Source organism: Streptomyces sp. NPDC042346 (genome assembly GCF_055581845.1).
Map to the genome: position 1 here is coordinate 778669 of NZ_JBVJEH010000001.1, position 230686 is coordinate 1009354.

Consider the following 230686-nt stretch of genomic DNA (forward strand, 5'->3'; position numbering starts at 1 on the left):
ACACGACCCAGGACGTCGTGAACGGCCTCGGTGACGTCGTCAAGAACGCCCTGGGCCAGAAGATCATCGCCTCCTGGAACGCCACCGGCACCACCACCGTCAAGACCAAGGCGACCGGTTGTGTCATCAACCGGCCCAACGGCTCCTCGGCCGGCATCGACGCCCTGCGCAACGCCGTGGACACCAACTCCGGCTGCCTCGACTTCGCCCGCTCCTCGCGCGGCCCGGCCGACATCACCTCCACGGACCTGACCTGGATCCCGTTCGCCAAGGACGCGGTGACCTGGGTGAAGCGCTCCGACAGCGCCCTGCCGGCCGACCTGACGGTGGCCCAGCTGAAGGACATCTACGACTGCAACCTCACCTCCCTCAACGGTGTGGCGATCACCCCGATCCTGCCGCAGGCCAGCTCCGGCACGCGCCAGTTCTTCCTCTCCTCCATCGGTGTGGCCACCCCGGGCGCCTGCGTCCAGCAGGGCGTCCAGGAGAACGACGGCACCGTCCTCGACACCGCCGGTGACATCGCGCCCTACTCCGTCGCGCAGTACACCGCGCAGGAGAAGGCCGTCGTCACGGACCGCCGCGGCGCCGCCGTGCTCGGTTCCGTCGGCACCGTCGCGCCGCGCAACGCCGACAAGACGCTCAACCTGACCTTCCCCTTCACCCGTGACGTCTACAACGTCGTCCCGACGGCGAAGCTGACCAACGCCACGATCGCCTCCACCTTCGTCGGCTCGACCTCCAAGGTCTGCGCCGCCGGCACCACGATCACCAACTACGGCTTCGGCACCCTCGGTGCCGCCTGCGGCGCCACGACCCTCACGGGCGAGCGCTGATCACCACGCTCCCGTAACCGCGCGACGGCCGGGCACCCCAGGGTGCCCGGCCCCACGGCGTACCCGAACCCGTCCTGAACTCGACCCGCACCGCCGACCGCCGACCGCCGACCGCCGACCGATAACCACCGACCACCGACCACCGACCACCGATCATCCGCCTCGGAGGAACCCCACCCCATGAACCGCGTCGCACCCCTCAGATCGCCCGTGGCCCTGCTCACGGCACTCGCCCTCCTCTGCGGCACACTGGCGATCGTCCTGGCCCTGTCCACGTCCGCCGCCGCCGTCACCCGGCACGGCACCCTTGCTCTCACCCCGAGCTCGGGCGCCCTCGCCGCCGGCCCTGCCTCCGTCACCGCGGCGGCGGCCTGCCCCGCGCCGACCGCTCCGGCCACGCCGTACGTCAAGGGCGTCCTCGCCCTCGTCGACCCCGGTGACCCGACCGTCAGCGCGCCGATCGCCGAGGTCGTCCCCGGCGGCCCGCTCGGCACCACCCCGATATCCGGTCCGCTCACCGGCTCCGGCGCCGGCTACGCCACGCTCCAGGACCGGCTGCGCGAGCTCGTCCCCTCCGGGCCCCTCGACGGCCGCTACGAGCTGCGGCTCTCCTGCGAGACGGCCGACTCCGAGGCGCGCGCCGAGTACTTCTCCCAGCTGATCGAGGTCACGGGCGACAACTGGGCGACGGTCAGCCAGCAGGCGACCAACCTGTCCGTCACCACGGACAGCGCGCTCCCGCCCGCCGGCCGCCCCTTCCCGATCCGGGCCGAGGTCCAGCCGGCCACGGCCGCGGGCACGGTCACCTTCTCCACCCTCGTCAACGAGGAGCTCGTCGAGCTCGGCACGAAGGACCTGGCCGACGGCAAGGCGGAGATCACCGCCACCATGGCCGCCGAGATCAACGCCAACTTCCCCGTCCTGGCCCAGTACACGCCCGCCGACCCCACCGCGTACACCGCCTCGACCTCCGTCGTCACGTTCATCGCGGGCCCGGCCACCACCCCCACCCCCACCGGTACGCCGACCGGCACCCCCACCGGCACCGGGACGCCCACCCCGACCGGCACCCCCACGGGCACGCCCTCGGAGACCCCCACGGACGAGCCGACCGGGACGCCGTCCGAGACGCCCGGCGAGACCCCGAGCGACACCCCGTCCGGCACCGAGAGCCCGACCGGCACCGGCACGCCGTCCCCGTCGGGCACCGCCGACGGCGACAGCGCGGGCGGCTCTTCCGGCGGTGACGCCGGCGGTTCCGGTGACGGGACGACCGGGGGCTCCGGCACGAGCGGAGGCTCCGGCGATTCCGGCTCCTCCGGCTCCGGTTCCTCCGGGTCCGGCTCCTCCGGCAACAACACCACCACCAACGGCGGCAACGGCTCCCTCGCCGCCACCGGCGCCTCCTCCGCCGCATCCGCCGCGCTCGGCTCGCTCGCGCTCTGCCTGCTCGGCGCCGCGGCCGTTCTCCAGAACCGCCGCCGCAAGGCGAAGGCCCCGCGCCCGTGACCACCGCGACGCCCCCCGTCGCCGCCCCCCGAGCCGGGTTCGCCCTGGCCGGGGCGGCGCTGTGCGTCCTCGCCGCGCTCCTCATCGGCTTCGCCGCCAACCTGACCGTCGTCGGCCACCTCCAGCACGCCCGCGACCAGTCCACCGCCTACGACGACCTGCGCGAGCAACTCGCCCTCGGCACCGCGCCCGTGGGCCAGTCGACGTACGACGGCAAGCCCCTCGCCCTCGGCGCGCCCGTCGCCCTCCTCCGCATCCCCGCGCTCGGGATCCGCGAGGTCGTCGCCGAGGGCACCACCTCCGGCGTCCTCATGTCCGGGCCCGGCCACCGCCGCGACACGGCGCTCCCCGGCCAGGCCGGGGCCAGCGTGATCATGGGCCGCCAGTGGGGGTACGGCAGCCCCTTCAACGACGTGCACCGCCTGCCGGGCGGCGCCCGCATCGAGGTGACGACCGGTCAGGGCACGGCGCGGTACGAGGTGACGGCCGTCCGCCGCCCCGGCGACCCGAACCCCGCCCCCCTCGGCGCGGGCGAAGGGCGGCTCACGCTGATGACGGCGAGCGGCGGCGCGTACACCCCCGAGGACGTGCTCCGGGTCGACGCCGAACTGATCGGCGACGCGCAGCCCAGCCCCGCCAGGCCGCTGCGCCCCGGCTGGATCACCGCCGCGGAGAGGCCGCTCGCCGGCGAGTCCGACGTCTGGCCCGGGATCTTCCTCGGCGTCCAGGGCCTGCTCGCCGCCGCCCTCCTCACCGTCCTCGCCCGGCGCCGCTGGGGCGCCCGACAGACCTGGGTCGCCGCCGTCCCGGTCCTCGTCGCCCTCGGCGTCCTCGTGTCCGGGCAGCTGACCCGGCTCCTCCCCAACCTCCTCTGACCGCAAGGGAGTCACCGCCCGTGACCGATCTCGCCGACACCGTCACCCTGCCCCCCGTGCCGCCCGTGTCGCCCGTGCCGGGGGACGCGCCGGTCCCGTCCCGCGCCGCCGCGCTCGAAGCCGACGCCGTCTCCGCGTGGTTCGGCGACCGGAAGGTCCTCGACCGGGTCTCGCTCGCCATGCCCGCCCGCGAGGTCACCGCCCTCATCGGCCCCTCGGGCTGCGGCAAGTCGACCTTCCTGCGCATCCTCAACCGGATGCACGAACTCACCGGCACCGCCTCGCTCGCCGGCCGGGTCCTCCTCGACGGCTCCGACATCTACGACCGGGGCCGCCGCATCACCCACGCCCGCCGCGAGATCGGCATGGTCTTCCAGAAGCCCAACCCGTTCCCCGCGATGTCCCTGTACGAGAACGTCCTCGCCGGCCTGAAGCTGGGCGGCATCCGGGCGGGCAAGGAGGCGAAGGACGACCTGGTGGAGGAGTGCCTGACCCGGGCCGGGCTCTGGAACGAGGTCAGGGACCGGCTGCGGCAGCCCGGCGGCGCGCTCTCCGGCGGCCAGCAGCAGCGCCTCTGCATCGCGCGCTCGCTCGCCGTCCGCCCGCGCGTCCTGCTCATGGACGAGCCCTGCTCGGCGCTCGACCCGACCTCCACCCGGCGCGTCGAGGAGACCATCGCCGAGCTGAAGGCGGAGGTCACCGTCGTGATCGTCACCCACAACATGCAGCAGGCGGCCCGGGTCTCCGACTCCTGCGCGTTCTTCCTCGCCGAGCAGGGCACCCCCGGCGTGATCGTCGAGCACGGCCCGACCGCCACGATGTTCGGCTCGCCGCGGGACCCGCGCACCGCCGACTACGTCAACGGCCGCTTCGGCTGACCCCGGCGAGCGACCCGGGCGAGCCGACCCCGGCGAGCCGTCACCGACGGGCGGCGCGGATTTCACCCGTACAGCGGATTTCACCCGTACAGAGGAAAGGGCCGGTACGGAATCACTCCCGCACCGGCCCTCCGCCCTTCGCTCGTCGAGACGTCCCCCGGGTCAGAGCCCCGCGGCCGTGCTCAGGTCGCGCTTGATCGCGGCCAGCAGCTCCGCGCCCTTCGCCCGCGCCGGCGCCAGCTCGCTCGCGTCGGCGACCGGGACGACGACCTCCAGGTAGCACTTGAGCTTGGGCTCGGTGCCGCTCGGGCGGACGATCACCCGGGCCTTGTAGTCGCCCTCCAGGTGGTAGCGCAGCCCGTCCGTCGGCGGCAGCGACTCCGTGCCCTTCGACAGGTCCTCGGCCGAGACGACCGTCAGACCGGCCAGCGAGACCGGCGGGCGCTCGCGCAGCGCGGCCATCGCGTTCGCGATGATCCCCAGGTCCTCGACCCGCACCGACAGCTGGTCCGTGGCGTGCAGCCCGTGGGCCACCGCCAGGTCGTCGAGCAGACCGAGCAGGGTGCGGTCCTGGTCCTTGAGCACCGAGGCCAGCTCGACGACGAGCAGCGCGGCCGTGATGCCGTCCTTGTCGCGGACGCCCTCCGGGTCGACGCAGTAGCCGAGCGCCTCCTCGTAGCCGTACCGCAGCCCCTCGACGCGGGCGATCCACTTGAAGCCGGTCAGCGTCTCCTCGTACCCGACACCGGCCGCCTCGGCGATCCGGCCGAGCAGCGACGACGACACGATCGACTCGGCGAACACGCCCGTCGCGCCCTTGTGCACCAGGTGCGCGGCGAGCAGCGCGCCCACCTCGTCGCCGCGGAGCATCCGCCAGCCGCCCTCGACGGCGGCGTCCGGGACGGCCACCGCGCAGCGGTCGGCGTCCGGGTCGTTGGCGATGATCAGGTCGGGGTCCACGGCCCTGGCCGCCTCGAAGGCGAGGTCCATGGCACCCGGCTCCTCCGGGTTCGGGAAGGCGACCGTCGGGAACGCCGGGTCGGGCTCGGCCTGCGCGGCGACGAGCGCGGGCGGCGGGAAGCCGGCGCGGGCGAAGGCCGCCGTCAGGACGTCCTTGCCGACGCCGTGCATGGCCGTGTAGACGGTCCGCGCGGTCCGGGGGGACCCGGGGGTCAGGACGGCGTCCGTACGCGCCAGGTAGGCCTCCAGGACCTCGTCGCCGAGGGTCTCCCAGCCGGCCTCCGGGCGGGGCACGTCCGCGAGGGAGCGCACCGCGTCGATCTCGGCGGCGATCTCCGCGTCCGCGGGCGGCACGATCTGCGAGCCGTCGCCCAGGTAGACCTTGTAGCCGTTGTCGCGCGGCGGGTTGTGGCTCGCGGTCACCTCGACACCGGCGACGGCGCCCAGATGCCTTATGGCGAACGCGAGGACGGGCGTCGGCAGCGGGCGGGGGAGCACGGCCGCGCGGAGTCCGGCGCCGATCATCACGGCGGCGGTGTCGCGGGCGAAGTCGGCCGACTTGTAGCGGGCGTCGTAGCCGATCACGACGAGACCACCGGTCTCGCCCTTGGCCTTGAGGTACGCGGCGAGGCCGGCGGCCGCGCGGATGACGACGGAACGGTTCATCCGCATGGGGCCGGCGCCGAGCTCGCCGCGGAGGCCGGCGGTGCCGAACTGGAGGGTGCCGGCGAAGCGGGCGGCGAGCTCGGCGGTGTCACCCGTCTCGATGAGCTTCGCGAGCTCCTCGCGGGTCTCGGCGTCGGGGTCCTCGGCGAGCCAGGCCTGGGCCCGGGCGAGGAGGTCGTCCTGCGTCACGGTGTGCCTTTCGGGGAGTGCGGGGCGGGAGGGCGCGGATGCCTGCGGGGTGGGTGCCGCTGCGCGGAGCCTTTCCCCACCCCGCCCCTTCCCGAACTGGGGGCAGGCCCCCAGACCCCGTACGGCCTGCGGCCGTGCCCTCAAACGCCGGGCGGGCTGAAATTCAGCCCCGCCGGCGTTTGAGGCGCGGGGGTCCGGGGGCGGAGCCCCCGGTTACGGGAAGGGGCGGGGTGGGGGAGTCCTCAGATCCGGTCCAGGACCCGGGTCAGGAGCTCGCCCATCCGGGCCGCCGAGTCGCGCCCCGCCTGGAGCACCTCCTCGTGGTTCAGCGGCTCGCCGGAGAGGCCCGCCGCCAGGTTCGTGACGAGGGAGATGCCCAGGACCTCGGCGCCGGCCTCGCGGGCCGCGATCGCCTCCAGGGTGGTGGACATGCCGACGAGGTCGCCGCCCATGGTGCGGACCATGTTGATCTCGGCCGGGGTCTCGTAGTGCGGCCCGGGGAACTGGACGTAGACGCCCTCCTCCAGGGTCTCGTCGACCTCCTTGCACAGCGCGCGCAGCCGCGGCGAGTACAGGTCGGTGAGGTCCACGAAGTTCGCGCCGACGATCGGGGAGGCCGCCGTCAGGTTGATGTGGTCGCTGATCAGGACCGGCTGGCCGGGGCGCATGCCCTCGCGGAGGCCGCCGCAGCCGTTGGTCAGGACGACGGTCTTGCAGCCGGCGGCGACGGCGGTGCGGACGCCGTGGGCGACGGAGGCGACGCCGCGGCCCTCGTAGAAGTGGGTGCGGCCGAGGAAGACCAGCGCGCGCTTCTCACCGATCTTGTACGAGCGGACCGTGCCGCCGTGGCCCTCGACGGCCGGCGGCGGGAAGCCGGGGAGCTCGGTCACCGGGAACTCGGCCTCGGGGGCACCGAGCGCGTCGACGGCGGGCGCCCAGCCCGAGCCCATGACCAGGGCGACGTCGTGGTTCTCGACTCCGGTCAGCTCGCGAAGACGTGCGGCAGCGGCCTCGGCGGCCTCGTACGGGGTGGCAGTTGCGTTCACTGACTCTCTCGCCTCGGGGAGGGGGGTCCGAGGGGAGCCCCGGACGGATTTGGTACGCGCAGAAGCGTAGCCGGAGAATCCCTACGCGCGTAGATGACGATGCTGACGGACATGCGATCGTTGTCTTGTCGTTTCCGACGAACGGGGGAATCCTCCGCCCCGGACCGATCGAACGGCTTTCCCGGCTCGCCCGGCCCGCACCCGGATCAACAGGGCCGCTTGCGCAACTCCATCACGTAGTCGTGCGGCGCGCCCGCCGACTCGGCCGCGTCGGCGACCTCGCCCAGGTACCGCGCGGACGGCAGCCCGCCCTCGTAGCCGTTGAGGACGTACACCCAGGCCGGCTCCTCGCCGTCGAGCGTGTCGACCCGCACCCGCATCCGCCGGTAGATGTCGAGCCCGACGCCCTCCCACCGGTCCATGGACTCCTCGTCCATGGGCGCGATGTCGTACAGCGCCACGAAGACCTGCGAGCGAGGGGCCTCCACGATGGTGGCCAGCGCCCCCTCCCAGCCCATCTGCTCGCCGCCGAAGGTCAGCCGCCAGCCGTTCAGCCAGCCGGTGCCGCGCAGCGGGGAGTGGGGTGCGCGGCGGCTCATCAGCCGCGCGTCGAGGTTGCCGGCGAAAGCGGCGTAGAGCGACATGGGACCGAGAGTACGGGAGCGGGCGGGGTGTCCGGCGAACTCCGAGGTGGCGGCCGTGGGCGGGCTCCGCCGAACTCCGGCGCGGCGCGTACGGAGCCCCGGCGCGAGGCCGCGCCGGGCGTGCGGGAGAATGGGGTACGCACTTGAAGCGTGCGGGACAATGGCGTACGCACTGCACCCCAGGGGGGGACCCCCCGGCAGAACGAGACGCGAGGCGTAGATCCCAGTGACCCGGATCGTGATCATCGGTGGCGGACCCGGCGGATACGAGGCGGCCCTGGTGGGCGCCCAACTCGGCGCGGAGGTGACCGTCGTCGACTGCGACGGCCTCGGCGGCGCTTCCGTCCTGACCGACTGTGTTCCCTCGAAGACGCTCATCGCCACGGCGGAGGTGATGACCACCTTCGACTCCTCCTACGAGGAACTCGGCATCATCGTCGCCGACGACACCCCGCACGTGGAGCAGGCCGCCCGCGTCGTCGGCGTGGACCTCGGCAAGGTCAACCGACGGGTGAAGCGCCTCGCGCTCGCCCAGTCGCACGACATCACCGCCTCCGTCACCCGGGCGGGCGCCCGGGTGCTGCGCGGCCGCGGCCGGCTCTCCGGCCGGCAGACCGCGGACGGCTCCCGCCAGGTGATCGTCACCGCCGCCGACGGCACGGAGGAGACGCTCACCGCGGACGCCGTGCTGATCGCGACCGGCGGTCACCCGCGCGAGGTCCCGGACGCCAAGCCGGACGGCGAGCGCATCCTGAACTGGACGCAGGTCTACGACCTCAAGGAGCTCCCCGAGGAGCTCATCGTGGTCGGCTCCGGCGTCACCGGCGCCGAGTTCGCCGGCGCCTACCAGGCGCTCGGCTCCCGCGTCACCCTGGTCTCCTCCCGCGACCGGGTGCTGCCGGGTGAGGACCCGGACGCCGCCGCCGTCCTGGAGGACGTGTTCCGCCGCCGCGGCATGAACGTCATGGCCCGCTCCCGCGCCGAGTCCGCCAAGCGGGTCGGCGACCGCGTCGAGGTCACCCTCGCGGACGGCCGCGTCATCTCCGGCACCCACTGCCTCATGGCGGTCGGCGCGATCCCGAACTCGGCCGGAATGGGACTGGAGGAGGCCGGCGTCAGGCTGAAGGACTCCGGTCACATCTGGACCGACAAGGTCTCCCGTACGAGCGCCCCCGGCGTCTACGCGGCCGGAGACGTCACCGGCGTCTTCGCGCTCGCCTCGGTCGCCGCCATGCAGGGCCGCATCGCGATGTACCACTTCCTCGGCGACGCGGTGGCCCCGCTCAATCTGAAGACGGTCTCCTCGAACGTCTTCACGGACCCCGAGATCGCCACCGTCGGCTACACGCAGGCCGACGTGGACGCGGGCAAGATCGACGCCAAGGTCGTGAAGCTGCCGCTGCTCCGCAACCCCCGCGCGAAGATGCAGGGCATCCGGGACGGCTTCGTCAAGATCTTCTGCCGTCCGGGCACCGGCATCGTGGTCGGCGGCTGCATCGTCGCCCCGAAGGCGAGCGAACTGATTCACCCGATCTCGATCGCGGTCGACAACAATCTGACCGTCGAACAGATCGCAAATGCTTTCACCGTGTACCCCTCCCTGTCGGGCTCGATCGCAGAAGTGGCACGGCAGTTGCACACCCGAAAGCTGGCGGGCGAGGCGTAACACCCGGCCCGGGGGGTGCTCCAGGGGCGCTCCCGCCTGCGGGAACGGTTCGCCGACTCGGACAACCCCCGGCAAGGCGGGGCATAGCCCTGACATACGGCGGATCAAAGGCGGGGTCTCCCATACCACTTGGGGGCCCCGCCTGTGCGCATCTTCTGCAATTCGGCGCATAGTGCTGAAAACTATCGGCCGGTCACGTTACTGTCAGTTTCGTGTTCGCTGCAGAACGTCGCCAGTTGATCCTCGAAATGGTGCGCGCCAATGGGGCCGTCTCGCTCCGCGAGCTCGCACGTGTCGTCCAGACCTCGGAGGTGACCGTACGGAGGGACGTACGGGCACTTGAGGCAGAAGGACTCCTCGACCGCCGCCACGGCGGTGCGGTGTTGCCGGGTGGATTCACGCGAGAATCCGGCTTCCCGCAGAAATCCCATCTCGCCACGGCGGAGAAGACGGCCATCGCCGACGTCGCCGCGAGCCTCGTCGAAGAAGGCGAGGCCATCGTCGTCGGCGCCGGGACGACCACGCAGGAGCTGGCCCGCCGGCTCGCCCGCGTGCCCGGTCTGACCGTCGTCACCAACTCCCTGCTCGTCGCCCAGGCCCTCGCCCACGCCAACCGGGTCGAGGTCGTCATGACCGGCGGCACCCTGCGCGGCTCCAACTACGCCCTCGTGGGCAGTGGGGCCGAGCAGTCGCTCCAGGGGCTGCGGGTCTCCCGGGCCTTCCTCTCCGGGAGCGGGCTCACGGCCGAGCGCGGGCTCTCCACGTCCAACATGCTCTCCGCGAGCGTGGACCGGGCCCTGGTGCAGGCGGCGGCGGAGGTCGTGGTCCTCGCGGACCACACCAAGCTCGGCGCCGACACCATGTTCCAGACGGTGCCGACGGACGTCATCACCCGGCTGGTCACCGACGAGCCCCCGGCCCATGACGAGCGGGCCGCCTCCGAGCTCCAGGCCCTCGCCGACCAGGGCGTGCAGATCGCCGTCGCGGGTACGGGCGCGGGGCCCGGCGCGGTCGGCGGTGAGCAGCACCCCCCGGGCGTCCGGCCCCGCCGTGACATGCCGCTCCCCGTCCAGCGCGGACGGATGGCGGCCGGTCAGTTCCGGGGTCCCGGCGGGGGGATGGCGGCGGAGACGCTGGAGCGCACGGCCCGGGTCGCGGACATGCGCCGCCGCTGAGCCGAGTCGCGAGGGGCCCTCCCCCAGGGGTCCTGCGACCGCGCCCGGTCTCTCAGTCCTTGAGTACCGCCAGTCCTTGAGTACCGATAGTCCTTGAGTGTCGCTAGTCCTTGAGTACCGCCAGCCCTTGGGTACCGCTAGTCCTTGAGTCCCCGCAGCGTCAGCGCGAGCAGGCGGTCCGCCAACTCCGCGTCCTCCGGGCACTGTTCCGCCGCCAGCGCGATCGCGTTGGTGAGCTGCATCAGGTCGCCGATCGACACGTCGGCGCGCACCTGCCCCGCCTCCTGGGCGCGCCCGAGCAGCGTCTCGCCCGCGTCGCGCAGCGGCACGCTGCACGGGGCGAGTGCCGAACTCCGGTCGTACGAGGCGGACATCAGCGCGTGCGCGAGCCCCCGGTACGCGCCCGCGTGGGCGATCAGGGTCCGCAGCCACTCCACCAGCGCCCGGCACGGCTCCGCCGCCCCCGCCAGCTCGTGCGAGCGGTGCAGGAGCGCCGTCAGGGCCTCCTGGAAGACGGCGTTCAGCAGATCGGCCCGGGTGGGGAAGTGGCGGTAGAGGGTGCCGATCCCGACGCCCGCACGGCGGGCGACCTCCTCAAGGGGCGCGTCCGTGCCCTGTTCGGCGAAGGCGGCCCTGGCCTCCGTGAGCAGCCGCTCGTGGTTGCGGCGCGCGTCGGCCCGCATGGAGCCCTCCCCTCGGCGGAAGGGCCCGCAGGCTGCTGCCTGCGGGCCCTTCGTACCGTACGTGGTGAAGCGGTCAGTCCTTGATGTCGCAGATGGTGGCGCCGGACGTGACCGAGGCGCCGACCTCGGCGCTCAGGCCCTTGACGGTGCCGGAGCGGTGGGCGTTGAGGGGCTGCTCCATCTTCATGGCCTCAAGGACGACGATCAGGTCGCCCTCCTTGACCTCCTGGCCCTCCTCGACCGCGACCTTCACGATCGTGCCCTGCATCGGGGAGGCGAGGGTGTCGCCCGAGGCCGTCGGGCCGGACTTCTTCGCCGCCCGGCGCTTCGGCTTCGCACCCGCCGCGAGCCCGGTGCGGGCCAGCGTCATGCCGAGGGAGGACGGCAGGGAGACCTCGAGGCGCTTGCCGCCGACCTCGACGACGATCGTCTCGCGGCCCGACTCGTCCTCGTCCGCGTCGGCACCGGCCGGCGCGAAGGGCTTGATCTCGTTGACGAACTCCGTCTCGATCCACCGGGTGTGGATGCGGAACGGGTCCGAGGTGAACGCCGGGTCGACGACGACGGCCTGGTGGAACGGGATGGCCGTGGCCATGCCCTCCACCTTGAACTCGGCCAGGGCGCGGGCGGCGCGCTGGAGCGCCTGCTCGCGGGTCGCGCCGGTGACGATCAGCTTGGCCAGGAGCGAGTCCCAGGCCGGGCCGATGACGGAGCCGGACTCGACGCCCGCGTCCAGGCGGACACCCGGGCCCGAGGGGGCGTCGAAGACGGTGACCGTGCCGGGGGCGGGCAGGAAGCCGCGGCCCGGGTCCTCGCCGTTGATGCGGAACTCGAACGAGTGACCGCGGACCGCCGGGTCGCCGTAACCGAGCTCCTCGCCGTCGGCGATGCGGAACATCTCGCGGACCAGGTCGAGGCCGGTGACCTCTTCGGTGACCGGGTGTTCGACCTGGAGGCGGGTGTTGACCTCCAGGAAGGAGATCGTGCCGTCCGTGCCGACGAGGAACTCGACCGTGCCGGCGCCGACGTAGCCGGCCTCCTTCAGGATCGCCTTCGACGCCGCGTACAGCTCGGCGTTCTGCGCCTCCGTCAGGAACGGCGCGGGCGCCTCCTCGACCAGCTTCTGGTGGCGGCGCTGGAGCGAGCAGTCACGGGTCGAGACGACGACCACGTTGCCGTGGGAGTCGGCGAGGCACTGGGTCTCGACGTGGCGGGGCTTGTCGAGGTAGCGCTCGACGAAGCACTCGCCGCGACCGAAGGCCGCGACGGCCTCGCGGACGGCGGAGTCGTACAGCTCGGGGACCTCTTCGAGGGTCCGCGCGACCTTCAGACCGCGACCGCCGCCACCGAAGGCGGCCTTGATCGCGATCGGCAGGCCGTGCTCCTCCGCGAACGCCACGACCTCGTCCGCACCCGAGACCGGGTCGGGGGTGCCGGCGACCAGCGGGGCGCCCGCGCGCTGCGCGATGTGACGGGCCGCCACCTTGTCGCCCAGGTCGCGGATCGCCTGCGGCGGCGGGCCGATCCAGATCAGACCCGCGTCCAGGACGGCCTGAGCGAACTCGGCGTTCTCGGAGAGGAATCCGTAGCCGGGGTGGACGGCGTCCGCGTCCGAGTCCTTGGCGGCCTGCAAGACCTTGGCCATGTCCAGATAACTGGTCGCGGGAGTGTCACCGCCCAGGGCGAACGCCTCGTCAGCCGCCCGGACGTGCAGAGCGTCCCGGTCCGGATCGGCGTACACGGCCACGCTGCCGATGCCGGCGTCCCGGCACGCCCGGGCCACACGGACAGCGATTTCGCCACGGTTGGCGATGAGCACCTTGCGCACGATGGCTCCCTCCTTGAAACAAGCTGAGTTTAGGGACTGCCGACACGGCCTTTCGACCCGTCCCCAGTGGTGAGCTTGCCCACACGGAGCGTGACCCCGGGCCTGCTCGGGTCGTGAATTCCCTTGTCGCACCACGGTACGCAGGGTTCCTTTACGGCACAGTAGCTCCGAGGTGTGGCGCAGGTCTCTGTTCGTCCGGCCAGTCGCCATTCGGGTTTCTTTGTCGGGTCTCTACGAATGGCCCGGTGATTCTTTGCCGAGCGGCGGGCCGCCGCCGTTCGTGTGCGAACTCTTGTCCGGGGGTTTACCGGCCAGTAGCCTTCGCGCTGTCGACCGTACTGTCGGTAACAGGCGAATCCAGGGGGTGGCCGAGGTGGCCCGCAGACCGATAGCTCTCGTGACGGCGGCGGTGCTCTTCCTCGAAGCGCCCGGCATCGTCGTGATCAACGGCGTCATGGCGAGCTTCGTGGAGGTCCAGTCGATGTCCCTCGACGGCATGGACCCCGACGCCATGGTCGCCGGGACCTGGGGCCTCGGCATCGGCTCCGGGGTCGCCCTCGTCCTCTGCGGCCTCGTCGCCCTCGTCGCGGGCATCCGCGACCGCCGCCCGGGCCGCGTGGGCCGGGGCCTGCTCATCGGCTGCGCGGTCGTGCACGGCCTCCTCGGCGCGGTCGCCGTCGGCCTGCTCGGCTGGGGCGTGTTCGCCTTCCTGATGGCCGTGGTCGGACTCGTCGTCCTCACCCTGGTGGCGTACGGGAAGGGCGTCGACGCCCCCGAGCAGGCGGCGGCAGCCGTCTGACCGTCAGGCCCAGAGGTCGGTGATCTCGACGTCCAGCTTCCTGAGCAGCGTGCGCAGCAGCGGCAGCGACAGGCCGATCACATTGCCCGGGTCCCCGTCGATGCCGTCGATGAACGGCGCCGAGCGCCCGTCCAGGGTGAACGCGCCCGCCACGTGCAGCGGTTCGCCGCTCGCCACGTACGCGGCGATCTCCGCGTCCGTCGGCTCGCCGAAGCGGACCACGGTGGAGGCCGTCGCCGACTCGTACCGCTTCGCGGCCGTGTCGTACACGCAGTGACCGGTCTGGAGGATGCCGACGCGGCCGCGCATCGCCTTCCAGCGGGCCGTGGCCTCCTCGGCGTCGGCCGGCTTGCCGAGGGCCTGCTTGTCGAGCTCCAGGACCGAGTCGCAGCCGATGACGAGCGCCCCGAACACCTCGGGCCGGGCGGCGACATGGGCGGCCTTGGCCTCCGCGAGGGCGAGCGCGAGCTCCGCCGGGGTCGGGGCGTGGACCTTGTCCTCGTCGACGCCGCTCACGATCACCTCGGGGGCGAGCCCGGCCTGGCGGAGCAGCCCGAGCCGGGCGGGGGATGCGGAGGCGAGGACGACACGGCGCGGATCAGCAGTCATGGGGCCAGCGTAGTCAGTGCGGTGGCCCGGGACGCCGCTGAGCCGCGTCCGGGCACCTCCTGGGTCGTGTCCGGACACGGCTAGCGCGCGCTGACCACGATCATCTCCACCACCATCGCCAGCGCGAGGATGATGCCCGCGCGGCGGAGCATCGCCTGCATCTCGCGCATGAACCTCGGCGGCTCGTTCTTCGGGTCGGACCACAGCATGCTCCGATCCTGCGGCCGGGGCGCGCGGGGCGCCTGAGTACGGATACTCAAGCGCCCCCGTACCGAAGGACTATTCGTGGCGCCGGCATCCCCCTAGGGGGTGGGGAACACTCCGGCGCGCGCGGCCGCGAGCGCCGCCGCCGCGGCCCGTTCGGCCACCTCCCCGGTGAGCTCCTCGTGGGTGACGGCGAAGCGGTAGTAGAGCGGCGCGGAGACGGCGCGGAGCAGCTCCACCGGGTCCGTGCCCGCGGGGATCTCGCCGCGGGCCACGCCCCGGGTGACGACCGGGGCCCATTCGGCGAGCCGGGTCCGGTAGAAGCCGGCGAGTGCGCGGGCGCACTCCTCGTCGCAGGCCGCCGCGGCGATGACCGCGTGGAAGACGGCGCCCATCCGGGGGTCGGTCAGGGTGTCCCGGACGAGTTCGGCGTTGGCCCGCAGGTCGCCCGCGAGGCCACCCGTGTCGGCGGCGGGCAGGGACTGCTCCGCCATGTCGTGCAGGAGGTCGGTGACGAGGCCGACGGGGGAGCCCCAGCGGCGGTAGACGGTGGTCTTGCCGACGCCCGCGCTCGCGGCGATCCGGTCCATGTTCAGGGCGTGGAAGCCGCTCTCCGCGAGGGCGTCCCGGGTGGCGTCGAGGACGGCCCCGCGGACCTTCGCGGTGCGGCCGCCGGGGCGAAGGGTGCCGGGCGAGGCCGGTCGGCTCTCAGTCAAACGGGTCTCCTGTTCCATTAAGGCCTTCAACTCTGCTACGGTACGGGACATCTTAACGGAACTTGCTTCCCATTAAGGAGTCGTCAGCATGGTCGCCCTGGATCTCCCCACGCCCACCCCCACGCCCACGGAACACGCCGAAGCCCGCATGACCGGACGGATGCGGCTCGTCCTCGTCGTCCTCCTCGTCGCCCAGTTCATGCTCGCCGTCGACTTCTCGATCCTGAACGTCGCACTGCCCGTCATCGGCCAGGGACTCGGCTTCACCCTCGGCGGCCTCCAGTGGATCGCCACCGCCTTCGCCCTCGCCGCCGCCGGATTCACCCTCCTCTTCGGGCGCGTCGCCGACCTCGTCGGCCGCCGCCGCCTCTTCCTCGGCGGCATGGCGCTCCTCGGCGTCTCCTCCCTCGTCGGCGGCCTCGCCACCGGCCCCGAGATGCTCATGGCCGCCCGGGTCGCCCAGGGCCTCGCCACCGCCGCCGTCACCCCCGCCGGGCTCTCCCTGCTCACCGCCTCCTTCCCGGAGGGCCCGCTGCGCGCCAAGGCGCTCGGACTCAACGGCGCCCTCATGTCCGCCGGCTTCACCACCGGCGCGATCCTCGGCGGCATCCTCACCGACCTGCTCTCCTGGCGCTGGGCGTTCTTCATCAACGTGCCGGTGGCCCTCGCCGTCCTCCTCGTCGCCCCCGCCGTCCTGAGCGAGAGCCGCCCCGCCGTCCGCCCCCGCCTCGACATCCCCGGCGCGATCACCGTCACCGGCGGGCTCCTCGCCCTCGTCTACGGCCTCACCGTCGCCGGCGAACACGGCTGGACCGACCCGACCGCGCTCACCGCCCTCGCCGCCGGCGCGGCCCTCCTCGTCGCCTTCGTCCTCGTCGAGCGGCGGGCCGCCTCACCGCTGGTCCCCGTCCACGTCCTGAAGCGCCGCACCGTCGTCTGGGGCAACCTCGCCGGGCTCGTCGCCTTCGTCACCGAGACCTCGCTGGTCTTCCTCATGACCCTGTACCTCCAGGACGTCCTCGGCTTCTCGCCGCTCGCCGCCGGACTCTCCTTCGGCGTCCTCGGCGCCGGCACGATCCTCGGCGGCGTCCTCGCCTCCCGCTTCATCGGCCGCTTCGGCGCCCGCGCCGCCCTCGTCACCGGCGGACTCCTCCAGGCCGCCGCCACCCTCTCCCTGTACGGGCTCGGCGACGACCGGGGCAGCCTCGGGCTGCTGCTCGCCGCGACCTTCGCCGGCGGCGTCGGCAACATGCTCGCCATCGTCGGCTTCATGGTCACCGCCACCTCGGGCATCCCCGACGGCGAGCAGGGCATGGCGACCGGGCTCGCGACCATGACCCAGCAGGTCGGCATCACCATGGGCACGCCGATCATGAGCGCCGTCGTCGTCACCGCGCCCGTGCTCCTCGACGGCATCGGCCTCGCGGTCCTCGTCAACGCCGCGATCGTCGCCGTCGGAGCCGTACTCGCCGGCGTCTTCCTCCGCCGTACGTGACGCGTGACGGCGGCATGCGGAAGGCCGGACCCCCCGCACACGGGGTCCGGCCTTCTCGCGTTCCGACGACGACTACACGGGCCAGTACGACCTGGCCCAGGCCCGCGGGCCCGGACGCTGGCGCACCGTCCGCGCGATGCGGGACGGGTCGGACCACCCCTCCGGTACCGCCGGGCCGCCGCCCTCGGCGGACGCCGCCGCCGTGGCCGCGGCCCGGGCCTGAACCACCGCCAGTGCGGCGGCCAGCTCCTCGGGCGTCGGATTTCCTCGTACGACCTTGATCACAACGGCTCCTTCAACGCTCGTACGCGGCTACAGCGGGATGTTGCCGTGCTTCTTCGGGGGAAGGGATTCCCGCTTCGTGCGCAGCTGACGCAAACCCTTCACGATCTGCGGGCGCGTGTCCGACGGCATGACCACCCCGTCGATGTAGCCGCGCTCGGCCGCCGTGTACGGGTTGAGCAGGGCGTCCTCGTACTCCTGCATGAGCCGCGCCCGCTCGGCGTCCTGGTCCTCCGCCTCGGCGATGGTCCTGCGGTGCAGGATGTTCACCGCGCCCTGCGCGCCCATCACCGCGATCTGCGAGGTCGGCCACGCCAGGTTCAGGTCGGCGCCCAGGTGCTTGGAGCCCATGACGTCGTACGCGCCGCCGAAGGCCTTCCGGGTGATGACCGTGATCAGCGGGACCGTCGCCTCCGCGTACGCGTAGATCAGCTTCGCGCCGCGCCGGATGATGCCGCCGTACTCCTGGTCCACGCCCGGCAGGAAGCCGGGCACGTCCACGAACGTCAGCACCGGGATGTTGAAGGCGTCGCACGTCCGGACGAACCGCGCCGCCTTCTCCGACGCGTTGATGTCGAGGCAGCCGGCGAACTGCATCGGCTGGTTCGCGACGACACCGACGGGGAAGCCCTCGACCCGGCCGAAGCCGGTCAGGATGTTCGGCGCGAACAGCGCCTGCGTCTCCAGGAACTCGCCGTCGTCGAGGACGTGCTCGATGACCTTGTGCATGTCGTACGGCTGGTTCGCCGAGTCCGGGATCAGCGTGTCGAGCTCGCGGTCCTCGTCCGTCACCTCGGTCTCGGCGACCTCGGGGAAGGCCGGCGGCTCGGAGAGGTTGTTCGACGGCAGGTAGGACAGCAGGGACTTCACGTACTCGACGGCGTCCTTCTCGTCGCCCGCCATGTGGTGGGCCACACCCGAGGTCGAGTTGTGCGTCCGGGCGCCGCCCAGCTCCTCGAAGCCCACGTCCTCGCCGGTCACCGTCTTGATGACGTCCGGTCCTGTGATGAACATGTGCGAGGTCTGGTCCACCATCACCGTGAAGTCGGTGATCGCGGGGGAGTACACCGCGCCGCCCGCGCACGGGCCGACGATCAGGGAGATCTGCGGGATCACCCCGGAGGCGTGGGTGTTGCGGCGGAAGATCTCGCCGTACATGCCGAGCGCGCTCACACCCTCCTGGATGCGGGCGCCGCCGGAGTCGTTGATGCCGATGACGGGGCAGCCCGTCTTCAGCGCGAAGTCCATCACCTTGATGATCTTCTGGCCGTACGTCTCGCCGAGCGCACCGCCGAAGACCGTGAAGTCCTGCGAGAACACGGCCACGGGACGCCCGTCGACCGTGCCGTACCCGGTGACGACACCGTCTCCGTACGGCCGGTTCTTCTCCAGGCCGAAGCTGGTCGACCGGTGGCGGGCCAGCTCGTCCAGCTCCACGAACGAGCCTTCGTCCAGGAGGAGGGCGATCCGCTCGCGCGCGGTCAGCTTGCCCTTCGCGTGCTGCTTCTCCACCGCGCGCTCCGAGCCGGCGTGCGTGGCCTCGTCGATACGGCGCTTGAGGTCCGCGATCTTGCCCGCGGTCGTGTGAATGTCGATCTCGTACTGCTCTGCCGGCTCGGACATCGGGATGCGGCTCCCTGCCTGGTCACGGGGGGTTCGTTGACTACGAATGGGCTACTGCTGGCCTACTGACCCGTAGCGTATCGACGCGGATACGGTTCGGCACTGCGGTCTTTGCCACACCTACTCTGGCTTGCATGACGACCTCTCAAGGCTCCGGCCGGCCCTGGTCCGACCTCGACCGGCCCCCGCTGAACGCCCCCGCCCTGCGCCGCGCGCTCGTCCAGCCCGGCGGGCTGTGGACCTCGCTCGACGTGGTCAGCAGCACCGGCTCCACCAACAGCGACCTCGCCGCCCGCGCCGACGAGCTGCCCGAGGGGGCGGTGCTCGTCGCCGAGGAGCAGACCTCGGGGCGCGGCCGGCTCGACCGCAGCTGGACGGCGCCCGCCCGCTCCGGGCTCTTCCTCTCCGTGCTCCTCAAGCCGGAGGTGCCCGTGCACCGCTGGGGCTGGCTCCCGCTGCTCACCGGCGTGGCCGCCGCGACGGGCCTCGCGAAGGCCGCCGGGGCCGACCTTTCCCTCAAGTGGCCGAACGACCTGCTGGTTTCCGTCGGCGGCGAGGAGCGCAAGACCGGCGGCATCCTCGCCGAGCGCGCCGGCGAGGACGCCATCGTCGTCGGTCTCGGCATCAACGTCACGCTCCGTGAGAACGAGCTGCCCGTCCCGGCGGCCGGCTCCCTCCTCCTCGCGGACGCCGTCTCCACCGACCGCGACACCCTCCTGCGGGCCGTCCTGCGCTCCCTCGCCCAGTGGTACGGCGACTGGGTGCGGGCCGCCGGCGATCCCGAGTCCTCGGGCCTCCAGGCGGCCTACACGGCCGGCTGCGCGACCCTCGGCCGCCGCGTGCGGGCCGACCTGCCCGGCGAGCGGATGCTGGAGGGCGAGGCGGTCGCCCTGGACGGCGACGGGCGCCTCGTGGTGGCCACGGAGGGCGGCGGCACGGAGGCGGTCGGCGCGGGCGACATCGTCCACCTGCGGACCCCGGCCTGACCGCCCACGAGGGCGATCCGAGGGCGATCGGATGGTGAGGGGTACGGGGCAGGGACGGCCACGGGCGGCTCGGACCCCGTCCACGGGACGGAATGGCTCGCCGTTCAGGCGTGAGCCATTCCACACCTGTCGTATCGTGGAGCGCGATCCAGGCGACAGATCGGCAGGACAAGTGGGCAGGGAACGGGCAGGAGGCGGCCGGTGACCGTCGACGACGCGAACGCGGGCGGCGAATCCGAGCCACCCCCGTTTTCCGTACCCGAGCCTTCCGCGTACCCCACGCCCCACCACGAGGTCGACCACACGGCCGAGCCGAGCGACGACCCGCTCGCCATCCGGCTGGAACAGCTGATCCTCGGCGCCGACCGCCGCTACACCCCGTTCCAGGCCGCCCGCACCGCCGGCGTCTCCATGGAGCTCGCCTCCCGCTTCTGGCGCGCGATGGGCTTCGCCGACATCGGCCAGGCCAAGGCGCTCACCGAGGCCGACGTCCTCGCACTGCGCCGGCTCGCCGGCCTCGTCGAGGCCGGACTGCTCAGCGAGCCCATGGCCGTGCAGGTCGCCCGTTCCACCGGACAGACCACCGCCCGGCTCGCCGAATGGCAGATCGACTCCTTCCTGGAGGGCCTCACCGAGCCGCCCGAGCCCGGCATGACCCGCACCGAGGTGACGTATCCCCTCGTCGAGCTGCTCCTGCCCGAGCTGGAGGAGTTCCTGATCTACGTGTGGCGGCGGCAGCTCGCGGCCGCCACCGGCCGGGTCGTGCAGGCCGCCGACGACGAGGAGATGGTCGACCGGCGGCTCGCCGTCGGCTTCGCGGACCTCGTCGGCTTCACCCGGCTCACCCGCCGCCTGGAGGAGGAGGAGCTCGGCGAACTCGTCGAGGCCTTCGAGACGACCTGCGCCGACCTCGTCGCCGCGCACGGCGGCCGGCTCATCAAGACCCTCGGCGACGAGGTCCTCTACTGCGCCGACGACCCCGGCAAGGCCGCCGAGATCGCCCTCCGGCTCATCGAGACCCTCGGCCACGACGAGACGATGCCCGCCCTGCGCGTCGGCATCGCCTTCGGCACCGTGACGACCCGGATGGGCGACGTCTTCGGCACCACCGTGAACCTCGCCAGCCGCCTCACCTCGATAGCTCCGAAGGACGCCGTGCTCGTCGACGGCGCGCTCGCGGAGGAGCTGTCCCGGACCGGGGAGGCGCCCGTCTCGGAGGCCGAGGCGGCCGAGGAGGCGGCCCGCGCGGAGAAGGAGGGCCGCAAGCCCGCCACGTACCGCTTCGCGCTCCAGCCGATGTGGCAGCGGCCCGTACGAGGCCTCGGCGTCGTCGAGCCCTGGCTCCTGACCCGCCGCCCCACCTAGGATCTGACGGTGAACGCCTGTTAACCGTCGTTAACGGGCTCCGTCCGGTCGGGAGGGTCTGCGGCATGTCCGAGCAGCGTTTTGGTGAGTTCGTGGTGGTCCGGAAGGACGGGAGCGGGCACGTCGCCGAGCTCGTCCTCGACCGGCCCAAGGCGATGAACGCCGTCTCCTCCGAGATGGCCCGCTCCCTCGGCGCGGCCTGCGAGGCGCTCGCCGCCGACGCCGCCGTCCGCGTCACCGTGCTGACCTCCTCGAACGACCGCGCCTTCTGCGTCGGCGCCGACCTCAAGGAGCGCAACTCCTTCACCGACGCCGAGCTCGTCCGTCAGCGCCCGACCGCCCGCGCCGCCTACACCGGCGTCCTCGAACTGCCCATGCCGACCGTCGCCGCCGTGCACGGCTTCGCCCTCGGCGGCGGCTTCGAGCTGGCGCTCGCCTGCGACGTCATCGTGGCCGACGCGACCGCCGTCGTCGGTCTCCCCGAGGTCTCGGTCGGCGTCATCCCCGGCGGCGGCGGTACGCAGCTGCTCCCGCGCCGGGTGGGCGCGGCGCGCGCCGCCGAGCTGGTCTTCACGGCCCGCCGGGTCGAGGCGGTGGAGGCCCGCGAGCTCGGCCTCGTCGACCTGCTGGAGGAGGACGCGCGCACCGGCGCCCTGGAGCTCGCCGGGCGCATCGCGGCCAACTCGCCGGTCGGACTGCGCGCCGCCAAGAAGGCGATGCGGCTCGGCCAGGGCCTGGACCTGCGGGCCGGCCTGGAGGTCGAGGACGCGGCGTGGCGTTCGGTGGCCTTCTCGGGGGACCGGGCGGAGGGCGTGGCGGCCTTCAACGAGAAGCGGAAGCCGGAGTGGCCGGGGGAGTGAGCCGTCGAGTGAGCGGGCGGGTGACGGGTCTTGGGCGGCGCCGGGGCGGGGGGTCGGCCGTCCGGATTTTCACTCCATGTCACTTTCCGTGACGTCTCGCGGGGGAAAACGGACTAATACTCCCTAAGCTGGAGGAATGGGTGAGGATGTGCGGCTGCGGGCCGTAGTGGCGCTGGCGCAGGGGATGGCGGCGGCGCACACTCCACGCGAGTTCTGGCGGGCGGCGGCGCTCGGGTCCTGCGAGGGGCTCGACGGGACCTTCGCCGCCCTCTCCGTCTGGGAGCGGGACCACGGCCGGCTGAAGGTCCTGGTCAACGCCGGGGAGCGGGCCGTGGGCGAGGAGGAGTTCCCGGACTCGGAGACGTATCCGGTGCACCAGTTCCCCGAGATCACCGAGTTCCTGCACGAGGCGTGGGCCGGCGGCGGCGAGCCGGACGCCTGGGTGGAGACCGTCACCGACCGGGTCCCGACCGGCCGCGTGGCCGGTCTCCGCAAGCGGGGGCGCGGCTGCTGCGTCGTCGCCCCGATCGTGCTGCACGGGCGGGCGTGGGGCGAGCTGTACGTGGCCCGCCCGCCCGAGGCGAAACCTTTCACCCGGGCGGACGCCGACTTCGCGACCGTCCTCGCGGCGGTCGTCGCCGCCGGCATCGCCCAGGCGGAACGCCTGGAGGAGGTCCGCAAACTGGCCTTCACCGATCCGCTCACCGGGCTCGCCAACCGGCGGGCCGTGGACACCCGGCTCGACGAGGCCATCGAGCGCTACCGGGCCGACGGCTCCGTCGTCAGCCTGCTGGTCTGCGACCTCAACGGCCTCAAGCGCGTCAACGACACCCACGGGCACGCCGTCGGCGACCGGCTCCTCGAACGCTTCGGCTCCGTGCTCTCCCGGTGCGGGGCCCGGCTCCCCGGCGCGCTCGCGGCCCGCCTCGGCGGCGACGAGTTCTGCCTCCTCACGGTCGGCCCGACGGCGGACGAGGTCGTCGCGGTCGCCGAGGAGCTGTGCGTACGGGCGGCGGAGCTGGAGCTCGGCGAGGGCGTGGCCTGCGGGGTGGCGTCCACGGGCGACCCCATCGGCCCGCTCAGGTCGGCGCGCCGCCTCTTCCGGCTCGCGGACGCGGCCCAGTACCAGGCCAAGGCCGCGCGCTCGGCGAAGCCGGTCGTGGCGGGCCGGGACGGCACGGTCATCCGCCTCGCCGACGCCCCGCCGGGCGCCCGCGACCGCCGCCGCTTCCGGGACGCCCCACCGGCGGAGCCACGACCGGAGGGGCCGCTGGAGGGCCCGTCGTCGGTGGAGCCGATGCCGGGGAGTACGCCGCCGACGCAGCCGCTGCCGGAGAGCGCGCTGCCGGTGGAGCCGATGGGGGAGGGTCCGTCGTCGGTGGAGCCGACGCGGGGGAGTGGGCTGCCGGTGGAGCCGACGGGGGAGAGTGGGCTGCCGGTGGAGCCGACGGGGGAGGGCTTGCTGCCGGTGGAGCACCGGCCGGAAGGGCCGGCGCAGGAGTCGTAGATCGGGCTGTCCGTAGGCGGGGGCGACAGCCTCGGGCCGGTGATCGGCGACGGCGCGCCCCCCGGCGCGGGGTTCGCCGCGCTCCTGCCGCCCGGGTCCCGGGAGGCCCTCGCCGGGCCGCGCGCGTCCCACGGAGGCCGGTGGGACGTGGCTCCGGCGTACGGATCCACCCCCGCGCTGCCCGTTCGTACGGCCCGCGCTGCCCGGCCGTACCTGGCACCGGCTCCTCCCGGCTGTGTATCCAGGAGGGGGGCAGGGTGACCCCGCGCCGGGAGGGGAGCTTCTTTTGCACGCTCACAGCCACGACCACGAGAACGCCAAGGCCACGGAGGCGGGAGGTGGGCGCGCCTCCTCCCGGAGGGGGACCGGGCCGGTTCCGCCCGCGCGGCTGCTCGGCCTCATGGGCCTCCAGGCCACGGCCGGGAACGAGGCCGTCGTCCAACTGCTCCGCGAGGCCGGCCATGCCCCGGCCCAGCCCGAGCAGCACCAGCACGGCGCCGGGTGCGGGCACCCGAACGACCCTCCTGCCGTGCAGCGTTCCACCGTGCCCGACGTCCTGCGCGCGAGCGGCCGCCCCCTGGACGAGGCGACCCGCAGCGACATGGAAGCCCGGCTCGGCGCCGACTTCGGCGACGTACGCGTCCACGACGACAGCGCGGCCAGGGCCTCCGCCGAGGAGGTCGGCGCCCGCGCCTACACCAGTGGCAGCCACGTCGTCCTCGGCGCCGGCGGGAGCGACCGGCACACCCTGGCGCACGAGTTGACGCACGTCATCCAGCAGCGGCAGGGTCCGGTGGCCGGGACCGACAACGGCTCCGGCCTCAAGGTCTCCGACCCCTCGGACCGCTTCGAACGCGAGGCGGAGGCGAACGCCGCCCGGGCGCTGGCCGCCCCGGCCCCCGGGCGGGCACCGACGGCACCGGACGCCCACGACGAGTCCCGGGAGTCCCAGGCGCCCCGGGATGGGGCTGTGCAGCGAGCCATCGACACCGGTCTCACGGTCTACGACGGCACCGAGGGGAAGACGGTCGACGACCTTCCCTGGCAGGCCAATGAGAAGGAGTTCTTCACCTTCAGCAAGAAGGTCGGCAAGGACAAGTGGAGCATCCGGCCCGGCAATGCCGACGACCTGGCGAAGGTGCAGAACAGGCTGTTCACCAAGCTTCAGGAGCTCGTTCTCGACGAAGAGACGTACAGCGCCAAGAGCGCCGATCTGCTGGCCCAGCTCGTGAAGGACCAGTTGGGGAAGCCCGTGGTCGCTTCCTCCGCCGGCCGGCAGTCCGGCGCCGGCGCGGGCGGCCAGGAATCCGGTCCCCCCACGCACGTGCTGGAGGTCGCCGCCGAGCTCGCCGCGATGGGTGCCCGCGCCTTCCCACAGGACGAGATCGCCGCCCTCGCGGCGAAGGCCAGGCCTGGCAACGGCTGGCTGTACGAGCTGGAGATGGGCCTGAAGGAACTCAAGGCGGATCCCCAATGCGTGGTCCAGTTCGGCTCGTGCACGCAGGCCGACATCAACCACGCGCTCGGGCGGGCGTCCGGAGCGACCGGCCAGGGCGTCCACATCGCGTCGTTCGTCGCCGACCCGCGGACCAAGAGCAGCAAGACGGGCGCCGACTGGGTGGTCTGGCGTCCCGTCCCCCAGGACACGAGCGAGAGCGCCAGTGCCCCGACACCGACGAAGTACACGGGGGAGTTCGTCCAGGCGAAGCAGACCGTTGCCCGCAACTTCAAGACCAACCTGAAGGCGGCCGCGTTCCAGCTCGAAGGGAAGAACGCCAGCGGTGCCGGCAGTGCCCAGACCGAGCGGGAACTCACCCTGCGGTCACGGTCGCAGGGCGACCACCAGCACATGGGCACCATCGCCATGCAGGTCACCGACGAGATCGGCCGGGAGCAACAGGCGATCGTGCGGCACATCAGTGACGAACTGAAGACGACCATGGACAAGAAGACCAAGAAGCGGCCCTACGTCGACCGCGTCATCGTGGAGGAGAGCATGGCCGCCGGCGAGCGGACCCTGTACGAGCTCGTGGACGGCAGCCTCACGACGACGTCGCTCGGCCCCGTCGCCGGTTCAGTCGGCGAGTAGCCGCCACGCGGTGAGGGCGAGCCGGGCGCGGGTCAGGCCGGTGGGATCGGTGACGTCGATGCCCAGGGTCTTCGAGATCTGTTCCAGCCGGCGGGCGATGCTGCTGTGGTGCAGGTGGAGGAGGCCGGCGGCCCGGCGCAGCGAGCCGGTGGCGCAGTAGGTGTCCAGGGTCTCCAGGTCCTCCGGGTCGGCGGCGAGCCGGGCGACGGCGGCCACGTCGGTGTTGTCCCGCGCGGTGTCCTGGGGGACCTCGGCCAGGAGGGCCAGCGCGCCCAGGTCCCGGTGGCGGACGACGGGTTCGCGCGAGGTGGTGAAGCGGAGGGCGGTGCGCGCCTGCCGCCAGGACCGGTCGGGGCTTCCGGCGGTGCCGATGCCCGCGCGTACGCCCGCCGGGAAGCGGGCCGGGTCCAGGACGGTGGCCAGGAGGACGCCCACGTCGGCGAGCGGGGCCGCCTTCACCGGGCGGCCCGGGCAGATCAGGCCGCCGAGCCGGTCGAGCGGGAGCCGGGTCCGTACGGCGACGGCGTGGACCGGCACGCCGGCGGCGAACCCCAGCAGACGCAGCGCCCGGGCCCTGGCCGCCTCGTCGCCTTCCGAGCCGATCGCCAGCTCGACGAGGGCCGGGTCGGCCATGGTGGTGCGCGTCGGGCCGTGCCGTTCGACGACCCCGGCGGCGGCGATGGCCAGCCGGTCCAGGAGCACGTCGTCGAGCGGGTTCGGGGGGCCGGGGCGTTCCAGCCACACCGTGCCGATCTCCTCGTCGTCGAGCGTGATCGGGGTGGTGGAGGACGCGGAGGGCGGGGGAGAGGACGGCGTCGGTCCGGACTGCGGTGGTCCGGACTGCGATGGTCCTGAGGGTGGTGGTCCTGAGGGTGGTGGTCCGGAGGGTGGTGGACCCGACGCCGGTCTGCCGTCGGGCGCGACGCGGATCACCCGGCCCGTGCCGTGCAGCCTGATCCCCGCCGTGCACTCGGCCAGGCCCGCCGACGCCCGGGCGAGCGCCGCCAGATCCACGCGCCGCCGCATCAGCGTGTCGTAGAACGCGATGATGCGGATCGCACCGTCGACGTACGGATCCAGCCCCGACAGCCGTACGGCCAATGCCTCCATGCCGGAAGGATAGAAGGAGACGGGTGCGCCGAACGGCGCGATTCCGGGGCGGGATACGCGACGGACGGCGGATGACCCCCCGCGGCGGCGGCCGTGAGGATGGCCGTCATGGATCCCGAACTCGAACCGTTCCTCCCGTTCCTCCCGCTCATGGACATGACCGACCCGGTCGCCGGGCGCAAGGAATTCGCCGCCCGTGCCACCGCCGCGCCCGCCCCGGACACCTCCCGCATGGAGGTCGAGGACCACGCCGTGTCCGTGCCCGCCGCACCCGACGTGCCGGTACGGGTCTACCGCCCGCACCGGGCGCAGGGCGCCGTCGTCTGGCTGCACGGCGGCGGCGGTGTCTTCGGCGACCTCGACACCGAGCATCCGTGGGCCGCCCGGATCGCCGACCTCTCCGGGGCGGTGGTGATCTCGGTGGGGTACCGGCTCGCGCCCGAGAACCCGTTCCCGGCGGCCCTGGACGACGCCTACGCCGTACTGGCCTGGGCGGCCGGGCACACGGACGCGCTCGGCACCGATCCGGCGCGGATCGCGGTCGGCGGGCACAGCGCCGGTGCGGGCATCGCGGCCGCCACGGCCCTTCGGGCGCGGGACGAGCGGGGGCCGGCGATCCGGTTCCAGCTGCTCAACCAGCCGGGCCTCGACGACCGTCAGGAGACGTGGTCGGCACGGAACTTCACCGACACGCCCTGGCTCACCAGCGACACGCGCACCGCGGCGTGGGGGCACTACCTGGGAGGCCGGCCCGCCACCCCGTACGCCGCGCCCGCCCGGGCCGCCGATCTGTCCGGCCTGCCGCCGGCCTACATCGCCACCGCGGAGTACTGCCCGAACCGCGACGAGGGCATCGCCTACGCCCTGCGCCTGATGCAGGCGGGTGTGTCGGTCGAACTCCACCAGTGGCCCGGCACGTTCCACGGATCGCAGGCGATCCTCTCCGCCGAGGTGTCGCAGCGGCAGAACGCCGAACTCGGGGCGGCCCTGCGCCGCGCGCTGGCCGACTGACCCCGTCCCGCGACCCACTCACCTCCCTTGATCCACTGATCCACAGCGAAAGGACGCATGTCATGAAGCTCCGAACGGTGTTGTGCGGGACCGTCGCCGCGCTGGTCGCCTGCGCGGGCACGGTGGCGGCGGTGCCCCCGCCCCCCGGAACGGCGAGCCCGTCGGCCGGCCTCGATCGCGCGGCGCTGCGGTCCGCCCTGGACGGTGTCCACCGCGCCGGGGTCCCGGGGGTGTTCGCCGAGGTGCGCGACTCCGGCCGGACCTGGCGGGGTGCTTCCGGCGTCGCCGACGTCGGGACCGGCCGTCCCGTCACCGCGGACATGCGGCAGCGCGTCGGCAGCATCACGAAGACCTTCACCGCCGCCGCCGTCATGCAGCAGGTCGAGCAGGGCCGGATCCGGCTCGACGCGCCGATCGGCGGCTATCTGCCGCGGTTGGTGCCGGGGGAGCGCGGTACGAGGATCACGGTCCGGATGCTGCTGAACAACACCAGCGGCATCCCCGACTACATCCCCTACGCGTTCCCGTCGCTCGGGGCGTTCCCGTCCCTGCCGGACGTCTCGACGGAGAGCCTCGACGACAACCGGTTCAGGGAGTTCCGCCCGGAGGAGCTGATCGCGATGGGGCTCGCGGCGCCTCCCGCCGGCGAGCCCGGAGCCACTCCGGGGGTGTACTCGAACAGCAACTACCTGCTCCTCGGCGAACTCCTGAAGCAGGTGACCGGCGTCCCGGCCGAGGAGTACATCACCCGGAACGTCATCGAGCGCGCCGGCCTCCGGCACACCGGGTTCCCGATCGGGACGCGCATCGAGGGACCGCACGCGCGGATGTACGAGGCCTTCTACGGCCTGATCGACCCGCCGCGCGACTACAGCGTCTACAACATGTCCTGGACGGGCACGGGCGCCGCGCTCGTCTCGACCATGGCGGACCTCGACCGCTTCTACGCCGAGCTGCTGGCCGGCCGGATCGTCAGCCGGTCGTCGCTGGCCCAGATGCAGCGCACGGTCCCGGTCCGCGCCCTGGACGGCTCGATGATCGAGTACGGGCTCGGGCTGCACAAGGTCGCCACGGACTGCGGCACGTTCTGGGGGCACGACGGCACGGTCTGGGGGGCCGGGACGATCTCCCTGACGCGGGCCGACGGCAGGCGCCAGATGTCGGTCGCGGTCAACCTCCAGCGGTGGAACACACCGGACGCCTCCGGGCAGCCCCAGCCCCACCCCATCGACGGCGCGCTGGCGACGCTGTACGGGCAGGCGCTGTGCGGCGGCGAGGCGGCGGGGCTCGCCCCGTAGCCGGGGTTCCGGAGTACGGGGCCGGGGCGGGCTCAGGCGACGGTCAGCCCCAGCGCGGTGGCGATGACGGCGGCCTGCTCCAGGCTGACGGTGGCGCCGCGCATCTCGACGGTGAGCGGGTCCAGCGAGCTCAGGTCGCTGCCGCGCAGGTCCGCGCCGCTCAGCTTGGCGCCGTGGAACTGCGCCCCCGCCAGGTCGACGCCCGTGAGGGTGGCATCCTCCAGGCGGGCGCCGGTCAGGTCGCACTCGCGCATGCGGACCCGGTCGAACGACGCGCCCTTCAGCTCGGCCCCCGGCAGTCCCACGAAGGACCAGTCGCCGCCGCTGACCTCGAAGAGCGCGTACGTGCACTGCTGGAAGTGGCTGCCGACGAACTTGCAGTCGGTGAACTTCACGTCGAAGAACGTGCAGGTGCGGAACGTGCAGTTGGTGAAGGCCGTCGCCGTGTGCCGGGACGCGTTGAACTTGACGTTCGCGAAGGTGCAGCTGTCGAAGGTCGCGCCGTCGACGACCGCCTCGGTCAGGTCCATGTCGAGGAACGAGGTCCGTGTGAAGGACTCGGCCGACAGCTCGACGCCGTACCAGTCCTCGCCCCGGACGATCCGGTCCTCGTCGGGGACCGGCGGCCGGCCGGACACGGGGTCGACGTTCGCGCGGTCGCGGTGGATGGCCATGCCTCCATTCCACACCCGGGGTCTGACATCGGCCTGCCGGATGGCCGCCGCATCTCCCCGTCTCGTGTGCCCGACGCGTGTGCCCGCCTCAGGAGCCCTGAGGTGCGCCTTGCTGGGCCCTCGCGCATTCCGGGCACAGTGTCTGGCCCTCGATGACGGGCCGGAACAGCATGGGCTGTGTATGCCGTCCGCCCTGGCACTCCTGCGCGCCTTCGAGCCGTGGGGAGAGCCGGGGCGGCCCGGCGGCCGGCGGGGTCGCGCGCAGGGGCGGCACGTGGAGGAGGAGGTATCTCACCAGGCCCCCGGGCCGGAGTACGGGCGTCCCGGCTCCGGGCAGGCCGCGCAGGACGTGCTCGTGGACGTCGGCGGAGGTGTGCCCGGCGGCGAGCCAGCGGGCGGTGAGCCGTGTGAGCTCGTCGCGCATGCCGGGAGGGATGTGCCGGAGGGCGGGGGAGAGGAGGGGGAGGGCACCGACGAGGGCGCGAGCTTCGTCGAGCCGGGCGTCGGCTTCACCACCGGGCACGGGCACGGGCACGGACTCGGACTCGGGCACGGACTCGGGCTCGGGTTCCGACTCCGAGTCCGGGTCCGACTCCGAGTCCGGGTCCGGGTCCGGGTCCGGATCCGGATCCGGAGTCGGACCCGGCTTGGGCGGAAGGACGGAAGTGTCTTCCCTCAGTGGTTGCTCTGGATGACCGTCGGTCGACGGGCTCACCGGATGACCGACGGCCGGAACCATGGCACTCGGTGCCATCTGCGGAAACACCCGCTCGATCCCGGCGCGGAAGGGGAGGCTGCCGAAGATCTTGGCGGCCTCTTCGGGGCGCATCGGGACGCTGGAGACGAGCTGTTGGGTGGCCCAGAGTCCTCCCTCTCCCTGCACGCGCCGCTCGTGCACGTACCCCTCGGCCTTGAGCTGCCGCTTGGCCTGGATGAAGGAACAGGCCCCGATACGGGCGTGCTTGGCGGTTTCGGAGAGGGTCTGCCGGGAGTGCGGCGGGAGGGAAAGCTGCCAGTTGAGGATGCGCGCGGCGTCGGAGTCGAGGCGCGGATGCCGAATGATGTCGTTGGCGAGCTGGGTGAAGTCGCGCGAGGGCGCGATAAGGTTGCGATAGATCACGATGGAGTCGCATTCCATTAGTGGTTCAGGCCCTCGACGGTGGTTGCTGCCATCGACGGGGGCCGTTTTGTTGCGAACGTACCGCACGGCATATGCCCGCAACGACACGCGGAGTGAAGACCGCCCGTACGAGTGAAGTGCGCCGCGAATTCGCACAGTTGCTCGCCGCGACGGCCGCGTCTCCGAGACGACGTTCGGCGCGGTGACGAGCGAGACCGATCAATCCGCCCGCCGACGCTTACGGTTGGGCCGACTCGGGTGTACGAGGCTGGCGAGGCCTCCCACGGATGCACGGACGTGCGCCGGTTCGCGCGGGGTCCTCCCGCCCGCGCACCACCAGGAGAGCTGTCCGTCGGCTTCGCGCGGATGCATGCCGATGCCGTGCTCGCCGCACACGGGCCAGGCCTGCCAGAGAAGCTCCATGACGGTGTCCTGTGCGGCTTCGGCGACGACCGCCAGGGCTCCGGCGGGGTCGTCCACCGAGGTCGGGTCCAGCGGATTACCGTGCCATTCGCCGTTGGGGAGGGCTACGTAGACGTTCTCGACCTCGTCCCCGTCCCACGGGGGAAGTCCCATCAGCGCCAGCGGGCCTTGCTCGGGCAGCGTCACCGCGAGGTCCCGGTTGACGAGGGCGAGAGCCTCGTCCCACAGCGGGTACGTGCCCAGCAGGATCCGGCCGGGCTCGGGGGGACCGAAGAACGCTCTCATGAAGCCATCCTGCACGGCGGCCGGGCCTGGGCTGAACAGGACGATGGCCGCGACGGCCAGGACGAAGGCGACGATGGGCAGCCACGCGGTGGGTTTTGCCCATCAGAACCAAGAATAACTGACGCAGCGCCGGCGGGCGCCGACGCCGCGATGCGCTTGCGTAGGCGTGGCCCGCCCCCGCGCCCGGCCCGCCGGGATGCGGATGCGCCGCCCCAGCCCTTAACTGGGAATTGCGGTCTCGCACGGAAGTAGCGTGACCGGCTAAGGAACATGCCCTGGGTCACGCGATCGGGAGGCTCGAGCACCGGCGGTTGACGGCAGCCAGCCGCACCGCAGCACCGCGTGCCTTCGCAGTCGCTCCCGGACATCTGGAACCGGCCCAGGCCACCGAACCTGATCCCCGTCCCCGCAAGGAGTGCACGTGAGCGACGCGACGACCGTGACGTTGGACGACTTCGCCCAGGCGGAGACTGCGCACTACTTTCTCAAGCAGTTGGCGAAGGCACCGGTCAACCGGTACTTCCACGAACGGGAGCCGGTGAACGTCGACAACCAGGTAATCATCCGGTCGAACGTCGACCTGATCTACTCCTACGCCGTCGTCGACGTCACCAAGGAAGCCACCTTCCACGTCGCCGAGTCGGCGGAATTCCAGGTCGACCAGATCATCGACGAGAACCACTACACCGTCGGCGTGGTCTACCCGGGAGAGACATTGACCGTGCGCCACTCCGACCTGTCGAGCGGCACGCACGTCTACATCGCGGGCCGCACCGCGATCACCGGTGGCCTCGAGCACGCGCAGCAGCTGCAGGACGCTCGGCGGATCAGCGCCGCCACCGACCACCCCTATGAGCCGGCCGACTACGACACCGCCAGCCTGGACGCGGTGCGCGCGACGCTGGAGGCCCGCGCCGCGGAAGCCGATTTCAGCAAGGCGTTCGGGACACCCGAGAGCACGACACCCGACCAGCACACCCTCGGCGCGGCGCTGGGATGGGGCGGGCTGCCACCGGAGCACGCCCAGTACTTCCAAGCCCGCACCACCGCCTCCGGGCACGACGCCTGGACGTTCCCCGTGCCGCCGCTGGACTTCGACCACAACGGCTACTTCTCCGTCGTCAAGTACGACAGCAAAGGATGGCTCGACGTCGCCCGGCCCGGACTGTCCGACAAGGAACTGGTCCGCAACGACGACGGCACGATCACCGTGTGGTTCGGCGACGAACGCACCGCAGGGAAAGCGAACGTCATCGCCACCACCGAAGGCCAGGAGTACTACTTCGGCATGCGCCTGTACCGGCCCAAAGACGTGGACGAGACACGGAAGTTCATCGCCGACCTCAAGGCCACGCCCGTGAAGCCCGTGGCCCCGTAGAGTCCGGTCGGCCTCTGGCGCGCACCGCCAGAGGGTGACCGAGCTCGGGATGCGCGGTGGAAGCCAGCTCCTGCGCCGCCGGCTCGGCCACGGCGTCCAGGACCAGCCGGGCCAGGATCGCTGTGGGCCGCTCCACACGGATCAGCGCATCGGCGAACAGCGTGTCGAACTCGGCGATGCGCAGCGGCTGCGCCTCGGTGGGCAGCGTGCACGATTGCGGTACCCAGGTCACGGCCGACCTCGTTCCCCTCGACGGACGCCCCAAGGAGCGCTGTCCTTCGACGGGAAACCTGTTCCCGGGTACCGGATGCCAGCCTGTCGAGGTGGGGAATCAACGCGAGCAGGTCCGGCCAGACCATGAGTATCGGGTGGGGAAAATCAAAGAGCCTCATCACCGGGCTCGGGAGGACCGAAGAACGGTCTCATGAAGCCATCCTGCGCGGCGGCCGGCCCTGGGACTCCGCTGTTCCGCCACCAGTTGTACGCGGCGCGGGCGGGCGCGGGGTGGGGCTCAGGGGGGCGTTTCCATTGGGCTTCTGGTGGGACCGCCCTCTTTCCGAGAGTCGCAGCTTCCGCCACCGCGTCAAGGGCGCTTCGCGTCGGCTGCGCCGATGGGCTGCGCCCACCCTTGACCCGGCGGCGGAAGCTGCGCAAAAACTCTCGGAGGGCGGTCCGGGGGCCGGGGTCACGCCAGGGGCCCGGGCATCGCTCAGGCCGCGTAAGCGGGTGGCGGGCCGGTGGGGTGGGGCTCGGCCAGTGGCCGGGGCGGGTGGGTTCCTTGGGGTGGGTTCGGGGTGCGCGGCCGTTGAACGGGGCGGCCCGGCTCGGCTCAGCGAGTCGGGGCCGGTGGGGAGTTGGGATTCAGGCCCGGCTGGTCACTCCCGGTGGGTGGAGGGATGACTAACCTGCAGTTACTCTGAGTAGCAGTCCCCGAGATAGCCCCCAAAGGGGTACATCACCCCTATCGGGCGGAGAAAGTGCACCAATGTCTCGCCGCCAGCCCCCCCAACCTCAACTCCAGCCCCGACCCCGATCATCCAGGGCCCCGACCATTCAGGGCCCCGACCATTCAGGACCCACCGCCCATCAGTCACCACCCACGGCCCGCCTCCCACCGCCACGACCCACCCCCCCCGAACCCCTGCCATCCACCGGGAGTGACCAGCGGGGCCTGAATCCCCGCTCCCCACCGGCCGCGACCCGCTAAGCCCTGCCGGGCCGCCCCATTCAACGGCCGCGCACCCCGAACCCACCCCAGCGGACCCACCTGGCCAAGCCACTGGCCGAGCCCCACCCCACCGGCCTGCCAGGCGCCGTCCGACCCCGACCGATGCCCGGGCCCCCGCGTGGCCACGCCCCCGGCCGCCCTCCGAGAGGTCTTTCGCTCCTGGAGCCGCCGGGTCAAGGGTGGGCGAAGCCCATCGCGAAGCGACGCCGAAGGCGCCCTTGACGCGGCGGTGGAAGGTGCGACTCTCGGAAAGAGGGCGGCCGCACCAGAAGCCCACGAAGCAGGCCCACCCCCGGAGCCTCCCCGCTGCTCCCGTCGCCGTGCTCTGTCCGTCCGGCTACGGAGTGCGGAGCCAGAGGGCGGCGCAGAGCGCGCCCACGGCGACCGTGATCAGGAAGAGGGCCGCGCGGGCGAGGTGCTGATGATGCGCACGGCCCCTCGCGGGGTCAGGCTCGCGCGTTCCTCGGGGCTTGCCGACCAGCAATGTTCGACCGCCGCTTCCCAGAGGTATCCGCTGGGACGTACCAGCGTGAGCAGATTCCCGTGTACGTCCCGCACTTGCCCGGTGAGCGCCCGCTGCGCGTCGGTCACGACGTCGCCGACGCGGTACCTCATCACGGGGTGGGCCGGGCGGTGCGGAGGAGGGCGGTGAGCCGCTTGGCCCCGCCGAGGCTGACGACCCCGAGCCCGTACCGGTGGATGTCGCCACCGGGCGCGCGCGTCACGTCCCGGTAGAGGCCGTTCGTGGGGAGGCCGGCGGTGTCCATGGCGGCTTTGAGGTCGCGGTACACGCGGGCGGCCTCGGTCTCGGTGACGGGGCGGGTCGGGGGACTGGTTGCAGGCGTACGCATGGAGGGCTCACTTTCTGATGGATCTCCTCCGGAACACCTCAACGATGACGCGGACAGTCCTACGCTCACCAGCAGTTGGGTTTCCGAAGGGGATGGGGAAACGACGCATATGCCGGCGGAGAAGGAGATCGACCCGAGCGAGAGCTTGGAGAGCTTCATCGCGGACATGGTCCGGGACGCGCGCAAGCAGCGCGGATGGCGGCAACAGGACCTCGCGGGGAAGGTGTTCAGCAGCACCACCCGGATCTCCGAGATCGAGAACGGGGACCCGCCGGACCTGAAGCTCGGACGCCAGCTGGACCAAGTGCTGGAACTCGGTGATGCCTTGGTGAACCTGCTGATGATTCGCGACCGGGTGGCGTTCCGCGACTACGCGCAGGGGTTCCTCAGGGACCAAGCGCGGGCGCGGGCCATTTACGAGTTCTCGCTTGTCGTGCCCGGCCTGCTCCAGACGCCGCAGTACGCGAGAGCGATCATGAGGCTGGAGGATCCCGACGGGGTGACCGACATCGAGGGCTCGGTTCACCGCCGAAGCGAGCGACAGGCCGTGTTGGCAGGCCCTGAGCCTCCGTGGGTGTGGGCTGTTCTCGATGAGTCCGCGCTCACGAAGGTCATGGGTGACAGGCACGTCATGCGTGACCAGGTTGCCTGGTTGCTCGAACTCACCGAGCGGCCGTTCATCAACGTGCAGGTCCTGCGGACCGACCGTGCTGTCATCCGTGGATCGGTGAGCTTGCTGACCTTGCCGTCGGGCGAACGCACGGCTTACACCGAGGGGTTCGGTACGGGCCGGTACATGGTCGAACCGGCAGAGGTCGATCTCTTCCAGAAGATCTATGATCGGCTGCACGCCGACGCCCTCGGGGTCGATGAATCACAAGAGTTCATGCGTGACGCACTGGGGATGCACGATGACTGAGCCGATATGGCGCAAGAGCACGTACAGCGGCAACAACGACAACTGCGTCGAGGTAGCCGACAACGCCCCCAGCGTCGTGCGCGTCCGCGACACCAAGGACCACGCCAAGGGCGAGCTCACCGCCGCCCCCGGCGCCTGGGTCGCCTTCACCGCGTTCGCGCGGTCGTACGCGGTCTGACCCCTACTGCACGCTCCAGCGCGGTGGGTGGTCCGGGTCGGACGGGCAGTGGAAGACGTTGAGCCGGCCGTGGTTGCCCACGACGACCCCGGTGGGTACGGCGTGCGGGTGCGGGCGCAGGCCCTGGTCCTCGATCGGGGTCCAGCTCTCGTATCCGCCGTTCCACTCCGACGTGCCCACGGTCAGCAGGAGGCGCATCGGCGTCGCGCACGTCGCGCAGTCCATCGCGTACGGGTCCGTCACGTGCCAGGACGCGTATCCGCCGGCCCGCCAGCCGGGCGGGATCGACAGGTCGAACTGGTACGAGACCGGGTCGTCCTCGTCATCGTCCGCCGCCTCCTCCTCCGCCGCCTCCTCCAGCGCCTCCTCCCACGTGTAGATCCGCTCGCTCAGCTCCTCGGGCAGCAGCCCCGCGAAGGGGTACGTGGCCACCTGTTCCGGGTGCAGCTCACAGGGCTCGGGGACGTATCCCTCGTAGCCGACGACCGCAGGTCGAGGGGGCGAGGTCAGCACCTTTCCCACCTCCGCCGCCCTGCGCCAGCGCAGGTGGAGGAACATGCTGTACCCGGTGGGTCGGTGTGCGTCGAAGGGGCACCAGAACACCTGGAGCAGATCGGCGCCGTCCGGCCCCGCGGGGAGATCCGGGACGTCCCGCGTGTAGAGCTGCGCGAGGCCGATGAGGGGCAGCGGGTCGGTCTCGCTCGCCCCCGGCACCCGGTGGTCGCCGCGCAGTGCCGTCACGAGCCGCTGTTCCTCCTCCGTCAGGCCTTCGTACGGTTCCCGCGCGTACGCCGAGGCCAGGAGTTCCCGCTCCTGGCGGATGTCGGCGGGGCGCCGCCCACGCCCGCGGCCGTGGACCTCGTCGCACACCGGCCACGGCTCGTCCGCCGGCCACAGCATCGGCCCGCCGACGGAGCTCACCGACATCCCCGGGTGCCCAGGTCGCGGATGCAGCCGGGTGGTCGTACCCCGATGCGCGGACAGTTCCGGGAAGAGCGCCTCGACGTCAAGTGGCCGTGGCGGCGTGGTCCTTGTCATGGAAGGACTTTAGAAGCCATCTCCCGGGAGGCCTTCCATTTGCGGCTTGTCGCGACGGCGGTCAGGTCACGGAGTAGAAGCGGATGGCGACTTCGGAGTCGTCGCCGCGGGCGAGGCCGATGAAGAGGGTGCGGGCGAGCCAGAGATGGGCGGGGGCGGCGGTGCGGAAGACGGGGGAGGTTCGGTAGTACACGCCTGCCTCGGACACCTGCAGGGCGCCGTCGTACTGGGCGGGGGCGGTGGGGTCGTCCTCGTGGTAGTAACCGCGGTTGGTGATGTCGATGACCGCGCCGTCATCGGCTTGAAGGAGGTATCGGGCATCGAGCTGGTAGACCCCGCCGCGTCTGTCGCACCAGTCGCCGCCGCCGGCCAGGACAGTGCCGCGCAGACGGGGGCCGTCGACAGTGCCGCCGGTGATGGGGACGTACTCGGTGATTTCGCCGGCACCGTGCCCGATGTGCAGTGAGGGGGCGAGGAAGGCGCGGACCTCGAAGGCGAAGTCGAGGGCGGGGGTGAAACCCGGCTCGACGGCGGTCTGCGGCTCTGGGGCGATCACGGCACTCCGTAAGGTTGCGGGGCTGGCGTGGCGGTATGCCGGATCCTAGGCAAGCCATGCGCAGCCCGGTCAACAGTGTTGACATAGCGCGGCCATCTCAAGGGGTCAGCGGTCGGCAGGCGGGAGGGAGGCAGCGGTGTCGACGGAGGCGTACGTGACGCCGTGGTCGGCCAGGGCCTCCGCGACGATCCCGCCGGTCATGGTGAGGGCCGGCAGCATGTGCTCCTTGGTGGCGACGGTCGCACCGCCCCGCCCCGCGTGCTCGACCGCTCCCTCCGGCGCTCCCCGGCGCCCCCTCCGGCACTCCCTCCGGCGCCCCCTCCCGCGCCGCATCCTGCGCCGTCGAGGTCGTCGAGCGGCAGACTGGAACCCCCACCGGTGATCGCCGGTCCGACGGTCGTCACCCGGTAAGGGGTCGTCCCCGGTCGAGCCGGTGACAAATCACCTAGTGACAGGTCGGTCTTCAATCCGTAGGGTGCTGAATATGGATATGCAGACAGTCGTCCTCGGCACGTCCGGCACGACCCCGCAGGACGTCATCGACGTCGCCCGCCACGGCGCCCGCGTCGAGCTGTCGACCGAGGCCGTGCGCGCCCTCGCCGCCGCCCGGGACGTGATCGACGCGCTCGCCGCCAAGCCCGAACCCGTCTACGGCGTCTCCACCGGCTTCGGCGCGCTCGCCACCCGGCACATCAGCCACGAGCTCCGTGCCCAGCTCCAGCGCAACATCGTCCGCTCGCACGCCGCCGGCATGGGCCCGCACGTCGAGCGCGAGGTCGTCCGCGCGCTGATGTTCCTGCGCCTGAAGACCGTCGCCTCCGGTCACACCGGCGTCCGCCCCGAGGTCGCGCAGACCATGGCCGACGTCCTCAACGCCGGCATCACCCCCGTCGTGCACGAGTACGGCTCCCTCGGCTGCTCCGGCGACCTCGCCCCGCTCTCCCACTGCGCCCTCGCGCTCATGGGCGAGGGCGACGCCGAGGGCCCCGACGGTGAGCTCAAGCCCGCCGGCGAGCTGCTCGCCGCGCACGGCATCGCGCCCGTCGAGCTCAAGGAGAAGGAGGGCCTCGCCCTCCTCAACGGCACCGACGGCATGCTCGGCATGCTGATCATGGCCCTCGCCGACCTCGACACCCTCTACAAGTCGGCCGACATCACCGCCGCGCTCTCCCTCGAAGCCCTCCTCGGCACCGAGAAGGTCCTCGAACCCGAGCTGCACGCCATCCGACCGCACCCCGGCCAGGCCGCCTCCGCCGCCAACATGCTGGCCGTGCTCAAGGGCTCCGGCCTCACCGGCCACGCCCTCGCCGGCGAGGCCCCCCGCGTCCAGGACGCCTACTCGGTGCGCTGCGCCCCGCAGGTCGCCGGCGCCGGCCGCGACACGATGGCCCACGCCCTGCTCGTCGCCGAGCGCGAGCTCGCCGCCGCCGTCGACAACCCGGTCGTCCTCTCCGACGGCCGCGTCGCCTCCAACGGCAACTTCCACGGCGCCCCCGTCGCGTACGTCCTCGACTTCCTCGCGATCGCCGCCGCCGACCTCGGCTCGATCGCCGAGCGCCGTACCGACCGGCTCCTCGACAAGAACCGCTCGCACGGCCTGCCGCCCTTCCTCGCCGAGGACGCCGGCGTCGACTCGGGCCTCATGATCGCCCAGTACACGCAGGCCGCCCTGGTCAGCGAGATGAAGCGGCTCGCCGTCCCGGCCTCCGCCGACTCCATCCCGTCCTCCGCGATGCAGGAGGACCACGTCTCCATGGGCTGGTCCGCCGCCCGCAAGCTGCGCACGGCGATCGGCAACCTCAACCGGATCATCGCGGTCGAGCTGTACGCCGCGACCCGGGGCATCGAGCTCCGTGCGGGCCTCACCCCGGCGCCCGCCTCCCAGGCCGCCATCGACGCGCTGCGCGCGGCCGGTGTCGCCGGGCCCGGTCCCGACCGCTTCCTCGCGCCCGACCTGGCCGCCGCCGACGCCTTCGTGGGCGCGGGCCGGCTGGTCGCCGCCGTGGAGCCCGTCACCGGGCCGCTGGCGTAGTACGCGGCAGGTGTGATGCGAAGGGCCCGACCCCGGAATCCGGGGTCGGGCCCTTCGCCATGTCCGATGGACGAGTGGAGTTCAGGACTCCCGGCCCCGTCGTCTCATCGCCAGGGCCACGAAGCCCGCGCCGACCCCGAGGAACCCCGTCCCGCCCAGCAGGTACGGCGTCGTGTCGAGGTTGCCGGTCTCCGCGAGGCGGCTGTCGCCCGCGGTCGAGTCGTCCTCGACGATCCCGACCCCGACCCGCACACCGCCCCGCTCGTCGGTGGCGTTGGCGGACGGAACGAACCACAGGGCGCACAGCAGCGTTCCCGCCGCGGTGGCGGTCAGGAGTGGGCGTCGGGCGGCGGACACGGAAATATCGATCCCCCTTGCGGAAACCGCGCATCGGTCGGTGCGTCGATGCTAATGAACACAGCGGGTCGCGGGAAAGCCGGGAGCCCGCTGACCCTACGCTCCGACACATGAGTACTTCCGAGACAGCGCGCTATGTACGGCTTCGGGTCGATGTCGTCCTGGAGATCGACGGCCCCGCCGAGCTGACCGAGGCCGCCGAGGGCCGGATCGACGGCGACGACTTCATGCCGGAGGAGGAGCGCGTCCAGGCCCGCGCCGCCGCCCGAGAGGACAGCGCCGAGGCGCTCGCCTACCTCGTCGAACCCTTCGACCTGATCCGCGGCGTCCCCGGGATCGAGATGGTCCAGGCCTCCTGGAGCACCGAGGAGGTCGTGTACGACCCCGATGCCCTGGAGTGGGACCTGGGCGAGGAAGATGAGGACGAGGACGAGGGAGACGCGGGCTACACAGAAGAAGAAGACGACGACGTGCGGGCGTAGGGGCGGGGACCGGCCGGAAGGCCGGAAAAGGCCCTGATCAAAGGTCCCGGGACGCCGTCCCGGGACCTTTCTCGTGCTCAGGGGAACCGGACGCACCACTCGTGCGTGTCGATCAGTGGCGTTCCCCACAAACTGTCCGGTTCCGGAACCGGACGGGGTGTCATGGGTATTTAGGTAAGCAGCGAAGCAAGCGTTGGCAGGACTCGGCGACGATGGAGATGCGTGTGATGACGGACGGCAAGCGCCGCAAGAGCCTGGCGGTCGCGGCCGCGGTGCTCGGCGGCGTATTGGTGCTCTCGGCGTGCAATGACGGCGACCAGGGCGGCAGCGCCTCGGGCTCCCCGACGCCACCGTCACAGTCCCAGGTCGACGAGGCGGCGGAGGCGGCGAAGACCTCCAAGGCGCAGATCGTCATCGCGCCCAAGACGGGCACCCAGAACGCGTCGATCAACAACGACGCGAAGGTCACCGTCACCGAGGGCAAGCTCACGGCCGTCACCATGACGTCCGCCGAGGGCACCGCGGTCAAGGGCGAGATAGCGGCCGACGGCCTCAGCTGGAAGCCGAGCGTGCAGCTGGAGCGGGCCACGGTCTACAAGATCGCGGCCACCGCCACGGACGCCGACGGCCTGGAGGCCCACGAGAACTCGTCGTTCACGACGGTCTCGAAGGCCAACAGCTTCATCGGCAACTTCACCCCCGAGGACGGCTCGACCGTCGGCGTCGGCATGCCCGTCTCGATCAACTTCAACAAGGCGATCACCGACAAGGCGGCCGTCCAGGGCGGCATCACCGTCACCTCCAGCTCCGGCCAGGAGGTCGTCGGGCACTGGTTCAACCCCCAGCGCCTCGACTTCCGCCCGGACAAGTACTGGACCGAGGGCTCGACCGTCACGCTGAAGCTGGACCTCGACGGCGTCGAGGGCGCCGACGGCGTCTTCGGCGTCCAGCAGAAGACCGTCACCTTCAAGATCGGCCGCAACCAGGTCTCCACCGTCGACGTCGCCACCAAGACCATGACGGTCACCCAGGACGGCAAGACGATCAAGACCATCCCGATCTCCGCCGGCTCCCCGGAGAACCCGACCTACAACGGTCAGATGGTGATCTCCGAGAAGTTCAAGGAGACCCGGATGAACGGCGCCACGGTCGGCTTCACCGACGACGACGGCAAGGGCGAGTACGACATCAAGGACGTGCCGCACGCCATGCGCCTGTCCACGTCGGGCACGTTCATCCACGGCAACTACTGGGGCCCGGACTCGATCTTCGGCTCGGCCAACACCAGCCACGGCTGCGTCGGCCTCAACGACGCCAAGGGCGCCGGCGACCCGAACCAGCAGGCCGCCTGGCTCTTCGACCACTCGATCGTCGGTGACGTCGTGATCGTCAAGAACTCCAAGGACAAGACGATCGCCCCCGACAACGGCCTCAACGGCTGGAACCTGAGCTGGGCCGACTGGAAGGCCGGCTCGGAGGCCTGATCATCGGCCTGCACGCGCACACGGAAGGGCCCCCTCCACCCGGAGGGGGCCCTTCCGTCACTTCCGTACGTCGGCCTCGGCCGGCTCGTCCACGCCCCACTGCGCGAGCAGCCGCAGCGCGTCCGCCGAGGGAGTCCCCGGCTCCGCCTGGTACGTCACGAGGACGAGGTCCGGGTCCGCGCCCGCCACCTTCATGCTCTCGTACGACAGCGTCATCTCGCCCACCAGCGGGTGCCGCAGCCGCTTCGTCCCGTGCCCCTTGTCGGCCACCGTGTGCGCCGCCCACAGCGAGCGGAACTCGTCGCTCTTCACCGACAGCTCGCCCACCAGGGCGAGCAGCTTCGGATCGTCCGGGTAGCACCCCGCGTACAGCCGCAGCACGCTCACGACCTCGGTCGCCTTGCACTCCCAGTCGAGGTAGAGGTCCCGCGCGTTCTCCCCGAGGAAGACCAGTCGCGCCATGTTGCGCTCGTCCGGGTCCAGAGCCGTGAAGTCGCCGAGCAGCGCCCGCGCCATCCGGTTCCAGGCGAGGAGGTCGAGGCGCCGGCCGACGACGAGCGCCGGGACGCCGTCCATCGAGTCCAGCAGATGCCGCAGCCCGGGCCGCACCAGCTGGGGGCGGGCGATCGCCGCCCGGTGCTGCCGCTTCTTCGCCGTCGGCTTCGCCAGGTGCGTCAGATGCGCCCGCTCGGAATCGTTCAGCCGCAGCGCCCGCGCGATCGCGTCCAGGACCTCCATGGACACGTTGCGGCCGTTGCCCTGCTCAAGACGCGTGTAGTACGCGACGGAGACGCCGGCCAGCTGCGCGAGCTCCTCCCGGCGCAGCCCCGGCACCCGGCGATGGCGCCCGAACTCCGGCAGGCCCACGTCCTCCGGCTTCAGCCGGGCCCGGCGTGAGCGCAGGAATTCGCTGAGTTCGGCACTGAGATCCATGCGTCCCCATTATCCCCGGTCGTACGACAGGACGGACGGGTGTTCCTGTCCCTGCCAGTGGTAGGCACGCCGGTCGTAGGCAGAACAGGTGTCTGGGTGATGTCCGGGGCCTCCGGCACGCTGAGGACATGACCACGAACGTGACCACCGTCCCCGCCTACGCCGCACCCGCCGCCAACGCCCCGCTGGAGCGCACCACCGTGCCGCGCCGGCCCGTCGGCGAGCACGACGTCCTCATCGAGATCAAGTACGCCGGCATCTGCCACTCCGACATCCACCAGGCGCGCGACGGCTGGGGCGAGGGCATCTTCCCGATGGTCCCCGGCCACGAGATCGCCGGCATCGTCGCCGAGGTCGGCTCCGGGGTCAGCAAGCACAAGGTCGGCGACCGGGTCGGCGTCGGCTGCTTCGTCGACTCCTGCCGCGAGTGCGACCACTGCAAGCAGGGCCTGGAGCAGTACTGCTCCGGCACCGGCATGACCGGCACGTACAACGCCCTCGACAAGAACGGCGAGCCCACCTACGGCGGCTACTCCACCCACATCGTCGTCGACGAGAACTACACCCTGCGCATCCCCGAGGGCATCGCCCTCGACGAGGCCGCGCCGCTGCTCTGCGCGGGCATCACCCTCTACTCGCCGCTCGCCCACTGGCAGGCCGGCCCCGGCAAGAAGGTCGCCGTCGTCGGCCTCGGCGGCCTCGGCCACATGGGAGTCAAGATCGCCCACGCGCTCGGCGCCGAGGTGACCGTCCTCAGCCAGTCGCTGAAGAAGCAGGAGGACGGCCTCACGCTGGGCGCCGACCACTACTACGCGACGAGCGACCCGGAGACCTTCACGAAGCTCGCCGGCACCTTCGACCTGATCATCTCCACCGTCTCCGCGCCGCTGGACTTCGGCGCCTACCTGAGCCTGGTGAAGACGGACGGCGCCCTGGTCAACGTCGGCGCGCCCGAGGAGCCCGTCGCGCTCGACCTCTTCTCCCTCATCGGCGGCCGCAAGACCCTCGCCGGGTCGATGATCGGCGGCATCGCCGAGACGCAGGAGATGCTCGACTTCTGCGCCGAGCACGGTCTGGGCGCCGAGATCGAGGTCATCGGCGCGGAGCAGATCAACGAGGCGTACGAGCGGGTCATCGCGAGCGACGTCCGCTACCGCTTCGTCATCGACACGTCGACGATCTGATCGGCCTGCTGATCGATGTCGTCGGTCCGATCGGTCCGATCGGACCGATCTACGGAAGCGCCCGCTGACGTACGAGGGGGCCGGGGCGTGCCGCCGCCCCGGCCCCTTCGCGCCGTCGTGCCCTCGTGTCGTCAGCCGACGCGGATCTCCCGCACGGTCAGCCACGTCTCCAGGCCGGTCTGCGCCTCGGTCGTCCGCAGCCGGACGTACCGCGCCCGCGTCCCCGCCGGGGCCGTCAGTACGGTGTCCGGGCCCCCCGACAGCTCGCCGAGCGGCCGCCACGTCGTCCCGTCGAGGGAGTGCTCCACCATGCCGCGCCGGGGGTAGCCCTGCGGCCGGTCGGGCGCGCCGAGCGCCAGCTCGACCGTGCCGATCTCCCGCTCGGCCCGCAGGTCGAGGCCGACCCACGCACCGGGCTTGGGATCCCAGAGGCCGCGGAAGTGCGTCGCGTCGTCGCCGTCGGCGGCGCGCGGGATCAGGTTCTCCTGGTCCGCTTCGAGGTTGGTGATGCCCTTGGGGCGGGGGGTGACGCCGAGGAGGACGTCGTGCTCGGCGATCGCGTCGAGGACGAAGGCGTCCAGGACCCCGTCCGCGACGATGACCGGGATCTTCAGCCCGTACAGGTGGGTGTACGTGAAGGACTGCGCGTGCGCGACCCGGCCGGGGAGGAGCGCCCGGAGCCGGGCCGCCTCGGCGGTGTCGCCGGCGCGGACGGCGACGGTGAGGGCGAGCGCGGTGCGGGCCGCGGTGCCCCAGGCCTCGGCGGAGTTCAGCCAGGGGCCGGTCTGCTCGACGAAGCGGCGGTCGGGCAGGTCGGCGCGGAGGACGGCCGGGGCGTTCTCGAAGGCGGCGAGCTTCCCGTCGAGGGCGGCGGCGGCCGCCGGGCGGTCGGCGGGGGCCGCGTTCCGGAAGCGGGCGACGGCGGCGGCCAGTTCGGGGGACTGGCGGCCGGTCATCCGGGAGAAGAAGCTGCCGTCGGCGAAGGTCCGCAGGGCCTGCCGGACGCGCCGGTCGCCGCCCGCCCGCTCGGCGAGCGCGGCGGTCCAGGCCGTGCCCGGGTCGTAGGCGCGGTCGTTCCAGAGGTACTCGGCGACCGTGAACAGGCCGATCTTGGAGGCGTCGGCCTGCGGCATCGGGTTCGCGGTGTAGCCGGCGAGGTCCTGGGGGAGGCCCTTCTCGCGGCTCTCCAGCGGACCGAGCATCAGCCGGCCGGGGACGTAGTCGTTGACGGGGAAGTTGTCCCAGAGCAGGACGTCGTGGCCGAAGAGCCGCCGGGCCTCGCGGGCCTGGTCGCGGGTGATGGACGGGGCGATGCCGGCGGTGCCGGTCCACTGGACGAGGACGCCGGGCGCCAGCTTCGTCTCCAGCGCCTTCTTGTACGGCGTCGCTTCGAGGTCGTAGTACTCCGTCGGCACCGTCTGGAGCGGCGCGGCGTCCGGATGGGCGGCGCGCAGGCCCTCGTTCACCCGGTTCAGGAACAGCGCCTGGGCCTCGCCGGCGGCGGCGCCGCCCGTGCCGAACCGCTCCTCGTCGGCCGTGCAGTTCCAGGTGGTGTAGCTGATGTCGTCCAGCGGTACGGAGAACGACCGGACGCCGATCTCCCGGACGCTCTCCAGCTTGGCGACCAGCGCCTGGGCCTCCTCGGGCGCGCTGTAGCAGACGGAGAGCCCGGGGGAGACGGCGTACGTGAAGTCGACGTGCCGCGCGCGGGCCTGGTCGGACAGCTCCCGGATCCGGGCCACCTCCGCGGCCGGGTAGGGCTCGCGCCACTTCGCGCGGAGGTAGGGGTCGTCCTTCGGCGAGTAGATGTACGTGTCGAGCTTGTGCTCGCCGTAGTAGTCGAGCTGGTCGAGGCGGGTGGCGTGGGTCCACGGGGTGTCGTAGAAGCCCTCGACGACACCGCGCGCCGCGGCGGCCGGCCAGTCCCGGACGGTCACGCCCTGGAGCCGGGCTCCGGACAGGGCGGTGCGGGGCAGGAGTTGGCGCAGGGTCTGGGCGGCGTAGTAGGTGCCCCGGGCGTCGGCGCCGGAGAGCGCGATCCGCTCCGTGCCGTCGGCGGCGCGGCCCGCCGCGAGGACGTAGCCGTCGGCGGGCAGGCCGGCGGGGCCGGGGACGCCGAGGGCGGTCAGGGCCCCGGCGGTGGCCGGGTTCTCCCGTACTCCGCCGATGTGGACGGTCAGTTGGCCGCGGACGGGGGCGGCGGCGCTCCGGAGGGTGCGGGCGCCCGCGTCGCGCAGGGCCTTCTCGACGACCTGGAGGGCGGCCGGGTCGGTCCGCGGGTCGGTCACCAGCGTCACGGTGGGTGTGACGGTGACGGCGTCGGCCCGGTGGGCGAGCTGCTGCGGGGTGGGGGTGACGGCGGCGCCGGTGGTGTACGCGGCCGGTGCCGGTGCCGGTGCCGGTGCCGGTGCCTGTGCCTGTGCCGGTGGCGGTGCCGGATCCGTGGGTTCCGCGCCCGCCGGGTGGGCCAGGGGCAGTCCGAGGGCCAGGGCCAGCGCGGCGGCGGTGGCGATCCGCGGCGCGGTGCGCCCGGGGTCGCCGGTGGTGCGGGTGTCGGGCATGTGGGGCGCTCTCCACGGGTCGCGCGCGGCCGGGCCGCGGGGGTCGGTCAGGAGCACAGGGACCTCATCAGCCACATCGTGGGGCGTCAACGCCCCTAGGTAGGGGGGTGGCCGCGTCGACGCGCGGATTCCGTTCGTGACGATCCAATAGGGGGTGGGGCAGGGGGATTTACCCGCCGGTTCAGGGGGCAGGTTGACTGGCGGTGCCCGGAGCGGGCCGGATTCAATGTGATCCGGTTCGGCCGTCTGCCGGCCGGTCCGCTTCCGGTCCGTCATATGTAGTCAGCAGCCGCTGCAACCCCAGGGAGCGTTGTGTCCCGTCGTCTGTTCACCTCGGAGTCCGTCACCGAGGGTCACCCGGACAAGATCGCTGACCAGATCAGCGACACCATCCTCGACGCACTGCTGCGAGAGGACCCCACCTCGCGCGTCGCGGTCGAGACGCTGATCACCACCGGCCTGGTGCACGTCGCCGGCGAGGTGACCACGAAGGCCTGGGCGGACATCCCGGCCCTCGTCCGCGGCAAGATCCTGGAGATCGGGTACGACTCCTCGAAGAAGGGCTTCGACGGCGCCTCCTGCGGCGTGTCGGTGTCCATCGGGTCGCAGTCCCCGGACATCGCGCAGGGTGTCGACACCGCGTACGAGCAGCGGGTCGAGGGTGCCTCCCGACGGGACGAGGAGGACGAGCTCGACAAGCAGGGCGCGGGCGACCAGGGCCTGATGTTCGGCTACGCGTCGAACGAGACGCCCGAGCTGATGCCGCTGCCGATCCACCTCGCGCACCGGCTCTCCCGCCGTCTGACCGAGGTCCGCAAGAACGGGACCATCCCGTACCTGCGCCCCGACGGCAAGACGCAGGTCACCATCGAGTACGACGGCGACAAGGCCGTCCGCCTCGACACGGTCGTGGTGTCCTCGCAGCACGCCTCGGACATCGACCTGGAGTCGCTGCTCGCCCCCGACGTACGGAAGTTCGTCGTCGAGCACGTGCTCGCGCAGCTCGTCGAGGACGGCATCAAGCTCGACACCGACGGCTACCGCCTGCTGGTCAACCCGACCGGGCGTTTCGAGATCGGCGGCCCGATGGGCGACGCCGGCCTCACCGGCCGCAAGATCATCATCGACACGTACGGCGGCATGGCCCGCCACGGCGGCGGCGCCTTCTCCGGCAAGGACCCGTCGAAGGTCGACCGCTCGGCCGCGTACGCCATGCGCTGGGTCGCGAAGAACGTCGTCGCCGCCGGTCTCGCCTCGCGCTGCGAGGTCCAGGTCGCTTACGCGATCGGCAAGGCCGAGCCCGTCGGCCTCTTCGTCGAGACCTTCGGCACGAACACCGTCGACACCGAGAAGATCGAGAACGCCATCGGCGAGGTCTTCGACCTCCGCCCGGCCGCGATCATCCGCGACCTCGACCTGCTCCGCCCGATCTACTCGCAGACCGCCGCCTACGGCCACTTCGGCCGCGAGCTGCCGGACTTCACCTGGGAGCGCACCGACCGCGTGGACGCCCTGAAGAAGGCCGCGGGGCTCTGACATGCGCATAGCCGTCACCGGGTCGATCGCCACCGACCACCTGATGACCTTCCCGGGCCGCTTCGCCGAGCAGATCCTGCCGGACCAGCTCGCCCACGTGTCCCTGTCCTTCCTCGTCGACACCCTCGACATCCGGCACGGCGGCGTCGCGGCCAACATCGCGTACGGCCTCGGCCTGCTCGGCCGCCGCCCCGTCCTCGTCGGCGCCGTCGGCAAGGACTTCGACGGGTACGGCGAGCTGCTCCGCACCGCGGGCGTCGACACCGACGCCGTACGGGTGTCGGAGCGGCAGCACACCGCCCGCTTCATGTGCACCACCGACGAGGACGGCAACCAGCTCGCCTCGTTCTACGCGGGCGCGATGGCCGAGGCACGCGACATCGACCTGGGCGAGACGCTCCGGCGGCCCGGCGGGCCCGACCTCGTCCTCGTCGGCGCCGACGACCCGGAGGCGATGGTGCGCCACACGCGGGTCTGCCGCGAGCTGGGCGTCCGCCGTGCCGCGGACCCCTCGCAGCAGCTGGCCCGGCTGGAGGGCGACAGCGTCCGGGAGCTCGTCGACGGAGCCGAGCTGCTGTTCACGAACGCGTACGAGCGGGCCCTGCTCCTGAGCAAGACCGGCTGGACCGAGGCGGAGGTCCTCGACCGGGTCGGCACCTGGATCACCACGCTCGGCCCCAAGGGCTGCCGCATCGACACGGCCGGCCGGCCGGGCATCGAGAGCGCGGCCGTGCCCGCGACGGACGCCGCGGACCCCACCGGCGGCGGCGACGCGTTCCGCGCGGGCTTCCTCGCCGCGCTGGCCTCCGGCCTGGAGGTCGTCGACGCGGCCCGGGCGGGCGCCGCCATGGCCACCTTCGCCCTGGAGTCCGTCGGCCCGCAGACGTACGAGGTCACGCGGGAGGGACTCCACGAGCGGCTCGTCGCCACGTACGGCCCCGAGGCCGCGGTGATCGCCCCCGCCCTCTTCAGCGGGGCCCTGTGACGGAGGAGTCGACGGAGGCGGGCCGGACGACGGAGTCCGGCCCGCCCGTCGCGTACGCCGGGTCCGGGTCCGGGACCGCCAGGGAGACCAACGCCCGCTACAAGCGGCTGATCGCCGACGGCACGACGGGTCTCTCGGTCGCCTTCGACCTCCCGACCCGGATGGGCCGCGACTCGGACACGGCGCTCGCCGCGGGCGAGGTCGGCCGGGCGGGCGTCGCGATCGACTCGATCGACGACATGCGGGTGCTGTTCGCGGGGATCCCGCTGGACACCGTGACGACGTCCATGACGATCAACGCCCCGGCCGCACTGCTGCTCCTGCTCTACCAGCTCGTCGCGGAGGAACAGGGGATCCCGGCCGCCGCGCTCACCGGCACGATCCGGAACGACGTGCCGGAGGAGTACCCGGCGCGGGGGAGGTACGTCTTCCCGCCGAAGCCCTCGCTGCGGCTCATGGCGGACATGTTCCGCTACTGCCGGGCCGAGCTGCCGCAGTGGAACACCGTCTCGATCGAGGGGGCGGAGCCGTACGAGACGCTGCGGGCCGCTCCGGGCATCGAGGAACGGCAGGCCGAACGGCTGGCGAAGCTGCGGGCCTGGCGCTGCGGGGACCGCGTCCACCGGACGCTCGCGGCCGTGACGGCCGCGGCCGGGGGCGACGACAACCTCCTTCCCCCGATGAAGGAGGCCCTGGCGGCCGGGGCCACCGTCGGGGAGGTCTGCGACGCGCTCCGCGCGGCGTGGGGCTCGTACGCGCCCACGGAAGCACCGCGCGAGAAGCAGCTCGACACCGTGTGATCCCGGCGTCCCCGGGGGCAGGACGGCTCACGGCCGCCCGCCTCCCGGGGCGCCTCACGCGGTGACGGACTTGTCCTGCGCGAGGCTGACCGGGAGGTCCGCCCTCCGGGTCACGTTCAGCTTCCGGTACACGCGCGTCAGATGCTGCTCGACCGTGCTCGCGGTGACACAGAGCCGGCGCGCTATCTGCCGGTTCGTCAACCCCCGGGCGGCCAGGGCCGCGACCCGCCGCTCCGCCTCCGACAGCAGACCGACGTCCGGACCGCCCGGCAGCTCCAGGTCGGGACTCACGGCCTTCGCCCGGCGCCCGCCGCGACCCGGCACGATCTCCTCGGCCAGCGGATACGCGCCGCACGCCCACGCCATGTCACCCGCGAGCCGCGCCGTCATCCGCGCCCGGTAGTTGTCGCCCTGGGCCTGCTGGTGACGGCTCATCCCGGCCAGCGCGCGGGCGTGCTCAAGACGGTCACCGCTGTCGTGCAGCATGTCGACCGCCTCCGCGTGCAGCCGCTCCGCCTGCTGGCCGTCCGCCGCCGCCGCCAGGACCCGCAGGGTCAGGCCCCGCGTACGGGACCGCCCGGGCCGCACCAGGGCGAGCTGCGCCTCGGCCAGCGCCCTGGCCTTCTGGCGGTTGCCGAGCCGCAGGTACACCTCGGCGGCCGAGGTCCGCCACGGCACGATCGACGGCTGGTCGAGGTTCCAGCTGCCCAGGATCTCCCCGCAGAGCATGAACTCGCCGAGCGCCGCGTGCAGCCGGCCCGTCGCCAGCCAGTAACGGCCCCGGGCGTGCATGTACTCCATGCCGTGCCGCGAGTCGAACATCGCGTCCGGCACCGGCTGCCGCAGGACCCGCTCCGCCTGCTCGTACTCGCCGGCCTCCGTGCAGGCGAGCAGCAGCGCGGACAGGGGTACGCCCACGGCGAGACCCCAGCTCTCCGGCGCCGCGTGCGAGAGCGCCAGCTCGGCCCGTTCCCGCGCCGTCGGCAGGTCCCCGCAGCGGACCGCGATCATCGCCCGGGTCGCGGCGAAGACCGCCTCCCAGCCGAGCGACCGCCGCTCCGACGCCTCCGCGAGCAGCGCGTCCGACCAGAACAGCGCCCGGTCGAGCCGGTCGGCGTGGACGAGGACCAGCAGGGCCGTCTCCAGTGCCTCGTACGTGTCCTCCGACAGCCGGCAGCCCTGCAGTATCTGCTCGGCCTGCGCGACCGACGCGTTGTCCGGGCCCCGCTGGAACACGCCGGCCTGTGCCTGGAGCGCGGTCGTCCGGGGCGCGAGCCGCACCGGGACGGGACCCCGCTCCGGCTCGGGCGCGGCCGGCAGGGACTCCAGCAGCGGCGGGCACAGCGCCGCCAGCCACATACGGGTCAGCGACAGTTCCAGGTTCTCGCTGTCGGAGCCGGGCCGCAGCCGGGACAGCGCGTCGGCGGCCTCGGGCAGCCGCCCGTACCAGACGAGGCAGCGGATCAGCGCCATGACCGGGTGACTGGGCGGCAGTTCGCCGCCCAGGAGCCGGTCGAAGAGCGCGAGCGCCCGCGTCGTCATGTGCGGGTTCATCCGCCACGACGCCGCGACCAGGTGCGGGGCGAGCCGGGCCAGCTGCGTGTTGTCGGTGCTGGAGCGCACCGCGAACTCCAGGATCCGGAACGCGTCGTCGAGACGGTCGTCGAACAGGGCCTGCTGCGCGCCCCGTTCGAGGAGGGGCAGCGCCCACGGAGCGTCCGGGGCGCCACCGACGAGCAGATGGCGGGCCACGGTGTCCTCGTCGGCGCCGTCGCGGTGCAGCTGCTCCGCGGCGCGCCGGTGCAGCTCGGTGCGGTCCGCGGCCGGCAGGTCCTGGAGCGCGGCCTCGCGTATCGCCGGGTGCCCCAGGGTGCCGTCCTCGCCGAGGAGGCCGATGGCGGCGAGCTCCTGGAGGTGGCGCTCGACGGCGGTGGCCGTCGCGCCGGTGAGCCGCTCCACGAGGAGCGGGTCGGCCTGTTCGAGGACCGCGAGCCAGCGGGCCGTCTCCAGCGTGCCCTCGGTGCTGCGGTGCAGACAGTCGAGGACGGCCTGGGCGAACGCGTCGCCGTGCACCGGCTCGTCGCCGCCGGCCCCGCCCAGGGTGGTGCGGGCGGCCTGCCGGTCCTGGGTCAGCGCCCGCAGGAGCAGCGGGTTCCCGCCGGTCGCCGCGAGGTACGCGGAAGCTCGTCGCTCGGCCGCCTCGGGGCCGTAGTGGTGGGCGAGGAACTCGCGGACGCCGCTCGGGGGAAGGCCCGCGAGCCACATACTTCGGCAGTGCGGCTGGCGGAGCAGCTCGGCGCGGAACACGCGGTACCCGGCACGCTGCGAGGCGCGCTCGGTGAGGACGAAGCCGATGCCGCCCTGGTCGTGGTGGGCGGCGCAGTGCAGGAGGAACCGCAGGGACGCGGTGTCGGCGTGGGTCAGGTCGTCGACGGCGACGAGGAACGGGGTGCCGCGGGCGACGGACAGCAGCCAGTCGTGCAGCTGGTGCGTCTCGTCGACACGGAGCGGCGCGTCGGCGGGGGCGGTGCGGTTACCGGCCCGCCGCGAGGCGGCGTCCAGCAGGTCGCGGACGGTGGACGTGTCGGCACCGTGCTGCTCGGCGCTGCGCAGTAACTGGCAGAGCACGCCCAGCGGGACGTCGCGGTCGCCCGGGAGCGCGCGGACCGTCCACACGGGCGTCCCCCGCTCGGCCGCCAGGCGCCGGAGCGACCGCAGCAGCTCCGTCTTCCCGCTGCCGGCCGGCCCGGAGACGAGTAAGAGCGTCCCGTCACCTGCGGCGGATGCGTCAAGAACCGCCCTCAGATGGGCTATCTCCCCGTCGCGTTCCACCAGATTCATCGCGGAAGCCCCCCTCGTCCGGGCACCGAACTTTTCGGCCGCCCGACGATCACTCTAACCAGCTCCTGTTACGGCGAAAGGGCGCCGATCCGGGCGGCCGGGCGCGACCGCCCGGCCTCGGGGGACGTACGCGATCAGCCGGTGCGGCCGCCCGCTTCCCGACCTCGCCGCCAGCGGATCGGCAGGGCCTTCAGACCGCGGATCATCGGGTTCGGATACCAGACGAGCTCGCCGGGGGAGACGTCCAGGGCGAGGTCCGGGCAGCGTTCGAGGAGCGCGCGGACGGCGATCCGGGCCTCCATACGGGCCAACGGGGCCCCCAGGCAGAAGTGGATGCCGTGGCCGAAAGCGAGGTGGCCGCCCGTGTCCCGGCGGATGTCGAAGCGGTGCGGGTCGGGGAAGCGCTCCGGAGTCCGGTGGGCGTCGGCCAGGACGACGAGGACCGTGTCACCGGCCGGAATGACCGTTCCGTCCAGGTCGACGGGTTCGACCGGGAAACGGTAGGTCGCGGACTCCACCGGTCCCTCATAGCGCAGCATCTCCTCCACCGCGCCGTCCAAGAGCGTCATGTCGGCGCGCAGGGCGGACAGCTGCTCCGGATGCGAGAGGAGCGCGTACATGCCGTTGGTGATCAGATTGACCGTGGTCTCGTGGCCCGCGACCAGCAGGATGTGCGCCATCCCGAGGAGCTCCTCGGAGGTCAGCCGCGAGCCGTCCTCGTCGCTCGTCCGCACCAGCGCGCTGAGCAGGTCCTCGCCCTGCCCGCCGCGCTTGGACTCGATGAGCCGGGACAGATAGCCGCTCATCTCGGCCATGGCGCTCTGGGCGGCGGCCGGGTCGTCCGGGAAGACGAAGGCGTCGGTCCAGTCGCGGAAGGCGGCGCGCTCCGGCTCGGGCACGCCCAGGAGTTCGGAGATCACCGTGATCGGCAGCGGCCAGGCCAGGGCCTCCATCAGGTCGGCGCGCCCCTCGGGCGCCGCCAGCATGGTGTCCAGGAGGCCGTCGACGAGCTCCTGGACCCGGGGGCGCAGCAACTCGACGCGACGCATGGTGAACTCACGGGCCACCAGCTTGCGCAGCCGGGTGTGCCGCGGCGGGTCGGACTCCAGCATGTTGTGGTTGAGCCGGGCCTCGACCTCGGTCGGGCGCGTCGTGGAGTTCCGCCAGTCCTTGCTGAACCGCGGGTCGGTGAGGACCGCGCGCGCCGTGTCGTACCCGACGACCAGCCACACCTCGTCCCCGTCGGCGGTGCGCACCCGGTGGGCCGGACCCTCGGCGCGCAGCCGGGCGTACGTCGGATGGGGGTCGGCCGCGAAGTCCTGCCCCAGGGCGGCCAGATCGAGTACCGGGGGCGACGCCGTCGTGCCCTCGTGGGTGCGCACGGAGAACTCCTGACTGGGAACCGGAAGCGGAACGGAAACGGGAAGAGGAAACGGGACTTCTCGCGCGTACTCTTCCGCGGAGCGCGCCCCGGCCCTACCGGCGGCTCCGCTGATTCCCGGATCCTGTCAAGCATCATCACATTCGCGCCGCCGATGGAATACCTAGGAAGCGGATGTGATCCGAAGCACATCCCCCGGCGAACGGTGTGCTCTTGTCGGTCCGTTGCGCGCGGATTAGAGTCCCCCCGAAATCGACCACCACAATCGACCATCTCGTCGTACGTCACGGTGGAGCGCGGCGACCTCGTTCGGGATTCCCGGATCGGCGAATCATTTCGTGACGGTGGCCCGGAGGGAACATCCGTGAAAAGCGCCTTATCCGACCTCGCATTCTTCGGCGGCCCCGCCGCTTTCGACCAGCCGCTCCTCGTGGGGCGGCCCAACCGCATCGACCGCGCCAAGCTCTTCGAGCGGCTCGACCGCGCCCTCGACGGCCAGTGGCTGTCCAACGGCGGCCCGCTCGTCCGCGAGTTCGAGGAGCGCGTCGCCGGCCTCGCCGGGGTCCGGCACGCCGTGGCCACCTGCAACGCCACCGCCGGGCTCCAGCTCCTGGCGCACGCCGCGGGACTCACCGGCGAAGTGATCATGCCGTCGATGACGTTCGCCGCCACCCCGCACGCGATGCGCTGGATCGGCCTCACCCCGGTCTTCGTCGACATCGACCCGGACACCGGCAACCTCGACCCCGAGCAGGTGGCCGCCGCCGTCACACCCCGCACCTCCGCCGTGATCGGCGTCCACCTCTGGGGCCGCCCCTGCGCCGCCGACCAGCTGCGGAAGGTCGCCGACGAGCACGGCCTGCGGCTGTTCTTCGACGCCGCCCACGCCCTCGGCTGCGCGGTCGACGGCCGGCCCGCCGGCAGCCTCGGCGACGCCGAGGTCTTCAGCTTCCACGCCACCAAGGCCGTCAACGCCTTCGAGGGCGGGGCCGTCGTCACCGACGACGCCGACCTCGCCGCCCGGATCCGCGCCCTCCACAACTTCGGCTTCGGCCTGCCCGGCGGCAGCCCGGCCGGCGGGACCAACGCCAAGATGAGCGAGGCCGCCGCCGCCATGGGCCTCACGTCCCTCGACGCGTTCCCCGAGGTCGTCGACCGGAACCGGGCCAACCACGCCGCCTACCGCGCGCGGCTCGCGGACCTCCCCGGCCTCCTCGTCGCCGACCACGACCGGCACGGGGTCAACAACCACCAGTACGTGATCGTCGAGATCGACGAGGAGATCACCGGCATCCACCGCGACCTGGTGATGGAGGTCCTGAAGGCCGAAGGGATCCACACCCGCGCCTACTTCTCCCCGGGCTGCCACCAGCTGGAGCCGTACCGCGGACAGCCCCACGCCCCGCTGCCGCACACCGAGCGCCTCGCCGAGCGCGTGCTCTCCCTGCCGACCGGCACCGCCGTCGACGACGACGACATCCGCCGCGTCGGCGACGTGCTGCGGCTCTGCGCCGCCAAGGGCCACGAACTCACCGCGCGCCACCGCGACGCCGCAGGTGCCGCCGCCACCCCGACCACCTCGCCCACGCCCACGATTGGACGCTCCTGATGACCGCCCCTGCCCCCGCCGCCACCGCCCCGGCCGAACGCTGCGCGCACCCCGGAGCCGACCTGGGGGCGGCGGTCCACGCCGTCGGCCAGAGCCTCGTCGCCGGCGGCCTCGTACCGCCCGACGAGGCCGGAACCACCGCCCGCCTGCTCGTCCGGCTCGCCGTGCGCTACGGCAACAGCCCCTTCACCCCGCTCGAAGAGGCCCGCCAGGACCTGGGCGTCGACCGCGACGCCTTCCGCCGCCTCCTCGCCCTGTTCGGGCAGGTCCCCGAGCTCCGTATCGCCGTGGAGACCGGCCCCGCGGGGGCGTACTGGAAGAACACCCTGCTGCCCCTGGAGCAGCGCGGCGTCTTCGACGCGGCCCTCGCCGGAAAGCCCGTCTTCCCGTACAGCGTCGGCCTCTACCCGGGCCCGACCTGCATGTTCCGCTGCCACTTCTGCGTCCGCGTGACCGGCGCCCGCTACGACCCGTCCGCCCTCGACGCCGGCAACGCGATGTTCCGCTCGGTCATCGACGAGATCCCCGCGGGCAACCCGTTCGCCCTGTACTTCTCCGGCGGCCTGGAGCCCCTCACCAACCCCGGCCTCGGCACCCTGGCCACGCGCGCCACCGAGCACGGCCTGCGGCCCACCGTCTACACGAACTCCTTCGCGCTCACCGAGCGGACCCTGGAGCGCCAGCCCGGCCTGTGGGGCCTGCACGCCATCCGGACCTCGCTCTACGGCCTCAACGACGAGGAGTACGAGCAGACCACCGGCAAGAAGGCCGCCTTCCGCCGCGTCCGCGAGAACCTCCGCCGCTTCCAGCAGCTGCGGGCCGAACGCGAGTCGCCGATCAACCTCGGCTTCGCCTACATCGTGCTCCCGGGCCGCGCCTCGCGCCTGCTCGACCTGGTCGACTTCATCGCCGACCTCAACGAGGCCGGGCAGGGCAGGACGATCGACTTCGTCAACATCCGCGAGGACTACAGCGGCCGGGACGACGGCCGGCTGCCCCAGGAGGAGCGGGCCGAGCTCCAGCAGGCCCTCAACGCCTTCGAGGAGCGGGTCAACGAGCGCACCCCCGGCCTCCACATCGACTACGGCTACGCCCTGAACAGCCTGCGGGCCGGGGCCGACGCCGAACTGCTGCGGATCAAGCCCGAAACCATGCGGCCCACCGCCCACCCGCAGGTCGCCGTGCAGGTCGACCTCCTCGGCGACGTGTACCTGTACCGCGAGGCCGGCTTCCCCGACCTGGACGGCGCCACCCGGTACATCGCGGGCCGCGTGACCCCCGACACCTCCCTCACCGAGGTCGTCAGGGACTTCGTCGAGCGCGGCGGCCAGGTGGCGCCCCACGACGGCGACGAGTACTTCATGGACGGCTTCGACCAGGTCGTCACCGCCCGCCTGAACCAGCTGGAGCGGGACACCGCGGACGGCTGGGAGGACGTTCGCGGCTTCCTGCGCTGACCCCCACCCGCACGCCCTTCCCTTCCGAGGGCTTCCGAGGGCATCCGAGGGCCCGGCCGTCCGGCCGGGCCCTCGGCGTTTTCCCACCCCCCCCAAAGAGGCGACGGCACTCCCCCTGCACATCCCCTAGCGCCCCCCTATCTCCGCGCCGCCAACCGTGAATACCGGCCTTCTCCTGCTAGCTTCCGGGAATGAAGGGAATAGTCCTGGCCGGCGGGAGCGGAACTCGACTGCATCCGGCGACCTCGGTGATTTCGAAACAGATTCTTCCGGTCTACAACAAACCGATGATCTACTATCCGCTGTCGGTTCTCATGCTCGGCGGTATTCGCGAGATACAAATCATCTCCACCCCCCAGCACGTCGAACTCTTCCAGTCGCTGCTCGGAGACGGCAGCCACCTGGGAATCGAACTCGACTATGCGGTCCAGAAAGAGCCCGCGGGAATAGCGGACGCACTTCTCGTCGGAGCCGGCCACATCGGCGACGACACCTGCGCCCTGATCCTCGGCGACAACATCTTCCACGGGCCCGGCCTCTACACGCTCCTGCGGGACAGCATCGCGCGGCTCGACGGCTGCGTGCTCTTCGGCTACCCGGTCAAGGACCCCGAGCGGTACGGCGTCGCCGAGGTGGACGCCGCGGGCCGGCTGACCGGCCTCGTCGAGAAGCCGGTCAAGCCGCGCTCCCACCTCGCCGTCACCGGCCTCTACCTCTACGACAACGACGTCGTCGACATCGCCAAGAACATCCGGCCCTCGCCGCGCGGCGAGCTGGAGATCACCGACGTCAACCGCGTCTACCTGGAGCGCGGCCGGGCCGAACTCGTCGACCTGGGCCGCGGCTTCGCCTGGCTCGACACCGGCACCCACGACTCGCTCCTCCGGGCCGCCCAGTACGTCCAGGTCCTGGAGGAGCGGCAGGGCGTGTGGATCGCGGGCCTTGAGGAGATCGCCTTCCGGATGGGCTTCATCGACGCCGATGCCTGTCACAGCCTGGGAGAACGCCTCTCCCGCACCGAGTACGGCACGTACCTGATGGAGATCGCCGGCCGCGAGGGAGCCCCGTGAGGGAGACGACGCCTCGCGACCGCCGCGTACGCGCCACCGGCAGAGCCACCGACAGCGCGCCCGACCGTGTGACCCACTGTGTGACCGACCGTGCGACCGACAGCGCCACCGAAAGGAAGACAGCAGTGCGGCTTCTGGTGACCGGAGGTGCGGGCTTCATCGGCTCGCACTTCGTGCGGCAGCTCCTCGCCGGGGCGTACCCCGACGTACCCGCCGACGAGGTGATCGTCCTGGACAGCCTCACCTACGCGGGCAACCGCGCCAACCTGGCCCCCGTGGACGGCGACCCGCGGCTGCGCTTCGTCCACGGCGACATCCGCGACGCCGGGCTCCTCGCCCGCGAGCTGCGCGGCGTGGACGCCATCGTCCACTTCGCGGCCGAGAGCCACGTGGACCGCTCCATCGCGGGCGCGTCCGTCTTCACCGAGACCAACGTGCAGGGCACGCAGACCCTCCTCCAGTGCGCCGTGGACGCCGGCGTGGGCCGGGTCGTGCACGTCTCCACCGACGAGGTGTACGGGTCGATCGACTCCGGCTCCTGGACCGAGAGCAGCCCGCTGGAGCCCAACTCGCCCTACGCCGCCTCGAAGGCCGGCTCCGACCTCGTCGCCCGCGCCTACCACCGTACGTACGGCCTCGACGTGCGGATCACCCGCTGCTGCAACAACTACGGGCCCTACCAGCACCCCGAGAAGCTGATCCCGCTGTTCGTGACGAACCTCCTCGACGGAGGGACGCTGCCGCTGTACGGCGACGGCGCGAACGTCCGCGAGTGGGTGCACACCGACGACCACTGCCGCGGCATCGCGCTCGTCCTCGCGGGCGGCCGGGCCGGCGAGATCTACCACATCGGCGGCGGCCTGGAGCTGACCAACCGCGAACTCACTGGCATGCTCCTGGAGTCCCTCGGCGCGGACTGGTCGTCCGTCCGGAAGGTCGCCGACCGCAAGGGCCACGACCTGCGCTACTCCCTCGACGGCGGGAAGATCGAGCGCGAGCTCGGCTACCGGCCGCAGGTCGCCTTCGCGGACGGCCTCGCGCGCACCGTGCGCTGGTACCGGGAGAACCGCGACTGGTGGGAGCCGCTCAAGACGCCCGCCGCAGAGACGCTCGCCGCAGAGGCACCCGCCTCCGAGCTTCCCGCCGCGACCGTAGGGGTGTCCGCATGACCACCCGCGTACCGGCCCCCCGCGTCCCCTTCCTCGACCTCAAGGCCGCCTACGACGAGCTGCGCCCGGAGACCGACGCCGCGATCGCCCGCGTCCTCGACTCGGGCCGCTACCTCCTCGGACCCGAACTGGAGGGCTTCGAGGCCGAGTTCGCCGCCTACTGCGAGACGGACCACGCCGTCGGCGTCAACAGCGGCATGGACGCCCTCCAACTGGCGCTCCGCGGCCTCGGCATCGGGCCGGGGGACGAGGTGATCGTCCCCTCGCACACGTACATCGCCAGCTGGCTCGCGGTGTCCGCCACCGGCGCGACCCCCGTGCCCGTGGAGCCGCGCGAGGACCACCCCACCCTGGACCCGCTGCTCGTCGAGAAGGCGATCACGCCCCGCACCCGGGCGCTCCTCCCCGTCCACCTCTACGGGCACCCGGCCGACATGGACGCCCTCCGCGACCTGGCGGCCCGGCACGACCTGCACATCGTCGAGGACGCCGCACAGGCGCACGGCGCCCGCTACCGGGGCCGGCGGATCGGCGCCGGCTCCTCCGTGGCCGCGTTCAGCTTCTACCCGGGCAAGAACCTCGGCTGCTTCGGCGACGGCGGCGCGGTCGTGACCGGCGACCCCGAGCTCGCCGAACGGCTGCGGATGCTCCGCAACTACGGCTCCCGGCAGAAGTACAGCCACGAGATGAAGGGCACCAACTCCCGCCTGGACGAGATGCAGGCGGCCGTCCTGCGGACCCGGCTCGCCCACCTCGACAGCTGGAACGGCCGCAGGTCGGCGCTGGCAGCGGAGTACCTGTCCGGGCTCGCCGGGCTCCCCGGCATCACCCTGCCGGTGACCGCGCCCGACACCGACCCGGTCTGGCACCTCTTCACGGTGCGCACGGACCGCCGCGACGAGCTGCGGGACCACCTGGACGCCCGCGGCATCGACACGCTCACGCACTACCCGGTGCCGGTGCACCTGTCGCGCGCCTACGCGGGCGACGCCCCGGCGGAGGGCGCGCTGCCGCGCGCCGAGAGCTTCGCGCGGCAGGTCCTCAGCCTGCCGATCGGCCCGCACCTGGAGCGCGAGCAGGCGCTGCGGGTGATCGACGCCGTGCGCGAATGGGCCGAGCGGGCCGACCGGACCTAGTCAGGTGGACCGGTAGACCGAGCAGGCCGAAAAAGGCGGTGCCCGCCACCCTTCCGGGTGGCGGGCACCGCCGTCTTCGTGGTGTCACGTCAGACGACGTTCACCGTGGCACTCCCGCGCAGGTCCGCGGAGGACGAACCGGTCTGCAGGAGACGGTTGCCCGTGCCGGTCTTCCAGCAGTCGGCGGCGGCGTCCCAGAACTGCAGCTGACGACGGTCGACGTTCACCGTCACCGTCTTCGACTCGCCCGCGGCGAGCGACACCTTCGTGTAGCCCACCAGCTTCTTCTTCGCCTGCGGGGCGGTCACGTTCGGGCTGGCACCGAGGTACGCCTGGACGACCTCCTGGCCCGCGCGCTGCCCGCTGTTGCGGACCGTGACCGTCACCTTCAGGCCGCCCGTGTTCGTGCGCACGACGGTCGGGGCGCTCTGCGTGAACGAGGTGTACGACAGGCCGTGCCCGAACGGGAACAGCGGCTTGACGTTCTCCTTGTCGAACCAGCGGTACCCGACGTGGATGCCCTCGGTGTACTGCTGCTGGTTGTCGACGCCCGGGTAGCGGTTCGGGTCGCCGGCGACGGCGTGCTGGTTCTCGGCGGCCGGGAAGCTCTGGGTGAGCTTGCCGCTCGGGTTGACGTCACCGTAGAGCAGCGAAGCGGTGGCCTCGGCACCCGCCTGGCCCGGATACCACATGTCCAGGACCGCGCGGGTCTTGGACAGCCACGGCATCAGCACCGACGAACCGGTGTTGAGGACCACGATCGTGTTCGGGTTGGCGTCGGCGACCGCCGAGATCAGCTTGTCCTGCGTACCCGGCAGCGACAGGTTCGGACGGTCGACGCCCTCGGTGCCGTCGTCGTAGGCGAAGACGATGGCCGTACGGGCCTTCTTCGCCGCCTCCACGGCCTTCGCGATCGTCGCGTCGGCCGCCTCCGGCGTCACCCAGCCCAGCTCCAGGGAGAGCGGGGTGGCGCTCATCGCGAAGCCCGAGATGGTGAGCTTGTGCGTGCCCTTGGTCAGCTTGAGGAGCGGGCTGCTCACCTTGCCGTAGACCTGGCCGGCCTCGATGGTGTGGCTGCCGAGCTGCACCGTGGCGTAACCGCCGGTGGCACGGACCGCGATGCGGTACTCGCCGTCGGCGGGCACGGTCAGCGTGCCGTCGTACAGCGCCCCGGCCTGACCCGGCTGGAGCTGCACGCCCTGGTTGAACGCCGGGCTGAGGTTCGCCGCCGGGATCTGCGTCCCGAAGGTCTCCTCACCGGTCTCGTACGTCACCGTCGCACCCGCGCCCGCGCGGGCCTTGATGGTGTCGAGCGGCGCGGCCGCCGAGTCCGGGACGACGTGGGCGCTGCCCAGGCCGGTGACCTTGGGGTCGACGGCGGTCGGACCGATGACCGCGATGCTCTTGCCGGCGTCACCGGCGAGCGGCAGGGCCTGGCCCTCGTTGCGCAGGAGCACCGCGCCGTTCTCGGCGACCTTGCGGGACACCGCCTGGGCACCCGCCTTGTCGCGCTCCGGCCGCGGCGCCGGGGTGGCGAGGAGCAGACCGAACTTGTCCATCTGGTTGACGATGCGCTCCGCCGACCGCGTCACGGCCGACTCGGGGATCGTGCCGTTCAGGACGGCCTGCTTCAGCGCGTCACCGAAGAACTTGGCCGGCGGCGAGGGCTCGCCCGGCGGGATGTCGCCGGGGAGCTCGACGCCCATCTCCTGGTCGAGGCCCTTGGTGATGGCGTCGGTGCCCGGGGTGGCGAGCCAGTCCGACATCACCCAGCCCTGGAAGCCCCACTGCGTGCGCAGCACGTTGTTGAGGAGCTCGTCGTTGCCACAGGACGGCTTCCCGTTGAGGCCGTTGTAGGCACACATGAAGGAGGCCGCGCCGGCCTTGGAGGACGCCTCGAACGCCGGGAACTCGATCTCGCGGAGCGTCTGCTCGTCGACCGTGGCGTTGACGCTGAAGCGGTTGTTCTCCTGGTTGTTGGCCGCGAAGTGCTTGGCCGTGGTCATCAGACCCGCACCCTGGATGCCCTTGATCTGGGCGACCGCGGTGCGCGAGGAGACCAGGGGGTCCTCGCTGAAGGTCTCGTAGTTCCGGCCGCCGTGCGGCACCCGGATGTTGTTCATCATCGGGCCGAGGACCATGTCCTGGTTGAGCGCGCGTCCGTCGCGGCCCATGACCTTGCCGTAGCTGTCGGCCATGGTGTCGTCGAAGGTGCTGGCCAGGGCGACCGGCGCGGGCAGCGCGGTGGCCGTCCTGCCCACCAGACGGATGCCGTTCGGGCCGTCGGCGGCCCGCAGCTCCGGGATGCCGAGGCGCGGCACGCCGGGGAGGTAGCCGACGTTCTGCCGGTCGGGGTCCAGCGCCCAGTGGACGAAGCTGATCTTCTCGTCGAGCGTCATCTGCGCGACGAGCTCCGCCGCCCGGCTCGTGTACTGCACGTTGGCGGCGTCGGCGGCGCCGGGGGCGGCCGCCGCCACGGTGGTGCCCGCGAGGAGGGTACCGACGACGGCCAGGGTGAAGGCCCTGGGGCTCGTGCGGCCGCGCCTGACACGCGGTATTCGGGTCTTACCTGTCACGGTTCGTTTCTCTCTCTTTGCTTGGTGCACCCGGGGGTTCGTCCCGGGGGGCTGTGGGGGGTCCGCAGGCCGGTACGTCCGCAGGCCCGTACGTCCGTAGGCCGTGCGGTCGTAGGCCCGTGCGGTCGTACGCGGTACTAGGCGGGCACGCCGACGAAGAGGCCACGGCCCGACGGGCCGCCCTCCAGGTACTCGACGCGCAGCCCGGCGGCCGTGAACGCGGCCTCGTACTGCGCCTGGTGGAAGAGCGTGATGAGGTGGACGTCGGAGAAGTGCCGGACGCCGCGGCCCGGGTCGGCCACCGTGAAGTGCACCTCCATGCGCGTCGCGTCGCCCTCCCGCACCGAGTGCGAGACACGGGCCACGGTGCGCCCGTCCCGGCGGACGACGTCCGCGCTGACCCAGCCGTCGGCGAAGGTCTCCGGGAACCACCACGGCTCGACGACGACGACGCCGCCCGGCTCCAGGTGCTCCGCGAACGAGGCGACGGCCGCGTCGAGTTCGTCGGTCGTACGGAGGTAGCCGACCGAGCTGAACATGCTGACGACGGCCGAGAACCTGCGGCCGAGCCGGAAGTCCCGCATGTCGCCCTGGTGGAGCGTGGCGTCGGGCAGCCGGGTGCGGGCGTGGGTGAGCATGTCCTCGGACAGCTCCAGGCCGGCGGTGTCGGCGAACTCCTTGGTGAAGTGCTCCAGGTGCGTGCCGGTGCCGCAGGCCACGTCCAGGAGCGAGGACGCCTCGGGCGTACGGGAGCGCACCAGGTCGGCGATGTCGGAGGCCTCGGCGGCGTAGTCCTTGCCGCGACCGAGGTAGAACAGGTCGTAGACGTCGGCGTGGTCGACTTCGTACACGGAACTCCTGCTTTCGGTGGGCCGGGGGTGTGCCCCGGACGGGTCAGAGGTACGGCTCAGGGGCGGGCGTCGGCCGGCGGGCGGCGGTGCTCTGCGGCGAGCCGCTCCAGCTCGGGGACGATCCCGGCCGGGGTCGGGTCGGCGAAGGTCTCGTCGCGCAGCCGCTGCGCGGCGGCGGTGACCGAGGGGTCGTCGAGGATGCGGACGACGGCGTCCCGCACGGCCTGCGGGGTGAGGTCGGCCGGCGGCAGGAACACCCCGGCGCCCTGCTCCGCGACGGCCCGCGCCTTGACCGGCGCGTCCCACAGCTCGGCGAGCATGACCTGCGGCACCGCGTTGATCACGGCCGTCGCGTAGGTGCCCGCACCGCCGTGGTGGATGATCGCCGAGCAGCTCGGCAGCAGCGCGTGCATCGGCACGAAGTCCGTGAACCGGGTGTGCTTCGGGTAGTTGCGCACCTCGGCGCGCTGGCTCGCGTCGAGCGTCGCGATCAGCTCGATGTCGAGGTCGGCGAGCGCCTCCAGGATGTCGCCCTGCGAGACGCCGTCGCCGCCGAGGACCTCGCGCGCCGAGACGCCGAGGGTCAGACAGACCCGGGGCCGCGCCGGCGGCTCGCTCAGCCAGTCGGGCACGACCGACGTGCCGTTGTACGGGACGTACCGCATGCCGACGGTCGGCAGGCCGGTGTCGAGGCGCAGGCTCGGCGGCGTCGGGTCGACGGTGAACTGACCGGTGATCAGCTCCTCCTCGAACGACGCGCCGTACCGGTTGAGGGTCCACGTCAGCCACTCGGCGGTCGGGTCCTCGCGGTGCTCGGGCGGCTGCTGGTCCCGCAGCGCCACGAACTTGCGACGGGCGCTGCCCATCACGTCGGGCCCCCACAGGACCCGGGCGTGCGCCGCGCCGGTGACCTGCGCGGCGACGGCGCCCGCGTAGGTCGTCGGCTCCCACAGCACCAGGTCCGGCTGCCAGGACCGGGCGAAGTCGACCAGGTCGTCGACCATCGAGTCGTTGTTGGCGAGCAGATAGAAGTACGGCGCGAGGATCGCCTCGATGCCGAGGGCGTGGTCCCAGTCCAGCGGCTCCGGACGGGCCTCGTCGAAGGCGATCGCCGGGTGGTTGGGACGCGGCTCGCCCGCCATCCGCACCCGGTACTCGTGGATGAGGTGGTCGGTGCCGACGGGCACCGCGGCGAGCCCGGACCCGGTGATGGTGTCCGTGAGCGCGGGCTGGCTGGCGACCCGCACCTCGTGCCCGGCGGCGAGCAGCGCCCAGGCCAGGGGCACGAGGCCGTAGTAGTGCGTGTGATGTGCGAACGAGGTCAGCAGGACGCGCATGGCGTCGTTGTCCTTCCTGCCGGTGGAGGGGCGGGGCGGGGTGGGGCGACGGCGGCGGACCGCGCCCCGGTGTCTCAGGCGCTCACCGGGACGCTCAGCGGCCCGCGGCCCACGGGGGCACGGCGGGGACGGAGCACGGGCCCGGCCTGCCGCAGCCCCGGGAAACGGCCCGCCAGGGTCCGCAGTGCCACCTCCGCCTGGAGCCGCACCAGGGACGCCACCGGGCCGTACGGACCGGCGGGGTGCAGCGCGAGGTGCGCGGCGGCGTCGCGGCGCGCGAGGTCGAAGCGCTCCGGGTCCGCGAAGACCTCCGGGTCACGCCCGGCGGCGGCCGTGAGGACGACGACATGGGCGCCGACCGGCAGGCGCCGGCCCGCCAGCTCCGTCTCCGTACGGACCACCCGGGCGTCCAGCTGCACCGGCGGGTCGTAGCGGAGGGTCTCCTCCACGGCGGCCGAGGCGAGCCCGGGCCGTTCGCACAGCTCCCGCCACTGCCCGGGGTGGGCGAGGAGCGCGAGCACGGCGTTGCCGGTGAGCTGGACGGCGGCGGTGACACCCAGCGCCGACAGCAGCGCACCGTGCGGGCCGACGGCGGTGCCCGGAGAGCCGTCGCGGGAGTCACCGGAGGAGCCGGGGCCACCGGAGTCACGGAAGTCACCGGAGGAACCGCTGGGAGAGCCGTCGCGGGAGTCGGTCGCGGCTTCGGCGAGCAGGGTCGCGAGCGCGGCCAGCGCGTCGTCGGCCGCCCGTACCGTCCGCAGGGACTGCGGGGCCAGCAGACTGTCGGACAGCGGCCGGAGCTGCTCCACGAGCGCGCCGAACTCCGCGCGCCGGTCCGCGGCGACACCGAGCACGGCGGCCGTAGCGGCCGTCACCGCCGGGCGGACGAAACCGCCCACCAGCTCGAACGCGTACGCGGCCGACGGGTCCGGCGCGAGGCCCTCCAGCGTCTCCCGGTGGACCCGCTCGACCACGGCACGGTCACCGGACTCCGCCGCCCGGCGCGCCGCCGGCAGCCCCCGCTCGTGCTCCAGCGGGCTGCCCTCCCCGTACGAGAGGACCTGCTGCGGCACGGGCACGCCGTCGGCACCGGACACCCCGAAGTCCGCGGAGGAGAGGATGCCGGCCGCCAGGGCGTGGTCGGCGGTGACCCAGCTGCCGGTCGGACTGAAGGACAGCGGACCCCGGGCGCGCAGCCGCTCGTACTCGGGATACGGGTCGTCCGCCTGGCCGCGCAGCACGGTGGCGTACGGGTCGCCGTTCGCGGCATGGATCCAGTGGATCCCGCGGGTCTCCAGGAGGTGGGTGCCGAGTTCGCGATCGGCCACCGCGCGGACGGTACGGCCCAGCGGGGGCTGCGTGAGCGCCCCCGTCAGGTCGTCGCTCACCGTGGGTTCTGCCATCTCTTCGCCGCTCCTTCGATAAGACTGGTCGGGGGCTGCACGACACGCGGTTCGGGTGCGCAGCGGGTGACGAGCAGGTGGTCGGAGATGTCGTTGCAGATCTCGTGCCACTGGTCGTTGAGGTAGAAGTGGCCGCCGGAGTAGGCGCGCAGGCAGAACGGCCCGCTGGTGTGCCGCCGCCACTCGGCGACCTCGTTCAGCGGCGCCTTCGGGTCGCGGTCGCCGGCCAGGGCCATCACCGGGCAGCCGAGCTTGGGGGTCGGCCGGTGCTCGTACGTCTCCGCGGCCTTGTAGTCGCTGCGCAGCGCCGGCAGCACCATCCGCATCAGCTCGTCGTCCTGGAGGAACCGGTCGTCGGTGCCGCTGAGGCGCCGGATCTCGGCCAGGAAGGCCCGGTCGTCCAGCTGGTGCACGAGCTCGGCAGGCGCCAGGGACGGGGCGCGCCGCCCCGACACGTACAGGCCCTCGGGCCGCACCCCGTGCCGGTGTTCGAGGATCCGGGCCGCCTCGTAGGCGACGGAGGCCCCGAGGCTGTGCCCGAAGAGCGCCAGCCGGCCTTCCTGCCACCAGCGTTCGGTGGCCGCGACCACGTGCTCGGCGAGCTCCTCGACGCTCTCCAGGCACGGCTCGGCGCGCCGGTCCTGGCGGCCCGGATACTGCACCGACAGGGCCTCGACGGAAGGGTGGAGCTCCTCGGAGAAGCGGAAGAAATAGCTGGCGGAGCCGCCGGCGTGAGGCAGGCAGACCAGCCGCACCGTGCTGTTCGGCGACGGGTGGAACCGCCGGACCCACAGGCCGCTGTCCACGTTCAGGGATCTGTCGCTCACTGGTTCGCTCCCTGCGCGGTCCGGAGGGAGGCGTTCTGCTCGATGCCGTCGAGCCACGCCATGACGGCTCCGGCGACGGCGGGCGCGTGGTCCCGCATCATCGTGAAGTGGTCGCCGGGCACGTCCGCGACGGTGTGCGGAAGGTCCCAGTGGGCGCGCCAGTCGCCGCGCTCGTCCGACCAGTCGCCCAGCGGCTCGGAGGCGCGCACCAGGAGGACGGGCGCGCTGCTGCGGCCCGGCCGGGGGCCGGCGAGGAAGTGGGCGTACCGGCCCATGGCGAGCAGCCGCGCGTCGGCCATCGGCTCCAGCTCGCCGGCGAACAGGCCCTCGCCGAGCTGCCTGCTCCATGCCTCGACGGGCTCCTGATGGCCCGGCGGATAGGGGTCGACCAGGACGATCCCGGCGGGCGGGGCGCCGTGGGCCCGCTCAAGGCGGAAGGCGAGCTCGTGGGCGAGCAGGGCGCCGCCGGAGTGCCCGAGCAGGACGACCGGGGCGTCCCCGGCGGCCCGGAGGAGCGCCAGGGCCTGGGCGTCGAGCGCGGTGTCGAGGTCGGCCGGGAGGAGAGCGGTGCCGGTGCCCGTACCGGTGCCGTAGCCGGGCAGGGGCAGCGCGAGGAAGTCCCGCTGCTCCTGGAAGGAGGCGCTGAGCCGCAGGAACTCCTGCGGGCCGCCGTTCGCCGCGGTGCCGGTGCAGCCGACGAGCAGCGTACGGACTCCCGCCCGGTCGTCGGCCGGGGCGCCGGCGAGCAGCACCGGGTCGAGCCGATCCGAGCAGGCCTCGGGCGTGGCGAACTGCGGACGGAACGCCGAGGCTTCGGCGAGCACACCGAGGAACTCGGAGTACCGGCCGTCGTCCACGGCCTGCCGGAACAGGGCGCGGAACATGCCGCCGTCGGCGCCGGACGCGGTGCCGGGGGTGATGCCGGCCGCAGTGCCGGACGTGCGGCGCGGCGCGGGCACGCCCGAGGCGGTGGTCCGCTCCTCCGAGCGGGGCTCGGCGACGGCCCAGCCCCGCTCGGCCAGCTCGCCGCTGACGCGGTCGGCCAGCGCGGCGGGCGTGGGGTGCTCGAACACCGCTGTGGCGGGCAGCCGGAGTCCGGACAGCCGGTTGATGCGGTTACGGAGCTCGACGGCGGTCAGCGAGTCGAAGCCGAGCTCCCGCAGGGGCCGGTCGGCCGCGAGCTCGTCGGGCGTGTCGTGCCCGAGGACGGCGGCCGCCTGCCGCAGCACCATGGCGAGCACGACGCCGCGCCGCCCCTCCTCGTCGAGCTCGGCGGCACCGGGACCCCACACCAGACCCGTCTCGGCCTCGGCCTCGCTGTCGGGAGCGGTGTGGGTGGGAGCTTCGCCGGGGGCCGAGGGGTTGATCCAGTAGGGGCGGTGCTGGAAGGCGTAGGTGGGGAGGTCGGGGTGGGTGGCCGTCGTGGGGAGGTGGGAAGTCCAGTTGATGGGGAGGCCGTTGGCCCAGGCTTCGGCGAGGGAGGTGGTGAGGCGGTGCTGTCCGCCGTTGTCGCGGCGGAGGGTGCCGAGTCCGGTGACGGTTTCGGGGAGGGCCATGGTGAGGACGGGGTGGGCGCTGACTTCGATGAAGTGGGTGAAGCCTTCGTCGGTGGCGAGTGTCTCGACGGCGGGGGCGAAGCCGACGCGGTGGCGGAGGTTGCGGTACCAGTAGGCGCCGTCGAGGGCGGGTTCGGTGATCCAGGCGCCTTCGAGGGTGGAGAAGAACGGCACCTGCGGCGAGCGCGGGGTGAGTCCGGCGAGGACCTTGGCGAGGTCGTCCTCGATGGTCTCGACGTGGGCGCTGTGGGAGGCGTAGTCGACGGGGATGATCCGGGCGCGGATGCCGTCGGCTTCGCAGGAGGTGGCGAGTTCCTGGATCTGGGTCGGGTCGCCGGAGACGACGGTGGCGGTGGGGCCGTTGACGGCCGCGACCGAGAGCCCGTCGAGGTTCTGGATGCGTGCCTGGGTGGCTTCCTCGCTGAGGGCGAGGGAGATCATGCCGCCCCTGCCGGCGAGGTGGGCGGCGATGGACTTGGAGCGGAGGGCGACGACGCGGGCGGCGTCGTCGAGGGTGAGTGCTCCCGAGACGTATGCGGCGGCGATCTCGCCTTGGGAGTGGCCGATGACGGCCTGGGGTGTGATGCCGTGGTGCTGCCAGACCTTGGCGAGGGAGACCATGACGGCGAAGGTGACGGGTTGGACGACGTCGACCCGGTCCAGGGAGGGGGCGCCCGGTGTCTGTCGGACGACGGCTTCCAGGGACCAGTCCACGTACGCGGAGAGTGCGGTCTCGCACTCGGCCATGGCGTCTGCGAACTCCTTTGATACGTCGAGGAGTTCGGCTCCCATGCCGGCCCATTGGGTGCCCTGGCCGGGGAAGACGAAGGCCACGCGTCCGAGGTCGGACGCCGTGCCGCGTACGAGCCCTTCCGGCATCCGCAGCGCGTCCCGCAGGGTCTCTCGGCTGTCGCCGATGGCGACGGCGCGGTGTTCCATCGCCGTGCGTCCGTCGAGGAGTGCGCGGCCCGCCGCGGCCGGGTCCAGGTCCGTACGGCTGTCGGCGTACGCCGCGAGTCGGCTGATCTGGGCGTCGAGCGCGGCCGGGGTCTTCGCCGACACCAGCCACGGGACCACACCGGCGGGGGACTCGACGGACCGCGCCGCCGTCTCGGTGGCCGGGGCCTCTTCCAGGACCACGTGCGCGTTCGTACCGCCGACGCCGAACGCCGACACACCCGCCCGCCGGGGCCGGCCCGGCTGCTCCGGCCAGTCCATGGCCTCGGTGAGCAGGTCGACCGAACCGGCCGTCCAGTCGACCTGGTCCGTCGGCTCGTCCACGTGCAGGGTCTTCGGCAGCAGCCCGTGGCGCATCGCCTGCACCATCTTGATCACACCCGCGAGACCGGAAGCGGCCTGCGTGTGCCCGATGTTCGACTTCACCGTGCCCAGGCGCAGCGGCTGCCCCGGCGCACGTCCCTGCCCGTACGTGGCGAGCAGCGCCTGCGCCTCGATCGGGTCGCCGAGCCGCGTCCCCGTGCCGTGGCCCTCCACGACGTCCACGTCGCTCGACACGAGCCGCGCGTCGGCCAGCGCCTGGCGGATCAGCCGCTGCTGGGACGGGCCGTGCGGCGCCGTGAGCCCGTTGCTCGCACCGTCCTGGTTGATGGCGCTGCCGCGCACGACGGCCAACACCTGGTGTCCCTTGCGCCGCGCGTCGGAGAGGCGTTCGACGAGGAGGACGGCGACGCCCTCGCCCCAGGCGAGGCCGTCCGCCGCCGAGGCGAACCCCTTGGTCCGGCCGTCGGCGGCCATGGCCTGCTGGCGGCTGAACTCGATGAACGCTCCCGGCGTCGCGAGGACGGCCACACCGCCCACGAGGGCCGTCGAGCAGTCGCCGCTCCGCAGGCCCTTCAGGGCGAGGTGCAGGGCGACGAGCGACGAGGAGCACGCCGTGTCCACGGTCACGGCGGGTCCCTCCAGACCGAGGGAGTACGCGATGCGCCCGGAGGCCACGGCGGAGGAGTTGCCGGTGACGACGTACCCGCCGGTGCCTTCGGGAGCGACCCGGATGTCCGGCGCGTAGTCCTGGTAGCCGCATCCCACGTACACGCCGACGTCCGTGCCGCGCACCGACGCGGGGTCGATGCCGGCCCGCTCGAAGACCTCCCAGGAGGCTTCGAGGAGCTGCCGCTGCTGCGGGTCCATGGCGAGGGCCTCGCGGGGCGAGATCCCGAAGAAGCCCGCGTCGAAGCCGGCGGCGTCGTCGAGGAACGCGGCGTTGCGGACGTACGTCGTGCCCTTCCGCCCGGGCTCCGGGTCGTAGAGGGAGTCGATGTCCCAGCCGCGCTCCTCCGGCACGTCGGAGACGAGGTCCTTGCCCGCGGCGACGGCGTCCCAGAGGTCCTCGGGGGACCCGATACCGCCGGCGAACCGACAGCTCATGCCGACGATCGCCATGGGCTCCTGCCGACGGTCGTCCTGGCGGCGGCTCTCTTTGCGGAGTTCTTCGTTCTCCTTGAGAGAGGCGCGCAGAGCGTCCACCAACTGCTCGTTGGAACTCGTCATCTGGGTGTGGTCTTCCGCTCGTGGATGGGGTTGTGGGCGTGTGGGGGGCGTGTGACCTGATGTGTGGGTCAGCTGGTGCGCGGGCCGAGAGCCATCCGGATCAGGGCCTCGGCGTCGAGGTCGTCGATCGACGCCTCCGGCTCCGCGTCCGCCTCCGACTCTGTGCCGGGGCCGGCGGTTCCGCCGTCCGTCCGGCCGGGTGTCGGCTCGGGCTCGATGCCGGTGAGGCGCAGGACGGCGTCGAGGACACCCGCGTCGCGCAGCCGGTCGAGGGGCAGTTCGGCCAGGGCCCGGCGTACCCGCCCCTCCCAGTCGGTGGGGGCGGGGTCGGCCGGCGCGACGTACTCCTGATGGAGGTACGCGGCGAGCGCGGTGGGCGTCGGGTGGTCGAAGACCGTGGTGGCGGGGAGCCGCTTGCCGACCGCAGCCGAGAGCTGGTTGCGGAGCTGCACGGCCGTCAGCGAGTCGAAGCCGAGCTCGGTGAAGGCGCGGCCCGGAGCCACCCGGTCGGGGGAGGGGTGACCGAGTACGGCCGCCGCGTGGGTGCGGACGAGCGCGAGGAGCGCGGGCCGGCGCTCGGCCTCGGGGAGCGCGGTGATCGCGGCCAGCGCCGTCGACTGCCCGGACGCCGCCGAAGCCGTGTCGCCGGGGGCCGCGGTGCCGCCGGCGGGTGCGGCGAGTGCCTGCCGCGCCTCCGGGACGCCGTCGATCAGGAGGCTGGGGCGCGAGACCGTGAACGCGGGCGCGAACCTCTCCCAGTCCACGTCGGCCACGGCGACGAAGGTCTCGTCGTGGCACAGCGCCTTGGCCAGTTCGTCCAGGGCGCGGTCCGGGCTCATCGGGCGGATGCCGCGCCGCTGCCAGTACGCGTCGTCGGCGCCCCGGCCCATGCCGTCGCCCGCCCAGAGACCCCAGGCGACCGAGGTCGCGGTCTCGCCACGGGCCCGGCGCCGGGCGGCGAGGGCGTCGAGGTGGGCGTTGGCCGCCGCGTAGACGCCCTGGCCGCCGCTGCCCCAGACCCCGGCGTTGGAGGAGTACAGGACGAAGGCGTCCAGCGGAGTGCCGCGCAGCAGGTCGTCGAGGACCTGGGCGCCGCTGGTCTTCGCGCCCAGGATGCGGGCGACGTCCTCGGGGCCGGTGGCGTCCAGGGGGTCGCCGCCCGGTGCGCCGGCGGTGTGGATGACCGTGGTGAGGGGTGCGTCGGCGGGGAGGGTGTCGAGGAGGGTGCGCAGGGCGTGGGGGTCGGCGACGTCGCAGGCGGCGATGGTGACGCGTGCGCCGAGGGAGGTGAGTTCGTCGGCGAGTTGGGTGGCTCCGGGGGCTTGGTCGCCGCTGCGGCTGATGAGGAGGAGGTGGTCGGCGCCGTGTTGGGCCGTCCAGCGGGCGGCGTGGCTGCCGAGGGCTCCGGTGCCGCCGGTGATGAGGACGGTTCCGTGGGGCTGCCAGTCGCGGGTGGGGCGGCGTCCGTGGAGGGGGGCGCGGGCGAGGCGGCGGGCGTGAAGTCCTGTTGCCCGTATGGCGATTTGGTCTTCTCCGGTGCTGCCGGAGAGGACGGTCGTGAGGTGGCCGAGCGCGGCTGCGTCGAGCTCCGTGGTGGGGAGGTCGACGAGACCGGCCCAGCGGTCGGGGTGTTCGAGGGCGACGACCCGGCCGAGGCCCCAGAGCATGGCCTGCTCGGGGTCGGCGGGAGTGTCGTGTCGGCCGACGGCTACGGCGCCCCGGGTGACGCACCACAGAGGTGCGTCGATTCCGGCGTCGCCCAGCGCCTGCACCCAGGCGAGAAGGGGCGTGAGTCCGTCGAGGAACGAGACCACACCCGTGAATCCCGCACCGGTCGTCAGCCCGGCGAGCCGGGCGGCGAGCGCCTCGCGGTCGTCGTCCCCGCCCGTCTCCAGCACCTCCACCTCGGCCCCGGCGGCCTTCAGCGCGCCCAGCAGCTCGGCGTCGGGCTCACCACCGGCGGCAACGAGCCACCGGCCGGCCAGGTCCGCCTGCTCGGCGGTCGCCAGCGGCTTCCAGTCGACGCGGTAGCGCCAGTCGTCGGCGGCGCTGGTGGGGGCGGCGCTCTGGAGCCAGTAGCGCTCGGTCTGGAAGGCGTAGGTGGGGAGGTCGGGGTGGGTGGCCGTCGTGGGGAGGTGGGAAGTCCAGTTGATGGGGAGGCCGTTGGCCCAGGCTTCGGCGAGGGAGGTGACGAGGCGGTGCTGGCCTCCCTGTTCGCGGCGGAGGGTGCCGAGTCCGGTGACGGTTTCGGGGAGGGCCATGGTGAGGACGGGGTGGGCGCTGACCTCGATGAAGTGGGTGAAGCCTTCGTCGGTGGCGAGGGTTTCGACGGCGGGTGCGAAGCCGACGCGGTGGCGGAGGTTGCGGTACCAGTAGGCGCCGTCGAGGGCGGGTTCGGTGATCCAGGTGCCTTCGAGCGTGGAGAAGAACGGCACCTGCGGCGAGCGGGGGGTGAGCCCGGCCAGGACCTCGGCGAGCTCCTTCTCGATGATCTCGACCTGCCGGCTGTGGGAGGCGTAGTCGACGGGGATGATCCGCGCGCGGATCCCGTCGGCCTCGCAGGCGGCGGCGAGTTCCTCGATCTGGGTCGGGTCGCCCGACACCACAGTGGCAGTGGGCCCGTTGACTGCCGCCACCGACAACCCGTCGAAGGCCGTGAGTCGTTCGAGGGCGGCGCTCTCGCTGAGGGCGAGGGAGATCATGCCGCCCTTGCCGGCGAGGTGGGCGGCGATGGACTTGGAGCGGAGGGCGACGACGCGGGCGGCGTCGTCGAGGGTGAGGGCTCCGGCGACGTACGCGGCGGCGATCTCGCCTTGGGAGTGGCCGATGACGGCCTGGGGTGTGATGCCGTGGTGCTGCCAGACCTTGGCGAGGGAGACCATGACGGCGAAGGTGACGGGTTGGACGACGTCGACCCGGTCCAGGGAGGGCGCGCCCGGCGTCTGTCGGACGACGGCTTCCAGGGACCAGTCCACGTACGCGGAGAGTGCGGTCTCGCACTCGGCCATGGCGTCTGCGAACTCCTTTGATACGTCGAGGAGTTCGGCTCCCATGCCGGCCCATTGGGTGCCCTGGCCGGGGAAGACGAAGGCCACGCGTCCGAGGTCGGACGCCGTGCCGCGTACGAGCCCTTCCGGCATCCGCAGCGCGTCCCGCAGGGTCTCTCGGCTGTCGCCGATGGCGACGGCGCGGTGTTCCATCGCCGTGCGTCCGTCGAGGAGTGCGCGGCCCGCCGCGGCCGGGTCCAGGTCCGTACGGCTGTCCGCGTACGCCGCGAGCCGCCCGATCTGCGCGTCGAGCGCGGCCGGGGTCTTCGCCGACACCAGCCACGGGACCACACCGGCGGGGGACTCGACGGACCGCGCCGCCGTCTCGGCGGCCGGGGCCTCCTCCAGGACCACGTGGGCGTTCGTCCCGCTGATGCCGAAGGAGGAGACCGCCGCGCGGCGCAGTCCGCCGTCGTTCTTCTCCGGCCAGTCCCTGGCCTCGGTGAGGAGCTCGACCGTGCCCGCCGACCAGTCGATCTGGTCCGAGGGCTCGTCCACGTGGAGGGTCTTCGGCAGCAGCCCGTGGCGCATCGCCTGGACCATCTTGATCACACCGGCGACACCGGCCGCCGCCTGGGTGTGCCCGATGTTCGACTTCAACGCGCCCAGCCTCAGCGGCTGTTCGCTGCTGCGCTCCTGCCCGTACGTGGCGATGAGCGCCTGCGCCTCGATGGGGTCGCCGAGCCGCGTCCCCGTGCCGTGCGCCTCGACGACGTCCACGTCACCCGCCGCGAGCCGGGCGTCCGCCAGGGCCCGCCGGATCACGCGCTGCTGCGACGGGCCGTTCGGTGCCGTCAGGCCGTTGCTCGCGCCGTCCTGGTTGACCGCGCTGCCGCGTACGACCGCGAGCACCCGGTGCCCGTTGCGCCGCGCGTCCGACAGGCGCTCCACCAGGAGGACTCCGGCGCCCTCCGCCGGGCCGAACCCGTCCGCCGAGGTGGCGAACGCCTTCGACCGGCCGTCCGAGGCCAGCCCGCGCTGCCGGCTGAACTGGACGAAGAGGTCCGCGTTCGGCATGACCGTGACGCCGCCGGCGAGGGCCATGTCGCACTCGCCCTTGCGCAGGGCCTGCACCGCGAGGTGCAGGGCGACGAGCGACGACGAACACGCCGTGTCCACCGTCAGGGCCGGCCCGTCCGTACCGAGGACGTACGCGATACGGCCGGACAGGAAGCCCAGCGCCGCGCCGCTGACCAGGTGGCCCTCCAGCTCCGGCGACTGCACGGCCGTGCTCTGCCCCGAGGTGTAGCCGGTGTGCCAGCCGCCGACGAAGACGCCGAGGCCGCTGCCCTTCAGGGACGTCGGGTCGATGCCCGCGTGCTCGATCGCCTCCCACGCGGTGGTGAGGGACAGCCGCTGCTGCGGGTCCATGGCGAGGGCCTCGCGCGGCGAGATCCCGAAGAAGTCGGCGTCGAACTCGCCCGCGTCGTGCAGGAATCCGCCGGACCGGCAGTACGTCCTGCCGGACGCGTCCGGGTCGGGGTCGTACAGGCCCTCCACGTCCCAGCCCCGGTCCTCCGGGAACTCCGAGATCGCGTCCCCGTCCCCGGCCACCAGCCGCCACAGGTCCTCAGGCGAGGCGACACCGCCCGGCAGGCGGCACGCCATGCCCACGATCGCCACCGGCTCGTGCGTGCGTCCCTCGATCTCGCGCAGACGCTTGGTGTTCTGCTGCAGCTCGGCGGTGACGCGCTTGAGATAGTCGCGGAGCTTGTCTTCGTTGTTCGCCATGGCTCCCGTTCTCGCCTGTCCGTTCCGTGTGTGTGGGGGCTGGTGGTGCCGGTGGTGCCGGGGGTGTTGGTGGTGCCGGTCGTGGAGGTCAGACGTCGGAGTCGCCCAGCTCCCTGTCGATGAAGGAGAAGAGGTCGTCGTCGGACGCGTCGTCCAGGTCGGGGGCGTCGTCGGCGCCGTCGTCCCCGAGGGCCGCGGCCAGCGCCCTGAGCCGGGCGGCGAGCTCCGGACGGCCGCCGGCGGCGGGTGCGAGGGAGGCGAGTACCCCCTCCAGCCGGTCGAGTTCGGCGAGGGCGGCCGTGGTCTGCCGGTCCGTCGCCGAGCCGGTCCCTCCGGAACCGGAGCCCGATCCGGGACCGTCCGTCCAGGACCCGCCCGCGCCCGCGGCGAGTTCGTCGAGCAGGTGCCCGGCGAGCTCCCCGGGGGTCGGGTGGTCGAAGACGAGCGTGGCCGGGAGCCGCAGGCCGGTGGCGGCGTTGAGGCGGTTGCGGAGTTCGACGGCGGTGAGGGAGTCGAAGCCGGTGTCGCGGAACGCGCGCTCGGTGTCGACCCGGCTCGGGGTGCCGTGTCCGAGGACGGTGGCCACGTGCGTACGGACGAGGTCCCGCAGGTGCGCGGCCCGTTCGTCCGGCGTCATCGCGGCGAGCCGCCCGGCGAGGTCCGTGTCCGCCTCGCCGGGGCCGCCGGTGGCGGTCCTGCGCTGGTTGACCGGCGTGCCGCCGGGCCGCGACCCGCGGGTGAGCCCGCTGAGCAGCGGCGCCAGCATGCCGTCGCGCTGCTGGGCGCGGAGTGCGGCAACGTCCAGGGCGATCGGGACGAGCGCCGGGTCGTCGCGGCGCATCGCCGCGTCCAGGAGGGACAGGGTCAGCGCGCTGTTCATGGGCGTCGCACCGGAACGGGCGAGCCGCGAGCGGTCCGTGTCGCTCAGTCCGCCGGTCATGCCGCTGTTCTCGGCCCACAGGCCCCAGCCGAGGGAGAGGGCGGGGAGCCCGGCCGCCTGTCGGCGGAACGCGAGGGCGTCGAGGGTGGCGTTGGCCGCCGCGTACGCGCCCTGGCCCGCGCCGCCGAAGGTGGCGGCGGCGGAGGAGAACATGACGAACGCGGCCAGGTCGGCGTGGGACGCCGTGGTCAGCTCGTCGAGGAGGAACGCCGCGTCGACCTTGGGGCGCAGGACGTGCTCGACGTCCGCCGTCGTCATCGACGGGACGGTGCCGTCGGACAGGACGCCTGCCGTGTGGACGACGGCGGTCAGCGGGTGCTCGGCCGGGATTCCGGCCAGTAGGTCGGTGAGGGACTCGCGGTCCGCCACGTCGCACGCGGCCACCGACACCACCGCTCCCAAGCCCTCCAGCTCGGCCACGAGCTCTCCGGCACCCGGAGCGTCGGGGCCGCGACGGCTCACGAGCAGCAGACGCCGCACACCCCACTCGCTCACCACATGGCGCGCCACGATGCCGCCCAGCGCGCCCGTGCCGCCGGTCACCAGGACGGTTCCCTCCGGGTCGAGCCCCGACGGCAGGGTGAGGACGACCTTGCCCGTGTGGCGGGCCTGGCTGACGTGCCGGAAGGCGTCGCGGGCGCGGCGGACGTCCCAGGTGGTGACGGGGAGGTGCTGGAGCACCCCGCTCTCGAAGAGGGCGAGGACCTCGTCGAGCATCTCGCCGATCCGCCCCGGCCCGGCCTCGCCGAGGTCGAAGGCGCGGTAGCCGACGCCGGGGTGGTCGGCGGCGACCTTCTCCGCGTCGCGGACGTCGGTCTTGCCCATCTCCACGAAACGGCCGCCCGGGCCGAGCAGGCGCAGCGAGGCGTCGACGAACTCGCGGGCGAGCGAGTTCAGGACGACGTCCATGCCGCCCCCGGATCCGGTCCCGATCCCGGACCCGGTCCCGGACCCGGTCCCGCTGGGTGCGGAGGTGCGGAACGCGGTCTCGAAGTCGAGCGTGCGGGAGGAGGCGATGTGCGCGTCGTCCAGGCCGAGGCGGCGCAGGGCCTCCCACTTCCCGGGGCTCGCCGTGCCGTGGACCTCCACGCCCCAGTGCCGGGCGAGCTGCACGGCGGCCATGCCCACGCCGCCGGCGGCGGAGTGGACGAGCAGGCGCTCGCCGGGCTTGACGTCCGCCAGGTCGCGCAGGGCGTAGACGGCCGTCAGGAACACCACCGGTACGGAGGCGGCCTGGGCGAACGTCCACCCTTCGGGCATCCGCGCGACGGTCCGGGCGTCGGCGACGACGGCCGGGGCGTACGCGCCGGACAGCAGGCCCATGACGCGGTCGCCGGGGGCGAGGTGCGTCACGCCGGGGCCGGTCGCGGTGACCACACCGGCACCCTCGGTGCCCATCAGCGCCGGATCGGGGTACATGCCGAGGGCGATCAGGACGTCGCGGAAGTTGAGACCGGTGGCCCGTACGGCGATGCGGACCTGTCCCGGACCCAGCGGTTCAGGGGCGAGGGAGTCGGCGTCGCCGGGTACCGCGGCCAGGCTCTCCAGGCTGCCGTCCGTACCGGGCTCCAGGCGCCAGAGGGCCGGAGCGGCGGGAAGCGGCAGGGCGGCGAGGCCGTCGGACGCGGCGGGCGCGGTGGCCCGGGCCAGACGGGGGACGAAGAGCGCGCCGTCCCGGACGGCGAGCTGCGGCTCGTCGGAGCCGAGGGCCGTCGCCAGGGTCTCGCCGAGAGCGGCGTCCCCGGAGGCGCCGAGGGCGGAGTTCCCAGCGGCGCCGAGAGCGACGTCCCCTGAGGTGCCGAGGGCGGCGTTCCCTGAGGTGCCGGGGGTGGTGTTCCCCGCGGTGCCGAGGTCGAGCAGGGCGAACCGGCCCGGGCTCTCCGTCTGCGCGGACCGGCCGAGACCCCACACGGCGGCCTGTCCCGTCGACCGCAGCGCGTCGCCGGAACGGGCGGCGACCGCGTCACGGGTCACGAGCACCAGCCGCGCGTCGCCGAACCGGTCGTCCGCGAGCCAGGCCTGCATCAGCGCGAGCGCCCCGTGCAGGGCCTCGCGGACGTGCTCCGGCCCACCGGGGCCGGCAGCGGGGCAGGCCGCCAGGACGGTCGTCGGGGCCGGGGTCTCGCCCCGGTCGACGGCCTGCGCCAGGGCGGCGAGGTCCGGGAAGGGCAGGACCTCGGTGCCGCCGGCGCGCAGCGCCTCGGCGAGGCCGTCGGCGTTGGCGTCGGCGCCCAGCACGACCGCGCCGGGCAGCGCCTGCGCGGCACCGTCCCAGGCGGTCCACTCCAGGACGTGCAGCGCGTCCGGCGTCGGGTCGCTGAGAGCCGCCAGCTGCGCGGGGTCGACGGGAAGCACCGTGAGGGAGTCCGCGGCGAGCACCGGCTGCCCGGTGGCGTCGGAGGCGGTCAGGGACACGGTGTCCGGGCCGACGGGGGCCAGCCGCACCCGGAGGGCGGTGGCGCCGACCGCGTACAGCGAGAGCCCGCTCCAGGCGAACGGCAGTCGCGTGCCCTCGCCGAACGCCCCGCCCGCACCGGCCGCCTGCACGGCGGCGTCCAGCAGTGCCGGGTGGAGACCGAACCGCGCGCCCTCGGCGCCGGCGGCCTCGGTCGGCAGGGCCACGTCGGCGAACACCTCGTCGCCACGCCGCCAGACGCCACGGACGCCCTGGAAGACGGGGCCGTAGCCGTAGCCGCGCGCCGCGAAACGCTCGTACAGACCGTCCACGTCCACCGGCTCGGCGCCCGGCGGCGGCCAGGCCTCCGTGTCGGCGACGGGGGCGGGGGTGGTGCCGTGCGCGCGGGCGGCCAGGACACCGGTGGCGTGGCGCGTCCACACCGCCTCGCCCGGCGCGTCCTCGGGGTGCGCATACAGGCCGAACGTCCGGCGACCGGACGCGTCGCTCGCGCCGACGGACACCTGCACGCGGACCGCGCCGCGGCGGGGCAGGACGAGCGGCGCGTCGAGGGTGAGCTCCTCGACCAGATCGCAGCCGACCTGGTCCCCGGCCCGGAACGCCAGCTCCACGAAGGCCGTCCCCGGCAGCAGCACGGTGCCGGACACCGCGTGATCGGCCAGCCAGGGGTGCGTACGGAGGGAAAGGCTCCCCGTCAGCAGGCAGCCGTCGGAGTCCGCGAGCGGAACGGCCGCACCGAGCAGCGGGTGCTCGGCCGCCCCGAGACCGGCGGAGGTGATGTCACCGGCGGCGGAGGGGTTGGGCTGCGGCCAGTAGCGCTCGGTCTGGAAGGCGTAGGTGGGGAGGTCGGGGTGGGTGGTGGTCGTCGCGGGGAGGAGAGCATTCCAGTCGACCGTGAGGCCGTTGGCCCAGGCTTCGGCGAGGGAGGTGGTGAGGCGGTGCTGTCCGCCGTTGTCGCGGCGGAGGGTGCCGAGTCCGGTGACGGTTTCGGGGAGGGTCATGGTGAGGACGGGGTGGGCGCTGACTTCGATGAAGTGGGTGAAGCCTTCGTCGGTGGCGAGGGTTTCGACGGCGGGTGCGAAGCCGACGCGGTGGCGGAGGTTGCGGTACCAGTAGGTGCCGTCGAGGGCGGGCTCGGTGATCCAGGCGCCTTCGAGCGTGGAGAAGAACGGCACGCGAGGGGCCTGAGGGGTGAGTCCGGCGAGGACCTTGGCGAGGTCGTCCTCGATGGTCTCGACGTGGGCGCTGTGGGAGGCGTAGTCGACGGGGATGATCCGGGCGCGGATGCCGTCGGTCTCGCAGGTGGTGGCGAGTTCCTGGATCTGGGTCGGGTCGCCGGAGACGACGGTGGCGGTGGGGCCGTTGACGGCCGCGACCGAGAGCCCGTCGAGGTTCTGGATGCGTTCCTGGGTGGCGGTCTCGCTGAGGGCGAGGGAGATCATGCCGCCCTTGCCGGCGAGGTGGGCGGCGATGGACTTGGAGCGCAGGGCCACGACACGCGCGGCATCGTCGAGGCTCAGCGCACCGGCGACGCACGCGGCGGCGATCTCGCCCTGGGAGTGCCCGATGACGGCCTGCGGCGTCACACCGAACGCCTGCCAGACCCGCGCCAGCGACACCATGACGGCGAAGGTGACGGGCTGGACGACATCCACGCGCTCCAGGGAGGGCGCCCCCGGCGTCTGTCGGACGACGGCCTCAAGCGACCAGTCCACGTACGCGGAGAGCGCGGTCTCGCACTCGGCCATCGATTCCGCGAACTCCTTTGATACGTCAAGGAGTTCGGCGCCCATCCCGGCCCACTGCGTGCCCTGGCCGGGGAACACGAAGGCGACCCGGCCGACACCGGAGGTGACGCCCCGGACCAGACCCTCGGGTGCGGCCAGTGCCGCCGCCAGGTCGTCCCGCCCTGTGCCGATCGCGACGGCCCGGTGCTCGAACTGGGCACGTCCACCGGCGAGTACGCGTGCGACGGCGCCCGGATCGACGTCCGTACGGCTGTCGGCGAACGCGGCGAGCCGCCCGATCTGCGCCTCCAGCGCGCCCGGAGTCTTCGCGGACACCACCCACGGCACGACACCGCCGACCGACGGCTCGGCGGCCGGGGTCTGCTCGTCCGCCGGGGCTTCCTCCAGTACGACGTGCGCGTTCGTGCCGCTGATGCCGAAGGAGGAGACCGCGGCGCGGCGCAGTCCGCCGTCGTTCTTCTCGGGCCAGTCCCTGGCCTCGGTGAGGAGCTCCACCGCACCCGCCGACCAGTCGATCTGGTCCGAGGGCCTGTCCACGTGGAGGGTCTTCGGCAGCACGCCGTGGCGCATCGCCTGGACCATCTTGATGATGCCGGAGACGCCGGCGGCGGCCTGCGTGTGCCCGATGTTGGACTTCAACGACCCGAGGTGAAGGGGCTGTTCGGCGTCCCGTCCCTGCCCGTAGGTGGCGAGGAGTGCCTGTGCCTCGATGGGATCGCCGAGCCGGGTGCCCGTGCCGTGCGCCTCGACGACGTCCACGTCGTTCGGCGTGAGGCGGGCATCGGCCAGGGCGCGCCGGATGACGCGCTGCTGCGACGGGCCGTTCGGGGCCGTCAGGCCGTTGCTCGCTCCGTCCTGGTTCACGGCGCTGCCGCGCACGACCGCGAGCACCCGGTGCCCGTTGCGTCGCGCGTCCGAAAGGCGCTCGACGAGGAGCATGCCGACGCCCTCCGATGGGCCGAACCCGTCGGCCGACGCGGCGAACGCCTTCGACCGGCCGTCCTCCGCGAGCCCACGCTGCCGGCTGAACTCCACGAAGGTCGTGGGCGTCGACATGACGGTCACGCCGCCCGCGAGCGCCAGCCCGCACTCGCCCTTGCGCAGGGCCTGCACGGCGAGGTGGAGGGCGACCAGCGACGACGAGCACGCCGTGTCGATGGTGACCGCCGGGCCCTCAAGGCCCAGCGTGTACGAGACCCGGCCCGACATGATGCTGGCGGCGTTGCCCGTACCGACGTAGCCCTCCAGGTCCTCGGCGGTGTTGCGGAGCAGCGGCTCGTAGTGGGGGCCGTTGGTGCCCGCGAAGACGCCGACCTGCTGTCCCCGCAGGGAGGTCGGGTCGATCCCGGCGTCCTCGACGGCTTCCCAGGAGGTTTCGAGGAGGAGGCGCTGCTGCGGGTCCATGGCGAGGGCCTCGCGGGGCGAGATCCCGAAGAAGTCGGCGTCGAACTCGCCCGCGTCGTCCAGGAATCCGCCGGCGCGGCAGTACGTCCGCCCGGACGCGTCCGGGTCCGGGTCGTACAGCCCCTCGACGTCCCAGCCGCGGTCCTGCGGGAACTCGGAGATCGCGTCCCCGCCGCCCGCGACGAGCCGCCACAGGTCCTCAGGCGAGGCGACGCCACCGGGCAGGCGGCACGCCATGCCCACGATGGCGACCGGCTCGTCGGTGACGCCGCTGTCCGCTGGCACCGGCTCGGCGCCGCCGGCCTGCTCGCCCAGGATCTCCGCGAGGAGGAAGTCCGCGAGCGTCCGGGGGGTCGGGTAGTCGAAGACCAGGGTGGCCGGGAGGGCCAGGCCGGTGGCGTTCTTGAGGCGGTTGCGGAGTTCGACCGCCGTCAGCGAGTCGAAGCCGAGGTCACGGAAGGCCCGCCCGGTGTCGACGGCGTCCGGGGAGGGGTGGTTGAGGACCACGGCCAGGTGGTCGCGGACCAACTCCTGGATGCGACGCTGCTGTTCGGCGCCGGTGAGGCCGGCCAGCTCGCGGCTCAGGAGGGTGTCGTCGGTGGCGGTCGGCGTCTGCTGCTCGTCGAGCGCACGGCGCGCCTCGGGCAGGTCGGCGAGGAGCGTGCTCGGCCGGGCCGTGGTGAAGCCGGGGGCGAAGCTCGCCCAGTCGACGTCGGCGATCGTGACGGCGGTGTCGCCGTGGCCGAGCGCGGTGTCGAGGGCGGTGAGCGCCGTCGCGGGGGCGAGGGGGCGCAGGCCGAGACGGCGCAGCCGCTCGCCGGTCGCGCCCTCGGTGACCGCGCTGCCCTCCCAGGGGCTCCAGGCCACGGAGGTCACGGTGGGGCCGTCGGCCCGGTGCTGACCGGCGAGGGCGTCGAGGAAGGCGGTACCGGCGGCGTACGCGCCCTGCCCGGCGCCGCCCCAGATCGCGGCGACGGAGGAGAAGAGGACGAGGACGGGCGTACGGTGTCCGGCCGCGGCGGCCTCTCCGGCCTTCCCTGCTCCCCCGGCCTTCCGCAGGAGGTTGTCCAGGTGCAGCGCGCCGGCGGCCTTCGCGGTCACGACGCGGGCGAGCGCGTCCGGGTCGGTCGCGGCGAGCGGGTCGGAGCCGACCGTCGGCGGCAGGTGCAGGACGGCGCTGAGCGGGTGCTCGGCGGGGACTTCGGTGAGCAGGCGTGCGACCGCGTCCGCGTTCGTGAGGTCGCAGGCCACGACGGTGGCCTCGGCGCCCAGGTCCGCGAGCTCGGCGACGAGGTCGGCGAGGTCCGTGTCCACGCCGGAGTCCGTGGTGCCGGAGGGGACGGTGAGGAGGAGGTGTCCGGCGCCGTCACGGGCCAGCCGGCGCGCGGCCTCGGCGGCCGCCGGCTCGTCGGCGCCGGTGACGAGCACCGTGCCGTCGGCCTGCCACCACGGCGCGGCCGTGCCGTGGGCGGCGAGGGGGGCGCGGACCAGACGGCGGGCGAGCAGCCCGGAGGCGCGTACGGCGACCTGGTCCTCGCCCGTACCGCCGGCGAGGACCGTGGTCAGACGGTCCAGGGCCGACCGGCCGGCGTCCGTGAGCAGGTCGACGTCCGTGAGCAGGTCGGTGTCGGCGGGCAGGCGGGTGTCGGCGAGTCGGCCGGTGTCGGCGGGCAGGTCGATCAGGCCGCCCCACCGCTCGGGGTGCTCGAGCGCGGCGACCCGGCCGAGGCCCCACACCATGGCCTGGGCGGGGGAGGTGACGTGGTCGGCCCGGCCGACGGACACCGCGCCCCGGGTGACGCACCACAGCGGGGCGCCGACGCCGGCGTCCTCCAGTGCCTGCACCAGGGTGAGGGTGGCGCCGGTGCCCCGGGTGAAGGGCGCGGGGTGAGCGGGGTGCGCCCGCTCGTCCCACGCCAGCAGCGAGACGACGCCGTCGACGGCCCCGCCGGCCGCCAGGGCCTCCTCCAGCGCCTCCGCGAGTCGCTGTCGGTCGCCCAGCGCGGACACGTCCAGCTGTACGGGGTCGGCGCCGGCGCCGGCCAGCGCGGCGAGCACCGGGGCCGCCTCGGAGGAGTAGCCCTCGGGGGTGACGACGAGCCACCGGCCGGACAGCCCGGTCCCGGCGGCCTGCTCGGCGACGGCGAGGCGCTTCCAGTCGAGGCGGTAGCGCCAGGAGTCCTGCACGGAGCCCTGGACGGCGGGGGAGTTGTGGAGCCAGTAGTGGCGGCGCTGGAAGGCGTACGTGGGGAGGTCGGGCTGGGACGTGGCGGCGGGGAGGAAGGGCGCCCAGTCGACGGGGAGGCCGTTGGCCCATGCTTCGGCGAGGGAGGTGACGAGTCGTTCCAGGCCGCCGTTGTCGCGACGCAGGGTGGCCAGACCGGTGACGGTTTCGGGGAGGGCCATGGTGAGGACGGGGTGGGCGCTGACCTCGATGAAGTGGGTGAAGCCCTCGTCTGCGGCGAGTGTCTCGACGGCGGGTGCGAAGCCGACGCGGTGACGCAGGTTCCGGTACCAGTAGGCACCGTCCAGAACGGCGTCGGTGATCCAGCCGCCTTCGAGCGTCGAGAAGAACGGCACCTGCGGCGAGCGCGGGGCGAGCCCGGCCAGAACCTCGGCGAGCTCGCTCTCGATGGTCTCGACGTGGGCGCTGTGGGAGGCGTAGTCGACGGGGATGATCCGGGCGCGGACTCCGTCGGCTTCGCAGGAGGTGGCGAGTTCCTGGATCTGGGTCGGGTCGCCGGAGACGACGGTGGCGGTGGGGCCGTTGACGGCCGCGACCGAGAGCCCGTCGAGGTTCTGGATGCGTGCCTGGGTGGCGGTCTCGCTGAGGGCGAGGGAGAGCATGCCGCCCTTGCCGGCGAGGTGCGCGGCGATCGACTTGGAGCGCAGGGCCACGACACGCGCGGCGTCGTCCAGGCTCAGCGCACCGGCGACGCACGCGGCGGCGATCTCGCCCTGCGAGTGCCCGATGACGGCCTGCGGCGTCACACCGTGGTGCTGCCAGACTCGCGCGAGCGACACCATGACGGCGAAGGTGACCGGCTGGACGACATCGACCCGCTCCAGCGAAGGAGCACCGGGCGCCTGCCGGACGACGGCCTCCAACGACCAGTCCACGTACGGCGCGAGCGCGGCCTCGCACTCGGCCATCGCGTCCGCGAACTCCTTCGACACGTCGAGGAGTTCGGCGCCCATCCCGGCCCACTGCGTCCCCTGGCCGGGGAACACGAACGCCACGCGTCCGAGGTCGGACGCCGTGCCGCGTATCAGCCCCTCCGGAGCGGCTAGCGCCTGAATGAGGTCGTCTCGCCCGGCGCCGGTCGCCACCGCGCGGTGCTCGAACTCCGCACGCCCAGAGGCCAGTACGCGCGCCACCGCACCCGGGTCCACGTCCGTACGGCTGTCGGCGTACGCCGCGAGTCGGCTGATCTGGGCGTCGAGCGCGGCCGGGGTCTTCGCGGAAACGAGCCACGGGACCACACCGGCGGGGGACTCGACGGCCCGCGCCGCCTCGCCGGCCGGGGCCTCCTCCAGTACGACGTGCGCGTTCGTCCCGCTGACGCCGAACGACGAGACCGCCGCCCGGCGCAGTCCGCCGTCACCCTTGTCCGGCCAGTCCATGGCCTCGGTGAGGAGCTCCACCGCACCAGCCGACCAGTCCACCTGGTCCGTCGGCTTCTCCACGTGGAGGGTCTTCGGCAGCACGCCGTTGCGCATCGCCTGGACCATCTTGATGACACCGGAGACGCCGGCCGCGGCCTGCGTGTGCCCGATGTTGGACTTCAACGAGCCGAGCCGCAGCGGCTGTTCGCCGTTGCGTTCCTGCCCGTACGTGGCGAGCAGGGCCTGCGCCTCGATGGGGTCTCCGAGCCGCGTGCCCGTGCCGTGCGCCTCGACGACGTCCACGTCGCCCGGCGTCAGACGGGCGTCGGCAAGCGCCCGCCGGATGACCCGCTGCTGCGACGGGCCGTTCGGGGCCGTCAGGCCGCTGCTCGCACCGTCCTGGTTGACGGCGGTGCCCCTGACCACGGCGAGCACCCGGTGACCCTTGCGCCGCGCGTCCGACAGGCGCTCGACGAGGAGCACGCCGACGCCCTCGGACCAGCTGGTGCCGTCCGCCGTCGACGAGAAGGACTTGGACCGGCCGTCCGGTGCCAGGCCGCGCTGGCGGCTGAACTCCACGAAGGTGCTGGGCGTCGACATGACCGTGACGCCGCCGGCGAGGGCCATGTCGCACTCGCCCTTGCGCAGGGCCTGCACCGCGAGGTGCAGGGCGACGAGCGACGACGAACACGCCGTGTCGACCGTGACCGCTGGGCCCTCAAGGCCGAGCGTGTACGCGACCCGGCCCGAGGCGACGCTGCCGGAGTTGCCGGTGCCCAGGTACCCCTCGATGCCCTCGGGGACGTCCGTGAGCCGGGTGGCGTAGTCGTGGTACATCACGCCGGTGAACACGCCGACCGACGTGCCGCGCGCGGTGGCCGCCGGGATGCCGGCGTGCTCGAACGCCTCCCAGGACGCCTCCAGGAGGAGGCGCTGCTGCGGGTCCATGGCGAGGGCCTCGCGCGGCGAGATCCCGAAGAAGTCGGCATCGAACTCGCCCGCCTCGTACAGGAATCCGGCCTCCCGGGCGTAGCTCTTGCCCGTGGCCTCCGGGTCCGGGTCGTACAGGCCCTCCACGTCCCAGCCGCGGTCCTGCGGGAACTCCGAGATCGCGTCCCGGCCGCCCTCGACCAGGCGCCACAGGTCCTCAGGCGAGGCGACACCGCCCGGCAGGCGGCACGCCATGCCCACGATCGCCACCGGCTCGCCCGCCTTGGCCTCCAGCTCGCGGAGGCGGCCGCGGGCCTCGTGGAGGTCTGCCGTGGCACGACGCAGGTAGTCGAGGTACTTCTCTTCGTTCACCGTGGACACGCTGTCCCCTTGAGTTCCTGGAGGCGCCCGAGGCGCGCATGACGTGATTCGAGTCGAGGTGCCCGGGACGCGGGTCCGGGCGGGAGGCGACCGTGCGGCAGGGATCAGTCCGTGCTGGGGTCCTGGTCGAGGTCGAGGAGGCCGAACAGCTCTTCGGCCGAGGCGTTCATGAAGTCCGGCACGTCCGCGCCGTCCCCGTCCCCGGTCCCGGCTCCGACCCCGGCTCCGGTCCCGGCGCCGATCTGGTCCTCGGCCTTGGCGCCTGATCCGGACCTGGACCCGGACCCGGACCCGCCAGGAGTCCCGTTCCCGGCTTCGCCCGTGACCATCGAGCGCAGGGACTGCAAGTGCTCCAGGACCTCTTCGCTCCCGGGGGCGCCCGAGAGGCCCGTCAGCACCAAGGCGCCTTCCAGGCGGGTGAGTTGTGCCAGGAGCGCGTCCGTGTCGGCGGTGCTCCTGGAGGCCGTGGTCCCGGCGTCGGTGTCCTCGGCTCGGCGCGGCAGCTCGGCGTCCAGGTGGGCGGCGAGTGCGGCCGGGCTCGGGTGGTCGAAGACCAGGGTCGCCGGGAGGGCGAGGGCACCGGCGGAGTTGAGCCGGTTGCGGAGCTCGACGGCGGTGAGGGAGTCGAAGCCCAGGTCGAGGAAGCCCCGCTCGGCGTCGATCCGGTGGCCGCGGCCGTGGCCGAGGACCTCGGCCACCTCACAGACGACGAACTCCAGGAGCAGGCGCTGCCGTGCGGACCCGTCCGCGGCGGCGGCCCGTTCGGCGAGTGTGACCGCCCCCGGTTCTTGCGCACCGGTCGAGGCTCCCGGAGTCCCAAGAGCCCCCTGAGTCCCCAGAGCCCCCTGAGTGCCTGAACTCCCCGCCGTCGCCGTCGCCGTGGCGGAGGCCGCGGTCGGCCGGGGCCGGACGGTCCTGGCGCCGACGACGTCCCGGAAGAGCGCCGGGATCCCGGCCGGGTCGTTCCCGGCCGCGTCACGCAGTCCGGCGGTGTCGAGCCGCAGGGGCAGCAGGACCGGGTACCGGCCGTCGCGGAGGGCGGCGTCGAGGAGCGCGGTGCCCTCCGCGTCGCTGATCCCGCCGATGCCCGCGCGGCTCATGCGGCGCAGGTCCGCCTGGCCGAGGCCGCCGGTCATGCCGCTGTTCTCGGCCCACAGGCCCCAGCCGAGGGAGAGGGCGGGGAGCCCGGCCGCCTGTCGGCGGAAGGCGAGGGCGTCGAGGGTGGCGTTGGCCGCCGCGTACGCGCCCTGGCCCGCGCCGCCGAAAGCAGCGGCGGCGGACGAGAACATCACGAACGCGGCCAGGTCGACGCCTGATCCCGAGGTCAGCTCGTCGAGGAGGAACGCCGCGTCCACCTTGGGGCGCAGGACGTGCTCGACGTCCGCCGCCGTCGTCGACGGGACGGTGCCGTCCGACAAGACGCCTGCCGTGTGGACGACGGCGGTCAGCGGGTGCTCGGCCGGAATTCCGGCCAGTACGTCGGTGAGGGATTCCCGGTCCGCCACGTCGCACGCGGCCACCGACACCACCGCTCCCAGGCGCTCCAGCTCGGCCACGAGCTCTCCGGCACCCGGAGCGTCGGGGCCGCGACGGCTCACGAGCAGCAGACGCCGCACACCCCACTCGCTCACCACGTGCCGGGCGACCACTCCGCCCAGACTACCGGTTCCGCCGGTCACCAGGACCGTCCCCTCCGGGTCGAGCCCCGACGCCTCGGCGCCGGTCTCGGGGCGGACGGAGGCCAGGCGAGCCAGCCGGACGGTGCCGTCGTGCAGGGCGAGCTGCGGCTCGTCGCGCAGGCCGGCGTCGGAGAGCACCGACGGAAGAGCCCGGTACGACGGGGCGTCGTCGGCCAGGTCGAGCAGGCCGAACCGGCCGGGGTTCTCGGTCTGCGCGGACCGGACGAGGCCCCAGGCCGCCGCGTGCGACAGGTCCTCGCCGCCGTCGTCGGCGCCGGACCCCTCCGGGTCCAGGACCGCTCCGCGGGTGACCAGGACCAGCCGGGTGCCCGCGAGGTGCTCGTCGGCGAGCCACGCCTGGAGCAGCTCCAGGGTGCGGACCACCGTGCTCCGTACGGTCTCCGCACCGCCGTCGGCGGGACCCGCGGGCAGCGGGGCGAGGACGGTACGGGGCGCCGGGGCGCCCGCCGCCACGTCCCGGGCCAGCGCGGCCAGGTCGGGGTAGACCCCGACCGCGACACCCGCGGCCTCCAGGGCGGCGGCGACCTTCAGCTCGTCCTTGCCGAGGACGGCCGTCGGCCCGTAGGCCGCGGCGGCGTGCTCGCCCCGGCCGGCGTGCTCGTCCCGGCCGGCGTGCTCGTCCTGACCGGTGGCGGTGGCGGTGGGGGCCAGGGCGTACGGACGCCAGGCCACCCGGTGCATCAGCCCGCCGACACGGCCGGCCGCCGCCTGGTCGGAGGTGACCGGGCGCAGCGTGAGGCGTTCCACGGAGACCAGCGGCCGGCCCTCGCCGTCCGTCAGGGACAGCGAGACGGCGTCCTTCCCGGCGGGGGCGAGGCGGACCCGGGCCGCCGCGGCACCGGCCGCGTGCACGGTGACACCGCTCCAGTGGAACGGGACACGGACGCGCTCGGGCTCGTCGACGAGCCCGCCGACCGCGATGGCGTGCAGGGACGCGTCGAGCAGGGCGGGGTGGATGCCGTAGCGGGCCGCCGCCGCGTGCGCGTTCGCGTCCGTGGGCAGGGCGATGTCGGCGAAGACCTCACCCTCGTACCGCCACACCGCGCTCAGGCCCTGGAACAGCGGGCCGAAGGCGAGGCCGTTCCCGTCGAGCCGCTCGTAGAGGCCGTCGAGCGGCACCTCTTCGGCGCCCTGCGGGGGCCAGGCCACTCCAGCGGTCCCGGCGGGCAGCTCCGGCCGGTCGGGCCGGTCGTCGGCCAGGAGGCCGGTCGCGTGGCAGGACCACGGGGTGCCGGCGGGCGCGTCGGCGAGTCGCGAGTGGAGGGAGACGGGCCGTGCTCCGTCCCCGGCCGGCTCGCCGACCGTCACCCGCAGCTCGACGCCGTCGCGCTCGGGCAGCACCAGCGGTTCGCGCAGGGTCAGTTCCCGCACGTCGCGCAGACCGGCGGACTCCGCCGCGTGGGCGGCGAGTTCGACCATCGCGGTGCCGGGCAGCAGGACGCTTCCCAGGACCGCGTGGTCCGCGAGCCACGGGTGGGTGCGCAGCGAGAGCCGGCCGGTGAGCAGCAGGCCGTCCCGGTCCGGGAGGCTGACCACGGCGCCGAGCAGCGGGTGGTCGGCGGTGCCCAGGCCGAGACCCGCGGTGTCCGCCGCGGTGTCGCCGCCCACCGGGGCGTCCAGCCAGTAGCGGTCGCGCCGGAAGGAGTACGTGGGCAGGTCCACGCGGCGCGCCCCGGATCCGGCGAACCAGGCATGCCAGTCCGGTCCGGTGCCGTGCGCGTGCGCCCTGCCGAGGGCGTCCGCGACGGTCTCGGCCTCCGACCGCTTGCGGCGCAGCAGCGCCACGAGCAGCGGCCTGCGACCGTCACCGGGCGCATCGGTGGAGACATCGGCGGCGGTATCGGCGAGTCCGTCGGCCGCCATCGCGGTGAGGACCCCGTCGGGGCCCAGCTCCAGGCAGGTCCGCACGCCGAGGTCGCGCAGGACGCGGACGCCGTCGAGGAAGCGGACCGTGCCGCGGACGTGCCGCACCCAGTACTCGGGGTCGCACAGGTCGTCCGGGCCGGCGGCCCGGCCGGTGACGTTCGAGACCACGGTCAGGGACGGGCGCCGGAACTCCACCGTCTCCAGGACGGCACGGAAGCCGTCGAGCATCCCGTCCATGTGCGCGGAGTGGAAGGCGTGGCTGACCCGCAGCACGCGGGTCCTGCGGCCGAGCCCGGACCAGTACGCCTCCGCCTCCCGCGCCGCGTCGGCGTCACCGGAGAGCACGGCGGCCTCGGGGCCGTTGACGGCGGCGACGTCCAGACGTCCCGCGTACCGCCCGTCGGCCCGGCCCTCCGCCTCCAGCCACGCGCGGATCTCGTCCTCCGCGGCCTGGACGGCGAGCATCGCGCCGCCGGCGGGCAGCTCCTGCATGAGCCGGCCGCGGGCGGCGACCAGGACGGCGGCGTCGGCGAGCGAGAACACCCCGGCGACGTGCGCGGCGGCGATCTCGCCGACCGAGTGGCCGAGCAGCGCGGCCGGCCGCATCCCCCAGCTCTCGACGAGCCGGAAGAGCGCGACCTCCAGGGCGAACAGCGCGCACTGCGTGTACCGGGTCTCGTCGAGCAGCGCGGCCTCCGCGCTGCCCTCGGCCGCGAACATCACGTCGAGCAGGGGCAGTTCGAGGTGGCCGTCGAGCTGGGCGCAGATCTCGTCGAGCGCCCGGGCGAAGACGGGGTACCGGTCGTAGAGCTCACGCCCGGCGCCCGGACGCTGACTGCCCTGGCCGGTGAAGAGGAACGCGGTGGAGCCGTCCCGGGCGGTGTCCCGGTGGACGTGCGCCGAGGTGCCGCCCCGGGCCAGGGTGGCCAGTCCGTCCAGGAACCCGTCCCGGTCGGCGGCGGTCACGGCGGCCCGCTGGGGGAAGGCGGTACGGCTCGTGGCGAGCGCGTACGCGATGTCCCGCAGGTCCGCCGACCCGTCGGAGTCAGTGCCGGCGTCAGTGCCGGCACCGATGCCGATGCCGGCGTCGGCGTCGCTCAGCCAGGCGTGCAGGGCGGCGGCCTGGCCGCGCAGCGACTGCTCGTCCTTGGCGGACAGGATCCAGGGCAGGGGCCCGGGGCGGTACGCCTCCGGGCTGCCCGAGGACACGGAAGCCACAGCGGCCTCAGATGCCTCGAACACCTCAGCCGACCTACCAGACTCGGCCAGCTCAGCCGACCCAACCGACCCACCAGACTCAACCGACCCACCGAACTCAGCCGACTCACTCGCCTCGGGGGCCTCAGGCGCCTCCTCCAGCACCACGTGCGCGTTCGTCCCGCTGATGCCGAACGACGAGACGGCGGCACGGCGCGGACCGGTCCCCGCCGGCCAGTCGATCGGCTCGGTGACGAGGGCCAGGCCGCTGTTCGCCCAGTCCACGTGCGGGCTCGGCTCGTCGGCGTGCAGGGTCTTCGGCAGGGTGCCGTGGCGCATCGCGAGGACCATCTTCATGATGCCCGCCGCCCCGGCCGCGGCCTGGGTGTGCCCGATGTTGGACTTCACGGAGCCGATGGCGAGCGGCCGCTCCGAGGGCCGCTCCTTCCCGTACGTGGCCTGCAGTCCCTGGGCCTCGATGGGGTCGCCGAGCGCGGTTCCCGTGCCGTGCGTCTCGACGGCGTCGATGTCGCCGGGCGTCAGCCGGGCGTCGGCCAGGGCCTGCCGGATGACGCGCTGCTGCGACGGCCCGTTGGGCGCGGTCAGGCCGTTGCTCGCGCCGTCCTGGTTGACGGCGGTGCCGCGGACCACGGCGAGCACCGGGTGCCCGTTGCGCCGCGCGTCCGAGAGCCGCTCCACAAGCAGCAGCCCGACGCCCTCCGCCGCGCCGAACCCGTCGGCGTCCGCGGAGAAGGCCTTGCTCCGGCCGTCCGGGGCCAGCGCCCGCTGCCGGCTGAACTCCACGAACATGTGAGGGGTCGCCATCATCGCCACGCCGCCGGCGAGCGCCATCGTGCACTCGCCGCCGCGCAGCGCCCGCACCGCCAGGTGCAGGGCGGTCAGCGAGGACGAGCAGGCCGTGTCGACGGTCGTCGCGGGACCTTCGAGACCGAAGGTGTACGCGATGCGGCCGGACGCGACGCTGGCCGTGTTGCCGGTCAGCAGGTAACCCTCCACGCCACGCGGGGCGTTCGGGACGCGCGCCGCGTAGTCCTGGTAGGAGAGACCGATGAAGACACCGGTGCTGCTGCCGCGCAGCGAGCCCGGCTCGATGCCGGCCCGCTCGAACGCCTCCCAGGACGTCGCCAGGAGCATCCGCTGCTGCGGGTCCATGGCGAGCGCCTCGCGCGGCGAGACGCCGAAGAACTCCGCGTCGAACTCGGCCGCGTCGTGCAGGAACCCGCCCTCGCGGACGTACGCCCTGCCGAGTGCGTCCGGGTCCTCGTCGTACAGACCCTCCAGGTCCCAGCCGCGGTCGGTCGGGAACGGGGTGATGCCCTCGCCGCCCTCGGACAGCATCCGCCACAGGTCTTCCGGGCTGCGGACGTCACCGGGGAAGCGGCAGCTCATCGCGACGATCGCGATCGGATCGGTGTCGTCGGAACCCTCGACCGAAGCGGAGGCCGGGCCCGAGACCGAGCCCGAGGCCGGCTCCGTGGAGGACTCCTCCTCGCCGAGGAGCTCGGTACGGAGCAGCGACACGAGGGCCAGCGGCGTCGGGTGGTCGAAGACGAGCGTCGCGGGCAGCTGGAGCCCGGTCGCCCGGGTCAGCCGGTTGCGGAGCTCGACACCGGCGAGCGAGTCGAAGCCGATGTCCTTGAAGGCCCGGTCGCTGTCGACGTCCTCCGGCGAACGCATCCGCAGCACGGCGGCGGCCTGCGTCCGTACGAGACCGAGGAGGATCTCCGTACGCTCGCCGGGAGCCGCGGCGGCCAGCCGCTCGGCCAGCGGGTTCCCGCCCGTGGAGGGCGTCCCGTCCGGCCCGGCGGTGGCGGCGCTTTCCCGCGCGTCGATGATGCGCCGCACCTCGGGCAGCTCCTCGACGAGGGGCTGGGGGCGGCCGGAGGAGTACGCGAGGTAGAAACGGTCCCAGTCGATGTCCGCGACGGTGATCGCGGTCTCGTCCCGGCCGAGGACGGACTCCAGGGCGGCCAGGGCGAGTTCGGGATCCATGCCGGGCACGCCGTGGCGGTGCAGCCGCTCGGCCACCCCGTCACCGGCGGCCATGCCGCCGCCGTCCCACGGCCCCCAGGCCACCGACACGGCGGCCTGGCCCCTGGCCCGGCGGCGGGCGGCGAGGGCGTCGAGGTAGGCGTTGTGCGGGGCGTAGTTGCCCTGGCCGGGGATGCCGAGCGTGCTCGACACCGAGGAGAAGAGCACGAACGCGTCGAGGTCGAGATCCCGGGTGAGCTCGTCGAGCACGGCGGCACCGACGGCCTTCGCGCGGTGGGCCCGCCGGACCTGCTCGGCGGTCAGCGTGTCCACGATGCCGTCGTCGAGCGCGCCGGCGGTGTGGATGACCGCGGTGAGGGGTGCGTCGGCGGGGAGGGTGTCGAGGAGGGTGCGCAGGGCGTGGGGGTCGGCGACGTCGCAGGCGGCGATGGTGACGCGTGTGCCGAGGGAGGTGAGTTCGTCGGTGAGTTGGGTGGCTCCGGGGGCTTGGTCGCCGCTGCGGCTGATGAGGAGGAGGTGGTCGGCGCCGTGTTGGGCCGTCCAGCGGGCGGCGTGGCTGCCGAGGGCTCCGGTGCCGCCGGTGATGAGGACGGTGCCGTGGGGCTGCCAGTCGCGGGCGGGACGGCGTCCGTGGAGCGGGGCGCGGGCGAGACGGCGGGCGTGAAGCCCGGTGGCACGTACGGCGACCTGGTCCTCGCCCGTACCACCGGCGAGCACCGCGAGCATGCGGTCAAGGACCGACTCGTCGGCATCCGATGCGCCGTCGTGCGACCCATCGACGTCCGATGCGCCGTCGTGCGGCGGGGCGGCGTTCGCGGGCAGGTCGATGAGGCCGGCCCAGCGCTCGGGGTGTTCGAGGGCGACGACCCGGCCGAGACCCCAGAGCATGGCCTGCTCGGGGTCGGCGGGCGTGTCGTCGCGCCCGACGGAGACGGCGCCCCGGGTGATGCACCACTGCGGCGCGCTGATTCCGGCGTCGCCGAGCGCCTGCACCCAGGCCACCTGCTGCACGAGTCCGTCGAGGAGCGAGACCACACCGGTGAACGGATCGCCGGCCGTCAGCCCGGCGAGCCGGGCGGCGAGCGCCTCGCGGTCGTCGTCCGCGCCTGCTTCCAGCACCACCACCGTGGCGCCGGCGTCGACCAGCGCGGTGAGCACGGCGGCGGCCTGCGAGGAGTGGCCCTCGGGAGTGACGGTGAGCCAGCGACCGGACAGTCCGGTCCGGGCGGTCTCCTCGGCGACGGCGAGGCGCTTCCAGTCGATGCGGTAGCGCCAGTCGTCGCCGGTGGTGAGAGTGGCGGGAGTGTTCTGGAGCCAGTAGCGCTCGGCCTGGAAGGCGTACGTGGGAAGGCCCGGTCGGGTGGCCGTGGCGGGGAGGAGAGCACTCCAGTCGACCGCGAGGCCGTTGGCCCATGCTTCGGCGAGGGAGGTGACGAGACGCTCCCGGCCACCCTCTCCACGGCGGAGGGTGCCGAGTCCGGTGACGGACTCGGGCAGGGCCATGGTGAGGACGGGGTGGGCGCTGACCTCGATGAAGTGGGTGAAGCCTTCGTCGGTGGCGAGCGTTTCGACGGCGGGTGCGAAACCGACGCGGTGGCGGAGGTTGCGGTACCAGTAGGCCCCGTCCAGAACGGCGTCGGTGATCCAGGCGCCCTCCAGCGTCGAGAAGAACGGCACCCGAGGGGCCTGCGGGGTGAGCCCGGCGAGGACCTCGGAGAGCTCGCCCTCGATGATCTCGACCTGCCGGCTGTGGGAGGCGTAGTCGACGGGAATGATCCGCGCGCGGGCCCCGTCCGCCTTGCAGGCGCGGGCGAGTTCCTCGATCTGTACGGGGTCACCGGAGACGACGGTGGCGTTCGGCCCGTTCACGGCGGCGACGGAGAGCCCGTCGAATCCGGCCAGTCGATCGAGTACGGCGGTCTCGCTGAGGGCGAGGGAGAGCATGCCGCCCTTGCCGGCGAGGTGCGCGGCGATCGACTGGCTGCGCAGCGCGACGACACGCGCGGCGTCGTCCAGGCTCAGCGCACCGGCGACGCACGCGGCGGCGATCTCGCCCTGGGAGTGCCCGATGACGGCCTGCGGCGTCACACCGAACCGCTGCCACACCCGCGCCAGCGACACCATGACGGCGAAGGTGACGGGCTGGACGACGTCGACCCGGTCCAGGGAGGGCGCCCCCGGCGTCTGCCGGACGACGGCCTCAAGCGACCAGTCCACGTGCGCGGAGAGCGCGGTCTCGCACTCGGCCATCGCGGCGGCGAACTCCTGGGAGGAATCGAGAAGTTCGGCACCCATCCCGGCCCACTGCGTCCCCTGACCGGGGAACACGAACGCCACCCGGCCCACACCCGAGCCCGTGCCGCGTATCAGCCCCTCCGGGTCGGCGAGCGCCTGCATGAGGTCGCCTCGCCCGGCACCGATCGCCACCGCACGGTGCTCGAACTCCGCACGCCCGTCAGCCAGTACGCGCGCGACCGCGCCCGGGTCCAGGTCCGTCTGACGGTCCGCGTACGAGGCGAGCCGCGAGATCTGCGCGTCGAGCGCGGCAGCGGACTTCGCCGACACCACCCACGGCACCACATCACCCGAAGGTTCAGGGGCCGGAGTCTCCTCGACGGCCGGAGCCTCCTCCAGCACCACGTGCGCGTTCGTCCCGCTGATCCCGAACGACGAGACCGCCGCCCTGCGCAGCCCGCCGTCACCCTTGTCCGGCCAGTCCATGGCCTCGGTGAGGAGCTCCACCGCACCAGCCGACCAGTCGATCTGCTCCGACGGCTCGTCCACGTGCAGTGTCTTCGGCAGCACGCCGTGGCGCATCGCCTGCACCATCTTGATGACACCGGATACGCCGGCCGCCGCCTGCGTGTGCCCGATGTTGGACTTCAACGACCCGAGCCGCAGCGGCTGTTCGCCGTCCCGCCCCTGCCCGTAGGTGGCGAGGAGCGCCTGTGCCTCGATGGGGTCGCCGAGCCGGGTGCCCGTGCCGTGCGCCTCGACGACGTCCACGTCGCCCGGCGCGAGCCGCGCGTCGGCCAGCGCCCGCCGGATGACCCGCTGCTGCGACGGGCCGTTCGGGGCCGTCAGACCGTTGCTCGCGCCGTCCTGGTTCACGGCGCTGCCGCGCACGACGGCAAGGACCTGGTGACCCTTGCGCCGTGCGTCCGACAGGCGCTCGACGAGGAGCACGCCGACGCCCTCGGACCAGCTGGTGCCGTCCGCCGACGCGGCGAACGCCTTCGACCGGCCGTCGCCGGCCAGCCCGCGCTGCCGGCTGAACTCCACGAACATCCCCGGCGTGGGCATCACGGCCACACCGCCCGCGAGCGCCATGTCGCACTCTCCCCGGCGCAGGGCCTGCACGGCGAGGTGCAGGGCGACCAGCGACGACGAGCACGCCGTGTCGACCGTGAGGGCGGGGCCCTCAAGGCCGAGCGTGTACGAGACGCGGCCCGACATCACACTGGCCGTGTTGCCGGTCAGCAGGTAGCCGTCGAGGCCCTCCCCGCCGTCCCGCAGGCTCGGCCCGTACTCGTGCGTCATCGCCCCGGTGAAGACGCCGACCTGCTGTCCCCGCAGGGAGGTCGGGTCGATCCCGGCGTCCTCGACGGCCTCCCAGGAGGTTTCGAGGAGGAGACGCTGCTGCGGGTCCATGGCGAGGGCCTCGCGCGGCGAGATCCCGAAGAACGCCGCGTCGAAACCGGCGACGTTCTCGATGAACCCGCCCTGCCGGACGTACGACGTACCGGGGTGCTCGGGGTCCGGGTGGTACAGCCCCTCCACGTCCCAGCCGCGGTCCTGCGGGAACTCGGAGATCGCGTCCCCGCCGCCCGCGACGAGCCGCCACAGGTCCTCCGGCGAGGCGACGCCACCGGGCAGGCGGCACGCCATGCCCACGATCGCGACCGGCTCGTCGACGGCACCGGCCGCCGCCGTGACAGGAGCCTGCCCGGCTTCGGCCTGCCGCCCCAGGGCCTCGCCGTGCAGCACGACGAGCAGCTGCTCGGCCAGCGCCTCGGGGGTGGGGAAGTCGAAGATCATGGACGGCGCCATGCGTACGCCGAAGGCCGCGTTGATCCGGTTGCGCAGGTCCACGCCGGTCAGCGAGGTGCAGCCGGCCTCACGGAAGGTGCGGTCGACCTCGATCCGGCCGCCCGTCGCGTACCCCAGCACCTGGGCCGTCTGCGCCCGGATCTTGTCCAGGATCACGCGGAGCTGCTCGTCCCGGTCGAGCTCCGCGAGCTCGGCCGCCTCCGCGCGCAGCACGGCGGCCTGCACCGGCAGTTCGGCGGCCGGGGCGAGCTCCGCGATCTCGCCGAGCCAGTAGCGCTCGGTCTGGAAGGCGTACGTGGGGAGGTCGATGTGGCCGGCGCGGTCGGCGGGGCCGGCCGTGGCGGGGAGGAGAAGACTCAAGTCGACCGCGAGGCCGTTGGCCCACGCTTCGGCGAGGGAGGTGACGAGCCGTTCCAGGCCGCCGTTGTCGCGACGCAGGGTGGCCAGACCCGTGACGGTTTCGGGCAGGGCCATGGTGAGGACGGGGTGGGCGCTGACTTCGATGAAGTGGGTGAAGCCTTCGTCGGTGGCGAGCGTCTCGACGGCGGGTGCGAAGCCGACGCGGTGGCGCAGGTTGCGGTACCAGTAGGCCCCGTCCAGAACGGCGTCGGTGATCCAGCCGCCTTCGAGCGTCGAGAAGAACGGCACCTGCGGCGAGCGCGGAGTGAGCCCGGCCAGGACCTCGGCGAGCTCCTTCTCGATGATCTCGACCTGCCGGCTGTGGGAGGCGTAGTCGACGGGAATGACCCGCGCGCGGACGCCGTCCGCCGCACACGCCTGCGCGAGCTCTTCGATCTGTACGGGGTCGCCGGAGACGACGGTGGCGTTCGGCCCGTTCACGGCGGCGACGGAGAGCCCGTCGAATCCGGCCAGTCGCTCGAGTACGGCTGTCTCGCTGAGGGCGAGGGAGAGCATGCCGCCCTTGCCGGCGAGGTGCGCGGCGATGGACTGGCTGCGCAGGGCCACGACACGTGCGGCGTCATCCAAACTGAGCGCACCGGCGACGCACGCGGCGGCGATCTCGCCCTGCGAGTGCCCGATGACGGCCTGCGGCGTCACACCGAACGCCTGCCAGACCCGCGCCAGCGACACCATGACGGCGAAGGTGACCGGCTGAACGACGTCGACCCGCTCCAGCGAGGGAGCACCGGGCGCCTGCCGGACCACAGCCTCCAACGACCAGTCCACATACGCGGAGAGCGCGGCCTCGCACTCGGCCATCGAGGCAGCGAAATCCTCGGAGGAATCGAGCAGTTCGGCACCCATCCCGGCCCACTGCGTCCCCTGGCCGGGGAACACGAACGCCACCCGGCCCACACCGGAAGCCACACCGCGGACCAGACCCTCGGGCGCGGCCAGTGCCGCCGCCAGGTCGTCCCGCCCGGTGCCGATCGCGACGGCCCGGTGCTCGAACTGGGCACGCCCACCGGCGAGTACGCGCGCGACCGCGCCCGGATCCACGTCCGCCTGACGGTCCGCGTACGAGGCGAGCCGGCCGATCTGCGCGTCGAGCGCGGCAGCGGACTTCGCCGACACCACCCACGGCACCACGCCGCCGACAGACGCCTCGCCGAGAGACGCGTCGCCGACAGACGCCTCGCCGACCGAAGTCCCACTGACCGAAGTCCCGCCGGCCGGCGTCTCCTCGGCGACCGGAGCCTCCTCCAGCACCACGTGCGCGTTCGTCCCGCCCATGCCGAACGACGACACGCCGACGACCATCCGCTGCCCGTCACGCTCCGGCTCCCACGGCAGGTACTCCGTGTTGACCTTGAGGTTCAGTTCCTCGAACGGGATCGCCGGGTTCGGGGTCTCGTAGTTCAGGCTGGCGGGCAGCGCGTGGCCGCGGAGCGCCAGGACGGCCTTGATGAAGCCCGCGATGCCGGCCGCGCCCTCCAGGTGGCCGATGTTCGTCTTGACCGAGCCGACCAGGAGCGGCTGTCCGGCCGGGCGGCCGGTGCCGAGGGCGGCGCCGAGCGCGGCGGCCTCGATCGGGTCGCCGACGGGGGTGCCCGTGCCGTGCAGCTCGACGTACCGCACGTCGGACGGCGCGGTCCCGGCCTGCGCGTGGGCCTCCCGGAGCACCGCCTCCTGCGCCGCCGCGTCGGGCGTCGTCATGCCCTTGGCGGCGCCGCCGTTGTTGACGGCGCTGCCCCGGATCACGGCGAGCACCGGGTCGCCGTCGGCGATGGCCCGGGAGAGCCGCTTCAGGACGACGAAGCCGCCGCCCTCGCCGCGCACGTAGCCGTTCGCGCGCGCGTCGAAGGTGTAGGCGCGGCCGTCGGGGGAGAGGCCGCCGAACTTGCTGGCGCCGATGGTGCTGTCCGGCACCAGGTTGAGCGAGATGCCGCCGGCGAGCGCGAGCTCGGACTCGCCCCGGCGCAGGCTCTCGCACGCCAGGTGGACGGCGACGAGCGACGAGGACTGGCCGGAGTCGACCACCAGGCTCGGGCCGCGGAGCCCGAGCGTGTAGGAGAGCCGGTTGGCGATGACGCCCCGGTGGAGTCCGGTGACGGTGTGCGCGGTGATGGCGGCGGCGCCCTGGCGGTGCTTCAGGGTGGCGTAGTCGTCCCAGATGGCGCCCGCGAAGACGCCGGTACGGGTTCCGGTGAGCGAGGACGGGTCGATCCCGGCGCGCTCCAGGGCCTCCCAGCCCAGCTCCAGGGCGAGGCGCTGCTGCGGGTCCATCTCCGCGGCCTCGCGGGGCGAGATGCCGAAGAACGCGGCGTCGAACCGGTCGACGTCCTCGATGAACCCGCCCCACCGGGTGTTCATCCGGCCGGGGACGGAGCGGTCGGGGTCGTAGAGGTCGCCGGCGTTCCAGCGGTCCGCGGGGACGTCGGTGACGGCCTGCCCGCCGGCCGTCAGGAGCTCCCAGAACTCTCTCGGGTCCCGGGCGCCGGGCACCCGGAGGGAGATGCCGACGACGGCGACGGGTTCCGCTGTGCCGTGCGCGGAACCGGCGTCGTTCGACACGGACACGAATTCCTCGGACTCACTCTTGGACACTGTCGACATCTCTCCACGAATCAATTCGGCGCGCACACCACCGGTGGGAAGCACGAGAGAAGGAGTGCTCCGCACGATCGGGTCCGGCAGGGGAAACCCCCGTCGGACCCGCGCTTCCCCCATGTCCCACGCTGCCGCCCCACGCCCTGTCACCGGTGTTCTCGCACCGGTCCTGGTAATTCCGGCTGAAGACATCCGGCTCCGTTTCCGGAAGCCGCCCTTTCACCCAACCCCAGGGCACCCCCCCTATGCTCCCCCTAGGTTCCCCCTATACCTGGCGTCGACCCCAGGCCACGGGTGTCCGGCGGTGCGCGGGACCCCCCTTGTCGGGACGTCCGGGGGTACTGCCCGGAACATGCGGAGCCCCTGCGGTGTTGCGCGTGACTCCCGCTCTATACCAAGGGTCGGTAAATCCGCGCCAGGTAAAGGGCGGGGCAACGGCTCATCCTGATGGATTGGCTTGATTTCATCCCCGACCTGACATATTCCGGCCTTGCGTACGGAGGGGGCGGGTCGGGCGCGGGGTCAACCAGGCTCGTGAGGAGGCCCCTTGAGGGCTCGTCACCCCATCTCCTTCCGAGAGCGCCCAATGCCACTCCCTAGCACCTCACTTGAGGGTCGACGGCTTCTCGACGGCTCTCCCGCCCCTCCTTGCTCGCCCCTCACGGGCTTCCCTCGGTCCCCTTCCAACTCCCTTGTGGCAGGCCGCCCCTGTGTCAACTCACTCCCCGGCCGGGCGGTGACCCGTGAGGTATGGTCCGTGCCAAGTCCATTGACCACGGAGCCAGGGAGGGGAGCGTTCATGGCCGTGCGCGACTCCGCACCGAGACGAGCGGATCGGGACACCCTCCGCCGTGAATTGGGGCAGAATTTCCTCCAGGACGACAGAGCCGTGCGCAATCTCGTCCGGCAGGTCGAGGGGGACGGAAGGCACGTTCTCGAAATCGGCCCCGGAAAGGGCGCGATCACCGAGGAGCTGCTGCACTCCTTCGACACCGTCACGGCCGTGGAGATGGACCCGCACTGGGCCGCGCATGTACGGAAGAAGTTCGCCGGGGAAAGGGTCACCGTATTCCAGGGGGATTTCCTCGACTTTCGCTTTCCGAGCGAGATCGACACCGTCGTCGGAAACGTTCCCTTCGGCATCACGACCCAGATCCTCCGGTGTCTCCTGGAATCCACCGACTGGCAGTCGGCTTCCTTGATCGTGCAGTGGGAGGTCGCCCGTAAACGGGCCGGTCGCAGCGGTGGATCGCTGCTCACGACCTCCTGGGCGCCGTGGTACGAGTTCGAGGTCCACGACCGCGTCCGCGCCGCGTCCTTCCGTCCGATGCCCAGCGTCGACGGCGGCATCCTGACGATCAGGCGACGGCCCCGGCCTCTCCTGCCGGAGAGCGCGTGCCGCGCCTTCCAGAACTTCGCCGAAGCCGTCTTCACCGGCCGCGGCCGGGGCCTCGCCGAGATCCTCCGGCGCCACATCCCCCGGGAGACCTACCGCCCCCTCGCCGACCGCCACGGAATTCCCGACGGCGGACTGCCGAAGGACCTGACCCTCACCCAGTGGGTGGCCCTCTTCCAGGCCTCCCAGCCCGGGTCCGGGCCAGGGGTGGCCGGCCCGCGCACGCCCGCCCAGGGCGGCGGCGGCCGGGACCACGAACCGGCGACGCCCGGGGCCCGCAGGACCGGCCCCGCGCGCGGCGGCGACCCCTACACTCCCCGCGGACAGGTCCGGCAGACGAAGGGACGCCAGGGCGCACGCGGCTCCTCGTACGGACGCCGCACGGGCAGATAGCCCCGAGGCCCGGCCCCGGGGCCTCGCGACCCTGCGACCGCCGGCCGGCCCCGCGGCCTTCGGCCTCGCAGCCCACAGCCCCGGCCTCGCACCCCCGCAGCCCGCGGCCCCGGGCCTCGCAGCCCCGGCCTCGCACCCTCGCAACCCCGCGACCCCGCCAACCCCGCGACCCCGCGACGCCACCCCCCGGGGGGGGGCCTGTCCGGCCGCCCCAGGTCAGGAGACCTCCGGCCGGCCCCCGCGCCGCCCCGGCTCGGTCCCGGTGGCGCTGCGTACGGTGCGCCCCCGGCCGCGCCGCGCCTGCGGCGGCACGCCCCGGCGGTTCGCGGACACGCGGGCTCCCGGATGACCGGCCCCCGCCCGGGCCGCCCCCGGCGCTCCGGCCGCGCCGACGACCGTACCGTCGACACCGTCGAACCCACCTCCGGCCGAACCGCCCGCCAGCTCCCACAGCGAAGCCCACTGGCCGGGCTTGAGATCCTTGGGCAGCGCGTGCGGCGAGATGTCGTTCCGCCACAGCCACGCCGCCAGCTCCCGCTGCGAGATCCGCCCGGTACGCCGCAGGATTTCCTTCAGCCCGTTCCCGCGGCCGGTGAACACCTGGCGGACGAAGTCCTGGTACGTCTTCACCTGGCCCACGAGCGGCGCGGACCGCCGCCGGATGACCAGGACACCCCCGTCCACCCCCGGCATCGGGCGGAAGGCGCGCGCGGGGACCCGGGAGTGCAGGTCGAACTCGTACCAGGGAGCCCAGGCGGCCGTCAGCAGGGTCGACCCGCCGACGCCGGCCCTGCGACGGGCGACCTCCCACTGGACGAGGAGGACGGCGGTGTGCCAGTGCTGGGCGTCGAGCAGCCGCCGCATGATCGACGTCGTCAGATGGAAGGGGACGTTGCCGACGACCACGTGCGGGTTGCGCGGCAGCGGGAAGCGCAGGAAGTCGTGGTGCACCACGGTCACGTGACCGGGCGTACGGGCCCCGAGGCGCTGCGCCCGCCGGCCGTCGAGCTCGACGGCGGTGATCGGCCTGCCGTGGCTGCTCAGGGGGAGGGTCAGGGCGCCGTCACCCGGACCGATCTCGAGTATCGGACCCTTGGTCCGGGCCACCAGGCCGTCGATCTCGTCGATCACGGACCGGTCGACGAGGAAGTTCTGGCCGAGCTCGTGTCGCCCGCCCTGCGGGGAAAGCGGGGAATGCGAAGAATGCGAGGAATGAGGAGGGAAAGGCATGAGTCTGCTCCGCGAAGCCGTTCGGAGCCGGGGCAGCACGAGGGGCCGCACCGGCGGGACACGGAAGCGGAGGGCCTGAACGAACGCGAGAGCGCGCGTACCGACGCAGGGCTGCGAGCGAAGAACGCAGGAGTGCGAACGAAGAACGCAGGAGTGCGAGGAAGGGCGCGCGGAGAGTCGAGACGCGTGAAGAGGGGCCCGCCGCTAGGCGCGGCGCAGCCTCATGTAACGGGCCTGAGCGTGGCAGAACTGCATGGCGCCAGCCTAACACCGCCGGATTCCGGCCCGATTGAGGATTCCTGGAGCCCCGACGCCCCCGCCGCTGCCGGCGAGGGCAGGGCGGGGGCGTCGGCCGGACTCACACCCCCGGCGCCTCGGCGACGCCGATCGGGCAGGAGACACCGGTGCCGCCGATGCCGCAGTAGCCCGCGGGATTCTTGTCCAGGTACTGCTGGTGGTACGCCTCCGCCGGATAGAACGGACGCTCCTCGTCCGCCGGCAGGACGTGCGTGGTGATCTCGCCGTAGCCGGAGCCCGCCAGCACCTTCTGGTAGGCCGCACGGGAGGCCTCGGCCTGCGCGGCCTGGGCGGGGGAGTGGGTGTAGATCGCCGAGCGGTACTGCGTGCCCACGTCGTTGCCCTGGCGGAAGCCCTGGGTCGGGTCGTGGGACTCCCAGAAGAGCTTCAGGAGGGACTCGTACGAGACCTTCGACGGGTCGAAGACGACCCGGACGACCTCGGTGTGGCCGGTCAGGCCCGAGCACACCTCCTCGTACGCCGGGTTCGGCGTGAGGCCGCCCTGGTAACCGGCGAGGGTCGTCCAGACGCCCTCGGTCTGCCAGAACTTGCGCTCGGCGCCCCAGAAACAGCCCAGGGCGAAATCGGCGACCTCCAGCCCCTCCGGGTAGGGGCCGAGGAGCGGGTTGCCGAGGACCGTGTGGCGCTCCGGGACGGAGAACTCGGGCTCCGGGCGGCCGCGCAGAGCCTGCTCGGGGGTGGGGAGGACGGGGGTGCGGGACAGGAACATGCTGCATCTCTCCTCGACGGTCGGCGCTACGCACAACAAGGGAGGGCCGGAAGGGATTCCCCTCCCGGCCCTCGCCGCCACACTTCCGGCGGTCCGCCTCAGCGCGGCAGCGTCACCGGACTGCCGCCGTTCGCCTCGTACCCCGCCACCGCCAGGTTCCGGAAGACCGTGTACTCCGCCGCCGGGTCCCCGCTCAGCGTCCACGGCACCGCACCCACGTGCCCGTCGACGTGCACCAGCTGGTGCATGGCCTCCGCCCAGCGCTCGCCGCGCACCAGGAACCAGACGAGCAGATGGCGGACGTGCGCGAGCATCGGGTCGTCGGGCCGGGCCGAGTGGACCGCGTACAGCGCGCCCTCCGTCGCCTTGCTCACCACGGCCGTACGGAAGAAGTCCTGCACCAGCACCACGTCCGGCACGTGCTCGTACACCGCGAACAGCGGCAGCGCCGCGAGCAGCGACCCCCGCGGGGCGCGCGCCGCGGCCGTCGTCGCGAAGTGATCGGCCTCCTCGCGCGAACCGTGCCACTTCTCGCACCAGTAGTGCAGGGCCGCCAGGTGCGCCCCCATGTGCTGCGGAGCCCGGTCGATGACCTTCGCCCACACCTGGTCGAACTGCTCGTGGCCGTAGCCGAGGCCGCGCGCCACGGCCAGCTGCGTGATGTACGGGACGGGGTCGCCGGGGGCGAGCAGCGCCGCCTCGTCGGCGACCTTCAGCGCCTCCTCCAGGATGATCCGGAAGTCGTCGGACCCGGCCGCCGAGGAACGCCACGCCTGCTGCACCAGGAACTCGGCGTGCACGGCCGCGCCGCCCGCGTCCTTCGGGGCGTCCGCCCGCCAGGCCCGCAGCCACGCCCCGCCGACGCCCGGCCGCTCCTGGAGCTCCAGGGAGGCGGCGCCCGCGAAGGCCTGGACGCGCTGCCAGCGCACCTCGCCCTCCTTGTCGGTGTCCGCGAGGAGCCGCGAGGCCGCCCGCCAGTCCTGGGTGGCCTGGACGACGTCGAGGACGTGGAGCAGGTCGTCGTCGGCGCCGGGCAACCGCACGTCCTGCTCCTCCTGCCGGGCGAAGCCGTACGCCTCCGGGTCCGCCGCGTCCGGTGCGCCCGGCGCGACCTGACGGATCCCGACACCGCCCCGGCGGCGCAGCACAAAGCGGCTGAGCACACCGAACAGCAGCACCATCGCGAACAGGAACAACAGAATCTCCATGCGTCCATTGTCCAGGACACCGCGTGAGACGAACGAAGCGGCAGGGGGCGCTCGGCACTACGCTCCTGACCATGAGCGACCAGCACTCTCATCAGAGCTTCGAGACCCGCGCGATCCACGCGGGCAACACCGCCGACCCGCTGACCGGCGCGGTCGTCCCGCCCATCTACCAGGTGTCCACCTACAAGCAGGACGGCGTCGGTGGGCTGCGCGGCGGATACGAGTACAGCCGCAGCGCGAACCCGACCCGTACCGCCCTGGAGGAGAACCTGGCGGCCCTGGAGGGCGGCCGGCGCGGTCTCGCCTTCGCCTCCGGGCTCGCCGCCGAGGACTGCCTGCTGCGCACCCTCCTCGCGCCCGGCGACCACGTGGTCATCCCGAACGACGCCTACGGCGGCACCTTCCGGCTCTTCGCGAAGGTCGTGCAGCGCTGGGGCGTGGACTTCTCGGTGGCGAACACCTCCGACATCGCCTCGGTGCGGGACGCCGTCAACGACCGTACGAAGCTGATCTGGGTCGAGACCCCCTCGAACCCGCTCCTCGGCATCACCGACATCGAGGCCGTCGCCGGCGTCGCCCGCCAGGCCGGCGTGAAGCTCGTCGTCGACAACACCTTCGCCTCGCCCTACCTCCAGCAGCCGCTGGCGCTCGGCGCGGACGTCGTCGTCCACTCGCTCACCAAGTACATGGGCGGGCACTCGGACGTCGTCGGCGGCGCGCTCGTGACGGCCGACGAGGCGCTCGGCGAGGAGCTCGCCTACCACCAGAACGCGATGGGCGCGGTCGCCGGGCCCTTCGACTCGTGGATCGTGCTGCGCGGCATCAAGACGCTCGCGGTGCGCATGGACCGCCACAGCGAGAACGCGACGAAGATCGTCGAGATGCTGACCCAGCACCCGAAGGTCACCCAGGTCCTCTACCCGGGCCTGCCGGAGCACCCGGGGCACGAGGTCGCGGCCAAGCAGATGCGTTCCTTCGGCGGGATGATCTCCTTCCGCGTCCAGGGCGGCGAGGAGGCGGCGGTCGAGGTCTGCAACCGTGCGCAGCTCTTCACGCTCGGTGAGTCGCTGGGCGGCGTCGAGTCCCTCATCGAGCACCCGGGCCGCATGACGCACGCGAGCGTCGCGGGCTCGGCCCTTGAGGTCCCGGCCGACCTCGTCCGCGTCTCGGTGGGCATCGAGAACGTCGAGGACCTGCTCGCGGACCTTCGCCAGGCCCTGGGCTAGCCGGTACGGAGGGCCCGGGCACCCCCCAGGGGCCCGGGCCCTCTGCCGTACTCAGGTCCCCGGCAGCCTCAGGTCCCCGGCAGCGACTCTTTCAGCTCGGCCCTGACCTGCTCGCGGAGCTCGGGGGAGTCCGTGTGTTCGTGGACGGAGACCATGTGCTCGGCCGCCGCCCGTACGACCTCTTCCTCCTCGCCCGAGATGTAGAGCGAGCAGCCGGAGACGCTCGGGGTGTCCCGGCAATCGGTGGCTTTCCTGGCCATGACGACCTCCCGTAGCCCCCTCCTCCAGGCTAGGCCCGGCCTCTCCTCACCACCCTTCGAGCGGGGGAGTCGTCCGTGCCGGCGGGGTCTCCCAGGGCCGTTCCACCGACGCCCACACCACGAACACGAGCACCGCGACGGCGAACAGGCCCCACAGCACCCGGCGCGCTGCACGGTCGCGGCGGGCCCGCCGGGAGCCGCGCTCCAGCGCCCGGAGGGCGAGGTCCGCGGGGACCGGCGGGTGCGGGGTGTCCAGCATCCGCCGGACCGCCGCCTCCTTGTCCTCGTGCCGGGTCACGCGGCGATCTCCCGAGCGGCACCCGGGGCGGCCGCCGCGCCGCGCGCCGCGGCCCGGAGCGCGGCGACCGAGCGCGCGCACACGGCGCGGACGCGCGCCTCGGAGAGCCCGAGCAGGGCCGCGACCTGCTCCTCGGCCACGCCTTCGTACAGCCGCAGGACGACGACGAGACGTTCCTGCGGGCCGAGCGCGGCCAGCGGACCCTGCCCGCCGTGGTGCCGCCACGCGGTGCGGGCGAAGCGGGCGGCGAGATCGCGGCGCGCGAGGTCGTACGGGTCCTCGTCGCGGAGCCGCGTCCACACCGCGTACGTATGGGCGAGGGCGGCGCTCAGCAGCGCCCTCGCCTGGGGGTTGGCGGTGCGGGACTCGGCGGTGAGCAGGGTCGCGGCATGCAGCAGCCGCCCTGCCGCCCCGGCCACGAACGCCTCGAACTCCCGGGTGCGGTGGGCCTGTTGACTCCCGGGCCCGTTGCCAGGCCCGCCGCCAGGTCCGATCCGATGCTCGCGCACCCCCTCATAGGAGGGCAGCGGGCGGCCGGGGTCAAGAGGTCGGAGCGGACTCCGTCGACGAACCCCCGGACGCGGTGCCCGGGTGGCCCGTGTGCGCCGACTGCCGTGCGGACAGGGCGGTGTTGAAGCGCGTCAGCAGGGTGCAGAAGGACTCGCGCTCGGCCTGCGTCCAGCCGTCCGTGACCTCCACCATCAGCTGACGGCGCGAGGAGCGGACCTCCTCCAGGCGGGCGAGGCCGCGCGGCGACAGCTGGAGCACGACCGCGCGCCCGTCCTCCGGGTGCGAGGTCCGCTTGACCAGGCCGGTGTCGACGAGCGGGGCGACCTGCCGGGTGACCGTGGACGAGTCGATCCCCATGCCCGCCGCGAGCGCCTTGACGCCCATCGGCCCTTCCTGGTCCAGCCGGTTGAGGAGCAGGTAGGCGGCCCGGTCCATGGAGTTGCGGAGCTGCCCCGTACCGCCGAGGCGCGTCTGCTCGGCCCGGCGGGCGAAGACGGCCACCTGGTGCTGGAGGGCGTCGAGGAGACCGGGGTCGAGCTCAGTCGTCATGTCCTGAGATGTGGGCATGGCTGTGGGTCTCTCTCGTGCGAGGTGGTCGGTTGGTGGGGGACAGAGTACGCGGACCCGAGGGGGTCCGTACCGGGGCTGCGCAAACCGGATTCGGCACCCGCCCGCCGAGCGGCCACGAGGGCGGTGAGCTGCGAGACTTGCTGTCATGAGCTTCCGTACGCGAGACCCCTTGCACCACCTCATGCTGGACGACGTGCGCGGGGCGCAGAAGATGCTGTCCGGGGTGGCCCGGGTGACCGCGATGGAGGGCAGCCGCCACCTGTCGTCGCTGGTGGGGGCGCCGGTCCAGCTCAAGTGCGAGAACCTCCAGCGGACCGGTTCCTTCAAGTTGCGCGGGGCGTACGTACGGATCGCCGGGCTGCGCCCCGAGGAGCGGGCGGCCGGGGTCGTCGCCGCCTCGGCGGGCAACCACGCGCAGGGCGTCGCGCTCGCCTCGAAGCTGCTCGGCGTGCACGCGACGGTCTTCATGCCGGTCGGCGCCCCGCTGCCGAAGGTCGCGGCCACCCGGGACTACGGCGCCGAGGTCCGGATGCACGGCCACGTCGTCGACGAGACGCTGGCGGCGGCGGAGGAGTACGCCCGGGAGACGGGCGCGGTCTTCATCCACCCCTTCGACCACCCCGACATCATCGCGGGGCAGGGCACGGTCGGCCTGGAGATCCTGGAGCAGTGCCCGGAGGTCCGGACGATCGTCGTGGGCATCGGCGGCGGCGGTCTGGCGGCCGGCGTGGGGCTCGCGGTGAAGTCGCTGCGCCCGGACGTGAAGGTGATCGGCGTGCAGGCGGAGGGCGCGGCCGCGTACCCGCCCTCGCTGGCGGCCGGGCATCCGGTGGTGATCGAGTCGCCGGTGACGATGGCCGACGGGATCAAGGTGGGGCGGCCGGGCGACGTGCCGTTCGCCCTGATCCAGGAGTACGTGGACGAGGTCCGTACCGTCTCCGAGGACGAGCTGTCGTCGGCGCTGCTGCTCTGCCTGGAGCGGGCCAAGCTGCTCGTCGAACCGGCCGGCGCGAGCCCGGTGGCGGCCCTCCTCGCCGACCCGAGGGCCTTCCAGGGGCCCGTGGTGGCGATCCTGTCGGGCGGGAACGTCGACCCGCTGCTCCTCCAGCGGATCCTGCGGCACGGCATGGCCGCCGGGGGCCGCTATCTGAGCCTGCGGCTGCGGGTGACGGACCGGCCGGGGGCGCTCGCGACCCTGCTCGCGGTCCTCACGGTGGTCGACGCGAACGTCCTCGACGTGAGCCACGTACGGACGGATCCGCGGCTGGGCCTCACGGAGGCGGAGGTCGAGCTGCACCTGGAGACGAAGGGACCGGAGCACTGCCGGGAGGTGGAGGAGGCGCTGCGGGACGCGGGCTACACGATCCTCGGCTGATTCGGCTCCGCAGCGCCCGGTACCCCCGTACCCCAGCGTTGCGCCCGCCGCCCGGCCGACCCCGTACCCCCGTACCCCCGCGCCCCGCGTACCTCCGTATGCCTGCGCCACCGCCCCGCGCGCTGCGGCGCTCGTACGCGTCCACCGCCCCGCCCCGCCCCGCGCCCGGCCGCGCCCGTACCCCGCGCGCGTACGCGTCCACCGCCCCGCGCCCGTACTCCCGTACCCCGCCCCACCCGCCCCGTCAGCGCGGCCGGTGGAGCCGGGCCGCGCGGGTGAGCTCGGCCGCCAGGCCGCCGAGCACGGCGCCCGCCACGACCAGGCCGAGGGGCCGGACGCCACCCGCCACGACAGGGCCGCGCGGCCGCACGGGCCCCCGGCGGATCCGCGCCGCGGCGTGCGGCGCGGGCGCCGGGATCCCGGCGGTCGTCCGCGCGGCCGACTCGTGCGCGAGCGAGTGCTCCAGGCGGATCAGGAGCGGCCGGGGGTCCTCCCCGGAGGCCGCCGCGAACTGCTCGACCGCGATCCGCGTCGGTAACTGCTTCTGGTTCAGGAACCGTTCCCACGAGGAACGGCTGTAGTGCGTGCGCTGCGCGAGCTTGCCGTAGCTGAGCTCCGCGGCGCACTTGATCCGCCGCATCTCGGCCGTCAGCTCCTCCCAGGGCGCCGCCTCGCATCCCGAGCAGCCCCGGCCACCGTTCGCCGCCATCCTGGATCCCCCGATCACTCGTCCTCCTCACCGGCGGTCACAGCCTCGCGCGCGGGCCCAACGGCCCACCAACGAACCACCAACGGGGGAGCGGACGCGGTGGCCGGATGCCACTGTCCCGGCGCCCTCCCGCGTCCCTGGGACGCGACCCGCCCACCATGCGAAACCCCGTCCCGAATCGGCCGTTCCGGACCTACGATGCGACCGTCGGATCATCTCCCCAGTGGCTGGTGAACGACTCTGGGGGGATGGTCGCCGTGCGCTTCGGGCTGCTGGGTTCGTTCGTCGTGGAGGATGTCGGGGGTACGCCCCGGCAGGTCGGGACACCGAAGGCGCGGGCCCTGCTGGCCGTGCTGCTGCTACGGGCCAACGCCCCGGTGTCCTGGGACACCGTGAAGACCGCGATCTGGGGGGAGTCCGTTCCGGCCACCGCCCGCGCCTCGCTCCACAACCACGTCGCCCGCCTCCGGCGCGACCTCGACCCGGGCTGCGACGGGGCGGCGGAGGACCAGGGGATCGACGCGCCGGAGTCCCGGATCCAGGTCACCCCGGCCGGCTTCCGGCTGCGGGTCCTGGACGACGAGCTGGACGTCACCCGCTTCGACCGGTACATCTCCCGGGCGCGGACCGCGCGGCTCGCCGAGGACTGGACGGCGGTCGAGGAGCTGACGGGCGCGGCGCTCGCCCTGTGGCGGGGTGCGCCGCTCTCCGACGTACCCCTGCCCGACAGCGAACGGGAACCGTTCGTCAGGCGCCTGGAGGAGGCCAGGCTCCAGGTCCTGGAGTGGCGCTACGAGGCCGATCTGCACCTGGGCCGCCACCAGGGCATCGCCGCCGAACTCGCCGCCCTGGTCGCGGCCCACCCGCTGCGCGAGACGTTCGTCGGCCAGCTGATGCTGGCCCTCCACCGCAGCGGCCGGCCGGCCGACGCGCTCCTCGCCTACGACACCGCCCGCCGGACGATCCGCGGGGAGCTGGGCGTCGACCCGGAGCCGGGTCTCGTCGAACTGCACCGCCGCATCCTGACGCTCGACCCGGCGCTCACCGCACCGCAGGCCCCCGCGGAACCCCTTCCACTGCCGAGCCCGTCCCACCCCGTACGCACCGACGCGGACCCGCCCGCCGACACCCACCCCGTCCCGCACCAACTCCCCTCCTCGCCCGCCGACTTCACCGGCAGGGAGCAGGAGCTGGACCGTATCGTCGGAGAGCTGACCGCGACCGACCGCCCCGGCGGGGCGACGGTCCTCGTCCACCGGGTCTCCGGCAGCGGCGGCATGGGCAAGACGACGCTGATGGTGCGGGCGGCGCACCAGATCCGCGAGCGCTTCCCCGACGGCCAGATCTTCCTCGACCTGGGCGGCATGACGACGATGCCCATGTCCCCGGAGAACGCCCTCGGGCTGCTGCTCCGCACGCTCGGCGCGGCACCGGAGGAGGTGCCCGGCGGGCTCCAGGCCCGCAGCGCGCTGTTCCGCAGCCTGATCGCCGGCCGGCGGATGCTGATCCTCCTGGACGACGCGGGCGACGCGGCCCAGATACGGCCGCTGCTGCCGGGCGCGGCGGGCAGCGCCGTCCTGGTGACCAGCCGCCGCAGGCTGGTCAGCTTCCCGGGCGTACGGATCGACCTCGGCGCGCTGCCCGACGACGCGGCCCACCGGCTCCTCGCGTCGATCGTCGGCGAGGACCGGGTCGCGGCCCGGCCGGCCGCCACCGAGGAGGTGCTGCGCGCCTGCGGCGGAATGCCGCTGGCGCTGCGCCTCGCCGGGTCCCGCCTCGCCGCGCGCCCCGCCTGGTCGGTCCAGGACCTGGCCCAGCGGCTCACCAGCCACGGGCGGGTCCTGCGGGAGCTGTACGCCGACGACCTGCACGTCCGCACGGCGCTCCAGATGAGTTACGAACTCCTCCTCCAGGAGTCCACGGCGCGCACCGGCCCCGCGCGGGCGTTCCGGCTGCTCGGCCTGATGCCGAGCGTGGCGTTCGGCACCGAGGCCGCGGCGGCCCTGCTCGACTGCGACGAGATGTCGGTCGAGGACTGGCTGGAGGCGCTCGTCGACGCCCACCTCCTGGAGTCCCCCGCGCCGGGCCGCTACCAGTTCCACTGCCTGCTCCAGGAGCTCGCCAGGGAGCTGGCCGAGGAGACGGACACCGCGGAGGAGCGCACGCGGGCCGTCGAGCGCCTCGTCCAGTGGTGCCTGCGCGGCGCCGACGCGGCCACCGCGCGCCTGGCGCCCTCCGCCCGTCGCGTGCCCCTGGGCCCCGGTCCGCGGCGGCCCGTCACCTTCGCCGGCTACGACGAGGCGTACGGCTGGTCCGAGCGGGAACACGACGTGCTGGTCGCCGCCGTGAGCCTGGCCCACGAGACCGGCCTGTACGAGCAGTCCTGGAGTCTCGCGGCCTCCCTCTGGGCGTACGTCAGGCTCGGCCGCAACGACGACTGGCTGTCCACGCACACCGTCGGCCTCGCGGCGGCCCGGGCCCTCGGGGACAAGCGGGCCGAGGCGTGGATGCTGAACGGCATCGGGAACCAGATCCAGCAGGCCGGCCGCCCCGCCGAGGCGATCACGTACTTCCGCCGGGCGCTGCGCCTCCACGAGGGGGTGCGGGGCCGGGACGCCGAGCTGTCCTCCGTCTTCAACAACATCGGCACGTGCTTCACCGACCTCGGCGACCACGAGCCCGCGCTCCACCACTACCGGGAATCCCTCGCCTGGGATCCGAAGAGCTGCGCCACGCTGAACAACACGGCGCACGCGCTGTCCCACCTGGGCCGCCACGACGAGGCCCTCGACGTGCTCGACCGGGCGGAGGAGATCCAGCGCGCGACGCACGACCGCGTCAGCCTCGCCATCGGTCTGCGGGTCAGGGGCGGCGTCCTGCGCGCGGCGGGCCGCCCGGCGGAGGCGGTCGAGGCGTACCGGCGCGCGCTCGCCCTCCAGCGGCTCGGCGGGGACCAGCACAGCGAGGCCGTCTCGCTCATGGGGCTCGGGGACGCCCTCGCCGACCTCGGGGACAAGACCGGGGCGGAGAGCTGCTGGGGGAAGGCGCTCCGCTGGATGGAACGCCTCGGCGACCAGGGCAGGACCGTCGAGCTGCGGAAGCGCCTGGAGGGGGCCGCGACCCCGTGATCGTGTGGCGTGGATCACTTATTCACTGGGCGGGGCCCGTCCGGTAAATCTAGGATCGGTAGGAAACGCCCGAATCTCCCTGGGAGAATCCACATGCCAGGCGCGATCTACGCCGAGGGTCTGGTGAAGACCTTCGGTGACGTACGAGCTCTGGACGGCGTCGACCTCGACGTACCGGAGGGCACTGTCCTGGGCCTCCTCGGTCCGAACGGCGCGGGGAAGACCACCACCGTGCGCATCCTCACGACGCTCCTCCAGCCCGACAGCGGCAGGGCCGTCGTCGCCGGAATCGACGTCCTCAAACATCCCGAACAGGTCCGCCGCTCGATCGGCCTCTCCGGCCAGTTCGCCGCGGTCGACGAGTACCTCACCGGCCGCGAGAACCTCCAGATGGTCGGCCAGCTGTACCAGATGAAGGCGAAGGCGGCGAAGGTACGGGCCGACGAGCTCCTCGAACGGTTCCGGCTCGCGGACGCCGCCGACCGCACCGCCAAGACGTACTCCGGCGGCATGCGGCGGCGCCTCGACCTCGCGGCGGCCCTCGTCGTCTCCCCGCCGGTCATGTTCATGGACGAACCGACGACCGGCCTCGACCCCCGGAACCGGCAGGCGCTGTGGGAGGTCATCAAGGAGCTCGTCGCGGGCGGGACGACGCTGCTCCTCACCACCCAGTACCTGGAGGAGGCCGACCACCTCGCCCACGACATCTGCGTCGTCGACCAGGGCAAGGTCATCGCGCGCGGCACCTCCGACCAGCTCAAGGCCCAGACGGGCGGCGAGCGCGTCGAGGTCGTCGTCCACGAACCCGGCATGATCGCGGGCGCCCGCGACGTCCTCGGCCGCTACGGCATCGCGGGCCGGGGCCAGGGCGAGGTCTCCGTGGAGGAACACACCCGCAAGCTCACCGTCCCCGTCTCCGGCGGTGCCAAGCTGCTCGCCGAGGTCATCCGCGACCTGGACGCCGTCGGCGTCGAGATCGACGACATCGGCCTGCGCCGCCCCACTCTCGACGACGTCTTCATCTCCCTGACCGGCCACGCGGCCGCGCTGACGGAGGAGGAGAACGGCGGATCGCCCCCACAGAACGGCAAGGACGGCCAGGACGGCCAGGACGGCCAGGACGGCAAGGACGGCCAGGGCGGACGCGACGGACGCGACGGACGCGGCCGGGACCGGACGAAGGAGACGGCCACGTGAGCACCGTGAACGACTCCCTGGTCATCGCCCGCCGCAACCTGATCCGCATGACCCGGATCCCCGAGATGATCCTGTTCGGGCTGATCCAGCCGGTGATGTTCGTGATCCTCTTCACGTACGTCTTCGGCGGCTCCATGAGCATCGGCGGCAGCACCGACCCGGACGTCTACAAGAACTTCCTGATGGCGGGCATCTTCGCGCAGACCGTCACCTTCGCCACGGCCGGCGCGGGCGCGGGCATCGCGGACGACATGCACAAGGGCCTCATCGACCGCTTCCGCTCCCTGCCGATGGCCCGGGGCGCGGTCCTCACCGGCCGCACCCTCGCCGACCTCTGCCAGACGGCGCTGACCCTGTTCGTCCTCGCGATCGTCGCGCTGCTCATCGGCTGGCGCCCGGGGTACGCGGCACCGACCAACTTCGGCAAGGTCATGGCCGGCTTCGCCCTGCTGCTCCTCCTCGGCTACGCCTTCACCTGGATCGGCGCCCTCATCGGCCTCTCGGTCCGCACCCCGGAGGCGGCGACGTCCGGCGGCCTCATCTGGCTCTTCCCGGTCACGTTCATCTCGAACGCGTTCGTGGACTCCAGCCAGATGCCGTCCTGGCTCCAGCCCATCGCCGAATGGAACCCCTTCAGCGCCACCGTGCAGGCCTGCCGCAAACTCTTCGGCGACCCGGGCGTCTCCCCGTCCGACGCCTGGCCGATGCAGTACCCGGTGTGGGCGTCGCTGATCTACTCGATCCTGATCGTCGCGATCTTCCGTACGCTCTCGGTCCGCAAGTACCGCCGCGCGGACGGCTAGAGGAGCGGATCAGGGCAGATATCCGGAGACGACGAGGCCGTCGGGGAGGGCGAGGAACACCGCCCCTCCGGCGGCCAGCGCGTCTCCGGCGGCCTGCACTCTCGGGAAGTCGTCAGGCGGGTTGAGGCGGTAGTCCTCCCTGCCGTTGTCGTCGTCAGGACCGGAGGCCGGATAGGAGACGACGCTCTCCGTGCCCGCGACCACGACCCGATCGCCCGCGAGATAGACGCGCTGCCCGGAGTCCGCCCACGCCCGCCACTTCTGGCGGCCGCTCTCCAGGTCGTACGTGACGACCTGGTCGCCCGCGTCGATGACGGCGACGAGCCCGTCCGCGCTCACCGCGGGCCCGGCCGAGACCTGGCTGCCGATCGTGCGGCGCAGCGCGAGCGTCGCGGGGTCGAGGACGCCGACGGTGCCGTCCTGCCGGCCCGAGCACAGCACGCTGCCGCTCTTCTCGTGGACGGTGAAGCCGCCGCAGGCCTCCGTGCCCCGCGCCGTCTCCTTGCCGGTACGGGCGTCCAGGGCCACCGGCACGTTGCCGAGCGGGACGAACACCCGTCCGGCCGCCGCGACCGGCTCCTCCGGCAGGGCGTCGAGCGGCGTCCGCCACAGCTTCTTGCCGTCGCCGAGTCGGACGGCGGTCACGAGCCCCGTCCGCTCGTCGCGCATGTTGACGTACGTGGAGTAGAGGACCCCGTCCAGCAGGTCGGTGCCCTTCACGGCCCACTCCGCCCCGGGCCCCGGGATCCGGCGCCGCTCCTTGCCGTTCAGGAGCCCGTACGCGACGACCCCGTCCGGCCCCGTCACGTACGCGGTGTCGCCGACGACCGCCGGGTACTGGGCCCCGCTGCGCAGCCCCTCGCCCCGGCCCAGCACCTTCCACCGCTGCTTGCCGTCCGCCGCGTTCAGCCCGGTGACCGCGCCGCCGGACCCGGGGCAGACCAGGACCTTCGGGGAGAGCGCGCAGGTGCCCGCGCCCGGCTCCACCTCGGTGGTCCACGGCGACCATCCGGCCGGGCGGTACGCGCGGTCCGTGCCGGCCGTGCCGAAGTCGTTGGTGTGGCCCTTGCCGCCGTACGGCAGGACGACCTGGCTCAGCGTCCGCGGAGCCGGGGCCTCCGACGTACCGGGGGCCGTACTCGGCGGCCCCGCGACCCCACCGTCCGCACTCCCCGTCCCGTCGGTCCGGTTGAGCAGCACCACGCCCACCGTCGCGAGCACGGCCACCGCCACCGCGCCCGCCACGACCGCACCCCACGGCCGCCGCCGAGGCGCTGCAGGGGTGGTGACCGGCGCCGGCGGCCGGTCCGTCATCGCCGTGGGGGAGTACGGAACGACCGGACCGAGCGTCGGCAGGTCCGCCACGCCCGCACCCGAGGACGCCGCCTCCCCGACGCTCCGCGCCGCCTCTCCGTATGAGGCGAGCAGTGACAACACCCCACCGGGCCAAGGGAAGACGGCCGGAGCGCCTCCGCCGCCGAGCAGCTCCGCCAGCTCCCCCGCCGAGGGCCGCTCCGCCGGATCGAGTCGCAGACAGCGCTCCACCACCGGCCGCAACTCCTCCGGGACCCCGGACAGTTCGGCGTCGGCGCGCGTGATCCGGTAGATCACCGCGGCCATCTCGTCGTCGTGGAACGGCCCTCGGCCGCTCGCCGCGAACGCGAGCACCGCCCCCAGGCAGAACACGTCCGACGCGGTCACCACCGCCCGGCTCCCCACCAGGTGCTCCGGCGACATGAACCCGGGGGAGCCGACCACGAGCCCGGTCGAGGTCAGCGCCGTCGCCTCGAAGGCCTGGGCGATGCCGAAGTCGATCAGCTTCGGCCCGGCCGCGCCGAGCAGCACGTTCGCCGGCTTGAGGTCCCGGTGCAGCACCTTCACCCGGTGCACCTCCGCCAGGGCCGTGGCGAGCGCGACCCCGAGGGCCCGTACGGCCGCGACGGGCAGCGCCCCCGACCGTACGACGGCCTCGGCGAGCGAGGGCCCCGGCACGTACTCCGTCGCCAGCCACGGCGAGGGCGCGTCGGCGTCGGCGTCCACGAGCCGCGCCACCCCCGGCCCGTCGACGGTCCGCGCCGCCGCGATCTCCCGCCGGAACCGGGTCCGGAAGTCCCCGTCGACCTCCAGGTCCTCCCGCACGGTCTTCACGGCGACCATCCGGTACGGATCGGCCGTCGGCGCGTCGGCCCGGCAGGCGAGATGCACCTCGCCCATGCCGCCCGCACCGATCCGGGCCAGCAGCCGGTAGGGCCCGACGAGCCGCGGGGGCTGCCCCGAGGGCAGAGCTTCCAGCACCGAACAGGTCCTTTCAGGACGTCACTTGAACGGAGTCACTTGAACGGGTCACTTGAGTGAGGTCACGTGAGCGGGTCACTTGAGCGGCGTCACTTGGGGAGTTCGACCGACGCGACGGCGCCCTTGTCGAAGACGACGTACGCGATCCCGCCCACCGGCAGGACCTCCGGCTGCCGGATCTGCGCGGCCGAGAACGTGCCCCAGTTCGGGTCGTAGTCCTCCTCCTCGGCGCGCGCCCCCGGCGCCCCCGGCAGCGCCGTGACCTTGAGACCGCCGGGCGTGCCGTCGGCGCCGAGCCGCACGGTGTAGAGCGAGGAGTAGTCGGCGTACACGGCCTGGTCGCCGGCGAGCAGCGGCGCGGACCAGTTCTGGGCCAGGCCGGCCGGAGCCGCCTCGGCCGGGAAGGAGGCGAGCGTCTCGCCGGTGCGCGGATCGAGGATCCGCAGGCCCTTGTCCCAGGCCGCGACGGACCGCGGACCGATCGCCGTGGGGACGGTCCTGCCGAGTGCGCCGGGAAGCGACGCCTTCGTGGCGAGGGTGCGGGCGTCGAGCAGATGCAGGTCGGCCTTCTGGCCGGTGTTGGCGCCGTGCGTGATGTCGGCGCAGTACGCCGACGCGCCGAGCACCCGGACTTCCTCGCAGTCCTTGGCGTCCGGGTCGACCTGCCCGAGCTGGGTGCCCTTCCTGCCGTCGTACGCGACGAGCCCGCCCTGGCTGAGGCCGTAGACGATCCCCCGGGAGTAGGCGAGGGGCTCGTACGCCTTGCGCTCGGCCATGGAGATCTGCCCGTTGGTGAGCTCCTTCGACCAGAGCTGCTTCCCGTCGGCCAGGGAGAACGCGGTCAGGGCGGCCCGGACCCAGTTGACGTCCTGCGCCACCTCCGTCGCCGCGTAGACGATCCCGTCGGCGACGACGGGCCGCGTCGCGAAGAAGCCCTGCGGCCCCTGCGCGGGCTTCTCCCAGCGCACGGCGCCGGTGCGCGCGTCGCGCACCTGGAGGGACTGCGCGGCGACGAGGACCACGCTCCCGTCGTGGACGGTGGGGCGCGTGGCGCCACCGGCCGCGTGGGGGAACCCCTTGCCGGTCACGTAGGTCTCCGGCGGCGAGTTCTCGTCGCGCGGGACGTCCCACAGCTTCTTCCCGCTCGCCGGATCCAGCGCCTCGTACCGCCCGTCCGTCGTCCGGCAGACCAGCACCTTCTCGTTGGCCGAGCAGCCGAACGCCGGCGCGGTCAGCTTCGCCTTCCACGGCTTCCAGCCGGCCGGCCGCTGCGCCGCGTTCTGCGGGACGACCCCGGAGGCGTCGGCGAGTCCCCGGTCGTCCACGCCCGGGATGCGGGGCGCGGCGGGCGGGGCGGCCTTCGCGGGAGTCTTCGGCTTCTTCGCCTCGCCGTCCGGCCACAGCAGATACGTGCCGAGGCCCCCGGCCACGACCGCGAGCGCCAGGACGGCGGCGAGCACCCGCCCCCGCCGCCCCCGACGAGAAGGCGCGGGCGCGGTGGGAGCGGACACCGGTGCCTGCGTCGGTACGGAGTGCAGCCCGGGCACCCCGGACGTCACCACGGGCCCTCGCGGATCGACCGCCGGCGCGGGCGCGACCTCCAGGAGCGGCCCGCCCGAGGCGACGAGCTGGGCGAGCTCCGTCCCGTACTCGCCGATGTGGTCCCGTACGCCCTCCGGCCACGGGAAGCGGCTCCCCGCGTCCGCGCCGAGCAGCTCGGCGAGCTCGCCCGGCGTGGGCCGGTCCGCCGGGTCCAGGGCCAGGCAGGCGGCGACGGTCCCGCGCAGCTCCTCCGGCACCCGGCTCAGGTCGGCCTCGGCCTGCGAGACCCGGTAGAGGACGGCGGCGAGGGGCCCGTCGCCGAAGGGGTCCTCGCCGGTCGCCGCGTAGCAGAGGAGCGAGCCGAGGCAGAAGACGTCGGAGGCGGCGGACACGCGACGGGCCCCGGCCACGTGCTCGGGGGACATGAAGGCAGGGGTGCCGACCATCACTCCCGTCGCGGTCATGGTGGTGGCGGTGCTGCTGCGGGCGATGCCGAAGTCGATGAGGCGGGGGCCGTCGACGGAGAGCATGACGTTCCCGGGCTTGAGGTCCCGGTGCAGGACCCCGGTCCCGTGCAGGTCGGCGAGGGCGCGGGCGACCCCGGCGCCGACGGCGCGCACGGTGGCGACGGGCAGCGCGCCGCCGCGCCGCACGGCCTGGGAGAGGCTGGGGCCGGGGACGTACGCGGTGGCCAGCCAGGGCACCTCGGCGTCGGCGTCGCCGCCGACGGGTGCGGCGGCGTACGGGCTGGAGACGAGGGCGGCGACCCGGATCTCGCGCCGGAACCGGTCCCGGAAGGCGGGATCACCGGCGACGTCGCGCCGCACCGTCTTCAGGGCGACGAAGACCCCGTCCTGCGACGCGTCCCGTCCGTCCCGCGCGAGGAAGACCTCGCCCATGCCGCCGGCGCCGAGCCGCGCCAGCACCTCGTACGGTCCGATCTGTCGTGGTGTGCCCTCACGCAGCGGTCCCAGCACTGTGCCCATCCCCCCTGATGACGCAACGTCAGGCCGCATCATTGCATGTGCATGCAAGACAAAGGGCCGGACCCCGAGGGGTCCGGCCCGTCACCCGAAGCCGGGAAATGCGGTGGCTCAGACGCCGTACGGCCTGGCGCTGAGGATCTTCACCGTGGCCTTCTTGCCGTTCGGCAGCTCGTACTCGGCTTCGTCCCCGGCCTTCTTGCCGTTGACGCCGACGCCGAGCGGCGACTGCGGCGAGTAGGTCTCGATGTCGTCGCTCGCGTACTCGCGGGAGGCGAGCAGGAAGGTCGTCGTGTCGTCCTCGTCGCCGTCGAAGGCGATCGTCACGACCATGCCGGGCTCGACGACGCCGTCGTCCGCCGGGGCCTCGCCGACCTTGGCGTGCTCGAGCAGCTGGGTGAGCTGGCGGACCCGGAGCTCCTGCTTGCCCTGCTCCTCCTTGGCCGCGTGGTACCCGCCGTTCTCGCGCAGGTCTCCCTCTTCGCGCGCCGCCGCGATCTTGGTCGCGATTTCGGTACGCGCGGGACCAGACAGGTACTCAAGCTCTCCCTTGAGCTTGTCGTACGCCTCCTGGGTGAGCCAGGTGACGTTGTCGCTGGTCTGGGTCACAGGTGCTCCTCGTAGGTACTGGGAATACAAAGCATCGCCCTACACGGACAGCAGGTGCTTCCCGTGCGGGCGAAATCACGAGCCTAACAATGAGTGGCGAAAAGCGGGAGGACATACATCATCAAGATGGCGTCAGCCCAGGTCACGCTCGTGACCCGCCGGGACTCGTCACCCGGTCCCTACCCACCGCTACTGCGCCGTACACCCCACGAGCTCGGCACTCGTCGCGTGCGCGGTCGTACGGAGCGTGAAGACGCTGTCGACGCGGCCGGCGGGGTCGTCGATCCGCACGTCCTTGCGGGCCACCTCGGTGCCGTCCTCGGCCCGCGACCGCAGCGTGCAGACGCCCTTGACGCCCTCGTCCTTGCGGATCTCCAGGTGCACCTGCACCTCGGTGGGGCTCACCACGTCGAACTTGATCATCTCGGCGCTGATCTTGCTGTCGATGACGTAGTACCAGCCGAACCAGCCCAGCATGCCGAGGAAGAGGACACCCAGCACCGCTCCGGTGATCCTGAGCTTGCGGTCGGCCCGCTCGTCCGCGGAGCGCCCGTAGCGCCCTTCGGGCAGCTGCTCTCGCACCGCGCTCATGGTGGATCCTCTCGAAGCCGGGGGTGGCGGAATTTTCACTCCCCCGATTCCGTCACTATAGAAGCCTCCCTCCGCGTCGAATCACTGAGGATCGAGTCTTGACCGAGCAACTGCGACTGATGGCCGTGCACGCCCACCCCGACGACGAGTCGAGCAAGGGTGCGGCCACGATGGCCAAGTACGTGTCCGAGGGGGTGGACGTCATCGTGGTGACGTGCACGGGCGGCGAGCGCGGCTCGGTCCTCAACCCCCAGCTTCAGGGTGACGCCTACGTCGAGGCGAACATCCACGAGGTGCGCCGCAAGGAGATGGACGAGGCCCGCGAGATCCTCGGCGTCTCCCAGGAGTGGCTGGGATTCGTCGACTCGGGCCTGCCCGAGGGTGACCCGCTGCCCCCGCTCCCCGAGGGCTGCTTCGCCCTGGAGGACGTCGACACGGCGTCCGGCGAGCTGGTCCGCAAGATCCGCTCCTTCCGCCCGCAGGTCGTCACGACCTACGACGAGAACGGCGGCTACCCGCACCCCGACCACATCATGACCCACAAGATCACGATGGTGGCCTTCGACGGCGCGGCCGACGCCGAGAAGTTCCCGGAGGCCGAGTTCGGCCCCGTCTGGCAGCCCCTGAAGCTCTACTACAACCAGGGCTTCAACCGCCCCCGCACCACCGCCCTGCACGAGGCGCTGCTGGCCCGCGGCCTGGAGTCCCCCTACGGGGAGTGGCTGGAGCGCTGGAGCGAGTTCGAGCGGAAGGAGCGGACGCTGACCACCTTCGTGCCCTGCGCCGACTTCTTCGAGATCCGCGACAAGGCCCTGATCGCCCACCGCACCCAGATCGACCCCGACGGCGGCTGGTTCCGGGTCCCGATGGACATCCAGAAGGAGGTCTGGCCGACGGAGGAGTACGAGCTCAGCAAGGCGCTGGTCCCGACCTCCCTCCCCGAGGAAGATCTCTTCGCGGGCATCCGCGACAATGCCTAGCATGAGCGCACACCTGGCACTGACCCAGCTTGTCCCCTTCGCCGCCGAAGAGCTGGACAAGAACAAGGTGACCCCCGGCGTCCTCGGCTTCGTCGTCTTCGCGGTCCTGGCCGTCGCGGTCTGGCTGCTGATGAAGTCGATGAACCGCCACATGGGCAAGGTCGACTTCGAGGAAGCCCCGGAGACCGCCGCGGACACCCCGGCGGCCGCGTCCGGCGCCCCCGGCAAGTAGCGGACGACGCCCCCTGTCCCGTACCCCTGGCGGTACGGCACAGGGGGCGTCCGCACGCCCGCCCCGTCCGGTGCCGCGTCGACGATCGGCCGGCTCCCGGCAGACGGAGGCTCACGGACGGTGCCGTTCTCGTGGCGGCGCCCCGCCGGGAGCGGCCCCGGCTCGACGGGGGAGGGATCCCGCGCGGGGCCGCGGCGGCAGGGCAGGATGGGGGCCATGCCGAACCGACTGGCCCATGAGACCTCCCCGTACCTGCTTCAGCACGCCGACAACCCGGTCGACTGGTGGCCCTGGTCGGCCGAGGCCTTCGAGGAGGCCCGCCGCCGCGACGTCCCGGTGCTGCTCAGCGTCGGCTACAGCTCCTGCCACTGGTGCCACGTGATGGCGCACGAGTCCTTCGAGGACGAAGCCACCGCCGCCCTGGTCAACGAGCACTTCGTCGCGGTCAAGGTCGACCGCGAGGAGCGCCCCGACGTCGACGCGGTCTACATGGAGGCCGTCCAGGCCGCCACCGGCCAGGGCGGCTGGCCGATGACCGTCTTCCTCACCCCGGACGCCGCCCCCTTCTACTTCGGCACGTACTTCCCGCCGGAGCCCCGCCACGGCATGCCCTCCTTCCCCGACGTCCTGGAAGGCGTCCGCGGCGCCTGGGCCGACCGCCGCGACGAGGTCGGCGAGGTCGCCGACCGGATCGTCAAGGACCTCGCGGGCCGATCCCTCGCCTACGGCGGCGACGGCGTCCCCTGCCAGGAGGAGCTCGCGCAGGCCCTCCTCGGCCTCGTCCGCGAGTACGACGCCACCCGCGGCGGCTTCGGCGGCGCCCCCAAGTTCCCGCCGTCGATGGCCCTGGAGTTCCTGCTCCGCCACCACGCCCGTACGGGCTCCGAGGGCGCCCTCCAGATGGCCGCGGACACCTGCGAGGCCATGGCCCGCGGCGGCATCTACGACCAGCTCGGCGGCGGCTTCGCCCGCTACGCCGTCGACCGCGCCTGGGTCGTGCCCCACTTCGAGAAGATGCTGTACGACAACGCCCTGCTCTGCCGGGTCTACGCCCACCTGTGGAGGGCCACCGGCAGCGACCTGGCCCGCCGGGTCGCCCTGGAGACCGCCGACTTCATGGTCCGCGAGCTGCGCACCCCCGAGGGCGGCTTCGCCTCCGCCCTCGACGCGGACTCGGACGACGGCACGGGCAAGCACGTCGAGGGCGCCTACTACGCCTGGACCCCCGAGCAGCTGACCGCCGTCCTCGGCCCGGAGGACGCCGCCCTCGCCGCCACCCACTACGGCGTCACCGAGGAAGGCACCTTCGAGCACGGCAGCTCGGTCCTCCAGCTCCCGCAGGAGGCCGGAGTCGCCGACGCCGGCCGGATCGCCTCGATCGCGGCCCGGCTCCTCGCCGCCCGCGAGGAGCGCGAGCGCCCCGGCCGCGACGACAAGGTCGTCGCCGCCTGGAACGGCCTCGCGATCGCCGCCCTCGCGGAGACCGGCGCTCTCCTCGACCGCCCCGACCTCGTCGAGCGCGCCACCGAGGCCGCCGACCTGCTCGTCCGCGTCCACATGGACGAGACCGCCCGCCTCACCCGGACGTCCAAGGACGGCCGGGCCGGCACCAACGACGGGGTCCTGGAGGACTACGCCGACGTCGCCGAGGGCTTCCTCGCCCTCGCCGCCGTCACCGGCGAGGGCGCCTGGCTCGACTTCGCCGGCTTCCTCCTGGACCTCGTCATCGACCGCTTCACCGGCGAGGGCGGGGCGCTGTACGACACCGCCCACGACGCCGAGGCCCTCATCCGCCGCCCGCAGGACCCCACGGACAACGCCGCTCCCTCGGGCTGGACCGCCGCCGCCGGAGCGCTCCTCTCCTACGCCGCCCACACCGGCTCGGAGGCCCACCGCGCCGCCGCCGAGGGAGCCCTCGGCGTCGTCAAGGCCCTCGGCCCGCGCGCGCCCCGCTTCATCGGCTGGGGCCTGGCGGTCGCGGAGGCCCTCCTTGACGGGCCCCGCGAGATCGCCGTCGTGGGCGCCCCCGCCGACGCGGCCTTCCAGGAGCTGCGCCGTACGGCGCTCCTGGCCACCGCCCCCGGCGCGGTGGTCGCGACGGGCGCCCCCGACAGCGAGGAGTTCCCGCTGCTGCAGGACCGGCCGCTGGTGGCCGGCGGGGCCGCCGCGTACGTCTGCCGCCACTTCGTGTGCGAGGCCCCGGTCACCGACCCGGCGGAGCTCGCCGAGTCCGTGAAGGCCTCGCACTAAAGGGGACGGCCCCGCCGTCCCTCCGAGGAGGGACGGCGGGGCCGCCTGCCGAGCGGCGTCGCTCAGCTGTTGCCGGCGCCGTTGCCGGACAGCACGGGGATGTCGCTGAGGATGTGCGACAGCGGCTCGTCACCCTTGGCCTGGGTGGAGTTCTCGGTGCACTGCTGGTTCTGCGGGGAGGACAGGACGTTGACGTCCTGGACCGCGATCGGGATGAGACCGATGAGCGAACCGGCGTTGACCTTGGCCGGGAGGCCGATGCACGGCTTGTTCAGGGAGCCCTGGACGAGCGCGAACTGCGGGCTCATGTTGCCGTACGTGGCGGAGTTGCCGAACTCCTGGTGGGCACCGTTGCCGCTCAGCGAGGTGGTGCCACCGTCGTCGGCGATGGCGAGCGCCTGCCCGGCACCCGCCGCCGTCGCGCCGAGAACCGACGCGGCCACAGCAGCCGTAGCCAACAGCTTCTTCATGAGGTAAGGCCTTTCGGATACTGGCTCGTGCTGAGTGCCGAGCCGTGCTGATCAACTGGTCAGAGGCCCGGAGGTTCCGCGAAGTCCTCCGGACGGCCTACGGGCAGATGAGCGAGGAACCCGCGGCGGGCCGGTACGTGGCGGCCGAGACCGTGCTGGGCGCGACGTCCCCGGCGGCGGGCAGCGGCCGGTCCTCGCGCAGCCGCCGGAAGACCTCCGCGGCCCCTTCCTCGTCCCAGGCGAGCGTCGACCCGACGCCCTCGACGGTCGGGTTGAAGCCCCGTACGGGCACGGTCGCGAACTCCGTACGGTCCGGGGGCAGGTCCCGCAGCCGGCCGGCGAGCGTCAGCAGCTCCGCCGTCGAGATCCCGCGTTCGGCCGCCGCCGTCCCGCGCAGCGTCGCGGCGAAGGCCTCCAGCCGCTCCGGGTCGTCGAGGACTCCCTCGCGGAGCTGCTCCAGGGTGTTGACGACGAAGTTCTGCTGCTTGTGGATCCGGCCGAAGTCCATCTGCCCGTCCGCCTTGCGCGAGCGGACGTACTGGAGCGCCTCGCCGCCCCCGACGCGCTTGGTCCCGGGCTGGAGGTCGATGCCGGTGGAGGGGTCCTTCAGCGGCTCGGCCGTGCAGATCGGCACCCCGCCGTCGACGCGGTCCACGGTGTCCATGAAGCGCCGGAAGTCGATCTCCAGGTAGCGGTGGACGGGGAGTCCGGTCATCGACTCGACGGTCTCCACGGCGAACGGGGAACCGCCCTCCGCCCAGGCACTGTTGATCTTCGCGGGGTGGGCGGCGTGCACCTTGCCGGTCCGCCGGTCGCGGTGGTCGGCGGGGAACGAGGTGAGCGAGTCGCGGGGCAGACTCACGACGTCGACCCGGTCGTTCGCCGCCGAGACGTGCACGAGCATCATCACGTCCGTGCAGTCGCATCCCGGACCGCCCAGCCGGAAACGTTCCTTCTCCTCCGCGGTGACGCCCTTGCGGGTGTCGAGGCCGACGACCAGGAGGTTCAGTCCCCGCTCCGGGGACGGGAGTTCGCTCGGCGCGGCGGCGAGCGCTCCGGGAACGAGGGCGATGACGGCGGTGAGGGCAGCGGGAGCGAGCAGCAGCCGCCGTGTCCGCTTCGGGCGCGGGGAATTCATGCCCGCACGCTAATTCGACCCCGCTCGTACAGAGGTGCCCGACGCGACATGGGCCGAGCGAATCACTCTCCTGCGGCGCCTGTGTAATCCTGTGTAATGATGCGTGAATCGCAGCGGAAGGAGCGAAGATGGCGCCGGGTCCCGGGAAATGGGAACGGATGGCCTTCATTCCGAAGAGCCGATATGTGAGTGACCAGCCGACCGTCGACCGCACCCCGTTCCCGGTCTATTCGGCACTGGTGACACAGTGGGTGCAGGCGGGGCGCACGGTACCGGGAATGCCGGACCGGGAATGGGAACGACTGATGGCCACCCCCGTCTGGCCGCGCCCGTAGCGCGTACGCACACGAAAGGGGCCGCCCTGGCAGGGCGGCCCCTCGTGCGTGCGCGGAACGTCAGTTGTTGCCGACGCCGTTGCCCGACAGGACCGGGATGTCGTCCAGGATGTGCGACAGAGCCTCGTCACCCTTGGCCTGGGTGGAGTTCTCGGTGCACTGCTGGTTCTGCGGGGAGGACAGGACGTTGATGTCCTGGACGGCGATCGGGATGGCGCCGATGAGCGAACCGGCGTTGACCTTCGCCGGGAGGCCGATGCACGGCTTGTTCAGGGAGCCCTGAACGAGCGCGAACTGCGGGCTCATGTTGCCGTACGTGGTGGAGTTTCCGTACTCCTGGTGGGCACCGTTGCCGCTGAGCGAGGTGGTGCCGCCGTCGTTGGCGATGGCGAGCGCCGGGGTCGCCATCGCGGCGGAGACGCCGACGATGGAGGCGGCTGCGGCCGCAGTGGCCATAACCTTCTTGATCACGGGAGTTCCCTTCTAGAACCGGCTCCGTGCAGGGAGCCCCCTGATCAACTGGCCCCGGACGCCGGGGTTCCGCTGTGTCACCCCCTTGGCGGAGCGCACGCGGCAGCGCGAAGCGGGGGTGCCAGTCGAACGAGTGAAGGGCCGGAACCAAAGGCCCCGGCCGCAGTTGATCCCGTCGCATCAATCAGGTCGATTGGTGGGAACAGGAACGGAATCACCGTGATCAAGAAGATTATGGCGGCTGCGGCTGTGACGGCCTCTGTTGTCGGCGCTTCCGCTGCGGCGGCCTCTCCGGCGCTCGCCATCGCCAACGACGGCGGCACCACCTCGCTGAGCGGCAACGGCGCCCACCAGTCCTTCGGCAACTCCAAGACCGCCGGTGACATGAGCCCGCAGTTCTCGGCGATCCAGGGCTCGCTGAACAAGCTCTGCGTCGGTGCTCCGGTCAAGGGCAACGTGGGCTCCGTCGTCGGCGTCCTCGTCCCGGTCGCCGTCCAGGACATCAACGTCCTGTCCTCCCCGCAGAACCAGCAGTGCGCGGAGAACTCCACCCAGGCCAAGGGTGACGAGCCGCTGTCGCACATCGTCGAGGACATTCCGATCCTCTCCGGGAACGGCGCCTACAACGGCTGAGCCACACCGCGCTCGACAGGGCCGGAGGGAACGTCCGCGTTCCCTCCGGCCCTGTTTCGTGCGCGCAATGGAGTGAAAGAGACGACGTCGCCGTTGTTTCGGTTTCCTTTGTGACGCGTGTTCGTTGTGTGGTGTGCAGCGGAAATGCATTCCGCCAAGGAAAGGATCCAGACGCAATGAACTGTAAGAAGGCCGCGGCCGTCATCGCCGGTATCGTCATGGCCATGGGTGTGGCGTCGCCCGCCTTCGCGGACGCGGACGCGCACGGCGCGGCCATCGGTTCGCCGGGCGTCCTGTCCGGCAACGTCGTCCAGGTCCCGATCCACATCCCGATCAACGCCTGCGGCAACAGCATCAACGTCATCGGCGTGCTGAACCCCGCGTTCGGCAACTACTGCATCAACGCCTGAGTCCCAGCGGCACGCAGGCACAGGGGCCGGCCCCGGAGAGCACCCGCTCCCCGGGGCCGGCCCTCGCCTATGCCCCGACGGCGGCCCTCTCGCCCGTACGGGGCCGGCCCGCCGCGCCGCGCCGGGCGCCCGACCGCAGCCGCTGCCGGACCCCCCTCACCAGCCGGCCCGCCGTGTACTCGGCGCCGAAGACGAACCGCATCGACGGCCCGTACGACGGGGCCGTCAGCAGCCCGGCGAGGAAGAGCCCCGGCCACGAGGACTCGAAGAGGCCGCCGACCTCAGGCGCGCCGACCGCGCCGACCGTCCGCAGCGCCCCGCGCAGCGCCGGATCGAGCATCCCCGCCCGCTCCAGGCTCGGGGTGAAACCGGTCGCCGCGACGACGTGGTCGGTCTCCAGGACCGTCGAACCCCCGGGCCCGTCGACCTCCAGCCGGAGCCGCTCGTCCCCGGTCACCGTCGCCGACGTGATCCGCTGCCCGAGCCGTACGTCCCCGACCGCCGCGAACCGCTCGCGCAGCCACCACGCGCCCGCCGGACCGAGCGCCGAGTCGAAGATCCGCTCACGGGTGGCGGCCGGCAGCCGCCGGAAGATCCCCGGGGTGTCCGCGTAGAGCTTGTTGTGCCAGCCGCAGCCGAGGCCCGTGTGCGGGGCGCGCACCGAGGGCCACAGGCCGCGGTCGAGGGCCGGCGGCAGGGTGTTCCAGTTCAGCCGGTTCGCGCGGGCGACGATCCGGACCGCGGCGGCGCCCTGCTCGGTGAGGAGCGCGGCCGTCTCCAGGGCGGCCTGACCGGCGCCGACGACGGTCACGTCCTGCCCGGCGAAGCGGTCGAGAGCGCCGTGGTGGCTGGAGTGCGTGACGTACCGCCCGGGGAGGCCGCGCAGCGGTCCGGGGATCTCCGTGAAGGGCAGGACCCCGACGGCGAGCGCCACCGTCCGCGTACGGACCGACTCGCCGTCCTCCGTCCGCAGCGCGAAGCCCCCGGCCGCGGGCCCGACCGAGGCGATCAGGCGCTCGTCGAGCGCGGGCACGGCCTGGCGGGCGAACCAGTCGCCGTAGGAGGCGAAGAAGCCGACCGGGAGCGGCACGCCGTGCTCGGCGCGGACGCCCCGCGTCACGGCGTACGCGTCGAGCCCGTACGCCCCTTCCGGGTCGGAGAGGTGGGAGGCCCAGGGCTCCGACTTGAGGAACATGCCCGCGGGCATGGCGTGCCAGGACTCCATCGAGCGGCCGAAGGTCCGCAGCTCCAGACCGCGGGCCGCCGCGTGCGCGGCCACGGACAGACCGTAGGGTCCGGCCCCGACGACCACCAGGTCGTACATCGACTTCGACATCGTGCCTTCCGCCTTCATCGTTCTCATCGTGGGGTGAGCTGGTCGGGGGTGGTGCGGGCCGGCGTCGGTACGGCGGCCGGGCGCCGGGCCCGGCCGGCCCCGAGCCGCCGGGCCACCGCGCCGACCGCCTTGCGCAGGAGGTGCGCGAGCCAGGCGAGCCCCATCGCGAGCGCCGGCGCCGGGTCGTCGGCCGCGAACCAGGCGTACTCGGTCCGCCCCTGCCGGGCACCACCGGGCTCGGCCGCGTACCGGGGGCGCGGGGAGGTGGCGAGGGAGAGCGCCGCGTAGTTCTCGACGACGAACCGGCGGCCGTACGCCGGGGAGTGCGGCGGCACCGGACGGCCGGTCAGGTCCAGGTGCGCCGCTCGGACGACGTCCAGCCCCTCGGCGTCGGCGAAGAGCCGGAACTGCGCGCCGGGCCGGGGGTTGAAGTCGAGCAGGTGGTACGCGCCCGTCGCCGGGTCGAGCCGGAAGTCCAGGTCGCACACGCCCCGGTAGTCCAGCGCGTCGAGCAGCTCGCGGGCCGTCCGGTCCACGGCCGGGTTCGCCGTCCAGCGGCCCACGGCGGTGAGCCCGGCCCCGTCGGGCCAGGAGCGCTCCTTGCGCCCGGTGGCCCCCGTCGCGCAGCGGCCCGCGGAGTCCACGTACCCGTGGAAGAACCAGTCCAGGTCCCGGCCCGCCGGCAGGAGTTCCTGGAGCAGCAGCCGGCTGCCTGCCTCCGGAGTGCGGCCGTACAACTCCCGCACCTCCGCGAGCGACCGCACGATCGAGGTGCTCCGCAGCCCGCTGCCGGCCGGCAGCAGCCAGGGCCTGCTCCACTTGACGACCACCGGGAGCCCGATCGACCAGGCCATGGCGGCGGCCTCGTCGGCGTCGGCGGGGAGTTCGGTCCGCGGATGGGGCAGGCCGAGCACCGCGCAGGTCCTGGCGAGCGCGGCCTTGTCCGCGACCCGCAGGAGCTGCTCCCCGGTCTGCTCGGGCAGCAGGAAGCGCGGGGCGAGCTCGGCGCGCCGGCGGGCCAGGGCGAGGGCGCTGACGTCGTCCAGGGGGAGGGCGAGCACGGGATGTGATGCCCCGTCGGGTGCCCGGCCGTCGCTGTCGTGGCTGATCTCGTCGGCGAGTCGGACCAGCAGTTCCGTGAGCGCGGCGGAGGACGGCGTGGGCGGGCCCGTACGGGCCGAGCGGAGATAGCGGGACCGGGTGACCGGACTGGTGCTCGATTCGATGACGGCATGGACCGGAATTCCCGCCCGTCCCAGCGATCGGACGGCGCCGAGAGTGCCGTGATGGAAGGGGTTCCGGTCGAGCCGCACAAGGACGGTGGGGACGCGGGTGTCGAAACTCTGTCGGCGCGGCACGGCATGCCCTTCCTCTCGGGTGCCCCAACTGGGCGATGAAATCCTCTAATGGACTACTGATCAGAGGGAAGTCGAGTTCACGGTCGGCTCATTAGGAATACTTTCGGAGCATCGGATTGACGGATCATCAAAAAGCGAGCGACGTTAAGGAGCGGCCATGGCAGCTGCACGCCGGAGAACATCGAGAGCGTGGCTGGGGGTGTTCACCGCCGGGCTCCTCGCCTCGGGTTCGGTCGTCCTGTCGTCCCCCGCCCACGCCACCGACTCCGTAACGACGAAGGACCCCGGACCGACTCTGTCCAGTGCCATGGGAGCCTTCCTCCAATCGGGCGCGCTCGGGGTCGCCCGCATCGGACAGCTCGAACGCTGGCTCGGCGGTCGCGAGCTGCGCGTCGGTCACACCTACCTGCCGGGCGACCTCTGGAAGAACATCGAGGGCCCGCCCGGCTTCCTCGACGCCTGGGCGGACTGGCGCAACGAGAAGGACGACCGGCTCTTCGTCCTCAACGTCCCCATGCTGGAGCGGAACGAGGCCGGCGTCTCCGACTACGAGGTCCGCCGCCAGCTCCAGCTCGGCGCCGCCGGGTACTACGACCACCACTTCACGACGCTCGCCGAGCGGCTCGTCGCGCTCCGGGCGACCGACACCGTCATCGTCCTCGGCTGGGAGATGAACGGCACGACGTACACCCACCGGTGCGCGCCGGACCCCACGGCGTGGAAGAAGTACTGGACCCGCATCGTCACCGCGATGCGTTCCGTGCCGGGGCAGAAGTTCCGCTTCGACTTCAACCCGAGCCGGGGCCGGGACGCCGTTCCGTGGACCGAGTGCTACCCGGGCGACGACGTCGTCGACATCATCGGCATGGATTCGTACGACCAGCCGCCGGGAATGAGCTTCGACGAACACGTGAGCGAGCCGTACGGGCTGCAGAAGCAGGTCGACTTCGCCGCGGAGCACGGAAAGCAGATCTCCTATCCCGAATGGGGGCTCTTCCGTAACGGCGACAATCCCGTGTACATGCGGCGCATGCTGGACTGGATGAAGCAGCACAAGCCGCTGTACCACACCATCACGGATTACTGTCCGCACGGCGTATGGCAGTGCGACGACAATCCGCAGTCGTCGCTGGTGTTCCGGCAGATGCTGTTCGGGACGGAACCGGAGATCCCCGAGATCCCGGAGATTCCCGAAATCCCGGTGGATCCGGTCGATCCGGTGGACCCGGTGGACCCGGTCGATCCGGTCGATCCGGTGGACCCGGTGGACCCGGTGGACCCGGTGGACCCGGTGGACCCGGTGGACCCGGTGGACCCGGTCGACCCGACGGACCCTGTCGAGCCGACAGACCCGACGGTTCCGGTGCCGAAGCCGGAGCCCAAGCCCGAGCCCAAGCCCGAGCCGAAGCCGGAGCCCAAGCCGGAACCGAAGCCGGAACCGAAGCCGGAACCGAAGCCGGAACCGAAGCCCGAGCCCAAGCCTGAGCCCAAGCCTGAGCCGAAGCCGGAACCGAAGCCCGAGCCGAAGCCGGAACCCAAGCCGGAACCCAAGCCGGAACCCAAGCCCGAACCCAAGCCCGAACCCAAGCCCGAGCCGAAGCCGGAACCCAAGCCCGAACCCAAGCCCGAGCCGAAGCCGGAGCCCAAGCCCGAGCCGAAGCCGGAACCCAAGCCGGAACCGAAGCCGGAACCCAAGCCCGAGCCCAAGCCGGAGCCGAAGCCCGAGCCCAAGCCCGACTGTTGGACCGTGAACCTCGGTTCGTGGGTCGAGAGTTGGATCGGTGGGCCCGTCTGCGTCCCGAAGGACTCCTGGAAGGACGAGGTCGACCTCGACTGGAAGGACGCGCTGGAGGGCGTCTGGCCCTTCTGACCGATCCGGACAGGATCCGGGCGGCGGCGGTGGAGATCAACCGCCGCCGTTCGGCGTCCGGCCGGGGAGCCGGGCGATCGCCCGTCCCACCCAGGCCCGTTCCCGGGCCTGGCGGGCCGCCCAGCGGCGGCCGTCGGCGGCGCCCGCGCGCAGCCACAGGAGCGGGGCCGTACGCCGGCCGGCGAGCATCAGCCGCTGGTTGCGGACGGCCTCGGGGCGCCAGTGCTGCTTGTACGCCTCGGTGCCGCGCAGCATGCTCAGCGTGGCCCGCCCGCCGGTGCTGGTCTCGCGGGCCCCGTGGCGGAGGAGCATCGTCGCCACGTCGACCTTGCGGGCCCGCAGCGCCGGGTCGGCGCCGTACAGATAGCCGCCGGCGAGCCGGGGGGACATCAGGGTCAGGTCGGCGGCCACCACGTCCCCGGCGAGCCGGAACTCGGTGACCATCGCGTCCCCGCGCTCCACCATGGGCCGCACGGCCCGGGTGAGGTGCTGGGCGAAGCGCCGGCTGGTGTGCTCGGCGGTCACCCCCCGTCCCTGCCACTGGAGCTGATGGAGCTTCAGGAGCCGGTCGAGGGCGGCCGGGACCTCCTCGCCGGTGACGACGTGCGAGTCGATCCCGAGGGCGTCGAGCTTGCGGAGTTTGGCGCGGACCCGCTGGGCCTTCCCGGAGGGGATCCGTTCGAGCAGCCCCTCCATGGGGACGGCCGGCAGCTCCAGGCAGAGCGAGTCGGGCAGCCGTCGGCGCGGCCCGCGCCAGCGGGCGAAGACCCGCTCGCTGGCCGCCCCGGGCCGCACCTCCCGCAGGTCGATCACCGCGCCCCGGGCCGCCCGGGCGAGCGCCCGGGCCAGGGCGGGCGCCGCCTCGGGGCAGTCGTCGTCGAGGAGCACGTCCGTGAAGTCGGTGATCGTGCCGCCGAGCTGGGTGAGGACGGGCAGCGGCCCGCCGGTCCGCATCAGGGGCGCGGCGGCGACGAGTTCGCCGCCCTCCCGTCGTACGAGCACCACCCGCAGCGCACCGGGGCGGCCGTACGAGAGCCACCAGGAGTGCAGCCAGGAGTGGGACTGGAAGGGGGTGGCGGAGGAGCAGCGCCCGTACAGCGCCGTCCACTCGGCCGCCAGCCGCCCGAACCGCTCCTCGTCACGGCAGATCTCGGTCCGCAGGGTTCTCGGGGTCACACCGCCTCCGGTTCCGGCTGGTGCGAGGCGACCGCGGGGGCGGGCACGGCGGGCGCGACGGCGGGCGTCGGGGACGAGGCCGTGGCGGGTGCGGCGGGCTGCCGGGAGTGCCGGGCCTCGCCGCGCGCGGCCGGGCGCTTCGGGCGGACGAGGAGGACCAGGCCGCCGAGGAGCCCGCCCGCACAGCCGCCGACGAGCGCGGAGAGCGGCGCGGACGGGGAGACCGGGGCGACCGGCTTGGTGGCGCGCGAGAACTGGACGACCTTGACGCCCGTGCTGCCCGCGACGTGCGTGCTGTTGAGGACGAGCGCGCGGGCCACCCCGTCGGCCATGGAGACGGCCTTCGCGGGCTTCTCGGCCCGGGCGGTGATCGAGATCATCGGCGCGTCCGGGGAGGTCGCGGCCTGCACGCTCTTGCGCAGGGTGTCGGCGGTGACGCCCGCCCACACCTGGGCGTCGCCGGTCACCGCGATGTCGGTGGCGACCCGCCCGTAGGCCTGGGCGAAGCCGAGCGCCGCCGCCGGGTCGGACTTCTCGGCCGGTACGACGATGACGTAGCTGACCGCCGCGTACTGCGGGGTCTTGAGCGCTCCGTATCCGCCGCCGAGGACCGCCCCGGCGAGGACGGCGGCGGGGAGGACGGTCCAGCGGCCCGGGCGGCGGAGGCCGGCGGGCGGGAAGGTACGGGGTGGGGTGGTGGTGTTCATCGTGCGGGCTCTCTCACTTCGCGGGGGACGGGGTGCCGTGGACGGCCTGGTCGTAGAGGGACATCAACTGCCCTGCGCTCTGCGTGATGTCGTAGCGGCGGGCGGCCGCCGGCTGCGGGAGCCGGGCGAGCCGGGCGCTCCGGATGCCGCGCAGCGCGGAGATCAGCTCGGGCACGGACTCGCCGATCCGGCGCGCGCCCGGGGCCGCGTCCGGGGGCAGGTCGTCGATCGCGGGGCAGGCCACGTACAGCACGGGAAGGCCCGCGGCCAGCGCCTCGACGACCGCGAGCCCGAAGGTCTCGTCGGGGGAGGTGGACACGAAGACGTCCATGGCGGAGAGGAGTTCGGGCAGCGAGGGCCCGAGCGAGGCGACGGACGGCGGGTCCTCGCAGGCCCCGGCGAGCAGCACCCGGTCGGCGGCCCCGCACTCCCGGGCGATCCGCAGCAGCTCCTCGCGGTGCTCGCCCTCGCCGACGAGGAGCAGCCGGGCCTCCGGCACGGAGGCCACGGCGCGGACGAGCCGGTCGAACCGTTTCCCCGGCGCGAGCCGCCCCACCCCGCCGACGACGTACGCGTCCTCGGGGATGCCGAGGACGCCCCGGGTGAGGCGGCGCGCGCGGGCGTCGAAGGAGAAGCGGCCGGTCTCGATGCCGTTGGGCACCACCTGGATACGGTCCGGGGGCACCCCCCAGTCGGCGAGCCGGCGGGCCACGCTGGGCGAGACGGCGACCGTGGACGTGCCGAGCCGCTCGGACGCCAGGTACAGGGCGCGGGTGCCCGAGGAGAGCGGGCGGCCCTCGATCTGGGCCTCGCCGAGCGAGTGCTCGGTGGCGATGACCCGGCGGACCCCGGCGAGGCGGGCGGCGAGCCTGCCGTACACGCACGCCCGGTAGAGGTGGGTGTGGACGAGGTCGTAGCGGCCCTGGCGGACGATCCGCGCGAGGCGGGGGAGCGCGCCGAGGTCGCGGTTGCCGGCCATGCCCAGGTGGGTGACGGGGGTGCCGTCGGCCTCGATGCCCGCGGCGACCGCGCCGGGGTTGGTGAGGGTGACGACCCCGTGCTGGACGGGGAGGTGGCGCAGCAGGAGCCGCAGCTGCTGCTCGGCGCCGCCGATGCCGAGCCCGGTGATGACGTGCAGGACCCTCATGGCGCACCGACCGCGGCGGGTCCGGCCTGGGCCTGCGAGGGGAACACGTCGACGGGGTGGCGGCGGCGCAGCGGGTGCAGGACGCGCTTGGCGGTGAGCCGCCAGGAGGTGTCGTCCTCGCCGATGTGGACGCGGGGCAGGGCGTACGCGCCGGTGTGCGGGCCCGGGTCGATCGCGCAGGCGTGGCGGTAGCCGGCCTTCCGCACGGCGTGGATCACGCGCGGGTCGACCTTCCCGTACGGGTAGCAGAAGCCGTCCACGGTGTCGCCGGTGATCTCCTCCAGGAGCTCCCGGCTGCGCCGGGTCTCGTCGGCGAGCGTCGTGTCGTCTGCCTCGGTGAGCGGGATGTGGGTGAGGCCGTGGGAGCCGATCTCCATGCCGGCCTCCGCGATCCGCAGGATGCCGTCCTCGTCGAGGAGCCGTTTGCGCGGGCCTTCGGTGTCCCAGGCGTTCTCGCCGCCGAGCCGGCCGGGCAGGACGTACACGGTGGCCGTGAAGCCGTGGCGGCGCAGCAGCGGCAGCGCCGATTCGTGGAAGTCGGCGTAGCCGTCGTCGAAGGTGAGCCCGACGAGCCCCTTGGCGCGCCCGGCGGCGGTGGCGGCGAGCAGCTCCCGCACCGAGACCCCGCGCAGTCCCCGGTCGCCGAGCCAGTGCAGCTGCCGGGCGAAGCGGACCGGGGAGACGGTCACGTGGTACGGGTCGTCACCGGGGTCCGTGATCGAGTGGTACATCGCCACCCACAGGGGCGGTTTCACCCACAGGGGCGGCTTCGGCAACAGTCGGCGCAGCGCGGTGGGGGCGGGCATGGTCGGTCCTCCGGGAGGCGGAGCGGGGCAGGGGCGGAATCTCCGGCGCCTTGGCGGCGCAGGCGATGAAGAGCAGGAAGACGCCGATGACGACCAGGCTCGCGACGGCGACGGAGAGGACGGCGGAGTCGATCGCGACCGAGCAGATCCAGCCGGTGCCGGTGGCCCACGCGGCGGCGGTGGCGAGCCGGAGGAGGCCCTCGCCGAGCCGGTCGACGTGGACGGGCACGGTCTGGCGGTGCGCGCCGCGCAGCAGCAGGACGGCGGAGCACGTGATGCCGAGCGCGTTGGCGGCGGCGATGCCGACGGCGCCCCAGTAGTGGGCGCCGGGGATCCCGGCGGCGGTGGTCGTGGCGAGCCCGGCGGCCATGGCGGCGGCCGGGTACCAGAGGGGGCGGGCGGCGGAGAAGTAGCAGCGGACGAGGGCGCCGACCATGGTCTGGCCCAGCAGGCCGAGGGCGTAGACGCGCATGACGGCGGCGGTGGACACGGTGTCCGTACGGTCGAACTCGCCCCTCTCGAAGAGGAGTTCGACGATCTTGGGGGCGGCGGCGATCACCGTCGAGGCGCCGACGAGCACGACGACGGCGGCGAGCAGCAGATCCCGCTCGACCCGGCGGCGGGCCGCCTCGGTGTCGCCCGCCGCGAGCGCGCGGGCGACCACCGGGAAGCTGACCGTGCACAGCATCAGGGAGAGGATCATCGGCATCTGCGCGACCTTCTGCGCGTAGTTCAGATGCGAGATGGCCCCGGCGGGCAGCGGCGAGGCGAGGAACCGCTCGATCAGGGTCTGGGACTGGCGGCACAGGGAGAAGGCGACGACGGGCGCGATGAGACCGAGGACGAGGATGCGCCCCTCCGCCCCGCTCGCCCCGCCGTCGGGAGCGAGCGTGGTCGGCTCCTCCTTCGGCACCGGGCGCGCCCGCAGCTCGCGGAGGAGCGACGGAGCCTGGACGAGGACCATCAGGACCCCGCCGACCGCGACCCCGGCGGCGGCGGACCGCACCCCCCACGGCTCGCGCAGCACCAGGATCGTGCCGATGATGCCGACGTTGTACGCCACGTAGATCGCGGCCGGCGGGAGGAAGCAGCCGTGCGCGCGGAGCGCCGCCGAGCAGTACCCCACGAGCGCGAAGGACAGCACGCAGGTCGCGGTCAGCCGCGTGCAGTCGACGGCGAGCTGCGGGTCGGGCAGGCCGGGGGCGAGGGCGGAGACGATCAGCGGCGCCGCCAGGACGAGCAGGGCGGCGGCGACGGCGACGGTGACGGTGAGCCGCGGGAGCGTGCCGCGTACGAGCGCGCGCACCGGATCCCCGAACAGGCTGCCGGAGCGGCGGGCCAGGGCCCGGGAGAAGGCCGGCACCAGGATCAGCGCGAGCGCGTCCTCGATGAGCAGCGTCGAGGCGAACTCGGGCACCGTCCACGCCACCAGGAAGGCGTCGGTCTCGGCGCCCGCGCCGAAGTACCCGGCGAGGATCTGGTCCCGGACGAGCCCGAGCAGGGCCCCGACGGCGGTGAGCGCGGCGGTCACGGCGGCGGCCTTCGCGAGGAAGCCCCGCCCCTGCGCCCGGTCGGCCCCCGCCCGCACCCGCGCCTTGGCGTGCGCCCGGCGCCCGCGCGGCGCCCCCACCCGTACCGGCGCCGCCCGTACGACCGTCTCGGCACCCGCCCCCGGGAGCGCCGAGGCCCCCGGGCGTGCCGATACCCCTGAGAGTGCCGAGGTCCCCGGGAGTGCCGATGCCCCTGAGAGTGCCGAGGTCCCCGGGACCGCCGAAGCCCCCGGGCGTGCCGAGGCCTCCGGGGCCCACGAGGAGTCCGTGGGGCCCGGAGGCGCGGCCGGCCAGGGGTCGGCGAGCGGGGTGCCGCAGGGCGGCCGGGAAGCGGAGCGCGGGGCGCCGGGCCACGGGGTGTCCGTGGGCTCCGGCTCCCCGGCCCACGGATCACGCACGCCGCACCTCCGCCAGCGACCACCAGGCCGCCAGGCCGAACACGACGGACATCAGCACCGTCGAGGGGCCGCCGATGTCCGCGTAGAAGAAGTCGATGAGCTGCCAGGACAGCAGGCCCGTCGCGACGAGCGCGCAGTCCGCGCCGAGGCGCCGCCGGCGCAGCGCGCCGACCAGCAGCGCCACCCAGCTGCCCGCCAGGGCGAGCAGCCCCACGAGCCCCTGCTCGCTGAGGACCAGGAGGTACATGTTGTGCGGGGACAGCAGCGGCTGCCGCTGGAAGGCGGCGCCCGCGCCCGCCGTGTCGCTGCCGGAGGACAGTGCGAGCGAGGCGTTCGAGTCCCGGTAGGCGGGGAAGCCCTTGAGGCCGACGCCCGTGACCGGCTCCGTGCTCCACATCCGCCCGGCCGCCGCCCACATCGTGTACCGGTCCGTCACCGACTGGTCCGGCGCCGCCGCCACCTGCGTGATGCTGGCGACCCGCTCCTTCACCATCGCCGAACCGATGCCGAGGCCGCCGACGAGGACGACCCCGAGCGCACCCGCCGCGAGCGCCACCACGGCCGCCCGGCGCGGCCCGGAGAGCAGCAGCTGGATCCCGCAGGCGAGCACGGTCGCGATCCACGCACCCCGGCTGAACGACAGCACCAGCGGCAGGAACAGCAGCCCCGCGCAGACCAGCGCCGCCGTCCGGGTCCGGCCGGGGCCGCTGCCGAGCGCGATCCCGGTGACGATCACCAGGCCGTACGACACGACCGTCGCCATACCCATCACATCGGTCGGCCCGAAGGTGCCGACGGCCCGGATGTCCTCGCCCATGTAGGAGGCGCCCGTGCCGGTCAGGTACTGGAGCACGCCCACCGCGCCCTGGAGCAGCGCGAGCCCGACGAGACCCCAGGCGACGACGGCGAAGTCCCGCCGGTCGCGGATCATCAGGAGGACGGCCGCCGGGACGAGGACGAAGATCTGTACGTAGCGGGCGACGCCCGGCAGGCTCGCCGCCGGGTCGCCGGAGGTGATCGCGGCCAGACAGATCCCGAGGACGGGCAGGCCGAGGACGACGGCCGCCGCCCGGGTCAGCGGCCGGGCACCGCCGCGCAGCACCCGCACGAGGCAGATCAGGACGAGGAGCCCGGAGGCCGCGTCCGCGACCGTGCCCGTACCGCCGGTCCCGCCCTGCGCGCCGCCGCCGCCCGGGACGAGCAGCAGCGCGATCACGGCGAGGACCGGGGACAGCGCCCCGGCCCGGCGGGCCCAGTCGCGTACGTCCTCGCGCGACCGGTCCCGTACCCCCGGGTCGACCGCCGGCACATGCGTCACGGCCGTGGCCATCCTCAGCTCCCTGTGGGTCGGACGAGCCCGGCCGCCGTACGCAGCAGGATGCAGACGTCCTGCCAGAGCGACCAGTGGTCGATGTAGTGGTTGTCGAAGCGGCAGCGGTCCTCGATCGAGGTGTCGCCGCGCAGCCCGTGCACCTGCGCCAGACCGGTCAGCCCCACCGGCATCCGGTGCCGGGCCGCGTAACCGGCGTGGATCTTGCTGAACTGGGCGACGAAGTACGGTCGTTCGGGCCGCGGCCCGACCAGGCTCATGTCCCCGCGCAGCACGTTCCACAGCTGCGGCAGCTCGTCCAGCGAGCTCTTGCGCAGGAAACTCCCGGCCGAGCTCATCCGCCGGTCGCCCGCCACGTTCCAGCGGGTCGCCGACTCGGTGTCGTCGGACGGCCGCAGCGTACGGAACTTGAGGAGCGTGAAGTGGCGGCCGTGCTGGCCCACCCGCTCCTGCCGGAAGAGGACCCCCGGACCGTCCGAGAGCCGCACGGCCAGCGCGCACAGCAGCAGCACGGGCAGCGCGACCGCGAGCGCGGGCGCGGCGAGCGCGATGTCCAGCGCCCGCTTCGCGGTCAGCCCGCGGCGCGCGCCCAGCGGGACGATCCGGTGCCGGGCGTACCCCCACAGGTGCTCGCCCATCGGCCCGGTCTGCCGGTCGCCGCCCACCCGCCACGTCGTGCAGCCGTAGTGCTGGAAGAGCGACACGAGCCCCGGGTCGTCGTGGAGGAACACCGCCTCGCACACGCTGTTCTGGATGACGGCCCGGTGGATCTCCTCGGTCGTGGTGAGCACCGGAAGCCCGGCCTCACCGGCCGTCCGGGCAGCCCCGCCCTGCTCCGGCACGCCGACGATCCCGACGGGCCGCACCCCGTACTCGGGGTGCTGGGCCGCCGCGGCGGCGAACCGGCGCGCGGCCCCCGCCCCGCCGACGACCAGCGCCGAGCGCGGATGCTCCCGAGCCCCCCGCCGCCTGCGGGCCAGGAGCACCCCGCGGACCAGGCACGCGACGGCCACGTGCGCGGCGTATGCGGCGCACAGCCGCAGCGGCCCGATCGCCAGGGCGGGGGAGTACGCGGCGACCCCGGCCGCCGCCAGACACCAGGCGACCCCGGCGCGGGAGGCGAGCGCGGGCAGCTCGTCGAGCACCCGGGCGTGCGCCGCCGGCCGGTAGAGGCCCCCGTGCCCGTCGAGGACGAGGACGAGCGCCGCGACCGGCAGCAGCAGCCGGGCGTCGTGGTGCGCCGCGCTCAGCAGCGAGGCGGCGGCCAGGACGGCGAGGCCGTCGACCGCCACGAGCGGCCCGGCCAGGGACCGGCGCCGGACGGGGCGGCGCGGCAGCGCGAGCCGGTCCGTCGTACCGCGGCGCGGCGCGAGAGAGGCGAGGCCGAAGGCCTGGCCCGCCGTGGGCCAGGGGCCCGGTGAAGGAGGAACGCTGGTACTTTCCGTGGTCACTGCGCAATCGGCTCTCTGTGCTCGGCCCCCCGCACGCCGGCCAGTTCGCGGTAGACGTCCGCGACGGCCGCGGCGGTGCGCCGGACATCGAAACTGCTGAGTACGTGTTCGTGGGCCTCGCGGCCCAGACGGTGGCGCAGCTCCGGCCTGCCGAGGAGGCGGCCGAGAGCTGCGGCGAGCGCGGCCGGGTCCTCGGGCGGGACCAGGCACAGGGGTTCGTGGGCGGCCGGCAGGCTCTCGCGCGCCCCGTCCACATCGCTGACGACGACCGGCCGGCCGCTCGCCATGGCCTCCAAGGGCGCGAGCGCCATGCCCTCCCAGCGGGACGGCAGGACGACCACGTCGGCGGCCCGGTACCAGGGCACGGTGTCGTCGACGGCGCCGGTGAAGCGGACCGAGGGCCCGGCGGCCGCCCGCAGCCGCGCGCCGTCAGGGCCGTCGCCGACCAGGACGAGACGGGCCGTGGGGACCTCCGCGAGGACGGCGGGCCAGGCGGCGAGCAGCACGTCCTGACCCTTCTGGCGGCAGAGCCGGCCCACGCAGACGACGGTGGGTACGGGGTTGCCGGGCGGCCCGTCGGTCGCGAACCGGGCCACGTCCACACCGTTGTGGACGACGGACCAGTCCGCCACGACCCCGGCGCCCTCGCCGGTACGGCGCTCGGCCTCGCTGACGCAGAGGATCCGGTCCGTCCAGCGGGCGCCGAACCGCTCCCAGCGGCGGGCGAGCGACGCGGTCGTCCCGGAGACCGCCTCGAAGGACCACGCATGCGGCTGATACACCGTCGGAACCCGTCCCCGCAGGGCGAGTCGGGCACACAGCCCGGCCTTGGCGCTGTGCGCGTGGACGAGACCGGGCCGGACGGAACGGATCACCCGGGCCAGCCCCCTCGTCTCGCGGACCAGCTGCGGGCCGGGGTCCCGGCCCGCCCGCCAGTCGTGGGTCTCCGCGCCCTCGGCGCGGACGGCGGCGGACAGGGAGGTGTCCGGCGGACACGCGACCGCGACCCGCAGGCCGGCGGCGCGCTGGGCGCGGACCAGGTCGACGACGACGCGGGCGACCCCGCCGTCACCCGGCTGGACCGCGTGCAGGACGGTGACGGACGCGAGGTCCGGCGCTTCCGGCGCTCGTGGAGGCCGCACGTCAGCGCCGGACGTCGGCCTGGAGGAAGAGCGCACCGAGCCAGACGGTGTCCTTCCGGCTGCCGAACCGGACGTGAACACGATCGGCCCCCTCGCGCAGCGCCCCCCGCAGGTCGAAGACGTCGGAGTCGTATCCCAGAGTGTTCGTACCATCGGGATAACGGACCGTCCGACCGGTGCCGAATTCGGTGATGCTGGAGTTCATGACGTCGTCCGCGGAATTAGCGGAATCGGCCATTCGGACGCTCTTGGACGGGCCCGTTTCGACCGCCAGGTAATCACCGGAAGTGCCACGGTCACCGTCATAGGCGATCACGCCGAGCCGCCCGCCCACACCCTTCGGATAACGCTTTCCGTCAACGGGGACACGCAGCTCGCCGCGGCCCGGGCCGACCGTTTCGAAACCGTCCCAGACGGCCAGTCGGCGTAGTGGCTCCGAGGTCTTCTCGTACGCGGCGACGAGCGTCCAGCCGCCCCAGCCGCCGACCTTCGAACGCCCCATGGCCACATTGACCTGGGCGACTGTCCACTGCCCCGGGCGGGACGAGCGGACGAGCTCGGTGACGTCGGCGGAGGCCTGGAAGGCGTCGGCGCCGTCGGCCGTACGGTGCCCGATCAGGGTGTCGGCGAGCAGCGCCTTGTACTGGCCGCCGGGCTCGGCGATCAGCACGCGCCCGTTGTCCGCGGGCGGCTTCTGCTCGCCCACCCGCAGGTTCCCGCCCCAGTACAGACGGGCCCAGCTCACCCGGGACCCCGAGGGAACCGGCAGCTCGGCGCGGCTGGAGTTGTACGTGTTGGCGTCGCTGTCCACGTCGACGTACGCGATCGAGGCGTTGTCGTTGACCGACTCGGTGCCCTTCGCGCCCTTCGCCGAGGTGTTCGCGGCCCGCACGATCCCGCCGTGCTGCTCGGCCGTGTAGCGCGGGGCGAAGGGGACGCGGGCGGCCTCACCGGGCCGGGGCGCGGCGGCGGAGGCGGCCGGCAGCGCGGCGGACAGGACCGCGCACGACAGGGCGCACAACACACTGCGACGCACAGCAGGAAACGCTGAATTCCGCATACAGGTTCTCCGCTTTGATGAGAGGAGGAAGGGAAGACCCGAGAAGGCCGGGAGAGGGGGAGGTGTCGTCCGCACGAAATGGGTGAACGCGCGGCCGGCCCGGAAGCAACGTTCGGGAACGTTATAACCCCGACGCGGGGCGATAGTAAGCATTAGATGCTCGGAAACGCTAACTCCCGTATCTGCGCGGCAGGTTCCTCGTTGAGCGTGTTGCGCCATTCCACGCCCAGTCGCTCCAATGGCCCTCTTATGGCCCAAAGATCGGTTGAACGTCACCCGTTCGGGAGAGCAACCGATGAAAGGCAGGGGCGTTGTTGAGAGAGCCGGGCCGAACAGTCCGCGCAGTCCGAGTTGGATGAATTCGATCGAGGAGCACTTCCCCATGTCCCGTATCGCCAAGGCCGTTGTCCTGACCGTGGGTGCCGCCGCCGCGGTCGCCGGTGCCGCCGGTGTCGCCGCCGCCGACTCCATCGCCGAGGGTGCGGCCGTGAAGTCCCCGGGCGTCGGCTCCGGCAACGTCGTCCAGGTCCCGGTCCACATCCCGGTGAACCTCTGCGGCAACACCGTCAGCGTCATCGGCGCGCTGAACCCGGCCTTCGGCAACTTCTGCGCCAACGTCTGATCTCGCACTGCGGATCGATCCTTCCGAAGCCGGTGCGCCCACCCCGATCGGGGTGGGCGCACCGGCTTTTTCCTTGCGGGGACTGGTGGGCTACACGTTCGGCCGCACCGCCGTGCGCCGTTCGGTGCAACGGCGTACGCCCCTTCGAGGGGCAGGTCGGGAGGGTGGATTCACTCGAACGGAGGCGTGGCGCTCAGTAGTTCCCCGGTTGCGGAGGGCTATACCCGCAGGCACGGTGGGAGAGCAGTTGTCCGACGCATAAGGAAAAGGAACACATATGCGTCCCCTGGCTACACGCCGCATCACCGCCCTGGCGATATCCGCCGCCATCACCCTCGGCGCGGCGGGACCCGCCGCCGCCGGCGAGCACCACCCGTCCTCCGCGGCCGACCGGGCCGCCCACGCGCCCCTCCCCGAAGCCGCCGCCCTGCTGACCCAGGCCGAAGCGCTCGGCGAGCTCGGCTCGGTGACGACCCCCGTGACCGAACTCGTCACGGCAGCCCTCAAGGCCGACGCGGGCCAGTTGCCCGCCGCCGACGCCGACGCCCTCAAGGCGAAGATCGCGGCGGCCGTCGACCAGGCCAAGGAAACGGCCCCGGCCCCGCTGCCGGAAACCCCCGCACCCGAGGCCCCGGCGCCCGAAGTCCCGGCGCCCGAGGTCCCGGCGCCCGAGGTCCCGGCACCTGATCTCCCCGCCCCGGATCTCCCCGCCCCGGATCTCCCCGCACCCGAGGCCCCGGCGCCCGAGCTTCCCGCCCCGGATCTCCCGGCGCCCGAGCTTCCTGCCCCGGCCGTTCCTGCCCCGGCCCTTCCCGCGCCGGCCCTTCCCGCGCCGGCCCTTCCGGTGAAGCCGCCGGTGAGCCTGCCCGTCGCCGCCGGTGCGAAGTCCGCCGCACCCGCGGACATCGTGGACGACGCCCTCGCCACGGTCGAGAAGGCCGTCGCCGACCTGCTCGCCGCCGTCACCTCGGGCGCCGCCGCCGGAGTCGTACCGCAGGTCACCGCGACCCTGACCTCGCTGGTCAACCTCGCCGTCGCCACCGTGCTCGGCAGCGGTCTGCCGGCGCCGGACCTGGCCGGTCTGCCCACGCTCCCGGCGCTCCCGGTCACCGCGCCGGAGCTGCCCGTCGACCCGCCCGCGCTGCCGGTCGAGGCGCCCGTGACGCCGCCCGTCGCCGTCCCCGACCTGCCGGTCAAGCCCCCGCTGCCCGTCAGGTAGTCCCCGCACAGGCCCGTACCGGCCCGGCGTCCGCCGCACCGGTACGGGCCTTCGCATGCGACAAATGTCGAGAAATCCTTCCCTCCGGAGTTTCCGCAGGCGGGCGCCTCTCGTTACAGAAGGCGAAGGAACACATGGGATTCGGCCAAGAAGCCTGTGTGGGACGTGCCTTGAAATTCCAGAGGAAGGATTCTCCCCATGAAGTCCACCAAGGTCGCCGCGGTCGTCGCCGGTTCGCTCGTGGCGCTGGGTGCCGCCGCGCCCGCCATGGCCACGGAGGCGCTGACCCCCACCAGCCTGAACGGTGGGCTGGAGGCGATCGCCGCCAATGGACTGAAGACGGACATGCTGAGCAGCACCACCGACGGCTCCCCGGTCAAGACCGCCACGGACACTCTGGGCAAGCTCAACGAGGCCGGCAAGGGCGGCTCCGCGCTGCTCGGCGGCCTTCCGCTGGGCGGCTGATCGAATGATTTTCTGATCGGCCGCCGTGTGGCCCCCGCTCGGCGCGGGGCCCCGCTCCCTACTCTCTGGTCCATCCCACGCGAGCGTCTGCGTGGACTGGCCGGTCGGAGCGAGGGGGGATCCTCGCCGGTCTCTCCCTTTCTCCAGAGGAAGAGCGGTATGCGGTCCATCATCAGCAGGAAAGTACTCACCGCGGCGGCAGCGACCGGCATCCTGTCGCTGACCGGCGGATTCGCCCTTGCCGCCAACTCCCACGCCGGTACGGGCGATTCCCCGGGTCCGGGAGCGGTGGGCCAGGTCCAGGCCCCCCTCCCGGCGGACGTCTGCGGCGAGAGCATGGAACTCGGCGGACTCGTCGCGGCAGCCGTCGGCGACCTCTGCGCCCAGGCGGGGGAACCCGGCGGCTACGGCGAGGAGCCGGGCGAGCCGACCCACCCCGGCGAGCCGACGGAGCCCCCGACGACTCCGCCGCACACCGAACCGCCGCACACCGAACCGCCGCAGACCGAACCGCCGCACACCGAGCCCCCGACGTCCCCGCCGCACACCGAGCCGCCGCACACCCAGCCCCCGACGACCCCGCCGCACACCACGCCTCCGCCGACCAACCCGGACGAGCCCGGTGAGTGCGAGGCCCCCGCGCCCGGCGAGGAGCCGGAGCCCGGTTGCGAGGAGCCGACCACTCCGCCGACCACCACTCCGCCCACGTCCCCGCCGTGGACGCCTCCGACAAACCCGGACGAGCCGGGTGAGTGCGAGGAGCCCGCGCCCGGTGAGGAGCCGGAGCCCGGTTGTGAGGAGCCGACCACTCCGCCGACCACCGCTCCGCCCACCGGCCCGCCCACCACCACTCCGCCGACCACCACCCCGCCCACGTCCCCGCCGTGGACCCCGCCGACCAACCCGGACGAGCCGGGGGAGTGCGAGGAGCCCGCGCCCGGTGAGGAGCCGGAGCCCGGTTGCGAGGAGCCGACCACTCCGCCCACCTCGCCGCCGACCGACGAGCCGAGCCACCCGACGACCCCGCCGGGTCCCGAACTCCCCGACACCGGCAGCGACCCCGCGCTCATGGGCGCGGCCGCCATCAGTGCCGCGCTGATCATCGGCGGCACCGTCGTCTACCTCCGGGGCGGACGGATCTCCCGCCGTCACTGATCCAGCACGCTGACGGAACGTCAACCGAGGCCCTCGCCTTCACCGGTGAGGGCCTCGGGCGTTGCTGCACACGGGCGTATTACGCCACGTTCCCCCGAACGCCTCGTTCTCCAGAACATGACTCTGCGCTCTCACGCCGGCATGGGCATCCTCATGACCGCGCTCGCCTCCGCCGCCCTGGCCGCCCCGGCCTCCGCCGTCGAGGCACCGGTGATCGTCCCGCTCCAGGGCCTGGAGCCGGTGCTCCCGATGGACGCCCCCACGGTGGCCACCGGCGTGCCCGTCCCGGTGCCCGGCGCGCCCACCGGTTTCCAGAAGGGCCTCGGCGCCCTGCCGGACGTCGCCCTGCCCAGCGTGCCGCTCACCGGCACCCTCCCGAAGACCGTGGTGGACGCCCCGCTGCCCGAGGTCCTGGACGGCAGCGACCCCGGCCGGGCCCTCCTCAGCAGCCCGCACTCGGAGATGCAGGCGGCCACCCCCGGCGCCGTCGTCGGCAACCCGGTGGAGGCCCCGCGCGGCAACGGCCTGGCGGGCCTGCCGGACCTGGCGAAGCCTCAGGTCGGCCTCCTCACCCCCGTACTCAGCGGAGCCCTCGACCCGCAGCTGGGACTGGCGCCGACCTCGCACTGACGTCACCGCGCCCCCCGGGCGGGTGAAGACACGATTCTTCCCCGACACCCCAGGGGTCGTTGATCGTTGGAAGAGAGGCTCGTCGCATGGCCGCGGCCCGTGGACCGAGGCCCGTCCCGTCGTATCCGGCGGCGGGCGCCCTCCGGTCCACGGGCCATTCCTTTCGGATCTTTTCGGATTTCTTTCGTCCCGTTCGGCCCAATGACCGTGACCAGTCCCGGTGACGGGCGTTGAAGGGGAGTCGGCCGTGATTCCTGCGGTCGCTTTCCACGTCCAAGGAGTTCTTGATGTCTCGCATCGCGAAGGCTGCCGCTGTTCTCGCCGGCACGGGTGCCGTGGCCCTCAGCGGAGCCGGCCTGGCCGTCGCCGACTCGGGCGCCGAGGCCGTCGCCGCCCACTCGCCCGGTGTCGCCTCCGGCAACGTCGTCCAGGTCCCGGTCCACGTCCCGGTCAACCTCTGCGGCAACACCGTCAACGTCATCGGCCTGCTCAACCCGGCCTTCGGCAACACCTGCATCAACGCCGACGGTCACCACGACAACGGTGACGGCGGCTACGGCGGCTGATCCCCCGATTCACCACGTGTGTCCCCCCGGCCTCAGCGGCCGGGGGGACACCCGTGTGTGCGGGGTCAGGCGTACCGGTAGATCCTGCTGTGGTCGAACAGCTCCGCCGGGGTGACCCCCCAGGGCGCCATCGGCTGGTGCCGGGCGACGACCTTGCGGTACTGCGCGTCCCCCAGCGGCGGCGGTTCCGCCGGGAGGTACGCGGCCCCCGGGTTGCGCTGCTGCCACCGTGACCAGACCAGGTCGACGAAGGAGTGGTGCAGCCAGAAGACGGGGTCGTTGACGGAGCCGCCGCCGAGCATGAGCCCGCCGACCCAGCGGTGGACCCGGTTGTGGATCCGGAACCGCTCGTTGCCCTGGCCCGGGGCCCAGCCCTCAAGACGGTTGCGGAAGCCGGACGCGCTCGTCGAGTTCCAGGGAGCCACGTCGTACACCCGCTCCCGCATCACCTCGTCGAGCTGGGCCTGCGTGGGGAGCGCCACCGGATCGCGGGGCCGGCCGAAGTCCCTGGTCAGGAAGCGGGTGTCGGTCATCCCGTACGTGACGTCCCACCGCCCGGACGAGTGGGCGAAGGGGCCGGTCATGACCTGGAGGTCGGCGCGGCGCCCGTTGCCGCCCATGAAGTCCTCGCCCCAGATCGAGGAGGCCGGGCTGTTGTCGCGGGTCCAGTCCCAGTACGGGACGGAGACCGTCGCGTCGATCCGGCGCAGGGCCTTCTCGAACTCCAGCAGGAACCTGCGGTGCCAGGGCAGGAAGCTCGGCGCCATGTGGGCGGTCCGGAGCCGCCCCTCCCCGTCGGACGTGTAGTGGTCGATGTGGGTGCGGACGAACTCGTCGTACGCGCCGGTCCGCTTCAGCTCCAGGACGGCGGCGACGAACTTCCGGCGCTCGGCGCCGGTCAGGTCGCGCTGGTTCTTACGCGTGTACACCACGCGGGCTCCCTCCCGTCGGGTCGGTGTGGACGCCGTGGGCGGCGGCGAACCGGGACAGCCGGGCCGCCCCCAGCTCGTCGACGGCGGCGCGGGTGGCCGCCAGCGGCGTCGGGCAGGACTCGTAGTGGTCGATCGGCGACACGTAGCCGCCGTCGGCGCAGCGCATCAGGTGCAGCGGCCGGCCGTCGACGAAGGCCACCGGGGCGCCGCCGGGGCCGGCGAAGCCCCGGATGCGGCGGCCTCCGTACATCTCGTCGAAGGCGAGCGGGTCACGCGGAGTTCCGGACGGTTCGCCCGGAGGGGTACGGGTCGCGATGCGGCCGAGCGTGCCGCCGGTGAAGGCGGTGACCGCCAGCGCGAAGAGGGACCGCAGTGCGACGCGGCGCGGGACGATCATGAGTGATCTCCTCGGGTCGGCAATTGCCCTCAGGGCACAACGATGAAAACCCGGGTTCGTTGCGTCGGAAATGCCAGGGGCGTGAATATCGACCGTTCGGGTGAAATCGGCGCGGGGAAAGGGTGGTTGGGCCACTAGCATCCGTATTCATGACCACTTCCAATGTCGTTTCCTCGGCGCGCAGCGCCTCTCCGCTGGGAACTCTCACGGTGATTCCGTGGTCCAGCGAGCCCTCCGCCGATTCGGCGGGCACGCCGTTCCTGATGGCGTATTCGCTCGGCGACGGCCGGGACGGCCCGGAGGCCGGTCAGCAGGCGATGCGGACGGCCCTGGAGTCGATGGGCCTCTCGGTCGGCGACCGGCTCTTCGACCTGGACAAGGACGCCGGGATCAACGCCACGCTGCTCGTCGAGGGCGGCTCCGTCGTCCTCAACCTGCCCTTCCTGAAGGCGCAGTGCCCGGTGCCCGACGAGTGGCAGGCGGCCGCCCGCGAGCGCGGCCAGGTCTACCTCATCTGCTCCGTGCGGCCCTGGCCCGAGGCGGTCCCCGGGCAGCCGGTCGACGAGGCGCGGCTGCGCTCCTTCGTCTCCGACGAGGAGATGCTCGCCGAGAGCGCCCACGTCCTGATGCCGGTCCGGCGCCTCCAGGGCTGAGCGGAACAGAACGGAAGGGGGTCGCGCCATGGCGACGACGGACGTACGGGGCGGGGTGCCCGGGCAGCGGCAGGAGGAGTCCGAGCGGGAGACCGCAGGGACGGGACTCGGCGCGAGCCGGGCCTTCGCCTGGATGCTGATGATCACCGGGGCGGCGGGCGTGCTGTCCGGCTGGGTGATCACGATCGACAAGTTCAAGCTCCTGGAGGACCCCGGCTTCCAGCCCGGGTGCAGCCTGAACCCGGTCGTCTCCTGCGGCAACATCATGAAGAGCGAGCAGGCGGGGGTCTTCGGCTTCCCCAACCCGATGCTCGGGCTCGTGACGTACGCCGTCGTCGTCGCCGTCGGTGCCGGGCTGCTCGCCGGGGCCCGCTACCGGGGCTGGCTCTGGCTCGGCCTCAACGCCGGGATGCTCTTCGGGGTCGGCTTCTGCACGTGGCTGATGTACCAGTCGCTGTACGAGATCAACTCGCTCTGCCTGTGGTGCTGCCTGGCCTGGGTCGCCACCATCGTCATGTTCTGGTACGTGACCGCGCAGAACGTCCGGGCCGGGCTGCTGCCCGCCCCGGCCGGGGTGCGGACGTTCCTCGGCGACTTCACCTTCGCCCTGCCCGTCCTGCACATCGGGATCATCGGGATGCTGATCCTGACCCGCTGGTGGGAGTTCTGGACCAGCTGACGTGAACCCCTTCCCCAGGCTGTCCCGGCCGCGGGCCGCACTCACCGTGCTGCTCGCGGCCGTTCTCGTGCTCCTGCTGTCCCACGACGGGATCGCGCCCGGCGGGCGGCACACCGGGAGCCGCGCCTCGGTGGAGCCGGAGCCCCTGCCCGGGGTGCCGTCCGGCTTCTTCACCGGCTCCGACGAGAGCGGGGTGCGGCGGATCGCGCAGGTGCAGGCCTGGCTCGGCGGGGAGACGCTGACCGTCGGGCACACGTACCTGCCCGGCGACCGCTGGTCCAACATCGAGGGGCATCCGGCGCTCTTCGGGCCCTGGGCGCGCTGGAAGGAGCAGCGGCCGGGACGGCTCTTCGTCCTGAACGTGCCGCTCCTCGACCGCAACGAGGAGGGGCTGCCCGACGCGGAGGTGCGCGCGGGGCTGCGGCGCGGCGCGGGCGGCGCGTACGACGCGCACTTCCGGGTCCTGGGGGAGCGGCTCGTGGAGCACGGGCTCGGCGACGCGGTCCTGGTGCTCGGCTGGGAGATGAACGGCACGACGTACAGCCATCGCTGCGGCCCGGACCCGATGGCCTGGAAGGCGTACTGGCGGCAGGTCGTGGGGGTGCTGCGGGGGGTGGCGGGGCAGCGGTTCCGCTTCGACTTCACCCCGAGCCGGGGGCTCGACGCCGTGGCGTGGCCGCGCTGCTACCCCGGGGACGACGTCGTCGACATCATCGGGATGGACGCCTACGACCAGCCGGCCGGGGTCTCCTTCGAGGAGCAGGTGACCGAGGAGTACGGGCTCGAACACCACGTGCGGTTCGCGGCGGCGCACGGGAAGCCGGTCTCGTACCCGGAGTGGGGGCTCTTCAGGAACGGGGACAACCCGGTGTACGTGCGGGGGATGCTCGACTGGTTCGCGGCGCACCGGCCCGTCTACCAGACGGTGACGGACTACTGCCCGCACGGAGTGTGGGGGTGCGCGGACAATCCGGAGTCGGCGCGGATCGTCCGGGGTGCGCTGGGGGCGGCAGCGGCGAGCCGGTAGGGGCCTCGGCCGCCTTCCGGGTCGCCGCCCCGTCCTGTGTCAGGCGTGCTGGTAGGCCACCAGCGAGATGCCGACGTAGTGGACGATGAAGGCCGCGAGGGTCAGCGAGTGGAAGACCTCGTGGAAGCCGAACCAGCGGGGCGAGGGGTTCGGGCGCTTGATGCCGTAGATGACCCCGCCCGCGCTGTAGAGCAGACCGCCGACGATGACGAGGACGAGGACGGCGATGCCGCCCGTGCGCATGAAGTCCGGCAGGAAGAAGACCGCGGCCCAGCCCATCGCGATGTAGCAGGGCGTGTACAGCCAGCGCGGTGCTCCCACCCAGAAGACGCGGAAGGCGATGCCCGCGGTGGCCGCCGCCCAGACCGCCCACATGAGCGGCTCGCCCGTGGAGTCGGGGAGCAGGAGCAGGGTGAGCGGGGTGTAGGTGCCCGCGATGATCAGGAAGATGTTGGCGTGGTCGAGGCGGCGCAGGACGGCCTCGCCGCGCGGTCCCCAGTTCCCGCGGTGGTAGAGCGCGCTGATGCCGAAGAGCAGGCAGGCGGTGAGGACGTAGATCCCGCAGGCGATCCGGGCGCGGGGTGAGTCGGACAGGGCGACGAGGACGACGCCCGCGACGATCACGGCCGGGAACATGCCGGCGTGCAGCCAGCCTCTGAGCCGGGGTTTCACCGGGAGCGACGGGGGGTTCTCGACCGACGGCGGGTTCTCGGTCGGGGTCACTTCCGGCGTGGCTGCAGTCATGACAACGAATCGTACCTACGCGCCCGTAGGTCCCGGATACGAGTGGCGATGCTCACGTGGGCGGCCCTCTGGACATATGGGCGTTAACATCGGATGATCAAATGAGTGCGGTCGGCACCGGATGAGCAGCTACGAAGCATCCGGGTCGCGGCCCCCACGGGGCATACACCAAAAAAACCCCTCAACAAGGAGCAATCGTGGCGCGCGACAACGCGGCTCCCACCACCGTCCCGACCCAGCACCAGGAGCTCGTCTCCTGGGTGAACGACATCGCCGAGATCACCCAGCCGGACAACATCGTCTGGTGCGACGGGTCCGAGGCGGAGTACGAGCGACTGTGCGAGGAGCTCGTCGCCAAGGGGACCTTCACGAAGCTCGACCCGGTCAAGCGCCCGAACTCGTACTACGCCGCTTCCGACCCCTCCGATGTCGCGCGTGTCGAGGACCGCACCTACATCTGCTCCGAGAAGGAGGAGGACGCGGGCCCGACCAACCACTGGAAGGCCCCGGCCGAGATGAAGGAGCTCTTCGCGGGCTCCGAGGGCATCTTCCGCGGCTCGATGCGTGGCCGCACCATGTACGTCGTGCCCTTCTGCATGGGCCCCGTCGGCTCCCCGCTCTCCGCCATCGGCGTCGAGATCACGGACTCCGCCTACGTCGCCGTCTCCATGCGCACCATGACCCGCATGGGACAGGCCGTCCTGGACGAGCTCGGCACCGACGGCTTCTTCGTCAAGGCCGTCCACACCCTCGGCGCGCCGCTCGCCGAGGGCGAGGCCGACGTGCCGTGGCCCTGCAACACCACCAAGTACATCTCGCACTTCCCCGAGAGCCGCGAGATCTGGTCGTACGGCTCGGGCTACGGCGGCAACGCCCTGCTCGGCAAGAAGTGCTACGCGCTCCGCATCGCCTCCGTCATGGCGCGTGACGAGGGCTGGCTCGCCGAGCACATGCTGATCCTCAAGCTCACCCCGCCGCAGGGCGAGTCGAAGTACGTCGCGGCCGCCTTCCCGTCGGCCTGCGGCAAGACCAACCTCGCCATGCTCGAGCCCACGATCTCCGGCTGGACGGTCGAGACCATCGGCGACGACATCGCCTGGATGCGCTTCGGCGAGGACGGCCGCCTCTACGCGATCAACCCCGAGGCCGGCTTCTTCGGCGTCGCGCCCGGCACCGGCGAGCACACCAACGCCAACGCCATGAAGACCATGTGGGGCAACTCCGTCTTCACGAACGTCGCCCTCACGGACGACGGCGACGTGTGGTGGGAGGGGATGACCGAGACGGCCCCCGCGCACCTCACGGACTGGAAGGGCAACGACTGGACGCCCGCGTCCGAGACGCCGGCCGCCCACCCGAACGCCCGCTTCACCGTCCCGGCCGGGCAGTGCCCGATCATCGCGCCGGAGTGGGAGGACCCGAAGGGCGTGCCGATCTCGGCCATCCTCTTCGGTGGCCGCCGCGCCTCCGCCGTCCCGCTGGTGACCGAGTCCTTCGACTGGAACCACGGCGTCTTCCTCGGTGCGAACGTCGCCTCCGAGAAGACCGCCGCCGCCGAGGGCAAGGTCGGCGAGCTGCGCCGCGACCCCTTCGCCATGCTGCCGTTCTGCGGCTACAACATGGGCGACTACATGGCCCACTGGGTCAAGGTCGGCGCGAACGCCGACGCGGCGAAGCTGCCGAAGATCTACTACGTGAACTGGTTCCGCAAGAACGACGCGGGCAAGTTCGTGTGGCCCGGCTTCGGCGAGAACAGCCGCGTCCTGAAGTGGATCGTCGAGCGCCTGGAGGGCAAGGCCGAGGGCGTCGAGACCCCGATCGGCATCCTGCCGACCCCGGAGTCCCTCGACACCGAGGGCCTGGACCTGCCGGCCGAGGACCTGGAGTTCCTCCTCAAGGTCGACCGTGACGTGTGGCGCGAAGAGGCCGCCCTCGTCCCGGACCACCTGAACACCTTCGGCGACCACACGCCGAAGGAACTGTGGGACGAGTACAACGCGCTGGTCGAGCGCCTGGGCTGATCCCGCACCCGAGACTCGTGGTGGGTTGCCCCGAAACACCGCCCTGACCAGTGGGGTCACGACGGCCCATCACGACGCATCCGGCCCCTGGAGCCCCCTCAGGCTCCGGGGGCCGGCGCATGTGCCCTAACGGATCTACAGGACCTACAGGACCTACAGGACCTACAGGATCGGCTGGCCGGCCTCGACGGTGGCGATGGCCCGGCGGCAGGCGTCGCGGAACCTCTCGAAAGCCGCGTCCTTCGACTTGTCCCAGGTATCGGCACGATCGCCGCGGGACGAGGGGTCGCCGAAGAGGCTCTCGCGCAGCTCGGTGGTCATCTCGATCTGGGCGCCCTTGCCGAGCATCGTGAGGTTGCACGGGTTGGTGGGGTGGCTGCCGTTGAACTCGCCGAGCGTGGCGGAGTACCGGGGGTCGTAGGCGTCGACCGCCTGGAAGCCGGCGTTGTTGATCTCGGTCACCAGGGCCGAGCGGAATGCGGCGTTGAGGCCGCCGACGACGGCGACGCGGAGGTTTCCGGTCGGCGGGTACGTGGCCGTGGGCAGCTTCAGCTGGTCGAACTGGCAGCCGTGCAGGGACAGTACGTTGAGGTGGCTCCTGACGAAGGACAGGGCGACGTGGTCGTCACAGTTCTTCGACGTGACGTGCAGTGCCTTGTTACCGGTGGACAGCAGGCCCTCGAACATCCAGTAGTCGTACGTGGTCGGCAGGATCGGGTCGCCGCCGACGTTGCGCGGGTTGTAGCCGGCGATGCCCAGGGCGAGTTCGCTCGTGCCGATCTCTATGCCGCCGCCGTGCAGGGCGAGGATCACGGTGCGCGGGAACTCGTACTTCTCGCTCAGCTTGGGGTCGAGCTTCTCGTGCCGCTTGTAACGGCGGCTGTACGAGGTGCCCTCGACCAGGTCCGGGTCCTGGTAGAGGGCGGTGTTCGAGGGGTACTCGAGCGGGTCCGGAAGCGTGGCGTCGGAGGGCGGGGCGGCGGCGGCCGGGGTGGCGGCGGCGAGCTGGCCGAGGACCGGGGCTCCGGCCGTGGCTGCCGCGGCCAGCGCGGTCAGGACAGTGCGGCGGGATGCGGAGTGTTCGAAAAGGGTCATGTGCGGACCGTAGTCGATCAGTTGCCGCGCCCTTCCACGTACTCCGTGTGGATGTGCTGACGGATCTCCTCCGCTTCCTGGAGGGCGGTGGCGATCGCCGTCGCCTCCTCGTGGAGCGCGGCCAGCTGCCGCTCCAGGTGACTCTCCGGCGCCTCGGCGCCCGAGGTGAACCGCGACCACCACCGCGTCCGTACGAAGGTGTCGACGGCCTCCGGGATGTCCAGGCGGACCGCGCGGGCCAGGACGTGGAGGTGCTCCGGGTCGCTCACCCACCCCGGTTCGAGCAGCGCCTCGACGAGGGTGTCGAGCGCCGTGAGCCTCTCGCGGGTGGCCGACGGCAGCTCCACCTCGGTCAGATACCCGCGCAGCTTGGTGAAGTCGGCTCGCAGGGCGTCCAGTTGCTCGTCGGCGCTCGGGAAGTGCGGGGTGTCCGGGCGCTCGGGCGGGGCGATCAGCGCCCCCGCCCCGTACAGGCCCACGACCACCAGCGGCCACAGCGCGCCGGCGGCCCCGGTGAGGGTGAGCGCGAGACCGGCCAGGCCGGCGGCGCAGCCCGTCAGGTTCTTGCGGGACTCGGCGTACCGCAGGAAGCGATTACTGGTAGCCACGGATCTCCTCGAACGCGCCGTCCAGCGAACCCTGTTGTGCGTCGAAGAGCTTGCCGCCCGTCAGGTTCGCGAGGTGGTCGAGCTCGCCGCGGTCGGAGTCCCCGAAGAGGATCGGGAAGACCGGGGTGCGCTGCTGCGCGGCGGGCAGGGAGCGGTAGAAGCTGTCGAAGGCGGAGGCCGGATCGCCGTCGGTGTTCTCCCCGTCCGTCATGAGCACGATCGACGTGAACGTGTCGGCGGGGGCGGTGCCGTCGGCGGACCTGCCGAGGAAGCGGTACGCCTCCTGGACGCTGGAGTAGATCGCGGTGCCGCCGGAGGCCGACAGGTTCCCGGCGTCGGTCCTGAGCGCGTCGAGCGCCGCCTTCGGGGAGGCCGGGTCGACCGTGTGCGTACGGACCTCCGACTGCTTCACCGCGGAGCCGAAGGGCATCAGGGTGACCTCCTCCCGGTCCCGGAAGTCGCTCGTGAGCTCGGCGAGCGCCGTCTTCAGGCGTTCGAGGCGGTCGCCCGCCATGGAGCCGGACGTGTCGAGGACGTAGACCGTGCGGGAGGGTCTGCGCAGGGTGTTGTCGTAGGCGTCGAGCAGACCGTCGGCGACGGCCCGGCTGCCGGGGAACGGCAGCTCGCGCCGCTGGTCCTCGGCGAGCGCGGCGGCCGGCGGGACGCCGAGGACGACCGGGCGGCGCAGGGTCGTCTCCGTGATCCGCCGCTGGGCGGCCGGGGTGCGCAGATAGGTGGTGAGCCGGCCGGCCGCCTCCTTCGCCTCGGGGCGGGCGGAGGTGAGGAGGGTGAGCGGGTAGTCGGCGGTGACCACGCCGTCCGACGGCCGGATCACGGTGAGCTTCCCGGGCGCGGACAGCAGCACGGACTCGTAGTTGACGAGCGCGTCGACGTCGGCGCGGCGGCCGTAGGCGGTGGCGAGCCAGCCGGAGGAGCCGGAGGTCAGCTTCTGGCCCGCGAAGAACTCCTTCAGCCGGGGAGTGGCCCGGGTGACGTCCTGCTCGGTGAGCGCGGACTGGGCGCCGGAGAGCCCCGAGGCGACCGAGACCAGCGCGGAGAAACCGGAGTTGGAGCGCATCGGGTCCGTCATGCCGTACGTCAGCTTCTTCTCGGCGACCGCCTTGTGCAGCTGCGACCAGGTGACCTTCGCCGGGTCCCAGCCGAGGCGGGTGACGGCGGCGGGCCGCACGCCGAGGGCCACCGGAGAGGTCATGATCGGGGTCTCGCCGGTGATCCGCCCGGCGGTGTCCGGGCGGAGCCGCAGGTAGTCGTTGGAGGAGAGCCAGATCGCGTCGTACGCCTTCTCCGCCTCGCCGGAGGCGATCTGCTCGACGGCGTCGAGGGTGCCGGCGTAGGTGGGCCGCACGGTGACCCCGGTCGCCTTGCGGGCCTCCTCCAGGACGGGGGCCATGTCGGCCAGCTCGGAGGAGGCGAGGACCCGGAGCGTGCCGGGGGCGTAGCTCGTGCCGTACCGGTCGGGGGTCGGGCCGCCCTGGCCGCCGGAGGAGCTGGTGTCGATCGTGGAGCAGGCGCTGCCGGTGGCCGTGACGAGCAGGGCGAGGGCGAGGCCGGCGAGGGTCCGGGAGAGGAGACGGGAGGTGGTGATCACGAGAGGCCGCCGCCTTCCAGGGCGCCGGTGCGGCGGCTGCGCTCCAGGTGGGAGCTCGCCTGCTGGAGTTCGGAGGTCAGGGACCGGACCGTGGCCGCCATGGACTCCGTCGCCTGCACCTTGTACGTGTCGATGGCGTCGAGGGTCGTGTAGATCTGCTGGAACGCCGTGCGGAGCGTCTCCACGCCCACCGCCGGGTCCGCCGCGATCCGCTGGATCTCGCCGGCCTGCTCCGACAGCATCCCCGCGTTGGTGGCGATGAGGCTCTCCGTCGTCGACCGGAGCGCGTCGACCTGCGCGGTGACGTTCCGCTGGTGCTCCAGCGCGGTGGCGAGCATGACGGCGATCCGCAGCGCCGACAGGGTGGTCGTCGCCGCCCGGTCCACGCCCTTGATCAGCTCGGCGTTGTTCCGGCGGACCACGTCCATCGCCATGTATCCCTGTGCGCATACGGCGAGTTGGGTCAGCAGGTCCTGGTGCTTCTGCCGGACCGGGAAGAGGACGTCGGCGCGCAGCGCGTCCGCCTGGGCCCGGTCAGGAGTGAGGGCGATCCGCTCCTCCACGGCCGTGTCGAGGGCCTCGGTGAGCACCGCGTACTCCTGGAGCTTCCCCATGGTCTCCCAGAGGCGGGCCCGCTCGGTCTGCAACGCGGCGTTGTCGCGCTCCAGTTCGTCCTGGCCGCCGCGCAGCGCGCCGACGATCCGGTTCAGAGTTGCCTGCGAGGAGGCGTACTTGGCGACGTGGTCGCGCAGCTTGTTGCCGCCGGGAAGCTTCGAGAGCAGGCCCTTGATGCCCTTGGCGGGGGTGTCCCGGGGGTCCAGGTCCTCGACCGTGCGCCGGAGTTCGACGAGGGAGGCGCCGACCCGGGTCTGGGCGTCGCCGCCGGGTGCGCCGGTGCCGAGGGAGCGGACCGTGCGGTCGAGCATGCGGTTCGACTGCTGGGCGGCGGAGCGCATCTCGCCGGCGCCGAGCGCCGCGATCTCGCCGATGCGGCCCGAGAACTCGGGGGAGCGCGGGTCGAGCCCGGAGAGCGAGCCGACGTACTCGACGGCCCGCCGGGACATCTCGGTACGGGTGGCGTCGTCGAGCGGGACGACGCCGGCGACCTGCTCGGAGCGGACGGGCGCCACCGCCTCGGGCGGGGTGAGGACGAGCGGGGTCTCGGACCCCGGAGGTGTCAGGGACATCGTTCTTCTCGGATCCTCCGGCTGCTGCGTGGTCATGCGGTGTCCCCCTGGTCGCGGGCCCGCAGCGCCATCTCGTGCAGCACCTTGCTGGTGGGCACGGGCGCCTGGCGGACACCGGTCAGTGTCTGGTTGAGGTAGGCGGCGTGGTCGTTCGTGGCCGAGGTGAACTCGCTCCCGGCGCCCTGCGGCCGGAAGCCGTGGCGGACCGCGAGCCTGCGCAGCTCGGGGTCGGTGGCGAGGAGTTCGCCGAACGCCCGGCCGTTCTCGGTGAGCGGTACGAGGGTGTGGTCGCTGTTGACGGTGGTGTCCGGGTAGAGGACGACGAGGTCGCCCATGGGCCGGCCCGCGAGGAGCTGCGCGGCGACCTGGGACTCGTACACCAGGACCAGCGGATTGCCGACGCCGCTCACGAAGTCGCGGAACGGGGCGTCGGAGCCCGTCTGCTGGGCGCCCTGCACCTGGATCAGCTTGCGCAGGAGGGGTGCGGTGCGGGTGACGGCGGCCGCGTCGCCGGCGACCTTCCCGCCGTCGGCGACGTAGCTCGCCGCCGCGAGGTAGAGGGCGCCGGAGTTGGAGGCGACCGGATCGGTGGAGGTGATGAAGAGGGTGCCGCTCAGCTCGGCGTGCCCGGCGGAGCCCTTGAGCTGCTGCCAGGTGCGGTCGGCGCGGGCGGCGGCCAGGTAGGCGTCCATCTTCAGGATGCCGGTCGTCCCGCGTTCGCCGAGCGTCGCGAGGCCGTTGTCCGCGAGGGTCCGGGCCGCCGCGCTGTGCGCGACGACGACGAGCGGCGAGTAGAAGGGCCGCAGGGGGGCGGTGGCCGCCTTGTCCTTCGTCTTTGCCTTCGCACGGAGCCCGTCGGCGGGCCCCCTGGAGGAGGGGAAGGCGAAGTCGTAGCCGTCGAGGGGCAGTTCCTCCATGTCCCAGGACCCGGAGGTCTCGGTGCCCACGGTGAAGCCCTTGGCGGCGAGGGCCTTCACCACCTGCGGGTCGGCGAAGAACTCCGCCTTCTCCGACCCGATGACTCCTCGCACGGTCTTCGTTGCCGTGCCTGTGTCCTTGTCGCCGCCCGTCACGAGGACGGCGGCCACGCCGCCGAGGAGCAGGACGGCCAGGACGATTCCCAGGATGCGTCTCACGCGGGCAGCGTGCTCGCGGAAACCCACATTCCAGGGGGAGTTGGGTGGACGGGGGGTGAAGTGCCGATCCCGGTACCGAACCGGAGCAAGGGCCGCCGGATGGGCTGCGGGGCGGGCTGCGGGGCAGGGCTGTGGGGCGCCTGCGGGGTGGGGGTTGCGGGCGCGAGCCTACGGGGCGCCTGCGGTGTGGAGTGGGTGGCGCCCGGTCCGCGCGGTTCGTGCCGCGCGGACCGGGGCCGTCAGGGGGTGCCGGCTGCTGCCAGGGTGGGTTCCCCGGTCAGTGCCGCGGTGTGCGCGTCCATGCGCCCGGCGGCGAGGATCGCGGCGGCCGTGTCGGCCCGGGAGGCGGCGACGACCAGGGCGCGGCCCGCGAGGGCGTGCGCCTTGCGGTGCAGGTCCCCGGCGGGCGAGCCGCTCAGGCCCGCGTGGCGCGCGGGCGGTGCGCCGCGCAGCCGCGCCACCTGGCGGGCGATGAGCTCGCCCGCCTCCGTGTCGCCGAGCTCGTCGGTGACGGCGAGCAGGGCGGCGAGGTGTCCGGCGAGCTGGATGTCCAGCTCCTCCTCGCGGGAGCGGTGCGGGTACGTGTCGTGGACGTCGTCGGCCACCCGGTGGACCGACTTGGTGCGGATCGGTTCGTACATGGGGATGGCCTCCTGAGTGCTCTGGAGCCATCCTAGCTTAGATATGGTCTAAAATTGTGCGGTGTCCGGGCGGGGGTTCCTAGGGCTGGCTGTAGCCGTCCAGGAACCGGCCGATCCGTGTCACCGCGTCCGCCAGATCAGCCGCCGCGGGCAGCGTGACGATCCGGAAGTGGTCCGGCTCGTGCCAGTTGAAGCCCGTCCCGTGCACGACCATGATCTTCTCGGCCCGCAGCAGGTCCAGGACCATCTGCCGGTCGTCCTTGATCTTGTAGACGTTCGGGTCGAGACGCGGGAAGAGGTACAGCGCGCCCTTCGGCTTCACGCACGTCACGCCCGGGATCTGCGTCAGCAGCTCGTACGCCGTGTCCCGCTGCTCCAGGAGCCGCCCGCCCGGCAGCACCAGGTCCTCGATCGACTGCCGGCCCTGGAGGGCGGCGGCCACCGCGTGCTGCGCCGGCATGTTCGCGCACAGCCGCATGTTGGCCAGGATCGTGAGGCCCTCGATGTACGAGGTCGCGTGGTGCTTGGGGCCGCAGACCGCGAGCCACCCGGAGCGGAAGCCCGCCACCCGGTAGTTCTTGCTCATCCCGTTGAAGGTGAGGCAGAGGAGGTCGGGGGCGATCGCGGCGGTCGGCGTGTGCGTCGTACCGTCGTAGAGGATCTTGTCGTAGATCTCGTCCGAGCAGACGACCAGATCGTGGCGGCGCGCGATCTCCGTCAGGGAGCGGAGCATCTCGTCGTCGTAGACGGCGCCCGTCGGGTTGTTCGGGTTGATGATCACGATCGCCTTGGTGCGGTCGGTGATCTTCCGCTCGATGTCGGCGAGGTCCGGCATCCAGTCGGCCTGCTCGTCGCAGCGGTAGTGCACCGCCGTACCGCCCGCGAGCGAGACCGAGGCGGTCCACAGCGGATAGTCCGGGGCCGGTACGAGGACCTCGTCGCCGTCGTCGAGGAGCGCCTGCATCGACATCTGGATCAGCTCCGAGACGCCGTTGCCGAGGTAGATGTCCTCGACGGAGAGCGGAATGCCCTTCGTCTCGTAGTGGCTCATCACCGCACGGCGGGCCGCGAGCAGGCCCTTCGCGTCGCCGTAGCCGTGCGCCTCGGAGAGGTTGCGCAGCACGTCCTCGAGGATGGCGGGCGGACACTCGAAGCCGAAGGCGGCCGGATTGCCCGTGTTGAGCTTGAGGATGCGATGACCCGCAGCCTCCAGCCGCATCGCCTCTTCGAGCACCGGACCCCGGATTTCGTAACAGACGTTGGCGAGCTTCGTGGACTGGATCACCTGCATGACGAGAGCTTACGGCCGGGCGGGCCGGGACGCTTCGTGTTTTGGGACACGTCGGACACCTTGATGTGACCCCCGTCGCACCGGACGTGTCGTGCTCCCTACAATTCGGGCTCATGAGCCAGCACGACCCCGGAGCCGCCGGATCCCGGCGCTCCCGCCGCCGTCACGCCCCCGCACGCCGGGGGCCGGGTCCGGTGTGGCTGATCGCCGCCGGCGGGGTCGCCGTCCTCGGGGCCGCCGCCGCGCTGCTCTCGGGCGGGTCCGGCGCGAAGGGCGGTACGGGCTCCTCCGAGGGCGGCCCCGGCGGACCGCCCGCGCTGATCCAGGCGGACCCCTCCGGCTCCTCGGAGTCGTCCGGCTCCGACGGCAGGGCCGGGTCGTCGGGGTCGTCCGGGGCGTCCGGTGCCACGGGCGCCGGCTCCGGCGGAGGCGCCACCGCGCCCGGGTCCGCGTCCGGGAAGGCGACGGCGGCCCCCTCCGCGACGGCCGGCGGCCAGGAGCCGACGGCTGCTCCGTCCGGGCCCGGGACGGCCGCGCCGGAGGCGGGCCCGACGGCGGAAGCGACCCCCGACGGCGACCGGCCCACCAAGCCGGGCAAGGGGCGGGGCCTCTCCAGGCGACCGCGATAGGCGCGGCCGGAGGCGCGGGGTCCCCGACGGTGAGGGCGGGGCTCCGGCCGGGATAGGTTGGCACGTCATGTGGGTTTTCAGTGCCTCCGGATGCCGGTGGCTGGGTGCTGCCGGATCGCTCGCCGTCGCCGTGGGCGGGTGGGCCGCCGGAACGCTGCCCGTACGCGGCGGCTGGGGCCTGTGGGAGCCGCGCGGCTCCGCCCTCACCGTGGCCGGAGCCGTCCTCGCGTACCTCGGCCTGACCCTGCTCGTCGCCGCCTGGTGGCGGTACGGCGTCCTGTTCGCGCGGGGCCTGCGGGACGGGGTTCTCCGGACCCTGGGCCTCTGGACCGCCCCGCTGCTCCTCGCCCCGCCGCTCTACAGCGCCGACGTCTACAGCTACATCGCCCAGGGCGCGATGGTCCTCGAAGGCCACGACGTCTACGGGGGCGGGCCCTCCGTCCTCGGCCCCGGCGACCTCGGCGCGGACGCGGCGGCGAGTGTCGGCGGCCACTGGACCGACACCCCGGCGCCGTACGGGCCTGTCTTCCTGCTCCTCGCCGAGGCGGTCGTGAAGGCGACCGGCGGGGCGATCGTGCCGGCCGTGCTCGGGATGCGGCTGATCGCCCTCGGCGCGCTCGCGCTGATCGTCTGGGCCGTACGGGGGCTCGGCGGGGGTGCGGGAGGCCGGGACGGTGCGGTGTGGCTGGCCGCGCTCAATCCGCTGCTGCTGATCCATGTCGTCGCCGGCATGCACAACGACGGGCTGATGATCGGCCTCATGCTGAGCGGCGTGCTCCTCGCGGTGCGCGGGCGGTGGGTGCTCGGCTGCGTCCTCGTCGGGCTCGCGATGATGGTGAAATCGCCGGCGGCGGTGGCCCTGCTCTTCATCGGCGTCATGATCGCGCGCCGGGACGGTGGCGGCGTGCGGGGTGTGGCGAAGGGGCTGGTGCTGCCGGGGCTCGTGGCGGGCGGGGTCGCCGTGGGCGCGACGCTGGCCGCCGGGACCGGCTTCGGGTGGCTGCGGACGCAGAGCGTCGCCGGCGCGATCCACACGGCGCTCTCGGTGACGAGCGACCTCGGGCTCGGCCTCGGACTGCTCGTCGCGGACGACCCCGATCCGGTGAAGGGCGCCGTGCAGACGGCGGGTCTCGCCGTCGCCGTCGCGGTCATCCTCGTACTCGCCTGGCGGGCGTGGCGGGGGGCGCTGGATCCGGTGCTCGGGCTCGGGCTCTCGCTGGTGGCGCTCGTCGCGCTCTCGCCGATGGTGCAGCCGTGGTACCTGCTGTGGGGCACGGTCGTCGTCGCGGCGGTCGCCTGGCGGAGCCGTGCGGGGCAGGTGCTGGCGGTGCTGTCGGCGGCGCTGGTGTACGAGACGGCGCCGTCGGGTCGCACGCCTTGGTACGGGTTCGTGGTGGCGGGGGTCGTCGTCGTGACGGGGCTCGTGTGGATGCGGCGGGAGCGGTGGGCGGGGGCGACGCCCGTCGCCGCGCCGGAGCCGACGGGGGCGCGGCCCTAGGGGGGCGCGCTTCCTCGCCCTGGCTCCTTCGTCAGGCCGTCGGGGTTCTTCGGATGGAGCGGCCCGCCAGGGCGTCCGTGCGCTTGCCGTCCTCCACGGTGAACTCGCCGGCGATCAGGACGTGCGGGATGCCCACCGGGAGGGTGCGGGGGGACGCGTACGTCGCTCCCGCCGCGACCGTTCGCGGGTCGAAGAGCACCAGGTCCGCCACGTGGCCCTCGCGGACGAGGCCCCGGTCCGGGAGGCGGAGGCGGGCCGCCGGGCGGGAGGTCAGATGGGCGACGCACTCCTCCAGGGAGAGGACGCCGAGCTCGCGCACGTACCGGCCGAGGTAGTGCGGGAACGTGCCGTACGCCCTCGGGTGCGGCTTGAGGCCCTGGAGGATGCCGTCCGAGCCGCCCGTGTGGACCCGGTGCCGCATGATCGTCCGGACGTTCTCCTCGTGGCCCACGTGCTGGAGGATCGTCGTCCCGAGCCGGTCGTCGAGCAGGAGCCGGCGGGCCGTCGTCCAGCTGTCCAGGCGGCGGCCCACGAGGTCCGTGAGGGCGGGGTCCGTCACGCCCGCGATCTCGATCGTGCGCCAGTCCATCGGCACTCCGTGGCAGCCGTCCGAGCCGACCACTTCGAGGTCGTGGCGGATCCGGTCCGCCGTCCCCTCGTCGCGGAGGCGGGTCAGGACCGCCTCCGGGCCGCCCTCGCTCGCCCAGCTGGGGAGGACGGCGACGAGGGTGGTGCTGCCCGGGGTGTACGGGTACGTGTCGAGGCTGATGTCCGCCCCGGCGTCGAGGGCCTCGTCCAGGAGGGCCAGGAGCTCCGGCGCCCGGCCCTCGTTCACGCCGAAGTTCATGGTGGCGTGCGCCAGGTGGAGGGCGCAGCCGGCCTCGCGGGTGAGGGCGATCATCTCCTCGTACGCCTGGAGGGCGCCGGCGCCGTACGAGCGGTGGTGCGGGCAGTAGTAGCCGCCGTACTCCGCGACGACCCGGCACAGCTCGGTGAGCTCGGCGTCCGGCGCGTACATGCCGGGGGTGTACGTCAGACCGGAGGACATGCCGACCGCGCCCTGCTCCAGGCCCTCGGCGACGAGCCGCCGCATCCGGTTCAGCTCGGCGTCGGTGGCGGGCCGGTCCTCCCAGCCCATCGCGTACATCCGGACCGTGCCCTGCGGGACCAGGTACGCCGCGTTCACCGCGATCCCCCGGCCGCCGTGCGCGTGGTCGAGACGGTCCAGGTAGCCGCCGACCGTGCGCCAGTCCAGGTCCAGGGTCGTGTCCCCGGGCGCACCACCGTTCCAGCCGGCGATCGCCCGCCGGACCTCCGCGAGCGTGCGGTCGTCGACAGGCGCGTACGACAGACCGTCCTGGCCCAGGACTTCGAGCGTCACGCCCTGCGCGGCCTTCGCGCTGTGGTCCGGGTCGCGGAGCAGCGCGAGGTCGCTGTGGGCGTGCATGTCGATGAAGCCGGGGGAGAGCGCGAGGCCCTCGGCGTCCACGACGCGGCGGGCGGTGGGGCGCTGGCAGCCGGCGGCCGCGCCCTCCTTGACGATCGCGGCGATCCGGCCGCCGTCGATCGCCACGTCGGCCCGGTAGGAGGGGCCGCCGCTGCCGTCGACCACCTCCGCGTCGCGGAAGACGAGGTCCATGCCGACTCCTTCTAGAAGTACGTGCGGATGTAGTCGACGACCGTGCCGTCCGCCTCGACCAGCGGGATCAGCTGCCACTTGTCGAAGGACGTGCACGGGTGCGACAGGCCCATGCCCACCCAGTCGCCGACCTCCACGTCCGCCCCGGGGGCCGTGCGGAGCCAGGCGTGCTGGTCGGAGAGGCCGGTGACGGTGACGCCCTCGGCGGCGCGGACCTCGCCCGTGCGGGCGTCGCGGACGACCTGCGCCTCCGGGAGGTGGAGGTCGTAGGCCGCGTCCCGCTTCCCCGCGTTGGTGAACGCCTGCTCGGGGGTCGGCCGGGAGACGACCTGCGACCAGAGCCTGAACGCGGGCTGGAGCGCGCCCTCTTCGGGGACCCGATTGAAGGGGGTGAGGTTGCGGTACTGGCCGTCGTCGTGGGACACGTAAGCGCCCGAGCGCAGCAACTTCAGCGTGGGGAGGGAGAGTTCGGGCAGCTCGGCGAAGACCTCGGCGACCGTGTCGAACCACGCGCTGCCGCCCGCGCTGACGACGATCTCGCCCGCGTCGGCCGAGAACCTGCCCGCCTTGTCGAACTCGACCGCCAGCGCGGTCAGTCGGCGCAGCCAGGCGTCGACCCGCTCCGGCGTCGCCTGCGGCACCTCGCCCTCGTACCCGGCGACTCCGACGAGTCGGAGCGTGGTGGTGGCGGCCACGGCGTCGGCGACGGCCGCGCACTCCGCCTCCGTACGGACGCCGGTACGGGCCCCCTCGCCGGCGCCGAGCTCGACGACGACGTCGACCGGGCGGGCGTCCGCCGGCCGTGACGCGCCGGTCGCGCGCAGCGCCTCGTCCATCAGCTCCACGCCGCGGACCGAGTCGACGTAGCAGACGAAGCGGAAGTCCGGGTCGGCGTCGAGCTCGGCGGCGAGCCAGCGCAGGGCGACGGCGTCGACGAGCTCGTTGGCGAGGAAGATCCGGGCGACGCCGTGGGCGCGGTAGACGCGGGCCTGGTGCGGCACGGCGGCGGTGATGCCCCAGGCGCCGTGCTCCAGCTGGCGGTCGAAGAGCTGGGGGGCCATCGAGGTCTTGCCGTGCGGGGCGAAGGCGAGGCCGTGACGCTCGGCGTAGACCTCCAGGAGGCGGAGGTTGTGCTCGACGGACTCGGCGGAGAGCGCGAGGACGGGGGTCGTGAAACCGCCGGTGAAGAGGGAGCGGCGCTGGGCCGCCAGCTCGCCGACGGTCAGGCCCTCGGCGTCCGGGGGCAGCCCCTTGAAGCGGTGGTCGACTCGCTCGTTCGCCAGGTCGGGCACGGGGCCTCCTCGTCCAGCGTTGCACTCAATGCAACGGTCATTGCGCATCTTGCTCATGGCTGTCTAACATCCGGGCCAAGGCCGGGTCAATGGACCCGTAGGAGCGCGGGGAGCACCAGAGTGACCGGAACCCCGTCCGCGGGCACCGCCCCGGACGTCGTCTGCCTCGGCGAGTCCATGGTCACCTTCCTTCCCTCCCGGCCCGGGCGCCTCGCCGACGTCCCCTCCTTCGCCCGCGCGATCGGCGGCGCCGAGTCCAATGTCGCCTGCGCCCTCGCCGCCGCCGGGCACCGCGCGAAATGGGTCGGCCGCGTCGGCCGGGACGGCTTCGGCGACCACCTCGTCGACACCATCGGCGGCTACGGCGTCGACGTCACCGCCGTCGGCCGCGACCCGCACCGGCCGACCGGCGTCTACTTCCGTACCGACGCGGACCGGGCCACCGACGCCCACGAGGTCGTCTACTACCGGGCCGGCTCCGCCGCCTCGGCCATGTCGCCCGCGACCGTCCCCTACGACTCCGTCGCCGATGCGCGGATCCTCCACCTCACCGGCATCACGGCCGCGCTCTCCGCGGACTGCCTCGCCCTGGTGCGGGAGCTCACCGCGCCCCGCCCCGGCCGCCCGCTCGTCTCCTTCGACGTCAACCACCGGCCCGGTCTGTGGCGCGACGGCACCGCTCCCGACGTGCTGCTCGACCTCGCCGGCCGCGCCGACCTCGTCTTCGTCGGCGCGGACGAGGCGGAGGCGCTGTGGGGGCTCCGCGACCCGGCCGCGATCCGGGGCGCGCTGCCGGAACCGGCGGTCCTCGTGGTGAAGGGGGGAGGGGAGGGGGTGGTCGTGTTCGAGCGCTGCGCGGCTTCTTCCCCCACCCCGCCCCTTCCCGAACTGGGAGCTCTGCCCCCGGACCCCCGCGCCTCGACCGCCGGCGGGGCTGCATGTCGGCCCACCTCCGTCCCCGCCCCCCGGGTCGACGTCGTCGCGTCCGTCGGGGCCGGGGACGCCTTCGCCGCCGGTTTCCTCTCCGCCACCCTCCGCGGCCTCGACACCACCGCGCGGATCCGCCACGGCCACCTCATGGCCGCCGCCGCCCTCACCGTTCCCGGTGACGTCGCCGTCCCTCCCCGCCGCGCCCACGCCGACCGGCTGGCCGCCCTCGGCGCGGGCGCCTGGGGGACACTTCACCTCGGCCCCGGCTGGACGGGGGACGACCAGGAGGTACGTACGCCATGAGCCAGACCGTCGACCGGGCGCTCAGCATCCTGCCGCTGCTCGCACAGGGCCCCGCCGACCTCGGGCAGGTCGCCGAGCGGCTCGGCGTCCACAAGTCGACCGCGCTGCGCCTGCTGCGCACCCTCCACGAGCACGGCCTCGTCCACCGGCAGCAGGACCAGCGCTACCGCCTCGGCGCCCGCCTCTTCGCCCTCGCCCAGGAAGCCGTCGAGAACCTCGACGTCCGCGAGATCGCCCACCCCTATCTCGCCGCGCTCAACGAGCAGATCGGGCACACGATCCACCTCGCCGTGTACGAGGAGGGCGAGGTCCTCTACATCGACAAGGTCGAGAGCCGCTACCCGGTCCGGATGTACTCCCGCATCGGCAAGCCGGTCGCGATCACCGTCGCCGCCGTCGCCAAACTGCTCCTCGCCGACCTGCCCGAGCCCGAGCGCCGTGCCGTCGCCGCGAAGCTCGACTACCCCCCGTACACGCCCCGTTCGACCCCGAACGCCGCCGCCTTCCTCAAGGAGCTGGCGACCGTGCGCGAACAGGGCTGGGCCACCGACCTCGGCGGCCACGAGGAGTCCATCAACTGCGTCGGCGCGCCGATCCGCGGCGCCGACGGCCGGGTCGTCGCCGCCATGTCGGTCTCCGCGCCCAACGTGGTCGTCACGGCGGAGGAACTCCTCACCCTTCTCCCGCTGGTGCGCCGCACCGCGGACGCCATCAGCCGCGAGTACTCCGGCACCACCCCGACGAAGGAAGCCAGCGCATGACGACCGAGAAGACCGCCCTCACCCCCGCCACCCACACCGCCCCGCCCGCGAAGTTCTCGCACGGCGTGCGGAAGGGCAACATCCTCCAGGTCGCCGGCCAGGTCGGCTTCCTGCCCGCCGTCGAGGGCGAGGCGCCCACGGTCGCCGGCCCGACCCTGCGCGAGCAGACCCTCCAGACCTTCGCCAACGTCAAGGCGATCCTGGAGGAGGGCGGCGCGACCTGGGACGACGTCATGATGATGCGCGTCTACCTCACCGACGTGGACCACTTCGCCGAGATGAACTCGATCTACAACCAGTACTTCCAGGAGGAGGGCCTCAAGGCCCCGGCCTCCGCCCGGACGACCGTGTACGTCGGCCTCCCGGCCGGCCTCCTCGTCGAGATCGACGCGCTCGCCGTCCTCGGCTGACCCATGACGAACAGGGAAGGGCGCCCCGGCGTGCCGCCGCCGGGGCGCCCTTCACGTCGTACCGGTCGTCAGGCCGTGCAGTACTGCGCCTGCTTGCCGATCGACCGGTACATGCAGTCGGCGTTCTCCAGGAGTTGGAGGACCGCGTCGCGGTTGCGGCTCGTCTCGCGCTCGATGACCTCGTCGGGCGGGTAGAAGCCGCCGCCGCTGGACGAGGACGGGTACATCTCGAAGGTGTACGCGAAGATCCGCTGCGTGCCCCACAGGTAGTCGTCGATCGAGCCGTCCGTGATGTAGAGGTCACTGGACTGCTCGGGCGTGTAGCCGTTGCTCGAGGCCATCTTCCCGCCGACGGTCGCGAAGGCGTCGCGGTCGTCCTGGGTCATGCCGGTGGTGGTGTTCGCCGTGGTCCAGCCGAAGGGCCAGAGGACCAGTTCGCTGTAGGTGTGGAAGTCGATGGCCGCGGTGATCTGCTGCTTGCCGCCGACCGTACGGGAGCGGACGAAGTCGGCGACGACCTTCACCTCGGGGGCCGACTCGGGGGCCGCGCCGCGGTACGTCTCGGAGCTCTTGGAGCCGGAAGAGCCGCCGCAGCAGCCCCACTTGTAGTCCCAGTTCCGGTTCATGTCCGTACCGATGTACGAGGAGCCGGAGTTGGGCTGGCGGTTCTTGCGCCAGCTGCGGTACGAGCCGGAGGCGATGTCGTACTCGCCGCCGTCCGGGTTGAGGTCCGGGACGATCCAGATCTCGCGCCCGTTCACGGCGTTGGTGATCCGGGAGTCGGTGCCGTAGCCCGCGCCGAGCTCGCGCAGCAGGTACAGCGCCATCTCGACCGTGAGGTGTTCGCGGGCGTGCTGGTGGTGGGTGAAGAGGACCTCGGGCTCGCTCTCGTCGGTGGCGACGTTGTCGCTGATCTTGATCGCGACGATGTCCCGGCCCTGGTACGACTTCCCGATGACCTGCTTGCGCATGATCGACGGGTACTGGGCGAGCCGCTGGTCGATCTCGGCGTTCATCTCCGCGTAGTTGTGGTACTTCGCGTCGGCGGAGGGGAAGTCGAGCGGGCCGAGGGTCTGGTCGCTGGTGTGGTCCTCGGCGGTGCTGCGGTTCGGCGGTCCCGGGAGGGCGACCGGCTTGTAGCCGAGGGCCTTGAGGTTCTTCAGCTGCTCGGCGTTGGCGCTGACGACGACCGAGCGGGCGTCGACCTCGTCGATCGAGACGCCGGTGGCGGTGAGCGCGGTGCGGGCGGCCGGGGTGGACGGTCCGGCGATCTCGTACTGCCGGATCACCTCCTCGGCGCCGGAGGCGATCCGGGCGGCGGTCGGCGCGGGGTCGGCCCCGGCGGGTGAGGAGAGGGCGGAGAGGGGCGCCGCGAGGGCGAGCGCCACGAGGGCCGCGAGGGTGGCGGACCTTCTGCCGCGGGTGGGACGTCGCATGCTGTCTCCTGGGTGGGGAGTGTGGGGGAGTGCGACAAACTCGTGCGGGTGTCCGGCCACATGGTGAAGCTATGTCATGGACCGGTCAAGATGAGGAGTTCGGCCATACTGTCCGGCGTGGGGACCCTCATCGGTGGATACGTCATCGAGCACAAGCTAGGCGAGGGCGGCACGGGAACCGTCCACCTGCCCCGATCGCGCGGCGGGCGTGCCGTCGCCGTCAAGGTCGCACGGCCGGAACTCGCCTCCGACCCGTCCTTCCGCGCCCGCTTCCGCGCCGAGGTCGCGGCGGCCCGTCAGGTCGGCGGATTCCACACCGCGCAGGTCGGGTCCGGCCGGTGTCCGGCGTACGGCGAAACACGACGCAGCGCCGCCGGGGGAGCGGCGGCGCTGCGCGGGAACCCCCGTACTGCTAGGGGAGGTTGCGGACGTGCGGGCCGACGGCGTTGGACCAGGCGTTGCCGGCCGTCGCGTCCCAGTTGGTCGACCAGGTCATCGCGCCGCGCACCGTCGGCCACGCCTGGGCCGGCTTGTAGGTGCCGCAGCCGGTGAGCTTGGTCAGGCAGTCGAGCGCGTTCTTCACGATCTGCGGGTCGACGTAGCCGCTGCCCGCGCCGCGCGTGGAGGCGGGGACGCCCAGGCCGACCTGGGACGGGTCGAGGCCGCCCTGGATCTGGATGCAGGCGAGCGCGGTGAGGAAGTCCACCGAGCCCTGGCTGTAGACCTTGCCGTCGCAGCCCAGCATCGAACCGCTGTTGTAGTACTGCATGTTGACGACGGTGAGGATGTCCTTCACGGCGAGCGCCGTCTTGAAGTACTCGGTGCCCGTGCTCTGCATGTCGATGGTCTGCGGGGCCATCGTCAGGACCATCGACGAACCGGCCTTGGCGGAGAGCTGGCGCAGCGCCTTGGCCAGGTACGTGGAGTTGATGCCGTGCTCCAGGTCGATGTCGACCCCGTTGAAGCCGTACTCCTGCATCAGGGCGTACGCGCTGTTCGCGAAGGCGGTCGCGCTCGCGTCACTGTTGACCGTGACGTTGCCCTTCTCGCCGCCGACCGAGATGATCACGGACTTGCCGGCCGTCTTCTTGGCCGCGATGTCGGCCTTGAAGTCGGCGGTGGAGGCGTAGCCGACGGCCGGGTCGAGGTTGAAGACGATCTGGCCGGGCGTGGTGGTCGAGTCGGCGAAGGAGACGGCGATGATGTCGTACTGCGACTGGACGTCCCGCAGCTTCTGGACGGTCGCGCCGTTGTTGAAGTTCTGCCAGTAGCCGGTCAGCGCGTGCTTGGGGACGGCCGGGCCGGGGCCCGGGTCGGTGACCTTGGAGGTGCGGGCCGACACGGCGGCGGACTTGGCGGACTCGCCCGCGGAGTTCGTCGCGGCGACCTGGAACTGGTAGGCGGTGTCGGCGGTGAGGCCGGTGACCGTGGCCGAAGTGCCGGTGACGGCCTGCGGGTTGGCGCCGTCGCGGTACACCTTGTAGCCCGTGGCGCCGGAGACCGCGCCCCAGCTGAGGGCGACGGAGCTCGACGTGACCGTGCCGGCGGCGAGGCCGGCGGGAGTGGCCGGGACGACCGGGTCGGGGTCCTGGCCGCCGCCCCCGTCGGGGCCGAAGACGCTCACGTCGTCGACGACGTAGGGGGAGGTGCCGTACCAGCCGTGGGTGTAGATCTCGACGGAGGTGGTGCTCGCGCCGGTGGTGAAGGTGGTGGTGAGCTGCTTCCAGGCGGCGCTGTCGGGCGTCCAGGTGGAGACGCTGCCCGTGCCGGTCCCGGTGCCGCTCGCGCCGAGGTAGGCGTACCCGCCCTGGACCCAGGCGCTCAGCGTGTACGTGGAGTTGGGCTTCACGGCCACGGCCTGCACGCATTTGGCGTTGTCGAGACCGGCCGGGGTGGCCTTCAGGGCGCCGGCGCCGGTGCGCGCCGGCGAGGAGACGGCGGCGCCGCTCCCCGCGGAACAGGACCAGTTGGCGAGGCCGTTCTCGAACCCGGCGTTCTTGGCGACGTTGACGTCGGCCGCCTGGGCGGTGCCGGCTCCGCCGACGAGGACGAGCCCGGAGCCGACGGCGAGCGCGAGGGCTCCGCCGAGCCATCGACGTCCGTGCGGGCGGGTGGTGGTGCGGTCCACGTGCATCCTCCGGTGGGGGAGTTGGGGATGTGGAGGTGCCGTACGTCGTCGTACGGAGGGGCTCGTACGGGGGTACGAGGCTGGTGCGGGGGTGCGGACGGTGGCCACCGTTGTCGCAACAAGTTGGTCCAGACCAATCGCGTTGTCAAGACCTCTGGCGGCAAGCGGTGTTCGAGCGGGTTGAAAAGGGCCGGTGGGCCCATTGCCAGGCCCAAAGAAAGTCGGGGGAGCTTGGCGGATTGTGTGTTCACCACCCCGGGTGGCGTGGATAAAGTGCAGAGGCGGCGGCGCCCTGCGGTGACGCCGCGAACGCGGTAGGTGATCTGCGGCCCCCGGGACCCCGGAGGCCGGAGGGGACGGGGGTCTGACGTGCCGACAGCGATCGCGGTCACCAGCGCCGACCTGGTGCTGCCGCCGACCGACCCGCAGACGCCCGACGCCGCCGTGCTCCCGGCCCCCGAGACACGGTCCCTCGACGCCTCCGTCGCCGACATGCAGCACCTCCTCGCGCGGTACGGCAGCGTGGTCGTCGTCTGCCCCACCTCGGCCCCCGCCGCCGTCGAGCGGCGTCTGCACGCCGTCCGCGGCCTCCTCGAAAGCGACCGGATCGCGCTGGTCAGAACCGACCTGCCACCCCTCGGCGCGGCCGTCCTCGTCCGGCAGTTACGGCAGCTGGCGGCCTGCGACTTCAGCCCCGGCGTGCTCGCCTCCGCCGCCCGGCTGCTCGCCCACTACATCTACGCGGGGGCCGTACTGGGCTCGGTCTCCCGCCTCGACCGCGTACCCGTCAGCCTCTCCTCCCACCTCAAGGGCTGGCTGCCCGGGGCCCACTTCGCGGTCCTCGCCGGACCCACGCCGCAGATCGTCCGGCTCGGCGGAGCGGGCGACCAGCGCCTGGCGGGACCGGAGTTCGCCACCCAGCTCCTCGTCGCGCGCGGCCAGCTCCAGACCGACTGGCCCACCACCGCCCTCGTCCCCGCCTGGCAGATCCAGGGCCCCGTCCAGGAGACCGGGCTGCCCGAGACCTCGCCCGGCTGGTGGGGCACCGGCAAACTCGTGGAGTTCGTCGCGTACCTGCCCGACCTGCCCGTCCTCTACCAGCTCGTCGCCTCCGTCCGGCGCGAGACGTGCCACTGGTGCGGGATGGAGCTCATCGGCGACCGCTGCGGCTTCTGCACGGCCCCGCTGGCGGCGCTCGCCCCTCCGCAGGCCGCGCTGGCCCGGGGAGCGACCCAGGCACTCGGCGCCGCCCAGACGCCCGGCGCGGCCCAGGTACTCGGCGCCGCCCGCGCCACGGCTCCGGCGCTCGACCCGGTGCCGGCCCGGGGCGCCACGCGAGCCTCCGGCGCCGCACGGGCCCTCGGCGCGGCACCGGCGCCCGCACCCCGCCACGCGATCGACCCCCGCACCGTCCCGTGAGCACCGCCGCGCACCACCACCACCGCCACCCCCGCCCGCCCAGACCCACGTCTCCGATCGAGGAAGTACGGCCATGAACTCCCGCCAGCGCCGCGGCGTGATCCTGTTGCTGCTCTCCGTCCTGTGCGCCCTCGGGGCCTTCGCCGGCGTCCTCACGGTCATCAGCGACGTGAACGCGAAGGTCGGCCCGGAGGTCACCGCGTACCGACTCAACGGGAACGTGAAGCCCTACACCCCGCTGAGGGCCGACCAGTTCGAGAAGATCTCCATGCCCAAGCGCTGGCTCTCCGCCACCGCCGTCACCGATCTCCGCCAGATCGAGGGCAGGATCGCCGTCACCGAACTCAGGAAGGGCTCCCTGCTCCAGACCGACATGATCGTGGAGCGGCCCGAACTCAAGCCGGGCGAGCAGGAGATCGCGATCATGATCGACGCGGCCACCGGCGTCGCCGGAAAGATCAACGCCGGCGCCACCGTCAACATCTACGCCACCTTCGCCGGCGAGAAGAAGGACGACCCCTCCCAGTCGCGGATGATCGTCGCCGGCGCCCGCGTCCTCTCCGTCGGCCAGCTCACCCCCATCGACAACCGCAACGACCGCTCCGGGCGCGCCGCCGCCGAGGCCGTGCCCATCAGCTTCGCCCTCTCCACCCTCGACACCCAGCGCGTCGCGTACGCCGAGTCCTTCGCCGAGCACGTACGCCTCGCCCTCGTCGCCCCGGCCACCGGCGGCGCCCCGGCCGACCAGCGCGACCGCACCTACACGCTCGACAAGGACAAGTGAGGCCGGTATGACCACCAGGATCCTGCCGGCCGTCGGGGACCCCGACGCGGCCCGGTCCGTCGTCACCCTGCTCAGCCAGCTGCCCGACGCCGAACCCGCCGCGCCCGTCACCGACTCCACCCAGCTCGTCGACACCCTCGCCCGGCTCGCCGCCGAGTCCCTCGACGAACTCCCCGAAGTCGTCCTCGTCCACGAGCGGATCGGACCCGTCCCCGCGCTCGACGTCGTCCGCGAGGTCGCCCTCCGCTTCCCGGCCGTCGGCGTCGTCCTCATCACCGCCGACGCCAGCCCCGTCCTCTTCTCCGCCGCCATGGACTCCGGCGCCCGCGGCCTCGTCACCCTCCCCCTCGGATACGAGGAGCTCGCCAGCCGAGTCCAGGCCGCCGCCCAGTGGTCCGCCGGAGTCCGCCGCCACCTCGGCGCCGGGGCCGAACTCGCCACCGGACCCGGCGGCACCGTCGTCACCGTCAGCGGCGCCAAGGGCGGCGTCGGCACCACCGTCACCGCCGTCCACCTCGCCCTCGCCGCCCGCGCCTCCGGACGGAGCGTCGCCCTCGTCGACCTCGACCTCCAGGGCGGCGACATCGCCTCGTACCTCGACGTCCAGTTCCGGCGGTCGGCCGCCGACCTCGCCGCGATCGCCGACATCTCGCCCCGCGTCCTCCAGGACGCCGTCTTCGTCCACGAGACCGGCCTCGCACTGCTCCTCGCCCCGGCGGAGGGGGAGCGCGGCGAGGAGGTCACCGACCGCGCCGCCCGCCAGATCGTCAGCGCCCTGCGCGCCCGGCACGAGGTCGTCGTCGTCGACTGCGGCAACCAGCTCACCGGCGCCAACGCCGCCGCGATCGAGATGGCCGACACCGCGCTCCTCGTCACCACCCCGGACGTGGTCGCCGTGCGCGCCGCCAAGAGGACCGTACGGATGTGGGAACGCCTCCAGGTACGCAAGGCCGAGGAGACCATCACCCTGGTCAACCGCCACCACCGGTCCACCGAGATCCAGCCGCCCCTCGTCCAGAAGATCACCGGCACGCGCACGGCGGGCGTCTCCGTCCCCGCCAACTTCAAGGAACTCCAGGCCGTCGTCGACGCGGGCCGGCTGCACGACCTCGACGCGAAGTCGACGGTCAAGCAGGCGCTGTGGGCCCTGGCGGGAGAACTGGGCCTGGTCCAGCCGACGGCCCCCGCAGCGGGCAAGCAGCTCGCCCGCGCCGGCGACCGAGGCTCCCTCGGCCTGCGCCGCCGCACCGGAGGACGCTGAGCCATGCGGGGGGCCTACCGGGACGACGACAGAGGGCAGGTGGCGATCGAGTTCCTCGGCATGGTGCCCCTGATCCTGCTCACGCTGGCGCTGCTCTGGCAGGTCGTCCTGGTGGGGTACACGTACACGTTGGCGGCGAATGCGGCGGACGAGGGGGCGCGGGCGGAATCGGTGGACGGGGACTGCGCGGGCGCCGCGCTGCGTCACCTGGACGGTGCGTGGAGGAGCGGCGCCCATGAACCGTCCTGCTCGACGAGCGGCGGGATGTCGACGGCGGTGGTGACGATCCGGGTCCCTGTCCTCTTCCCGGGCGTTGGCGGCCTCTTCGACGTGTCGGCCACAGCGGGCGCGATCTCGGAAGAGGGCCTGAGGCCATGAGGGAACACCTCCGCAAGAGGGCTCGTGATCGAGGCCAGGTCGCCATCGAGTACCTCGGCTTCCTCCCGATCCTGCTCATCGTCGGGCTCGCGGGCCTTCAGCTCGGCATCGCCGCGTACGCCGCCCAGCAGGCGGGCACGGCGGCCCGCGCCGCCGCGCGGGCGGCGACCACCGACGAAGAGAACGCGCCGGACTGCGAGACGGCGGGTCGCGCGGCCGTGAGCGGCTGGGTCGACCCCGAGATCGGGGGGTGTGAGGGAGGCGCCGAGGCGGTCGTGATCACCGTCCGTGTCGAGATCCCCCGCGTCCTCCCCTTCTGGAACTTCGACCCCGTCGAAAAGACCGCCACCATGCCCAAGCCACAGGACCAGGAGGGGCCATGAGCCTGCGTGCCCGGATCAACGCCCCCGAGGACAAGGGCGCCGGAGCCGGCCGGGAGGACGGGCATCTCGTCGCCGCCTTCCGCGCCAAGCTCCTGGAGGAGATCGACCTCACCGAGATGTCCGCGCTCGCGGCCGCCGAACGGCGCGCCCGCCTGGAGCGCGTCCTCGGGCACATCATCAGCCGCGAGGGCCCCGTGCTCTCCACCGCCGAGCGCGCCCAGCTGATCCGCCGCGTCGTCGACGAGGCGCTCGGGCTCGGCGTCCTCGAACCGCTCCTCGAAGACGCCTCGATCACCGAGATCATGGTCAACGGACCCGACCAGATCTTCATCGAGCGCGCCGGCCGCGTCGAACTCCTCCCGCTCCGCTTCGCCTCCCACGACCAGCTGATGCAGACCATCGAGCGGATCGTCTCGACCGTCAACCGCCGCGTCGACGAGTCGAACCCCATGGTCGACGCCCGGCTCCCCTCCGGCGAGCGCGTCAACGTCATCATCCCGCCGCTCTCCCTCACCGGGGCGACGCTCACCATCCGCCGCTTCCCCCGCGCGTACACGCTCCACGAGATGATCGGCCTCGGCTCGCTCGACGAGCAGATGCTGCTCCTGCTCTCCGGGCTCGTGCAGGCCAAGTTCAACCTGATCGTCTCCGGCGCCACCGGCACCGGGAAGACGACCCTCCTCAACGCCCTCTCCGGTCTCGTCCCGGAGGGCGAGCGGATCATCACCATCGAGGACTCGGCGGAGCTCCAGCTCCAGCAGGCCCACGTCATCCGCCTCGAAGCGCGCCCGCCGAACATCGAGGGCCGCGGAGCCATCTCCATCCGCGACCTCGTCCGCAACTCCCTCCGCATGCGCCCCGACCGCATCATCGTGGGCGAGGTCCGCGGCGGCGAGACCCTCGACATGCTCCAGGCGATGTCCACCGGCCACGACGGCTCGCTCGCCACCGTCCACGCGAACTCGGCCGAGGACGCCCTGATGCGGCTCCAGACGCTCGCCTCGATGTCCGAGGTCAAGGTGCCCTTCGAGGCGCTCCGCGACCAGATCAACAGCGCGGTCGACGTCCTCGTCCAGCTGACCCGCCACCCGGACGGCACCCGCCGCATCACCGAGATCGCCGTCCTCGCCTCCCACGGGCGCGAGCGTTTCCTGCTCGCCACGATCTGCCGTTTCCAGGCGCAGCCGGTCGCCGCCGACGGCCGGGTGTACGGGCAGTTCACGTACCACCCGCTGCCCCGGCGGGTCGCCGAGCGGCTCTACATGGCCGGCCAGCCCATCCCGCAGGCCTTCGGCGTGGCCGCGACCGACGACTACCTCGCCACCCGAGAAGCGAACTAGGAGCAAGGGCTGATGACCGATCCCGTGTGGCTGACGCTCGGCGTGGCGCTGCTCTGCTGCGTCCTCGGCGTGACGGGCCTCCAGGTGTACACGAGCGGGGCCCGCCGTCACGCGGAGCTCGTCGCCCGGCTCGACGAGACGAACGAGCCCGAGGCGGCCGGCCGCCGCAGGCGCCACTTCCGGGGCATCGACCGGCGTGTCCGCCGGACGTCCCTCGGCCGGAAGCTGGAGCTGCGGATCGCGGCGACCGGACTCGACGTCACCCCCGGGGAGTTCACCGTCGGCCTCGCGGCGACCGTGGCCGTCCTGTGGGCGGTCGGGCAGTCGGCGCTCTCCCCGTTCTTCGGCCCGATCTGCGGGCTCCTCGGCGTGTGGGTGGCCCTCGGCTTCCTCAACTGGCAGCGGCAGAAGCGCATCGAGAAGTTCATCAACCAACTCCCCGAACTCTCCCGCATCCTGGCCAACGCCACCCAGGCCGGACTCGCCCTGCGCATGGCGCTGAGCCTCGCCGCCGACGAGCTGGAGTCGCCGGCCGGTGACGAACTGGAGAAGGTGGCCCAGCAGTTGGCCGTCGGAACCTCCCTCGACGACGCGCTCGGCGAGCTCGCCGAACGCCTCCCCTCCCGCGAACTGGTCGTCCTCGTCACCACCCTCGTCCTCGCCAACCGGGCGGGCGGCACCGTCGTCTCCTCCCTCCGGAACCTCACGGAGACGCTGGAGGAACGGAAGGAGACCCGGCGCGAGGTCCGCACCCAGCTCTCCCAGGTGAGCATGACCGCGTACGCCGTCCCCGTCATCGGCGTCGGCTCCCTCCTGCTCATCGACAACATGCAGCCCGGCGCCCTCGACCGCATGACCAGCTCGACCGTCGGACAGTTCGCCGTGGTCGCCGCCTGCGCCCTGTACGTGGTCGGCTTCGCCGCCATCCGCCGCTTCTCCAAGATCGACGTATAGGACGGGCGCGCGCCATGGACCTCCTTCTCGCCCTGCTCGCCGGCCTCGCCGTCGCCGGCATCGCCTACGGCCTGCGGCTCTACCGCGCCGACGCCCGCCTCCCCGACGACCTCAAACTCGCCCTGGAGGTCGGTGCCACCCGTACCGGCGCCGTCGACTCCGCCGTCGACCGGCTCGGCATGCGCTACTCGCCCGCCGTCCTGCGCCTCATGGGCCCCAAGCGGGTCAACGCCGTACGCCGCCGCATCGACCTCGCCGGCAACCCCGGCGGACTCACCATCGACCGGTACGGGGCGAGGCGGGCCGTCTACGGCTTCCTCGGCGTCCTCGGCGGCCTGCTCATGCTCGCGCGGGGGTCGGTCCTCGTCGCGCTCCTCCTCTTCGCCTTCGGCGCGTTCTGGACGGAGGTCGGCATCTGGTCCGCCGTCCGCATCCGCAAGGACCAGATCGAACGGACCCTGCCCGACTTCCTCGACGTCCTCGCCGTCGTCGTCAGCGCCGGGCTCGGCTTCCGGCAGGCCCTCGAACGCGTCGCGGAGCAGTACGCCGGCCCCTGGTCGGACGAACTCCGCATCACTCTGCGCCAGATGGACATGGGCGTCAGTCGCCGCCAGGCCTTCGACGAACTGCGCCGCCGCAACGACTCGGAACAGGTCGCACAGTTCGTCACGGCGCTCCAGCAGGGCGAGGAGCTAGGCGCCCCCATCGTGGACACACTCATACAGATCGCCAACGACATGCGGCGGACGGACGCCCAGAACGCCCGCCGCAAGGCGGCCAAGGCGGTCCCGAAGGCCACCATGGTCATCACGACCCTGATGGTCCCGGCGACGATGATCCTCCTCGGCGCGGGCCTCTTCCTGGGCACGGGCACCGATTTCGGCTCGGTCACGGGCGAGTGAGCCGGCGATGAAGCCGCCCACACGCCCTGGAGCCGCGCCGCCTGGCTCCGCGATCCAGACGAACGCGCTCCAGGCGATGTGCCGCCAGGTCTTCGGCTTCCGCCTCGCGATGATCGCGCTCGCCGCCCCGGCGGCACTGCTCGGCGCGGCCCCCGGCCTGCCGGTGTGGCTCGTCGGCGCGGCGACGGTCGTCACCTTCATGGCCTCCTACGTCCTCTTCCGGGACTGGGAACGCTTCGGCCCGCTCCTCCTCCGGCACCCCGCCCTCCTCGCCGCCGACACCCTCCTCGGCGCCCTGCTCCTCGTCACGGCGGGACCGCAGAGCACGCTCGCGTACGTCAGCGTCTGCACGCCCCTCCTCGCCGGCCTCGCCTACGGCCGGCGCGGCGCGGCCTTCTTCGCCTGCCTCCAGGGCCTCGTCCTGCTCGCCGTACGCGGCGAGGTCCTGCTCCTGGCCGGCCTGTGTGTGATCACTGGCGCGCTCGGCGTGACCCTGCGGAACCTGCTGCTGCGGTTCGGGGCGGCCACGCAGGCGCTCGCGGAGGCACGGGCCGGGCTGGCGGCCGCGCAGGCGGTCGAGGTCGAACGGGCCCGCCTGGCACGGGAGATGCACGACTCCGTCTCCACCACACTCCACGGCCTGGCCCTGGCGGCCGACGCGCTCGCCTCCTGCGCGGACCCGACCGAGACGAAGGAGCGCGCGGAACTCGTGGCCCGGGCGGCCCGCCGGGCGGCGGCCGAGTCCCGCGAACTCCTCTCGGACCTGCGTAGCCAGTCGTACGGAGGGGTGAGGGCGGGCGTCGACGTCACCTCGGAACTGAAGAACCGGGTAAGGGATTTGAGTAGCCGGTGGGAAGGCTCCGGAATAGAGGCGGCCTACCGCTCGGTCGGCGACGGGGCGCCCCCTGTCGTCCCGTACCCGATGGCCCGCCAGCTCCTCTCCATCGCCGCCGAGGCGATGGAGAACGCCGTCCGCCACGCCCACCCCACCCGCATCGATGTGACGGCGGGAGTCCACGCGGGCCTCCTCCGCATCAGCGTCCGCGACGACGGCCGGGGCCTGCCGCCCGGCACCACCCTGGACGGGCTGCGCGGCTCCGGCCACTTCGGCCTGGTGGGCATGGTCGAACGCGCGGCGGGCGTCGGCGCGCGGCTCCGGATCGGCCGGGGGGACGGGGCGCGGGGCACGGAGGTCCGCCTGGAGATCCCCCTGGGCGCGACGCGATGAGGCCGCCCCTGAACGTCCTGGTCGCCGACGACAACCCGGTGGTACGGGCGGGCCTGCGGGCCCTGCTCGGGGGCCGTGCCGGCTTCGCGGTGGTGGCGGAGGCGTCGGACGGCCGCGAGGCCCTCCGCGAAGCGCTCCGTACGCGCCCCCACGTCATCCTCCTCGACGTCCGCATGCCCCCGCACGACGGCCTCACGGCCCTCCCGCACCTCGCGCGCCTGGCACCGGTCCTGATGCTGACCCACAGCCGGGACCCGGAGACGGTGGAGGAAGCGTTGAGGCGGGGGGCCGGCGGGTACCTGGTCCATGGAGAGTTCACGACGGACGAACTGCTGCGAGCGGTACGGGAGGTGGGGGAGGGGAGGGCGCGCTTCACGGCGACGGCGTCGGAGGTGCTGCTGCGGTCGTTGCGCGCGACGGCGGCAACTGTCTCAATCCCACCGCAGGATGACGATCCCGCTTCGCGCGCGCAACCACATGTGACAGAGTGCGGACTGAGTGTGAGAGAGGTGGAAGTGATGGACCTGATCGCCACGGGCCTGAACAACCGGCAGATCGCCGCGACTTGCTTCATCACCGAGAAGACGGTCAAGAACCACGTCAACCGCATCTTCGCCAAACTCCACACCACGACGCGCGCCGAGGCCATAGCCTCCTGGCTGGGCACCAGGCCGACCCGATGACCGGCACCCACAGATGGGCCCACGGGCCCTGTGCGCCGACACGACCACCGGCGTACCGTGCCGGTGCGCAGGCGTCTGAACGCGGAGGGGACCACGATGAACGACGCGATGCTGAAGGCCGTGACCAAGGCCAAGATCCGGGCCTGGAGCTGGACGACAAGGCCCACGAGGGACCGCGGGCAGACGGCGGTGGAGTACCTCGGGATCATTGTGGTGGTGGTGGCGATCGTGGTGGCGATCACCGGCACGGACCTCGGCCAGTCGATCAAGGGCGCGATCAGCCAGAAGATCGCCGAGCTGACTGGTGGCGGCGGCGAGTAGAAGCCGCGCGTTTTCGGGGTGACGAGGGCCAGGCCTTTCCTGTCTATGTCGCGGTCGTGGCAGGCCTCTTGTTCCTGGCCTTCGCCTACTTTGCCGTGGGACAGGCCGCATTCACTCGGAACGGTGCCCAGACTGCGGCCGATGCGGCAGCCCTAGCAGCTGCCCAGGATGCTCGGGAGCAGCTGCGGGAGGGCTGGCTCGAGGTGATCCTCGATCCTGACCAGTGGGGTGGGTTCCTAGACGGGGAGGGGTACAAGACCCACGTCGCGTGTGAGCAGGCAGCGGAGTTCGCGGCCCGGAATGAGGCAGAGATTCCCTGGGGCGGCTGTGTGTCTCTCGATTCGGCGGGATTTCGCGTGACGGTACGCACGACAGGCGCGGAGTCGCCGCAGGCGACGGCGTCTGCAGAAGCAGTGATCGAACCGCGCTGCATGCCCCCGGATCAGGAGCCCACTCCGGAGCCGCCCACCTCCACGCCCACGGAACCGGGTGAAGGCGAGGAAGAGGAAGAGCGCCCGATCGTGGAGCTCATGTGCGATGGGGTCGCCTGGGAAATCGACCCGGAGGATCCGATCCTGCCTGACGCCGTCGACCTCTTCACAGTCCGGCTGTCCCAATGACCTGCGACGACGAGTAAAGGAAGCGCGCCTCATGAACGTTCATTACGCACGCAGGGGGTTGGCCTCCCTCGTAGTCGCGTCAGTGGCTCTTCTCACGGTGGCATGCGGAGCAGAAGAGAAGCCCAAGACGGACAAGCCGACCGCGACCACGGTTGCTCCTCAGGAGACACAAGGCGCGCAGCAGCCGCCGGCTGCGGAGGAGCCCAAGGAGACGTTGGCCTCCCTCAAGGGGCAGAGTGGCCTCAATCTCGTGATCAACTCGGTGGAGCGAGATGCGGGCGGCTTCCTCACCGTCAGGGGTCGACTGAGCAATACCTCGGAGACCGTCAGCGCCGTTCCTCCTCAGGTAAGCGGCGACGAGACAGAGGTGGTGAAGCACGGCACCTCACTCGGTGGCGCCACACTCATCGACGCCGCAGGAAAGAAGCGGTACTACGTGCTTCGGGACACGGACGGTCGACCTCTCACGACAGTAGGTCTCTCCAGCCTCGGGCCCGGCAAGTCCACAGCCGTCTTCATGCAATTCCCCGCACCCCCCGCCGCCACCACCGACGTCTCCTTCCAGCTCCCCACCTTCGAACCCGCCACCCTCAAACTCTCCTGAGGCGACGCCATGACGACGACGAACCGCCGCCTGGCCGCTCTGGCCCTCGTCTCTGTGGGGCTCTGGCCGCTCACCGTGCCCATCGCGTACGCCGACGATCCGCCCGGCTCCGCCGGCTCCGCCTCGCCTCCGCCGGTCATCGACGCGAACGCGCCCGGGCTCATGCTTCCCGACGGCGCCACCCTCGCGCCCGCCAAGGTGCTCGACATCAAGCAGATCGTCGAGGAGGAGGGCGGCGAGCAACGGCGGCAGGACACCAACGTGGACGTGACCTTCGCGCTCCAGGCCGAGGTGCTGTTCCCGAAGAACAGCGCGAAGCTGAGCCCCGCCGCCACCGCCCGGATCGCCGCGATCGGCGCCGAGGTCAACAAGCTCGGCTCCGGACGCGTCCGGGTCTTCGGGTTCACCGACAACCTCGGGACGTACGAGCACGGGCTCAAGCTCTCGAAGCAGCGCGCCGTCGCCGTGCAGCAGGTCCTCGCCCGGAATCTCGACCCCGGTACGTCCTTCGACGTCCGGGGCTACAGCGAGGACTACCCGATCGCGGACAACGGCACCGAAGAGGGTCGCAAGAAGAACCGGCGCGTCGAGGTCTCCTTCCCCCGGACGACCGCACCTTAGTCAGGTCGCGAGCGAGGTCAGGGCCGTCCGGATCGTTCTCGTCATGCGGTCCGGGGCCGTGAAGACCTCTCTCGCCGTGAAGCGCAGGACACGGCGGACCTCCGGGCAGGACTGGAGTGCGTTGAAGCGGGCGACGTCCCGTTCGTGGGCCCGGCGCGTGCCGTGGAAGGCGTAGCCCTCCACCTCCACCGCCAGTCCCGCCTCGCGGAAGAGGAAGTCGGGGCGCAGGGTCCGGCCGCCCTCGGTCGTCCGGAGCGGCGGCTGCGACTCCGGGAAGAGCGCCGCGTCCCGCATCCGGAGCCGGGCCACCGACTCCGCCGGGGAGCCCGAGGCCGCCTCGGTGAGGGGCAGCCAGGCCCGGGCCCGGGGCCCGCCCGACCTCGGCGCGGCGAGTTCGGCGGCCAACTCCTCGTACCGGACGAGGGCCTCGCGCCGTACGCCCCCGACCGCCCTCCGCGCCAGCGCCGAGTCCGCCGCGACGACCGCCTCCTCGCGGCTGCCGCAGCTCCGTATGAGGTCGCCGACCGTCCGCGCCGGGGTCGTCACCCGCAGCCCCCGCCGTACCGACCGGTCCCCGGCCGTGAGGGAGGCCGTGGCGTGGACCCGTATCCGGTTCCGGGTGTCGTGGGTCGAACGGGACGACGCCGGGGCCGTGAAGTCCAGGAAGCCAGGGAAGCCAGGGAAGTCAGGGGAGGTCGGGGCGACTGGCCCGCCCAGTAGTTCGATGCGGTGCAGCCGCGCCGCCGTCCCGTGGCTGCACACCAGCTCCGGGCGGAGGAGCTGGAGCGCCGTCGCCCGCACCCGCCAGTCCACCTCCTTGCCCGGGACCGCCCACGCGCCCCGGCAGATCCCCTGCCACCCGTCCCGGCGCAGGCACCCCGCCAGCCGGCCCCGGGACCAGCCCGCCGCGAGCGCCCACACCGTGAGGAGTACCCCGCCCCTCGCGAGGATCGCCAACTCGTACATACGCCCAACGATCCACGGAAGAGGGACACTTCGCACTCCCTGTGGAAAACCCGGAGAAAGTCGTCGTCAGGAAAGCGCAAAAGCGGCGGGACGTACGGGTGGTGGAGGAGCATTCTGGACGGGAGTACCCGACATCACAGGGACCGTTCCGAAGTGGGCTGCCGATGACGTCGACGCCGAGCGTCCAGCTGGTCAGTGACCTCGTCACCCGGATCCCCGAGTTCCGGGGCGCGTACGAGACCCATGTCTTCGCCCAGGGCGGTGTCCTGCCGCACGTCTTCTTCTGGGACGTCGTCCAGGGCACCGTCCGCTCCTTCCTCGGCGAGGACCCGACCGCCGCCGACTGGCGCCGCACGCTCGACTTCCTGGAGGAGCAGAGCTGTCGCGGTGTCATCGGCATCGACGAGGTCATCGTCACCTCGTTCCTCGGCGACCTGCCCTCCCCGCAGGAGCCCGGCCACGCCATCGTCGGCGAGCTCGGTCCCGTCCTGTCGGCGAAGTTCGTGCGGATAAGGCCCCTCGGGTGAGTGCGGTGGCCGCCCCGGGATAATCGGCGGATGCCCTCGCTCCGCCGTCCCAGCCGTCCCAGCCGTCCCCTCAGCCCCACCCTCACCGCCGTCGGCGGTTACGCCGCCACCCGGCTCATCGGCCTCGCCGTCCTCGCGATCGCCGCCGCCGCGACCGGCAAGGACGGGCTGCACCGGCTCAAGGGCCGCTGGGACTCCGTCTGGTACGTCCGCGTCGCCGAGCACGGATACGGGTACGAGGTCACCCTGCCGAACGGCGACGTCCACTCCGACCTGGCCTTCTTCCCCCTCCTCCCCGCCCTGGAGCGGGGCCTCTCCGCCGTCCTCCCCATCGACGCGGCGACCGCAGGGCTGTGCGTCTCCTGGACCGCCGCGCTCGCCGCCGCCTGGGGCATCTACCGCTGCGGCGCGCACGTCGCGGGGGAGCGAGCGGGGGTGCTGCTCGCGGTCCTCTGGGGCGTGTACCCGACCGCGTTCGTGCAGTCGATGGCGTACACGGAGACCCTGTTCACCGCCTTCGCCGCCTGGTCTCTGTACGCCGTCCTGCGCGGGCGGTGGATCCTGGCCGGCACCCTGTGCGCTGTCGCCGGGCTCACCCGGCCGACGGCCGCCGCACTGATCGCCGCCCTCGGCATCACGGCTCTCGTCACCCTCGTACGGGATCGGAGGCTGCCCCTCCGGACGGTGGTCGGGGTGCTGATCGCCCCGCTGGGGTGGCTCGGATACGTCGTGTACGTGGGTGTACGGGAGGGGAGCCCCTCCGCCTACTTCGACGTCCAGGCCGCCTGGGGCAACTCCATCGACGGCGGCGTCGCCCTCGCCCGCTTCATCGCCGGGCTGCCCTGGCCCGCCGCCCTCGGCCTGTGCGCGGCGCTCGCGCTCCTCGGCTGGCTCGTCGCCCTCTGCGTACGGCAGAAGCAGCCGCTGCCGCTGCTCGTCTACACGATCGGCGTCGTCCTCGTGTCCCTCGTCGGCGCCGCCTACTTCGGCTCCCGGCCGCGCCTGATGATGCCCGCGTTCGGCCTGCTCCTGCCGCCCGCCGTGGCCCTCGCGCGGCTCAGGACCCGCACCGCCCTGCCCGTTCTCGCCGGACTCGCGCTCGCCTCCGCCGCCTACGGGGCGTTCACCCTGCTCGGCTCGGGCCCGCCGTGACCTGCACGGAAACGCCCGGCCGCAGCCCCCACCCGGCCATCGCGCCGGCCTCCGCCTCCAGGACGTGCCGGCCGCGCGGCCTGACCATGCCGAGCCGCCCCGGCCGCATCGTCACCACGGACAGGACCCGGAGCGAGCGGTCCAGATAGGCCACGTCGATCGCGAACCGCATGCCGAAGGTGTGCACGCTGTTCGTCGGCGTGATCAGCAGCGCCCCCGCGATCCCGTCCCGGCCGAGCAGCCCCCGCCGCCGCGCCCGGTACGAGGCCGCCACTTCCAGAGGCACCTCCAGAGGAACCCCCAGAGGCACTTCCAGAGGAACCCCCAGAGGATCCCCGTCCACGGGGACCTCCCGAGGGCCCCCCACAGCCGCCACCGTCAGAATTCCCGGTCCGTCCGCCCATTTCCCCATGCGCCAGACCGTAGCGGCACCCGCCTCTTAGGGTCAGCTCCGTGTACGTCTCGCTGATCGCCGTCGCCGCCCTGTGGGGGGCCGCCGCCGGGCTGCTCGTCCCGCGCGCCGCGTACCGGCTCGCCGTGCCGGCCGAGGAGCCGTGGCGGGACCGCTGCCCCGCCGGGCACCCGCTCGCCGGGCCCGCGCGCGGCTGGATCGGCGGGCCCGGGCGGCAGGACTGCGCGACCACCCCCGCCCCGCTCGCCGCGCCGCTCCTCACCGCCCTCGCCTGCGCCGCGCTCGCCGCCGCCACCGGCGGGCCCCGGCCCGAGCTGGCGGTCTGGCTGCTCGCCGCGCCCTTCGCCGTCCTCCTCGCCTGCGTCGACGCCCGCGTCCACCGGCTCCCGGACGGGCTCACGCTGCCGCTCGCCGCGACCGTCCCGCTGCTCCTCGGCGGCGCCGAACTCCTCCCGTACGACGCGGGATCCTGGCTCCACGCACTCCTCGGCGCGCTCGCCCTCGGAGGGTCCTATCTGGTGCTGTTCGTCATCAATCCGGCCGGTCTCGGCTTCGGTGACGTCAAACTGGCGCTCCCGCTGGGCGCCGCCCTCGGCTGGTACGGCTGGGGCGTCCTGTTCGCCGGGGCCTTCGCCGGCTTCCTCCTCGGCGCGGTGTACGGCCTCGGGCTCGTCCTGCTGCGCCGCGCGGGCCGCTCCTCGGCGATCCCCTTCGGCCCGTTCATGCTGGTGGGAGCCCTGCTCGGGCTGCTCCTCGGCGCGTTCACAGCCCTCCCCTGACCCACCGGGGAGGTGGCGCGGCGGCCCTCGCACGTCCCCCGTGACGTCAATGCCGCGCCCCTGCCGGCCGGTCCCTCTTCGGAGGGACGGAACCCCGCCGCCACGCCGGGGCGCAAACCCGCCACACGGCCCCACAGCCCTTGTCCCGACTGGGATCCGGCGAATCCCGTGCGGTGAGTTCCGTGCACGTGGCGCGCGGCACGACTATCGAAGGGTTATGGTGGAAACCCCCCCTCGGGCCGGTCCGTATCCCCCCCCACGGACCGGCCCGTTTTTCTTTTCCGCCGGGCGTCAGCCCCGGCCGGCCCAGATGTTCGTCCCCTCGGTGTCGACCGCGAACGAATCGATCTGCTTGAGGTCGTCATCCGTCAGCGGCGCGGCCGCGAGCGCGGCCACGTTCTCCTCCAGCTGGGCGACGCTGGACGCGCCGATCAGCGCCGAGGTCATCCGCTCGTCGCGCAGCACCCACGACAGCGCCAGCTGCGCCAGCGACTGCCCGCGCCGCTCCGCGATCTCCGCGAGGCCGCGCAGGCGCCGCAGCACCTCGTCGGAGAGCAGGTTCGGGTCGAGGGACTTGCCCTGGGTGGCCCGCGAGCCCTCCGGGATGCCCTTCAGGTACTTGTTGGTGAGCAGCCCCTGCGCCAGCGGCACGAAGGAGATGCAGCCCATGCCGGCCGCCTCCAGCGTGTCGAGGAGGCCGTCCTCCTCGGTCCAGCGGTTGATCATCGAGTACGAGGGCTGGTGGATCAGGGCCGGGACGCCCATCTCGCGCAGGATCCGGGCCGCCTCGGCGGTCTGCTCGCTGGTGTACGAGGAGACGCCGACGTACAGCGCCTTGCCCTGCTGCACGGCGGAGGCCAGGGCCCCCATCGTCTCCTCCAGCGGGGTGTGCGGGTCGAAGCGGTGCGAGTAGAAGATGTCGACGTAGTCGAGGCCCATCCGCTTCAGGGAGGCGTCGAGCGAGGACAGCAGGTACTTGCGGGAGCCCCACTCGCCGTACGGTCCGGGGTGCATCTCGTAGCCGGCCTTGGTCGAGATGATCAGCTCGTCGCGGTAGGGCGCGAAGTCCTGGGCGAAGAGCTTGCCGAAGTTCAGCTCGGCGGAGCCGGGCGGCGGCCCGTAGTTGTTGGCCAGGTCGAAGTGGGTCACGCCGAGGTCGAAGGCGCGGCGGAGGATCGCGCGCTGGGTGTCGAGGGCGCGGTCGTCGCCGAAGTTGTGCCAGAGGCCGAGGGAGATCGCCGGGAGCTTGAGGCCGCTGCGGCCCGTGCGGCGGTATTCCATGGCGTCGTAGCGGTCCGCGGAGGCGCGGTACAGGGGGGAATCAGTCACGTATCTCTGCTTATCACGGACTTGTGACAGTCCCGGGCTGGGAGCCCGTCGCCCGTGCGCAGTAGTGTGGCGGCTTGCGGACCGCCGCTGCCGGGCGGACCGCCGCTGCACGGAGAGGTAAAGAACGGTGAACCTGCGCGACCTGGTGTACGGGCTCTACGCACGCCGGGTGGAAGGCCGCCTCGACCATGACCAGGTGCCCAAGCACATCGGGGTCATCCTCGACGGGAACCGGCGCTGGGCCAAGGCCTCCGGCGGGACCCCCGAGCAGGGCCACAAGGCGGGCGCGGACAAGATCCAGGAGCTGCTCGGCTGGTGTGCCGAGACGGACGTCGAGGTCGTCACGCTCTGGATGCTGTCCACGGACAACCTGAACCGGCCGGAGGAGCAGCTGATCCCGCTGCTCGGCATCATCGAGAACGCCGTGCGCGCGCTCGCCGCCGACGGCCGCTGGCGGGTCAACCACGTCGGCACGATGGATCTGCTGCCCGCCCGCACCCAGTCCGTGCTGAAGGAGGCCGAGCAGGCCACCCACGCCAACACGGGGATACTGGTGAACGTCGCGGTGGGCTACGGCGGCCGGCAGGAGATCGCGGACGCGGTCCGCTCGCTGCTCTTGGAGCACTCGGAGCGGGGGACGAGCTTCGAGGAGCTCGCCGAGATCGTCGACGTCGAGCACATCTCGGAGCACCTGTACACGCGCGGCCAGCCCGACCCGGACCTCGTGATCCGCACGAGCGGCGAGCAGCGGCTCTCCGGATTCATGCTGTGGCAGAGCGCCCACTCCGAGTACTACTTCTGCGAGGTCCACTGGCCGGCCTTCCGCAAGGTCGACTTCCTGCGGGCGCTGCGCGACTACGCGGCGCGGCACCGGCGCTACGGCACCTGAGCCCGCCCGGTCAATCGAAGGACACACCCTCCCGGAACCCTCCCGGAACCCTCCCGGAACCCTCCCGGAACCCTCCCGGAACCCCCTCGGAACCGATCACCTCGTGTTCACGAACACGTCGTCATATGCCGTGGCATGGCAGAGCTGGTTCGAGGGCATATCCCTGGTGAAGTGAGCGGCACGGAGACCGCCACCCGGGAGGCCCCTTGCACCAGGACGACCGTGCGGGACACGTACGGGAGAAGCGGAGGGCCGTGGTTCGGCCCGTGCATCGCGGCCTGAGCCCGGTCCCATTCCGTAGCGACACCGGTTCCGTCGCGCCCCGACCTCACAGGGGTCTTCAGAGGGGGTCTGTCCTTCCGTGGTGACCAGCACGAAGCGCCGCCTTAACGACCGGCGCACCTATGTTCTCGACACCAGCGTCCTGCTGGCCGACCCCAACGCCGTGTCCCGGTTCGACGAGCACGAAGTCGTGCTCCCGATCGTCGTGGTCACCGAGTTGGAGGCCAAGCGGCACCACCCCGAGCTCGGCTACTTCGCCCGGCAGGCCCTGCGCCTCCTGGACGACTTCCGGGTCAGGTACGGACGCCTCGACGCTCCTCTCCCCGTCGGGGAGCTGGGCGGCACCCTGCGTGTCGAACTCAACCATTCCGACCCCGGCATCCTGCCCGCCGGCTACAGGTTGGGGGACAACGACTCACGGATCCTCGCGGTCGCGCGCAACCTCCAGGCGGAGGGGTACGACGTCACGGTCGTCTCCAAGGACCTGCCGCTGCGCATCAAGGCCTCCTCGGTGGGTCTCCTCGCCGAGGAGTACCGCGCCGAGCTCGCCATCACGGACGCCAACGGCTGGACCGGGATGTCCGAGCTCGCGCTCTCCGGGGAGCAGGTCGACCTGCTCTTCGAGCAGAGCACGCTGTACGTCCCGGAGGCCGCCGAGCTCCCGGTCCACACGGGCCTGGTGCTCCAGTCGGAGCGCGGCAAGGCGCTCGGCCGGGTCACGGCCGACGGGAACGTCCGGCTGGTCAGGGGCGACCGGGAGGCCTTCGGGCTCCACGGCCGCAGCGCCGAGCAGCGGATCGCGCTCGATCTGCTCCTCGACCCGGACGTCGGCATCATCTCGATGGGCGGCCGGGCCGGTACCGGCAAGTCCGCGCTCGCGCTCTGCGCGGGCCTGGAAGCGGTCCTGGAGCGCCGGCAGCACCAGAAGGTGATGGTCTTCCGCCCGCTGTACGCGGTCGGCGGCCAGGAGCTCGGCTACTTGCCGGGCAGCGAGGCGGAGAAGATGAGCCCCTGGGCTCAGGCGGTCTTCGACACCCTGTCCTCGGTCGCCAGCCGCGAGGTCATCGAGGAGGTGCTCGGGCGCGGGATGCTGGAGGTCCTGCCGCTCACCCACATCCGGGGCCGCTCCCTCCACGACGCGTTCGTCATCGTGGACGAGGCCCAGTCCCTGGAGCGGAACGTCCTGTTGACCGTTCTGTCCCGGATCGGGGCGAATTCGCGGGTCGTCCTGACCCATGACGTCGCCCAGCGCGACAACCTCCGGGTCGGCCGGTACGACGGAGTCGTCGCCGTGGTCGAGAAACTGAAGGGGCATCCGCTCTTCGCCCATGTCACCCTCACCCGCTCCGAGCGCTCCCAGATCGCCGCGCTCGTGACGGAGATGCTGGAGGACGGTCAGATCTGACCCGATTGGTACGCGTCTGTACGTGTACGGCAGTTGGCGCCGCCCGGCAAAGCGCAGGAGCTTAGCCGGGCGGCGCCCCCATGTCCGCTGTATCTCCAAAAACACCTGCGTCTGCTGAGGTGTGAGCTTTCACACGCAGGACGGAATTGCCTTGCGGTGTCGCCGTCCGGCAAAGTCTTGCTTCCGTCAGGCCCCGCATACGGCACCCGTGCACCTTCCGAGGCGCACAACCCACGTACAACTCCACAGTCGTCAGCCGTATGCCGCCCACAGCACCACGGGCCCGTGTCTTCAGTGACCCAGTACGTCGGAGACCAGCGCCAGGGGCACGATTTCGCCCGCGTGGTCACCTGTGCGAGCGATGCTGGAAGGAAACCGTGTGAGCCGGATCTCGGTCCGGGGATTCGCGGTGGCTTCGGCCACTGCGGTCACCACCGTCGGCGCCGTCGTCGGCGTTGCCTCGGGCAACGTCGCGCAGGCTTCGGATGACAACTTCGAGGCCACCGCGGCCGACACCACGCTGCTCGCGGACATCCCCGCGGGCGAGCAGGCGCAGGTACAGGTCTCCTCGCTCTCGGAGCAGGCCGACGTCCAGGCCGCGGCCGCCGACGCCACCGCGAAGAAGACCGCGGAGGAGAACGCCCGGCTCCGTGCCGCCAAGGACGCCGAGGCCAAGAAGGAGGCGGCCGACAAGGCCGCCGCCGAGGCCAAGGCCGAGGAGGAGCGCAAGGAGCGCGAGAAGGAAGAGGCCGAGCGCGCCAGCCGTTCCGCGGTACGCGACGCCTCCAGCTTCTCCGCGCAGGGGTCGTACTCCGTCGCCGAGGTCAAGGCGATGGCCCGGCAGATGATCCCGGCCTCCCAGTTCCAGTGCTTCAGCAACATCGTGAACCACGAGTCGAGCTGGAACTACCGCGCGGTCAACCAGGGTTCGGGCGCCTACGGCCTCGTGCAGGCCCTCCCGGGCTACAAGATGCAGTCCGCCGGCGCCGACTGGCAGACCAACCCCGCCACCCAGATCAAGTGGGGCCTCAGCTACATGGACGGCCGCTACGGCAGCCCCTGTGGCGCCTGGGCGTTCTGGCAGGCCAACCGCTGGTACTAGTACCGGCGTGCTCAACCTCGGGGAGCCCCTCACCGTCCTACGGTGGGGGGCTCTTGCGTGTAGGTTGCGAAGGCCCATGGGCTTCCGGGGGGAGCGCACGGGCCGGACGACGAGCGGGGGGAAGAGGGAAGCGATGTCGAGACTGCCGGGATGGCTGGGACGGCTGGGCGAGGGCCTGAGCCGCATGGGCGAACGCCTGGACGAGCGCAGGGCCGAGGCGGAGCGCGAAGACCCGCTCGGACCTCCGTACGAGAGCGGTACGGGGACCGCTGCCGGCCGCGGCATCGGCCGCGAGGCCGGGCATCCGGCGCCGGGCGGCGTTCCGTACGAGGACGTGGCCGTCCCCGCCCCAGCGCCGGAGCGGCTCACGTCGTCGGACGTCGACCTCGCCCCGCCCCTCACGACGGACGCGCGGGACGCCGCGGCCGAGGACGCCCCGGACGGAGCCGGCCGCTCCGTCCCCGCGCCCCCCTCGTACGCCCCCGCCGTCGCCGCCCGCCCCGACCCCGTCGCCGCGATCCCCTGGGGCATGCGCGTCGCGGCGGAGGCGAGTTGGCGGCTCCTCGTCTTCGCGGGCACGCTCTGGGTGCTGATGAAGGTGATCAGCTCCGTCCAGCTCGTCGTCCTCGCCTTCGTCGCCGCCCTGCTCGTCACCGCCCTGCTCCAGCCCACCGTGGCCATGCTGCGCAGGAAGGGTCTGCCGCGCGGACTCGCCACCGCCGTCACCGCCGTCTCCGGCTTCGTCGTGATGGGCCTGGTCGGCTGGTTCGTGGTCTGGCAGGTCATGGACAACATCGACAATCTGTCCGACCAGGTCAAGGACGGCATCGAGGAGCTCAAGCTCGCGCTGCTCAACAGCCCCTTCCACGTGACCGAGCAGCAGATCAACGGCATCGCGAAGAACCTCAGCGATTCCGTCGGCTCCAACGCCGAACAGATCACCCAGGTCGGACTCCAGGGCGTCACGGTCGTCGTCGAGGCGCTCACCGGCATCCTGCTCGCCATGTTCTCGACGCTCTTCCTGCTCTACGACGGGAAGAAGGTCTGGGAGTGGACGCTCAAGCTCGTCCCCGCCCAGGCCCGGCCCGGCGTCGCCGGCGCGGGGCCGCGCGCCTGGCGCACCCTCACCGCCTATGTGCGCGGCACGGTGCTCGTCGCCCTCATCGACGCGGTCTTCATCGGCCTCGGCCTCTACTTCCTCGACGTGCCGATGGCCGTGCCGCTCGCCGTCTTCATCTTCCTCTTCGCCTTCATCCCGCTGGTCGGCGCGGTGATCTCCGGTGCCCTCGCGGTCGTCGTCGCCCTCGTCACCAACGGTCTGTTCACCGCGCTCATGGTGCTCGTCGTCGTCCTCGCCGTGCAGCAGATCGAGGGCCATGTGCTCCAGCCCTTCATCCTCGGCCGGGCGGTCCGGGTCCACCCGCTGGCCGTCGTCCTCGCTGTCGCGGCCGGCGGTCTGACCGCGGGCATCGGCGGCGCCGTGGTCGCGGTCCCGCTGGTGGCCGTGTCCAACACGGTGGTCGGCTACCTGCGCGCGTACAGCACCGAACAGGCCCTGCGCAGCACACCGGAACCGCGCGGCGCGACCGCGTTCGAAGTGGCCCCGACCCCGGCACCGGGCTCGGCGGCCGTCAAGGGGGAGAGCCGCGCGTGATATCCGAGCCGGAACTGGACGGCGAGGACGGCTTCGTCACCTCCGAAGTCCTCACCGAGACCCCGCCGCCCGGCCCGCCCCGCCCGCCCCGCACCCGCCGCCCCTGGCTGTGGGCGCTCGGCGGCGCGGTGCTGGCGTCGGCGGTGTGGGGCGGCGGGCTCTACGCGTACGAACGGGGGAAGGAACCGGGCCCCGACCTGGGCGGGTACAAGCCGGTGGAGGATCTCTGCGAGGTGGCGGAGCTGAAAGCGCTGGTCGCCGCGTTGGGGAAGCGGAGTGAGGACGGAGCCGGTGACGTCGTGAACCAACCGGCGATCAGCGAGTCGTCGTGCATGGTCACCTTCGGCCCGGTGGACACCGGACAGAGCATCGACATCACGTACACCCTGCACAAGGCGGTCGACCCGGGGCCCGAGTTCGCGGTGCGGGCGGAGCAGTACGGCGTGATCCAGGCGCTCGACGGCGTCGGCGAGCAGGCCTTCTTCGACGACCGGAACGGGGAGGGCGCAGTCCTCCGGATCCTTGACGGTCAGGCGGAGATCTCGTTCGACATGTACCGCCAGCACTACGAAGTGGACGGGAAACCCGCCCAGACCGAGCCGATCGACCTCTCCGGGATCGAGATCCCGATGACCCAGGACGCGCTCGCCCTCATGGCGGCGCTGAAGAAGTGACCGGCCGGACGTGAGGAAAGGGCCCCGGGGCGCGATGCCCCGGGGCCCTTCTCGTACGGCGACGCCTTACTCGGCGAGGACCGCTTCCGCGTCCAGCGTGACGCCGACCGCCTGGATCACCGCGGCGATCTTCACGGCCTCCTGGATCGTCTCGCGGTCGACACCGGCCTCGCGCAGGACCTGCTCGTGCGAGTCCAGGCACTGGCCGCAGCCGTTGATCGCGGAGACGGCCAGCGACCACAGCTCGAAGTCGACCTTCTCGACGCCCGGCTTGCCGATGACGTTCATCCGCAGCCCGGCGCGCATCGTCCCGTACTCGGGGTCCGACAGCAGGTGCCGGGTCCGGTAGAAGACGTTGTTCATCGCCATGATCGCGGCGGCGGACTTGGCCGCCTGGTACGCCTCGGGCTTCAGGTTGGCCTGGGCCTCGGGCTCCAGCTCCCTGAGGACCTTCGGCGAGCGCGAGGCGATCGCGCAGGCGAGCACGGTGCCCCAGAGCTGCTGCTGCGGGAGCTCGCTGTTGCCGATGACCGAACCGAGGTTCAGCTTCAGGTCCTTGGCGAAGTCCGGTATGGCGGCCTTGAGTTCGTCGAGAGCCATCTCAGATCACTCGCCCGAGAGCAGCGCGGCCGCGTCGAGGGTGCCCTCGCCCTTGTTCCAGTTGCACGGGCACAGCTCGTCGGTCTGCAGGGCGTCGAGCACCCGCAGGACCTCCTTGGGGTTACGGCCGACGGAGCCGGCGGTCACCATGGTGAACTGGATCTCGTTGTTCGGGTCCACGATGAAGACGGCGCGCTGGGCGAAGCCGTCCTCGCCCCGGACGCCGCAGTCGCTCATGAGCTCGTGCTTCGAGTCGGCGAGCATCGGGAAGGGCAGGTCACGCAGGTCGGCGTGGTCCTTGCGCCAGGCGTGGTGCACGAACTCGGAGTCGCCGGAGACGCCGAGGATCTGGGCGTCGCGGTCCGCGAACTCGTCGTTCAGCTTGCCGAACGCGGCGATCTCGGTCGGGCAGACGAAGGTGAAGTCCTTCGGCCAGAAGAACACCACGCGCCACTTGCCCTCGTAGGCCTTGTGGTCGATCTGCTCGAACTCCTTGCCGCTCTCCAGCGACACGCAGGCGGTCAGGTCGTAGGTGGGGAACTTGTCACCGACAGTGAGCACGCGCTCTCCTTGCGAAACGGGAAGGGTCCCTTTTGGGGTCTTCCGTGGGGGTTGGACGTGTTCACAGCATGGCACGGAGTGCATTGATCAGTGAAATAGCTAGAGTGGGTCGTGTTGATCGAAGGTGGTTATCAGTGGCGTCCCCGTACAGTCCCCCGTACAGCCCGCATCGCGGCAAGCAGCCGAGCCTTTCGCAGCTCAGAGCGTTTGCGGCGGTCGCCGAGCATCTGCACTTCCGCGATGCGGCGGCGGCCATCGGCATGAGCCAGCCCGCGCTCTCGGGCGCGGTTTCGGCTCTCGAAGAGGCACTCGGTGTCCAGCTCCTTGAGCGTACGACGCGGAAGGTGCTGCTCTCGCCCGCGGGGGAGCGGCTCGCGGTGCGCGCGCGGGCCGTCCTCGACGCGGTCGCCGAGCTGATGCAGGAGGCGGAGGCGGTCCAGGCGCCGTTCACCGGGGTGCTGCGGCTCGGGGTGATCCCGACCGTCGCCCCCTATCTGCTGCCCGCGGTCCTGCGGCTCGTCCACCGGCGCTACCCGGACCTCGACCTCCAGGTCCACGAGGAGCAGACCTCCTCGCTCCTGGAGGGGCTCACGGCCGGACGGCTCGACCTGCTGCTGCTCGCCGTGCCGCTCGGGGTGCCCGGCGTCACCGAACTGCCCCTCTTCGACGAGGACTTCGTCCTGGTCACCCCGCAGGGACATCCGCTGGCCGGGCGGGACGACATCCCGCGCGAGGCCCTCAAGGAGCTCAGACTGCTGCTCCTCGACGAAGGGCACTGCCTGCGCGACCAGGCCCTCGACATCTGCCGCGAGGCCGGCCGTACCGACGGCGCCGAGGTCACCACCACCGCCGCCGGGCTCTCCACCCTGGTCCAGCTCGTCGCCGGCGGCCTCGGGGTGACCCTGCTGCCGCGCACCGCCGTGCTCGTCGAGACCGCCCGCAACAGCGCCCTGTGGACCGGGATCTTCACGGAACCGGCGCCCACGCGGCGGATCGCCCTCGCGATGCGGACGGGCGCCGCCCGGCACGCCGAGTTCGAGGAGCTGGCGGAGGAGCTGCGGGGCGCGATGAAGGGGCTGCCGGTACGGGTCGTGGGCGCGGGTTCCTGACGCCCGCCCTCCTTCGTACCCCGCGGTACGCGTCAGGGGCGCGGGTTCCCGAAGCCCCCCGGCTCCAGGAACCCGCGCCCCCCTGCGTACATCCGCTCGACGGGTTACTCCGTGCGCAGCCCGTCCGCCCGCATCAGCCGCCACAGGACCGGCATGCTCAGGAGCGTCACCGCCGCGATGAGCGCGAGCCCGATCCCGACGACCGGCAGGAACGCCCACCAGTCCTGGACCTGCTGGCCGCCCATCTTCAGCAGCACGACCCCGAGGCCGAGCCCGCCCGCCACGGACAGGGCGAGGCCGAGGGCGATCGGGACCGCCGTCTGCCACAGCACCGACCAGCTCAGGGTCGAGCGCCGGGTGCCGAAGGCGACGAGCGAGGAGAGCAGCCGCTTGCGGTCCCTGAGCTGCTCCAGGGTCGCGACCAGGAGCGAGGCCGCCACCAGGAGCATCGTCAGCGTGGAGCCGACCAGGATGCCGGTGCGGACGCTGGAGAACGCCGCGTCCCGCTGGACGTCCTTCAGGGTCCGGACCCAGGACGTCGGGTCGATGGCCGCCGCCGTGTTCCGTACGTACTCGGCGGCGTCCGGCACGGCCGGGTCGAGACGGACCATGGCCTGCGCGTCGGGCTCGTCGAGCCGGGCGGCGTCGATCGCCGACGGGGTGGCGAGGATGCCGTACTGGTACATGCCCGTCGGGTCGGGCCGGGAGTCCACGACCCGGGTGGTCGCGGGGACGCGCCACTGCGGCAGCGGTCCGCTGTCGGCGCGCTTCGGCGCGTCCGGGTAGGGATGCGGGTCGCGCAGGTCGACCGTGGCGCCGGGCCGTACGGCCCTGGTGACGAAGGAGTCGTCCGGGTTGCCCTGGGCTCCGTGCGAGAGGAAGACGAACACGTCGCCGTCCGTGCAGGAGGGCAGCGTGGCGAACTCCCTGAGGGAGGCACAGTCGCCGACCCTGAGCGTGGCCGACGGGGCGAACTCCTCGCCCCCCTTCAGGGGACCGGGACGCCACACCCGCGATTCGACGATGCCGATCACGCCGGTGACGCCCTCGGTCCGCTCGAACTTGGCGATCATCCCGCGGGCCTCGTCGGAGGTCCTGGCATCGGCGCCGAACACGATCTGGGCGCGGGACGAGTCCTCGCCCGTGAGCTCCGTGAAGTCGGTCTCCATGGCCTGGAAGAGCATCTGGAGGGCGATCGCCCCGGTCGCCGCGACGACGATCCCGCTGACCGCGCGGGCCGCGGTGCCGCTGCTCAGCTGGAGCCTGCGGACGGCCAGCTGCCAGGCCACGGGGCCCGCGTGCAGCCGCTTCACGCAGGCTTCGACGAGCCAGGGCAGGAGCGTCGTGAGGCCGATCAGGGAGAGCGTGGTGCCGGCCACGACGCCCACGCTGTCGATGCTGGTCTCGCTCACCTGGACCTCGCCCATCAGCGGGACGAGCAGGGCCGCGCCGGCCGCCAGGAGCAGCAGCCGCCACCACAGCCGGCGGCGCCGGGGCGTGGAGACGCGGACGACCCCGAGCGGCTCGATCACCACTCCGCGCAGCGCGAAGAGCGTGACCACGACCGAGGAGACCGGGACCGCGAGCAGGACGATCGCGGCGAGCACGGGCATCGGCACGACGTCGGAGGGATAGGCGTTGACGTCCCAGATGGTGAAGGCCCCGGCGAACTGCCGGGCCACCGCGAAGAGTCCGAGGCCCACCAGCAGGCCGAGCAGCGCCCCCGCGAGGGACTCGCCGGCCGCGATCCGGCGGGTCATCGCCGTGTCCGCGCCGACCAGGCGCAGCGCCGCGAGCCGCCGGTCGCGCTGTTCGCCGCCGAAGCGGACGGCGGTGGCGATGAAGACGAGCACGGGCAGGAGCAGGACGACGCAGGCGACGACGACGAGGAGGACGAGGAACGCGTTCATCGGTTCCTCGGGCACGGACCAGCCGTACCGCGTGCCGCGCCCGTCGAGGTTCTCGGCGTCGAGGAAGTCGACGTGGGCGACGTACCGCAGCTCGGCCGGGCCGATGAGTCCGGCCTGGCCGATCGTCCCGGTGACCTTGTAGGGGATCCGCTCCTTGAGGAGGGCGCCCTCGGGGGAGTCGAGCAGCTCGGCGAGCGCGGGGGAGACCAGCATCTCGCCGGTCCCGGGGAACGCCGCGGCGCCCGGCGGGACCGGGGGCGCGTCGCCCTCGGGCTTCAGGAGCAGCCCGGTGACGACCTCGTCCCGGTAGTTCGTGGTCCGGCCGAGGTGGAGGAAGGAGTCGGACCGGGGCGAGGTGACCTGCTCGCTGCCGTCGACGGCGCGGACGGACTCCCGTACCTCCCGCTGGAAGAGCATGTTGGGCAGGGAGACCGAGAGGAGCAGCAGGGCCACGCCGAAGCCGACGCCGGTGGCGGTCAGCAGCGTGCGCAGGAGGCCCGGGCGCCCGCCGGTGACCGCGAACCGGGCGCCGAGCGTCAGGTCGCGGGCCCAGGTGGCGAGGCTCATGCGGCCCACTCCGCGTCCCGTACCGCGCCGTCGCGTACGACGATCTCCCGGTCGGAGTAGGCGGCGACGCGGGCTTCGTGGGTGACGAGGACGACGGCGGCGCCGGTGTCCCGGGAGGCGTCGGTGAGCAGCTGCATGACCCGCTCGCCGTTGAGGGAGTCGAGCGCGCCGGTCGGCTCGTCGGCGAAGATCACCCGCGGGGCGGTGACGAGGGCGCGGGCGACGGCGACGCGCTGGCCCTGGCCGCCGGATATCTCGCCGGGGCGCTTGTGTCCGACGGTGTCGACCTCCAGGCGGGCCATCCACTCGGCGGCCCTGGCCTCGGCGGTCTTCCGGCGCTCGCCGTTGAGACGGAGCGGGAGGGCGACGTTCTCGACGCAGGTCAGCTCGGGGACGAGCTGGCCGAACTGGAAGACGAAGCCGAAGTCGGTACGGCGCAGGGAGCTGCGCGCGGAGTCCGAGAGCGCGGTGAGGTCGCGTCCGTCGTAGGTGATCGTGCCCGCGTCGGGGCGCACGATTCCGGCCAGGCAGTGCAGCAGCGTGGACTTACCGGAGCCGGAGGGGCCCATGACGGCGACGACCTCGCCGGCCCGGAGGGAGAAGTCGGCGCCCGCGAGCGCGGGGGTGGGGCCGTAGGACTTGCCGAGGCCGGTGGCCCGGAGGAGGGGCGCGTGGTGGAGCGGGACGTCGTGGAGCGGGTCGCGGGAGAGCGGTGCGGAGGTCATCGGCGGACCTCCTCGGCGAGCCGGTCGAGGCGGGCGGCGGTCAGTTCCAGCCAGCGCAGATCCGCTTCCAGATGGAAGAGGGCGTGGTCGCAGATGAGCTGGTCGGCGAGGTCGCCGTCCTTCTTGCGCCGGGTGAGCTCGCGCATCAGGCGCAGGTGCTCGGAGCGCTGGGTGTCGAGGATGTCGGCGGCCCCGCGGCCGGTGAGCAGCGCCAGGACGACCTTGGTGTAGAGCGTGGACTGGAGGTACGGCTCCGGCTTCTCGGGGGTGGCGAGCCACGCGGCGACATCGGTGATGCCGGCGTCGGTGATCGCGTACCGCTTCCGCTCGGGCCCACCGCCCGCCTCGATGCCGTCGACGACGACGAGGCCGTTCTTCAGGAGCCGGGACATGGTCGAGTAGACCTGGCCGTAGTGCAGCGGCCGGTCGTGGCCGAACCGCTCGTCGAAGGCGCGCTTCAGGTCGTAACCGTGGCGCGGTCCGGATTCCAGGAGCCCCAGAAGGGTGTGACCGATGGACATGCGGGTCACTGTACATGGGGTGTATACGCACGATGAATAGTGGCTGGAAGTGGCGCGGGGCGCCCTCGCTGCCCGTATCCGATTGCTGCGAGCGCGCAACCATCGGGCCCAATCGAGCGTCGGTTCCTCTGGGGGTGGGTGCTGATTCTCACGTCCGGAAAAGGTGTGATCGGTTGCCCTTTGTCTGCATCGTCGGTGTTAGCTTTCTGAGCTGATCCGGCGCGGACGGACGACAGTCGAGGCGCCGAGACACACGACGAGTGGAGCGACAGGACCCATGGGCCGACCGGACAAGAGCAAGGCGAAGAAGCGCGGCATACGCCGCTTCTTCTCCTGGAAGAAGCTCCTGGGCACCTTCTTTGTGTTCTGCCTGCTCGCCATGGGCGCCCTGTACGTCGTCTACCTCGTGGTCCCCGTGCCGACGGCCAACGCCGAGGCGACCATGCAGAGCAACATCTACAAGTACGCCAACGGCAAGATCCTCGCCCGCACCGGTGAGATCAACCGCGAGATCGTCGGCCTGGAGAAGATCCCCGAGCCGGTCCAGAAGGCCTTCGTCGCCGCCGAGAACAAGAGCTTCTACAAGGACAACGGCGTCGACATCAAGGGCACCACGCGCGCCGCCTGGTCGACCCTCACCGGCCAGGGCAAGCAGGGTGGCTCGACCATCACCCAGCAGTACGTCAAGAACTTCTACCTGAGCCAGGACCAGACCGCGACGCGCAAGCTCAAGGAAATGGTCATCGCCGTCAAGGTCGACCGCCAGTCGAGCAAGAGCGAGATCCTCGCCGGGTACATGAACACCAGCTACTACGGGCGCAGCGCCTACGGCATCCAGGCCGCCGCCCGCTCGTACTACGGCGTCGACGCCGCCGAGCTCACCACCGCCCAGGGCGCCTACCTCGCCTCGCTGCTCCAGGCGCCCAACCAGTACGACTGGACCTCCGCGAGCTCCACCGGCCGCAAGCTCGTCGAGGAGCGCTGGAACTACGTCCTCGACAACATGGTCGGCGAGGGCTGGCTCTCGCAGTCCGAGCGCGCCGGCATGAAGTTCCCCGTGCCCCACAAGCCCAAGCCCGCCCCCGGCATGGAGGGCCAGACCGGCTACATCGTCGAGGCCGCCAACCAGGAGCTGATGCGCCAGGGCATCAGCGAGGAGGACATCAAGGCCGGCGGCTGGACGATCACCCTCACCATCGACGAGAAGAGGCAGAAGGACCTCGTCAAGGCCGTCGACCGGCAGCTGGAGGCCAAGCTCGACCGCAAGGGCGACAAGAAGGACGCCACCGTCCAGGCCGGCGCCACCTCCGTCGACCCGAAGACCGGCGCGGTCGTCGCCCTGTACGGCGGCGTCGGCGCCACCGAGCACTGGACGTCCAACGCGACCCGCCGCGACTACCAGCCCGCCTCGACCTTCAAGCCGATCGTCCTCGCCAGCGCCATCGACACCAAGGCGGAGACCCAGGACGGGCGGGAGATAGGCCTGGGCACGATCTACGACGGCACCAGCAAGCGGGAGGTCGTCGGCAGCGACATCCCCTTCTCGCCGGAGAACGAGGACGACTACAGCTACGGTCCCGTCACCGTCCAGAAGGCCGCCAACAAGTCCATCAACTCGGTCTTCGCCCAGATGATCGTCGACGTCGGCGAGGCCGAGACCAAGAAGACCGCCCTCGCCCTCGGCATGAAGGACGGCCCGGACTTCGGCGAGACCCCCGCCATGTCCCTCGGCACCATGGGCGCCTCGACCATGGACATGGCCGGTGTGTACGCCACGCTCGACAACCACGGCAAGAAGGTCACCCCGACCCTGGTGAAGGCCGCCTCGCACAAGGACCGCAAGGTCGAGCCCGTGGAAGCGATCGGCAGCCAGGCCATCAGCCGCGAGGCCGCCGACACCACCACCAAGGCCATGCAGGGCGTCGTCCAGAGCGGTTCCGGTTTCCGCGCCGCCGGCGACTACGACGCCGCCGGCAAGACCGGCACCTCCGAGAACAATCGTTCCGCCTGGTTCGTGGGCTACACCCCCGAACTCGTCACCGCCGTCGGACTCTTCGGCGAGGACGCCAAGGGCAACCAGGTCACCCTGACCAACACCATCAACGAGGGCCGCGCCAACGGTGGCCGCACCCCCGCCCAGATCTGGGGCGACTACACCACCAGCGCCCTCGACGGCGGCTCCGACGCCCGCTTCGACCTGGAGACCGACAGCTCGGGCTCCTACGAGCCGGACCCGGAGCCCAGCCGGACCGGCGAGACGACGGACGAGCCGACCGAGGAGCCGACCACCAGCTCCCCGGACCCGACGCCCCCGCCGACCTCGACGGCCACCACGCCGCCGGAGCCGACGCGCGACCCCACCACCGCGCCGACGCAGCCGCCCACGGAGGACCCGACGTCTCCGACCCAGGACCCGACCACTCCGCCGCCGCCGACCACCGAGCCGCCGACGACCGGCCCGACGACCGCCCAGCCGCCGAACCCGGACGCGGATCAGGGCCAGACCGACAGCGCCGCCACCGGGCGCCCCGGCCGGTGACGGTGAAGCCGCGTAGGACGGTGACGCTGAAGCCGCGTAGGACGGTGAGGCCGTGTAGGCCGGTGACGGTGAGGCCGTAAGGCAGTGATGGCCGGACCCCCGCGGGGGTCCGGCCATCGCCGTGTGGTCTCTCCGTGCTCAGCCGCGCGTGGCCAGCTCGAACCAGACGACCTTGCCGCCCGAGAGCCGGGTCGCGCCCCACCGCCGGGCCAGCCGGTTCACCAGGAACAGACCGCGCCCGCCCTCGTCCGTGTCCCGCGCCCGCCGCTGCCGCGGCAGCTGCGGCGAGTCGTCGCCGACCTCGCAGCGCAGCACGTCCGTCTTGAGCAGCCGCAGGGTCACCGGCCGCTCCGCGTACCGCACGGCGTTCGTCACGACCTCGCTGATGAGCAGCTCGACCGAGTCCGTCAGCTCCTCCAGGTCCCAGCGGGCCAGCGCCCGCCGGGCGAGCCGCCTGGCCCGCCCCGGAGCCGCGTCCTCCGGCTCCAGGAACCAGTACGCGACGTCGCTCGGCGCGATCCCCTCGAACCGGGCCGCGAGCAGCGCGATGTCGTCGTCCCGGTCGCCCGGACCCAGCATGTCCAGGACGTCGTCGCAGAGCGCCTCAAGAGGCGGCGAGTGGTCCGGTCCCGTCAGCTGCGCGGTCGCCGCGAGGCGCTCCCGCAGCTGCTCGATCCCGGTCCAGACGTCCCGCAGCCGGGACTCCACCAGGCCGTCCGTGTACAGCAGCAGCGTCGCGCCCGCCGGGGCGTCCAGCTCGACCGCCTCGAAGTCGACGCCGCCGACCCCGATCGGGGCGCCGGGCGGCACCCGCAGCACCTCGGCGCGACCGCCGAGGTGGAGCAGTATCGGCGGCGGATGGCCGGCGTTGGCCACGGTGATCCGGTGCGAGACCGGGTCGTACACCGCGTACATGCAGGTGGCCATCCGGTTCTCGCCGAGCCGCTGCGCCTGCTCGTCGAGGTGGTGCAGGACCTCCTGCGGCGGCAGGTCGAGCCCGGCCAGGGTCTGCGCGGTGGTGCGCAGCTGGCCCATGATCGCCGCCGAGGTCATGGAGTGGCCCATGACGTCGCCGACGACCAGGGCGACCCTGCTGCCGGGCAGCGGGATCGCGTCGTACCAGTCGCCGCCGACCCGGGCCGTCTCGGCGGCCGGGAGGTAGCGCGAGGCGAGCCGCACGCCGGTCGGCTGCGGGAGGGAGTCCGGCAGCATCGTCCGCTGGAGCTCGTCCGCGATGTACGCCTCACGCCCGTACAGCACGGCCTTGTCGATGCCGAGCGCGGTGTGGGTCGCCAGCTGCGCCGCGACGAGCAGGTCGTTCGGCTCGAAACCGGACCGCTCGGGGCGGCGCAGGAAGACGGCCGCGCCGATCACCCGTCGCCGGCCGCGCAGCGGAGCGAGTATCGCCCGCAGCCCGCCGGGCAGCGGGTGCTCGGAGCCGAGGAGTTCGGTCAGCGCGGTCTTGGCGGCGGCGGAGTCGCCGAACACCGGACGCACACCGCGCAGCACCTCGGCGAGCGCCCCGCCGGACCGCACCTCGCAGAGTTCGGCCGCGGGGGTCGGATCCGGATCGGGTACGAGGACGAGCTCCTCGCCCTCCAGCTCGCTTAACCGGAGCCGGTCGGTACGGCGCAGCCGCAACACGAACGGCGCCACCGGACGCTCGTCGCCCACCGGCAGCGGATCGCGCAGGTAGACCAGGATCTCGTCGGAGAAGGTGGGCACGGTCGCCCGGCACAGGCCGAGCACGATCTCATCGAGGTCGAGCCCGCGCGCGATCCGGCGGGTCGCGGCGCCGACGAACCGCAGCCGCTCGCCCTCGCGCCGCGCGGCGCCGTCGGCGCCCTGGCCCGTGCCGGGGCTCTGCGCGGCCACGGCGACGGCCACGGCCCCGGCTCCGGGGGCACCGCCCCCGCCGACCGGGCCGCCGGCCTCGGCGGGCGCGCCGGGGGCGCCTGAGGTGCCGCCTGAGGCGCTGGAGGCGCCTGAGGCGCCGGGGACGCCGCTCGGCACCGTCGTGTCCGTACCGGGGGCCGTCGCCGTCCGGTCCGCCGGGCCGCCCGGCTGGGCGGGCACGTCGGAGGGCAGGCCGGGGGCCGCCGCCTCCTGGCGAGGGCGCGCGCGTTCCTGCGGCCGGGCAGCCAGCGGCTGTCGGCCTTCGTGGGAGGTGGGATGCTCCGTCACGCGTGGGATTCCGTCCGTCCGGGCCGGTGGTGCGATGCACTCGCTCTTCTCGCCGATGCCGCGCCTTCGGCAGGGATAAACCCCTCGTATGCAGCGGATGTGGACGTTCCGCGAGAGGCGGCAACGGCAGGGGTCGGAACACCCGGGCGCACGTCCGGCACTGCTCTCCCCCTCGTGGATGACTTGCGGTCAGGTCCTGTGCTGTGCTCAGTCGTTGACGTGTTCTTCGGTCGGTCTGACGTGCTGTTCGATCCGCTTCTGCCGTGCGGAGGACGATCCTACGTTTGAACCCCGGGGGCGCATCAAGGGTCTCACGGGGCCGTGTGGGCCGGAGTGCGGTCCCAGTCTCCCGGCAACTGCGGCACGGGCCACCCCGGATCGGGCCGCCAGTCCTCCCAGCCGTCGGCGAACGGCGTCCCCCAGGAGTGGATCTGCTCCACGGCCCGCCGGCCCGCGGCCCGCACCCGCGCGGCCTGCTCCGGGTCCATCAGACCGGACCGCTGGGCCTGCGCGAACTCGTCCTCGTCCCGCCACAGCCAACTGCGGTCGGGGTAGACGGAGATGTCGAGGAAGTGGTCCTCGGAGTCGACGCCGCCGGCCCAACGGGTGCGCGGCTCCTCCAGGTTCACGTACCAGCTGCGGAAGCGCCAGCCGCGCTCCCAGAACAGCCACACCGACCAGGGGTCCCCGGGCCGGGCCAGCTTGAGGACCCCGCTGCCGAACCAGCGGGACCGCTCCGTGGTGCGCGGGGCGGTGTACCGGGTGGCGAGCGGCTCCTCGTGCACGGGCGTCCCGTCGCTCAGCACGGGCCGTACGCATTCGGTGCCGGGCGCCATCCAGACCGCGAGCAGCTCAGACGTGTCCTGGACGACGGTCACCGGCCGGCAGATGTGCACGGCGCCGGTGCCGTTGCCGCGGTAGCGCCAGAGGATCTGCTCCCCCGGCGCCCAGTGCTGAGGCCCGCCCGACTCTGTCATGCGCAGATCTTAGGGGCGCGCTCCCACGATCGCTGCGGTACAGGTCACTGATGAGTCAGCCACCGACCGGTCGGTCACGGACGTGTCATCCGCAGGACGTCCAGCGCCTCGTCCAGCTGCTCGACCGTGAGGTCGCCCCGCTCGACGTAGCCGGAGGCGAGCACCACCTCGCGGATGGTCTTCCGCTCGGCGAGGGACTTCTTGGCGACCTTGGCGGCCTCCTCGTAGCCGATGTACTTGTTCAACGGGGTGACCACGGACGGCGAGGACTCGGCGTACTCGCGGGCGCGCTCGACGTTGGCGGTGATCCCGTCGACCGTGCGGTCCGCGAGCAGCCGGGAGGCGTTGGCGAGCAGCCGTACCGACTCCAGGAGGTTCTTGGCCATCACCGGCAGCATCACGTTGAGCTCGAAGTTCCCCGCGGCGCCCGCCACCGCCACCGTGGTGTCGTTTCCGGTCACCTGTGCGGCGACCATCAGGACCGCCTCGGGGACCACCGGGTTCACCTTGCCCGGCATGATCGACGAGCCCGGCTGGAGGTCGGGGAGGTTGATCTCCGCGAGGCCCGTACGCGGGCCGCTGGCCATCCAGCGCAGATCGTTGGCGATCTTGGTGAGGGAGACGGCGACGGTCCTGAGCTGCCCGGACGTCTCCACGAGCGCGTCGCGGGCGCCCTGTGCCTCGAAGTGGTCGCGGGCCTCCGTCAGCGGCAGGCCTGTCGCGCGCGCGACCTCCGCGATGACGGCCGCCGAGAAGCCGGCCGGGGTGTTGATGCCCGTGCCGACCGCCGTACCGCCGAGGGGGAGTTCGGCGAGCCGGGGGAGTGCGGAGCGCAGCCGCTCCACGCCGTACCTGACCTGGGCCGCGTAGCCGCCGAACTCCTGGCCGAGGGTGACCGGGGTGGCGTCCATCAGATGCGTACGGCCGGACTTCACCACCGTCGCGAATTCGGCCGATTTTCGCTCCAGGGACGCGGCCAGATGGTCGAGCGCGGGGATCAGGTCGCGGGTGACGGCGCCGGTGGCCGCGATGTGGATGGAGGACGGGAAGACGTCGTTGGAGGACTGCGAGGCGTTCACGTGGTCGTTGGGGTGGACGTCCCGGCCCTCGGGGAGCCGCTCGGTGGCGAGGGTGGCGATCACCTCGTTGGCGTTCATGTTGGACGAGGTGCCGGAGCCGGTCTGGAAGACGTCCACGGGGAAGTGGTCGTCCCAGCGCCCCTCGGCGACCTCCTCCGCCGCCGAGACGATCGCCCCGGCCCGGTCCGCGTCGATCACCCCGAGCTCGGCGTTGACCGTGGCCGCGGCGGCCTTGATCCGGGCCAGGGCCTCGATGTGGGCGCGCTCCAGGCGCTGGCCCGACACGGGGAAGTTCTCCACGGCCCGCTGGGTCTGCGCACGCCACTTGGCGTGCGCGGGGACCCGCACCTCGCCCATGGAGTCGTGCTCGATCCGGTACTCGCCGGGTGCGCTGTTCGTCGTCATCTTCGTCAACCTCCTGGCTGTGCCCGTCGGGGGGGCTACCCCCTAACCCCCCGAAAAAGCTGAGCACTTGTCTTGTTCGATGTATTCCCAACCCGCGTACCGACCAGTAAAAACCGTGGGTAACCCCACTTCCAGGAGGCGCAATGACGCGCACCAGGTACAGACTCCGCTGGCCCATCGCGGCCGTCGCCGCGGCCGCCGCCGCGCTCGGCACGATGACCGCCGCGGCACCCGCCGGCGCTGCCCCCGCGGTCGCCACCGGCACGGCGGCGGTCACCGCTTCCGTACCGCTCCCGCCCGAGCTGGAGGCGATCCGGGCCGCCGAGGCCACCAAGATCTACGGCGACCCGGCCGAGCGCCCGCTCGCGCAGCGCAAGACCGGCCTCATCTCCCTAGGCGACAGCGAGATCTCCGGCGAGGGCGTCGGCACGTACGAACCCCCCACGAACGGCCCGACCAACTGGTGCCACCGCTCGCCGGACGCCGCCATCCACCGCACCGGCATCCCCGCGGACCTCACCTTCAACGTGTCCTGCTCCGGCGCGTACACCGGGAACATCCGGATCGGCGGCTCGAAGCAGTACGCCGACGAGCTCGTCCAGAGCGACAACCTCGCCGTGAAGGCCCGCAACACCCGGATCAAGATGGTCCTGCTCGTCGCCGGAGCCAACGACGACCTGCAGTTCGGCCCCGTCATGACCGACTGCGTCCAGCGCTACCTGCTGCTCCAGGGCACCTGCGAGCCCAAGTACGCCCCCGGCTGGCAGGCCCGCGTCGACGCGCTCGTCCCCAAGGTCGAGCAGACCGTGCGCGACCTCAAGACCGTCATGCGCGACGCCGGATACGCCGACGGCGACTACAAGCTCGTCGTGATGGGCTACCCCAGCCCCATCGGCCCCGACTTCCCCGACAACCCCTCCTTCCCCGGCAAGCTGATCTGCGGCGGACTCGGCTACGACGCCGACACCGTCTGGGGCCGCAACACCGCCGTCCCCGCCTTCGAGCGCGGCATGCGCAGGGCCGCCGCCTCGACCGGGGCCGTCTACCTCGACAACTCGCGGCTCTTCCACGGCCACGAGGTCTGCATGGAGGACACCTGGGCCCGCGGTCTCTTCATCGACCTCTCCAAGCCCGGCACCCCGGACGAGAACTCGGTCCGGCAGTCCTTCCACCCCAACGCGCGCGGCCACGCCGCCTTCGCCTCCTGCCTCACGCAGATCTACGACTCCGGCCTCCGTGAGGCCGGCTGCGCCGACGTGAACTCCTCGGGCCGGCCGACGCTCTTCCCGGTCGCCTGGGACGACGCGTACAAGCCGCTGACGAACCAGGCCACCGGGCAGTGCCTGGACGTCGAGGCCGCCTCCTCCGCCAACAACACGGGAGTGGTCGGCTGGGACTGCCACGGCGGCCGCAACCAGGGCTGGTGGTACGACTCCGCCCGCCAGACCGTCCACACCCAGCTCACGCAGGACCGCTGCCTGGACGTGCCGGCCTCCGGCTTCCAGGCCGGCAAGGCGCTCATCATCTGGAACTGCCACGGCGGCGCCAACCAGAAGTTCGTCCGCGACGGCGCCACGATCCGGCCCGCCGGAGCGACGGGCCTCTGCCTCAGCCAGGGCGCGTCGAAGGAGCCGGTCCGGCTCCAGAACTGCGACGGCTCCGCGAACCAGAAGTTCGTGTAGCCCGGACCGGGCACGAACCCCACGGAACGCCGTGGCCCCGTCCGGTGCGGGACGGGGCCACGGTTCGTCGTGTCCGGAACGGATCAGTCGAGCTTCAGCGTCGTCCTGGCCAGCTCGTACGCCGGGAGCATCGCCCGGTGTTCCGCCGTGTCGAGTCCGCCGAGGTGGACGATCACCGTCCCCTGCGGGGTCGCGACGGCGAAGGCCCGCTCCTCCTTGGTCTCCTCCATCACGTCGTTGTGGACGGTGTACGTCACCTCGGTGGCGGGCAGCGCGCCCGCCTTCGTCTCGCGGTAGACGACGGCCGAGCTTCCCTTCTCCGCCTTCACGAACGCTTCGAGGCCGGCCCGGGCCGGCCCCTCGCCCCTCGTCGTCCACACCCGCAGATAGCCGACGTGCCCGGCCGGCTTGGCGTCCACCTCGCAGCGGACCGTGGCCGGGCCCTGGCGCGTGAGCGCCGCGAACTCCGGGTTCTCGGGATCCTCGATCGCCTCCGGCTCCCACTTCTCCGCCAGCGCGAAGGAGACGGGCAGCGCGCAGGCCGTCCCCGGCCCGCCGAGGGGCTTGCCCGCGGCGACCGCGGCGGTCCCCGCCGTCGCCTTCGGGGCGGGGGTGGCCGTCGAGGCCGCCGCTGCCGTGGGCCGAGCGCCCTGGGTGATCTCGGGCAGCGGCTCGGGGGCGGCGCAACCGGCCGCCGACACCCCGCCCACCAGCAGGGCGACGGCCGGGACCATGATCCGTATCGGGTGTTCCATGCGCGTCAGAGTAGCCGCGCGAGCGGGCGGGACCGGGGCGGGACAGTGCTCAGGGACTCAGGGACTCAGGGGCTCAGGGGCTCAGGACAGCTTGCCGTCGTAGTCGGGCAGCTTGAAGGCCCGCTCCGCGTGACCGCCGACGATGTCGGTGGTGTTGTTGCCGATGTTCGCGACGATCGTGTAGCCCTTGGCCTCGATCTCCGCGCGCTTCTCCGTCTTGTACGCGCTGACCTCGGCGAACAGGTCGGGCAGCGAGCGCACGTACAGACCGTCGACCGGGTATCCGGCCCGCTTCAGGTTCCAGTCGGTCAGGGAGTGGATGATCCCCGGGCGGGCGGTGACGAAGAAGACCGCCACGCCCTTGGCGTGGGCGTCGCGGACCAGGTCCCGGACGTCCGCGATGGCCGGGGTCGGCAGCTCCCAGAAGGGGTGGAAGTCGGTCTCCAGGGAGGAGTTGTCGATGTCGAGGACGATGGCCTGCTTCTCGCGGCCGGCGTCCTTCGCGCGCTCTTCGATGTACGGGCGGGCTTCGGCGACGACGGCGGCCACGTCCTTGCGCCAGGTCGCGTAGTCCACGTCCGCGAGGGCGGCGGTCGACACCAGGTGGGTGTCCGGGTCGGACGCGGAGGCGGCGGGGGCGGGACCGACGACGAGGAAGGCCGTCAGGGCCAGTGCGCCCGTGGCGCCGGCGGCGACGCGCCTGCGCGCGGACGTGCGGGTGGGGAATGCGGAGGGCATGGGGGGCTCCCGAGTGGTCTACCGGCTCAGTGGTTGACATGCTCGCGGCCAATACTGGCCGGTAGGTAACGAGAGGTCTACCGGTCGGTAGCCAGTTTCTGAGCGGAGATCGACAACGCCCCCGGTCCGTACGGTGAAGGTACGGACCGGGGGCGCAGTCGGGAATCCGGACGGATCAGGCGAGACCGGGACCCCGCACCGGGATGTGCGTGAACGTCGGCTCGGGCGCCGGGTTCTGGAAGAAGTCGTTGCCCTTGTCGTCCACGACGATGAACGCCGGGAAGTCCTCGACCTCGATCTTCCAGACCGCCTCCATGCCGAGCTCCTCGTACTCGACGACCTCGACCTTCTTGATGCAGTCCTGCGCGAGCCGGGCCGCCGGGCCGCCGATCGAGCCGAGGTAGAAGCCGCCGTGCGCGTCGCACGCGGCCGTGACCTGGCCGGAGCGGTTGCCCTTGGCCAGCATGACCTTCGAGCCGCCCGCCGCCTGGAACTGCTCCACGTACGAGTCCATGCGGCCGGCCGTCGTCGGACCGAACGAACCGGAGGCGTACCCCTCGGGGGTCTTCGCCGGGCCCGCGTAGTAGACCGGGTGGTCCTTCAGGTACTGCGGCATCTCCTCGCCCGCGTCGAGGCGCTCCTTGATCTTGGCGTGCGCGATGTCGCGCGCCACGACCAGCGGGCCGTTGAGGGAGAGGCGGGTCTTGACCGGGTACTTGGTCAGCTCGGCGAGGATGTCGTCCATCGGCTGGTTCAGGTCGATCGTGACGACGTCGCTCTCCTCGGAGAGGTGCTCGTCGGTCGTCTCCGGCAGGAAGCGCGCCGGGTCGGTCTCCAGCTGCTCCAGGAAGACGCCCTCGGCGGTGATCTTCGCGACGGCCTGGCGGTCGGCCGAGCAGGACACGGCGATCGCGACGGGCAGCGAGGCGCCGTGGCGGGGGAGGCGGACGACGCGGACGTCGTGGCAGAAGTACTTGCCGCCGAACTGCGCGCCGATGCCGATCTTCTGCGTCAGCTCGAAGACCTTCTCCTCCAGCTCCTTGTCGCGGAAGCCGTGGCCGGTCTCGGCCGAGCCCTCGGTGGGCAGCTCGTCCAGGTAGTGCGCGGAGGCGTACTTCGCGGTCTTGAGCGCGAACTCGGCGCTCGTGCCGCCGACGACGATCGCCAGGTGGTACGGCGGGCAGGCGGCCGTGCCGAGCGAGCGGATCTTCTCCTCCAGGAACTTCATCATGCTCGCCTCGTTGAGGACGGCCTTCGTCTCCTGGTAGAGGAAGGACTTGTTGGCGGAGCCGCCGCCCTTGGCCATGAAGAGGAACTTGTACGCGCCGCCGTCGGTCGCGTACAGCTCGATCTGCGCGGGCAGGTTCGAGCCGGTGTTCTTCTCCTCCCACATGGTGACGGGGGCCATCTGCGAGTACCGCAGGTTGAGCTTGGTGTACGCGTCGTAGATGCCCTTGGACAGGGCCTCCTCGTCGCGGCCCGGGGTCAGCACGTTCTGGCCGCGCTTGCCCATGACGATCGCGGTGCCGGTGTCCTGGCACATCGGGAGGACGCCGGCGGCGGCGATGTTCGCGTTCTTGAGGAGGTCGAGCGCGACGAACTTGTCGTTGCCCGACGCCTCCGGGTCGTCGATGATCCGGCGCAGCTGGGCCAGGTGGGCCGGGCGCAGGAAGTGCTGGATGTCGTGGATCGCCTCGGCGGCCAGCGTGCGCAGCGCCTCGGGCTCGACCTTGAGGAACGTACGGCCGTCGGCCTCGAAGGTGGAGACACCTTCGGAGGTCACCAGGCGGTAGGGCGTGGTGTCCTCTCCCAGGGGGAGCAGATCGGAGTACGCAAACTCTGGCATGGCAGCCATTCCTCACTCGACAGACAGCGGCGCCGCCTCCCTTGGCCGCGCGTCCTCCAGCGTAGAACGAGGGCGCGGCCCGGATCCTGTGAGGTAAGGCTCACTGGCGAACGGGACCACGCCGATGTGGCGCGTTTCCGCTTCGTCCGCATCGTCTTCCACAGGCCCGGCCCCGCCCCCTGGTCGCGATCTATCGCGTTTCGCTAGGCTGGCTCCGTGGACCTCGAAAAGAAGCCCGAACCCGAGAAGCAGCCGCAGCCGCAGCGGTCGGCCGCTGCCGAACCCGCCCCGGCCGAGACCGCTTTCGCCGATCCGCGAGGCGCGCTGCGGGCGTCCGACGCGGACCGGGACCGGATCGCGGACATCCTCCGGGACGCCCTGGCCGAGGGTCGGATCGATCCCGAGGAGCACTCGGACCGGATCGACGCGGTCTACCGCGCCAAGACCGTCGGGGAGTTGGAGCCGATCGTCAGCGACCTGCCGGGCCCCCGGACCCGCCGGGATCCCGAGCCGGCGTACGACGACTACCCGGGCGACCCCGAGGGTGCCGCGGACAGCCTCGTCGCGATCTTCTCCAGCACCACCCGCAAGGGCCGGTGGCGGGTGGGCCGCAGGACGAACGCCTTCGCGCTCTTCGGCAACATCGAGATCGATCTGACCGAGGCGATCTTCGCGCAGCGGCTGACCACGATCAACGCCACGTCGATCTTCGGGAACGTCGAGGTGCGGGTCCCGGAGAACATCAGCCTGCGGGGCAACGGCAGCGGAGTCTTCGGCAACTTCGAGGTCGTGACCCTGGAGGGCGTCGATCCGCAGGCCCCGGTCGTCGTCGTCAACGGCTACTCGGTCTTCGGCAACGTCGAGGCGAGGCCCAAGCGCGGCAAGTGGATCACCGACCTCCAGAGCAAGCTGCGCAAGCACCTCGGCAACTGACGGCAAGCACCTCGGCGACTGACAACCAGCACCCGGGCGACTGACGGCAAGCACCTCGGCGACTGACAGGCAGGCCTCGCGGCGACTGGCAGCAGGCCTCGCGGCGTCGGGCGGGCCGTCGGCGTCGAGCCCTGGCGTCAGGCCCCGGCGTCGGCCGCCGGCGGCGGGACGATCTTCCCGGTCGAGCGCGGTGACCGGATTCCGCCCTGAGGTATCCGCAGTGCGGAACGGGACCGCACGCAGTGCATAGGCGCGCGCACAGCGGGTAGGGCTGCTGCATCGCCGCTCGCTCGCGAAGCCGTCGTCAGGAGTAGACCGTGCTGCCACTGCCGCATCAGCCCCTCCAGGTCGCCGCCGTTCCCCCTCAGCGCACACCTGCCCGGGAGGACGAGGCCGGCCCCTGGCACGCGGAGGCGGTGTGCCGCCGGGACGAGGCCGGGCTGTTCTTCGCCCCCTCCAAGGAGCCGACCGCCGCGCGGCTCGCGCGGGAGGAGGCGGCCAAGCGCGTCTGTGCCCGCTGTCCCGTGATGGTCGAGTGCCGGGAGCACGCGCTGATCCAGCCCGAGCCGTACGGGGTGTGGGGCGGGCTCACCGCGGCGGAGCGCCGCGTCGTCCTGGCCCGGCGCCGGCGGCGCGAGGTGGAGCTGAGGAAGGCGTCCGCGACCGACGGACGGATCGCCCAGGCGGGCTGACGGGGGAGCGGACGCCGTCGCGGCCCGTACGGGAAGGGGCGCCCCCACCGCACATGGGGGCGCCCCTCTTCGTACCGTTCGGGCGACTCGCTCGGCCTACTTGGCGCGGTCGAAGTCGATCTTGCTGTACGCGCGCAGCTTCGAGAGCCGGTGCGTCGAGTCGATCTGGCGGATCGTGCCGGACTTCGAGCGCATGACCAGCGACTGCGTGGTCGCCGTCTCGGCGCGGTAGCGCACGCCGCGCAGCAGCTCGCCGTCGGTGATGCCGGTCGCGACGAAGAACACGTTGTCGCCGCTGACCAGGTCGTTCGTGGAGAGCACCCGGTCCAGGTCGTGGCCCGCGTCGAGCGCCTTCTGCCGCTCGGCCTCGTCCTTCGGCCACAGCTTGCCCTGGATCACACCGCCGAGGCACTTGATGGCGCAGGCGGAGATGATGCCCTCGGGCGTGCCGCCGACACCCATGAGCAGGTCGACGCCGGTGCCCTCGCGGACGGCCATGATCGAGCCGGCGACGTCGCCGTCCGAGATGAACTTGATCCGGGCCCCGGTCTCGCGGATCTCCTTGACGATGCCCTCGTGGCGGGGGCGGTCCAGGATCATGACCGTGATGTCCTCGGGCGAGGAGTTCTTCGCCTTGGCGACCCGGCGGATGTTGACCGAGACGGGGGCGTTGATGTCGACGAAGTCGGCGGCCTCGGGGCCGGTGACCAGCTTGTCCATGTAGAAGACCGCGGACGGGTCGAACATGGTGCCGCGGTCGGCGGCGGCCAGGACGGCGATCGCGTTCGGCATGCCCTTGGCGTTGAGCGTGGTGCCGTCGATCGGGTCGACGGCGATGTCGACCTCGGCGCCGGTGCCGTCGCCGACCCGCTCGCCGTTGAAGAGCATCGGGGCTTCGTCCTTCTCGCCCTCGCCGATGACGACGACGCCGTTCATCGAGACGGTGGAGATCAGGGTCCGCATGGCGTTGACCGCCGCGCCGTCCGCGCCGATCTTGTCGCCGCGGCCGACCCAGCGGCCGGCGGCCATGGCGGCGGCCTCGGTGACGCGGACCAGCTCAAGGGCGAGGTTGCGGTCGGGGGCCTCGGGGGAGACGACGAGCTCGGGCGGCAGGTGATGGCTCTCGGTCATCGAAGCGCACCTTTCTGTACGGCGACGGCCGGGAACGGCGACGGCCGGGAAAACGAGGGTGTTCCGACTCTATCGGTACGTCGACAAAATGAGCAGAGGGGCCCACGTTTGAGCGCGACGCCCTGATGCGACCATGATGGGCGTGGCAGGTATGCGAGGTAGGCAGACGGTACGAGGGATGTTCCAGTCCCTCGGGGTGATCATGGTTGCTGCGGGAGTGATGTATCTCTTCATCCCGCACGACGAGAGCGCGGCGCCGGTCAAGGCGAAGGACTACCGCGTCGAGCTCCTGACGGCCCAGCGGGCGGCGCCATATCCGGTGCTGGCCCCCGAGGGGCTCGGGGCGGACTGGAAGGCGACGGTCGTCTCGTACAAGCGCGAGAAGGGCGACGCCTGGCAGCTCGGGTTCCTCTCCCCGGACACGCAGTACGTGGCGATCCACCAGTCGACGGCGGAGCCGGGCAAGTACGTGCCCGAGGTCACGCACGAGGCGAAGAACACCGGGAAGACCCAGACGGTGGCCGGCCAGCTCTGGCAGCGCTGGGAAGGGCCGAAGTACGACGCGTTCGTCCGTACGGAGGGCGGCGCGACGACCGTCGTGACCGGCACGGCCTCCTTCGAGCGGCTCGCCGAGATGGCGGGCTCGCTCAGGTCGCAGAAGGCCTGAGGAGCGACCGAGACGCACGGGAAGGGCCCCGCACTCCGTGAGTGCGGGGCCCTTCGTACGTGCCGCGTGTGCCGTGAGGCCGTGCGCGATCAGGCTCAGACGGTCGTGACGACGTCGTCGTAGGCCAGGCGCGGGGAACGCGGGAACCAGGCGTCCTCGCCCGGCTTGCCGATGTTGACGACCATCAGCGGGGTGTGGTCGTCGTCCAGGAACTCCTTCTGGAGCCCGGCGAAGTCCAGACCGGTCATCGGGCCGGCGGCGAGGCCGGCGGCGCGGACGCCGACGATGAAGTAGGCGGCCTGGAGGGCGGCGTTCAGCACGGCGGACTGCTCGCGGACCGGGCGCTCGGCGAAGAACATGTCCTTGGCCTGCGGGAAGTGCGGGAGCAGGGCCGGGAGCTCCTCGTGGAACTCGTTGTCGGCGGAGAGGATCGCGACCAGCGGGGCGGTGGCGGTCTTCGGCTGGTTGCCCTCGGACATGTGCTTGACCAGGCGCTCGCGGGCCTCGGGGGAGCGGACCAGGGTGATGCGCAGCGGGGTCTGGTTGAAGGCGGTCGGGCCGTACTTCACCAGGTCGTAGATCGCCTGGACCTGCTCGTCGGTCACCGGCTCGTCGGTGAACGTGTTGGCGGTGCGGGCCTCACGGAAGAGGAGGTCCTGGGCGGCGGGGTCAAGGGCGAGAGACATGCTGCGTACCTTCCGGACTGCGGATCAAGCGATGTCCTCGAATGTACGCGCATGATTGGTGAAACTTCAACTAATCCATCCGGATAGTGATCCGCTTCACTCCGAGTCTACGACAGGGCATGGGTGGGGCCGGGCGGGGGCGCCGGCAGTCCCGGGTAGGGCCTGGGCAGGGCGTCGGCAGTCCATCGGCAGGGCCTGGGCAAGGGGCGCCGGCAGTCCACGGGCAGGGCCGGGCGGGGTCGCCAGCAGCCCATCGGAGGGTCCGGGCAAGGGCGTCGGCAGTCCACCGGAGGGTCCGGGCAAGGGGGCCGGCAGTCCACCGGCAGGGCCCGGGCGGGGCGGACGCAGCGCACCGGCGGGGCGCCCAAGTCCACCGCCAGCCCGGCAAGCCAAGCCCACCGCAAGCCCACCTTCAGCCCGGCGGCAGTCCGCCTGCGGCCCACCGGCAGGGCCGCTCCGGCTACTCCTCCCCGCCCGCGGACTCCTCCTCGGCGGCGCGCTCCGCCGCCAGGGAGGCGTCGAGCCGGGCCCGCGCGCCCTCAAGGCGCCGCCGGCAGACCTTCGCCAGCTCCTCGCCGCGCTCCCAGAGCGCGAGGGACTCCTCCAGGGAGGTCCCGCCCGCCTCAAGCCGCCGGACGACCTCGATCAGCTCGTCCCGCGCCTGCTCGTACCCGAGCGCCGCCTCTTCCGTACCGGCTGCCGCCATGTGCTCCACCCTCCGTGTCGCTTCTCTCTCGATGATCTTCGGGCTCTGTTCAGGCCGGGCCGGCCACGTCCCCGCCCACGTCCCCGCCCACGCGCCGCACCGCGAACTCGCCCTCGGCGACCCGGGCCCGCAGCTCCTCGCCCTCCGCGACCTCCTCGGGGGAGCGGACCACCGCCCCGTCCGCCCGCTGGAGCACCGCGTACCCCCGCTCCATCGTCGCGGCGGGCGACAGCGCCCGGACCCGCGCCCGTGTGTGCGACAGCTCCGAGTCGGCCCGGTCCAGGAGGTGCCCGAGGACCCGCCGGCTCCGCGCGAGCAGCGCGTCGATCTCGTCCTCGCGGACCTCGACCATCCGCTGCGGATGCTCCATGACGGGCCGCGCGAGCGCGTGCGCGAGACCGCGCTCCTCGCGCTCCAGGAGCCCCCGGACGGTCCGCAGCGCCCGGTCCCGCAGCCCTCGGACGCGGTCGAGCTCCTCCCCGACGTCCGGTACGACCTTCTTGGCCGCGTCCGTCGGCGTCGAGGCCCGTAGGTCGGCCACCAGGTCGAGCAGGGGAGAGTCCGGCTCGTGCCCGATCGCGGAGACCACCGGCGTACGGCAGTCGGCGACGGTCCGTACGAGCTGCTCGTCCGAGAACGGCAGCAGGTCCTCGACGCTGCCGCCGCCCCGGGCGACGATGATCACGTCCACGTCCTCGTGGGCGTCGAGCTCCTTCACCGCCTGGACGACCTGCGGGACCGCCTTCACGCCCTGCACCGGGACGTTCCGCACCTCGAAGCGGACGGCCGGCCAGCGGCGTCGCGCGTTCTCCAGGACGTCCCGCTCCGCCGCCGAGGCGCGTCCGCAGACGAGCCCGATCAGATGCGGCAGGAACGGCAGCGGCTTCTTCCGGTCGAGCGCGAAGAGCCCCTCGGCCGCGAGGCTCCGCTTCAGCTGCTCCAGCCGGGCGAGCAGCTCGCCGATGCCGACCGGCTTGATCTCCACGGCCCGCAGCGACAGCTGCCCGCGCGGCGCGTACCACTCGGGCTTGGCGTGCACGACGACCCGGGCGCCCTCGGACACCAGGTCCGCGACCGAGTCGAAGACCTGGCGGTAGCAGGTGACGCCGATCGAGATGTCGTGCGAGGGATCCCGCAGCGTCAGGAAGACGACCCCGGCGCCGGGGCGCCGCGACAGCTGGGTGATCTGCCCCTCGACCCAGATCGCTCCGAGCCGGTCGATCCAGCCCCCGATCAGGCGGGAGACCTCACCGACGGGAAGCGGAGCTTCGGCGGACGTAGTCAGAGCCATGGACCGAGCGTAACGGCGCGGTACGACAACGTGTACGACCACGGCAGCGCGTACGACGACGGCGAGGCAGCGCGTACGAAGACGACGACGGCGAGGCAGCGCGTACGAAGACGGCGACGGCCGTGCGTACGACGACGACCAGGCGGCGCGTACGACGACGGCGACGGCCGTGCGTACGACGACGAGACGACCGGGCGGCGCATACGAAGACGGCGACGGCAGCGCGCAAGGCCGCGGCGACGGCAACGGCCTCGTCCCCGACCCGCGCACGCACGGCGACGTCAGGGCCGCGCGGGCGTCCGCGTCGTGCCCTGGAGGGCCAGGACGACGAGCCCGATCCCCAGCCACACCACGCCCACCACCTGCGCGGCGACCGAGGCCTCCACGATCACCGCGATCAGGATCGACGCCCCGACGACCGGCATCACGACGTGCTTCAGCCAGTGCGGCGGCCCCTCCGCGCGCCGAACCGCGAACCACCCCACCACGCTCGCGTGCAGCAGGACGAACGCCGTCAGCGCGCCGACGTCGACCACCGACACCAGATGGTCGAGACCGTCGTCCTGCCGCGCCGCCCACACCGCCGCGACCATCGTCACGGTCGCCGCCACGAGCAGCGCCACCCGCGGCACGCCCGCGTCCGTCCGGGCGAGCAGGTGCGGCAGCCGCCGCTCGCGGCCCATCGCGAAGAGCAGCCGCGCACCGGCCGCCTGCCCCGCGAGGGCGGCGAAGGCCGCGCCGATCGCCTTCGAGACCGCCACCAGGTCGTGCAGCCAGCCGCCGACCGACACCTCCACGGCGTCGTAGAAGGCGGAACCCTGCTTCGCCGGATCGGCGGCCAGCTCGGCCGACGAGACCGGTTCGAGGAGCGCCACGAGCCAGGTCTGCGCCACGAACAGCGCGCCCGCGAGCGCGAGGCAGAACAGCACCGCCCGCGCGACCTTCGCCGACCCGCCCGTGACCTCCTCCGCGAAGGAGGCGATCGCGTCGAAGCCCAGATAGGACAGCACCGCCACCGACACCGCGCCGATGACCGCGGCCATCGAGAACGAGGCGTCCCCGGTGAGCGGCGACCACCAGTCGCGCCGCGGCCCGTCCTGCACGAGCACCACCACCGCCGACACGACGAAGACCAGCAGGACGACGATCTCCATCGCGAGCACGGCGAAGCCGACCCGGGCCGCGGCCCGGACGCCCCACAGGTTGAGCAGGGTGGTGATCACCACGGCGATCCCGGTCCACACCCACCGGTCCACCTCCGGGACCAGCGCCTCCATCGCGATGCCCGCGAAGAGATAGGCGACGGCCGGGATCAGCAGGTAGTCGAGCAGCGCCATCCACCCGGCGATGAATCCCGGGCCTTCTCCGAGGCCCTTGCGCGCGTACGTGAAGACCGAGCCGGCCTGCGGCGCGACCCGGATCATCTGGGCGTAGCTGAACGCGGTGAACGCCATGGCGACGGTGGCCACGACGTACACCAGTGCGACGGCCCCGTGGGACTTGGCGTCGAGCGTGCCGAAGACGCCGACGGGAGCCATCGGAGCGATGAAGAGGAGTCCGTAGACGACCAGGTCGCGGAAGCCGAGGCTCCGGCGGAGATCGGTGTGTTCCTCGCGCGCAGCCACCTGCGGTTCCTCGGGCATGCGGTCAGTCTCGGCCACGGCACCGATCAATCCGCTGACCGACGCGGCCTTACGATGGGACGCATGACTGCAACGCCCGCGTCGACGCCCGAGTCCGCCCCCGCGACGAACCGCCCGAAGCGTGTCCTGCTCGCCGCTCCCCGCGGTTACTGCGCGGGCGTGGACCGTGCCGTGATCGCCGTGGAGAAGGCCCTGGAGCAGTACGGGGCGCCGATCTACGTGCGCCACGAGATCGTCCACAACAAGTACGTGGTCCAGACGCTGGAGCGGAAGGGCGCGATCTTCGTCGACCAGGCGACCGAGGTGCCGCCGGGCAACATCGTGATGTTCTCCGCGCACGGCGTCGCCCCGACCGTCCACGAGGAGGCCCGCCAGGGCCGGCTCGCGACGATCGACGCGACCTGCCCGCTGGTCACCAAGGTCCACAAGGAAGCCGTCCGCTTCGCCAACGAGGACTTCGACATCCTCCTCATCGGCCACGAGGGCCACGAGGAGGTCGTCGGCACCTCCGGCGAGGCGCCCGACCACATCCAGCTGGTCGACGGCCCCGGGGACGTCGCCAAGATCGAGGTCCGCGACCCGTCCCGGGTCGTCTGGCTCTCCCAGACCACGCTCTCGGTCGACGAGACGATGGAGACGGTCGACGCGCTGAAGGAGAAGTTCCCGCAGCTGATCTCCCCGCCGTCCGACGACATCTGCTACGCCACGCAGAACCGCCAGATCGCCATCAAGGAGCTCGCCGGCGAGGCCGAGCTCGTGATCGTCGTCGGCTCGAAGAACTCCTCGAACTCGATCCGCATGGTCGAGGTCGCCAAGCAGGCCGGCGTCCCCGCCGCCTACCTGGTCGACTTCGCGAGCGAGATCGACGAGGCCTGGCTGGAGGGCGTGACCAGCGTCGGCCTCTCCTCCGGCGCCTCCGTCCCGGACATCCTGGTCCAGGAGGTCCTGGAGTGGCTCGCCGAGCGCGGCTACGCGGACGTCGAGATCGTCAAGACGGCGGACGAGTCCCTGACCTTCTCGCTCCCCAAGGAGCTCCGCAACAAGGACCTGCGGGCGGTGGCGGAGCAGCTCGGCAAGGGCGATCCGGTCGCGGCCGCGGCGGAGTGACTCCACGCGCCGGGGAGTCACTCCACAAGGAGTAACTCCGCCCCACAGCCCTTACGGTGGGTCCATGAACGTCTTCGGAGTGGACATCGGCGGCTCGGGCATCAAGGGCGCCCCCGTGGACCTGGAGCGCGGAGCGCTCACCGAGGAGCGCCACAAGGTACTGACCCCGCAGCCCGCCACACCCGACGGTGTGGCGGGCTGTGTCGTGGAGGTCGTGGAGCACTTCGGCTGGACCGGACCGGTGGGCGTGACCTTCCCCGGTGTGGTGACGGGTTCGACGATCCGTACCGCGGCCAACGTCGACAAGGCCTGGATCGGCGTCGACGCCGGCACCCTCCTGAGCGAGCGGCTCGGCGGCCTCCCGGTGACCGTCCTGAACGACGCGGACGCGGCCGGCGTCGCGGAGATGACCTTCGGCGCGGGCCGGGGCCGCAAGGGCACGGTGATCCTGCTGACGCTCGGCACGGGCATCGGCTCGGCCCTCTTCGTCGACGGCCGCCTCGTGCCCAACACGGAGCTGGGCCACCTGGAGCTGAAGGGCCACGACGCGGAGACACGGGCCTCGACGAAGGCCAAGGAGGACGAGGACCTCACCTGGGAGCACTGGGCGAAGCGCCGGCTGACGAAGTACCTCGCGCACGTGGAGATGCTGTTCTCGCCGGACTTGTTCATCATCGGCGGCGGCGTCAGCCGCAAGGCCGACAGGTTCCTCCCGCTCATCGAGGGCATCCGCGCGGAGATCGTCCCGGCGGAGCTCCAGAACAACGCGGGCATCGTGGGAGCGGCGATGGCGGCGGGCGAGGCCTGAGGCCGCCGCCAGGTCCGATAAGCGGACGGACGGACGGGCGGGCGGGGCGTTAGGCGACGGGGCGGGCAGGCGCTGGGCGACGGACGCTACGCGCCGGGCCGACGGACGCTACGCGCCGGGCCGACGGGCGCTACGCGACGGGGCGGCGGCCCGGCGCGGAGGGACGCCCACTCGGCTTCTCACCCGCACCGGAAGCCACCCGGCCGCCACCGACACCGGCACCACCACCACCGGCGGCAGCGGCCGCGGCGGCGCGGTGCTGCCGCCTCCCCATGTCCCGTACCTTCCGCACGCTCGTGATGAGCCCGGCGACGAGGGTGCCGCCGTAGAGCCACCCGGCGTGCACGGCGAGCGCGGTCACGACGGCCATGGCCTGGCCGCCGAGTCCACCCGTACCGCCCGCGATGGGGACGACCCCGACGGCGAAGGCGATGGGCACGCCGATCGGGGCGGTGACGAGGTCGGCGGTACGGACCCACAGCGCGGTCAGGGCGCTGACCGGCAGGAACAGCAGCCCGAAGACGATCGGGGAGCCGTCGAGGATCAGCCGGTCGAGGAAACCGATCACCAGCATGGCGGCGGCGGCGAACAGACCGGCGCCGAGGCCGGTGAGCCGGGGCGAGGGGAGCCGTCGCAGGGCGAGGACGACGGGCGGCACCGGCCGTGCGCCCGGCGGCCGCCCCGTACCGCGCCCGGGAACGGCGGCCCCCGCGGCCCCGGCCCGCTCCATACGGGCGCCGCCGGCGCCCCGACCGGCCCTGCCGGTCACGCGGTACACGGCCGCGCCCTCGACGAGCGCGGCCGGTGCGGCGGGCGCGATGGGTGCGACGGGCGGTGTCACGGGCGTCACGGGCGGCGTGACGGGGTTTTGCGGCCGTCGGCGGCCTCGCGGCTGACTTGTCCTGTGCTGCTCCACCCCACCAACGTAGGTCGGGAATGGGCGGGAAGCGGGTCCGGGACACGCCCTTTGGGTGACCTTGCCCCCGAGATCGACCGAAGGTCGGCGTCACTGGCCGGTTCGCCCCGCCCGTAAACTGGGGGATCGGCCCACCATCCACACTTCAGGAAGTCGCCACCGTGTCGCTCACGATCGGAATCGTCGGTCTGCCGAATGTCGGCAAGTCGACCCTGTTCAACGCCCTGACCAAGAACGACGTGCTGGCGGCCAACTACCCGTTCGCCACGATCGAGCCCAACGTCGGAGTCGTCGGCGTCCCCGACGCCCGCCTGGCGGTCCTCGCGGGCATCTTCGGCTCGCAGAAGATCCTCCCCGCGACGGTGGACTTCGTCGACATCGCCGGCATCGTGCGCGGCGCCTCGGAGGGCGAGGGCCTCGGCAACAAGTTCCTCGCGAACATCCGCGAGTCGGACGCGATCTGCCAGGTCATCCGCGCCTTCAAGGACGAGAACGTCGTCCACGTCGACGGCAAGGTCTCGCCGAAGGACGACATCGAGACGATCAACACCGAGCTGATCCTCGCCGACCTCCAGTCGATCGAGAAGGCGGAGCCGCGCCTGACGAAGGAGTCCCGCCTCCAGAAGGAGAAGGTCGCGGTCCTCGCGGCCGTCCTCGAGGCGAAGAAGATCCTCGAGGCGGGCGACACGCTCTTCTCGAAGGGCATCGCCAAGGGCACGGAGCAGGGCGACCTCCTCCACGAGCTGCACCTCCTCACCACGAAGCCCTTCCTCTACGTCTTCAACGTCGACGAGGACGAGCTGACGGACGAGGCCTTCAAGGACGAGCAGCGCGCGCTGGTCGCCCCCGCCGAGGCCATCTTCCTGAACGCGAAGCTGGAGCAGGAGCTCATCGAGCTGGAGGACGACGAGGCCCTCGAACTGCTCCAGTCGGTCGGCCAGGACGAGCCCGGCATGGCCACCCTGGGCCGCGTCGGCTTCGCCACCCTGGGCCTCCAGACCTACCTGACGGCAGGCCCGAAGGAAACCCGCGCCTGGACGATCAAGAAGGGCGCCACCGCCCCCGAGGCGGCCGGCGTCATCCACACCGACTTCCAGCGCGGCTTCATCAAGGCGGAGATCATCTCCTTCGCCGACCTGGTCGAATGCGGCTCGGTGGCAGAGGCCCGCGCGAAGGGCAAGGCCCGCATGGAGGGCAAGGAGTACGTGATGCAGGACGGCGACGTGGTGGAGTTCCGCTTCAACGTGTAGTGGGTGACATACCACCACTTCGCTAATCTGGCAAACATGCAGGTCAGAAGGGGTCCGACTCTCGGGAGTCGGGCCCCTTAGTTTTTCCCGTGCTGGATCGGTGCTGGATAATCTGACACGTCGTCACCCCTCATCACCCCTCATCATCCGCACTGTGCTGGATTCGTGCTGGGTGGACGAAGGCCGTCGGAGTCGCGACGTGAAACCCCGTCGCGAGGTTCCTGATCGTCTTCTCCTACCGGCGAACGGTCGATCCTGAAGGCGCTGTGAGCGCGAGGTGAGGCGTCCGGTATGCGCCGGATTCTCCCTGCGGTGGAACGGGCTGTTGCGAGCTGCGCATCCTCCCCCCGGTTGGTCCTAATACATCCGCAGGATGACTTGGAAGATCCACTTTGTGCGACGTTTCTTCGAACGTGCGTTCGCATGTTAGAAGTAAACGGAACTGTTCATTCAGGGGGAAGGAATTACCTGCCGTGTCCCACCGACGCTCACGCCTGTCTGCCTCTCTCGCCCTGCCGCCGAGAGGTGAGCCCGATAGAAAGATCGCGATCGGGGCGTGGAGTCTGCTGGCCACGGGCCTCGTCTTCACCGCCACGCTCGGGTTGGTGGAGCACTCCGCTCCCGGTCGGGAGCAGGTTCCCGATCCCGCCTCCGCTGCTCCGGACGTGGTGCTTGACGACGACGGTGTGTATCGCCACCAGCCGGCATCCGGCTACGTGCCCACGTACTTTGATGGGCATGGAGGGATCGCCGGGGTCCCGCTCACCGCGGAGCAGCGCGAGGCAGTGGTGCGGGAGGCCCGACGGCGTGGAGCCTCCGCCGAGGATGCGCACGCGCTTGCGTACGGAGAGGGCACCTCCCCGCTACGTCCGGAGGGCTCCACGAAGAGGCCGCCGTCCACCGGGATGACGGTCCTGGCCTCCGAGCCGCTCTATCGCGAGGTGGCCCCGCTCGAAGAGCGGGCCGCGGAGAGTGACGACGGCCGCGCCACCCCCGCTCGCCCGGAGCCGGGGATCAAGTCCGAGAGCGGCGGTCGGCAACAGTCCGGCAGGCGAGAGGGGGAGGGCAAGGAGCGGGCTAAGCAGGACGGCCTGAAGGAGCACATGAAGAACATGATGGAGTCGGTCGTCCCTGACCCTGTCGAGGAACCGCTCAGCAAGTTCTTGGGGCCGATGAATCCCTTCCGTGCCTACATGCAGGCCATCAGCCAGCCCGGCTCGGAGCCCACCTTCACCGTGTCGCCGCCGGACGATGGAGTGGTAACCATCACCGCGGCTACTCAGGTGACCGAAACCATGGCTGTGACCGTGGAGGTTAAGGCGCCAGTCGAGGAGGCCCCGCACACGGCGCCCCCGACGGTCTCGGTGACCGTCACCAACCCTGAGACGGATGCGGTGACGGTCATTTCCGAGGGGCAGACGGTGTCTGGCGGCAACGCAGACATCCCGAGGGTGGCCATAGGTGAGGTGGTCGAGGCGGTCGTGGCCGCAGCCGCTGAACCCGACGCGGGGCGGGCTGACGAGCAGTCTGCCGACGAGGCGGCCCAGGAAGCCAAGGAGGCTCTGAAGCCCCTCCATGAAGCCGCCACCGAGGCCGCTGTCGCGCCGAGCCTTACGGGCGAGGAGTAGCTCAGCTACGGCGCCTCGGCCAACTCCGAGGCGCCGTGCCGGGTGAGCTTCTTGCAGACCGCGAGCGCAGTCTTCGTGGCATCCGGCCCGGTGAGGCGGACGTCGATTGCAAGCGCGGGTTCGACGGAGAAAGCTCGTGCCCGGACGGTGTACGTGACCTCGTTGCCGTCGTCGTTGGTCTTGACGTACCCCGCCAGGGGCGCGTTGCAGAAGCCGCCCATCTGTCGCAGCACCACGCGCTCCGCCTCGGCCTCCGTCTCCGTCTCCGGGTGGTGCAGCTTGGAGATGCGCTTGCGGGTCTCCATGTCGTCCTCGCGGGTCTGGAGGGCGATGATCGCGGCACCGAGCGGCGGGCAAATGATCTCGGGGCTGATCCGCTCGCCGATCCGGTGTCGCAGGCCGAGCCGCTCCATGGAGCACGAGGCCACGACCAAGGCGTCCACCTCGTGCCGGAAGAGCGCCTCCAGGCGGCTGTAGACGGGACCGCGCAGGGAGACGACCTCAAGGTCCGGGCGGTAGGTCCGCAAGGCGGCCGAGCGGCGCACGGAGGCAGTCCCCACGGTGGCACCAGGGAGTAGCGTGTCGAGAGTGCCGGCCGGGTCGCGGGTCACGAGGCAGTCGCGGACGTCGTCACGGCGCAGGTAGGCGGCCATGGTCAGGCCCGGAGTGTCGTGCGTGGGCGCGTCCTTGAGGCAGTGGACTGCGACGTCAATCTCTCCGGCGAGCAGGGCGGACTCGATCTCCTGGGAGAACACGCCGTCCGACTCCAGGGAGGCGCGGGCGTCCTCGCGGTCGCCGCTCTCTCCGGAGAAGGGGCGTAGCAGGGTGGCGTCCGGTGCGAGGGCTGCCAGGATGGGTGCGGACTGGGCGAGGGACATGCGCGAGGAGCGAGCGCCGATGCGCAGGGGCGTCTTCATCTGAAGGCTCTCCTTTGGTGACAATCTGTCGGAAACTGCATGGATCTGGTGCAAGTACGATTGAGCGTCAACAGACCTGCGTCAGCGAGGAGTTGACCTGAATGGGCGACGTACTGCGGATCGGTTCCCGAGCCAGCAAGCTGGCGCGGAGGCAGGTCAGTGAGTGGCTCGCGCCAATCGCCGGGCAGTTCCCGGACGTGACCTTCAAGCGGCAGATCATCCTTGAAGGCGGGGATCGGGACCGGGTCACGCCGACCCTGGCAGAAGTGGCGAAGACCGCTGGTGGGTCAGCGTTCTCCACCAACCAGGAGGCGGCCCTCGTGACCGGCGAGGTGGACGTGATCGTGCACTCGCTCAAAGACCTCCCCACCTCCGTGCACGAAGGGACCTGCCTCCTGGTGACCCCCGGGCCGCGCGAGGACGTGCGTGATGTGCTCTGCGGCTCGACGCTGGACGACCTGCCTCG

The 230686-nt window shown here is 72.6% G+C and carries 180 protein-coding genes and 5 pseudogenes (2 of these 185 running past the window's edge); 92 read left to right on the top strand and 93 right to left on the bottom strand.

Going from position 1 to position 230686, the window contains the following annotated elements:
* The 4 genes from ACZ6K0_RS03800 to ACZ6K0_RS03815 all read left to right on the top strand — a co-directional run.
* Positions 1-836, top strand: partial view of a substrate-binding domain-containing protein gene (locus ACZ6K0_RS03800; protein WP_376401790.1) — the 3' portion only. Its footprint begins 139 nt before the window's first position; only the last 836 of its 975 coding nucleotides appear in the window; the start codon falls outside the window, past its left edge; its stop codon occupies positions 834-836.
* 180 nt (positions 837-1016) lie between these two features.
* Positions 1017-2345, top strand: coding sequence for a hypothetical protein (locus ACZ6K0_RS03805; protein WP_469229599.1), 1329 nt, complete (start codon positions 1017-1019; stop codon positions 2343-2345).
* Complete coding sequence (locus ACZ6K0_RS03810) at positions 2342-3220, top strand: sortase (RefSeq protein ID WP_376401796.1); 879 nt, start codon at positions 2342-2344, stop codon at positions 3218-3220. The genes ACZ6K0_RS03805 and ACZ6K0_RS03810 overlap by 4 nt, the downstream gene beginning before the upstream one ends.
* A gap of 74 nt (positions 3221-3294) precedes the next feature.
* Complete coding sequence (locus tag ACZ6K0_RS03815; RefSeq protein WP_376402370.1) at positions 3295-4098, top strand: phosphate ABC transporter ATP-binding protein; 804 nt, start codon at positions 3295-3297, stop codon at positions 4096-4098.
* Positions 4099-4260: 162 nt separating this feature from the next.
* Here the strand turns inward: ACZ6K0_RS03815 and ACZ6K0_RS03820 are convergent, their stop codons facing one another.
* From ACZ6K0_RS03820 to ACZ6K0_RS03830, 3 genes are all read right to left on the bottom strand, one after another.
* On the bottom strand, positions 4261-5913 hold the full coding sequence (locus ACZ6K0_RS03820; RefSeq protein WP_469229601.1) for a phospho-sugar mutase: 1653 nt from the start codon (positions 5911-5913) through the stop codon (positions 4261-4263).
* 242 nt (positions 5914-6155) lie between these two features.
* Positions 6156-6959, bottom strand: coding sequence for a purine-nucleoside phosphorylase (locus ACZ6K0_RS03825; protein WP_376401801.1), 804 nt, complete (start codon positions 6957-6959; stop codon positions 6156-6158).
* A 206-nt stretch (positions 6960-7165) separates the two neighbouring features.
* Positions 7166-7603, bottom strand: coding sequence for a gamma-glutamylcyclotransferase family protein (locus ACZ6K0_RS03830; RefSeq protein ID WP_125745095.1), 438 nt, complete (start codon positions 7601-7603; stop codon positions 7166-7168).
* 226 nt (positions 7604-7829) lie between these two features.
* On the opposite strand from ACZ6K0_RS03830, the gene ACZ6K0_RS03835 reads away from it, so the two are divergent.
* Positions 7830-9269 (top strand): NAD(P)H-quinone dehydrogenase, encoded by a 1440-nt coding sequence (locus ACZ6K0_RS03835; protein ID WP_376401804.1) that lies wholly within the window; start codon positions 7830-7832, stop codon positions 9267-9269.
* A 248-nt stretch (positions 9270-9517) separates the two neighbouring features.
* The gene (locus ACZ6K0_RS03840; protein ID WP_469229684.1) at positions 9518-10444 is read left to right on the top strand and encodes a DeoR/GlpR family DNA-binding transcription regulator; all 927 of its coding nucleotides are present in this window, start codon (positions 9518-9520) and stop codon (positions 10442-10444) included.
* 137 nt (positions 10445-10581) lie between these two features.
* Here ACZ6K0_RS03840 and ACZ6K0_RS03845 read toward each other — a convergent pair whose 3' ends face one another.
* Entirely contained in the window at positions 10582-11127 is a 546-nt protein-coding gene (locus ACZ6K0_RS03845; protein WP_362249473.1) for a TetR/AcrR family transcriptional regulator, read from the bottom strand.
* 73 nt (positions 11128-11200) lie between these two features.
* Positions 11201-12955, bottom strand: a complete 1755-nt coding sequence (locus ACZ6K0_RS03850) for an acetyl/propionyl/methylcrotonyl-CoA carboxylase subunit alpha (RefSeq protein ID WP_376401811.1) — start codon at positions 12953-12955, stop codon at positions 11201-11203.
* Positions 12956-13319: 364 nt separating this feature from the next.
* On the opposite strand from ACZ6K0_RS03850, the gene ACZ6K0_RS03855 reads away from it, so the two are divergent.
* Entirely contained in the window at positions 13320-13754 is a 435-nt protein-coding gene (locus ACZ6K0_RS03855; RefSeq protein ID WP_376401814.1) for a hypothetical protein, read from the top strand.
* 3 nt (positions 13755-13757) lie between these two features.
* Here the strand turns inward: ACZ6K0_RS03855 and ACZ6K0_RS03860 are convergent, their stop codons facing one another.
* The 3 genes from ACZ6K0_RS03860 to ACZ6K0_RS03870 all read right to left on the bottom strand — a co-directional run bounded on the left by ACZ6K0_RS03860 (position 13758) and on the right by ACZ6K0_RS03870 (position 15301).
* A complete protein-coding gene (locus ACZ6K0_RS03860; protein WP_376401817.1) occupies positions 13758-14363 on the bottom strand; it encodes a nucleoside triphosphate pyrophosphatase in 606 nt (201 codons plus the stop codon).
* An 80-nt stretch (positions 14364-14443) separates the two neighbouring features.
* Positions 14444-14572 (bottom strand): morphogenic membrane protein MmpB, encoded by a 129-nt coding sequence (mmpB, locus tag ACZ6K0_RS03865; RefSeq protein WP_376401820.1) that lies wholly within the window; start codon positions 14570-14572, stop codon positions 14444-14446.
* A 93-nt stretch (positions 14573-14665) separates the two neighbouring features.
* Positions 14666-15301 (bottom strand): TetR/AcrR family transcriptional regulator, encoded by a 636-nt coding sequence (locus ACZ6K0_RS03870; protein ID WP_376401823.1) that lies wholly within the window; start codon positions 15299-15301, stop codon positions 14666-14668.
* Positions 15302-15371: 70 nt separating this feature from the next.
* Between ACZ6K0_RS03870 and ACZ6K0_RS03875 the strand changes: the two genes are divergently transcribed.
* Positions 15372-16778 carry an MFS transporter gene (locus ACZ6K0_RS03875; RefSeq protein ID WP_376401826.1) on the top strand — a complete coding sequence of 469 codons (1407 nt, stop codon included), beginning with the start codon at positions 15372-15374 and terminating at the stop codon, positions 16776-16778.
* Positions 16779-16850: 72 nt separating this feature from the next.
* Here the strand turns inward: ACZ6K0_RS03875 and ACZ6K0_RS03880 are convergent, their stop codons facing one another.
* Positions 16851-17063 (bottom strand): acyl-CoA carboxylase subunit epsilon, encoded by a 213-nt coding sequence (locus ACZ6K0_RS03880; protein WP_366309714.1) that lies wholly within the window; start codon positions 17061-17063, stop codon positions 16851-16853.
* Positions 17064-17090: 27 nt separating this feature from the next.
* Positions 17091-18683, bottom strand: a complete 1593-nt coding sequence (locus ACZ6K0_RS03885; RefSeq protein ID WP_469229606.1) for an acyl-CoA carboxylase subunit beta — start codon at positions 18681-18683, stop codon at positions 17091-17093.
* A gap of 134 nt (positions 18684-18817) precedes the next feature.
* On the opposite strand from ACZ6K0_RS03885, the gene ACZ6K0_RS03890 reads away from it, so the two are divergent.
* The 5 genes and pseudogenes from ACZ6K0_RS03890 (at position 18818) to ACZ6K0_RS03910 (ending at position 25490) form a co-directional block, all read left to right on the top strand.
* A complete protein-coding gene (locus tag ACZ6K0_RS03890) occupies positions 18818-19669 on the top strand; it encodes a biotin--[acetyl-CoA-carboxylase] ligase (RefSeq protein ID WP_376401834.1) in 852 nt (283 codons plus the stop codon).
* 201 nt (positions 19670-19870) lie between these two features.
* A complete protein-coding gene (locus tag ACZ6K0_RS03895) occupies positions 19871-21034 on the top strand; it encodes an adenylate/guanylate cyclase domain-containing protein (RefSeq protein WP_376401837.1) in 1164 nt (387 codons plus the stop codon).
* A 65-nt stretch (positions 21035-21099) separates the two neighbouring features.
* Positions 21100-21894 carry an enoyl-CoA hydratase/isomerase family protein gene (locus tag ACZ6K0_RS03900; protein ID WP_376401840.1) on the top strand — a complete coding sequence of 265 codons (795 nt, stop codon included), beginning with the start codon at positions 21100-21102 and terminating at the stop codon, positions 21892-21894.
* A gap of 136 nt (positions 21895-22030) precedes the next feature.
* A pseudogene (locus ACZ6K0_RS03905) lies at positions 22031-23140 on the top strand (GGDEF domain-containing protein); the annotation flags it as partial.
* A gap of 547 nt (positions 23141-23687) precedes the next feature.
* Positions 23688-25490: an eCIS core domain-containing protein gene (locus ACZ6K0_RS03910; RefSeq protein ID WP_376401843.1), complete on the top strand. Its 1803-nt coding sequence runs from the start codon at positions 23688-23690 to the stop codon at positions 25488-25490.
* On the opposite strand, the gene ACZ6K0_RS03915 is transcribed toward ACZ6K0_RS03910, so the two are convergent.
* Positions 25476-26600 (bottom strand): helix-turn-helix domain-containing protein, encoded by a 1125-nt coding sequence (locus ACZ6K0_RS03915; protein WP_469229610.1) that lies wholly within the window; start codon positions 26598-26600, stop codon positions 25476-25478. The two genes, ACZ6K0_RS03910 and ACZ6K0_RS03915, sit on opposite strands and share 15 nt — an antisense overlap.
* A 108-nt stretch (positions 26601-26708) precedes the next feature.
* Here ACZ6K0_RS03915 and ACZ6K0_RS03920 point away from each other — a divergent pair, with 108 nt between their 5' ends.
* A complete protein-coding gene (locus ACZ6K0_RS03920; protein ID WP_376401848.1) occupies positions 26709-27611 on the top strand; it encodes an alpha/beta hydrolase in 903 nt (300 codons plus the stop codon).
* A 62-nt stretch (positions 27612-27673) separates the two neighbouring features.
* Positions 27674-28909, top strand: coding sequence for a serine hydrolase domain-containing protein (locus ACZ6K0_RS03925; RefSeq protein ID WP_376401850.1), 1236 nt, complete (start codon positions 27674-27676; stop codon positions 28907-28909).
* Positions 28910-28941: 32 nt separating this feature from the next.
* Here ACZ6K0_RS03925 and ACZ6K0_RS03930 read toward each other — a convergent pair whose 3' ends face one another.
* From ACZ6K0_RS03930 to ACZ6K0_RS03940, 3 genes are all read right to left on the bottom strand, one after another.
* Positions 28942-29583, bottom strand: coding sequence for a pentapeptide repeat-containing protein (locus ACZ6K0_RS03930; protein WP_469229612.1), 642 nt, complete (start codon positions 29581-29583; stop codon positions 28942-28944).
* Between the two features lie 88 nt (positions 29584-29671).
* Positions 29672-30703: a hypothetical protein gene (locus ACZ6K0_RS03935; protein ID WP_469229614.1), complete on the bottom strand. Its 1032-nt coding sequence runs from the start codon at positions 30701-30703 to the stop codon at positions 29672-29674.
* Between the two features lie 219 nt (positions 30704-30922).
* Positions 30923-31411 (bottom strand): hypothetical protein, encoded by a 489-nt coding sequence (locus ACZ6K0_RS03940; RefSeq protein ID WP_469229616.1) that lies wholly within the window; start codon positions 31409-31411, stop codon positions 30923-30925.
* A gap of 421 nt (positions 31412-31832) precedes the next feature.
* On the opposite strand from ACZ6K0_RS03940, the gene ACZ6K0_RS03945 reads away from it, so the two are divergent.
* The gene (locus ACZ6K0_RS03945; RefSeq protein WP_469229618.1) at positions 31833-32789 is read left to right on the top strand and encodes a DUF1214 domain-containing protein; all 957 of its coding nucleotides are present in this window, start codon (positions 31833-31835) and stop codon (positions 32787-32789) included.
* Here ACZ6K0_RS03945 and ACZ6K0_RS03950 read toward each other — a convergent pair.
* Entirely contained in the window at positions 32755-33021 is a 267-nt protein-coding gene (locus ACZ6K0_RS03950) for a hypothetical protein (protein ID WP_376401865.1), read from the bottom strand. The genes ACZ6K0_RS03945 and ACZ6K0_RS03950 overlap by 35 nt on opposite strands.
* A 1610-nt stretch (positions 33022-34631) precedes the next feature.
* Positions 34632-34868, bottom strand: a complete 237-nt coding sequence (locus ACZ6K0_RS03955) for a hypothetical protein (protein ID WP_469229620.1) — start codon at positions 34866-34868, stop codon at positions 34632-34634.
* A 109-nt stretch (positions 34869-34977) separates the two neighbouring features.
* Here ACZ6K0_RS03955 and ACZ6K0_RS03960 point away from each other — a divergent pair, with 109 nt between their 5' ends.
* Positions 34978-35787, top strand: a complete 810-nt coding sequence (locus tag ACZ6K0_RS03960) for a Scr1 family TA system antitoxin-like transcriptional regulator (RefSeq protein WP_376401871.1) — start codon at positions 34978-34980, stop codon at positions 35785-35787.
* Entirely contained in the window at positions 35780-35965 is a 186-nt protein-coding gene (locus ACZ6K0_RS03965) for a DUF397 domain-containing protein (RefSeq protein ID WP_376401874.1), read from the top strand. The genes ACZ6K0_RS03960 and ACZ6K0_RS03965 overlap by 8 nt, the downstream gene beginning before the upstream one ends.
* A 3-nt stretch (positions 35966-35968) precedes the next feature.
* Here ACZ6K0_RS03965 and ACZ6K0_RS03970 read toward each other — a convergent pair whose 3' ends face one another.
* Both ACZ6K0_RS03970 and ACZ6K0_RS03975 read right to left on the bottom strand, forming a co-directional pair.
* Positions 35969-37003 (bottom strand): hypothetical protein, encoded by a 1035-nt coding sequence (locus ACZ6K0_RS03970; RefSeq protein WP_469229622.1) that lies wholly within the window; start codon positions 37001-37003, stop codon positions 35969-35971.
* Positions 37004-37064: 61 nt separating this feature from the next.
* Positions 37065-37559, bottom strand: a complete 495-nt coding sequence (locus ACZ6K0_RS03975) for a DUF3237 domain-containing protein (protein ID WP_376401879.1) — start codon at positions 37557-37559, stop codon at positions 37065-37067.
* A 490-nt stretch (positions 37560-38049) separates the two neighbouring features.
* Here ACZ6K0_RS03975 and hutH point away from each other — a divergent pair, with 490 nt between their 5' ends.
* Complete coding sequence (hutH, locus tag ACZ6K0_RS03980; RefSeq protein ID WP_376402373.1) at positions 38050-39591, top strand: histidine ammonia-lyase; 1542 nt, start codon at positions 38050-38052, stop codon at positions 39589-39591.
* An 81-nt stretch (positions 39592-39672) separates the two neighbouring features.
* On the opposite strand, the gene ACZ6K0_RS03985 is transcribed toward hutH, so the two are convergent.
* Positions 39673-39948, bottom strand: a complete 276-nt coding sequence (locus ACZ6K0_RS03985; RefSeq protein ID WP_469229624.1) for a hypothetical protein — start codon at positions 39946-39948, stop codon at positions 39673-39675.
* A 110-nt stretch (positions 39949-40058) separates the two neighbouring features.
* Between ACZ6K0_RS03985 and ACZ6K0_RS03990 the strand changes: the two genes are divergently transcribed.
* Both ACZ6K0_RS03990 and ACZ6K0_RS03995 read left to right on the top strand, forming a co-directional pair.
* A complete protein-coding gene (locus tag ACZ6K0_RS03990; protein ID WP_376401888.1) occupies positions 40059-40430 on the top strand; it encodes a hypothetical protein in 372 nt (123 codons plus the stop codon).
* 212 nt (positions 40431-40642) lie between these two features.
* Positions 40643-41914, top strand: coding sequence for a L,D-transpeptidase (locus ACZ6K0_RS03995; RefSeq protein WP_376401890.1), 1272 nt, complete (start codon positions 40643-40645; stop codon positions 41912-41914).
* A gap of 57 nt (positions 41915-41971) precedes the next feature.
* Here ACZ6K0_RS03995 and ACZ6K0_RS04000 read toward each other — a convergent pair whose 3' ends face one another.
* Positions 41972-42847, bottom strand: coding sequence for a helix-turn-helix domain-containing protein (locus tag ACZ6K0_RS04000; RefSeq protein ID WP_469229626.1), 876 nt, complete (start codon positions 42845-42847; stop codon positions 41972-41974).
* A gap of 128 nt (positions 42848-42975) precedes the next feature.
* On the opposite strand from ACZ6K0_RS04000, the gene ACZ6K0_RS04005 reads away from it, so the two are divergent.
* Positions 42976-44031, top strand: coding sequence for an NAD(P)-dependent alcohol dehydrogenase (locus tag ACZ6K0_RS04005; RefSeq protein ID WP_469229628.1), 1056 nt, complete (start codon positions 42976-42978; stop codon positions 44029-44031).
* A 131-nt stretch (positions 44032-44162) separates the two neighbouring features.
* Here ACZ6K0_RS04005 and ACZ6K0_RS04010 read toward each other — a convergent pair whose 3' ends face one another.
* Positions 44163-46592 carry a beta-N-acetylglucosaminidase domain-containing protein gene (locus ACZ6K0_RS04010; RefSeq protein ID WP_469229630.1) on the bottom strand — a complete coding sequence of 810 codons (2430 nt, stop codon included), beginning with the start codon at positions 46590-46592 and terminating at the stop codon, positions 44163-44165.
* A gap of 312 nt (positions 46593-46904) precedes the next feature.
* Here ACZ6K0_RS04010 and metK point away from each other — a divergent pair, with 312 nt between their 5' ends.
* The 4 genes and pseudogenes from metK (at position 46905) to ACZ6K0_RS04030 (ending at position 49913) form a co-directional block, all read left to right on the top strand.
* Positions 46905-48128 carry a methionine adenosyltransferase gene (metK, locus tag ACZ6K0_RS04015; RefSeq protein WP_376401902.1) on the top strand — a complete coding sequence of 408 codons (1224 nt, stop codon included), beginning with the start codon at positions 46905-46907 and terminating at the stop codon, positions 48126-48128.
* A 1-nt stretch (position 48129) separates the two neighbouring features.
* Positions 48130-49113 carry a carbohydrate kinase family protein gene (locus tag ACZ6K0_RS04020; RefSeq protein ID WP_376401905.1) on the top strand — a complete coding sequence of 328 codons (984 nt, stop codon included), beginning with the start codon at positions 48130-48132 and terminating at the stop codon, positions 49111-49113.
* A gap of 62 nt (positions 49114-49175) precedes the next feature.
* Positions 49176-49634, top strand: a pseudogene (locus tag ACZ6K0_RS04025) (methylmalonyl-CoA mutase family protein); the annotation flags it as partial.
* Positions 49635-49652: 18 nt separating this feature from the next.
* On the top strand, positions 49653-49913 hold the full coding sequence (locus ACZ6K0_RS04030) for a methylmalonyl-CoA mutase family protein (protein WP_376402376.1): 261 nt from the start codon (positions 49653-49655) through the stop codon (positions 49911-49913).
* A 54-nt stretch (positions 49914-49967) separates the two neighbouring features.
* Here the strand turns inward: ACZ6K0_RS04030 and ACZ6K0_RS04035 are convergent, their stop codons facing one another.
* Together ACZ6K0_RS04035 and ACZ6K0_RS04040 are read right to left on the bottom strand one after the other, a co-directional pair.
* Positions 49968-52754 carry an ATP-binding protein gene (locus tag ACZ6K0_RS04035; protein WP_376401908.1) on the bottom strand — a complete coding sequence of 929 codons (2787 nt, stop codon included), beginning with the start codon at positions 52752-52754 and terminating at the stop codon, positions 49968-49970.
* A gap of 134 nt (positions 52755-52888) precedes the next feature.
* Positions 52889-54136 carry a cytochrome P450 family protein gene (locus ACZ6K0_RS04040; protein WP_469229633.1) on the bottom strand — a complete coding sequence of 416 codons (1248 nt, stop codon included), beginning with the start codon at positions 54134-54136 and terminating at the stop codon, positions 52889-52891.
* 363 nt (positions 54137-54499) lie between these two features.
* On the opposite strand from ACZ6K0_RS04040, the gene ACZ6K0_RS04045 reads away from it, so the two are divergent.
* The 5 genes from ACZ6K0_RS04045 (at position 54500) to ACZ6K0_RS04065 (ending at position 60576) form a co-directional block, all read left to right on the top strand.
* Positions 54500-55744: a dTDP-4-dehydro-6-deoxyglucose aminotransferase gene (locus tag ACZ6K0_RS04045; protein WP_469229635.1), complete on the top strand. Its 1245-nt coding sequence runs from the start codon at positions 54500-54502 to the stop codon at positions 55742-55744.
* Complete coding sequence (desII, locus tag ACZ6K0_RS04050) at positions 55744-57201, top strand: dTDP-4-amino-4,6-dideoxy-D-glucose ammonia-lyase (RefSeq protein ID WP_469229637.1); 1458 nt, start codon at positions 55744-55746, stop codon at positions 57199-57201. The genes ACZ6K0_RS04045 and desII overlap by 1 nt, the downstream gene beginning before the upstream one ends.
* A 191-nt stretch (positions 57202-57392) precedes the next feature.
* On the top strand, positions 57393-58271 hold the full coding sequence (rfbA, locus tag ACZ6K0_RS04055; RefSeq protein ID WP_469229638.1) for a glucose-1-phosphate thymidylyltransferase RfbA: 879 nt from the start codon (positions 57393-57395) through the stop codon (positions 58269-58271).
* A 125-nt stretch (positions 58272-58396) separates the two neighbouring features.
* Entirely contained in the window at positions 58397-59440 is a 1044-nt protein-coding gene (gene rfbB / locus ACZ6K0_RS04060; protein ID WP_469229639.1) for a dTDP-glucose 4,6-dehydratase, read from the top strand.
* A complete protein-coding gene (locus tag ACZ6K0_RS04065) occupies positions 59437-60576 on the top strand; it encodes a DegT/DnrJ/EryC1/StrS family aminotransferase (RefSeq protein WP_376401926.1) in 1140 nt (379 codons plus the stop codon). The genes rfbB and ACZ6K0_RS04065 overlap by 4 nt, the downstream gene beginning before the upstream one ends.
* An 89-nt stretch (positions 60577-60665) precedes the next feature.
* Here the strand turns inward: ACZ6K0_RS04065 and ACZ6K0_RS04070 are convergent, their stop codons facing one another.
* The 9 genes from ACZ6K0_RS04070 to ACZ6K0_RS04110 form a co-directional block, all read right to left on the bottom strand.
* Entirely contained in the window at positions 60666-63152 is a 2487-nt protein-coding gene (locus tag ACZ6K0_RS04070) for a beta-glucosidase (RefSeq protein ID WP_469229640.1), read from the bottom strand.
* 137 nt (positions 63153-63289) lie between these two features.
* Positions 63290-64003 carry a class I SAM-dependent DNA methyltransferase gene (locus ACZ6K0_RS04075; protein WP_469229641.1) on the bottom strand — a complete coding sequence of 238 codons (714 nt, stop codon included), beginning with the start codon at positions 64001-64003 and terminating at the stop codon, positions 63290-63292.
* Positions 64004-64059: 56 nt separating this feature from the next.
* Positions 64060-65340 (bottom strand): activator-dependent family glycosyltransferase, encoded by a 1281-nt coding sequence (locus ACZ6K0_RS04080; RefSeq protein WP_469229643.1) that lies wholly within the window; start codon positions 65338-65340, stop codon positions 64060-64062.
* A gap of 74 nt (positions 65341-65414) precedes the next feature.
* Entirely contained in the window at positions 65415-66743 is a 1329-nt protein-coding gene (locus ACZ6K0_RS04085) for a cytochrome P450 family protein (RefSeq protein ID WP_469229645.1), read from the bottom strand.
* Positions 66725-67570, bottom strand: coding sequence for a thioesterase II family protein (locus tag ACZ6K0_RS04090; protein WP_376401939.1), 846 nt, complete (start codon positions 67568-67570; stop codon positions 66725-66727). Before ACZ6K0_RS04090 ends, ACZ6K0_RS04085 begins: the two co-directional genes overlap by 19 nt.
* Positions 67567-71634, bottom strand: a complete 4068-nt coding sequence (locus tag ACZ6K0_RS04095; protein ID WP_469574980.1) for a type I polyketide synthase — start codon at positions 71632-71634, stop codon at positions 67567-67569. The genes ACZ6K0_RS04090 and ACZ6K0_RS04095 overlap by 4 nt, the downstream gene beginning before the upstream one ends.
* A 68-nt stretch (positions 71635-71702) precedes the next feature.
* The gene (locus tag ACZ6K0_RS04100; protein WP_469574982.1) at positions 71703-76412 is read right to left on the bottom strand and encodes a type I polyketide synthase; all 4710 of its coding nucleotides are present in this window, start codon (positions 76410-76412) and stop codon (positions 71703-71705) included.
* A gap of 88 nt (positions 76413-76500) precedes the next feature.
* Positions 76501-87837 carry an SDR family NAD(P)-dependent oxidoreductase gene (locus ACZ6K0_RS04105; RefSeq protein WP_469227974.1) on the bottom strand — a complete coding sequence of 3779 codons (11337 nt, stop codon included), beginning with the start codon at positions 87835-87837 and terminating at the stop codon, positions 76501-76503.
* A gap of 104 nt (positions 87838-87941) precedes the next feature.
* Positions 87942-101639, bottom strand: a complete 13698-nt coding sequence (locus tag ACZ6K0_RS04110; RefSeq protein ID WP_469574984.1) for an SDR family NAD(P)-dependent oxidoreductase — start codon at positions 101637-101639, stop codon at positions 87942-87944.
* Between the two features lie 835 nt (positions 101640-102474).
* On the opposite strand from ACZ6K0_RS04110, the gene erm (ACZ6K0_RS04115) reads away from it, so the two are divergent.
* Entirely contained in the window at positions 102475-103464 is a 990-nt protein-coding gene (gene erm / locus ACZ6K0_RS04115) for a 23S ribosomal RNA methyltransferase Erm (protein ID WP_469227970.1), read from the top strand.
* A 435-nt stretch (positions 103465-103899) separates the two neighbouring features.
* On the opposite strand, the pseudogene erm (ACZ6K0_RS04120) reads toward erm (ACZ6K0_RS04115), so the two are convergent.
* The 3 genes and pseudogenes from erm (ACZ6K0_RS04120) to ACZ6K0_RS04130 form a co-directional block, all read right to left on the bottom strand.
* Positions 103900-104694: pseudogene (erm, locus tag ACZ6K0_RS04120) on the bottom strand (23S ribosomal RNA methyltransferase Erm); the annotation flags it as partial.
* A gap of 358 nt (positions 104695-105052) precedes the next feature.
* Positions 105053-105721 (bottom strand): peptide-methionine (S)-S-oxide reductase MsrA, encoded by a 669-nt coding sequence (msrA, locus tag ACZ6K0_RS04125; RefSeq protein WP_376401955.1) that lies wholly within the window; start codon positions 105719-105721, stop codon positions 105053-105055.
* Positions 105722-105819: 98 nt separating this feature from the next.
* The gene (locus ACZ6K0_RS04130) at positions 105820-106929 is read right to left on the bottom strand and encodes a hypothetical protein (RefSeq protein ID WP_376401958.1); all 1110 of its coding nucleotides are present in this window, start codon (positions 106927-106929) and stop codon (positions 105820-105822) included.
* A gap of 71 nt (positions 106930-107000) precedes the next feature.
* Between ACZ6K0_RS04130 and ACZ6K0_RS04135 the strand changes: the two genes are divergently transcribed.
* Positions 107001-108155: a cystathionine gamma-synthase gene (locus ACZ6K0_RS04135; RefSeq protein ID WP_376401961.1), complete on the top strand. Its 1155-nt coding sequence runs from the start codon at positions 107001-107003 to the stop codon at positions 108153-108155.
* Between the two features lie 68 nt (positions 108156-108223).
* Here the strand turns inward: ACZ6K0_RS04135 and ACZ6K0_RS04140 are convergent, their stop codons facing one another.
* Genes ACZ6K0_RS04140 through ACZ6K0_RS04155 form a run of 4 tightly spaced genes read right to left on the bottom strand, consistent with a single transcriptional unit; the run spans position 108224 to position 109790 of the window.
* Positions 108224-108415 (bottom strand): DUF1059 domain-containing protein, encoded by a 192-nt coding sequence (locus ACZ6K0_RS04140; RefSeq protein WP_376401964.1) that lies wholly within the window; start codon positions 108413-108415, stop codon positions 108224-108226.
* 46 nt (positions 108416-108461) lie between these two features.
* On the bottom strand, positions 108462-108713 hold the full coding sequence (locus tag ACZ6K0_RS04145; RefSeq protein WP_469227967.1) for a hypothetical protein: 252 nt from the start codon (positions 108711-108713) through the stop codon (positions 108462-108464).
* On the bottom strand, positions 108710-109222 hold the full coding sequence (locus tag ACZ6K0_RS04150) for a sigma factor-like helix-turn-helix DNA-binding protein (protein WP_376401969.1): 513 nt from the start codon (positions 109220-109222) through the stop codon (positions 108710-108712). The genes ACZ6K0_RS04145 and ACZ6K0_RS04150 overlap by 4 nt, the downstream gene beginning before the upstream one ends.
* Before the next feature lie 31 nt (positions 109223-109253).
* On the bottom strand, positions 109254-109790 hold the full coding sequence (locus ACZ6K0_RS04155; protein WP_376401972.1) for a MarR family winged helix-turn-helix transcriptional regulator: 537 nt from the start codon (positions 109788-109790) through the stop codon (positions 109254-109256).
* Positions 109791-109938: 148 nt separating this feature from the next.
* On the opposite strand from ACZ6K0_RS04155, the gene ilvA reads away from it, so the two are divergent.
* Positions 109939-111168: a threonine ammonia-lyase gene (ilvA, locus tag ACZ6K0_RS04160; protein ID WP_376401975.1), complete on the top strand. Its 1230-nt coding sequence runs from the start codon at positions 109939-109941 to the stop codon at positions 111166-111168.
* 244 nt (positions 111169-111412) lie between these two features.
* Here the strand turns inward: ilvA and ACZ6K0_RS04165 are convergent, their stop codons facing one another.
* Positions 111413-111877 carry a helix-turn-helix domain-containing protein gene (locus tag ACZ6K0_RS04165; protein WP_376401978.1) on the bottom strand — a complete coding sequence of 155 codons (465 nt, stop codon included), beginning with the start codon at positions 111875-111877 and terminating at the stop codon, positions 111413-111415.
* A 248-nt stretch (positions 111878-112125) separates the two neighbouring features.
* Between ACZ6K0_RS04165 and ACZ6K0_RS04170 the strand changes: the two genes are divergently transcribed.
* The 3 genes from ACZ6K0_RS04170 (at position 112126) to ACZ6K0_RS04180 (ending at position 117005) form a co-directional block, all read left to right on the top strand.
* On the top strand, positions 112126-115005 hold the full coding sequence (locus ACZ6K0_RS04170) for an AfsR/SARP family transcriptional regulator (protein WP_469227964.1): 2880 nt from the start codon (positions 112126-112128) through the stop codon (positions 115003-115005).
* A gap of 93 nt (positions 115006-115098) precedes the next feature.
* On the top strand, positions 115099-116202 hold the full coding sequence (locus tag ACZ6K0_RS04175) for an ATP-binding cassette domain-containing protein (protein ID WP_469227962.1): 1104 nt from the start codon (positions 115099-115101) through the stop codon (positions 116200-116202).
* Positions 116199-117005: an ABC transporter permease gene (locus ACZ6K0_RS04180; RefSeq protein ID WP_376401988.1), complete on the top strand. Its 807-nt coding sequence runs from the start codon at positions 116199-116201 to the stop codon at positions 117003-117005. The genes ACZ6K0_RS04175 and ACZ6K0_RS04180 overlap by 4 nt, the downstream gene beginning before the upstream one ends.
* A 9-nt stretch (positions 117006-117014) precedes the next feature.
* Here ACZ6K0_RS04180 and ACZ6K0_RS04185 read toward each other — a convergent pair whose 3' ends face one another.
* The 4 genes from ACZ6K0_RS04185 to ACZ6K0_RS04200 all read right to left on the bottom strand — a co-directional run bounded on the left by ACZ6K0_RS04185 (position 117015) and on the right by ACZ6K0_RS04200 (position 123025).
* Entirely contained in the window at positions 117015-119300 is a 2286-nt protein-coding gene (locus tag ACZ6K0_RS04185) for a protein kinase domain-containing protein (RefSeq protein ID WP_469227961.1), read from the bottom strand.
* Positions 119301-119389: 89 nt separating this feature from the next.
* Positions 119390-121828 (bottom strand): protein kinase domain-containing protein, encoded by a 2439-nt coding sequence (locus ACZ6K0_RS04190; RefSeq protein WP_376401994.1) that lies wholly within the window; start codon positions 121826-121828, stop codon positions 119390-119392.
* A 108-nt stretch (positions 121829-121936) separates the two neighbouring features.
* Positions 121937-122434 (bottom strand): transcription elongation factor GreA, encoded by a 498-nt coding sequence (gene greA, locus ACZ6K0_RS04195; RefSeq protein WP_376401997.1) that lies wholly within the window; start codon positions 122432-122434, stop codon positions 121937-121939.
* A gap of 189 nt (positions 122435-122623) precedes the next feature.
* Complete coding sequence (locus ACZ6K0_RS04200) at positions 122624-123025, bottom strand: DUF4307 domain-containing protein (RefSeq protein ID WP_469227958.1); 402 nt, start codon at positions 123023-123025, stop codon at positions 122624-122626.
* Positions 123026-123123: 98 nt separating this feature from the next.
* On the opposite strand from ACZ6K0_RS04200, the gene mca reads away from it, so the two are divergent.
* The 3 genes from mca to ACZ6K0_RS04215 all read left to right on the top strand — a co-directional run bounded on the left by mca (position 123124) and on the right by ACZ6K0_RS04215 (position 126487).
* Positions 123124-124005 (top strand): mycothiol conjugate amidase Mca, encoded by an 882-nt coding sequence (gene mca, locus ACZ6K0_RS04205; RefSeq protein WP_376402002.1) that lies wholly within the window; start codon positions 123124-123126, stop codon positions 124003-124005.
* 1 nt (position 124006) lies between these two features.
* Positions 124007-124237, top strand: coding sequence for a hypothetical protein (locus ACZ6K0_RS04210; RefSeq protein WP_376402005.1), 231 nt, complete (start codon positions 124007-124009; stop codon positions 124235-124237).
* A 216-nt stretch (positions 124238-124453) separates the two neighbouring features.
* Positions 124454-126487 carry a thioredoxin domain-containing protein gene (locus ACZ6K0_RS04215; protein WP_469227955.1) on the top strand — a complete coding sequence of 678 codons (2034 nt, stop codon included), beginning with the start codon at positions 124454-124456 and terminating at the stop codon, positions 126485-126487.
* A 62-nt stretch (positions 126488-126549) separates the two neighbouring features.
* Here ACZ6K0_RS04215 and ACZ6K0_RS04220 read toward each other — a convergent pair whose 3' ends face one another.
* The 3 genes from ACZ6K0_RS04220 to ACZ6K0_RS04230 form a co-directional block, all read right to left on the bottom strand.
* Positions 126550-126957, bottom strand: a complete 408-nt coding sequence (locus ACZ6K0_RS04220; protein WP_376402011.1) for a rodlin — start codon at positions 126955-126957, stop codon at positions 126550-126552.
* Positions 126958-127054: 97 nt separating this feature from the next.
* Positions 127055-128095 carry an LCP family protein gene (locus ACZ6K0_RS04225; RefSeq protein ID WP_469227953.1) on the bottom strand — a complete coding sequence of 347 codons (1041 nt, stop codon included), beginning with the start codon at positions 128093-128095 and terminating at the stop codon, positions 127055-127057.
* A gap of 395 nt (positions 128096-128490) precedes the next feature.
* A complete protein-coding gene (locus tag ACZ6K0_RS04230; RefSeq protein WP_376402018.1) occupies positions 128491-128901 on the bottom strand; it encodes a rodlin in 411 nt (136 codons plus the stop codon).
* Between the two features lie 219 nt (positions 128902-129120).
* On the opposite strand from ACZ6K0_RS04230, the gene ACZ6K0_RS04235 reads away from it, so the two are divergent.
* Both ACZ6K0_RS04235 and ACZ6K0_RS04240 read left to right on the top strand, forming a co-directional pair.
* Entirely contained in the window at positions 129121-129534 is a 414-nt protein-coding gene (locus tag ACZ6K0_RS04235) for a rodlin (protein WP_376402021.1), read from the top strand.
* Positions 129535-129710: 176 nt separating this feature from the next.
* Positions 129711-129944, top strand: coding sequence for a chaplin (locus ACZ6K0_RS04240; RefSeq protein ID WP_376402024.1), 234 nt, complete (start codon positions 129711-129713; stop codon positions 129942-129944).
* Positions 129945-130011: 67 nt separating this feature from the next.
* On the opposite strand, the gene ACZ6K0_RS04245 is transcribed toward ACZ6K0_RS04240, so the two are convergent.
* Both ACZ6K0_RS04245 and ACZ6K0_RS04250 read right to left on the bottom strand, forming a co-directional pair.
* Complete coding sequence (locus tag ACZ6K0_RS04245) at positions 130012-131268, bottom strand: FAD-dependent oxidoreductase (RefSeq protein ID WP_469228029.1); 1257 nt, start codon at positions 131266-131268, stop codon at positions 130012-130014.
* 35 nt (positions 131269-131303) lie between these two features.
* Positions 131304-132638, bottom strand: a complete 1335-nt coding sequence (locus ACZ6K0_RS04250; protein WP_469227949.1) for a carboxylate--amine ligase — start codon at positions 132636-132638, stop codon at positions 131304-131306.
* Between the two features lie 157 nt (positions 132639-132795).
* Between ACZ6K0_RS04250 and ACZ6K0_RS04255 the strand changes: the two genes are divergently transcribed.
* Positions 132796-134508, top strand: a complete 1713-nt coding sequence (locus ACZ6K0_RS04255; protein WP_469575000.1) for a glycoside hydrolase family 26 protein — start codon at positions 132796-132798, stop codon at positions 134506-134508.
* A gap of 36 nt (positions 134509-134544) precedes the next feature.
* Here the strand turns inward: ACZ6K0_RS04255 and ACZ6K0_RS04260 are convergent, their stop codons facing one another.
* The 9 genes from ACZ6K0_RS04260 to ACZ6K0_RS04300 all read right to left on the bottom strand — a co-directional run bounded on the left by ACZ6K0_RS04260 (position 134545) and on the right by ACZ6K0_RS04300 (position 145275).
* The gene (locus tag ACZ6K0_RS04260) at positions 134545-135684 is read right to left on the bottom strand and encodes a GNAT family N-acetyltransferase (protein ID WP_376402030.1); all 1140 of its coding nucleotides are present in this window, start codon (positions 135682-135684) and stop codon (positions 134545-134547) included.
* Positions 135681-136391, bottom strand: coding sequence for a YveK family protein (locus ACZ6K0_RS04265; RefSeq protein WP_469227945.1), 711 nt, complete (start codon positions 136389-136391; stop codon positions 135681-135683). The genes ACZ6K0_RS04260 and ACZ6K0_RS04265 overlap by 4 nt, the downstream gene beginning before the upstream one ends.
* Positions 136392-136404: 13 nt before the next feature.
* Positions 136405-137538 (bottom strand): glycosyltransferase, encoded by a 1134-nt coding sequence (locus ACZ6K0_RS04270; protein ID WP_469227944.1) that lies wholly within the window; start codon positions 137536-137538, stop codon positions 136405-136407.
* Positions 137535-138344 (bottom strand): polysaccharide deacetylase family protein, encoded by an 810-nt coding sequence (locus tag ACZ6K0_RS04275; RefSeq protein WP_376402037.1) that lies wholly within the window; start codon positions 138342-138344, stop codon positions 137535-137537. The genes ACZ6K0_RS04270 and ACZ6K0_RS04275 overlap by 4 nt, the downstream gene beginning before the upstream one ends.
* On the bottom strand, positions 138241-139974 hold the full coding sequence (locus ACZ6K0_RS04280; RefSeq protein ID WP_469227941.1) for a lipid II flippase MurJ: 1734 nt from the start codon (positions 139972-139974) through the stop codon (positions 138241-138243). The genes ACZ6K0_RS04275 and ACZ6K0_RS04280 overlap by 104 nt, the downstream gene beginning before the upstream one ends.
* Before the next feature lie 310 nt (positions 139975-140284).
* Entirely contained in the window at positions 140285-141622 is a 1338-nt protein-coding gene (locus ACZ6K0_RS04285; RefSeq protein ID WP_376402040.1) for an O-antigen ligase family protein, read from the bottom strand.
* Positions 141623-141624: 2 nt separating this feature from the next.
* Complete coding sequence (locus ACZ6K0_RS04290; RefSeq protein WP_469227939.1) at positions 141625-143073, bottom strand: sugar transferase; 1449 nt, start codon at positions 143071-143073, stop codon at positions 141625-141627.
* Complete coding sequence (locus ACZ6K0_RS04295) at positions 143070-144215, bottom strand: glycosyltransferase (RefSeq protein ID WP_469227937.1); 1146 nt, start codon at positions 144213-144215, stop codon at positions 143070-143072. Before ACZ6K0_RS04295 ends, ACZ6K0_RS04290 begins: the two co-directional genes overlap by 4 nt.
* A 1-nt stretch (position 144216) precedes the next feature.
* Positions 144217-145275, bottom strand: a complete 1059-nt coding sequence (locus tag ACZ6K0_RS04300; protein ID WP_376402050.1) for a DUF3344 domain-containing protein — start codon at positions 145273-145275, stop codon at positions 144217-144219.
* Positions 145276-145657: 382 nt separating this feature from the next.
* On the opposite strand from ACZ6K0_RS04300, the gene ACZ6K0_RS04305 reads away from it, so the two are divergent.
* The 6 genes from ACZ6K0_RS04305 to ACZ6K0_RS04330 all read left to right on the top strand — a co-directional run bounded on the left by ACZ6K0_RS04305 (position 145658) and on the right by ACZ6K0_RS04330 (position 149932).
* Positions 145658-145897, top strand: coding sequence for a chaplin (locus tag ACZ6K0_RS04305; protein ID WP_376402053.1), 240 nt, complete (start codon positions 145658-145660; stop codon positions 145895-145897).
* Positions 145898-146174: 277 nt separating this feature from the next.
* Positions 146175-147116: a hypothetical protein gene (locus ACZ6K0_RS04310; RefSeq protein ID WP_469227934.1), complete on the top strand. Its 942-nt coding sequence runs from the start codon at positions 146175-146177 to the stop codon at positions 147114-147116.
* A gap of 198 nt (positions 147117-147314) precedes the next feature.
* On the top strand, positions 147315-147581 hold the full coding sequence (locus ACZ6K0_RS04315) for a hypothetical protein (RefSeq protein ID WP_376402059.1): 267 nt from the start codon (positions 147315-147317) through the stop codon (positions 147579-147581).
* A gap of 159 nt (positions 147582-147740) precedes the next feature.
* The gene (locus tag ACZ6K0_RS04320; RefSeq protein WP_469227932.1) at positions 147741-148736 is read left to right on the top strand and encodes a hypothetical protein; all 996 of its coding nucleotides are present in this window, start codon (positions 147741-147743) and stop codon (positions 148734-148736) included.
* Between the two features lie 117 nt (positions 148737-148853).
* Positions 148854-149366 carry a hypothetical protein gene (locus ACZ6K0_RS04325; RefSeq protein ID WP_376402065.1) on the top strand — a complete coding sequence of 171 codons (513 nt, stop codon included), beginning with the start codon at positions 148854-148856 and terminating at the stop codon, positions 149364-149366.
* 287 nt (positions 149367-149653) lie between these two features.
* Entirely contained in the window at positions 149654-149932 is a 279-nt protein-coding gene (locus ACZ6K0_RS04330; RefSeq protein ID WP_376402067.1) for a chaplin, read from the top strand.
* Positions 149933-149997: 65 nt separating this feature from the next.
* Here ACZ6K0_RS04330 and ACZ6K0_RS04335 read toward each other — a convergent pair whose 3' ends face one another.
* Complete coding sequence (locus ACZ6K0_RS04335; protein ID WP_376402070.1) at positions 149998-150864, bottom strand: tyrosinase family protein; 867 nt, start codon at positions 150862-150864, stop codon at positions 149998-150000.
* The gene (locus ACZ6K0_RS04340; RefSeq protein WP_376402072.1) at positions 150848-151261 is read right to left on the bottom strand and encodes a tyrosinase family oxidase copper chaperone; all 414 of its coding nucleotides are present in this window, start codon (positions 151259-151261) and stop codon (positions 150848-150850) included. The genes ACZ6K0_RS04335 and ACZ6K0_RS04340 overlap by 17 nt, the downstream gene beginning before the upstream one ends.
* A 149-nt stretch (positions 151262-151410) precedes the next feature.
* Between ACZ6K0_RS04340 and ACZ6K0_RS04345 the strand changes: the two genes are divergently transcribed.
* Genes ACZ6K0_RS04345 through ACZ6K0_RS04355 form a run of 3 tightly spaced genes read left to right on the top strand, consistent with a single transcriptional unit; the run spans position 151411 to position 153620 of the window.
* Complete coding sequence (locus tag ACZ6K0_RS04345; protein WP_221890723.1) at positions 151411-151914, top strand: DUF5949 family protein; 504 nt, start codon at positions 151411-151413, stop codon at positions 151912-151914.
* A gap of 28 nt (positions 151915-151942) precedes the next feature.
* On the top strand, positions 151943-152593 hold the full coding sequence (locus tag ACZ6K0_RS04350) for a vitamin K epoxide reductase family protein (protein ID WP_376402076.1): 651 nt from the start codon (positions 151943-151945) through the stop codon (positions 152591-152593).
* Position 152594: 1 nt separating this feature from the next.
* Positions 152595-153620, top strand: a complete 1026-nt coding sequence (locus tag ACZ6K0_RS04355) for a glycoside hydrolase family 26 protein (RefSeq protein WP_469227928.1) — start codon at positions 152595-152597, stop codon at positions 153618-153620.
* 39 nt (positions 153621-153659) lie between these two features.
* Here ACZ6K0_RS04355 and trhA read toward each other — a convergent pair whose 3' ends face one another.
* Positions 153660-154364 (bottom strand): PAQR family membrane homeostasis protein TrhA, encoded by a 705-nt coding sequence (trhA, locus tag ACZ6K0_RS04360; protein ID WP_376402082.1) that lies wholly within the window; start codon positions 154362-154364, stop codon positions 153660-153662.
* A gap of 197 nt (positions 154365-154561) precedes the next feature.
* Here trhA and ACZ6K0_RS04365 point away from each other — a divergent pair, with 197 nt between their 5' ends.
* Complete coding sequence (locus ACZ6K0_RS04365) at positions 154562-156385, top strand: phosphoenolpyruvate carboxykinase (GTP) (RefSeq protein WP_056643559.1); 1824 nt, start codon at positions 154562-154564, stop codon at positions 156383-156385.
* A gap of 162 nt (positions 156386-156547) precedes the next feature.
* On the opposite strand, the gene ACZ6K0_RS04370 is transcribed toward ACZ6K0_RS04365, so the two are convergent.
* The 7 genes from ACZ6K0_RS04370 to ACZ6K0_RS04400 form a co-directional block, all read right to left on the bottom strand.
* Positions 156548-157480: a poly-gamma-glutamate hydrolase family protein gene (locus tag ACZ6K0_RS04370; RefSeq protein ID WP_469227926.1), complete on the bottom strand. Its 933-nt coding sequence runs from the start codon at positions 157478-157480 to the stop codon at positions 156548-156550.
* Between the two features lie 17 nt (positions 157481-157497).
* Positions 157498-158088, bottom strand: a complete 591-nt coding sequence (locus ACZ6K0_RS04375; protein ID WP_376402087.1) for a hypothetical protein — start codon at positions 158086-158088, stop codon at positions 157498-157500.
* Positions 158075-159697 carry a substrate-binding and vWA domain-containing protein gene (locus ACZ6K0_RS04380; RefSeq protein WP_469227923.1) on the bottom strand — a complete coding sequence of 541 codons (1623 nt, stop codon included), beginning with the start codon at positions 159695-159697 and terminating at the stop codon, positions 158075-158077. The genes ACZ6K0_RS04375 and ACZ6K0_RS04380 overlap by 14 nt, the downstream gene beginning before the upstream one ends.
* Complete coding sequence (locus ACZ6K0_RS04385; protein WP_469227921.1) at positions 159694-160884, bottom strand: toxic anion resistance protein; 1191 nt, start codon at positions 160882-160884, stop codon at positions 159694-159696. Before ACZ6K0_RS04385 ends, ACZ6K0_RS04380 begins: the two co-directional genes overlap by 4 nt.
* 32 nt (positions 160885-160916) lie before the next feature.
* A complete protein-coding gene (locus ACZ6K0_RS04390) occupies positions 160917-162047 on the bottom strand; it encodes a hypothetical protein (protein ID WP_376402092.1) in 1131 nt (376 codons plus the stop codon).
* Between the two features lie 212 nt (positions 162048-162259).
* Entirely contained in the window at positions 162260-162661 is a 402-nt protein-coding gene (locus ACZ6K0_RS04395; protein ID WP_376402095.1) for an SCO4983 family protein, read from the bottom strand.
* A gap of 79 nt (positions 162662-162740) precedes the next feature.
* The gene (locus ACZ6K0_RS04400; RefSeq protein WP_376402098.1) at positions 162741-163952 is read right to left on the bottom strand and encodes a pyridoxal phosphate-dependent aminotransferase; all 1212 of its coding nucleotides are present in this window, start codon (positions 163950-163952) and stop codon (positions 162741-162743) included.
* Between the two features lie 113 nt (positions 163953-164065).
* Here ACZ6K0_RS04400 and ACZ6K0_RS04405 point away from each other — a divergent pair, with 113 nt between their 5' ends.
* Together ACZ6K0_RS04405 and mptB are read left to right on the top strand one after the other, a co-directional pair.
* Positions 164066-164581 carry a hypothetical protein gene (locus ACZ6K0_RS04405; RefSeq protein WP_469227919.1) on the top strand — a complete coding sequence of 172 codons (516 nt, stop codon included), beginning with the start codon at positions 164066-164068 and terminating at the stop codon, positions 164579-164581.
* A gap of 67 nt (positions 164582-164648) precedes the next feature.
* Positions 164649-166079, top strand: coding sequence for a polyprenol phosphomannose-dependent alpha 1,6 mannosyltransferase MptB (gene mptB / locus ACZ6K0_RS04410; protein WP_469227917.1), 1431 nt, complete (start codon positions 164649-164651; stop codon positions 166077-166079).
* Between the two features lie 31 nt (positions 166080-166110).
* Here mptB and ACZ6K0_RS04415 read toward each other — a convergent pair whose 3' ends face one another.
* Together ACZ6K0_RS04415 and ACZ6K0_RS04420 are read right to left on the bottom strand one after the other, a co-directional pair.
* Positions 166111-167718: an N-acyl-D-amino-acid deacylase family protein gene (locus ACZ6K0_RS04415; protein WP_469227915.1), complete on the bottom strand. Its 1608-nt coding sequence runs from the start codon at positions 167716-167718 to the stop codon at positions 166111-166113.
* A gap of 11 nt (positions 167719-167729) precedes the next feature.
* On the bottom strand, positions 167730-169058 hold the full coding sequence (locus tag ACZ6K0_RS04420; RefSeq protein ID WP_469227913.1) for an amino acid deaminase: 1329 nt from the start codon (positions 169056-169058) through the stop codon (positions 167730-167732).
* A 129-nt stretch (positions 169059-169187) separates the two neighbouring features.
* Here ACZ6K0_RS04420 and ACZ6K0_RS04425 point away from each other — a divergent pair, with 129 nt between their 5' ends.
* From ACZ6K0_RS04425 to ACZ6K0_RS04435, 3 genes are read left to right on the top strand one after another with little or no spacing between them, the layout of a single operon-like run.
* Complete coding sequence (locus ACZ6K0_RS04425) at positions 169188-170243, top strand: sugar kinase (RefSeq protein ID WP_469228027.1); 1056 nt, start codon at positions 169188-169190, stop codon at positions 170241-170243.
* Positions 170240-171004 (top strand): IclR family transcriptional regulator, encoded by a 765-nt coding sequence (locus tag ACZ6K0_RS04430; RefSeq protein ID WP_351819487.1) that lies wholly within the window; start codon positions 170240-170242, stop codon positions 171002-171004. The genes ACZ6K0_RS04425 and ACZ6K0_RS04430 overlap by 4 nt, the downstream gene beginning before the upstream one ends.
* Positions 171001-171414: a RidA family protein gene (locus ACZ6K0_RS04435; protein ID WP_376402114.1), complete on the top strand. Its 414-nt coding sequence runs from the start codon at positions 171001-171003 to the stop codon at positions 171412-171414. The genes ACZ6K0_RS04430 and ACZ6K0_RS04435 overlap by 4 nt, the downstream gene beginning before the upstream one ends.
* Positions 171415-171482: 68 nt before the next feature.
* Here ACZ6K0_RS04435 and ACZ6K0_RS04440 read toward each other — a convergent pair whose 3' ends face one another.
* On the bottom strand, positions 171483-172850 hold the full coding sequence (locus tag ACZ6K0_RS04440; RefSeq protein ID WP_469227911.1) for a M14 family metallopeptidase: 1368 nt from the start codon (positions 172848-172850) through the stop codon (positions 171483-171485).
* Between the two features lie 90 nt (positions 172851-172940).
* On the opposite strand from ACZ6K0_RS04440, the pseudogene ACZ6K0_RS04445 reads away from it, so the two are divergent.
* Positions 172941-173177 (top strand): annotated as a pseudogene (locus ACZ6K0_RS04445) (serine/threonine-protein kinase); the annotation flags it as partial.
* A gap of 85 nt (positions 173178-173262) precedes the next feature.
* On the opposite strand, the gene ACZ6K0_RS04450 reads toward ACZ6K0_RS04445, so the two are convergent.
* Positions 173263-174984, bottom strand: coding sequence for a chitinase (locus ACZ6K0_RS04450; protein WP_469227910.1), 1722 nt, complete (start codon positions 174982-174984; stop codon positions 173263-173265).
* A gap of 363 nt (positions 174985-175347) precedes the next feature.
* Between ACZ6K0_RS04450 and ACZ6K0_RS04455 the strand changes: the two genes are divergently transcribed.
* From ACZ6K0_RS04455 to ACZ6K0_RS04520, 14 genes and pseudogenes are all read left to right on the top strand, one after another.
* Positions 175348-176397, top strand: a complete 1050-nt coding sequence (locus ACZ6K0_RS04455; protein ID WP_469227908.1) for a hypothetical protein — start codon at positions 175348-175350, stop codon at positions 176395-176397.
* Between the two features lie 73 nt (positions 176398-176470).
* Positions 176471-177181, top strand: a complete 711-nt coding sequence (gene cpaB, locus ACZ6K0_RS04460) for a Flp pilus assembly protein CpaB (protein ID WP_469227907.1) — start codon at positions 176471-176473, stop codon at positions 177179-177181.
* 7 nt (positions 177182-177188) lie between these two features.
* Positions 177189-178442: a CpaE/TadZ family protein gene (locus tag ACZ6K0_RS04465; protein WP_376402129.1), complete on the top strand. Its 1254-nt coding sequence runs from the start codon at positions 177189-177191 to the stop codon at positions 178440-178442.
* 3 nt (positions 178443-178445) lie between these two features.
* Positions 178446-178820 carry a TadE/TadG family type IV pilus assembly protein gene (locus ACZ6K0_RS04470; RefSeq protein WP_469227904.1) on the top strand — a complete coding sequence of 125 codons (375 nt, stop codon included), beginning with the start codon at positions 178446-178448 and terminating at the stop codon, positions 178818-178820.
* The gene (locus tag ACZ6K0_RS04475) at positions 178817-179203 is read left to right on the top strand and encodes a TadE/TadG family type IV pilus assembly protein (RefSeq protein WP_469227902.1); all 387 of its coding nucleotides are present in this window, start codon (positions 178817-178819) and stop codon (positions 179201-179203) included. The genes ACZ6K0_RS04470 and ACZ6K0_RS04475 overlap by 4 nt, the downstream gene beginning before the upstream one ends.
* The gene (locus ACZ6K0_RS04480; RefSeq protein WP_376402139.1) at positions 179200-180543 is read left to right on the top strand and encodes a CpaF family protein; all 1344 of its coding nucleotides are present in this window, start codon (positions 179200-179202) and stop codon (positions 180541-180543) included. The genes ACZ6K0_RS04475 and ACZ6K0_RS04480 overlap by 4 nt, the downstream gene beginning before the upstream one ends.
* 12 nt (positions 180544-180555) lie before the next feature.
* Positions 180556-181497, top strand: coding sequence for a type II secretion system F family protein (locus ACZ6K0_RS04485; RefSeq protein WP_376402142.1), 942 nt, complete (start codon positions 180556-180558; stop codon positions 181495-181497).
* A 14-nt stretch (positions 181498-181511) separates the two neighbouring features.
* Positions 181512-182399, top strand: a complete 888-nt coding sequence (locus ACZ6K0_RS04490) for a DUF5936 domain-containing protein (RefSeq protein WP_376402145.1) — start codon at positions 181512-181514, stop codon at positions 182397-182399.
* Positions 182400-182406: 7 nt separating this feature from the next.
* Positions 182407-183627, top strand: coding sequence for a sensor histidine kinase (locus ACZ6K0_RS04495; protein ID WP_469227900.1), 1221 nt, complete (start codon positions 182407-182409; stop codon positions 183625-183627).
* Positions 183624-184310 carry a response regulator gene (locus ACZ6K0_RS04500; protein ID WP_469227899.1) on the top strand — a complete coding sequence of 229 codons (687 nt, stop codon included), beginning with the start codon at positions 183624-183626 and terminating at the stop codon, positions 184308-184310. The genes ACZ6K0_RS04495 and ACZ6K0_RS04500 overlap by 4 nt, the downstream gene beginning before the upstream one ends.
* A gap of 96 nt (positions 184311-184406) precedes the next feature.
* Positions 184407-184631, top strand: a complete 225-nt coding sequence (locus tag ACZ6K0_RS04505) for a Flp family type IVb pilin (RefSeq protein WP_469227897.1) — start codon at positions 184407-184409, stop codon at positions 184629-184631.
* A 38-nt stretch (positions 184632-184669) separates the two neighbouring features.
* Positions 184670-185251 (top strand): annotated as a pseudogene (locus ACZ6K0_RS04510) (pilus assembly protein TadG-related protein); the annotation flags it as partial.
* Between the two features lie 31 nt (positions 185252-185282).
* Entirely contained in the window at positions 185283-185855 is a 573-nt protein-coding gene (locus ACZ6K0_RS04515) for a hypothetical protein (protein ID WP_469227895.1), read from the top strand.
* Positions 185856-185864: 9 nt separating this feature from the next.
* Complete coding sequence (locus tag ACZ6K0_RS04520) at positions 185865-186476, top strand: OmpA family protein (protein ID WP_376402160.1); 612 nt, start codon at positions 185865-185867, stop codon at positions 186474-186476.
* On the opposite strand, the gene ACZ6K0_RS04525 is transcribed toward ACZ6K0_RS04520, so the two are convergent.
* The gene (locus tag ACZ6K0_RS04525; RefSeq protein ID WP_469227893.1) at positions 186477-187442 is read right to left on the bottom strand and encodes a hypothetical protein; all 966 of its coding nucleotides are present in this window, start codon (positions 187440-187442) and stop codon (positions 186477-186479) included.
* A 164-nt stretch (positions 187443-187606) separates the two neighbouring features.
* On the opposite strand from ACZ6K0_RS04525, the gene ACZ6K0_RS04530 reads away from it, so the two are divergent.
* Positions 187607-187969 carry a hypothetical protein gene (locus ACZ6K0_RS04530; protein WP_376402165.1) on the top strand — a complete coding sequence of 121 codons (363 nt, stop codon included), beginning with the start codon at positions 187607-187609 and terminating at the stop codon, positions 187967-187969.
* Between the two features lie 30 nt (positions 187970-187999).
* Positions 188000-189121: a mannosyltransferase family protein gene (locus ACZ6K0_RS04535; RefSeq protein ID WP_469227891.1), complete on the top strand. Its 1122-nt coding sequence runs from the start codon at positions 188000-188002 to the stop codon at positions 189119-189121.
* Here the strand turns inward: ACZ6K0_RS04535 and ACZ6K0_RS04540 are convergent.
* Positions 189093-189533, bottom strand: coding sequence for a DUF192 domain-containing protein (locus ACZ6K0_RS04540; protein WP_469227889.1), 441 nt, complete (start codon positions 189531-189533; stop codon positions 189093-189095). The two genes, ACZ6K0_RS04535 and ACZ6K0_RS04540, sit on opposite strands and share 29 nt — an antisense overlap.
* Before the next feature lie 41 nt (positions 189534-189574).
* Between ACZ6K0_RS04540 and ACZ6K0_RS04545 the strand changes: the two genes are divergently transcribed.
* On the top strand, positions 189575-190312 hold the full coding sequence (locus tag ACZ6K0_RS04545; protein WP_376402173.1) for a prepilin peptidase: 738 nt from the start codon (positions 189575-189577) through the stop codon (positions 190310-190312).
* Positions 190313-190603: 291 nt separating this feature from the next.
* Here the strand turns inward: ACZ6K0_RS04545 and mgrA are convergent, their stop codons facing one another.
* Positions 190604-191641 carry an L-glyceraldehyde 3-phosphate reductase gene (mgrA, locus tag ACZ6K0_RS04550; protein ID WP_469227887.1) on the bottom strand — a complete coding sequence of 346 codons (1038 nt, stop codon included), beginning with the start codon at positions 191639-191641 and terminating at the stop codon, positions 190604-190606.
* Between the two features lie 127 nt (positions 191642-191768).
* On the opposite strand from mgrA, the gene ACZ6K0_RS04555 reads away from it, so the two are divergent.
* From ACZ6K0_RS04555 to ACZ6K0_RS04575, 5 genes are all read left to right on the top strand, one after another.
* Complete coding sequence (locus ACZ6K0_RS04555) at positions 191769-192530, top strand: isoprenyl transferase (protein WP_376402179.1); 762 nt, start codon at positions 191769-191771, stop codon at positions 192528-192530.
* Positions 192531-192891: 361 nt separating this feature from the next.
* Positions 192892-194217, top strand: coding sequence for a PhoH family protein (locus ACZ6K0_RS04560; protein ID WP_376402182.1), 1326 nt, complete (start codon positions 192892-192894; stop codon positions 194215-194217).
* A gap of 379 nt (positions 194218-194596) precedes the next feature.
* Entirely contained in the window at positions 194597-195319 is a 723-nt protein-coding gene (locus ACZ6K0_RS04565) for an aggregation-promoting factor C-terminal-like domain-containing protein (protein WP_469227884.1), read from the top strand.
* A gap of 133 nt (positions 195320-195452) precedes the next feature.
* Positions 195453-196973, top strand: coding sequence for an AI-2E family transporter (locus tag ACZ6K0_RS04570; protein WP_469227883.1), 1521 nt, complete (start codon positions 195453-195455; stop codon positions 196971-196973).
* Complete coding sequence (locus ACZ6K0_RS04575; protein WP_469227881.1) at positions 196970-197647, top strand: hypothetical protein; 678 nt, start codon at positions 196970-196972, stop codon at positions 197645-197647. Before ACZ6K0_RS04570 ends, ACZ6K0_RS04575 begins: the two co-directional genes overlap by 4 nt.
* A gap of 66 nt (positions 197648-197713) precedes the next feature.
* On the opposite strand, the gene ACZ6K0_RS04580 is transcribed toward ACZ6K0_RS04575, so the two are convergent.
* Together ACZ6K0_RS04580 and ACZ6K0_RS04585 are read right to left on the bottom strand one after the other, a co-directional pair.
* On the bottom strand, positions 197714-198247 hold the full coding sequence (locus ACZ6K0_RS04580) for an alkyl hydroperoxide reductase (RefSeq protein WP_469227880.1): 534 nt from the start codon (positions 198245-198247) through the stop codon (positions 197714-197716).
* A gap of 6 nt (positions 198248-198253) precedes the next feature.
* Positions 198254-198808: a peroxiredoxin gene (locus ACZ6K0_RS04585; RefSeq protein WP_024758658.1), complete on the bottom strand. Its 555-nt coding sequence runs from the start codon at positions 198806-198808 to the stop codon at positions 198254-198256.
* Between the two features lie 134 nt (positions 198809-198942).
* Here ACZ6K0_RS04585 and ACZ6K0_RS04590 point away from each other — a divergent pair, with 134 nt between their 5' ends.
* Positions 198943-199917, top strand: a complete 975-nt coding sequence (locus ACZ6K0_RS04590; protein ID WP_469227878.1) for a LysR substrate-binding domain-containing protein — start codon at positions 198943-198945, stop codon at positions 199915-199917.
* A gap of 104 nt (positions 199918-200021) precedes the next feature.
* Here the strand turns inward: ACZ6K0_RS04590 and ACZ6K0_RS04595 are convergent, their stop codons facing one another.
* The 3 genes from ACZ6K0_RS04595 to ACZ6K0_RS04605 are packed head-to-tail and all read right to left on the bottom strand — an operon-like array spanning position 200022 to position 203640.
* Positions 200022-202394: an FtsX-like permease family protein gene (locus ACZ6K0_RS04595; protein ID WP_469227875.1), complete on the bottom strand. Its 2373-nt coding sequence runs from the start codon at positions 202392-202394 to the stop codon at positions 200022-200024.
* Positions 202391-203119, bottom strand: coding sequence for an ABC transporter ATP-binding protein (locus tag ACZ6K0_RS04600; protein ID WP_376402204.1), 729 nt, complete (start codon positions 203117-203119; stop codon positions 202391-202393). The genes ACZ6K0_RS04595 and ACZ6K0_RS04600 overlap by 4 nt, the downstream gene beginning before the upstream one ends.
* On the bottom strand, positions 203116-203640 hold the full coding sequence (locus tag ACZ6K0_RS04605; protein ID WP_376402207.1) for a PadR family transcriptional regulator: 525 nt from the start codon (positions 203638-203640) through the stop codon (positions 203116-203118). The genes ACZ6K0_RS04600 and ACZ6K0_RS04605 overlap by 4 nt, the downstream gene beginning before the upstream one ends.
* 277 nt (positions 203641-203917) lie before the next feature.
* Between ACZ6K0_RS04605 and ACZ6K0_RS04610 the strand changes: the two genes are divergently transcribed.
* Positions 203918-206179, top strand: coding sequence for a transglycosylase domain-containing protein (locus tag ACZ6K0_RS04610; RefSeq protein WP_469227872.1), 2262 nt, complete (start codon positions 203918-203920; stop codon positions 206177-206179).
* 138 nt (positions 206180-206317) lie between these two features.
* On the opposite strand, the gene ACZ6K0_RS04615 is transcribed toward ACZ6K0_RS04610, so the two are convergent.
* The 3 genes from ACZ6K0_RS04615 to ACZ6K0_RS04625 form a co-directional block, all read right to left on the bottom strand.
* Entirely contained in the window at positions 206318-208363 is a 2046-nt protein-coding gene (locus ACZ6K0_RS04615; RefSeq protein WP_376402213.1) for a SpoIIE family protein phosphatase, read from the bottom strand.
* Between the two features lie 311 nt (positions 208364-208674).
* Entirely contained in the window at positions 208675-209340 is a 666-nt protein-coding gene (gene fomD, locus ACZ6K0_RS04620) for a cytidylyl-2-hydroxypropylphosphonate hydrolase (RefSeq protein ID WP_376402216.1), read from the bottom strand.
* 74 nt (positions 209341-209414) lie between these two features.
* Positions 209415-210824, bottom strand: coding sequence for a class II fumarate hydratase (locus ACZ6K0_RS04625; RefSeq protein WP_376402219.1), 1410 nt, complete (start codon positions 210822-210824; stop codon positions 209415-209417).
* Between the two features lie 143 nt (positions 210825-210967).
* Here ACZ6K0_RS04625 and ACZ6K0_RS04630 point away from each other — a divergent pair, with 143 nt between their 5' ends.
* Positions 210968-212506 (top strand): ricin-type beta-trefoil lectin domain protein, encoded by a 1539-nt coding sequence (locus ACZ6K0_RS04630; protein ID WP_469227868.1) that lies wholly within the window; start codon positions 210968-210970, stop codon positions 212504-212506.
* A gap of 83 nt (positions 212507-212589) precedes the next feature.
* On the opposite strand, the gene ACZ6K0_RS04635 is transcribed toward ACZ6K0_RS04630, so the two are convergent.
* The 3 genes from ACZ6K0_RS04635 to ACZ6K0_RS04645 form a co-directional block, all read right to left on the bottom strand.
* Positions 212590-213261, bottom strand: a complete 672-nt coding sequence (locus ACZ6K0_RS04635; protein WP_469227866.1) for a lipoprotein — start codon at positions 213259-213261, stop codon at positions 212590-212592.
* Between the two features lie 81 nt (positions 213262-213342).
* Positions 213343-213999 (bottom strand): HAD family acid phosphatase, encoded by a 657-nt coding sequence (locus tag ACZ6K0_RS04640; protein WP_469227864.1) that lies wholly within the window; start codon positions 213997-213999, stop codon positions 213343-213345.
* A 175-nt stretch (positions 214000-214174) separates the two neighbouring features.
* Positions 214175-215845 (bottom strand): fumarate hydratase, encoded by a 1671-nt coding sequence (locus ACZ6K0_RS04645; RefSeq protein WP_376402231.1) that lies wholly within the window; start codon positions 215843-215845, stop codon positions 214175-214177.
* 216 nt (positions 215846-216061) lie between these two features.
* Here ACZ6K0_RS04645 and ACZ6K0_RS04650 point away from each other — a divergent pair, with 216 nt between their 5' ends.
* Complete coding sequence (locus tag ACZ6K0_RS04650; RefSeq protein ID WP_376402234.1) at positions 216062-216778, top strand: DUF1707 SHOCT-like domain-containing protein; 717 nt, start codon at positions 216062-216064, stop codon at positions 216776-216778.
* A 317-nt stretch (positions 216779-217095) separates the two neighbouring features.
* A complete protein-coding gene (locus ACZ6K0_RS04655) occupies positions 217096-217470 on the top strand; it encodes a WhiB family transcriptional regulator (RefSeq protein WP_376402237.1) in 375 nt (124 codons plus the stop codon).
* A gap of 96 nt (positions 217471-217566) precedes the next feature.
* Here ACZ6K0_RS04655 and glpX read toward each other — a convergent pair whose 3' ends face one another.
* Positions 217567-218601 (bottom strand): class II fructose-bisphosphatase, encoded by a 1035-nt coding sequence (gene glpX / locus ACZ6K0_RS04660; protein WP_376402240.1) that lies wholly within the window; start codon positions 218599-218601, stop codon positions 217567-217569.
* A 133-nt stretch (positions 218602-218734) separates the two neighbouring features.
* Between glpX and ACZ6K0_RS04665 the strand changes: the two genes are divergently transcribed.
* The gene (locus ACZ6K0_RS04665; protein WP_469227861.1) at positions 218735-219268 is read left to right on the top strand and encodes a DUF4245 domain-containing protein; all 534 of its coding nucleotides are present in this window, start codon (positions 218735-218737) and stop codon (positions 219266-219268) included.
* A 95-nt stretch (positions 219269-219363) separates the two neighbouring features.
* Here the strand turns inward: ACZ6K0_RS04665 and ACZ6K0_RS04670 are convergent, their stop codons facing one another.
* From ACZ6K0_RS04670 to ACZ6K0_RS04685, 4 genes are all read right to left on the bottom strand, one after another.
* Positions 219364-219954, bottom strand: coding sequence for a malonic semialdehyde reductase (locus ACZ6K0_RS04670; protein WP_376402246.1), 591 nt, complete (start codon positions 219952-219954; stop codon positions 219364-219366).
* A gap of 460 nt (positions 219955-220414) precedes the next feature.
* Positions 220415-220660: an exodeoxyribonuclease VII small subunit gene (locus ACZ6K0_RS04675; protein ID WP_376402249.1), complete on the bottom strand. Its 246-nt coding sequence runs from the start codon at positions 220658-220660 to the stop codon at positions 220415-220417.
* Between the two features lie 49 nt (positions 220661-220709).
* Complete coding sequence (gene xseA, locus ACZ6K0_RS04680) at positions 220710-221951, bottom strand: exodeoxyribonuclease VII large subunit (protein WP_469227859.1); 1242 nt, start codon at positions 221949-221951, stop codon at positions 220710-220712.
* Between the two features lie 281 nt (positions 221952-222232).
* The gene (locus tag ACZ6K0_RS04685) at positions 222233-223594 is read right to left on the bottom strand and encodes an APC family permease (RefSeq protein ID WP_469227857.1); all 1362 of its coding nucleotides are present in this window, start codon (positions 223592-223594) and stop codon (positions 222233-222235) included.
* Between the two features lie 54 nt (positions 223595-223648).
* On the opposite strand from ACZ6K0_RS04685, the gene ACZ6K0_RS04690 reads away from it, so the two are divergent.
* Positions 223649-224701: a 4-hydroxy-3-methylbut-2-enyl diphosphate reductase gene (locus ACZ6K0_RS04690; RefSeq protein ID WP_376402261.1), complete on the top strand. Its 1053-nt coding sequence runs from the start codon at positions 223649-223651 to the stop codon at positions 224699-224701.
* A 64-nt stretch (positions 224702-224765) separates the two neighbouring features.
* Positions 224766-225509 (top strand): polyphosphate--glucose phosphotransferase, encoded by a 744-nt coding sequence (gene ppgK / locus ACZ6K0_RS04695; RefSeq protein WP_469227855.1) that lies wholly within the window; start codon positions 224766-224768, stop codon positions 225507-225509.
* A 130-nt stretch (positions 225510-225639) separates the two neighbouring features.
* Here ppgK and ACZ6K0_RS04700 read toward each other — a convergent pair whose 3' ends face one another.
* A complete protein-coding gene (locus tag ACZ6K0_RS04700; RefSeq protein ID WP_469228026.1) occupies positions 225640-226239 on the bottom strand; it encodes a DUF6542 domain-containing protein in 600 nt (199 codons plus the stop codon).
* Positions 226240-226586: 347 nt separating this feature from the next.
* On the opposite strand from ACZ6K0_RS04700, the gene ychF reads away from it, so the two are divergent.
* A complete protein-coding gene (gene ychF, locus ACZ6K0_RS04705) occupies positions 226587-227675 on the top strand; it encodes a redox-regulated ATPase YchF (protein ID WP_469227854.1) in 1089 nt (362 codons plus the stop codon).
* A 473-nt stretch (positions 227676-228148) separates the two neighbouring features.
* Complete coding sequence (locus ACZ6K0_RS04710; RefSeq protein WP_469575042.1) at positions 228149-229303, top strand: hypothetical protein; 1155 nt, start codon at positions 228149-228151, stop codon at positions 229301-229303.
* Positions 229304-229308: 5 nt separating this feature from the next.
* On the opposite strand, the gene hemC (ACZ6K0_RS04715) is transcribed toward ACZ6K0_RS04710, so the two are convergent.
* The gene (gene hemC, locus ACZ6K0_RS04715; protein ID WP_469575044.1) at positions 229309-230220 is read right to left on the bottom strand and encodes a hydroxymethylbilane synthase; all 912 of its coding nucleotides are present in this window, start codon (positions 230218-230220) and stop codon (positions 229309-229311) included.
* A gap of 101 nt (positions 230221-230321) precedes the next feature.
* Between hemC (ACZ6K0_RS04715) and hemC (ACZ6K0_RS04720) the strand changes: the two genes are divergently transcribed.
* A protein-coding gene (gene hemC / locus ACZ6K0_RS04720; RefSeq protein ID WP_469575046.1) for a hydroxymethylbilane synthase crosses the window boundary here: on the top strand, positions 230322-230686 show its 5' portion. Its footprint extends 568 nt past the window's final position; 365 of the gene's 933 nt are visible here — the first part of the coding sequence; its start codon is at positions 230322-230324; its stop codon lies beyond the right edge, outside the window.

Coding starts and splice junctions, on each gene's coding strand:
- ACZ6K0_RS04630 (WP_469227868.1), top strand. CDS start 210,968: ATGACGCGCACCAGGTACAGACTCCGCTGGCCCATCGCGGCCGTCGCC.
- ACZ6K0_RS04035 (WP_376401908.1), bottom strand. CDS start 52,754: ATGAATCTGGTGGAACGCGACGGGGAGATAGCCCATCTGAGGGCGGTT.
- ACZ6K0_RS04470 (WP_469227904.1), top strand. CDS start 178,446: ATGCGGGGGGCCTACCGGGACGACGACAGAGGGCAGGTGGCGATCGAG.
- ACZ6K0_RS03930 (WP_469229612.1), bottom strand. CDS start 29,583: ATGGCCATCCACCGCGACCGCGCGAACGTCGACCCCGTGTCCGGCCGG.
- ACZ6K0_RS04370 (WP_469227926.1), bottom strand. CDS start 157,480: ATGACCCTTTTCGAACACTCCGCATCCCGCCGCACTGTCCTGACCGCG.
- ACZ6K0_RS04220 (WP_376402011.1), bottom strand. CDS start 126,957: ATGAAGAAGCTGTTGGCTACGGCTGCTGTGGCCGCGTCGGTTCTCGGC.
- ACZ6K0_RS04525 (WP_469227893.1), bottom strand. CDS start 187,442: ATGTACGAGTTGGCGATCCTCGCGAGGGGCGGGGTACTCCTCACGGTG.
- ACZ6K0_RS04170 (WP_469227964.1), top strand. CDS start 112,126: ATGGTCGCCGTGCGCTTCGGGCTGCTGGGTTCGTTCGTCGTGGAGGAT.
- erm (WP_469227970.1), top strand. CDS start 102,475: ATGGCCGTGCGCGACTCCGCACCGAGACGAGCGGATCGGGACACCCTC.
- ACZ6K0_RS03805 (WP_469229599.1), top strand. CDS start 1,017: ATGAACCGCGTCGCACCCCTCAGATCGCCCGTGGCCCTGCTCACGGCA.
- fomD (WP_376402216.1), bottom strand. CDS start 209,340: ATGACAGAGTCGGGCGGGCCTCAGCACTGGGCGCCGGGGGAGCAGATC.
- ACZ6K0_RS04480 (WP_376402139.1), top strand. CDS start 179,200: ATGAGCCTGCGTGCCCGGATCAACGCCCCCGAGGACAAGGGCGCCGGA.
- ACZ6K0_RS03970 (WP_469229622.1), bottom strand. CDS start 37,003: ATGACAAGGACCACGCCGCCACGGCCACTTGACGTCGAGGCGCTCTTC.
- ACZ6K0_RS04135 (WP_376401961.1), top strand. CDS start 107,001: ATGAGCGACCAGCACTCTCATCAGAGCTTCGAGACCCGCGCGATCCAC.
- ACZ6K0_RS03925 (WP_376401850.1), top strand. CDS start 27,674: ATGAAGCTCCGAACGGTGTTGTGCGGGACCGTCGCCGCGCTGGTCGCC.
- ACZ6K0_RS03960 (WP_376401871.1), top strand. CDS start 34,978: ATGCCGGCGGAGAAGGAGATCGACCCGAGCGAGAGCTTGGAGAGCTTC.
- ACZ6K0_RS04210 (WP_376402005.1), top strand. CDS start 124,007: ATGAGCGCACACCTGGCACTGACCCAGCTTGTCCCCTTCGCCGCCGAA.
- ACZ6K0_RS04085 (WP_469229645.1), bottom strand. CDS start 66,743: ATGGCAGAACCCACGGTGAGCGACGACCTGACGGGGGCGCTCACGCAG.
- ACZ6K0_RS04415 (WP_469227915.1), bottom strand. CDS start 167,718: ATGGACCTCGTCTTCCGCGACGCGGAGGTGGTCGACGGCAGCGGCGGC.
- ACZ6K0_RS04175 (WP_469227962.1), top strand. CDS start 115,099: ATGCCAGGCGCGATCTACGCCGAGGGTCTGGTGAAGACCTTCGGTGAC.
- ACZ6K0_RS03830 (WP_125745095.1), bottom strand. CDS start 7,603: ATGTCGCTCTACGCCGCTTTCGCCGGCAACCTCGACGCGCGGCTGATG.
- ACZ6K0_RS04310 (WP_469227934.1), top strand. CDS start 146,175: ATGCGTCCCCTGGCTACACGCCGCATCACCGCCCTGGCGATATCCGCC.
- ACZ6K0_RS04155 (WP_376401972.1), bottom strand. CDS start 109,790: ATGCCCACATCTCAGGACATGACGACTGAGCTCGACCCCGGTCTCCTC.
- ACZ6K0_RS04005 (WP_469229628.1), top strand. CDS start 42,976: ATGACCACGAACGTGACCACCGTCCCCGCCTACGCCGCACCCGCCGCC.
- mptB (WP_469227917.1), top strand. CDS start 164,649: ATGTGGGTTTTCAGTGCCTCCGGATGCCGGTGGCTGGGTGCTGCCGGA.
- ACZ6K0_RS03875 (WP_376401826.1), top strand. CDS start 15,372: ATGGTCGCCCTGGATCTCCCCACGCCCACCCCCACGCCCACGGAACAC.
- ACZ6K0_RS04225 (WP_469227953.1), bottom strand. CDS start 128,095: ATGAATTCCCCGCGCCCGAAGCGGACACGGCGGCTGCTGCTCGCTCCC.
- ACZ6K0_RS04270 (WP_469227944.1), bottom strand. CDS start 137,538: ATGAGGGTCCTGCACGTCATCACCGGGCTCGGCATCGGCGGCGCCGAG.
- ACZ6K0_RS04240 (WP_376402024.1), top strand. CDS start 129,711: ATGAACTGTAAGAAGGCCGCGGCCGTCATCGCCGGTATCGTCATGGCC.
- ACZ6K0_RS04635 (WP_469227866.1), bottom strand. CDS start 213,261: ATGGAACACCCGATACGGATCATGGTCCCGGCCGTCGCCCTGCTGGTG.
- msrA (WP_376401955.1), bottom strand. CDS start 105,721: ATGTTCCTGTCCCGCACCCCCGTCCTCCCCACCCCCGAGCAGGCTCTG.
- rfbA (WP_469229638.1), top strand. CDS start 57,393: ATGAAGGGAATAGTCCTGGCCGGCGGGAGCGGAACTCGACTGCATCCG.
- ACZ6K0_RS04665 (WP_469227861.1), top strand. CDS start 218,735: ATGATGGGCGTGGCAGGTATGCGAGGTAGGCAGACGGTACGAGGGATG.
- ACZ6K0_RS04645 (WP_376402231.1), bottom strand. CDS start 215,845: ATGCCAGAGTTTGCGTACTCCGATCTGCTCCCCCTGGGAGAGGACACC.
- ACZ6K0_RS04475 (WP_469227902.1), top strand. CDS start 178,817: ATGAGGGAACACCTCCGCAAGAGGGCTCGTGATCGAGGCCAGGTCGCC.
- ACZ6K0_RS04255 (WP_469575000.1), top strand. CDS start 132,796: ATGGCAGCTGCACGCCGGAGAACATCGAGAGCGTGGCTGGGGGTGTTC.
- ACZ6K0_RS03860 (WP_376401817.1), bottom strand. CDS start 14,363: ATGACTGCTGATCCGCGCCGTGTCGTCCTCGCCTCCGCATCCCCCGCC.
- xseA (WP_469227859.1), bottom strand. CDS start 221,951: ATGGCTCTGACTACGTCCGCCGAAGCTCCGCTTCCCGTCGGTGAGGTC.
- hemC (WP_469575044.1), bottom strand. CDS start 230,220: ATGAAGACGCCCCTGCGCATCGGCGCTCGCTCCTCGCGCATGTCCCTC.
- ACZ6K0_RS04130 (WP_376401958.1), bottom strand. CDS start 106,929: ATGGAGATTCTGTTGTTCCTGTTCGCGATGGTGCTGCTGTTCGGTGTG.
- ACZ6K0_RS04305 (WP_376402053.1), top strand. CDS start 145,658: ATGTCCCGTATCGCCAAGGCCGTTGTCCTGACCGTGGGTGCCGCCGCC.
- ACZ6K0_RS04285 (WP_376402040.1), bottom strand. CDS start 141,622: ATGGCCACGGCCGTGACGCATGTGCCGGCGGTCGACCCGGGGGTACGG.
- ACZ6K0_RS03965 (WP_376401874.1), top strand. CDS start 35,780: ATGACTGAGCCGATATGGCGCAAGAGCACGTACAGCGGCAACAACGAC.
- ACZ6K0_RS04570 (WP_469227883.1), top strand. CDS start 195,453: ATGTCGAGACTGCCGGGATGGCTGGGACGGCTGGGCGAGGGCCTGAGC.
- ACZ6K0_RS03990 (WP_376401888.1), top strand. CDS start 40,059: ATGAGTACTTCCGAGACAGCGCGCTATGTACGGCTTCGGGTCGATGTC.
- ACZ6K0_RS04140 (WP_376401964.1), bottom strand. CDS start 108,415: ATGGCCAGGAAAGCCACCGATTGCCGGGACACCCCGAGCGTCTCCGGC.
- ACZ6K0_RS04325 (WP_376402065.1), top strand. CDS start 148,854: ATGACTCTGCGCTCTCACGCCGGCATGGGCATCCTCATGACCGCGCTC.
- ACZ6K0_RS04490 (WP_376402145.1), top strand. CDS start 181,512: ATGGACCTCCTTCTCGCCCTGCTCGCCGGCCTCGCCGTCGCCGGCATC.
- trhA (WP_376402082.1), bottom strand. CDS start 154,364: ATGACTGCAGCCACGCCGGAAGTGACCCCGACCGAGAACCCGCCGTCG.
- ACZ6K0_RS04440 (WP_469227911.1), bottom strand. CDS start 172,850: ATGCGACGTCCCACCCGCGGCAGAAGGTCCGCCACCCTCGCGGCCCTC.
- ACZ6K0_RS04675 (WP_376402249.1), bottom strand. CDS start 220,660: ATGGCGGCAGCCGGTACGGAAGAGGCGGCGCTCGGGTACGAGCAGGCG.
- ACZ6K0_RS04245 (WP_469228029.1), bottom strand. CDS start 131,268: ATGTACGACCTGGTGGTCGTCGGGGCCGGACCCTACGGTCTGTCCGTG.
- ACZ6K0_RS04350 (WP_376402076.1), top strand. CDS start 151,943: ATGGCGACGACGGACGTACGGGGCGGGGTGCCCGGGCAGCGGCAGGAG.
- ACZ6K0_RS04500 (WP_469227899.1), top strand. CDS start 183,624: ATGAGGCCGCCCCTGAACGTCCTGGTCGCCGACGACAACCCGGTGGTA.
- ACZ6K0_RS04400 (WP_376402098.1), bottom strand. CDS start 163,952: ATGCAGGTGATCCAGTCCACGAAGCTCGCCAACGTCTGTTACGAAATC.
- ACZ6K0_RS04465 (WP_376402129.1), top strand. CDS start 177,189: ATGACCACCAGGATCCTGCCGGCCGTCGGGGACCCCGACGCGGCCCGG.
- ACZ6K0_RS04530 (WP_376402165.1), top strand. CDS start 187,607: ATGACGTCGACGCCGAGCGTCCAGCTGGTCAGTGACCTCGTCACCCGG.
- cpaB (WP_469227907.1), top strand. CDS start 176,471: ATGAACTCCCGCCAGCGCCGCGGCGTGATCCTGTTGCTGCTCTCCGTC.
- ACZ6K0_RS04685 (WP_469227857.1), bottom strand. CDS start 223,594: ATGCCCGAGGAACCGCAGGTGGCTGCGCGCGAGGAACACACCGATCTC.
- ACZ6K0_RS04315 (WP_376402059.1), top strand. CDS start 147,315: ATGAAGTCCACCAAGGTCGCCGCGGTCGTCGCCGGTTCGCTCGTGGCG.
- ACZ6K0_RS03920 (WP_376401848.1), top strand. CDS start 26,709: ATGGATCCCGAACTCGAACCGTTCCTCCCGTTCCTCCCGCTCATGGAC.
- ACZ6K0_RS04450 (WP_469227910.1), bottom strand. CDS start 174,984: ATGCACGTGGACCGCACCACCACCCGCCCGCACGGACGTCGATGGCTC.
- ACZ6K0_RS04095 (WP_469574980.1), bottom strand. CDS start 71,634: ATGACGAGTTCCAACGAGCAGTTGGTGGACGCTCTGCGCGCCTCTCTC.
- ACZ6K0_RS03870 (WP_376401823.1), bottom strand. CDS start 15,301: ATGGAACAGGAGACCCGTTTGACTGAGAGCCGACCGGCCTCGCCCGGC.
- ACZ6K0_RS04420 (WP_469227913.1), bottom strand. CDS start 169,058: ATGCGCAATGACCGTTGCATTGAGTGCAACGCTGGACGAGGAGGCCCC.
- ACZ6K0_RS04010 (WP_469229630.1), bottom strand. CDS start 46,592: ATGCCCGACACCCGCACCACCGGCGACCCCGGGCGCACCGCGCCGCGG.
- ACZ6K0_RS04595 (WP_469227875.1), bottom strand. CDS start 202,394: ATGAGCCTCGCCACCTGGGCCCGCGACCTGACGCTCGGCGCCCGGTTC.
- ACZ6K0_RS04485 (WP_376402142.1), top strand. CDS start 180,556: ATGACCGATCCCGTGTGGCTGACGCTCGGCGTGGCGCTGCTCTGCTGC.
- ACZ6K0_RS04385 (WP_469227921.1), bottom strand. CDS start 160,884: ATGTCCCTGACACCTCCGGGGTCCGAGACCCCGCTCGTCCTCACCCCG.
- ACZ6K0_RS04495 (WP_469227900.1), top strand. CDS start 182,407: ATGAAGCCGCCCACACGCCCTGGAGCCGCGCCGCCTGGCTCCGCGATC.
- ACZ6K0_RS04275 (WP_376402037.1), bottom strand. CDS start 138,344: ATGCCCGCCCCCACCGCGCTGCGCCGACTGTTGCCGAAGCCGCCCCTG.
- ACZ6K0_RS04610 (WP_469227872.1), top strand. CDS start 203,918: ATGGGCCGACCGGACAAGAGCAAGGCGAAGAAGCGCGGCATACGCCGC.
- ACZ6K0_RS03840 (WP_469229684.1), top strand. CDS start 9,518: ATGGTGCGCGCCAATGGGGCCGTCTCGCTCCGCGAGCTCGCACGTGTC.
- ACZ6K0_RS04405 (WP_469227919.1), top strand. CDS start 164,066: ATGAGCCAGCACGACCCCGGAGCCGCCGGATCCCGGCGCTCCCGCCGC.
- ACZ6K0_RS03890 (WP_376401834.1), top strand. CDS start 18,818: ATGACGACCTCTCAAGGCTCCGGCCGGCCCTGGTCCGACCTCGACCGG.
- ACZ6K0_RS03940 (WP_469229616.1), bottom strand. CDS start 31,411: ATGAGAGCGTTCTTCGGTCCCCCCGAGCCCGGCCGGATCCTGCTGGGC.
- ACZ6K0_RS04020 (WP_376401905.1), top strand. CDS start 48,130: ATGCGCATAGCCGTCACCGGGTCGATCGCCACCGACCACCTGATGACC.
- ACZ6K0_RS04700 (WP_469228026.1), bottom strand. CDS start 226,239: ATGGAGCGGGCCGGGGCCGCGGGGGCCGCCGTTCCCGGGCGCGGTACG.
- ACZ6K0_RS03915 (WP_469229610.1), bottom strand. CDS start 26,600: ATGGAGGCATTGGCCGTACGGCTGTCGGGGCTGGATCCGTACGTCGAC.
- ACZ6K0_RS04200 (WP_469227958.1), bottom strand. CDS start 123,025: ATGAGCGCGGTGCGAGAGCAGCTGCCCGAAGGGCGCTACGGGCGCTCC.
- ACZ6K0_RS04345 (WP_221890723.1), top strand. CDS start 151,411: ATGACCACTTCCAATGTCGTTTCCTCGGCGCGCAGCGCCTCTCCGCTG.
- ACZ6K0_RS04340 (WP_376402072.1), bottom strand. CDS start 151,261: ATGATCGTCCCGCGCCGCGTCGCACTGCGGTCCCTCTTCGCGCTGGCG.
- ACZ6K0_RS04535 (WP_469227891.1), top strand. CDS start 188,000: ATGCCCTCGCTCCGCCGTCCCAGCCGTCCCAGCCGTCCCCTCAGCCCC.
- ACZ6K0_RS04215 (WP_469227955.1), top strand. CDS start 124,454: ATGCCGAACCGACTGGCCCATGAGACCTCCCCGTACCTGCTTCAGCAC.
- ACZ6K0_RS04640 (WP_469227864.1), bottom strand. CDS start 213,999: ATGCCCTCCGCATTCCCCACCCGCACGTCCGCGCGCAGGCGCGTCGCC.
- ACZ6K0_RS04430 (WP_351819487.1), top strand. CDS start 170,240: ATGAGCCAGACCGTCGACCGGGCGCTCAGCATCCTGCCGCTGCTCGCA.
- ACZ6K0_RS04080 (WP_469229643.1), bottom strand. CDS start 65,340: ATGCGCGTCCTGCTGACCTCGTTCGCACATCACACGCACTACTACGGC.
- ACZ6K0_RS04265 (WP_469227945.1), bottom strand. CDS start 136,391: ATGAACACCACCACCCCACCCCGTACCTTCCCGCCCGCCGGCCTCCGC.
- desII (WP_469229637.1), top strand. CDS start 55,744: ATGACCGCCCCTGCCCCCGCCGCCACCGCCCCGGCCGAACGCTGCGCG.
- ACZ6K0_RS04580 (WP_469227880.1), bottom strand. CDS start 198,247: ATGGCTCTCGACGAACTCAAGGCCGCCATACCGGACTTCGCCAAGGAC.
- ACZ6K0_RS04505 (WP_469227897.1), top strand. CDS start 184,407: ATGAACGACGCGATGCTGAAGGCCGTGACCAAGGCCAAGATCCGGGCC.
- glpX (WP_376402240.1), bottom strand. CDS start 218,601: ATGACCGAGAGCCATCACCTGCCGCCCGAGCTCGTCGTCTCCCCCGAG.
- ACZ6K0_RS04425 (WP_469228027.1), top strand. CDS start 169,188: ATGGTCACCTTCCTTCCCTCCCGGCCCGGGCGCCTCGCCGACGTCCCC.
- ACZ6K0_RS04065 (WP_376401926.1), top strand. CDS start 59,437: ATGACCACCCGCGTACCGGCCCCCCGCGTCCCCTTCCTCGACCTCAAG.
- ACZ6K0_RS04435 (WP_376402114.1), top strand. CDS start 171,001: ATGACGACCGAGAAGACCGCCCTCACCCCCGCCACCCACACCGCCCCG.
- ACZ6K0_RS04320 (WP_469227932.1), top strand. CDS start 147,741: ATGCGGTCCATCATCAGCAGGAAAGTACTCACCGCGGCGGCAGCGACC.
- ACZ6K0_RS04605 (WP_376402207.1), bottom strand. CDS start 203,640: ATGTCCATCGGTCACACCCTTCTGGGGCTCCTGGAATCCGGACCGCGC.
- ACZ6K0_RS04100 (WP_469574982.1), bottom strand. CDS start 76,412: ATGGCGAACAACGAAGACAAGCTCCGCGACTATCTCAAGCGCGTCACC.
- ACZ6K0_RS04300 (WP_376402050.1), bottom strand. CDS start 145,275: ATGCGGAATTCAGCGTTTCCTGCTGTGCGTCGCAGTGTGTTGTGCGCC.
- ppgK (WP_469227855.1), top strand. CDS start 224,766: ATGAACGTCTTCGGAGTGGACATCGGCGGCTCGGGCATCAAGGGCGCC.
- ACZ6K0_RS04000 (WP_469229626.1), bottom strand. CDS start 42,847: ATGGATCTCAGTGCCGAACTCAGCGAATTCCTGCGCTCACGCCGGGCC.
- ilvA (WP_376401975.1), top strand. CDS start 109,939: ATGAGCTTCCGTACGCGAGACCCCTTGCACCACCTCATGCTGGACGAC.
- ACZ6K0_RS04690 (WP_376402261.1), top strand. CDS start 223,649: ATGGGACGCATGACTGCAACGCCCGCGTCGACGCCCGAGTCCGCCCCC.
- ACZ6K0_RS04190 (WP_376401994.1), bottom strand. CDS start 121,828: ATGGGCACAGTGCTGGGACCGCTGCGTGAGGGCACACCACGACAGATC.
- ACZ6K0_RS04540 (WP_469227889.1), bottom strand. CDS start 189,533: ATGGGGAAATGGGCGGACGGACCGGGAATTCTGACGGTGGCGGCTGTG.
- ACZ6K0_RS04165 (WP_376401978.1), bottom strand. CDS start 111,877: ATGGCGGCGAACGGTGGCCGGGGCTGCTCGGGATGCGAGGCGGCGCCC.
- ACZ6K0_RS03900 (WP_376401840.1), top strand. CDS start 21,100: ATGTCCGAGCAGCGTTTTGGTGAGTTCGTGGTGGTCCGGAAGGACGGG.
- ACZ6K0_RS04600 (WP_376402204.1), bottom strand. CDS start 203,119: ATGACCTCCGCACCGCTCTCCCGCGACCCGCTCCACGACGTCCCGCTC.
- ACZ6K0_RS04515 (WP_469227895.1), top strand. CDS start 185,283: ATGAACGTTCATTACGCACGCAGGGGGTTGGCCTCCCTCGTAGTCGCG.
- hutH (WP_376402373.1), top strand. CDS start 38,050: ATGCAGACAGTCGTCCTCGGCACGTCCGGCACGACCCCGCAGGACGTC.
- mmpB (WP_376401820.1), bottom strand. CDS start 14,572: ATGCTGTGGTCCGACCCGAAGAACGAGCCGCCGAGGTTCATGCGCGAG.
- ACZ6K0_RS03885 (WP_469229606.1), bottom strand. CDS start 18,683: ATGTCCGAGCCGGCAGAGCAGTACGAGATCGACATTCACACGACCGCG.
- ACZ6K0_RS03845 (WP_362249473.1), bottom strand. CDS start 11,127: ATGCGGGCCGACGCGCGCCGCAACCACGAGCGGCTGCTCACGGAGGCC.
- ACZ6K0_RS04330 (WP_376402067.1), top strand. CDS start 149,654: ATGTCTCGCATCGCGAAGGCTGCCGCTGTTCTCGCCGGCACGGGTGCC.
- ACZ6K0_RS03955 (WP_469229620.1), bottom strand. CDS start 34,868: ATGCGTACGCCTGCAACCAGTCCCCCGACCCGCCCCGTCACCGAGACC.
- ACZ6K0_RS03995 (WP_376401890.1), top strand. CDS start 40,643: ATGGAGATGCGTGTGATGACGGACGGCAAGCGCCGCAAGAGCCTGGCG.
- ACZ6K0_RS04395 (WP_376402095.1), bottom strand. CDS start 162,661: ATGTACGAACCGATCCGCACCAAGTCGGTCCACCGGGTGGCCGACGAC.
- ACZ6K0_RS04520 (WP_376402160.1), top strand. CDS start 185,865: ATGACGACGACGAACCGCCGCCTGGCCGCTCTGGCCCTCGTCTCTGTG.
- ACZ6K0_RS04670 (WP_376402246.1), bottom strand. CDS start 219,954: ATGTCTCTCGCCCTTGACCCCGCCGCCCAGGACCTCCTCTTCCGTGAG.
- ACZ6K0_RS04625 (WP_376402219.1), bottom strand. CDS start 210,824: ATGACGACGAACAGCGCACCCGGCGAGTACCGGATCGAGCACGACTCC.